Origin of the sequence: Streptomyces sp. NPDC051041, from assembly GCF_044456065.1 — a bacterium.
GTDB lineage: Bacteria > Actinomycetota > Actinomycetes > Streptomycetales > Streptomycetaceae > Streptomyces > Streptomyces glaucus.
The window spans coordinates 57672-240921 of sequence record NZ_JBITFM010000008.1 but is presented as its reverse complement, the minus strand read 5'-3'; the positions used below and the strand labels follow the sequence as shown (position 1 = coordinate 240921).

Sequence of the window (183250 nt, the reverse complement as noted above, 5' to 3'; positions counted from 1 at the left end):
TCCCGCTTCGCCGACATCTTCCGCGGCAACAGCCTCAAGAACGGCCTGCTCACCGTGGTCCTCGACCAGCGGGTCGTGGACGCGCTGTGGGAGCTGACCGAACGCGACCCGCAGGCCGAGATCACCGTCGACCTCGTTCACCGCCAGGTCCGCGCCGACGGCGTCACCGCCGCCTTCGACCTCGACGAGAACTCCCGCTGGCGCCTCCTCAACGGCCTCGACGACATCTCCCTCACACTGCGGAACGAAGCCGACATCGCCGCCCACGAGTCCCGCCGGCCCGGCTTCAAGCCGCGGACCCTGCCCTTCTCCCCGTCCCGCGCCGTGTCCCGCACCCTCGATCTCGCCGTGATCCCCGGCGACGGCATCGGCCCGGAGGTGGTGGCCGAGGGGCTCAAGGTGCTCAGGGCCGTACTGCCGCTCGACGTCGAGCTGCGCACCACGGAGTACGACCTCGGGGCGGACCGCTGGCACCGCACCGGGCAGACGCTGCCGGAGGAGGAACTGCGGTCCCTGGCACGGCACGACGCCATCCTGCTCGGCGCCATCGGCCATCCCTCGGTACCCAGCGGGGTGCTGGAGCGCGGCCTGCTGCTGAAACTGCGGTTCGCTTTCGACCACTACGTCAACCTGCGTCCGAGCAGGCTCCTCACGGCGGCCGGTGGCCCGCTGGCCGGCGACCCGGACATCGACTTCGTCGTCGTCCGGGAGGGCACCGAGGGCCCCTACACGGGCAACGGCGGCAGCCTGCGCACCGGTACGCCGCACGAGATCGCCACCGAGGTCAGCGTCAACACGGCGTACGGCGTGGAGCGGGTGGTCCGGGACGCCTACGAGCGGGCGCTGAGCCGGCCGCGGCGGAAGCTGACGCTGGTGCACAAGAACAACGTGCTGGTGCACGCGGGACGGCTCTGGGCGGAGGTCTTCGCCCGCGTGGGCGCGGAGTACCCCGAGGTCGCCACCGACTACCTGCACGTCGACGCGGCGACGATCTTCCTCGTGACCCAGCCCGAGCGGTTCGACGTGATCGTCACCGACAACCTCTTCGGTGACATCCTCACGGACCTGGCCGCCGCCGTGAGCGGCGGTATCGGCCTCGCCGCCTCCGGCAACATCAATCCGACGCGGGACTTCCCCTCGATGTTCGAGCCGGTGCACGGTTCCGCGCCGGACATCGCCGGCACCGGCCGGGCCGACCCGACCGCCACCTGCCTGTCCGTGGCGCTGCTCCTGCGCCACCTCGGCTTCGACGCGGAGGCCGCGCGGGTCGAGGACGCGGTCGCCGCGGACCTCGCCGAGCGGACACCGGCCACGGCCCGCTCGACGCGGGAGACGGGCGACGCCATCGCCGCCCGGGCCGCCGCGGCCGTGCCCGTCGGGGCGACGAGGGCGGTGTGACGATGCGAGCACCCCTGCACCAGGAGAGGACCCGGCCGATGCGTACATCCCCGATCAGGTCGTTCCGGGAGATCGCCACGGGCGGCGCGGACCTCACCGCCCCCTTGGTGACCATGTTCAGCGGCGGTCTGGACAGCACCTATCTGCTGTACCGGCTCAAGGAGATGGGGGCCACGGACGTCCACGCGCTCACCGTCGAGCTGGGCGAGGGCGAGTCGCACGAGGCGAAGCAGGAGATCTGCCACCGGCTGGGCGTGAAGCTGCATGTGCTGGCCGGGGCCCGGCAGTTCGTCGACGAGTTCGTCCGTCCGGCGATCTGCGCCCAGGCGGTCTACCTGGGCACCCATCCGATCAGTTCCTCGCTGAGCCGGCCGCTGATCGCCCGGCTCGCCGTGACCCTGGCGCAGGAGCTGGGCAGCGAGACGATCCTGCACACCGCCAACCGGTCGCAGAACACGCTCCGGCGTCTCAACGGGGCCCTGGATCTGCTCGGCTTCACCGGACGGTACGGCAGTCCGTACGACCTGGAGCCCGTCGACCGGTCCCGCAAGATCGAGGAGCTCACCGCGGCGGGGCTGACCCTGATGAGCGAGCGGACGGTCTCCAGCGACTCCAACCTGTGGTGCCGCGAGTTCGAGTCCGGCGCCCTGGACGATCCCGAGGACTTCGCGGTGCCGGAGCACCTGTACCGGTGGACCCGGGCGGGCGGCGCCCCCGCCGAGGAGACGGTCGAGATCGGTTTCCTCGGCGGTGTGCCGACCTCGGTCGACGGCGCTCCCGTGCCGCTGCCGGAGATGATCGGCACGCTGAACACCCGGGTGGGCCGGCACGGGCTGGGACGCTACAGCGGCCTGGAGCACCTGGCCGACGGGGTGAAGGTGCTGGAGGCGCGGGAGATGCCGGCGGCCTGGTTGCTGCTGCGTTCCTACCGGCAGCTGGAGAGCGCCGTGCTGCGCTTCGAGACCGTCCGCGAGAAGGCCCACCTCGAGCAGCTGTGGGTCCGCGAGGCGGTCGAGGGCCGCTGGTACGGCGAACTGCGGCGCTGTGTGCAGGCGTTCATCGACACCTGCGCGGTGGAGGTGACGGGGACGGTCAGGTGGCGGCTGGGCGCGGGCCGGGCCGACGTCGAGTCGATCGTCGCGCGGCACCCGCTGTATCTGCGCGACCGCGACGCCTGGGAGCGGGACTCCGTCGTCCGGGAGCGCCGCTCGTTCACCGCCCTGGCCGGCTCGGCCTAGGGTCTTCCGTTCGGGTCAGGCCGGACCGGGCCCCGCGAGCCCGGCACGATCCGGACGGAAGACCCTGGCCCCTCCCCGGCCGGAAGGCGGTCGGTTCCGCGCCCGTCGACCGCGGCGGGCGACCGTGTCCGCGAGAACGAGAACGGAGAGCACCATGGGCGACAGCGCGCCGGAACTCGACGACGTCCTCATCCGCCCGGACGGCCGCGGGATGCGCCGGCTGGCGGAGCGCTTCCACCGGTACGGCATGGTCACCGTCACGGACCTGATCGGCGCGGCGACCCGCGGGCGGATCCGTGAGGAGACCGACCGCCTGCTCGACCGCCACGCCGAGCGCAGGGATCTGCGGCTGGCGACCACCGGCTTCACCCGCCGCTCGATGTCCGTCGTACCGAGCGAGGTGATCCGGGACGACAGCGGCCTGATCGCGGGCCTCTACTCCCATCCGGGCCTCGTACGGGCCCTGGAGGACATCGCGGGCGAGCGGCTGTACCCCTGCCCGAAGAGCGACGAGAACTTCCTGATCACCCGCCAGGAGCGGCGGGGCGACACGCACGGGTGGCACTGGGGCGACTTCAGCTTCGCCCTGATCTGGGTGGTGCAGGCGCCGCCCATCGACGTGGGCGGCCTGCTGCAGTGCGTCCCGCACACCTCATGGGACAAGTCGTCGCCGCAGATCAACCGCTACCTCGTGGAGAACCCCGTCCGCACCTACCACTTCGCCTCCGGCGACGTGTACTTCCTGCGCACCGACACCACGCTGCACCGCACCGTCCCGCTGCGTGAGGACGCCGTCCGCGTCATCCTCAACATGACGTGGGCGGGGGCGCGTGACCTGGACCGCGACATCGCCGCCGACGACCGCTGGTGGGACGATCCCGGCGTCTCCGCGGCGAGCTCCATCGAAGAGTGACGACCGGCCGGCAACCACGAAGCGGGAGACATGACATGACCGAGACGAACACCGTGCGCCCCGGCGGCGCCGTGTGGGACCACTTCGACAACGTCGAGGCCGGCATCCGCCGGCGCATCGCCGTGGCGGATCCGTCGGTCAAGGCCTACCTCGACGGGCTGCTCGTGCGCATCACCGAGCACCGCGCCGTGGAGCACCCGCTCCTCAACGCCTACCGCACCACCGCGTTCGACCCGCGCCAGGAGCGCCTGTTCTACAGCGAGTGCCACCACTTCTTCCGCCATCTGCCGTTCTACATCACGGGGATCGCGCTGAAGACGCGGGACGAGATGATCCTGCGGGAGATCATCCTCAACGTGGCCGACGAGGTCGGCTCGGACCCGACGCACTCCACGCTCTTCGCCGACTTCCTGGCCCGGCTCGGCATCGAGCAGGACCACCTCGAACGGTACGAGCCGCTGGAGGTCACCCGGCAGCTCAACGACGGCATCCGCCGTCTGTACACCGAGTCCTCCATCCACACGGCGCTCGGTGCGCTCTACGCCGACGAGACCATGTCCTCCGTCATGGTCTCCAAGATCGACGACGGTCTGCGCAACCAGGGGTACGACGAGCGGATCCGCCACTTCTGGAGGCTGCACATCGACGTCGAGGTGGGGCACAGCAACTCCGTCTTCAACGCGATCGCCCCCTACGTCGGTTCCGCGGACACCCGACGGGAGTTCGAGGAGGGCGCCTTCGCGTTCCTGGATCTGGTCGAGCGGTACTGGGACGGCGTGCGCCGGCTGGTGGGCTGGGCCGCCTGACCGGCCGTCCGGCACGACGCCGGGGCGGGCGGCCCTCCACTCGGGAGGGCCGCCCGCCCCGGTCGCCGGCGGATCCGTCAGATGCTCGCCCAGGCGCTGTTCAGCGCATTCTGCTCGAACGGCGTCCGGACACCGGCGAGCACATGGGCGAGGGCCGCGTAGCACACCGCGTCCGCCTCGCCGACGCTCTCGGCCTTGGTCAGGCTCTTCTGCAGCCGGTAGAGCTGTGTGAAGGCCTGCTTGAGGTCCTGCCGGCCCAGCAGCGTCTTGATCTGCCCGGCCGCCTTGGACACCTCGGCGGAACGCTCCGGGCCGGCGACCGGCTCCCGCTCGCTGAGGGCCGCGTGGGCCGCGAGGAACCGCTCGCACGGCTCGATGTGCTGCGGCTTGACGGACAGCGTGTCCAGCGGAGCGGCGTTGACGAGCAGCGCGAGGCGCAGCACCTCCTCGGGGGTGTCGGGGGCGGTGCCCTTGGCGAGCTGGGCGTTGCCCACCACGACGACCTCGGGGGCGGTCTTCACCACGGGCGTGAGGTCCGGTTCGGCCAGCAGCAGACGCAGGGCCAGCACATCGTCCTCGACCCGGGTGGAGGGCGTGACGACCACCAGCTCCGCGGCGCGGACATGCTCCTCCACCGCGCTCAGCACCGGTGACAGGCTCAGGCGCACCGGCTCGCCGGGCGTGTCGTCGCGCGCCACCGTGCGCCGGCGCCCGTCCCACGGCACCTCGACGCCGTCGTCGCCGCCGGCCGAGGCGATGCGGAAGGTGCCCATGCCGCAGTCCGTGTACTCCTCGACCAGGCCCCGCTCCGCGACCGCCGCGAAGTACACGGTCCTGGCCTGGTCGAAGGGCAGTCCCTCGGCGGCGGGGCCGACCCGGTAGGCGTGGCCGGACTTGATGTACGGCGGCCTGACCCAGCCGGCCGGGGCGCCGTCGTAGTCCTTCGGCGCGAGCGAGAAGCGGATGGGCAGGCCGACCTTGCGGCTGAACTCCAGGTCGGGCAGGTTGTGCCCGGGGTTGAGCAGGACGGCGCCGGTGCCGAACTCGGGCTTGACCCAGTCGCCGACCCAGATGGGCAGGAGGTCGCCGGTCAGCGGGTGGCGGCAGAAACGCCCGGTGAACGAGGCGTGTTCGCCGGGAGCGAGGCCGGTGCTCAGCGGGTGCCCGGGGTGGACGGCGACGGCGCAGGAGCTGGGCAGCCCCGTCCAGTCGGTGACGAAGGTGGTCAGGGACGCGGGTTCGTCGTCGGCGCGGCCCTCGGCCTCGAGCGGGAACTCGAAGAGGGCGCCGACGGAGCGGCGGACCAGCTTGCGGTGCCGGGACACGGTCGACTGGGGCCAGGCTCCGTCGCCGTCGCTCGCGACGCGGTCGCGGGCGGCGCGGGTGGGGACGTAGCGCACCTCGTCGCCGTCACCGATCAGCGTGGCCGCCTCGGCGAGCCGGGTGACCGCCTGGCGGGACCCGGTGCCGGCCGTGGCGACCTGCGCGTCCGCGCCCTCGATCGTCCGCAGTCGTTGCACGTAGGACCCCAGGGCCTCGCTGCGGAGGTTCGCGTCGGGGGATTCCGGGTCACGAAGGACCAGGACGATGGTGCTCCTCACTCATGGCTCCAATGCACTGAGACGGTTCGGTGTTCTCGCCGGGTGGAAGACGGCGGGCCGCGTCCGGTTCAGGGACGCGACAGGCTTGCGACGCGCGCGGCCGGCGCGGGGGCGGCGGCCGGGCGGGGGCGGGGCGCGCCCCACTGGGGGGCGGGCGCCGGGGGCGTCATGCCGAGGTCGGTCGCGGCCGTCTCGGCCGCGAGCTGGCCGGCATAGGCGTGGAGCAGCTCGTGGATGACATAGCGCCCCGGTGTCGAGGTGCCCAGCAGATGGGCGTCGACGAGCGATTCGAGCAGGGCGTCCGCCTGGGCCAGGGAGATCCCGGCGAGCCCCGCGACCGTGGAGGTCTCGATGTGGTCGCCCGGCAACTGGCCGAGCAGCCGGAAGACGTGCTGCTGGGCGCGACTGAGTCCCAGGTAGGACTGGCGGAACACCTCGACGAGTCCGCCGCCCTCCGCCTCCAGCGTGGCCAGCCGCTGCCTTCTGCGGGCGAGGCGGGAGGCCAGGTGGGCGACGGACCAGGAGCTGCGGTGGCGCAGTTTGGCGGCGGCCAGCCGGATCGCCAGCGGCAGCCGTCCGCACCCGTCGACGACGGTGTCCACGGCTTCGCGCTCAGCCGCCGGGCGCTGGTCGCCGACCATCCTGCCGAACATGTCGCGGCCCTCCTCGGACGTCATCTCGCGCAGCGTGAGATGACATGTGGCAATGAGGTCCGTGAGCCGGGTGCGGCTGGTCACGATGGTCAGGCAGCCGGGTAACCCGGGCAGCAGCGGGAGGATCTGCTGGGTGTCGGCCACGTTGTCGAGCAGGATGAGCGCGCGGCGGTCGGCGAGGATCCGGCGCCAGGTGGCGGACCGCTCCGCCAGGCCCTCCGGCAGGTCGCTCGGGGGGAAGCCGAGGCCGGTCAGCAGGGTGCGCAGGGCCGAGTTGGGGTCCACCGGGCGCCCGTCCGCGGCGCAGCCGCCCATGTCGGCGAAGAGCTGCGCGTCCGGGTACAGCGGGGTCAACTCGTGCGCGGCGTGCACGGCCAGCGCCGTCTTCCCGATGCCGGCCATGCCGTCGATCGCCACGACCGCCGGAGCGGTGGAGGGCGGGCGGCCGTCGGCGGCGGAGCCGCGGGCCGCGTCGGTGAGCGTCCGCAGCTCGTGGGCCCGGCCGGTGAAGTGCGCGGTGGTGTTGGGCAGGTTGTTGCGGACCAGGGCGGGGGTGGTGCGGGCCGGCGGGCGGCCTTCGCTGCGCAGGATCCGGCTGTGCAGTTCCTGCAGCTCCGCGCCGGGGCTCACGCCGAGCTCCCGCCGGAGGATCGCGCGGGTCTCCTCGAAGACGGTGAGGGCTCGCGCCTGCGCGCCGGAGCGGTAGAGCGCCAGCATCAGCTGGGCGACGAGACGTTCGCGCAGCCGGTGCTCCGCGACCCAGGCGGAGAGGTCGCCGATGATGGATTCGTGGTGGCCCTGGGCCAGTTCCAGGTCGACCCGCTCCTCCATGGCGGCCAGCCGCAGCTCCTCCAGCAGGGCGGTCTGGGCGCGCAGGACCGGGCTCTCGAGTCCGGCCAGCGCGGGACCGCGCCACAGTTCCAGCGCGGCGCGGAACTCCTCCAGGGCCTGCGCGGGGCGTCCTTGGTCCCGGTGCTCGCGGGCGCGGGCGACCCGTTCGGTGAACACCCGGGCGTCCAGCCGCCAGCCGTCGAGGGCGAGGCGGTAGCCGTCCCCCGCGAGCGTGAGCCGCTCGGCGATCTCCGGGTGGATCCCGCGCAGGTCGGAGACGACGTTGCGGACCTGCTTGGCGGCGGTGGCGGGTGCCCGGTGTTCCCACACGGTGTCGATCAGACGGTTGAGCGAAACGGATTCATCGTCGGCGAGGAGCAGCGCACCGAGGACCGTCTGACGCTTTCTGCCGGACAGCCCCAGACGTTCACGGCCACACCACACCTCGAGCAGACCCAAGACACGACACTCCAACACGGGCCCTCAAGCCTCCAAAGCGACGATGACGCGTTCCAGAGATTGCTACGTTCCACTTTCGGTTTTCCGCGAGCCCGGGCCGCGAGTTTCGGACGTCCCCGGGCACCGCCGAAGTATTCACGTCAGCCGCCGCGCCCGCAGCGGGACGACGATCAGGATGACCGAAACTCGTCTGCGGTCCGCCCGGTCGGGGCCGACCGGCCCCGACCGGAAGAAAGGGCAGGTGCCCCCGCCACGACGGGGGATGACCGGCGGGGACACCTGCCCGGTCCGTCACCGGCGGCCCGGGCGCCGGTTCCCGCCCGTCAGCGGGTGCCGGCCTCCGGCACCACCGCGTCCCGCGCCGGCGGGGCGGCGCCGGCCGGTGCCGGGGCGGGCAGCGCCGCCGCGTCGCCCTCCTCCCGGGCGGGCCCCGGCTCGCCGTCACCCTCTGCCCGCGGGGCGGGCTGCGCGGCCCGGTGTCCGCTGATCACGGCGAGGAAGGCGCCGCCCAGCATGAGCAGGGCCGTGCCGGCCTGGGCCCAGGTGAAGGACTCGCCGAGGAAGGCGAAGGAGAACAGGGTGCTGAACAGCGGGACGGCGAACATCATCACCGAGGCGGTGGAGGCGCCGACGTCCCGGATGCCGCGCACGTAGAGCAGGTAGGCGACGGCGGTGGGGCCGATGGCGAGGTGGACGGCGTTGAGCCAGAAGCCGCCGGACAGCTCGCCCCACTGGACGTCGCCGAACTGCGGTACGGCCATCACCCCGAGCGCCAGCGAGCCCGCGACGGTCGAGTACGTCACCGCCTGCACCGGGTCCATGCCGACCACCAGCTTGCGGTTGAGCAGGGTGTAGACGGACCATACGGCGGCGCCGACGAAGAAGATGGTGTCGCCCATGAGGCGGTCGGAGCCGCCCGCGCCGTCGGCGGTGGTGGCGACGAAGAACAGCGCCGCGCCGCCGACGCCGACCACGAGTCCGGCGATGCGCACAGGCCGTGCCGACTCGCGGCCGCCCAGGATGAGCACGAGGGACGTGATGACCGGGGTGAGCGCCGGGAAGATCACGCCGCCGTCGCTCGCCGGGGCCATGGTGACCCCCCAGAAGAACAGGGCGTTGTAGCCGAAGACGCCGACGATCCCGGCCACGCAGGCGCCCAGGACGGCCTTGAACGGCGGGGTCTGCTGCGGTCGCCGGAAGAAGGTGATCAGCAGCAGGACGATCGCGCCGCCGCCGAACCGGAACAGGGCCGCGACCTCATGCGGGACATGCTCCGTCGCGTACTTCGACGACGGGAAGGCGCTGCCCCACAGCACCATGGTGAACAGGAGCCAGCCGTAGGCTCCGAGGGGTTTGGTCCTCATGTCGCATCACGCTCGCTCGTCTTCTCGTATCCAGTGGCCGGCGCGCGGGCCGGGTCGTCGGGCCGTCAGCTGCCGCGAAGTGCTTCGGCGATGACGCCGTGCACACGCGCGGCATGCGTGAAAATGGCGAAGTGGTCGCCCTGCAGCCAGTGCAGGGTGAACTGCTCGGTCGTCTGCTCGTGCCAGGCGGCCAGGTGGGCCACGGTGGCCCTCGGGTCGTCGGTCGCGGCGAAGGCGGTGATGGGGATGGACAGGGGCGGCTCCGGCGTGTACCGGTACGCCTCACTGACCGCGAAGTCCGCGCACAGCAGCGGGTGGAGCATGCGCAGCATGCCCGGGTCGTTCAGCACCCAGTCGGGGGTGCCGCCGTGCTGCCGCAGGACGTCCGCGAGCTGCTCGGTGGTCAGGTCCGCCAGCCCCGAGGAGCGCTCCGCGACCTGCGGGGCGCGGCGCCCGGCGACGAACAGGTGGGCCGGGTCCGGGGCGCCGATGCGCCGCAGTTGCCGGCACAGTTCGAACGCGCTGATCGCGCCGGTGCTGTGCCCCATCACGGCGTACGGACCCTCGACGACGGCGGCGACGTCCTCGGCGAGGGCGGACACCAGCGGGCCCACCTCGCTCAGCGGGGTCTCCTGCCTGCGGGTCTCGCGGCCCGGCGGCTGGACGGGGCACAGCCCGATCCAGTCCGGCAGCCCGTCGCCCCAGGCCCGGTACGCGGAAGCCCCCGCGCCCGAGTGCGGCAGGCACAGCAGCCGGACGTCCGCCTGCTCGGCGGCGCCGAAGGGCAGCCAGGGAGTCGTGGTGCGCTGCGTGCTCATGGTCCTCTTTCTCCGTCGTGGATGCGGGGGGGGGGACGGCCGTGCGGGTCCTTGCAGGGCGGACCCGTGACTCCTGGCGGGTACAGCCAGGAGCTTGGCAGTTGTTTCAGGGAGTTGCCACTCCGCCCGAAACTCCTGCGATAGATTCGCGGACATGCCGAATTTTGATGAGATCAATCGCGGTCTGCTGCTGGAACTCCAGAAGAATGCGCGCCGCTCCAACCGGGAGCTGGCGCGCACGCTGGGCATCGCCGATTCGACCTGCCTGGAGCGGGTGAAGAACCTGCAGCAGAGCGAAGTGATCCTGGGATACAGCGCCGAGGTGAACCTGGACGCGCTGGGACGTGGCCTGAAGGCGATGATCGCGGTACGGATCCACCCGAAGAGCCGGCACGCCGTCGAGTCCTTCCGGGAGTTCGTGCTCGGCCTCGACGAGGTGCTGGACGTGTTCGTGGTGTCGGGAAGCGACGACTTCCAGGTGCTGGTGGCCGTGCAGGACCCGCAGCACCTGGAGGACTTCGTGCTGGACCGCATCGCGCAGTTCCCGTCGGTGGCCGACCTGCACGCCTCGCTCGTCTACGAGCACCTCCAGCGGCGCCCGGTGGAGATCCTCGCGCCCAAGCCGAAGCGGCGCCGCACCGCCCGGCCGTGGACCTGACGGGCGGGACGGCGCGCGGGCGCGGAGCCGGCGGGCGGGGTCAGCGCACGGGGGTGCCGGCCGGTCGGGCCACCGCCCCGTGCATGAACGCGGCCATCGTCCCGGCCGCCCCGGCCGGGTCGGTGAACAGCGCGTAATGGCCGCCGACCGGGAGCACGGACAGCTCGGCTCCGGCGACCAGGGCGGCGGCGCGGCGGGTGTGCCGGTGGCTCACCATCTCGTCGTCCTCGCGCGCGACGAACAGGGACGGCACCCGCAGTCGGGCACAGGCCGCGACCGGGTCGTAGTCGCACGTCGCGTGGATGCCGTAGGCGAACCGGGTGAGCGCCTCGACGTCCTGGCGGTAGGGGCGGGTGAGCATCCGCGTCAGGTCCTCGTCCCGGACGCCGAGCACCGCCGACTCGTTGCCGCGTGGCCGCACCGCGTCGTGGTAGAAGCCGGCCCGGTCACGGTCCGCGGAGATCTTCGCGCACATGTCGAAGACGGCGTTGCCCAGCCGGGCGCCGGGGGTGCCGGTGAACAGCAGGGCGCCGTCGACCGAGGTGAAGGACAGTGCGCGCGTGCCCAGCGCGTGGGTGACGAACAGCCCGATCGAGGCGCCGGTGCACCAGCCGGCGACATGGGCGCGGCTGATGTCCAGCGCCCGCAGGACGGCCAGGGCGTCGGCGGTGTGGTCCTCCAGCGTCGCCCGGGGCGGGCCGTCCGCGCCGGGGCTGCCGCGCAACTCCCAGGTGACGAGGTCGAGTCCGTGCGTCCGGAGGTGTTCCCCGAGGCCCGCCAGGAGCGCGTTCTCCATCCCGACGGCGTTGACGAAGAGCACGGCCGGCTGCCGGCCGTCGCCGTGCCGGGCGACGCGCAGGGCGACCTCCCCGCTGCGGACGGTCTCAGTGCGCACCGCGCATCTCCTCCAGGGCCTCGGCGAGCCTGCGGATCCCTTCGGCGACGACCGACTCGTCCGGGCTCAGACTCAGCCGGACGCAGCGGGTCGCGTGCCGCGCCAGGAACGGCGAGTCGAACGGGGGCACGAAGAAGTGGCGGCCCGGCACGACGAAGACCTTCTTGCGCTTGAGCGCCTCGTACAGCGCGAGGTCGTCGAACCAGTCGTGGTCGATCCACAGCCAGCAGAACATCCCGCCCTCGGTCGTGTGCAGGCGCCAGTCGACCGTGTCGGGCAGCAGTTCGTGCAGCATCTTCTCGGCGACCTGGCGCTTGCGCCGGTAGTACGGCTTGATCACCTCGTGGGTGAGCGTGTCGAGCACGCCGCTGTCCAGCGCCCGCTCGGCGGTGGCCTGGATCAGCTGCGGCGGGTGCAGGTAGGAGTTGGCGGTGAAGGACAGCATGGCGTCGATCGCCTGCCGCGGGCCGATGGCGAAGCCGAGGCGCTCGCCGGGCAGGCCCGCCTTGGACAGGGTGAAGCAGTTGATGACGTGGGAGTGCAGCGGCGGGTCCACGCTGTCCTCGGCGACCGAGGGGAACGGATCACCGTAGGCGTGGTCCAGGAACAGCGGCACGTCCCGCTCCTCGGCGACCGCGATCAGCCCGGCCAGGGCGTCCGCCGGGATGCTGCGCCCGGTGGGGTTGCCCGGGCTGGACAGCAGCATCATGCCCATGGAGGGTTCCCGGCGCACCGCCTCCACGTCGAACGTGTAACGGAAGCGGCGGCCCTCCAGCAGCTCGATGCCGGGGGCGACTCCGACGATGCCGTCCCGGTCCAGGCTCAGTCCCTGGTACCCGGTGTAGTCCGGGACGGACGGCAGCACCAGGGGCCGCGGGCCGTCGGCGTAGGGGCCGGTGAAGGCCGTGGTGGCCATGAACGCCAGCATCTGGCAGCCGGCGCCGACCAGGACGTTCTCGGCGGTGATGGCCCAGCCGTAGCGGCGGTTGAAGTAGCGCACGATGGCGTCGACGAGTCCGTCGCAGCCGCGTGAGGGGCCGTAGCGGCCGCTGGTCCGGGCGAAGTTCCGCGTCAGCGACTCCTGTTGCAGCCGCTGCCAGGCAGCGGTCACCTCGGGGATGTGCGCCGGGTTGCCCGGGCTGAGATTGACCCAGGTCCCGCCGGAGGGGTCGGAGGCGGCCAGGGCGATGTCCTCCATGATGCTGCGGATCCCCGACAGACCGCACATCTTCGCGCCCCGGGGCGAGAGTTTCACCGGCTCAGTCCTTCCGTCAGAGCACGCGTCGCTCCGGTGCGTCGTCGTGCTGTTCGCGTGTGGAGCGGGGCCGTGACCCGCGTGCGGGGGGCACCGGCCCGTCCGGTGCCCCCCATGTGTGTCCGAGCGGCTGACCGGGTCCCCGCGGGCCCGTCAGCGGGCGTCCCGTGCCGCCGCAGGCGTCACGACACCGCGGCCCGGGACTCCAGGTGGGCCGAGATGCTCTTGATCGTGGAGTGCCGGAACAGCTCGTCCATCGGCACCTCCACGCCCAGTTCCCTGGTGATCGCCGCCTGGATCTCCGCCATGACGAGCGAGTGCCCGCCGAGGGCGAAGAAGTCGTCGTCGTCGGAGATGTCGTCCAGCTTCAGGGCGTCCGCCCAGATCTTGCCGATCTTCTGCTGAATCACGCTGTGTCCTTCCTGCCTTGACCGACCGGGTGACCGTGCCGGGCGCGGGCCCGTCAGTGGGTGTTCTTGACGGCGAACGGCTCGCCGTGGACGTTGGTGCTGCGGAGCCGGTTGTGACCGTAGGTGTCGCGGCCCGAGACCAGGACGGCGCCGTAGTCCTCGAGGTCGAAGTCCTGACCGTGCGCGGTGTACGAGGTCTGGTCGGGGTACACCCGCACATGCGTCGGCACATAGCGCGAGGTGATCGCGAACCGGGTCTCGCGCTCGGTGATGTTGGGCAGCGAGCCGTGCACGCAGGAGGCGGTGAAGATGAGGGCCTCGCCGGGCTGCAGCTCCACCTCGGCGACGTCCTCCGGGCGCGGCTCCCAGTTCGGGTCGACGGCGAAGTCGGAGAAGTCGTAGCCGTAGAAGCCGGTCTCCTTGGTGAACGTGGTCACGTGGTCGGTGTCGTAGCGTGCCTCACGGCCGCGCGCCGGCGACTTGCTCTCGTCGAAGATGCGCTCCCGGTGGGAGCCGCGCACGAACCGCATGCACCCGGTGCGCTTGGTGGCCGGCGTGAAGGTCGTCCAGACGGTGATGTCGATGTACGCGTTCCAGTCCGTCGCCGTGGGCAGCAGCTGCGGCTTGCCGGTGGCGTAGCTGTAGTCCCGCACCTGGTGCCACTCGGTGCCCCGGGAGCCCGGGAACTTGGCGAAGAACTCGGTGCGCCACGACAGCACGTCGGGCCCGAGGATCGCGTTCAGGTACTTCAGGATCGTGGGGTGGGTGACGTGGCGCGACAGCTCCGGGATGTCCAGGTGCCGGTCGTAGTTCATGCTGTTCTTGAACACCGAGTGGGTGGTGTCCTGGTTCTTGATGCGCACCTCACGCAGGATCTCGGCGGCCTCGTCGGGCTCGTAGAGCTTGACCGGGCCGATGAAGCCGTCCTGCATGAACTGCTCGATGTCGTCCTTGATGTCCTCGGGCACGATGGCGTCGCCGGCGATCGCCACACCCGAGCCTGCCGGCCCGATCTGAGTCTCGGTCATCGTGAGGTCACGTCCTTTCAAGGATTCCTGAACTCGTCGAACTCGTCGAACTCGTCGAAACTCGTCCGCCACACGGCCCGGTTCGGCCCCGGAAACACGGAACAGCGAAAGCGCCGTCGCGGAATCGACCGGGATACAGGAACGTGCGGTGCCTTTCGTGGACCATCGTTCGCGGTCCTGTCCTCGCGGGGTCCTCGCCGCGTCCTCGCACCGGGCGGGTTGACAGGCCGTCGTCCACCGCCCCAAGCTGACGGCGATCGCCCACCGGCCGGGTCGCCCTGGCGCTCACCGGCCCAAATCCCTTGCCAAACACACCAGTTCACAGGACTCCGCCAGGTCCGCAACGGGCCTGCCGATCGCAGTCGCCCGCCGTGCGGGACGAACGACGAGGAGAGCACATGGCCCGGCCGGAAACACCCGTCAACATCGACGAGAAGCTGGCGAAGGTGACCGATCACTGGTCCCCGAAAACGGTTCTCGAAGTGAACGGCCTGGAATTCAAGGCGGTGAAGGTCCAGGGTGATTTCGTATGGCACAACCACCCCGAGGGTGACGAACTCTTCCTCGTCGTCCGCGGAGAGCTGACGATCGATGTCCGGGACCGCCCGAGCGCGGTGGTGAAGGCCGGCGAGATGTTCGTCGTGCCGCGCGGTGTGTACCACAAGCCGTACGCCGCACAGGAGTGCGAGATCCTCGTCATGGATCCCCCCGGTGTCGTCAACACCGGCGAGGTGACCGGCGAACTGACGGCCGAGGAGGAGTGGATCTGACCCGCGGCGCCCCCGCCGTCGTCCCGGCCGGCCGGGGCGGGAGGCGCGGGCGTCCCGCCCTCGCCGCCGCTCGATCGTGCCGGCTCGCCGGCTGTCGCGGAGCACGAGGTCGTCGACGGCGGCTCAGTGACTTCCAGGACGCCCGATCACCCGCGAACGGATGACACCACATCATCATGAACGTGACTTGACGCCCTCCGGGAACGCCCAGGGTGGCCGGAAGGCAGTCGCACGGCCCGCCGAACGTGTCCGTACGCCGACTCGGCGCACGGGGACTTCCGGAACCGACCTGCGGTAACGATCAGGTGTTCCAGTGAACCGAGGACTGTGCCGTGGCCGCCGGTGCATGGGAGGATTCCGTCTCGGAAGTGCCTTGCAGGTCCAGCACGCTGGAATACCCATGCCCTCCCGTCACCGCAGGTCGCAGGGCTCTTCCCCGGTCGCGTGGGGAGCGCGGGCGAAGGTCACCCGGCGGATCCGGGCTGAAAGGTGCGCGCACGGCGCATGGCAAGGGGGCTCCACGGTGTTTTCGGTTTCGTCGTTCCGGCAGTGGCTGCAGGAGATGCCCGATCTGGTGCTCTCGTTGTTCCGGCATGTCGAGAAGGAGCACGGCCCGGATGCCTTGCAGTACCGAGGCGGTCCGGCGGCGGCGAAGCTGCACAAGACGGCCGGGGTCCGCATGTGGGTCACCCGGGCACCGGAGCGACTGCTGCTCAGCATCTGCAGGTGCGGCATGACGATCGCCGAATCGCGGCTGCGCGAGCTGGGGTACGAGGACCAGATCCGGGATCCCGACCTCGAACAGCTCACACACATGCTGAAGGACCTGCCGCCGGATCTGGCCCAGCTCATGCTCCACGGCCTCTCGCTCTTCTCCGAGACGCCTGCCCACCGATTCGCGCACAGTCACGCGAAGGAGCTCCTGGAGGCAGCGCTGAGCGATGCCGCCCCTCTCACGGAAGCCGACTACGAGCGACTGTCCTGTGCGAGCCGGGCCCAGGAGGAAACCGACGAAGCGCCCCGGCCGGAACCCGGCGGCGACACGGCCGTTCCTCGGGAGGAGCACGGGAGCGAGGGCGCGGTGGCACCGGACGCCGACGGGATCGAGCTGGAGGCCGCACGGCTGAACGAAGCCGGAGCGGCGCTGGCCGGAAGGCTGGACGCCTTCGCCGCAGCCGTCCGCGACGGGCGGCTGGCCGACGGCCGGGACCTCTTACGCGACACGGTGTCGTGGGTCCGGGAACGCCGGGCTCTGGCCCGGACCTTCGCGGCCGCCGGCGCGGAAGGGGGATGGGGCGACGACCATGACTGGTCCGCAGCTCGAAGGCTCGTCGAGCGGCTGCGGGAGGAGCAGCGCCGTCGGCAGGAGACCGAGCGGGAGATCAGGGAGACCGAGCAGGCGCTGGACGAGGTCCAGGCCGTGTTCGACATGGTCACGAACGATCTGGTGCGGGAGAACCTCCGCGGCCAGATCACCGAGTTCGAGCAGCGTCTCCGGGATCTGCGCGCACACATGCCGGCCACCGGGACCGTACGCTCCGCCCGCCCGAAGGCCGGTGGCCCCCACGAGGGGACGGAGCCGGGGGCCCGGAACGAGCCGGAGTCCGACCCGGAACCACGACCGGCCGGCGCCTCCGTCGAAGGAGCCCTTGAAACACCCCGGCCCGAGGCCGCTCACGAGGACGGCGCCGAGTCGCCGCCCGTCACGGCGGAAGAGGCCGGCCCCGCCCTCCAGGAGGTGTCCGGTCCCGTCGCGCGAACGGAGCCGGAGGAGACACCGGGCGGGCGCCGGGCACCGGAAGCAGCCCGCTCCGAGGAGCCCGTGTCCGGCGACGGCACCGTCACGACGGCCGGGACCGGCGAACCCGCGCCGGCCCGGGAGGCGTCGCACCCCGAGGCCGCCCAGCCCGCCGAGCCGCCCACCGGCGCTCCGGCGGAGAAGGCGCTGCCGGACGCCCGCCCCCCGGCCGCCGTGCCGGCCCCGCGACGCTCCGCCGGCCCCCAGGAGACGGCGACGGACGAACCCCCCGCCCCCGCCGTCCCCGCCGTGTCGGACGTGTGGGCGGGTGCTCCCGCCCCGGTGGAACTCCTCGTCGCCGAGGGCCGGCTGGCCGAGTCCTACTGGCTGTCCCGCGCCGCCGGCGCCCCCGCCCACCGCACCCTCGCGCTCGCGTTCGCGGACGCCGCCTTCCACACCTCCCCGGCCGGGGCGTCCGACCTCCAGGTGCGGGCCGAGGAACTCCTCGAGGCGCTGGACGAGGGGCACTCCTGGGACGACGACCGTGACGCCTACCTCGTCCTGCTGACCGCGGCCATCCGCAGCGGCCTGTCGGCACGCTGGGCGAGCAGCGTCCTCACCGCCTTCACGTCGATGCCGGGTGTTCCCGAGCCATGGGCGTCGGTGATGGACGAGCTGGTGCACGCGGTACGGCAGTCCACGGAGATACAGCCGGGCGACCTGGGCAAGCCGACGGCGACTCCGGTCACCGACCGGCGTGAGGAGATCGGCGACCGGGCACGGCAGCTCGCGCTGGACCTGCCGCTGCGCACCATCAAGCTCCAGCGCGGCACGATCGTCCTGCAGACCCTCGCCGCGCCCGACGGCCGGCTCGGGCAGACCCTGAAACTGATCCAGGGCTGGGCCGAGGGGCGGATCGAGGCGGAGGAACTCGCCAAGGAGATGGAGGAGCACTACAAACGCTCCGACGCCGCCGACCGGATCATCGACACCACCGACCGGGCCAAGCGAACGCCCAAGCAATCCAAGAACGACATCCACTCGGCAGCCCGTGAACAGCTGCGCACCCACATCAAGACCGTGCGGGACCTGCTGACGACGGCGCTGCGCATCGCCTCGTCCCCCCGCCCGTCCGGCGGTCGCGACATCGGCCGGGACCTGATGCGCGCGATCGCGGACGCACGTCAGGCCGAACCGCTGCCCGGTGTGGGCGGGGCTCTCCTCGCGCTCCTGCTGCGCTGGCTGGACGGCTCCTACGCCCCCGAGCCGCGCGACACGGGATTCCGGCCGCCCGCCGAAGGCCTGCTGCACCTGCCCGCGTTGCGCTGGCACGTCCACGAGGGGCAGGACGAACCCGACCTCGAGCACCCGGACGCGTTCGGGGCTCTGCTGGGCCTGCTCGGCCCGGCCGCCCCCGCCGCCGCGCTGCGATGCCACCAGGACGCGGGCGACCTCCACCTCGCCGACCGTCTGCTCGAACGGCTCGAGCACGGGCGGATCGTCGGCGCCGCCATGCCGGCCGCGGAGGTCGCCGAGTGGCGGCAGCGCATCGCCGACGCGGCCGCCACCTGGAGACGCAAGTGCGCCGAGGAACACCGGAGCGCCCAGTTGCTCCTCGCCCAGATCCGGGTGCAGAACCTGCTGAAGCCCGAGGAGGAGCACGACTTCACCGCCCGGCTCCTCGACCTGGAGGGCGACGACCACGGCGACCGCTTCGGGGAGCGTTTCCGGTCCATCGCCGCCATCGGCCACGACCTGCGCGTCCTGGAGCGGCAGCAGACCGCGGAGCTCCACCGCCAGCTCGACGCGGCTCACCTGCCCGAGGCCGAGCACGGTCGCATCCGCCGGCTGCTGGACCGCGGCAAGACGGTCGCCGCCGAGGAACTCCTGTCGTTCGCCCGGCGTGGTGAGGCCCTGCCCGCCCCCGCTGAACCGGCCGGGGAGGAGCTGGCCCGATTCCTGAAGGGCGTCGCCCACCCGGAGGCTCCCCAGCCCACCCGCCGCGGCGTCGGCGCCCGCTGGTGGGCCCAGCACTACGCGGAAGACGCACCGCTGGTGCAGAACGCGCTCTCCGGGCTCGGCGCCTGGGAGGAACTGATCGGCGAGCGGGACCAGCGGAAGATCCGCGGTCTGGTCAAGAGCGTCCTGCGCCTGCTCGGTCTGACCGTGATCGAGTCCAACGTCGAGGAGGCCCGGTACGGCGTCACCCGGCTCAGCGTGCGCGCCGACATCACCGAGAGCACCCCCGGCTACGTCTCCGCCCTCGGCTCCCAGGCGCGCCGCATGTACAAGGTCGTCGTCATCGCCGACGAACTGCGCGGCGAAGGCCCGCTACGTCACCTCCCCGAATCGGCCATCGGCGCCAACCTGATCCTCTACCTGCAGCCCCTCGGCACGGAAGGACGCCGCCAGCTCGCGCTCGCCTCCCGCGACCGCGGCCAGCAAGCCCTGGTCGTCGACCCGGCTGTCGTCGGCTGGGTCGCCGCCCGCGCCCCGCGCTCGTTCCGGGTGACACAGCGCGTCACCCTGCCCTGGACCGGTTACACCCCCTACACTCCGCACGTCGCGGGGCTCGTTCCGCCGGAGGTCTTCAAGGGCCGTGCCGAGGAGATGCAGGAGATCCTCAGCCCGGACGGGTCCATCTTCCTCTTCGGCGGTCGCCAGCTCGGCAAGTCGTCCCTCCTGCGGCAAGCCGTCGAGGTGTTCCAGAAGGCCGACCCGGACCGCCACATCGCCGTCTACATGGACCTCCTCAAGGCCGACATCGGACATGCCGAACCCCCTGAGGGCATCTGGCGGGTCCTGCTGGCCGAACTGAAGCGCCGCGACGTCATCGGAGCGAACGTCTCCGACCGTGCCGCCGGCGTCGACGTGATCGCCGACGCGGTCCAGCAGTGGATCGAGGCCGAACCCGGCCGCCGCGTCCTCCTGCTCGCGGACGAGGCCGACGCCTTCCTCACCGCCGACGCCCAGGCCGTCTACACCGGTGGCGGCCAGTCGACCTTCCGCACCGTCAAGCGGCTCCAGCGCTTGATGGAGACCACCAGCCGGTCGTTCAAGGTCGTCTTCGCCGGTCTGCACCAGGTTCAGCGTTTCAACCACCTCACCAACGTGGTCACCGCGCACGGCGGGCCGGGTATCCTCGTCGGTCCGCTCAAGCCGCAGGCCGCCGTCGGGCTCGTCGAGGAACCCCTGGCTGCCGTCGGTCTCACCTTCGAGACCCCCGACCTGGTCTGGCACATCCTCGGTGTCACCAATTACCAGGCCAACCTGGTGCAGATCTTCTGCGACCACCTCGTCGCCTACATGCAGCAGCGCGCCATGCCCGCCGACGGCCGTCACGCCCCCATCACCTGGGACGACGTCCAGGCGGTCGCGAACCTGGAGCGGGTCCGCGAACTCATCGCGGAACGCCTGCGCTACACCATCAACCTGGAGGACCGCTACCGCGTGCTCACCCTCCTGGTCGCCCTGCGCAGCCTCGAACACGGCTACACGCACGCGTCCCGGCCCAGCGAACTGCTGGAGGCCGCCCACGAGATCTGGGAAGAGGGCTTCCCCCTCAACACCGAACGCCAGCTGACCATCTTCCTGGACGAGATGGTCGGCCTGGGCCTGCTCATCCGGGTCCCCGGCGAGGAGCGCGCCTACGCGATGCGCAGCCCCAACGTCGTCAACATGCTGGGCACCCGGAACGAGCTCCAGAGCGAGCTGAACGACACCGAGTTCGACCTGCCCTACGACTACAACCCGCGTGCCGCTCGCCGGTCCATCGGTACCTCCGGCGGCGTCCAGCGGATGAGTCCGCTCACCGAGGGCCAGTTCGGCGACATGCTCGGCCATCCCACCCGCACCACACTCGTCCCCTGCACCCGGGCACTCGGCGACGACCACGTCGAACGCGGACTGCGCCTGTACGGCGGCGGGTACGGCCTCGACATCATCGGTGTCGGCCCCGGCGACAGCCTCACCGAGGCCATCACCGCCAACTCACGCCGCAAGGGCTCCCGGATCCTCTTCGTGGACCTGCGCGGCCGGAACGCCGACCAGGTCAGAGAGGCCGCCGAGCGACTCGTCAAGCACACCGGCGGTACGACGCACGACACCGACGCGGCTCCCGGCGCGCCCCGCCGGTACGCCGTGGTCCTCTGCTCGCCGGACGCCGCGGTGGAAGCGGAGAAGACGGGAGCCGGCCTCGTCCTGCCGCAGCGGTGGACCGTCGACAGTGTGCGCGCCTGGCCGGAGTCGCCGTTCGGTTCCCCGCAGGAACGACGCGGCCTCATCGAGTCCACCGGGGGGTGGCCCGGTCTGGTCGAGACCGCCATGCACAACGTCCGCTCCGGCATGCGGCAGAAGGAGGTTCTCCAGAGCCTGCGCGAGCTGTGGGGAACCCCCGAGGCTGCGGCAGCCCACCTGGAGGCGGCCGGTCTCACACCCGCCGACGTCTCCCGCCTCACGGCCTGGGCCCAGTTCTACAGTGACGAGGAGTACGCGGCCGGCAAGGCGGCCATGACCCCGGGCGACATCGCCGCCGCGTTCTTCGACCAGAGCGACGACGACCCCCTCGAGGCCGCCGAGCACCTTCTGAAGCGCCTCGACGGCCTGGCGGTCCTCGACCCCAACAAGCCCGGAGGCGTCCGTCTCGACCCGGTCACCTTCCGGGCGCTGAAGACGATCGGGCCCGCGCAGTGAACGCCGTGAGGTCCGGTGCCGCGGAGTCCGCGGCACCGGAGCCTCCCGCACCCGATCCGGTCGCCGCCGGGACCGGTCGGCACATCATGGACGAGGACCTCGCCCAGCTCCCCGGCCCCCGTCGGCACCTCGACACGCTCGAGGCGGACCTGCGGGCCGGCCGCAGTTGCGTCTGGTACTTCCCCGACCCCGTCGTGGGATCCGGCCGCGCCGACTTCTTCGTGCGCGAGCTCACCCACCGCCTCGAGGCGGTGATCCCCGTTCCCGGCCTCGTCTCCCGCGTCGACCGCCATGCCGGCCCGGCGTCCCTGCCCACGCAGCGCGCGCCGATCGCCGAGTCGCGCCAGCCCTGGGCGGACACGGACCACGGGCAGGACACGGACCTGCCCGGCGACCCCTACAGCAGCCTCCTGAACCGGCTCATCGCTCCCAGCGGCAGCGTCCGGCCCGGTCCGGCTCCGGCTGCCGCCGTGCCGGCGGCAACGCTGGAGGAACGCCTCGCCAAGGAACTCGGCGTCACGGGCGACCCCGTGGAAACCCTCGCCGAACAAGCCGCAGCCGGCCGAACGCCCCCCGTGATCGTCGTGCGCTGCTGGAACGAGACCTCCCCCGAAGAGGCCGCCCGGCTCCTCCGCGTCGCCCAGGCCACCTTCCACGAAGCCGGTCTGCCCGGTCCTGTACGGCCGCGCTTCCTCCTGACCGCACGCGCCGCCGACCTGCCCCGCGCCACCCTCGGCAGCCAGGGCCGTGCCGCCGTCCACTGGTGGTGGAGGGTCTGGACCCGTCTCGACACCGAGGTCCTCATGGCTTGGCGTTCCCGCTCGGGGATCACTGACGCCGCCGGCACGCTCCTGCGCCGTGTCACCGACGCCGTCGTCGCCGAAGTCTGCGGCCCCGACATCGACCGCGCCCTCGCTCTCCGCGACATCTGGGACGGCGGTGGCCTCGGCACACTCCGCCGCGCGCTGAGCCGGGTCCTGCCCGAGCCCGCAGCCGGCTCCGCGGAGCCCGTGCCTCCCAGGCGCCTGTCCACCGCCCACGCCTCCGCCCCCGACGCCGAGATCCACGGTGCCTGGGCCCGCGGTGCCATCGACAGCTGGGACGGGCGCATCCACCCCGCCCACGGCCGCTACCTCCTGGACTCCAACTCCCAGGAACTGCGGGTCCTCGTCTGCCACGCCCAGAACCGCGTCCTCCTTCCCCTCATCGAGGAAGCCCGCACCACCCTGATCCATCTCGTCCCCGGAATGCTGCGTAGACAGCGCTTCACCCTTCGGGACTTCTGCGAGAAGGCCCGCTCCCAGCACTGGAAGAACACCGACGAAGCCGCCGTGCCCGATCTCGAGGAACTCGAACTCGGCGGCCTGTCCCACGCCGCCTACATGCTCGCCCTGACCACCGCGCAACGTCACCGCCTGCGCACCCTGCACACGGCCCGCAACACCCTCTCCCACCGGACCCCTTTGGACCACGATGAACTCGTGGCCCTGACGGAGGTACTGACCACGGACTGGACCGCAGGCTGACCGGCACGGCCGGCCCGCTCCCCATGGTGCGCCCGCTCACCGGCGGGTCCGCCTTCCGGTCCTGTCTCGTGGGCGGGTGAAGTTCACCGGACAGGCCCGGCTTCCGGACGCCGTGGGCGACGGACCGCTCATCACCGCCGACGGCTCCGGGACGAGGGCGTCCTGCCGGTGGCTCCCCGCGCGGCCAGGGAACCGAAGCCGCCACGGAAGTACCGGCGCGCCGCCGACGTCCTGTGCGCGGACGACCCGGACTTCCGCATCGGGCCGTCGTATCCGATGGAGAAGGGCGTGTACCGGGAGGGCGGGCTGGAGCGGACCTGGCGGACGAAGATCCTGCCGCTGCTGGAGGAGCACCACTACGGCGAGGGCGTGGACGTCGAGAAGCGGTACGGGCTGGCGGCGCTGCGGGAGTCGCTGGGGTGACACGGGCCGTCGAGCTCGTCGAGCACGCGCCGGCGGCCGGTGTGGCCCTGCCGGACGGCATCGGGCGGGCGCTCGCGGCCCTGCGCATCGTGGACGCCGCGCCGGGAGGACACCGCGGGCGGGTCCCGCACCGCCCTGGGTGAGGAACGCCCGGTACTCCTCGGGCAGCCCCACGCCCGACTGGGCTTCCAGCTGGGCGGGATCGTCCTCGCCGAGCGGATCCGCCCGGGCCCAGCGGCGCCCGAGGGCGCCGAACACCCCGCCGCTCGCCGGCGCGGCCGCGGCCGGGCCGCGTTGTCAGTGGGTGCCGATAGCTTCTCCCCTGTCCCGCCGGGGTGGCGTGGGCATCCCCCTTCGCATGCCTAGGAGATGGTGCGTTGTCGGTCTGGGAGAAGTCGAGCGCGGTGCGGGTGGTGCCGTCCGCGCGGCCGCGGAAGCTCGCCAAGGTGCCGTTCGTGGAGCTGGCCGACGGGCGCCTGCAGGGCGTGGTGTCCAGCGGGTCGGACATCGGGCGGGTGTACGTGTCGTCGGTCGAGGCGGGGACGTACGCGTTCGCGTGCAGCACCAACAACAACCGTCCCTGCGGCGGCGCGCACGGATGGTTCTGCAACCACATACGCGCCCTCGTCGGGGAGGCCGTGCTCCAGTACGGCGCCGAGCGGGTGGCCCGGTACCTGAAGGTCGAGGTCGCCGCCGAGGAGCCCGACGCGCAGTCCCTCACCGACGCCATGACCGCCACGCACCCCGCGCAGGGCGACCGTTCGGCCGCGGCGCAGGTGTTCAGCCGGTTCCTGCGGCACCTGGCCTACCTCGAACTGCCCCCGGTCACCGCCCCGTTGCCCGAGATGCAGTGGTTCCCGACGACGAGGGCGGTGGCCTGATGCGCGCCGATCTGCTGACCGACCCCGTCGACGGGCTCGACGAGGCCCTCGCGGCCGTCGACGGCTTCGACGAGGCCCTCGTCGACGGCCTGCTGCGTCCGCAGCCCGGCCAGGCGAGCGGACTGGCCGGGCTCGCCGGCGCCGTCGCCGGGTCGCCGCTGGCCTCGCGGGTCGCCGAGGCGGCCGAGAAGGCGGCCGCGGGGGCCGCGGGCGAGGACCACTTCGTCGCGCTCGCCGCCGCCCGCGTCGCCCTGCTCGGTTCCGTGCACGACGCGCTGACCGCCCGGATCGAGGAGGCCGTCGGCCGGCCCCGGGCCGAGGAGGGCGACGCGGCCGACGGTGTCCCGGCCGGCGATGCGGAGCACGCGGCGAACCTGCACGCCGCCGCCCGCAGCTGGCTGTGCGACCTGGCGCGGGCCGGCTGGCGGGGCCTCGACCACGACCTGGTCGGCGGGGCCGCGCCGGTCGTCTCCGCGATGCTGCCCGACCCGGCGCTGCGCCGCCCGGCCACGCTGCTGGACGGCTTCGCCGCCGAACTCGCCGCCTCCTGCCCCGGGGCGGCCCTGGAGCGGGTCCCGGTGCGCCGGTGGGCCGACCTGTGGTCGCGCGCCCTGCTGCTGACGCTGCCCGGCGCGGCCGGCGCGCCCGCCGTGGCCGAGGTGAGCGGCCGTCTGCTGCCGCTCGGCGTCGACCTGCAGGAGCACGCCACCGCCGTGCAGGCCCAGGTGCACGCGGTTTTCGAGCCCGCGGACGGCGGTGCGTCCCGGCTGGTGCGGGCCTCGGTGTCCGCGCCGAAGCCGGACACGGTCGTCGGGGCGGGGCTGTGGCAGCTGCTCCGGCCGCACATGTCGCTGCTGGCCGCGGTGAGCGAGGGCCGCGCGGTGGAGCTCGACGCGATGCCCGTCACCGCCGGGGGCGACCTGCTGTGGGACGACGCCCGTGCCCGTACGGGCGAGCCCGCCGAGGTCTTCGCCACCGCCCGGGTGGCGCTGCCGGCCGCGGCCGCCTTCGCGACCTCGCCCCTGGACCGGCACCCGGCCCGGATCGCGGTGCCCGTCCTGCTGGAGGGCCACTCCGTGGAAACGCGGGAGGAGGACGGCGGCGCGGTCGCCTTCGAGGTCGCCGGGCGGCGGCTCGCCGTCGACACCGGCCGTGTGCCGGCCGCCGGTCCGCTCACCCCGGAGGCCGTCGCCTCGTCCGGGGCGTGCCTGGGGCTGCTGCGGTGGGACGCCGGGGAGTTCCTGCTCCAGCCGCTCGCCGTGGAGCGGACCGTGCGCAAGAAGGCCGTCGCCGTCCACGCCGGGGCCTGGGCCGGGGGCACGGCCGACAAGGCCGGCGTGCGGGCGGAGAAGGCGGCCACCGACGCCGTCAAGGTGCTGCGCGAGCGCGCCGGAAAGCTGCTGCGGAAATGACCGGGCGGACCACGGGGCAGGTCCCCGTACCCGAAGAGCAGGTCTCCGCGTCCGAAGGGCGGGTTCCCGTGCCCGATCCGGACGAGAACCGGCGGCAGGTGCTCTACTGGCGTCTGCTGGCCCGCCTCTTCGACCCCGAGGAGCAGGCGGCCCTGGAGTCGGCGAGTCTCGCCGTGGTCGAGGACATCGGCCTGCCGGCCGCGCTGCTCGACCCGGGGGCGTCCGTCGACTCCGTGGTGCAGCGGCATCCGGAGCTGGCCGCCGAGTTCGACGGGCTGATGACGCCCGAGCCGGAGGGGGACGGCGCACGCGACCGGGCCGCCGAGGTGCGGCGCGCGGCGCTCGCGTCGAAGGTGCTGCTGAACGTCTTCGCCTCCCCTCCCGGCACCGTCACCGCCGGGCAGCTGGCCCGCTGGCAGTCCGACGCGGGCTGGCTGGAGCGGGCGCTGGGCTGCCGGCCCGGCGAACTGCGCGGCGGACGCGGCGGGAGCGGCGGCGGCAGCCGCGCGGGGGCCGGCGGGGGCGTCAGCCCGACCGGGACCGGCGTCGGCGGGCCCCCGCCCGACCTCGGCCGGCTGATCCCCGGGATCGGCCCGGAGCTCGGCTCCATCGAGGCCGGGCTCGTCAAGCGCATGCACCTGCGCGAGGTGCTGGCCGATCCGCAGCTGGCGGCCCGGCTGACGCCGAGCATGTCCCTGATCGAGCAGCTGCTGCGCGACAAGGACAACCTGTCCGGGGTGGCCCTGGCGAACGCCAAGGCGCTGATCCGCCGTTACGTGGACGAGGTCGCCGAAGTGCTGCGCACCCAGGTGGAGAAGGCCACGGTCGGCGAGCTCGACCGGTCCGTCCCGCCCAAGCGCGTCTTCCGCAACCTCGACCTCGACCGCACCATCTGGAAGAACCTCACCAACTGGGACCCGGAGGAGGAGCGGCTCTACGTCGACCGCCTCTACTACCGGCACACCAGCCGCAGGACGACGCCGCAGCGCCTGATCGTGGTCGTGGACCAGTCGGGCTCCATGGTCGACTCGATGGTCAACTGCACCATCCTGGCCTCCATATTCGCCGGGCTGCCGAAGGTGGACGTCCACCTGATCGCCTACGACACGCAGGCGCTGGACCTCACGCCCTGGGCGCACGACCCGTTCGAGACGCTGCTGCGCACCAAGCTCGGCGGCGGCACCGACGGCACGGTCGCCATGGCGCTCGCCCAGCCGAAGATCGCCGAGCCGCGCAACACCGTCGTGGTGTGGATCTCCGACTTCTACGAGTGGCGCACCCAGGAGCTGTTCGAGAGCATGGCCGCCGTCCACCGCTCGGGGGCGAAGTTCATCCCGGTGGGTTCGGTGACCAGCTCCGGCCGCGGCAGCGTCAACCCGTGGTTCCGGGAGAAGTTCAAGGACCTCGGCACACCGGTGATCTCCGGCCACATCAAGAAGCTCGTGCACGAGCTCAAGACGTTCCTCACCTGATCACCTGATCACCTGATCACCTGATCACCTGATCGCCGGACGCACGTCCCGCGTACGTCCTCGCCTCGCTCTCCTTCCACGCGCGTCCGTCCTCGACGCGTGTCCCTCTTCCCGCGTGTCTCCCTTCGACGCGCGTCCCCTCGCCCTCACCGTACGGAAAGGCTCTCCCCTCATGTCCGACCTGCTGCGCGCCCCCGCCGAGATCAAGTACGCCGAGGAGCTGGACTGGCTGGAGTCGATCGACGACAACCCCAAGCCGTTCTCGTGGCGCCTGTCGCCGAAGATGGTCCGCCTGTTCATCCTGGGTTCGGAGCGCTCCGACGGCCTGGACCGGGAGATCTCGCAGAAGTGGTTCGGCGACCGCAGTTTCGTGGAGCGCTCGATCGTCACGCTCGCCTCCGACCGCGGTCTGCTGCTCATCGGCGACCCCGGCACGGGCAAGAGCTGGCTGGCCGAGCTGCTGTCCGCGGCGATCTGCCGCAACTCCACGCTGGTGGTGCAGGGCACGGCCGGCACCACCGAGGACCACATCAAGTACTCCTGGAACGTGTCCATGGTCATCGCCAAGGGCCAGTCGCGGGAGTCGATGATCCCCTCACCGATCATGACCGCGATGGAAGCCGGCGCCATCGGCCGCTTCGAGGAGCTGACCCGGTCCACCAGCGACGTCCAGGACGCGCTGATCTCCATCCTGTCCGAGAAGTACATCTCCGTCCCCGAGCTGGAGAGCGGCGGCAGCGACAACATCGTCTTCGCCAAGCCCGGCTTCTCGATCATCGCCACGGCCAACAGCCGCGACCGGGGCGTCAACGACCTGTCCTCCGCGCTCAAGCGCCGCTTCAACTTCGTCCGCATCCCGGTGGTGACGAACAAGAAGAGCGAGGCGGAGATCGTCCGCTTCCGCACCGAGGAGCTGCTGCGCCGGCACGCCATCGACCTGGACGTGCCGCCGACCCTGCTCGACGTGCTGCTGCAGAGCTTCGCCGACCTGCGGGCGTCCGCCGCGGCGGCCGGCAGCGACGACGAGAAGCTGGAGTCCGCGCTGTCGACGGCCGAGCAGATCGGCGTGCTGGAGGACGCCGTGCTGCACAGCAACTTCTTCGGCGAGCGCACCCTGACCGCCCGCACCCTCGCCTCCTCGCTCGTCGGCTCCCTCGCCCGCCGCGAACCCGAGGACCTGGCCATCCTCAACAAGTACCTGCACGGCGTCGTCGAGCCGCGCAGCAAGGAGGAGGGCGGCTCCTGGCCCGAGTTCCTCGAGGGCGGCCGCGACGCGATCGCCACCCTGTCGTGAACGGGCCGGACACGATGAGCGGACCCCACGAGAGCACCGAGAGCACCGGGAGCGCCGGGAGCGCCGGGAGCGCCGGGAGCGCGTTCGCCGCGCTGCGCGGCCGGCTGCAGCAGGCGGCGGCCGCGTTCGCGGGCGGGCCGGACGCCCTGGAGGGCATCCTCCTCGGCATGGTCGACGACGTCGACCGCGCGGTGCGCGAGCCGCTGGAGATCTTCCCCGTCTGCCACCACTCCCCCGCCTCGGCGCTGGCCATGGCCCGCCGGCTGCGCGAGAAGCAGCCCAAGGTGGTCTACCTGGAGCTGTGCGAGGACATGGCGCCGCTGCTGACCGAGCTGCGCAACTGCCGGCTGCCGGTGGCGGTGCAGGCGTTCGCCGGGGACGTCGACGGCTTCCCCGCCGAGTGGGCGCCGCTGTCGGTCGTCGCGCCGATCACCGAGGCGTCCGCCGAGTACCAGGCCATCGCCTACGCGCTCGACACCCCGGGCGTCGAACTGGTCCTGGTCGACCGGTCCGCGGACCACGTCTTCCAGTGGGACCCGAGGAACGGGCGGACGGCGAAGGACGCCGACGGCGGCCCCGGCACGGCCCCGTCCGAAGCGCCCGAGGCGGAGGCCGCGCTGCACGGCGAGGCCGTCGGCGTCGAGATCGGCGACCTGCGGCCGCGCTTCGCCGAACTGGAGGAGCACCTGCTGCGCCACGGCCGGGTGCGGCACTGGTCGGAGTGGTGGCACCAGTACGTCGAGGTGCCGCTCGGCGACAGCGACCACGACACCTACCGCCAGGTGATGTTCCTCATCGGCAGCCTCTTCCGGCGGCTCGCCCCCGGCGACGGCGACCGGGTCCGGGTGGACGAGGACCGCGAGCGGTACATGTGGACCCGGATGCGCGAGCACCTGGCGGCGACCGGCACCGACCCGCAGGACTGCCTGTACGTCTGCGGCGCGTTCCACGCGGCCAGCCGCGTCGAGGAGTTCGGCGTGCACGGCGCCGACGGCACGTTCGAGATCTCCCCGCGCACCGCCACCACCTGGCAGTACGGGCTGATCCCGTCCAGCCACGCGGCGATCGAGGCGCAGTTCGGCCTCGCCTCGGGCTCGGTGTCGATCGCCGCGACGGAGTGGGCGAAGGCGCTGAAGCGCACCCGGGTGCAGCCGTACCGGCTGGCGGGCCAGGCGGGGGCGAGGAGGACCGCGGCGAAGAAGGCCCGGGGCGCACAGGTGGCGGTCCCGGACCGGGAGGCGCCGGCCGCCGCCGACCGGCTGTCCGGCTTCCTGCGCCGGCCGCCCGTCCTGGACGCCCTGGACGAGGCCGAACTGCTCGGCTGGTCGGTGGACATCGTGCGCGCGGCCCGGCGCAACGGCTACCTCGCCTCCACCGCCGACGCCATCGCGGTCTTCGAGACGTCGATCCTGCTGGCCGGGATGCGGGACCGGGCCAAGCCCACGCCGTACGACTTCCAGGACGCGGCCGTCACCTGCATCGAGAAGGACGCCGTCCCCGGGCGGCGGGACGTGCGGCGCCTGGTCGAGATCATGATGGGCGGCGACCGGATCGGCCAGGTGGGCTACGAGGCGCTGCCGCCGCTGGCCCGCGACGTGTACGACCGGCTCGCGCCGCTGGAGCTGAGGCTCCAGCAGCGCGGCGTGCAGCGGGCCCTGCTGGACATGGCGTCCCGGCCGGAGCTGCGGGCGTGCTCCGACGTGCTGTGGATGCTGCGGCGGCTGATGCCGCACGGCGCGGCACGGCCGGTCATGGGCGAGCGGCGGCTCGGCGAGCGGTCGATCCAGGAGTCCTGGGACCTGGCGCTCGGCACCCACCAGCGGGCCCTCATCGAGCTGGGCTACGAGGGCGTCAGCCTGGAGCAGGTCCTGGAGCAGCGGCTGCGGCGCGAGGCGTACGGGCCGCGGGCGACCGCGGCGAGCGTGCTGGCGGCGGTCGAGGACGCGGTCCTGTACCTGGGCAGCCGCCGCCTCGCCGACGAGCTCGGCACGCACGCGCTGAAGGTGCTCGCCGCCGAGCGCAGCGTCGACGGCGCGCCGGAGGTGCTGCGGCGGGTGCGTGCGCTGCTGGCGTACTACCGCACCGGCGAGCCGGTGCTGCCGGCGTGGATCGAGTCCTTCGCCAAGACCGGTTACGCCCACTACTGCACCCTGCTGCCGACGGCGTTCCGGGACGAGGACGCGACGGTGGGGCAGGTCGCCGCGATGCTCGGCTTCCTGTTCTCCATGGAGAGCCTCGCGCTGTCGCTGGGCTGCGACCGGACCCAGCTGGAACTCGCGGTCGCCCAGTCGCATCCCGAGGACCCGGCGAAGACGGCGCTGCTGTGGGCGGCGCAGGTGCAGCTCGGCACCCTGTCCCGCACCGAGCTGCGGGCCCGCTGCGCCGCGCTGCTGGACAACCCGCTGGTGGTGCCCGCCTACCCGCGCTACCTCAGCGGCTTCGTGCATGCGCTGGAGCCCGTGCCGGGACTGGCGGACGTGGTGGTGGAGGCGGTGTCGAACGCGTTCGGGCGGCTGCCGGACGCGGTGCTGCTGCCGTGGCTCCCGCTCCTGATCACCACCCTGCGGTCGGGTGCCGCGGACCTCGCCCCGCGGCTGATCCGCGAGGCCGGGCGGATCTTCCCGGGCCGGCTGGCGGAGCTGGACGCGTGGGTGCCGCCGTGGCGCGCGCCGCAGGCGGATCCGTCCGCGGCCCGCGGGACGCGGCCCGGCGAGCACGTCCGCCGGGGCGCCGCACTGCTCCCGGCCCATCCGGCGGCCTGCGACGCGCTGGCGGAACTGCTGGGCTCCACGGAAGGATGGGCGCGGCCCGACGCCCCGGCCCCGTCGGGCGCGGCGCTGCTGTCCGCGCACCCGGCGGCGTGCGACGCGGCGGCGGGGTTGCTGGGCTGTGCGGGCGGCTGGGCGGTGGCGGCCGGTGCTTCCCCGTCGGGGGGCGCCGTACTCGCGGCTCGGCATCCGGAGACGGCCAGGGCCGTGGAGGTTCTCCTCGCCGACATGTGACAGCCGAGGCCGGGGCCTGCTTGGCCAGGGTCCCCGGCCTCGGCCGGAGCGGACTCGCTTGTTTTCCCGGGCGGGCGGAAACCTGCGATCCGGATGCGGGCGCGGACAAGTGCGAATCCGCATCGGCGGTTCGGACGTGAAGGGCCGACCGGATGGTTCGGCCGCGGGAGACCGGTGCACGGCTCTTCACCGGCGCATCGACTCAGATGTCAGAGGCGTGGACTCGTCTGATGGCGTACTGCAGGTCCGGTGACGCCCGGTGGCGTCGCAGGTCTTCCTCCCAGGCGGCCTGCGCGTCAGACGGACGGGGGACCGCACGGTCCAGATGGTCCAGCACCCGTGCGTACAGCGGATGCACCCGGTGCCCGCGGGCGGCCACCAGAGCCGACAGGAGCGGCCGGTCGGGGGACGTGGCCCGATCGGTCTCGACCAGTACGGCCACCTTGTCGTCCGGGTGGAGGGCGGGCAGTCGGCCGTCCAGGCGGGTGCCCAGCTCCGTCCAGGTCAGGGGTCGTGCCGTCCGGGCGGCCACGGACAGGAGCGGCCGAACGGCATCGGCGTGAGCGCATATCTCCCGGAAGGTCGGACGAGCGAGAAGCATGTCCGCGTGGGCCTGCCAGGCCCGGACGCGCTTGCGCACTTCGGGGGCCGGCCCACGCCACATCGTCCTTTCAAGGGCCGAGATGCCGCGGAGGACCGTCTGGAGCTGATCGAGGTGCAGTTCGTCCCCCACGAGGTCCAGGTGGTCGAGGAGGAGGGTCATCTCCTCGGTCGCCTTCTCGTCGTGGTACGCCTGGATTTCCTGCAGGGGGACACGGGCAGGCGGGGTGCGGGGAGTTCCTTCCGCGCCCTCTCCGCTGCCGGGGGCGGTCTCCGATGTCGTAAAGACGCCCGTTTTCTCGGGATGCGGCTGCGGATCCGCCGGTGCCGCCGCTCGCCGGTTCGGCTCATCGCCCCCGGGTAGGGCGGCAGACGGCGAAGGGGTCTCCAGGGGGCGGTGTTCACCGCTCCGATCCGTCCGCCGACCGGCCGCCGCCGGGGTCGGGATGCTGCGGGAGGCGGGTGACGGTGCCTGCCTGCCGAGCGGTACGAGGCCGTCGGCGGTGGGTTCCAGTCCGGGCAGCCGGATGCCGTGGGCGGTCATGCGGCACTCGGTGAGAGGAACCCAGTCGATGGGAGTGTCGGGGAGCTGTACGCCGACCTCCACGACGCGCGTGATGCCGGCCGGGCGGCATCGGATGCGGAGGGCGTACCCTCGGCGGTCGATCTGCCAGTTGGCGAGCATGCTGTCCGGACCGAACAGCCACTCGATGCCTGTCCACTGCTCCCTGAGGCGGGTGTCGGTCTCCTCCCACTCCGATTTCGACCTTCTGGCGAGCTGTACGCGCACCAGACGCTCCCGCCGTTCCTCGCGGTGCATGTACCGTATGTCGACGAAGTCGCGCAGGTCCTGTTTCCCCTTCTGCTTGTACCGGGGTTGGACGTGCCCGTACTTCTGTTCCTTCAGCCAGACCGTGATCGCCCGGCCCATGTACAGGTGGTCGGCGCTGGCCTCGTTCGTCGAGGCGCGACGGCAGGCGCCCGCAGCCACGTGCGCGAAATGGCACTTCTTGTCGCGGTACTTGCGGGCCGCCAGCTTCTTGCCGCATCCGCCGAGGAGTGTTCCGCAGTAGAACTCCCGGGCCGGGTACTCGCGGATGAAGCGGTCGTACTCGGCCGCGTCCATCGGCAGGTACACCGGGTGGTCGGCGGCGGGGGATCCCGCGACGGCCGTCTGGACCTTGCGGGTGTCTTCTTCCCCTGCGGGCAAGAGCATGGTCGGACTCCGGACGTGGTGGGGCGCGTGGGCGGTCCCGTCAAGGTCCGCTTCGCGCCCTGCGGAACGCGTGTCTCAGGTCTCAGGCGGAACCGCTTAAGCCGACGAGACGCACCGGCTCCGACAACACCGCACGGGCGCTCTCGAAGTCGGCCAGCCGGGCCGCCACCGTTGCAACGGCGAGGCGTTCCGGGAGGGCCGCGGAGAACTTCAGGCCGTGTACGGCCCGTCGGTCCACGTCGGGCAGGACCAGGTTTCCGCCGACGTTCTCGCGGGCCGCGCGCCAGTCGGCCGGGGTGAGGCCCTCCCGCAGACGTACCCAGCAGTCGGCGGGCCGTTGCAAGGGGTCGGCGACCGACGGGAGGGTGGCCGCGAGGGTGGCGTTGGCGCGGTACCCGGCCCAGGTCCACCAGCGCACGTCGCTGCCGACGCGCGTGATCAGGGTCCCGCCCGGGTGCACGGTGTCGGGCGCGTCGGTCTCGCGCTGCTCGGCCAGGCACGCCTCGGCGCGCCGGGTCAGGGCGACCGGCGGGTCCGCGCCCAGCAGCACTTCGCGCATGGCGCGCGTCAGGGCGTACGACAGGCCCGCGATGCCGCCGTTCATCCACTTGGCGACGCCCCCGCCGTCGGCGGGTTCGACGAAGACGCGCTTGCGCAGCCAGTCGATGTAGGTGACCTGCCAGCTGCGCCCGCCGAGCAGCAGCCGCCGGGGGCCGGGGCGTTCCTCGGTGAGCACGCTCGGGTCGGTGCGGCCGATCTCCGTGCGCCCGGACAGGACGGTGAACTGGGGCGGCGCGGTGAAGGACGCGGTGAGTTCGATGAAGTGCCGCTTGCCGAAGCGGCGTTCCGCCTCGGGTCCGACGAACAGCAGGCCGCCGTCGTTGTCGAGGAAGCCTTCTTCGGTGAGGAAGCTCAGAATCGGGGCGGCGGACCGGTCGAAGGGGGCGAGGCCGTTCCACTGCCGGTCCCACAACCGGTCGCCGAGCTTGTGCTGTTGCAGGGTGACGGCGAGGAGCTGCTGGGCCACGAGGTGGCGCGGCTCGGGCGGCGGCAGGACCGGCTCCACCCAGCCGCGCGACCACAGCAACAACAGCCCGGCCGCCTGCAGCAGGGTGTCCTTGCGGGTGGTGAGGAACAGGCAGTTGCGCACGGTGCCGGGGCGGCGGCCGGTGCGGCCGATGCGCTGCAGGAAGGAGGCGACGGTGGCCGGTGAGTCGATCTGGACGACGCGGTCCAGGTCGCCGACGTCGATGCCGAGTTCGAGGGTGGAGGTGGAGACGATGACGCAGTCGCGCGCCTCGGCGAACGCCTGCTCGGAGCGGGTGCGTTCGTCGACGGAGAGGGAGGCGTGGGAGAGGAAGACGGTCACCTCGCGGGCGCGCAGCGCGGCGCCCAGTTCCTCGACCTGGCGGCGCGAGTCGCAGAAGACGAGGCGTTTCTCTCCCCGGTGCAGGGCAGCGATGAGTTTGGCGGCGTTGTCGAGGGAGCCCACGTAGTCGAGCTCCACTTCGCCCGCCGGCCGCGGGAGCTGCTGAGCGGCGGTGTTCGGGCCGTCGCCCGTCCCGCCGGACGCGGGCGGCCTCGCCTCCGGGGCCACGACGCGCCCGGTACGGCTGCCCGCGCTCGCGCCCTGCAGCCAGTGCAGCAGCTGTTCCGGGTTGCCGACGGTCGCGGACAGGCCGACGCGCTGGATGGGTCGGCCGGTGACCCGTTCCAGCCGTTCGAGCACGGCCAGCAGGTGCCAGCCCCGGTCGTCGCCCGCGAAGGCGTGCACCTCGTCGACGACGACGGCCCGTACGCTCCCCAGCAGGCGCGCGTGGTCGGTCTTGACGCCGATCAGCATCGCCTCGAGCGACTCGGGCGTGGTGAGCAGGACGTCCGGCGCCTCGGTGCGGATGCGCCGGCGCTGCGACTCCTTGGTGTCGCCGTGCCAGAGGGCGGCGCGCCGCCCCAGCCACTGTGCGTAGGTGTCGACACGGGCGACGAGGTTGTTGAGGAGCGCCTTGAGCGGGCACAGGTACAGCACCGAGGTGCCGGTCCACCGCTGCTCGGCCATCGCCGACAGCAGCGGGAAGCAGGCCGCTTCCGTCTTGCCGCCGGCTGTCGGCGCCAGCAGTACGGCGTCCTCGCCGTCCATCAGCGGGGTGATCGCCGCCCGCTGGAGGGGGCGCAGGTCGGGCCAGCCGAGGGTGTTGACGATGTGGTGCAGGACGACGGGATCGAGCCGGTCCAGGACGTCGGCCCCTCTCCCGGCCGGGTCCGTCCCGGCCGGGTTGTCGGCGCCGGCCATCACAGCTCCAGGTCGATGTCGTCGGCGGACGCGGAGCCGCCGGTGACCGCGGCGGCCAGGTTCCGCTCCACGTCGGTGAGCTCGCTGCTCGCGACGGTCAGCCGGTAGTGCCGCCGGGGGTCGAAGTCGTCGAACTGGTCCACCCGGTCGAGGACGTCCCCGACGAGCTTCTTCAGGAACAGCCGGGGGGCCACGCCGACCTTCCCGCCCAGTGCCCCGCCGACGGCCCGTGCGAGGTCGGCGACGTAGGCGTCGTCGACGACCGTCCGGACCCGCTCGGGTGCCTGGGCGGCGTCCGCGTACAGGTCCCGGATGGTGGCGCCGAGGCCGACCAGGGACTCCTGGGTGAAGCCGGGGAGCCGGACCTGCACGGCGCGCGGGTTGTCGAAGCGCGGGTCGGTGGTGAAGTCGGTGGCGAGCCGCTGGGCGAGCGGGGCCAGTCGCTGCACGCCCTGCTGGCCGTCGTAGAAGGCGGGTGTGCCGGTGATGACGAGGTACAGGCCGGGGAAGCGGCCGGAGTGGACCTCGTCGATGAGCTGCCGCAGCGCGTTGAGCGCCTTGTCGCGGGCGTCGGAGCGGACCCGTTGCAGCGTCTCCACCTCGTCGAGGACGACGAAGAGACCGGTGTGCCCGGAGTCGCGCAGCACGGTGAGGAGCCCCTGCAGGAAGCCGAGCGCCCCGAAGTGGTCGAGGTCGCCGCGCACCCCGGCGGCCCTGCGGGCGGAGGCGGCGACGTGGGGCTGGCCGCCGAGCCACGCCAGGACGGCCGCGGCGGTCGTCTCGTCGCCGTCGGCGAGGGCGGCCCGGTAGCCCCGCAGGGCGGCGGCGAAGGACGGGGCGTGCCGGGACACCTCCGCGAGGCGTGCGACGAGCAGCTTCTCCACCTCACCGGGCAGTTCCTCCTCGGTCGCGCCGGCCGCGAGGGCGTCCTCCTCCAGGGCGTAGAACCAGGCGTCCACGACCGGCCGCAGGGCGCTGGGCGGGAAGCTGGAGGTGGTGAGGCGCTCGGTGAGGCGCCGGTAGACCGTCTCCAGCTTGTGCAGCGGCGTCTCGTTCTCCGAGATCTGGATCTCGGCCACGGCGAAGTTGCGCCGCTTGGCCCGCTCCCCCAGCCAGCGGGTGAAGAACGTCTTGCCGGAGCCGTACTCGCCGCGCACGGCCTTGAACACGGACCCGCCGGACGCCACGGCGTCCAACTCCGCGTCCAGAGCCGCCTCGAACCGGTCGAGCCCGGTGGCCAGCAGGTCGAGTCCGCTCTCGGGTACGGCGCCGCGGCGCAGGGCGTCGATGACGGTGCGGCGACGGGCCGCGCTGACGTGGGCGGGGCGCTTGGATCCGGTGGTGCTCACGGGGGTCAGTGTTCCATTCCTTGGGGCATCACCGTATGGGACCGGTACGTTCCGGGCCGCTTCACCGGCCGCGTGCCGTCCCGGCCCGCGCCGCTCTGCTTCGGCGAATCGGTTGACGATTACAGCAAAGCGCTGATGAAATCACTCTCCGTACAGGCGGCAAGACGGAAAGCGGAGTCACATGGCGGCCCTCGACAACGTGAAACTCAAGGACGTACTGGCGGACGTCGCCTCGGGCTCCTTACAACTGCCGGACTTCCAGCGGAACTGGAAGTGGGACGACGACCGGATCCGGGCGATCATCGCGACGGTCACGCTGGACTACCCGCTCGGTGTCGTGATGACGCTGCAGACCGGCGGCGCCACCCGGTTCCGCTCCCGGACCCTGACCGGCGCACGGCCGGACGGGGACCCGGCGGCCGACCTCCTGCTGCTGGACGGGCAGCAGCGCCTCACCTCCCTCTTCCAGGCCCTGTGGCTGGACGCCCCGGTGGAGACGGCGGACGCCCGGGGCAAGCCCATCCAGCGGTGGTACTACGTCGACATCGCCAAGGCCGTCGGGCCGTCCGCGGACCGCGACGAGGCCATCGTGTCCGTCCCGGCCGACAAGGTGCTGCGGACGGACTTCAACCGCACGGTGGTGCTGGATCTGCGCACCACCGAGGCCGAGTGCGCGGCCGGCCTCTTCCCCCTGCACCTCGTCTTCGACGCGCAGCGCGTGAACGAGTGGAAGAGGGCGTACATCAAGGCCGACGAGGACCGGAACTGGGACCTGTGGGGCCAGTTCGACGAGGCGGTCCTCCAGCAGGTCCGCGCCTTCCAGGTGCCGATGATCCGGCTGGGGGCCTCCACCTCCATGGACGCCGTCTGCGCGGTGTTCGAGCGGGTCAACACGGGCGGTGTGCCCCTGAACGTCTTCGAACTGCTCACCGCGACCTACGCCGGGGACCGCGACTACGTCGAGCAGAACGGGGACTACTACCAGCTTCCCGAGGTGTGGCGGGAGATCAAGCAGGCGCTGGCGAGCAAGTACCCGGTCTTCGGCCGTCTGGAGAGCGGTCTGGAGAACGGGCTGAGCAGCATCGACTTCCTCCAGGCCATCGCGCTGGTGCGCACCTGGGAGCGGAAGCAGGCGGGCGCCGGGGCGACGGTGTCCTGCAAGCGCCGCGATCTGCTGGACCTCCCCCTGGCCGACTTCGTCCGCCTGGCGCCCAAGCTCGCCGACGCCTTCGCGTGGGTGGGCGACTTCCTGGAGCGGCAGTGCATCGTCCGCCCGGCGGACCTGCCGTACAAGACGCAGCTCGTCCCGCTCGCGGCCGTCCGCGCCATCCTCGACACGGCGACCGACAGCCTGGGTGCGCAGGAGAAGATCGAGCAGTGGTACTGGTGCGGGGTGCTCGGGGAGATGTACGGCGGCTCCACGGAGACGCGCTTCACCAAGGACGTCGAACAGCTCGTTCCCTGGATCGCGCAGGACGAGAAGGCGCCCGAGACGGTCACGGAGGCGTTCTTCTTCAACGATCGCCTCGACACCCTCACCACCCGCAACAGCGCCGCCTACAAGGGCATCTACGCCCTGCTGATCAAGCAGGGGGCGGTGGACTGGCACTACACGGACGCCCCGCTCAGTCCCGGCAGGCTGGACGAGTACAGCGTAGACGTGCGGCAGATCTTCCCCAGGACGTGGTTCCGGCGGGGCGACAGCCACGGTCTGCCGACGAGTTCGATCGTGAACAAGACCCCCCTGTCCTACCGCGCGGCGATGGACATGACGGGGGCGCCGTCGTCGTACCTGTCCACGATGATCGCCGCGTCGGACATGCGGCCCGAGTGGTTCGACGACGTCCTGTCCACCCACCTGATCGATCCGGACGCGTTGCGGGAGAACGACTACGAGCGCTTCTACCGCGATCGCTCCAAGCAGTTGCAGGAACTGGTGCACTCGGCCATGGGCAAGAGGACGATGCTCCGCGACCTGCCGGAGGGCGACGTCCGATGACGACCAGGCCGGACGAGCGGGACGTCGCCTCGCTCAAGGGCAGGACCGTGTCCGTGCAGGAGATCCTCGACCTGTTCCAGGTCAGGGTCCGTGATCACCGCTCGGTGCACCGGATCTCGCAGGCGCTGGCGGACGCCGGGCTGACCACGCTGCCGGACTTCGCCGTGTGCGGCCTGCGCAGCACCGTCGAGGTCGTGCCGCTGGCGTCCGTCCCCGCGCAGCGCGCGCCCGTCGACGCGGACGACGAGGCCGATGCGGCGGACGAAGCCCTTCCCTCGCACGCCCTGCCGCAGCGGCTGCTCCTCGGCGACATCCCGTCGGCGCGGCGCGGCGTGGTGTCCGTGGGTCCCGGGACGCCCCTGTCCCAGACGACCTTCCTCATGCGCACCAAGGGCCTCTCCCAGGTGCCGGTGACCACCGGCATGGCGCAGGTCCACGGGGTCGTGACCTGGGGGTCCGTGGCCAAGATGTACGAGGCGGGGAAGCCGGCCACGCTGGACAACGCGATGGAGAAGGACTCGCTGCCCGTCGCCGACGCCCGCCAGGAGTTCTTCACCGCCCTCCCCGTCATCCGCGAGCACGGCTACCTGCTCGTCCGCGGCGACGACGGCTGCCTGTCGGGCATCGTCACCGCCGCGGACGTCACGGAGCGCTTCGAGGGGGCGGCGCGTCCCTTCTTCCTCGTGGGCGAGATCGAGTCGCTGCTGCGCCGCTGCCTGGGCGCGGCCCTGGACGCGGAGGCCATCAAGGCGGTCCAGACGAACAGGAAGCCGGAGCGCCGCACCGGCCAGGTGTCGGACCTGACGTTCGGCGACTACCTGAGACTCCTGGACGGCGACCAGACGAAGCAGTCCCTCGCCGAGCGGGCCGACCGCAACTGGGAGGCGCTGAAGTGGCCCAACATGCCCCGGGAGCAGTTCGTCGGCCTGCTGAAGCGGGTTGGGGACATCCGCAACCGGATCGCCCACTTCGACGAGAAGCCGCTTCCGCAGGAGATGCTCGACGAGCTGACGACCTTCGCGAAGGTACTGCGGGCGTTCGCGCCGTGAGGTAGCGGACGGCATGGGGTGGTCCGGGGCGAGGGCGGATCGGGTGCACGACCACCCGGCGTCCCGGATCCCCTCCTCCTAGGGGCAGGCGATCTCGGCCCACACCGTCTTGGTGCAGGTGTCCCGCACCTCGCACCCCCATCGTTCGGCGTAGGCGGCCACCAGGAGCAGCCCGCGCCCCGAGTCCGCCTCCAGTGGGCGAGGCCCGGCGGGGAGGGCTGCCGGTGGCAGCCGCTCGGGACGCGCGTCGGTCACCTCGACGCGGACATGGCCCGGAAACCGCAGCAGGGCCAGCCTGAAGTCCCGTCCCGGCAGCCGGCCGTGTGTAACGGCGTTCGCCGCCAGCTCCGCCGTGACCGCGCAGGCGGCGTCGGACGCCTCGCTGCCGTACGGGACTCCCCAGGCCGCCAGTTGCTGGGCCACGAGACGCCGGGCGAGGCGTGCCCCGCGTCCGGTGCTGCTGAGGCGGATCGTAAACCGCGGGGTGTTCGGGGGCGCCCCGGTCTGCGCGTCGATCGACTTCATGGAGTGACCGTCTCGTCGCCCGGGCGGTCCGGGCCAGGTCGGGCGGCCGTACCCGGTGGCGCGGTACGCCCGTTGTACGGGTCGGTACGGCATCTGTACGGGACCGTGCCCGGGACCGGGCGACCGGCAGGGTCGTTGGGGACGGCACGGGACACTGCGGCGGGCAGGGGGCGCGATGGGCAAGGCGGGCGAGCGGGAGTGCCGGACGACCGGGCGGCGTTCACCGGGCCGGGAGCACCCCGCGGTGTGGAGCGCCTACGGCAAGCTGGTCCGCCTCTTCCGCGAGCGGGCCGGGCTCACCCAGCAGGCCCTCGCGGATGCCATCGGGTACTCGCTGGAGCAGGTCGCCTCGGTGGAGCAGGGGCGACGCCCGGCCAAGGCCGCGTTCACGGAGGCCGCGGAGCGGGTGCTGGGGGCGGGTGGGGCGCTGCGGGTGCTTCAGGAGGACGTGGACCGGGCCAAGCTGCCGAGCTTCTTCCAGGACTTCGCTTCCATCGAGGTCGACGCGGTGAGTCGTTTCTCGTACGACCCGCTTCTGATTCCCGGCCTTCTGCAAACCGAGGCGTACGCCCGAGCTCTGTTCATGGCGCATTGCCCGGCGCTGGAGGACGAGGTGATCGAATTCCACACGGAGGCTCGTCTGAGCCGCCAGCAACTGCTGACCCGCTCCCCCATCGTCGAGTTGTCGTTCGTGATCGGCGAGACGGCGCTCACCAACCCCGTCGGAGGTGACGAGGTGATGCAAGAGCAGCTTCGCCGTTTGGCGGTGTTGGGAGAACTGCGCAACGTGAGTATCCAAATCATGCCTGCTGCCTACGGTTTCCACCCGGGCCTCAATGGCGGCTTCGTCGTGCTGGAGACGGCGGAACACCGTCAGATCGGATACGTCGAGTCGCAGGAGGTGGGGTCCGTGGTGACCGATCCTGCCCAGGTCAGTGCCTTCAGCCTGCGGTATGGCAAGCTGCGCTCGCAGGCGCTGACCCCGGAAGAGTCTGCGCGTTTGCTCGGGAGACTGGCAGGAGGGGCCGCAGCATGATCGTTGATCGGAACGCCGGGCACGGTGAGGCCGAACTCAGTTGGCGCAAGAGCAGCTACAGCGGGTCAGGTGGTGGCGACTGCATAGAGGTCGCCCTGACACCCGGCACCGTCCATGTCCGGGACTCGAAGGCGCAGGCGGACGCGGTGCTCGCCTTCCCCCGGGAGCAGTGGGCAGCGTTCACCGCTTACGCGCGTAAGGCCGCCGTCTGACGACGGGGAGCCGCGAGCAGCGGACGTACCGCTCGGGGTGCCTCCGGGGCAGGGTCCGGGGGCACCCCGAGTGGTGTCGTCAGCCCGCTCCGAGGGCGAACTGCTCGCGCAGCAGTGCCTCGTGGAGCCGCAGGGTGCGGCCGTCCGGCAGGGTTTCGAGGACCTGTACGCCGTCGTAGTTGAGCAGTTGCCGCAGGACGGCGGCGAAGCCGTCGCCCCGGCTGGTGGGCATGCCCGCGCGCTGGGCGAGGGCGGTGACGGGCAGGGTGCCGCCGGCGTCGAGCAGCGCGGCGAGCGCCTTGTGGACCTGCTCCTGCTGCGGTTTGCGGGCCAGTCCGCCGAGCTGCGCCCGGTACGTCTCCGAGTCGAGCAGCGCCTTCACGAGCACTTCGGTCCGGGAGACGACCGTCGGCGTGAGCAGGGCGTCGTCTCCCCCGGCGGTCAGCTCCACCTCGAAGAGCGCTTCGTGCGTCCGCGCGAGTTCCGCCTGCTTCTTCTGGGACTTGCCCGTCGACTTCTTGGGAGCGGCGGGAGTGGCGCCGGCCACCGGCTGGGTGTCCTGTCCGCTGGGCAGCGGCGCCCTCCCGGCCTCCTCCGGGGCCCACCAGACCGGCCGCTGGTCGCCCAGCTCCCGCCAGCCCTTGGGGGGTTCCGCCCCGAACGGCAGGAACGCGAGGACCGGGACGGTGAACTCGGCGAGGGAGGCCCCGCCGTGGTAGCCGGCCTTGAGGGCGGTGTAGCGGGAGTCGGCGTCCCACAGGGCGACGATGGACGCGCCGGGCTCGGGCCACACCACGCGCGGTCCGGTGAGGGCGATCTCCCGTTCGGCGAGCGGGCCGCCGGGCAGGCGGTGGCGGGCGGAGGCAGGGTCTGCGGCGGGATCGACCTTGGTGCCGTGCCGGTCGACGACGTGGCCGTGGTCGCTGGTGAGGAGGACGGCCATGCCCTGGGCCGCCGCCACCCGCAGCAGGTCGCGCAGGCCGGGCACGTCGTCCACCCGCCAGGCGCCGTCGCCGAGCTTCTGCTCCTTGGCGAGCCGGTCGTCGATGGCGTTCAGGACGACGGCCACGTGGGTCCGGCCGTCGGCCAGGGCCTCCGTGAGCGCCGGGCCGAAGGTGTCGCCCGCGGTCTCGGTGCGCAGGTCGTCCTTGTGGAACACGGCGGCCGGGGCGCCGCCCCACAGCCTCAGTGCGGGGAAGAGCCGCTTCTCGTCGGCCTGGGTGCCCTTCGTCAGGGTGCCGGCGAAGAGCGAGGTGCGGGACACGGACGTCACGGTGGGCAGGGCGGCGGCCATCGCCCGCCGGTGCGGGGCGCCGCCCTCGGGCAGCGGGTCGAACTCGGCCCAGGAGCGGCGCAGTTCCTCGCCGAGTTCGTTCGCGATGGCCGCGCTCATGCCGTCGAGCACGAGCAGCAGCACCCGTCGTTCCTCCCCGCGCCGGACGATCGGCCCGACCACGCGGTCGAGGAAGGTCTCGACGGTGAGCATGGAGCCGGGCTGGGTGCCGGCCTCCGTCCAGGCGGCCAGGGAGCGGGCGAAGGAGGCGTCGATCTGCCGGCGCCGGTCCCTGACGCGGGCGCCGAGGGTGTCGTAGGCGGCCTTGAGGACCGGGTCCGGGTCGCCGCCGGCCTCGATGTGCTCCAGGGCGAGGTCGGCCCAGCCGGTCTCGGCGACGTGCCGCCGTACGGCGTCGGCGACGGTGGGCGCGTCGGCGGCGGGGTCGGTGGCGAGCCAGCGGGCGAGGCGCTGCCCCATGCGGGCGCGCTCGATGCGGGCGGACTCCTCCGGTTCGCCGGCGAGCCGGTGGCTCTCCAGCTTCCGTACGGCGTCCGCCGCCGCGGCCGTGTCGCCGGCGGCGAGGGCCCGGCCGACGGCGGTGAACCGGGCGTCGAGCCCGCCGCGCAGGACGGGGCTGGCCGCGGCGGCCTGCTCCGCGCCGAACTGGCGGGCCAGTGCGGCGGCCCGGTCGAGCACGGTGCCGGTGGTGCGGCGGGCTTCGCGGGCCTGTTCGGCGTCGGCGCCGCCGGTGCGGTGTCCGGCCGCCAGCAGGGTGGTCACGTACTCCTCGGCGGCCCGCCCGAAGACGGTGACCAGCGCGTCGAGCTGGTCGCCGAGGGCCGGGGGCTGGTCGCCGAAGTAGCGCTCGGCGCGGCCCCGTGCCCGGTAGGTCTCGGGAGTGGGCTCGGCGTGCTGCCACAGGGCCGCGCACACCAGGCCGAAGGCGGCGGCGTCCGCGCCGCGCTCGGCGTCGACGAGGGCGAGCAGGGCGCGTCCGGCGAGGCCCGCCTGGTCCTCCTCGCCGAGGAACGCGGTCAGTCCGGCGCGTTCGGGGCCGCGCAGGGCGAGGAACCGTTCGGGGGCGCCGGGCCGGGTCGACCAGTGCAGCAGGGCCTGCGCGTCGAGCCGGTCGTCGCCGGGGCGGCGGGTGCCGTCCTCGGTGTCGTAGCGGCCCAGGCGCAGGCGGCGCTGGGCGAGCGCGGTGAGGGCGTACTGCCGCGACAGCCAGCCGCCGGGCACGGGCGGCCAGCCGCCGGTGGTGGGCGGGGTGGCGTCGAGGAGGGCCTCGGCGGCCCAGTTGACGTCCTTCAGGCGCGGGTCGATCTGCCGGGCGCCGAACGCGTCGCGGACGACGTCCCAGCTGTCGACCGTGTCGATGCGCAACTTGTGGACGCGGGCGAGGATCGCCGGGTCGAGTTCGTGCTGCTCGCGGTCGGTGAGGACGACCAGGACGGCGGGGCCGGGGCGGCGGCCCGCCAGGTGGTCGAGGACGAGTTCGTGGACGGCGAGCGGGGACGGTGCCACCGCGACGCCGGCCGTGCGGCCCTCGCCCCAGACGGGTTCGGCGGGGCCGTCCCACTGGGGTGCGGACCGCAGCAGCACCACCCGGCGCCGGCCCCCGCCGTCCCCGGTGAGGGAGTCGGCGAGGGAGGTCTGCGAGGACAGGTACTGGGTGACGGTCGCGGTGTTCAGCCGGACCGCGCCCGGGACGGCGGTGGCGGTGTCCGTCATTCGACGACCTTCCAGCTGATCTCGATGGTCGCGTCGGGGTGGCGGGCGGCCAGCTCGGACAGCTCCGCCTGGAGGTCGGCGGCGGCCTGGCGCACGGTCGTGCTGCGGTGTCCCGACTTCCTCGTGGTGCCGCCGCCACTCGCCGGGGAGGGCGTCTGCTGCTGGGTGTACGGGATGCGCGGGTCGCTGGTGGGGGTGTCCAGGGGCTGGTCGTCGGCCCTGTCCTGGGGCGTGACGGTCCCGGGCCGCGGGGTGGCGGCGGCCTGGCTGCGCTTGATCAGGGCGACGACCTCGCGCTGGGCGCGGGTGAGGGCGTCGCGCAGGTCGGCCGTGCGCTGGTCCTCGCGGGCGATGCTGCGCAGCGAGTCCAGCAGGGCCTCGCCCTCGGGGCCGAGACCGGCGGCGAGTTCCAGGGTGCTCCATGGGGCGGAGGCGACGGCCTCCGCGACGGTGCGGGCCTGCACGATGGACGTGCCGTACCGGTCGGCGCTGGTCTCGCCCAGGTCGAAGGTGGCGAGGGCCTCCACGGTCTTCTTCGCCCCGGCCGCGCCCTTGCCGGCCTCCGCCGTGAGCGCGTCCAGCAGGTGCAGACAGCGGCGGGCGAGGGCGAGCCGGCCGGTGTCGGCGGCCTGGTCGAGGCCGAGGAAGGAGGCGTGGGTCTCCAGTTGGTGCACGAGGTCGGCCGCGTGGTCCCGGTGGGCGCGGGCGGTGTCGATGATCTGGCGGGCGAACTGGTTGACCATCCGGCCGCGCCGCAGCGCGGGCGGCTTCGCCCCGAAGATCACCTCGAAGCGCTGCCGTGCGGTGTCCCAGTCGGACTCGGCGGGCAGCGGCTGGCTGCGCAGCGCGTCGTGGTCCTTGATCGAGGTCAGTTCGGGCGCGGGGTCGAGGACGGTGCCGCCGCGCACCCACACCCGGTCGTCCATCTCGGCGAAGGCGGCGACGACGAGCCGGGCGAGGAAGTCGGGCAGGCCGCGCGGGTCGGGCTGGTCCATCCAGTCGGTGAGCGTGATCAGGGACAGGTCCCCGGTGACGCCCTGGGAGCTGGCCTGCCGGCGGAAGTGGTCGGCCCAGTAGCGGGACAGCTCGAAGTACGCCTCCTTCTGCTGTCCGAGGCGCAGGGGTCCGGCGATGCGCTGCATGAGCTTGCGGTCGGCGGCCGGGACCTCGATCCGCCCGTCGCGGGCCTCGGCGGCGTCCCGGACGTGGGTGAACACCTTTTTGGCGTCGGCGGGCCGGACGGCGGTGCCGGTGGCGTCGGGGTCGAGGTCGGGGTGGGCCGGGTACTGGTGGGCGAGCAGCCTGCCCGCGATGTGCCGGATGCCGTCGTGCAGGCTCTGCCCGAAGGACAGGGTGAGGCCGTCGACGTCGGGCAGCGCGACGAGGTGGTCGTCGAAGTCGGGCACGACGTCGGCGGCCTGCTTCTGGGCGAGGCCGTACGCCTGCTTGAACGCACCCTTGACCTGCTTGAGCAGCGCTTCGCGCTGGGTCTCGAGCAGGCCCTTGGCGCGGCTGCGGTTGTCGGCGTTGAGGTGGCCGGCGTACTGGGTGTCGAAGCGGTGCTCGTCGGCGAGGGCCTTGTCGATGACGACGAGGCGCCGGAAGTCGGCGAAGCGCTGCGCGGACAGGTGCGCGGGCAGCCAGGCGACGGTGCGGGACCGCTCGCCCTGCTGGCGCTCGCGCAGCCGCTGGATGCGGTTGACGTCCTCGACCGGGCCCCACTCGCCCTCGTCGAAGGGGAGGTCTATGGCGATGCGCCAGCGGTCCTGCTCCTGCGGCATCAGGTCGTGGTCGGGCAGCTCGTCCTCGTCGGCGACGTTGCCGAATACGATCTCGGCGGTGCGGGCGGTGCCGCGCCAGGTGAAGTGCAACTGGTCGCTCAACTGGCCGTGTTCGACGCCCAGTTCCTCGGAGAGCAGGCGGCGGGCGAGCGCGACGCGGTTGCCGGGGTTGTCGTTGACCTGGGCGTTGGCGATGACGGAGTCCACGTCGACGCCGGACAGCTCCAGCCGCACGCCCGGGTTGGCGTCGGTGCCGGTCTCCTTGATCTCGGGGAACCGGGCGGCCCACTCGGCGACCTTGTTCTTGATGATGCCGACCTCGGCGCCCGGGATCGGGGCGAGGACCGAGCCGTGGTTGAGGGCGCCGAGCCGCCGGATGGTCAGGTCGGACAGGGAGGGCACGCTGGGCGCGAGCGCGGACAGCAGCAGGGTGCACACGAGCCGGTTGTCGCCGACGAACATGCGGCAGCCGTTGAGCCGCTTGGGGTCGGTGATGGTCTCGGGCCGGTTGCGGTACTGCTCGACGTCGTCCTCGGTGATGTCGTACGAGCTGAGCAGGTAGGGCCGCAGCTTGGTCCGGTACAGCTTGTCGGCGGCCTCGAAGACGACCTTCAGGCTGTCGGTGAACGGCTTGTCGCCGCCCGCAGTGATCACCGGGTAGAGGTCGCCGACGGGGATGAGCTGCCCGAGGCGTATCTCGTTGCGGTGGTCGGCGAGGAGCTGGCCCATCAGCTTCAGACCGGTGCGGGAGCGCTGCAGCGCGGACGAGATGTGGACGAGGGTGTCCATGAACGCCGGCGAGAACGGGTACGTCAGCCGGAACGACTCCGCGTCCGCGCCGGTGGTGCCCTTCTCCGAGCCGAGCAGGGTGTCCCACACTTGCGGGCCGACCCGCTTGGTCTTCTCGAAGGCCTCGTCGATGAGCCGTTCCGCCTCGGCGTCCTTGGGCTTGAGGAGGCGGGCGTGGGCGATCTGCGGGAGGTTGCGGTCCTCCAGGGTGATCTTGTCGAACCGGCCGGAAGCCAGGTTCAGGGTGTCCTGGATGGACGACTCGGCGGCTCCGGACACCTCCTCGCCCACGAGTTCGCGCAGGTCGCGCTGGCGGGCGATGAACGACACGACGGGGATGGCGCGGCGGGCGTCGCCGCCCTCCACGAAGTTCGTGATCTTGCTGGCCTCACGCGCCACGAACTTCTGATCGTGGATGAGGGTGGCCAGCCACAGGATCAGCTCGTCCATGAACAGGATCAGCCCGTCGTAGCCGAGCGACTTGGCGTGCTCGGCGATGACGGACAGGCCGGCGTCCAGGGAGATGAAGCCGTGCTCGTCCTCGGCGGCGTTCTTGGCGAAGCCGGGCAGAAGGTTCGTACTGGCGTCGTTGACCAGCTTGGCGCGCAGCTCGGCCGGGGTGGAGGGGTTGCGGAGGTTGAGCGGGACGCCCGCCTCGTGGTTCTCCTCCGCGGCGAGCGCGGTGTCCAGGAGCTGCGGGGTCCAGGCGAAGCCCTCGCCCCACTCGTCCTCCTCGCCGTCGTCCGCGTCGCTGCCGCCCAGACCGCGGATGACGGCCTCGTCGCCCATGGTGGCGCGCATGGCGCGGATGTCGGCGAAGAGGGAGTCGGTCCGGTACACCTGCGGGGTCGGGGCGTCCGGGTGCAGCTTCTTGACGTGGTGCACGTACCCGCCGAGCACCCGCTGCTCCAGGGCCTTCGCGCCGAGCATGTGGTACGGCACCAGCAGGAATTTCTTGCCGTCCGACTGCAGCCACTCGTGCTTGGTCAGCACCGGGTCGAACTCGGTGCGGGCGCGGGCGGCCTGGTTGCCGCTGAGCAGCGCGTACAGCACGGCCATGAAGTGCGACTTACCGGAACCGAACGAGCCGTGGAGGTACGCCGCCTTGGAGCGGTGTCCGTCCAGCGCGGACTTGATGAGCGCCAGCGCCTCGTCGAAGTTCTCCAGCAACCGCTCGGTGACGACGTAGTCCTTGAGGGCGTGCCGGGCGCCCTCGGGCGTCGTCGCCTCGGCGAGGGACAGCACGAAGTCCGAGGTGGAGATGGACTCCTTGATGTCGATGACATCGCGGAGGAGGGGTTGCTGGGCCATTGCGGGTTCTCGCTCTCCCTGACGGTGGTCGGTGCTGCTGCTCGTACTCGGTGCCGTGCGGGGTCCGCCGCCGGGGCCCGGGGCCGGTCCGGGGGGTGGGGCGGGGGCCGGAGGTACGGATGGCCGGTGCGGCGGGCCGGCCGTCCCGGCCGGCGGCGCGGACGGATCCGGTGGTGCGGCGACCGGGCGGGAACGACGCTCACGGCGTCGGCCGGTTTAGGCCGGTTCAGGTCGGACGGTTTCGCGGCGTCTGCACTCTTCGTCGTCCCCCTCGTAACTGAACGTCACCCGCACGGCCTGCGCACAGCACCCTACATCGGTACTCCCGCGTCACCCCCGTGCCGTATGCCCTCGCGCACCGTCCCCGCGGGCCGCTCCGGTCCCGCCGTGGGCACTACGGCCGCCGTCGTCCCGACCGGTAGGCGTCCAGCAGGCGCCGGCCCGCGACCGTGAAGGGGTGTTCGGGGCCCAGGCCGCGTTCCCGCCGCTCGACGACGTCGGTCATCAGCGCGATCCCCTCCTGCAGGTGTCCGAGCGCGGCACGGGTCCGGGAGAGCAGTTGCCGGGCGGCGAGCACGATCGGGTACTCAGGCCCGAAGCGCCGCTCATACGCCTCGGTGACCTGCCGGATCTCGCGGTCGGCTTCGTCGAAACGGCCCAGGAGGTACAGCGCCCACGCGTGGTTGTGGCGGGCGCCCAGGGTCACGGTGTGGTCGGGGCCGAGGACGCGTTCGCACTCCGACGGCAGCGTGAGCAGGGTGCCGCCCTCCTCGGTGACCACTTCGGCGGCGGGCAGCATCTCCAGCAGGCCGGCGCGGGCCCGCAGGGTCAGCGGATGCGCGGGGCCCAGCGCCGAGCGCCGCCCGGCGACGGTGGCGCGGAGCAGCGCGACGGATTCCTCCCGTCTGCCGAGGTTCGCCAGCACGAGCTGGAGGCCGTAGCCGCTGTCCGTGGTGTCGGGGTCGTCGGCGCCGAACAGTCGCTCCTGGGTGTCCCGGACCGCGCGGAGCGCCGCTTCGGCCTCGGCGTACCTGCCCAGCCGGAACAGTGCCCGCCCCGCCCTGGAGCGGGCGGCGAGGACCGCGCGGTGGTCCGCGCCGAGGTGTCGCCGTGCGAGGTCCGCGGCGTTTCGGGCGGTCTCCCAGGCGGAGAGGTAGTCACCGGTCCGGTGCAGGGCGACGGACAGCCTGGTCGCGACGGCCAGGGCGTCGGCGGCGGACGGTCCGCCGACGTGCCCCAGCAGGGCCAGCGCGTGAGGCACCAGCAGGCGCAGTCGGGGATCGTGCGGACCGGCGTCGGGCACGCCGGGCACGGCCGCGTCGAGCAGCCGGACGGCTGTCGTGTCGAGGGCGGGCACCAGGTCCGCGGGGGTCGCCGCCGAGACGCTGTCGAGCAGGATGCCGTGACTCTGTACGCAGCGTGCGCCGGCGGCGTCGGCCAGTTCGGACAGCGACTGGTCGAGGAGGGCTCTGAGGGCCGTCTCGGTTCGGGCGCGAGGCAGTACGGCGCCGATGCCGGCGTGGTTGAGCAGGGTCAGCGGCAGCGGCTCGGCGGCGAACCGGGCCAGCAGTCTGAGGAGGGCCACCGCTTCGGGCAGCCCGCGCGCTTCGAACGCGTCGAGGGTCAGCTGCCAGGTCAGGCCGACCAGATGCCGGGGGTCCGCCTCGGACAGCGCGTCGGCTCCCCGGTCGATCAGCTGGACCCGGTTGTCCGAGTCGAGCCGGTCCCCGTAGGTGTCCATCGTCCAGGGGTCGATGACCTGACGGGAGAGGAAGCCGCCCGCCAGGGTGAGGGCGAGGGGCAGCCGCCCGAGCCGGTCCGCCACCCGCGCCGCCTGCTCCGTCGTACCGCTGTGCGGTGCGAGGTCGCGCAGCACGAGCGCGGCGTCCTCTCGGGGCAGTACGCCGATGTACTGCAGTTCGGCGCCCGGCCACCACCGGGCCGCCGCTCGCCGGGTGGTCACCAGGACGGTGCCGCGCGGGCTGGTGCGCAGCCAGTCGCCGTCCCGCAGGATCTCCGGCTCGTCGGTGTTGTCCAGGACCAGCAGCCAGGGTTCCGCGGAACGGTCGAGATACGTCCAGGCGAGATCGGCGGCAGGTCTGAGGCCGTTGCGCGCGGCGAGCAGTTCGCCGTCGTCCGCCCCTCGGTCGGCGGCGACGGCGAGCATGCCGGCGCGCAGGCTCGCGCGGTCGGAGGCGTTGACCCACAGGCCCACCCGGCCCGGTTCTCCGGTGACCTCCTGGAACAGGGCGCAGGCGACCGCCGTCTTGCCCGAGCCGCCCATGCCGTACAGCACGTAGACCTGGCCGCCGCGCTCCGCCTCGACGCCCGCCCGCAGGCGTTCCATCACCTCGCTGCGGTCGCGGAGCGTGACGGGGGGCCTGCCGACCGCCGGGCGCCGCACCGAGTCCGGTCCGCCGTGCTCCGGCCCGCCACCGCCGTAGTGGTGGTGCTCGTTGATGTGCTGGTCGCCCTGCGACTGGTAGACGCGCCCCTGGTCCTCGGCGTGGCCGTCCGTCCCGCCCGTCATCGCTCGGCGATGTGCTGGTCACGTCCCGCTTGGTAGACGCGGCCCTGACCGGACGCGGTGGCGTGCTGGGTGATCCGCCGGGCGGCCGAGCCGCCGGGATCGAGCCGGTCCAGCAGTGCGCGCAGTTCCTCGGCGGCGGCGGGCCGGGCGACGAGCAGCCGCCGCACCGTCCCCTGCCACTGGAGGCGTAGTTCGTCCAGGGTCTCCTGGTCGTCCGCGGCCACGGCGGCCAGCACGTCCTCGCGGCCGGCCTCCAACTCGGCGGCGACGGTTTCGGCACGCTCGGGTCGCGTCCGGCGCCAGAGCTGTGTGATCCCGTCACGCACGTGGTGCCAGGCGTCGGTCGCCATCAACGCGACCAGGGTGGTCCCCGCGCTCTGCGCGAGCAAGGCCACTTCCGCTTCCACAGCCGCCCCTCCGTTCACCCGATCGTCCGACAGCGCAGATGGAAAGTGTCACCTGTCAGGCGTTGGCGTGATCTTCATTGCGATCAATATCATTCCGCCCCCGAGCGACAGGGAACAAGGAAGAACCAATCCTCGCCAATACCCCCGTGGGCCGGTCCTGACACATGGTCGGGCAGGAGAGTCGCACGCTACAGTGAGGCTCCCGACCGATCGAGGGGGCGAGGGAAATGACCAGGCCGTGGGAAGCGGATCCGGACACGGGTTTCAAGCAACGCCTGGGAAAAACACCCCAAGAACTGGGAAACACCACCGGAACTCCTGACTGCCCGGACATCTGGGAACTCACCAACGGCGACATCGCCGTCATCGGCCGGGACCTCACCCAGTCACTCGGCAGGAACCTGCCCGACGGGGTCTCGATCGGGTCGGACGAACGCCTCGTGGTCATCCCCAGGAACACGCTCATCGCGGCGAAGCCGGACATCCCCAATGTTTGACTCCTTCGCGGACGGCGTCTCCGAACGCCTGGACCGCCCCACCTACCACGCGGACCTCGGCCGGATCTACTCCAGCGGGATCGGCTTCCTCAACAAGCTGGAGCGCGGCCAGCACTTCAAGGAGCGCGGCTTCCCGAGCTGGGAGGCCTTCGCCGCCGGCGACTGGGAAAGGGCTCTGTCCCTGGCCGACGAGAGGCGCGAGGACTACGCCCGGGAAATCCGGCGGGCATCGGAACTGGGCGTCGCGCACCGCCGCCTCCGGGTGGTGGAATTCCCTGTCACGCCGTATGTGCAATGGGAGTTGTTCGTCCTGCGCGTGCGCGTGGACGTGGGCGACGCGATCAAGGTCATCGACGCTCGCGACATCTCCGGCATCGAGCGGGATCACCCGGTACCGGAAGTGGTGGTTCTCGGCGATGTGGTCATGTACGAGGTCGTGTACGACGAGGACGGCAATGCGGCCGGAGCCAACCGCTACACGGACCCCTCACTGATCCGGGAAACGAACGCCGGATTCGATGCGCTGTATGAGCGTGGTGAGGAGTTCTACGATTTCTTCGACCGGGAGATCGTCCCCCTGGCCCCGCCGCGGGTGTCCGGTGCTCCGACGGATTCTCGCGGGTCGCGGTGATCAGCGAGGCGAGGTGAGGGGCGAGCCCTCATGCCGACGGATCACCGCCCCCGGCGGCGATGACGAGAACGCCCCCCTCCGCATCGACCGCCCCTTCGAGGGTCGGAGGGCACTCGCGGCGTCAGGACCTGGGTTCCTCCAGCTCGGGGGCGGTGGTGTCCGCGCCGTGCTGTTCAGCGTCGGCAGGGGCGAAGGTTTCGTGGTCCTCCACGACTTCGCCGTCCACGACGTCCTCCTCCGTCACTCGGTGCGACGGGTCCGCCAGCGGCAGGTCGGCGAGGTGCTTCTTGAGCCTCTTGGCCATCGGGAGGTAGGTCGCGAAGGTGAGCCCGCCGGAGACGGCGGCCCCTACGAGAGGGATGGCCTTCGAGACGGTTGTCGCGAAGGACTGCGTCGTCATCCTGACACCGAGGTAGCCCGCGACCTTTTTCACCATGGGGTAGACGACCCCGTGGGTGAGTGCCTTCTGGGGCAGCTTCTTGGCGACCTGCTCCGCCATCATCCCCGCGACTTTCCCCACCGCGACGTTCGCCGATTTGGTGCCGAACATCACGCCGAAGAACAGCGTGAGCACCCCCTTGGTCGCGTCATCTACGTCATCGCCCTCGTCGGAGAACAGATCGGGCCAGCTGTAGAGATAGGCGAGCTTCTGCGCGATGCGCAGCATGTGGCCGACGTACTGGGCCGTGTCGGCGGGCACCGTGGCGGGAAGGGCGAGGATGCCGGGTATCCCTGCGGCGGCGGAGAGGGCGCTGACCTTGGCCGTCTCGTAGCGGATGGAGTCGTTGGCGACCTTGTCGAGAACCTCGGCAGTGATGCCCGCCGCAGCGGGGGTCTCTTCGACCGCTCGTCGGATATCCTCCTCGGAGCAGTGCCGAGCCAGCGCACTCCGGAGGTACGCCTCCCTGTGGATACGCACACCCGGGAGCTTCGCTGCCGCCACCAGCAGCGCGAAGAAACGCGACTCGGGGTTCTCGACCTGTTTACCCTGCTTCATGGCAGGAACCTACAGTAGTTCCGCGCCGCAAGGACCGGACAGCATGAGCTCCGTTGAGACCTCGTTATGTGAGTGAGCGACGGTGGCGTGCGGACCGGCTCCACCACGATGCCGATCACCCCCGGGAAGGCGACCTCCGCCGAGAGCCGGTCGCCTCCGGCCGGACGGTGACCGCCATGCCGGCCCGTGCCGGTGCGACACCTCGTGAGCGAGGTGCCGAGGCTGCTGAAGACGCTGCGGAGCCGGGACGAGCAGGGCCCTCGGCGAGCACACGCTCGCCGAGGGCCCTGCCCTGCCATCGCTGCCGTCCCTGTCAGAGTGCCGCGAACTCGACGAACGCGGCCCACGCCGCGGGTTGTACGGCGAGTGCGGCGCGGGTGCTGTCCTTCGAGTCGCGGACATGGACCGTAGCGGGGCGGACGGCGACCTCGACGCATTCGCCGCCATCACCCGCGCTGTAACTGCTCTTGAACCAGGCAAGGCCGTCCAGGCCAAGCCTGGTGTTCTCCCCGCTCATCTCTCTCCCAACAGCTTCTCGATTAACGCTCGCGATTCTGCCGGAGTGTGTGCTTGTGCGCGCAGGGACCCATACGTACGTTCAAGCTCTCGGACCTTCTGACGTTCCGTGTGGACCCGACTGTCACCCTGCACCTCCGCATAGGCGATCCTGCGCCCATCCTTCATCTCCATCAAGGTGAACGGGCCAGCCAATCCCGCGTGCTCTTGGCGGGAGAGCGGCATCACCTGAACCTCCACGTTCCGCTTCTCCTTGATGAGCAGGAGTTGCTCCAACTGCCCTCGCCATACCGCCCCACCGCCGAGCGGACGCAGAAGTACAGCTTCCTCGATCACAAAACTCAGGTGTGGGACGGGTCGGCGCTCGATGATCTCCTGTCGTGCCAGCCGGGCGGCCAACCGCTGCTCGATGACCTCTCCGTCCAGCTGCGGGCGCCACATGGCGAACACGGCCCGCGCGTAATCCTCGGTCTGCAAGAGTCCTGGCACAGCCTGAGTGGCGTACACGTGCAGCACAACCGCTTCGGCCTCCAACTTGGCCGCACCCTGGAAGAACGCCGGATACTGAGCCCGAGCCACCTCCTCCTTGCTCGCACTCAGCACCCCGCCCGCCCCCAGCACTTCATCCGCCTGGTCGATGAACTTCGGCGGTGGAATACGTCTCGCCTACTCGAACGACGCGATCGTCGAGGCCGAGTACCCGGTCAGCGACCCCAACCCCGCGCGGTCCAGGCCCGCCCGCTCCCGGAACAACTTCAACTGCCGCCCGAACACGCACAGCATGCCCGTCCCGACTTCGTACTCCGGCTGCTGAACCTCGTCGTCCACGCCGCAGCTCCTCTCGTGCAACCGCCCCGTCAGGCCAACTCGGAGCCCGGGAACCGGTCACGCCCACCACCACGTACAAGCGCACCGACCGCGTGTACAGCCCGTACCCGTCAGCGCGTCACTTCTGGTCAAAGCTACGCAGAGTCCAAGACCGTTGACCCTATGAAGTCAGCAACTCCCCCGAACGGGCACATGCCGCAGCGTCCCGCACCCGAACGCGAATTCACCATGCGCTTCACGTCGACGCCGCGCGGCGCCCGCCTCGCCCGCCGACTCGTCTCGCACCGGCTGGACGACTGGGGCCACCCCTACACGACCCCGGTCAACGAGACGCTCACCCTCATCACGGCGGAACTCACCGCCAACGCCGTACGCCACGGCCACGTCCCCGGCAGGGACTTCCACGTCCGACTCACCTTGACCGGGGGCACCTTCCGCATCGAGGTGACCGACACCCGCACCGAGAAACGGCCTCCGGCCAGTCCCCCGGCAACCGACTCGCTTTCCGAGTTCGGCCGGGGCCTGCTCCTCGTCGCCACCCTCGCGGACGACTGGGGCGTCAGCCCTCGCCCGGCAGCCCCGGGCAAGACCGTGTGGGCGGAGCTGCACGTGCGGGCCCAGGGCCACCCGCCCACGCACCGGGTGGCCCCTGAACCGTCGGAAATCGATCTGCTCCTGGCTACCGCTTCACTGCTGCGCGACGGCCTCGGGTCGCGGCCTGAGGACGCCAGCCACGGAGGTCGTCGTCCGTGAGACCGTGCTCGCCCTGCTTCTGCTGGCGGTAAGCGGCGAAGAAGTCCGCCGGGGAGCCGCTGTAGAGCATGTCGAACTCGTTGTGCCACTGGTACAGCCACGGCTGGAGTTCCAGCAGGCCGGCGAGGAACGGCGTGATCTCCTCGGTGGACAGCGCGGTGTTGGTGAAGTACGTCGCCAGCGCCTGCGCCTGCTCCCGGTGGTCCCAGCCGGCCCAGCCGTAGAGGTCCGGGGTGGCGGCGTTGGTCTGCCCGTAGGAGATGAACCGCTCCTTGGGCACGTCCAGCTTGCCGCGCGCCCTCCAGTAGGACGGGCGGAGGAAGTCGGCCGAGGTGTACTTCGGCGGCACGGGGATGGAGTCCCGGATCTTCCGCTTGGTCTGCTCGTCCGGGGCGGCGTCTTCCTTGCGCTGGAGGTCCCAGACCTCTTCCCAGTCGGCGCGCTTCTTCAGCCCGGAGGGCTTGTAGCGCAGGGCGGAGAGGAACGGCACGTGCTCGTCGGTGATCAGCTCGGCAACGACCTTGGGCAGGTCCTTGCGGGGCGCGTAGATCTTGGCGACGGAGACGAAGTCCTCGTCGCGCGAGAGGGCGTCGGTGAGGCGGGCCAGGGTGAGGATGGCGGGCTGACCGTTCTCATCGAACCAGAGGTCCCGCTTCTCCATACGGTCGAGCAACCAGGAGCGCAGGGCTCGCTCCTGCAGCGTCTCCCACCCGTCGGTCTTCCAGCGGCGCTTGTACTCCGGCCGCTCCATAGTCCGGATCGCCCGGGATTGCTCTATGGCGTTAATCCGCTTGCGTACAACTTCCTTGTAAGCCTCAGGCCAGTGGGCGGGGATCTCTGTGATCGGCGTGGAACCGTGACGCTCGAACCACTCAGTCCGCACCTCACCGCGTTCCACGGCCCTAGCAAGCACGATCTCGAACGCCCGCTCCCCAAGAGCGAGTTCGGGAATGGAATGTTCGGGGGCGCGGAGATCCTCGTCCTGCAGGCCGTATAGGGAGTACACCTGCCAGTCCAACTCTTCCTGTAGGGCAATCATCCGACCACGGAGGGACATCCAGCGATCCTTTGCCTCACGGAGGGCGGATACGGTGGGAATTTCCTTTTCGACGAGAGCCAAGGGGGAAGTGGCGGCAAGCTGCTGAGCATGGGCATCAAGAGCAGCGCTGATTACCGTCGGATAGTCGACGGGTAGAGGGAACTCTTGGAGCTTTGTGCCGGTGAACTCAAACGAGTTTTTCCATGCCTCGCTACCCATGGCCGAGTAACCTGCGTCGACACGAGCGCCGCCACCCTCGCCCTTGTTGTGAGATACCTGCTGAAGCCAGAAGCATGCCGTCGAGCTGTTGAGCAGCCCAAGCAACCGCAGATACTCCTGCTCACTCGCCCCCTCCCGCAATTTGATCACCGGGGCGTGACGGTTGAACACCAGGTTTCCGCGGCCAAGCACAAAATGATTGTGCGTCGAAACAAACGGAAAAGCGAGCAAGAAATCAGCCGCAAGCCGCCCTTCGTGATGGTAGGCGTAGTTCGACCATGGCAGCCCTCTCTGCTCTTTGGTCGTAGAAAACATCAGCCCATTACGCAGAATCTGACGCCCAGTCCACAGGACTCTATCCTCCAACTTGGTCCGTTCGCTCAAGCTAGCCGCCGACGGGAAGATGACATCCGCATTACGAAGACACCCCCAATCTCGCACCTGATCCCCGGTGACAAAAGCCCGACGCGGAACGTCACGATCACGCAACCAAGATGCCAATGGTCGCGGCAGCACAAAGTACTCATCGTCACCGGTAATAGCGGCGAATCCGATGGATTCCGACAACTCCTTCAGAGTGATTTTCGAATTTCTCTGAAGTTGTTCAACCAACTCCTGTCCACCGTCCGCCAGCACCCACGGCTGCTTACTGAAATATTTCGCGCGTGACAGATCGTCTACAGAAACCCACTGGCTCATCGAACCAGGATTATCGATCTGCTCAACAATTGCCCGCCAGACCAAGCCCTCTTCGGCGTTCTTTGGCGCACCGGGCTCACCCTGTACGCTACGAACGGCTCGGACGACCGGCGATCGGCCGCCCCCGCCCCGCTGCCTGCCCACGAGAATAACCGTCGGCGTGCCATGCCCCGGAATGTATGCGCCTGAGGTATCAATTACCTCAGTCAACTCAACCGCATGCCCAAAATAACTTTCAATAAGTTTTGTCCCAAATTCCCGCTTCATGAAAGAGTTGGCCGTGATCTGACCGACCATCCCGTAACCATGCCCATCGGCGTCGCCTCGCTTGGCCAGCTCGAAAAACCGCTGAGCGAACGGCACCGATAGTGCGTATTTTCCAGCACAAGCCGGATACAACCCACGGTACAACTCATTGAGCTTTTTGTCCTTTACCGTGATGTAAGGCGGATTTCCCACCACCACGTGATACCGCCCCGGTCGTAGGATCTCCGGGTACTCATGCACGTCCTCCGTGGCATATTTGAACTCGGCCAGCTCGTCCACGAAGTCCTCGTCTATCCCTCCGAACAGGTTTCCCTGCTGGGACCGGCGAGACTTAATCAATGAGTCACCTACAGCCAGATTCACCGGCCAGTCGTACTTCGCCGCCTCTGCCAACGTCCGCACACCACCCGCCGCCATCGCCGCCACCAGCAGCCGGAACCGAGCAATAGCCACCGCGAACGGGTTGACGTCCACACCGTGCACCGATTCCAGCGCCGCCCGCACCCGCTCGTGCACGTCCTTCCCTGGTTGCCCTTCCGCCCACAGCCGCACGAGCCGCCGAAACGCCCCCAACACAAAGTGCCCCGACCCACACGTAGGGTCGATCATCTTCAGTTCCTCGTACCCGAACTCCCGCACCGCAGGATTCATCGTCCGGTCGAGGATGAACTCCTCCACGAACTCCGGCGTCTGGAGCAGCGCATACGTCTTCCGCGCGGCCTCGCTGAGGTCCTGGTACAGGTCGCCCAGGAACCGCGTGTCCCAACCCTCCGTGCCGTCCTCGTTCAGCGGGTCGGTGAAGTCGTGGACGAGGACGCCATCTTCGTTGCGCTGACGCCAGAACTCGACCAGCTCCCGCGCGCCGTCGTGCGAGAGCGGGATCTGGTACAGCGGGTTGTGCCGCTTGTCGAAGAGGAGCCGGCCCGCCTGGCCCTGGCCCAGTTCGTCGAAGGCCTTCTCCAGCCAGCCGCGGTAGGTCGGGTTGTCGTCCGTCTCCACGTAGGCGTCGTACCGGGCCTCCGCCAGCTCGCGCCGGTCGCCGTCCGGGCCGGTCAGGTACGGCTCGGGGATCAGCCGGTTGTCCTCGCAGAAGCGGACGAAGACCGTGCCCAGCACCCACGCCACCGCGACCTGGGTGACCCGCTCGTCCAGCCACGAGTTCCACGTCGCCGCCGTACGCCCGAGCTTGCGGGCCTGGTCGTACTCGGCGCGCAGCCGGGCCCCGACCTCACCGAGTGCCTTGACCTGCTTGCCCAGGTCGGCCTCGACCGCCTTGACCTGCTGCTTCAGATCGTCCAACAGAGCCTTGCGGTCGATCACTTCGCGTCTCCCTCGACACCACTCGCCACGTTCTCGCCGGACCCGCGGTGGCGGTTGCCCACCCACGTGTCCGGAAGCTGGATCCACTCCCCCAGGCCGGCCTGGTACGGCACGGCCACCTGTCCGAGCCTGGGCTCGCGCAACGGGTCGCTCTGCGGGACCAGGAGCCACAGCCCCCGCCCGCCCCGCCGGGCCGCCGACGCCAGGCGGTCCAGGACGCCCATCGCGTCGTACCGGGCGAACACCCCGGCCTCCGTCAGCAGGACCGGACCCGCATCGCCGCCGCCGTTGCCCAGCAGCTCTACTATCCGGGGCTCGACCGAGCCCCACGCCGTCCGCGCGTACTCCGCGAACCGCACCGCGCCCTTCGAGCCCGGCTCGGCGGCGTCCGCCTTGAGCAGGGTCTCCCAGGTGGGCTTGGTGCCCGGCGTGACCTGCGCGCGCAGGGCCTGGAGGAACAGCTCGGTCACCGACACCGCCCGCGCGCCCAGCCGCTCGGCGCCCAACTCCCGCACCGCGTCCCGGACGAGCTGCTGCCGCACGGTCAGCACCCGGTAGCCGTCCCGGCGGGCCGAGGCGAGGAGCCGTTCCTCCGCGCGCACCGCGCCCGCGAGCTGCGGGTCGTCCGCGTACCGGGTCACCGTGCCCGTACGCGTCGAGTGCCGCCAGGCGCCCGTCGTGAGGTAGCTGGAGGCGTCGTCCACCCGCGTCGACAGGTAGCGCAGCGTGCCCGTGTCCTCGCGCGTGCTCAGGGACAGCTCGAAGCCCGCGTCGCGCAGGGCCTTGGTGAGCGGGCCGCCGGTGGGCAGTTCATGGGTGGTGCCGCCGCGTCCGTCCGGGACGACCAGCTCGGGGAAGCGGGCGCGGACCCGCTCGTGGATGTCCTCGGCGGTCAGGCCGGGCTGCCGCCCTTCCGGCACGCCGTCGATCCGGCGCACCAGGCCGGCCTGGGTGAGGCGCAGCGCGCGGACGAGCGGCAGGTTGCGCGGGTAGATCTCCAGGCGGGGGGTGGCGGCGGCGTTGACGGACGCGGCGGCGGCCAGTTCGACCATGCGCCGCTCGTCCCAGTCGATCGCGCCGGGCGGCATGGTCACCGCGCCCAGCTCGGCCAGGACGGTCGCGGCCGTCGGCAGGGTGTCCAGCTTGGCAAGGCGGTCGGCGGCGCGGCCGAGCTTGGTCGCGTAGTCGAGCAGGCCGGGCGCGGTCGGGGTGTCGGGCGCGTCGTGCTCGCGCACGTCCAGGGCGAGCAGGCCCGCGCCCAGCGACTCCTCGGTGGCCTTGCGGTTGGGCTGGTGCTGGAACTCGGCCTCATCGGGAGCGAGTTGCTCGACCTCGACGACGGCGCGGACCGCGGCCAGGGCCAGCGCGCGCCGCTGCTCGCGCGTGGCGAGCTGGCTGCCGCGCCGCACGGCGAGGGCGTCGGCGATCTCGGCGGCGGAGGCGACCCGGCCCATGCCGGCGAGGAGGTCGAGGATCTCGGCGCGCAGGGCACGGACGGCCGGGTCGGCCTTCCAGCGCTTGCGCTCCTCCTTGAGCATCTGCGGTATGCGCCCGGCGCTGAGGCCCAGCGCCTCGGCGACGTCCTTCTGCTTGGGCCACACCCCGATGTCCGGCAGCACGCCGTGCTCGTCGGGCAGGCGCAGCAGCAGCCGCACCATCTCGGCCTTGTTGCGGTTGGAGCCGTTGTTGTTGACGACCGGCACGAAGATCGTGGCGAGGGCGTCGAGGCTGACGGAGCGCAGGGCGCGGGCGGACAGGCCGCCGGCGGCGTCGGACGTCGCCAGGGTGCCCGCGAGGGCGGACTCGGCGGCGGTGAGCTGGTCCAGCTCCTCCTTCGCCTCCGCGCGGCCCTGCGGCGTGAGCGGCGAGACGGGGGTGGCGCGCAGCCGCTCGCCCCACTCCCGCTGGCGCTTCTGGACCTCGTTGCGGGTCCTGGCACCGAGACCGGGGGCGTTGACGAGCTTGCGGCGGCTGTAGTCGAGGAGCTCGCCGACGGTGGTGATGCCCAGGCCGTAGAGGAAGGACTGGGCCGCGCCGGTGAGGCCGGAGACGGTCAGCGGGGTGTCGCGGGTCACCTCGGCGGCGAGGCGGTCGCGCTGCTGCTCCGCGGTCTCCGGCTCGGCGTCCGCGATGGCGCCGTGGGGGGTCTGCTCCGTGGCGGTGGCGTCCGCGGCGGGGCCGGTGCCGGCCAGGGCCGGGTGGCGGCTGCGGTGGCTGGAGGGGACGGTTCGCGAGGCGTCGAGGAAGATCTTGCGCCAGGCGTCCCGCATCGGCTTCAGCTCGGGGAACCGCTTGCCGACGTCGCGGTGCAGGGCCTTCTGGAAGAAAGCGACGAGCCCGTCGCGCACGGCCGGGTCGAACGCCTCGGCCGCGATGGTCGGGTAGGGCCACTCCTTCGGGTCCGTCATCCGGGGCGGGACGCTGCCGTCGCCCCACTTGGGCAGCTCGCGCGAGGCCATCTGGTGCAGGGTGACGGCGAGCGCGTACCGCTCGGCGTGGGAGTCGTAGGTGCCGCGCGTGATGACGTCGACGAACGGGTCGAGGTAGCCCTCGGTGCCCGCGTCGGTGTTCCTCGCCGGGTAGCCGGCCAGCGAGAAGTCGATGAGGACCAGCTCGCGGGTGCGGTTGGGGCGGATGCGGATGGCGATGTTGTCCGGCTTGATGTCGCGGTGCCAGACGCCCTCGCCCTCCAGGAAGTCGACGGCGCCGAACAGGTAGTCGCCGTACGCCTCCAGCTGGTCGACCGGGAGCCGGCCCTCGTCGCGGAGCTGGCGGGCCACCGTCTCCTCGCGGCGGCGGGGCGTCTTCCGCTCGCCCGGCTCGCCGGCGTCGTCGCGCTCGTCGCCCACGTACTCCAGGGCGAGGACGGTGCGGCCCGCGATGCGCAGGGGCTCCGGTTCGACGAGGCGGATGATGCCCGAGTGGGGGCGCAGGCGGCCCATGACCTCGGCCTCGCGGACGAGGATGTCGCCCCGGCTGTCGGACAGGGCCACCTTCAGCACGGCCAGCGGACGGGTGCGGCGCGCCTCGGCTTGAAGGTCGCGGACGAGGAAGGCTCGGCTGGTGGAGCCCGTGCCGAGCCGTCGGCGCACCTCCCAGCGGCCGTCGAGCACGTCGCCGGGGACCGCGTCCAGCGGGTCCTTCTCGGGTGCGGCGGCGCTCTCGGAGGCGGCGGCGGACGCGGGGGCGGTGAGGGAGTCCTCGACGACCTCCAGCATCTCCAGGAAGTCGTCGACGCTGGACAGACGCCGGTCGGGCCTGTATGCCGTGGCCGCCTGCACCAGCTCGTCGACGTCCTCCGACAGGCCGTCCACCAGGGAGCTGGGCCGCAGGCCCTCCCCGGCCTCCAGGCGGGCCCGCAGCTCGGCCTGGCTGGCGGCCGGGGCCTTGTCGGTGACCAGCAGGTAGGTGAGGACGCCGAGGCCGTAGACGTCCAGGGAGACCGGGTCGGGGCGCAGCGCGGTCAGCTCGGGCGCGAGGTAGGGGTCCTCGTCGTCGGCCAGGTGCATCGCGGACAGGGCGGTCGGGGCCAGGCGCGTCCCGCCCTGGGAGGAGTCCCCGCCGCGCTGGGTGGCGATCTGCCAGTCGGAGATCTGCAGCCGCGGGCTGAGCCAGGCGGCCTCCTCGCCGACCGCCTTGCCCCGGCCGCCGTCCGGGCGGGGCAGGACGTGGATGGAGCGGGCGGTCAGGGCCCGGTGGTGGATGCGCTTGGCGTGCGCGGACCGGACGGTCTCGGCGAGCTGCCGGACCAGGGCCATCCGGCCCAGGATGTCCAGCTTCGCGCCGTACTGGACCAGGTACTCGTCCAGCTTCATCGTCCGCGGGTCGTGGTCGAAGACCAGCGCGGGGCCCGCGGGGTGCCCGGTCGGGAAGTATTGTCGGTAGGGGACGACGCCCGGGTGCCGGAACCGCTGCAGGACGGCCGCCTCGCGGCGGGCGGCGTTCTCCACGGACTGCCGCAGCGAGGCGTCCGAGCCGCGCTCGCTCAGGTACACGCGGACCCGGGCGCGCTCGGGCAGCTCCGTGTGATGCGCCTCGTAGTCGGCCCAGGTCCGGCCGGAGTCGAAGGGGCGGCGCTTCAGCTCGTAGGGGCCGACCTTGTACTCGGCTTCGCTGGGGCGGATGCCGATGCGGTCCAGCTCCGCCTTGATGTGCCGGGAGTCGATCGCGGTGATACGGCGCCGCTCGTCGCGCGGGGGCTGCTTGAGCAGCTCGATCAGCTCGGCGACGGTGTACACGCCGTTCCGGTCGTGGGCGGGCAGGCGCACGCGCAGCCCGTCGTCGGTGAAGCAGACCGCCTCGCCGATCCAGACGCGCCGGCCGCCCTGCCCCTGCCCGATCAGGCTGGACAGCTCCTTGGCCTTCTTGTTGACCAGGTGCAGCGGGTTGCCGTGCGTGCGGCGCCGGCCACCGGGGGTGGTCTGCACCCAGGTGCCGTTCTCGGAGGTGACCGAGCCGTGCCAGTCCTTCAGCTCGATCATGTACACGCCGCCGGGCGCGACGACCAGCAGGTCGACCTCGCGGACGTGGCCGGTGTGCGCGGTGAAGGTGAAGTTCGACCAGGCACGCCAGGGGTCGGAGTCCGGCAACCGCTCCCGGATCGCCTCCAGGCCGCGGCGTTCGTGATCGAACTCGGACTCGGTGACCGTGACCCACCGGCCTTCCCGCATGCCTGTCCCCACTCGTCGTTCCCACAGGACCCGTCACCCCACCGTCCGGGCCCAGCGGACCGATCTTAGTGGTTGCCGGATACATGGGAAGAGGAAGCGAAGGACGGGACTATAGGACATTGGGACTGCGCCTCCGGAATGCCAGTTTTCGGAGGCATGCCCCCATACGCGGCAGAAAGTTCAGCTTGCGGCGTGCCTGATGAAATCGGCCCAGGCGGGCGGGGAGACGGCGAACCGCGGGCCGTCCGCGCCCTTGGAGTCCCGGACGTGCACGGCCTGCGGCGCGTGCGCGACCTCCGCTCAGTCGCCGCCTTCGGACCCGCTGTGGCTGCTCTTGAGCCAGTGCAGCTCGTCGCCGGTGCTCACAGCGCCCCTCGCATCCGCGTCAACAGCTCCGCCGAATCCGCCGGGGACAAGACTGTGAGCGCATCTCGGCACAGTGCATCTGCATGACGCCGACCGCTTTCCGGCCGGAGATCAACTGCCCGGTCTTCTGCCCTTCCGAGTACCCCAGCCATTGGTGGTCCTGCGTCTCCAGCAGGCGCATCGGGCCGTCCGCGCCCGCGTGCGACGGATGCCGCAGCGGCACGGTCCGCAGTTCCACGTTCCACGGCTCCGCACACGCGAGAAGGTGATCGATCAACTCCCTCGTGGCCTCCTCGCCACTCGTGTGCCGCAGCAGCACCGATTCCTCGACGATGAAGCCGAACGCGATCGGCGGCTTCCGACGCAGCAGGTCCCGCCGCGCCGGCCGCGCGGCGACCCACCGCTCCAGTTGCTCCTCGGTGGGCCGGGCGGGACGTCGAGCATCACCACCCGGATGTACGCCTCGGTCTGGAGCAGCCCCGGCACCACCCGGCACCCGTACGTCGACAGGACGACCGCCGTCTCCTCCAGTTGTGCCCACTCCCGGAACCAGACCGCCAGCCCCGTTGCCGCCCGACGTGCCGGGCCATGGCTCGCAGCACCCCAAACGCTTCCAACGCGTCCTCCGCTCGCTCCACGAACCGGGCGGTCGGTATCCGCCGACCCTGCTCGACGGAAGCGACGGAGGCATGCGAGTAGTCGAGCCGTTCGGCGAGCTGCTCCTGGGTGCGCAGGGCGCGTTCCCGGAACGTCTTCAGGGTCGCGCCGAGCGCCTTCGGACCGTCGGAGGACTCGAGTGCGGTGCTGCTGTTCGCCACGTCCGACGATCCCTTTGTCGCGCTGGTGGCACACCTTGCAGTCGTACAACGGCGGAACGAGTGGGAGTGGTTACGTGCAAGCCTCGACGAAGCCCCGCACAGGACGGCGTGTACGTGAGCCGGGAGGGCGCCTTCCACCACGTCTTCCACACCATCCCGGCATGGCAGCACTGGCTGACCCCTATCGGAGCGAGCAGGGTGCCACCGGCTCGAGATGGACCAGTGATTGTCATACCTTCCTATTAGCCTCCTGGACATGGGACTTGGAGATGTAACGCGCGCAGGGGTACTGGCTGCGGTCACGGAGTGTCAGCAGCTGGGACGCGAAACGTTTCGCCGCCGGTACGGTTTCGGTCAAGCCAAGACGTACGAACTGGTCTGGGACGGAAACCGCTACGACTCGAAGGCCATCGCGGGCGTAGCGCACCTGTACTCGGTCGGTACCCTGCTGTCGGCTGACGACTTCAGTGGCGGTGCGCACACCGTGGCACGTCGTCTGCGCACCTTGGGCTTCACTGTGAAGGACGGCTCCACGGTCGCAAACGGACCGGAGCAGGTGGCGCCGCAGATGGTTCTCCAGCCCCGCGGAGGAGCTCGCGATCGCGGCCCGCAGAACTTCGTCAAGTCCGTACGTCAAGGCGTTCCGATCGCGGACCTCAAGGACGTCCTCGGTGAACAGTCGGACATACTGACGGCCTTGTATCCGGACGGGGTCGCTCGGCTATGGGGCTCCACTCCCACCAAGCAGGTCAACAACGAAAAGGTGAGAGCTCTACGGGGCCGCCGCGTGGGCGACGACGTGTTCTTCTACGCGGAGAACCACTTCATCGCTCGTGCCCGTATCCTCCATCTCTTCGACAGTCTGCCCGTGGCACGGAGAGTCTGGGGGACCGACGAGGACAACGCCACGTGGGAACACATCATGGCGCTCGGAGAAGTCGAGGAGTTCCCCACCCGTGTGCCGGCCGCGCCCATTCTGCGGCGTTTGAACGTCCCCGTACCCCTGCGGAGCCTTACCCTGCGGTCCGCCGAGAACTACCGCCGCGTTGCCCACCTCTTTCCGCAGAGGCGTCATCCGGTTCTTCCGCAGCATCCGACACCGCACCCAATCGTGTCCCCCCGGCTGACCGCAACGGGCTTGCTGGATCGGATCGGTTCTCTCGGCACCCATCGTCGCTCGGAGGGCGCAGTCTCCGGTCGCCACCAGTCGTTGGCTCTGCTGTGGGCGGTTTCCCGAATCGCGGCGGGCGAGCCGCGCCTGGCGCCGTGGTCCTCTTTTCGCACGGAGGTCGGCCCGCTCCTGACCGAGTTCGGACCTCCTGGTCTCAAGGCCGTTCCGGGGTCCCCCTTCTGGGCCCTGCAAGACAGTGGCCTGTGGGAGGTACACGGCGTCGAAAGCGATACCGGCTCCTTGCCGCAGGAGGAGGTTCTCGACAAGGCCCGACCCGTCGCAGGTCTCACCCTGGCAAGCGCGGAACTGCTGCAGAACCCCCTCACGCGCCTGGAAGCCGTCATCAAGCTGTGCAGCACCTACCTCGACGACGTAGATCAGCGCGTGCTGCTCAGTCGGGTGGGCCTTGCCGGATACACGACGGCCGACGGCCTACTCGATGAAGGCGAAGGCAATCACGGCCAGGAGATCACCGATGAGGAGCGGGCCACTGGTCCGACTGCACGCAGGGATGTCACCTCCTCACGGCTGGTACGCAACGCCTCGATCGCCAACCGGGTCAAGGAGATACACGGCCATGCCTGTCAAGTGTGCGAGACCCGTCTGCAGTACATGCGCAGGCCCTACAGCCAGGCTGCTCACATCCGCGGTCTCGGATCCCCACACGACGGTCCGGACGAACTGCCGAACCTGCTCTGCCTGTGCCCCAACCACCACGTCCTCTTCGACGGTCTCGAAATCTACATCGATGTCGATGACGTGGTGCGTCGGACGCATGGAGGCGATTCCCTGGGACGCCTTCGCCGTCACGTCGACCACCAGATCGATGAGGCATACCTGCGGTACCACCGCACTCTGTGCGAACTCAGCAGGCTGACAGGGAAGTAAGGCTCAAGTACCGCGTCCACTGCTCGGCGCTCCCCCGTCTGACGACTCGGAAGTACCGGGGGCAGCCCTTGCGTCGGGGGGCGCGGCCTCCCTGATCGCTCCCCCAGGGGTTGTACAGCTCACAGGTCATCCCTCTACAGATGTGCCGGTCACCTGAGTGTTGTCCCATAAATGATTTACGGGACAACACTCAGACGCCGAGTCGGGGAATCTGAGCGACATCCTCGAAACAGCCGACCGTGCGGCCGCGGTGGACGGTGCTCCTCACGGCCGAGTGCGGGAACGGCCCGGGGCATGTGTCCGACTTCACGGTTCGCCCTCTCCTTGTTCCGCTCATCAGTGACCAGGTGAAGGACGAGGAGTGACGCGCTTCTGGGACATCTCGCCGAATCGGCGCGCGACGGCTTTCCCCTGGGGGGACCGGATCTCGTCGTCTGGCCGTCGATGACGCCGCCGAGATCGCCGAACAGCCTTCGTATGGAGCCCGGCACGACACACCGGGCTCCGGACAGCACTCGACCGTGCCGAAAGCCGCTCCGTCAGGCCGACACCGTCTTCCGCGTCCCCTCACCCGCCAGCTCCCGCAGCTTCTCCCGTGTCTCGGGGTCCGTCGAGTACACGATCGTGCCGACCATGCCGCGGGTCAGCAGCACCTTGTAGGTGTTGCGGATCAGACGGTCCACGTCGGTGTCCGGGGTGGACTTCTTGAACACCGGGTCCTTGGAGGCCGTGCGGTCCGTGATCCAGCGGTCACCGCGCCAGAGCAGGTCGGGGCCGATGATGACGCCGGACCAGTCGTACTCGAAGCCCTGGGCCGTGTAGACGCAGCCGACCTGGCCGAAGCCGGCCGGGTCGGTGGCCCACAGGGCGGCCGGGGGCGCACCCGACACGGAGCGGTCGCCGCGCAGGTTCCAGGGGCGGGCCCAGTCGCCGATGACGACGTCGGGCGGCAGCGGCTCGCCCGGCCTGGGCTCCGGGGACCAGCGCCAGCAGTAGCCGGCGGACATGCGGGCGCCGTAGCCCTGGGCGCGGCGGGCCTCGAGGAACGCCTCCATCTCCTGCGGGCTGTCGGCGACCAGCAGCTGCATGCGGCCGTCGGGTTCCCAGACGACCGGTCCGCCGGGCTCCAGGCCGAGGAGGCGGACCACCCAGCGCAGGTAGGCGTCGCTGCCGCCGCAGCGGAACTGGCTGTCCAGCGGGACGACGTGGCAGGGGATGCCCCGCTTGGCCGCCGCCGCCTTGATGTCGGCCACGGTGCCCATCTCGCCGGGGCGCACGACCTGGTGCTCGTCGAGGAAGAAGACGGGCACGTAGGCGACGTCGATGAGTTCGTCGATCTGGGCCCTGCCGGTCCGGTGCTCGGCACGGGTGTAGCGGTTGGCCGAGGTCTCCCGGATGCGGTGGGCTTCGTCGCAGATCAGCGCGCCCAGGCTGTTCTTCTCGGCGGTCATGAAGCTGTTGAAGTACTTGAACAGGTCCTGGACCTCCCGCTTCCGGGAGCCCGCGACCTTCCGCATCGTCTTGGTGAACGACTGCGAGCCGGTGGCGTGCAGGGCCGGGACCCCGCGCCGGTACAACTCGCCGAGCAACTGCAGAGCGATCACGCTCTTGCCGGTGCCGGGGCCGCCGGTGACGATGACGACTTCCTTGCGGTCGGCGTGCTTCGCCTTCTCCACCGCGTTGAGCACCATGCGGTAGGCGACCTGCTGCTCGTCGAGGAGTACGAACTGCTGGCGTTCGCGCACCTCCTCGGCGGCCACGGACATGAGCTGCTTCGACGGCACCGTGGCACCCGTGAGCAGCTCGTCCGCCGCCTTGGCACCAGGGTGCTCGCCGCTCAGCCGGGAACGGAGATGGTCGAGGAAGGCGCCGCGGCGCTCTCCGGTGAAGAGCAGTCCGCGACCGTCGCGTTCGACATCCCGCAGGCCGGTGACGCCGAACTCCGTGGCGTTGTGCAGGAACGCGACTCCGCTGACCCGGTGTCCGTGTTCGGCCACCGCCCCGTTGAAGTTGACCAGGTAGTCGCAGTAGCGGCGTACCTGCTCGATGGGGTTGAGGACCGGGTGGGCGTAGGCATCGACGTGGCAGAGGGTCGGGTCGTCCTCATGGGGCAGTGCCTGGCTCCACTGCTTCAGCTCCACCACCACGTACGACGGCTCCCCCGTGACCGGGTGCACACCGGCGAGCACGGCGTCGGCTCGCTTGCTGTTCAGCGGGAGCGCGTACTCCAGCATGACCTCCACGTCGCCCAGCCCCGCGTCGTTGAGCGCGGTCGCCAGGACGGGGATGCTGCGCTCCCAGGAGCGCACTTCCGAGGCGCCGGGCCGGTAGCCGTGCATGTGGGCGAACTGGTCGGTGAGGTGAAGGAACAGCGAACGGTCGAGCGCCATGGCGGCGACCGTCTTCGCGGACGCGCGAAACAGCAAGGACTTCCCCCGGGCAGCACGAAACAACTCGTGCGGGTGGGGGCATGTCCTCGAACTCCCCTGCGGGAGCGGAAGCCCGTCGGGCCGCGTTGACTATGGGTCCGAGATTACCTGGTGGCTCCGACAGCGGTCGTCCCGGCCGGCGAGCTGTGCGGGCGAAGGGACCCACCGGTGCGCCTCACCAGCCGGGATAGCGGCTCCACCACTCAAGGTCCCATCCCTTGACGTACTCGCTGCCGCTGGGTGAGTCGTCGAGTTCCAGCACCAGGTCGCGGGCCAGGGTGTCCAGGACCCAGGCCAGTTCGTGACGGCCGACCAGGTCGACGGGCAGGGCATCGGCCCCGTGGACGGCGCCGAGCAGCGCGCCGGTCACGCAGGCGACGGACGCGCCGTCCGGGGCGCCGGCCGCGAACTCCAGCGCGGCTTGGAGGCCGGCGCGGCCGGGGAAGGAGGCCGCCGCGTAGAGGCCGCCGAGCAGGGCCGAGGGCGCGGTGGCGTCCGGTGCCAGGTGTGCCAGGTGTCCGGCGTTCGCCGGTTCGTCGGCCGCGAGCCGGAAAGCCGCCCGGAGGCGGCCGTACTCGTGCTCGGTGACGTGCCGGGCGGTGGCGGGGAGGGCGGTGACGCCCGCGTGCAGCGCTTCCCGGACGGTCCCGGCGGAAGGAGCGGACGGGGCGGGCGGGCCGCCCGCGGGGGCGGGGTGGGTCAGGCAGTGGTGGACCAGTGCGGCGGCCTGGGTGGCGGCGCTCTGCGCGGCCGGGTCGCCGTGCGTGAGGGCGGCGACCGCGCCGACCTGGGTGATGCCGCCGGCTCCGGTGACGGCGATCGGCAGGCACCGGGTCAGCGCGTGGCAGCCCCGGCTCGGGGTCGCCATCCGCTCCTGGCCCTCCTCGATCCGGGACAGGGCCGTCACCGTCGCCGGTGCGCTGCCGCGCCGCTCGGCCAGCGCGGGCACACGCGCCAGCCAGCCGTCCGGCCACGCCCTGGTCCCCTGCGGATTCCAGCGGCGTCGCATCTTCTCGGCCTCGATGCCCTGCAGGGCGGCCCACCGGCAGTAGGCGTGCAGGACCACGCTCGGCGCGTGGCAGATCCCTTTGTGGTTTCCGCGCACCTGCGCGCGGATGACGCCTTCGGCGGTGAAGCAGGCCAGTTGGGTGCTGACACCGGCGCGCAGCGGGCCGGCGTCGGGCGGCGCGCCCCGGGTTCCGCCGAGCGTGTCTCCGAGCGCCAGGCCGAGCATCATCCCGCGTACGCGGGACTGCCTGGCGAAGAGGTTCCTCTGGTGGTCTTTCCCGTGGGGCAAAGGAACGCGTCTTTCCTGTGGGGGACGAGGAGGGCGGGCCTCAGAGCCCTGCCCGCTTCAGCAGCACCGGCAGCGCCTCCGGTTTCACCTTCTGCACCGACCGCACCTGCCCGAGGCCCAGTTCCTCACGGCTCACCGGGTCGCGGTACAGCGCCTTCGTCGCCTCGGGCAGCAGGGTCGCGGCGACCAGGTAGGTGACGTCGGGGTCGTCCGGGTCCTCCCAGGGCTCCTCGTCCACCTCGGCCACCGCGGCGACGGCCGCGTCCGGGCTGGTGAAGAAGAACCAGAGGCGGTCGCCCGGGCGCATACGGTTGCGGCGGCTGAGCCAGAGCTCCAGCTCCGGTTCCTCCACGGCCAGCCGGCGGACGGTCTCCTTGCCGAACGGCTCGCTGTCCAGCGTGTCCCGGTGCGGGTTGAGGATGTAGATCCAGTCCGTCACGGCTTCCCCCTCGATCAGGACACACGGCCCACGGCGACGCAACACACAGCGGTGCGGCGCCCCATGGTGCCATGGATCCCGGCTGATGCGCGTACGCATTTTCGAGCCCGGGCGGTCCGGGCGGGTGTGCAGCCGTCTCCTCGGGGGAGACGGCTGCCCACTCCGAGCGGCGTTCAGGTCACCGCGGGGGTCTCACCGCTTCTGCTCCACCCGCACCCAGTCCACCTCCGCCTGCACTCCCCCGCCCGCGATCCGGTCCACGCTGGACTGCGGCAGCCCCCAGTACGGGCTCGTGACCTTGTTCCAGCCGGCCGGGTAGGCGCCGCCCAGGGCCAGGTTGAGGATCACGTACTGGTCGTGGCCGAAGACCCACTGGCCGCGGGTCGACTCCAGCTTGTTGCGGGTGGTCTCCTGGACGAGCCGGTCGTCGACGTAGAAGCGCATCGCCGTCGGGGTCCACTCCACCGCGTAGGTGTGCCACTGGTCGGCCCGGCCGCCGTTCGGGTAGGTCTGGCGGGCGCCGATGTTGCCGTCGGCGGAGTAGCCGGGGCCGTGCAGGGCGCTGCTGGTCCAGTCCGCGTAGCCGACGTTCTCCATGATGTCGGTCTCGCCGGAGGACGGCCAGGAGACGGACGGGTCGTCGACGTCGCTGCCCAGCAGCCAGAAGGCGGGCCAGAAGCCGTCGCCGACGGGGAGTTTCATGCGGGCGCTGACCCGGCCGTAGGTGAAGTCGAACCTGGTGTGGGTGTCGATGCGGCCGGAGGTGAAGTCGTAGGTGCCGCCGCCCGCCCGGGTGCAGCCCTTGCAGTGCTTCGCGCGCAGGACCAGGTTGCCGTTCTCCGTGCGGACGGTGTCCGGGGAGTCGACGTACGCCTGCGCCTCGCCGTTGACCGGGCCCATCTCGGTGCCGGTGCGGACCACGCGCCACTTGGAGCGGTCCAGGCCGGCGCCGGTGAAGTCGTCGAAGAACGTGGTCTGGTAGGTGCCCTGCTGCTCGCCGGGCAGGGGCGGGTAGGCCGCCGACGCGCTGCCGCCCGTGCCCCAGACCTGGAACTCGTAGAGGGAGTAGCCGAACTGGGCGGTGGCGGGCGCCGGGTTGTAGAAGGAGCGGCGTTCCTTGCCGAGCATCCGGACGTAGCGGCCCTGCGCCGGCTGCGGGAGCCGGATCGAGTCGTGGACGCCCGTCGCCTCGGCCGGGGACTTCACGTTCGCCCGGCGGGCGGCGACCTCGCTCGCCGAGGGGCGGTACACCGTGCGCCAGGTGCGGTTGTCGTCGGACACCTGCAGTTCGTAGTCGACGGCGTACGCCGCCTCCCAGTACAGGTCGACGGTGTCGATCGTGGAGGTCGCGCCGAGGTCCACCGCCACCCAGCGGTCGGCGTTCCAGTCGCTGGACCAGCGTGTCGCGTCGTCCTTGAGGTTGGCGGGCAGGCCGCCGTCCGTCACGAACGCCGGGGAGTTGCCCGCGTGCTGGTAGTAGTTCGCGTAGGCCGGGTGGTGGAGGGCGAGGTTGGTGCGGGTGGTGGACGCGGGGGCCGGTTCGCCGCCGTAGACGCGGAAGGAGTAGAGGGAGTAGCCGTAGGGGGTGGCGCGCTGCACGCCGCGCATGCGGACGTAGCGGCCGGTGGCCTCCTGGGGGTAGGTGTGCGCCGTGACCGTGCCGCCGGTGCCGTCGGTCTCCGTGTAGAACGGGGTCCAGTCGGTGCCGTTCTTCGACACTTCGAGGACGTACCTCTTGCCGTAGGCCGCCTCCCAGTCGAGGACGACGCGGTCGACGCGGATCGTCGAGCCGAGGTCGACGCGGATCCAGGCGTCGTCGGCGAAGTCGCTGGACCAGCGGGTGGAGTCGTTGCCGTCGAAGGCGGCGCCGGCCGCCAGGCCGGCGTTCTCGCTGCCGGAGGCGGTGACGGCGGCCGGGTTCGCGGCGTAGGCGGCGCCCGCCCGGTCGGTGTCCCAGGCCGCCGCGGCGGCGGGCCGCGGGGCGGGCGCGGCGAGGGCCGGGACGGCGGGGGCGGTGGACAGCAGCGTCAGTGCGGCGAGGGCGGTCAGGAGGGTGCGGGGGGTGCGGGGGGTTCTGGATGACATGCGGCTCTCCTCGGGGAGTGGGGTTCCCTGCGGGGCTTTGCGTGTTCATGACATATGCGGGGGTGGCGTGCGCCGTGCCCGCCTGCCCATGGCTCTCACGTGCTCATGGCACTCGCCTGCCGCGGCGCTCGGCGGTGCCCCGGCGGCGGCCCGGTGGGGCGCGGGGGTCCCGTCCCCGCGCTTCCCACCGGGCCACCGCGGTCCTCAGGCAGCGCGCCGGACCTGGCCCCGGTGGGCGCGGATGATGTCCGCGTACCGGTGGCCGGCGCCCTTGACGGTGCGGGTCTGGGTGGCGTAGTCGACGTGGACCAGGCCGAACCGCTTGTCGTAGCCGTACGCCCACTCGAAGTTGTCCAGCAGCGACCAGGCGAAGTAGCCGGCCAGCGGCGCGCCCCTGCGGGCGGCCGAGGCGCAGGCCGCCAGGTGCCGCACCAGGTAGTCCTGGCGCTCGGGGTCGTCGACGGTGCCGTCGGGGCGGACCACGTCGGGGAAGGCGGAGCCGTTCTCGGTGACGTACAGCCGGCGCGCCCCGTACTCCTCGGTCAGGCGCAGCAGCAGCGTCTCGATGCCGCTCGCGTCGATCTCCCAGTCCATGCCGGTGCGCGGGACGCCGGGGCGCCGGACCGTGCGGACGTGTGGGGCCGGGCCGGCGGGGTCGTCGGCGACGGTCTGCGGGAAGTAGTAGTTCAGGCCGAGCCAGTCCAGCGGGGCCGCGATGGTCTCCAGGTCGCCCGGCTTCTCCGGGAGGTCGACGCCGTACACCTCGCGCATGTCGGCGGGGAAGCCGCGGCCGTGCACCGGGTCCAGCCACCAGCGGTTGGTGTGGCCGTCCATGCGGCGGGCGGCCTCGACGTCCTCCGGGCGCCCGCTCGCGGCGTGGACGGTGGAGAGGTTGTTGACGATGCCGACCTGCGCGCCGGGGGCGGCGGCGCGGATCGCCCGGGCGCCGAGGCCGTGGGCGAGCAGCAGGTGGTAGGAGGCGCGGACGGCGGCGGTCAGGTCGGTCCAGCCGGGGGCCATCGTGCCCTCCAGGTGGCCGATCCACGCCGAGCACAGCGGCTCGTTGAGGGTGGCCCAGTGGGTGACGCGGTCGCCGAGGCGTTCGGCGACGACGGAGGCGTACGCGGCGAAGTGCTCGGCGGTGGCGCGCTCCGGCCAGCCGCCGCGGTCCTGCAGGGCCTGCGGCAGGTCCCAGTGGTAGAGGGTGACGGACGGGGTGATGCCCGCCTCCAGCAGGCCGTCGATCAGCCGGTCGTAGAAGGCGAGGCCCTTGGGGTTGGGCGGGCCGTCGCCGCCGGGGACGACCCTGGGCCAGGCGATCGACAGGCGGTAGGCGTTGGTGCCGAGCCGGCGCATCAGGTCGATGTCCTCGCGCCAGCGGTGGTAGTGGTCGCAGGCGACGTCGCCGTGGTCGCCGCCGGCGGTCTTGCCGGGGGTGTGCGAGAAGGTGTCCCAGATCGACGGTGCGCGGCCGTCCTCCGCCACGGCCCCCTCGATCTGGTACGCCGAGGTGGCCGTGCCCCACAGGAAGTCGTGCGGGAGTGCGGCGTAGTCGATGGTCACGTGAGTCCCTTCGGGGCGGGGGGAGCCGGTCACTTGACGGCTCCGGCGGTCAGTCCGGCGACGAGGTAGCGCTGCAGCAGCAGGAAACCCGCGACCACGGGGACGCTCACCACGAGCGAGGCGGCCATGATCTGGTTCCAGTACACGTCGTTGAGCGTGGAGTAGCCCTGGAGGCCGACGGCGAGCGTGCGGGTGGTGTCGTTGGTCATCACCGAGGCGAACAGCACTTCGCCCCAGGCGGTCATGAAGGCGTACACGGCGACCGCGACGATGCCGGGGACCGCGGCCGGTACGACGACCTTGAACAGGGCGCGCAGCGGGCCGCAGCCGTCCACCAGCGCCGCCTCGTCCAGGTCGCGCGGCACCGAGTCGAAGTAGCCGATCAGCATCCAGATCGAGAACGGCAGGGAGAAGGTGAGGTAGGTGAGGATCAGGCCGCCGCGCGAGCCGAACAGGGCGATGCCGGTGGCGTTGCCGATGTTGACGTAGATGAGGAAGAGCGGCAGCAGGAAGAGGATGCCGGGGAACATCTGCGTCGACAGCACGGTGACCGTGAAGACGCGCTTGCCGGGGAAGTCGTGGCGGCTGACCGCGTAGGCGGAGAAGACCGCGATCACCACCGAGCAGACGGTCGCGGCGCCCGCCACGATCAGGGAGTTCACGAAGTACTTCGCGAGCGGGACGGTGGACCAGATGTCGATGTACGGGCGGATCGTCAGCTCGCTGGGCAGCCAGCGGAACTCGCCCGTGACGTCCGCGAGCGGCTTCAGCGAGCTGGAGACCATGACGTACACCGGCAGCAGGACGAAGCCGGTGAGCAGGGTGAGGAAGATCCGCCGGGACCACAGGAAGGAGCGGGGCGGGGCCATCGGGGACCGGGGCGGTTTCACGGGGCGGTCCTCCGTCCGCGGGAGGTGAGCACGAGGTAGACGCCCGTCACGACGAGCAGGAAGAGCAACAGCAGCACGGACATCGCCGAGCCGGTGCCGAAGTTCCAGGTGACGAAGGACGCCTGGTAGATGTGGACCGAGATGAGGTCCGCGGCCTCCGGGGCGGTCCTGCCGAACAGGACGTACGGGGTGTTGAAGTCGTTGAACGTCCACAGGAACAGGACCAGGACCAGCACCTGGTTGACCGGGCGCAGCGACGGCAGGGTGATGCGGCGGATCTGCTGCCACGTCCCGGCGCCGTCCAGGGCCGCGGCCTCGTACAGCTCCCGGGGGATGTTCTGCAGGCCGGCCATGACGATGAGGAAGGCGAACGGCCAGCCCTTCCAGACCGACACCGTCAGCAGCGCGACGAAGCTGTTGTCGCCGATCAGCCAGAAGGCCGGCTTGTCGGTGAGGCCGAGCTGCTCGTGCAGGACGTGGTTCACCAGGCCGTTGTCGTGCTGGAACATGAACACCCAGGTGATGACGGCCGCGTAGACCGGCAGCGCGTACGGCACCAGGAACAGGGCGCGCAGCAGGCCCCGGCCGCGGAAGGTGTCCTGCATGCAGACCGCGGCGGCGGTGCCGATCAGCCAGCACAGGCCGACCGACAGCAGGGTGAAGGCGACGGTGACGAGGAAGGAGTGCAGCAGGGCCTCGCCGACGGGGGCGTCGAAGTCCACCGACACCCGGTAGTTGTCGAGGGCGGCCCAGGGGGCGGCGCCCCAGTCGCGGATGTAGAACTGGGTGAGCTGCTTGAAGCTCATCACGATGCCGATCACCATCGGCACCAGGTGGACCAGGAGTTCCAGCAGCAGGGCGGGCAGGAGCAGCAGGTAGGGCAGGCCGACGCGGCGGATCCGCCCGGTGCGGCGGCGGGGGCCGCGCGCCGCACCGGGGGAGCTCTTGCGGACCGGCGGCCCGGCGGTCTCGACGGTGGCGGTCATCGTGCTCACTTCGCCGGCATCTGCTGCTGCGCCTTGCCGAGCCGGGCCTTGACGGACTCGGCGGTGACCGGGCGTCCGGCGGCGGCGTCGGCGAACAGCTCCTTGATCGCCGTGCCGACGGCCGTCTCGAACTGCGACTCGTCGGCGACCTGCGGCAGCGCGACCGCGCTCTTGGCGAGGGTGTCCTTCAGCACGGCGTTGGCCGGGGTGTCGAAGGCGGGGTCCGCCTGGGCGGACTCGACCGGCGGGATGGTGCTGTAGGCCTTGTTGAGGATCTTCTGCTCGGCGTCGCTCGTCATGAACTTCACGAACTCGGTGGCGCCGTCGAGGTTGTCGGTGTTCTTGAAGACGGCCAGGTTGATGCCCGCGACCATCGAGTTGGCCTGCCTGCCGGGGCCCGGCGTGCCGGACTGCACGGGCACGGGCGCGACGCCGTAGGCGTCCTCGCTCATGCCCTGGGACTTGAGGTTGGCGGACGCGGACTGCCACAGCAGCATCGCGGTCCTGCCCTTGGCGAAGTCGCTCACCGACTGGTTCTGCGCGTACTCGGCGTTGCCCGGCGCGATGACCTCGTCCTCGGCCATCAGGTCGACGTACTGCTCGACCGCGGCGACCACCCCGTCGTCGGTGAAGTCGGGCCTGCCGTCGGCGGTGAAGAAGTCGGCGCCGTGCTGCTTGGCGAAGACGAAGGCGTGGTGGACGTTCTCCGAGGGGTTGGACCCCTCGGCGCCCAGGCCCCACCTGCCGTCCTTCGACAGCTTCTTCCCGGCCGCGACCAGCTCGTCCCAGGTGGCCGGCGGCTCGGCGATGCCGGCGTCGGCGAACATCCGCTTGTTGTAGTAGAGCGCGTACGCCATCGAGTACAGCGGCACCGCGGCCGGGTCCTCGCCCCGCGCGCCGGTGGAGGCGAGCGCGGAGTCCACGAAGCGGTCCCGGCCGCCGATCTTGTCGAAGTTCTTCTCGTCCCAGGGCAGCAGCGCCCCGGTGGCCTGCAGCGAGGCGCTCCAGGTGTTGCCGATGTTCAGCACGTCGGGGCCCTGGCCGGAGGTGGTCGCGGTCAGGATCCGGTTCAGCAGGTCCGACCAGGGCACGACCTCCAGCTTCACCTCGATCCCGGTCTGCTTCTCGAACTTGTCGAGCTCCGGCTGGAGGACCTTCTTGTCGGCCTCGACGCTGGCCCCCTGGTTGGAGGCCCAGTAGGTCAGGGTCCTGGGCGAGTCGTCGGACCCGCCGCCGGTGGGCGAACCACCGCCGCAGGCCGAGGCGGCGAGGGCGAGAGACAGGGTGACGGCGCCGGTGGCCGCGGCTCGGATGCTGCGCATGGCTCCTGGAGTCCCTTCCGGGAGACACGGGAAGTGCCTCATGGCTTAATTTAGGACGTGAGTTAAACCCCGATGGATGGGCCCGTCAAGGGTTTGGACACGCTCATCGAACTTGGTCGCAGCTCTTGACGCATTCGTTTCGCGGATGAACCATTCAGCGGCGAGAGAGCGCTCCCCTCACCCCCACCTCGTTCACTTCCTGAACCAGGAGAGCCGCCCCATGCCTTCCGACTCCCCGTCCTCCCGGCTGCCCTCGCTCGGCCGCCGCACCGTCCTCGGCGCCGCAGCCGCCGCCTCCGCCTCCGCCGTCGCGGGACTCTCCGCCACGCCGGCGTCCGCCGCCGCCCCGGCCCGGGGACGTCCGCGCGCCCTGCCCGGCGGCGGCGACCTCGGCCCGAACGTGCTGGTCTTCGACCCGTCCACGCCGAACATCCAGGCCAAGCTGGACGAGATCTTCCGGCAGCAGGAATCCGCGCAGTTCGGCACCGGCCGCTGGGCGCTGCTGTTCAAGCCCGGCACCTACCACGGGCTCAACGCCCAGATCGGCTTCTACACCTCCATCGCCGGCCTCGGCCTGTCCCCCGACGACACCACCATCAACGGCGACGTCACGGTCGACGCGGGCTGGTTCGGCGGCAACGCCACGCAGAACTTCTGGCGCTCGGCGGAGAACCTGGCCGTCGTCCCGGTCAACGGCACCAACCGCTGGGCGGTCTCCCAGGCGGCCCCGTTCCGCCGGATGCACGTGCGCGGCAACCTCAACCTCGCCCCGGCCGGCTACGGCTGGTCCAGCGGCGGCTACATCGCCGACAGCCGCGTCGACGGGCAGGTCCAGCCCTACTCGCAGCAGCAGTGGTACACCCGCGACAGCGCGATCGGCGGCTGGCTCAACGGCGTGTGGAACATGGTGTTCTCCGGCGTCGAGGGCGCCCCCGCACAGGGCTTCCCCGACCCGCCGTACACCACGCTCGACACCACCCCGGTCTCCCGGGAGAAGCCCTTCCTGTACGTCGACGGCGACCAGTTCCGCGTCTTCCTGCCGGAGAAGCGCACCAACGCCCGCGGCGTCTCCTGGGGCAACGGCACCCCCCGGGGCACCTCCCTGCCGCTGACGCGGTTCTACGTCGCCAGACCCGGCGTGTCGGCGGCCACGCTCAACCAGGCGCTCGCCCAGGGCCTGCACCTGCTGCTGACGCCGGGCATCTACCACGTCGACCAGCCGATCCGGGTCGACCGCCCGGACACGGTGGTCCTCGGCCTCGGCTACGCGACGATCATCCCCGACAACGGTGTGACCGCGCTGAAGGTCGCCGACGTCGACGGCGTACGGCTGGCCGGGTTCCTGATCGACGCCGGGCCGGTCAACTCCGCGACGCTGCTGGAGGTCGGCCCGCGGGGCGCCGCGCGCGACCACTCCGCCAACCCGACCACCGTGCAGGACGTGTTCATCCGGATCGGCGGGGCGGGCGCGGGCAAGGCCACCACCAGCATGGTGATCAACAGCCGCCACACCATCGTCGACCACACCTGGGTCTGGCGCGCCGACCACGGCGACGGCGTCGGCTGGGAGACCAACCGGGCCGACTACGGCGTCGTCGTCAACGGCCACGACGTGCTGGCCACCGGCCTGTTCGTGGAGCACTTCAACAAGTACGACGTGCAGTGGTTCGGCGAGCGCGGCCGCACCATCTTCTTCCAGAACGAGAAGGCCTACGACGCCCCGAACCAGGCCGCGATCCAGAACGGCCCGATCCGGGGCTACGCCGCCTACAAGGTCGGCGACGGCGTGACCGCGCACGAGGGCTGGGGCCTGGGCAGCTACTGCTACTACAACGTCGACCCGACGATCGTGCAGCACCACGGCTTCGCCGCGCCGGTCCGGCCCGGGGTGCGCTTCCACGGCCTGCTGGTGGTCTCGCTGGGCGGCAACGGACAGTACGCGCACGTCATCAACGACACGGGCGCGCCGACGTCGGGCACGTCGACGGTGCCGTCGACGGTGGTGTCGTTCCCCTGAGGGGTTCGCCCGAGGCGTTCCCCGGCGCCCGCCCGCCGGGGCGGACCGAGGACCGTACGGCCTGACGGCCGGGTGCCGCGGGCGGCTCCTTCCTGGGACGGGAGGGGGCCGCCCGCGGCGCTGCCGCGTTGGCGCCGCCGTGACCGGCACGGGAGGCGCGCCGCCGGGTGCGGGCGGTGCGTGAGCTGGTGGTGGGCGCGGGGAAGGCCGCCGAGGGCGCTCCGTCCTTCCGGCCGGCGACACGCAATGCCTCGCGGAGCGCATGCGAAAGGGACCCTTGGTCGACAAGGGTCCCTGTTGGTGTCCGAGGGGGGACTTGAACCCCCACGCCCGATAAAGGGCACTAGCACCTCAAGCTAGCGCGTCTGCCATTCCGCCACCCGGACAAGGTGTCCGCCGCTCTGCCGGGGTGTTCCCCCCGCGGCGACAGGAACAACCATACCAAGCTTTCGCAGTGCCTTTCACCTGCGTTTCCGTGCTCCGGGTGGCGGTCCGCGGCCGGGCCTCGCGGGCCGTCGTCCGGGGTACTGCGGGTGTCCGGTCGATCACCCGTGCGTCTTCGTGCCGCGGCACGGTCCGGTGGTCCGGAAAGGCACCGGGCGGCCGCTCGCCCGTCGGCCCCCGGCGCCGCGCGGACCGGCGGCCGGGCGGTCCTCCCCCGCTGCGGGAGGGCCGCCCGGTCCGCGGTCCGGGTCAGCGCCGCCGCTTGCGCAGGGCCGCCAGGTTGTCGTAGCTGATCTTGGCTTCCCGCAGCGACTGCGCGGGGTCGGTGGCGCTCGGGGAGTTGTCGTCCTCGATCATCGGGTTGTGGTAGTTGCGCTGCCCGACCCGTGAGAAGAACGCCGTGTAGTCGATGACGCCGGTGCCGAACGGCACCATCTCGTAGCCCATGCCGTTGGTCGTGCTGACCACGCCGTCCTTGGCGTGGAACAGCGGGTAGCGCTTGTTGTTGCGGGCGACCAGGCCGGCCGGGTCGAACACGCTCCTGCGGGTGGAGCCGTCGTGCGCGGTGTAGGTGTGGAACTTGTACTGCGCGACGTGCGCCCAGAAGATGTCCATCTCCAGCCAGACGGCCTTCGGGTCGGTGACCTGGAGGAAGTACTCCAGCTTCCGGATGCCCGAGCTGCGGGTCGGCCGGCCCTGGTCGTCCAGCGGGCCGCCGTCGAGCAGGAAGCCGTAGGCGCTGTCGTGGTTGTGGGTGTAGAGCTTGATGCCCTCGCGCCGGGCGATCGCGCCGAGCGCGTTCCACTTGTCCGCCGCCACGTCCCAGTCGGCGCGGTAGGAGCTTGCGGTGGGGTCGCCGCCGGTGCCCATGTGGTCCATGCCGAGGATGTTGGCGATCTCCAGGTTCTTCTTGAAGGTGTCCAGGTCCTCCCTGGTCAGCGGCCAGGAGGACGGGATGAAACCGTGGTTGCCCTGGGCGCGCAGGCCGTGGTCGTCGAGCCAGGAGCGCAGCAGCCTGGCGCCCTCGACGGTGCCCAGGTCGGCGCCGCCGGGCGCGTTCGCGTGCTGGCGGTACCCGGCGAACTCCACCTGGCGGTAGCCGTGGCGGGCCAGCTGCTTGAGCACCTCGCGGAAGCCGGAGGGCAGGTCGCTGGCGAGGGGGTCGCGGCCGGTCGCGTCGCGCACGGTGTAGAGGATGATGCCGCGCTTGTGCGGCGGGACGAGGACCTGCCCGTCCCGTCCGTGTTCGTGGCCGGTGTCCGCGCCGCCGTCCCGGGCCAGGGCGGGGGCGGCGCCGAAGACGGGGGCCGCGACGGCTCCGGCCGCCACGGCGGTGCAGGTGCCGAGGAAGCGGCGCCGGTCCACGCCGAGGGTGCGGCGCAGGGCCTCATCGGGTCTGCCGCCCGCGGCGGCGTCGGGGCGCGGGGTGTCGGGAAACTCGGGGAACAGGGTCACGGGTGCCTGCCTTCCGGGTCGTGGCCGGGTCCGGTGGCGCCGGATCCGGCCGCTGTCAGTGCCGTGTGTTTCACTCTCCGTAGCCGGTTCTCGCGGCTCGTCGGCCTGCGTGTCAGCCGAGTCCGGCGAGGCGGAGCAGCAGTGATTTCACGTCGGTGGCCGCGACGCGGTCGCCGACGGCGCGGGGGGTGGAGCAGATGAGGAGCGGACCGTCGTCGTCGCTCGCGGGTAGGCGGCCGTGGCTGCCGCGAATAGGTGAGGGGTCCAGGGGCACGACCGCCATGCGGTAGCGCATGCCGAGTTTCTTGCGGGCCAGGGCGGTGGCCGCCTTGACCTTGACGTAGGGGTCGAGCGGGTCCATGAACAGCTCGACCGGGTCGTAGCCGGGTTTGCGGTGGATCTCGACGAGCTGCGCGAAGTCGGGCGCGCGGGCGTCGTCGAGCCAGTAGTAGTACGTGAACCAGGCGTCCGGCTCCGCCACGGCGACCAGTTCGCCGGCGCGTGGATGGTCGAGGTGGTGGGCCTTCTTGCCCCGGTCGTCGAGGAGCTGCTCGATGCCGGGCAGGCCGTCGAGGGCGGCCCGGGCGGCGTCGAGGTCCTCCGGGCGGCGCACGTAGACGTGGGCGATCTGGTGGTCGGCGACCGCGAAGGCGCGGGACGCCATCGGGTCGAGGTACTCCATGCCGTCCTGGGTGTGCACCTCCAGCAGGCCGGCGCGGCGCAGGGCGCGGTTGATGTCGACGGGCCGGCTGACGCGGGTGATGCCGTACTCGGACAGGGCGACCACCGTGCGGCCCTCGGCGCGTGCGTCGTCCAGGAGCGGGGCGAGGGCCGCGTCGAGGTCGGTGGCCGCCTTCCGGGAGCGCGGGTCGTCGGGGCCGAAGCGCTGCAGGTCGTAGTCGAGATGGGGGAGGTAGCAGAGGGTCAGGTCGGGGTGGCGGGTGCGCAGGACGTATCGGGTGGCGTCGATGATCCACCGGCTGGAGACCAGGTCGGCGCCGGGTCCCCAGAAGTGGAAGAGGGGGAAGGTGCCGAACTCCCGGGTGAGTTCGTCGTGCAGGGCCGGGGGGCGGGTGTAGCAGTCGGGTTCCTTGCGGCCGTCGGAGTAGTAGACCGGGCGGGGGGTGACGGTGATGTCGGTGTCGGCGCCCATGGCGTACCACCAGCAGATGTTGGCGACCGTGTAGCCGGGGCGGGCGCGGCGGGCGGCGTCCCAGAGCTTGTCGCCGGCGACGAGTCCGTTGTGCTGGCGCCACAGCAGGACGTCGCCGAGCTCGCGGAAGTACCAGCCGTTGCCGACGATGCCGTGCTCGGACGGGTGGGTGCCGGTCAGGAACGTGGACTGGGCGGCGCAGGTGACGGCGGGCAGCACGGTGCCGAGCGGGGCGTGGGAGCCGGACCGGGCCAGGGCCCTCAGGTGCGGCATGTGGTCGAGCAGGCGGGGGGTGAGGCCGACGACGTCCAGGACGAGGAGCGGGGTCGGCCCTTCGGGTCGGGTCATGGCAGTTCCTTCAGACCGAGGTCCGTCAGCAGGTCGCGGGCGAGGGCGAGTTCGGCGGCGATGCCGTCGGCGAGCTGGGCGCGGGCGCGGGGCCGCAGCTCGGGCGGGAGGGCCTGCCAGGTGTAGGTCTCGACCTCCAGGTGGCGGGTGAGCGGGTGCGGGCCGCCGACGAGCCGGGTCAGCGCGGCCTTGAGGACGGGGAGCGTGGAGGTGAGGGGCGCGGCGGGGGCCGCGTGCAGCGGGACGTGGAAGTGGGCGCGCCAGGGCGCCGTGTCGGGCAGGGCGCCGCCGGCGAGGGCCTCGTCGAGGTCGTCGGTGCCGAGCAGGCCGGCGGCGGGCCCCTCCCCCGCGCGGACGGGGCCGGGCGGGGGGCAGGCGCGGGTCTGGTGCAGGAAGCGGGGTTCGGCGAAGGCGGCGAGCGCGGCGCGGACCTCGGGGCGGTGGGGGTGTTCGGCGTGCAGGGCGGCGGACAGCTGCGACTTGACGACGGGGACGCGGGCGTCGGCGAGGGCGTCCAGCGCGGTGTGCGGGTCCTCGAAGGAGGTGGCGAGGTGGCAGGTGTCGACGCAGACGCCGATGCGGTCGTGGGCGATCGCGGTCAGCGGGGCGAGGGCGTCGGCGGTGGTCTCGACGACACAGCCGGGTTCCGGTTCCAGGCCGACGCGGATGGAGCGCCCGGTGAGGTCGTGCAGGGCGTCGAGGCGTTCGGCGAGGGTGGTGAGCGCGGCGCGGGCCCGGTCGGCGCGGGCGTCGTCGTAGGCGGTGCGCCAGGCCAGCGGCAGGGTGGAGATGCTGCCCTCGGTGACGTCGTCGGGCAGGAGTCCGGCGAGGACGCGGGCCAGGGCGGTGGTGTGGCCGAGCCGTTCCGGGTCGGCCCAGTCCGGCCGGTAGACGCGGTACTTGACCTCCTCGGCGCCGAAGCCCTCGTAGGGGAAGCCGTTGAGGGTGACGACCTCCAGGCCGCGCCGGTCGAGTTCGCCGCGCAGGCCGCGCAGCGCGGCCGGGTCGGTGACCAGGGCGCGGGCGGCGTCGCGGGCGAGCCACAGGCCGATGCCGAGGCGGTCGCGGCCGAGGCGGCGGCGGACGGGCTCGCAGTGGTCGCGGAGCTGGGCGAGGACGCCGTCGAGGGTTTCGGCGGGGTGGACGTTGGTGCAGTAGGCGAGGTGGACCGTGGAGCCGTCGGGGTGGCGGAAGCGCATGGTTCACACCTCCGCGGCCGGGACGCGGACCGGCTCGTGCCCGTCGTCCTTCGGGGCGCCGCGGAGGATGGAGTTGCCCTCGTGGGTGGGTTCCGGGGCGGGCACGTCGAGGACGAGCCGGCCGCTGAGCCCGTAGAAGGCGACGGGGTTGCGCCACAGCACCCGGTCGACGTCGTCCTCGGTGAAGCCCTCGGCGAGCATCAGGTCGGCGACCCGGCGGGTCTTGAGGGGGTCGCTCCTGCCCCAGTCGGCGGCGGAGTTGACCAGTACCCGCTCAAGTCCGTGGGCGCGCAGGATCGCGACCATCCGCTCCTCGTCCATCTTGGTGTCGGGATAGACGGAGAAGCCCAGCCAGCAGCCGCTGTCGCGGGCCTCCTTCACGGTCGTCTCGTTGAGGTGGTCGACCAGGACCCGGTCCGGGGGCAGGGCGGACTCGCGGACGACGTCGAGGGTGCGGCGCAGGCCGGTGAGCTTGTCGCGGTGCGGGGTGTGCACCAGGGCGGGCAGGCCGTGGTCGGCGGCGAGCTGGAGCTGGGCGGCCAGGGCGGTGTCCTCGGCGGGCGTCATCGAGTCGTAGCCGATCTCGCCGACGGCGACGACCCGGTCCTTGACGAGGTAGCGGGGCAGTTCGTCCAGGACGGGGGCACAGCGCGGGTCGTTGGCCTCCTTGGGGTTGAGGGCGAGCGTGCAGTGGTGGGCGATGCCGTACTGGGCGGCGCGGAAGGGCTCCCAGCCGAGGAGGGAGTCGAAGTAGTCGAGGAAGGAGGCGGGCGAGGTGCGGGGCTGGCCGAGCCAGAAGGAGGGCTCGACGACCGCGCGGACGCCGGCGGCGTACATGGCCTCGTAGTCGTCGGTGGTCCGCGACGTCATGTGGATGTGGGGGTCGAAGATGCGCATCAGGACTCCTTGCCGTGGGGGTCGTCCGTGCGGTGCGGCGGGGCCGGCGGGGCGCCGGTCCGGGTCAGGGCCAGGACGCGGTCCAGGTCCTCGGGGACGGGACGGCCCGCGGCGGTGCGTTCGGCGGCGTAGTCGCCGAGCATGCGGGCGAGTTCGGCGTCGCCGTGGGCGCGCCGGGGCAGGTCCGCCACGTGGTCGACGCCGACGCCGGTGAACAGGCACTTGAGCACGGCGTGGCGCCAGGTGTGGGGGTCGAGGTGCCGGGCGGCGTAGGGGCCGACGGCGGCGGCGAGGAGCCGGGTGTCGTTGGTGCGCAGGGCGTCCTCGACGAGGGGGAGGGCGTCGGGGCCGGGCACCAGGTGGGGCAGGGCGTGCAGGACGGCGCGGCGTTCGTCGGCGGTGCCCTGGACGTAGACCCGGGTCAGGGCGTCGGCGTCGGCCCGGGCCGCGTGCAGGACGAGGACGCGGGCGGCGTCGGCGTGGGCGGGGCCGCAGCGGCGGCCGGCCTCGGCGAGGCGCAGCTCCCACACGGCGAGGGGGCCGCGGCCGCCGGGGTGGGCGGCCGCCTCGTCCAGGGCCTGGTCGAGCCAGGCGCGGGCGGCTCCGTCGAGGCGGGTGGCGAGGTGGGCGCGCAGGGTGTCGAGGGGGGCGGTCCCGGGGTTCGGGGTGCCGCCGTCGGCCGTCGTTCCGCCGGTGGCCGCGGTGGTCGCCGGGGTGGTGCGGGGACGGGTCATGGGGTGCTCCCTTCCGGGGTGGCGGGTGCGGCGGGGCGCGGGGCCGGGCGGGGGACGTCCGGGGGGCGGGAGCCGCCCGGTGGCGCCGGGCCCGCGCCGGGCCCGCGGTCCCCGGTGGCCCGGGCGGGGGCGGCGGTGGTCGCCGCGCGGCGGAGGAAGGGGAGGGAGCGCTCGGCGAAGCGGGGGCCCGCGTGGGAGTGGCGGGGCAGTTCGACGACGGTCAGACCCTGGTAGCCGGTGGCGGCGAGGGCCGCGAGGACGGGCGGGAAGTCGATCTCGCCGTCTCCGAAGGGGAGGTGTTCGTGGACGCCGCGGCGCATGTCCTCGATCTGGACGTGCCGCAGCCAGGGGGCGGCGGCGCGTACGCAGTCGGCGGGCGGGAGGGGTTCGAGGCACTGGCAGTGGCCGATGTCGAGGGTGAGGCCGAGGGCGCCGGGGTCGCCGAGGGCGTGGCGCAGGCGGTGGAAGTCGTCGAGGGTGGCGAGGAGGTGGCCCGGTTCGGGTTCGACGGCGAGGGGGACGCCGGCGGCGGTGGCGGCGTCCAGGACCGGTGCGAGCGCCTCGGCGAGGCGTTTCCAGGCCGTGTCCGGGTCGGTGTCGGCGGGGACGGTGCCGCTGAAGCAGTGGACGGCGTGGGCCCCGAGGTCGGCGGCGACCCGGACGGCGCGCAGCAGCAGGCCGGCGCGGCGGGCCCGGTCGTCGGGGTCCGGGTCCAGGAGGGAGGGGCCGTGTTTGCGGCGCGGGTCGAGCACGTAGCGGGCGCCGGTCTCGACGGTGACGCCCAGGCCGAGCGCCTGGAGCCGGTGCGCGACCCGGCGGGTGCGGGCGGCGAGGTCCGGGGCGAGCGGGTCGAGGTGCATGTGGTCGAGGGTGAGACCGACCCCGTCGTAGCCGAGGTCGGCGAGGAGGGCGAGGGCGTCGTCGAGGCGGAGGTCGGTGAGGCCGTTGGTGCCGTAGCCGAAGCGGAGGGGGGCGGCGCCGGGGTGTCGGGGGGCTCCCGGGGAGCCGGCCGGGCCGGCCGGGGCCGTGGGGAGCGGTTCCGGGCTCGTGCGGTCCGGGCTCGTGCGGTCCGGGCTCATGTGATGCTCACCTTCCTCGCGAACTTCCGTCCGGCCGGGGCGAGGGCCGCGATCAGCAGGGCGGCGACCGGGGCCCCGGAGCGGGCGGTGAGGGCGGCCTGGAGGGGGATCGTGGCGCGGATGCCGCCGCCGACCGCTCGCTGGATGAGCGGGGGCGACGGGTTGAGGGCGGCGTGGAAGCAGGGGCGGGCGGCCGTCACGGCGTAGGCGGCGCCGAGAGCGGCGGTGGCGGCCGCGCCGCCTCGGCCGCCCGGCGCCCGCGCCGTGTCCCCCCGCCCCGCCGCGCGCCGTGCGCGGCCCCGGGTCAGGAGGCCGGTGAGCAGGGCGGTCGTGGCCAGGGCCGACAGGGGCGCCAGGGGCGAGCCGCCGCGGGTCTCGTCGCGGGAGACGGTCGTCACCGCGAGGGTGTGGGTGCCGAGCAGAGCGGCGGAGGGCAGCGCCGGCCGGGCGCGGCCGGTGGTGGCCGCCGCGCCGAGGAGCAGGTCGAGTCCGCGGGCCGCGGCCATGGCCGCGGGTCCGGCGGGCGTGTGCTTCAGGGTGAGGTCGTACGCCCAGACGGTCGCCGCTAGGGGGGCGGCGACGGCGAGGGCGGGACGGCCGGCGCGGGCGGCCAGGGCCAGTCCGGCGCCGGTGAGGGCGCAGGCCGCCGTGAGGGCGGCGGCCGGCCGGACGCGGCCGGAGGGGAGGGGCCGGTGCGGGCGCTCGACGGCGTCCTCCGCGCGGTCCGCCCAGTCGTTGAGGGCCATGCCGGCTTGGTACAGGCAGAGGGAGGAGCCGACGGCCAGCAGCGTGCGGGCAGTGGGGCGGGCGCCGGTCGCGGCGGCGCCCGCGAGCGCGTCGCCGGGGACGGTGAACAGCGCGGGCAGGCGCAGCAGTTCGGCCCAGGCGCGCCCGGTTCCCCGGCCGCGCCCGGTTCCGGGCCCGCCGGGTGCGGGATCTCCCGCTCGGCCGGACCCGGGGCGGGGCGCGGGGCCCGGCGGCCGGGACGGGTCCGCCGCGGCGGCCGGGGCGGGCGTCCCCGCCCCCGTCGCTCCGGGCCCGGCCCCCTGGGGACGCCTGCCGGCTCGTTCCCGCCGCACCGCCGCTCCCCGCCTCATCGCCGCTCCCCGCCGCGGTCCGTGCCTGCCGGACCGCCGTCGCCGCGCCCGCTCGCCGCTCCCCCGCCGTCCCGCAGCCGTCCCGCGAACCCCCGCAGCGCCTCGTACTGCTCCGCGAGCCCTGCGGGTCCGTCCCCCGCCGGGTCCTTGAAGTAGAAGCCGAGGTCGCCGAGCGGGCCGGACAGGCCGGCCTCGTGGGCGCGGGCGGTCAGGCGGGCGAGGTCGAGGACCAGGGGGGCGGCCAGGGCCGAGTCGCAGCCCTGCCAGATGGTCTGGAGGATCATGCGGGCGCCGAGGAAGCCGTCGAAGGCGATGTGGTCCCACGCGGTCTTCCAGTCGCCGAGCGCGGGGACGTCGTCGATGTGGACCTCGCCCTGGGGGGTCGTGCCGAGGGTGTCGGCGAGGACCCGTTCCTTGCCCGCGTTCTTGGCCGCCGCGGCGGCCGGGTCGGCCAGGGCGGCGCCGTCGCCGCCGCCCAGCAGGTTCGTGCCGGACCAGGCCCGCACGGCGAGCGCCCGCTGCGCGAACATGGGGCCCAGCACCGACCTGAGCAGCGTCTGGCCGGTCTTGCCGTCGCGGCCCGCGTACGGCAGGCCGGACGCGGCGGCCAGCGGGGCCAGGGCCGGGTGGTCGAGGCCGGTCGACGGGGTGAAGTTGACGTAGGGGCAGCCGGCGCGCAGGGCGGCCGCCGCGTACAGCGAGCTCGGCGGGAGCGCGCGCCCGGTGGCGGTGGGCTCGGTGGAGGCCACGTTCACCACCACCGTCCGCGCCGCCCCCAGGCGCCGTGCGAAGTCCCGGATGTCCGCGGCGAAGGCGGCGATCAGCTCCTCCTCGCCGCGGGTGTCGCCGGGCAGGGGGCCGCCGGGGCGGATCTCGCGGTCGGCGGCGGCCAGTTCGGCGCGGACCGCCGCGGGGAGGCCGGGGGGCAGTACGCCGCCCGCCGCCAGGGCCTCCGCCCGTTTGGGCAGGGGGCAGTCGAGGGTGTCGTGGCCGCCGAAGACCAGGGACGACAGGGCCGGCAGGCCGCTGCCGGCGAAGACGGGCGTCTCGGTCACCATGCCCGTCGGCGGGTGCAGGCCCGCCGACACGGCGGCGCAGCCCGCCACGACGGTGGTGGCGACGGAGCCGCGCGCTCCGATCAGCCACACCCCCACACGGGAACCGGAGTCCGAAGGGGAACCTGGACGGGACGCGGACATGGGCAGCCTCCTTGTCGACGTCGCCGAATGCGACGTACGTGCGTGGACTCCACAGAGACGGCGGGAAGACCGGGGACAGCGGGAAGACGGGGACAACGGGAGGGCCGGGAACGGCGGGAAGCGGGGACGGGCGGGAGGACCGGGGACGGCGACGGGCCCCCGGGGGCCGGCGGCGGGACGGGCGGGATGACGGCGGGCGGGGGTCCGGCGTCCCCCGCCCGCCGCCGCTCAGTCGCCCTGGACGGGCAGTTCCTTGATCCGGACGTTCCGGAAGGACACCCGGTCCTCGGCTCCGTGGTTCTGGATGCCGATGTGTCCGTCGGCCAGGCTCCGGGCCGGGTCGGTGTTGGTGAAATCGTTGATCTTCACGCCGTTGAGCCAGACGCGGAGCCGTTCGCCCTCCACGCGGATCTCGTACGTGTTCCACTCCCCCGGCGGGTTCAGCGCGCGGTCGCGCTTGTTCAGGTCGGCGGATTGGAAGCCGTAGACGGACCCGGTGGTGCGCTCGGGGACGTCCGTGGCGTCGATCTGGATCTCGTAGCCGTTGTCCACCGCCGACCACGGGTCGTCCGAGGGCGGGAAGCCCACGAACACCCCCGAGTTGTCGTCGCCGGACTCGCTCGCCATCCTCCAGTCGAGCTTCAGGGAGTAGGACGTGAAGCTCTTCGCGGCGTACCAGAGCAGGCCCATGCCGCCCGACGAGGTGATCGTGCCGTCGTCGTCCGACGTGAACGAGCCGGGGCCCGCCTGCCGCCAGCCGTCCAGGGAGGCGCCGTCCAGGAGCGGGCGGTAGCCGTTCTCCGGCCGGCAGTCGGCCTGGGCGTCGCCGACGGCCCAGCGGATGCCGCCCAGCAGGTGCTGCCGGAAGGCGGGGTCGGCGTAGGACTCCTTGGTGTGGCCGCCGCCGGTGTAGAAGGCGCGGCCGCCCCGGTACTCCTGGCACCAGGCGATCGGGTGGTCGCCGTGCATGGTGCCGCCGGTGTACGACGACTCGTCGAGCGAGGCGAGGACGTGGGCCCGCTCCCGCGGGTTGGAGCGGTAGTTGTACCACTCGTCGGTGCGGTTCCAGGTCCGGGCCAGGCCGGCGGTCGCCGGGTGGGCGCGGTCCTCGACGTCCACGGTGGCCGGCTGGATCGCCGGGTGGGACTGGAAGTAGGCGCCGGCCAGGCCGCCGTAGAACTCCCAGTCGTACTCGGTGTCGGCCGCGGCGTGCACGCCGACGTAGGCGCCGCCGCCGCGGATGTAGCCCTCGAAGGCGCGCTGCTGCGCGGCGTCGAGGACGTCACCCGTGGTGGACATGAACACGACGGCGGCGTAGCGCCGCAGGTTGCGCTGGGTGAACGCGCCCGCGTCCTCGGTGGCGTCGACCCTGAAGCCGCCCGCCTGGCCGAGCTGCTTCACCGTGGCGACGCCCTCGGGGATCGAGTCGTGGCGGAAACCGGCCGTCTTGGAGAAGACCAGCACCCGCTTCCCGGCGGTCCTGCCGCCCTCGTCCCCGGCCTGCGAGGCGGCCGTCCCCGAGACGGTGCCCAGGAGCAGGGCGGCGCCCACGGCGGCGGTCGTCACTCGTCCGGTCGCACGCATGGTGCCACCTCCTCTCAGCTGGTCGTGAAGGTGAAGTCGTCCACGTCGAACAGGGCACCCGTGCCGCTCCCCTTGAAGACCAGGAAGAGCTCGGTGGTGCCGCGCGGGGCGCGGGACAGGTCGGCGGAGACGTCCTGGAAGGTCTCCCAGCCGCCGGTGACCGGCACGGCCGCCTTTCCGAGCAGCGTGCCCGTGGGGGACCCGGCGCGGAACTCCAGTGTGCCGCCGGCGCCGCCGGAGGAGACGCGGGCGGTGACCTTCTCCGCGTTGCTCAGGACGTACGGGGTGAAGGAGATCCAGTCACCGTGGTGGATCTCGCCGACGGTCCTGCCGCCGTGCGCGGCCTCCTTGGTGACGACCGAGACGCCCGAGGAGTCGTTGAAGTGCTCGGCCTGTCGGTGCCTGGGCTGGGTGACGTTCTGGTCGTGCGTGGTCAGCGGGGCCTGGCCGCCGCCCCCGTTGTCGGTGTACTCGGCGTCGAAGACGCCGAAGATGTCGGCGTTCTCGTCGTGGCCGCCGTCGGCGCTGGTCTGGATGGTGCCGGAGCAGCCGTTGGCCGAGGTGAGCGGGTGGCCGTGGGTGTCGTGGCCGAGGATGAAGGTGACCTTGACCTTGGAGCAGTCGATGGAGCGGCCGTCCTCGGGGTCGGTGACCCGCACCTTGAACGGGACGGCGTCGCCGAAGCTGAACAGCTGGCCGTCCTTGGGCAGGTCCAGCGTCACCTTGGGCGCGGTGTTGCCGACGACGATCTGCACGCTCGCGCTGCCGGTGCGGCCGGAGGGGTCCTTCGCCGTCAGCGTCGCCGTGTAGGTGCCGTTCTTCTTGTACCGGTGCGTCGGGTCGGCCTGGGTGGAGGTGGTGCCGTCGCCGAAGTCCCAGCTGTAGGTGAGGGCGTCGCCGTCCTGGTCGGTGGTGCCCGCGGAGGAGAAGCTCACCCGCAGCGGGGCCTGGCCGGAGGTCTTGTTCGCGGCGGCCTGGGCGACGGGCGAGTGGCCGTCGGTGGCGTTCTCGATGCGGTACAGGGCGGAGTGCTCGTCGCCGCCGAACCAGGACAGGCCGTAGTCGAGGACGTACAGCGCTCCGTCGGGCCCGAACTCCATGTCCATCACCTGGGTGCCGGACCAGGGCACGTCGTTGATCGCCTGCACGGTCCCGTCGGCGTCGCTGGTGATCCGCTTGATCCAGCGCCGTCCGAACTCGCCGACGAAGAGGTCGCCGTCGTAGGCCTCGGGGAACTTCACCGGCGAGTCGAGGGCCGGGTCGTAGTGGTAGACGGGGCCGCCCGTCGGGGACTCGGAGCCGTCGCCGAACTCGGGTACGGACGGGCCGTCGTACGGGATCCAGGCCGGCTGCGCCGGGGGCAGGTCCGTCAGGCCGGTGTTGTGCGGGGAGTCGTTCTTCGGGGCGGCGCAGTCGAAGGTCCCGCCGGACTGCCCGGTGGCGAAGTCGTAGTCGACGTAGGCGTCGTTGTCGCCGGTGCAGTACGGCCAGCCGAAGTTGCCGGGGCCGGTGACGCGGGCGAACTCGACCTGGCCGGCCGGGCCCCGGTCCGGGTCGGCGGCGCCGGCGTCGGGACCGTAGTCGCCGACGTAGAGGATGCCGGTCTCCTTGTCGACGTTGAACCGGAACGGGTTGCGGAAGCCCATGGCGTAGATCTCGGGCCGCGTCCTGTCCGTGCCGGGCGGGAAGAGGTTGCCCTCGGGGATGGAGTAGGAGCCGTCGGCGTTGACCTTGATGCGCAGGATCTTGCCGCGCAGGTCGTTGGTGTTGCCGGAGGTGCGCTGGGCGTCGAAGGCCGGGTTGCGGTTCGCGCGCTCGTCGATCGGGGTGTAGCCGTCCGACTGGAACGGGTTGGAGTCGTCACCGGTCGACAGGTAGAGGTTGCCCTGCGCGTCGAAGTCGATGTCGCCGCCGACGTGGCAGCACATGCCGCGGGTGGTCGGCACGTCGAGGATCTTCTTCTCGCTGGCGGTGTCGAGGGTGCCGTCCTCCTTCAGCACGAACCGGGAGAGCCGGTTGACGCCCTCGAAGGGCGCGAAGTCGGCGGCGGTGCCGGTCTCGGGGGCGTCGCCGGCGGGGGTGTTCATCGGCGGCGCGTAGTACAGGTAGATGTAACGGTTCTGCGTGAATCCGGGGTCGACGCCGACGCCTTGCAGGCCCTCCTCGTCGTGGGAGTACACGTCGAGCTTGCCGGCCAGTCGCGTGTTCCCCGCGGCGTCGGTGAGGCGGAGTTCGCCGTCGCGGGAGGTGTGCAGGACCGAGCGGTCCGGGAGGACGGCCAGCGACATGGGCTCGCCGACCTCCGCCTCGCCCTTGGCGAGGGCGACCTGCTGGAAGTCCTCCGCCGCGACGGCCGTCCCGTCGGCGGTGGCCGCGCCGGCCTGGGGTGCGGCCAGGGTGAGGGAGGCGCCCGCCAGCAGCGCGCCGCTGAGCAGGGCCACCGCCTTGCGGAACAGGGGGGGTCGTCTGTGGGTGCCTATTTCGTCGGTGCGGGTGGTGCGGTCGTTCCCGTGCACGAATGCCTCCAGAGTGGGGCTGGTTGTACGGGCGGGTGCGTACGCCGGGGTGCGCCGTCACCCCGGAGCCGGGCGGTCCCGGAGGGCTGGGGAGCCCCGGAAGCCGGGGAGCCCTCCGGGGCCCGGACGTCAGTTGCCGAACGCCGCGTCGAAGGAGGCCGACGGCGGCTCGAAGTCGTACGCCTTCAGGCGGGTCAGCGCCTCGGGGGCGCCCTGGAGCCGGTCCATGCCGGCGTCCTCCCACTCGACCGAGACCGGGCCCTGGTAGCCGATGGAGCGCAGCATCCGGAAGACGTCCTCCCAGGGGACGTCGCCGTGTCCGGCCGAGACGAAGTCCCAGCCGCGCCGCGGGTCGCCCCAGGGCAGGTGGGAGCCGAGGCGTCCGTTGCGTCCGTCGAGGCGCTTGCGGGCCTCCTTGCAGTCGACGTGGTAGATGCGGTCGCGGAAGTCCCACAGGAAGCCGACCGGGTCCAGGTCCTGCCACACGAAGTGGGAGGGGTCGAAGTTCAGGCCGAAGGCCGGCCGCCGGTCGATCGCCTCCAGGGTGCGTACGGTCGTCCAGTAGTCGTAGGCGATCTCGCTCGGGTGGACCTCGTGCGCGAACCGCACGCCCTCGGCGTCGAAGACGTCCAGGATCGGGTTCCAGCGCGCCGCGAAGTCCTCGTAGCCGCGGTCGATCATCGCCTCGGGGGCGGGCGGGAACATCGCGACCAGGTGCCAGATCGCGGAGCCGGTGAAGCCGATGACGGTGTCCACGCCGAAGGCGGCCGCGGCGCGCGCGGTGTCCTCGATCTCGGCGGCGGCGCGCCGCCGCACGCCCTCCGCGTCGCCGTCGCCCCAGACGCGGGCGGGCAGGATCGCCCGGTGGCGTTCGTCGATGATGGCGTCGCAGACGGCCTGGCCGACCAGGTGGTTGGAGATCGCCCAGCACTTCAGGCCGTACTTGTCGAGCAGTTCCCGGCGCGAGTCGAGGTAGGAGGGGTCGGCGAGGGCCTTGTCGACCTCGAAGTGGTCGCCCCAGCAGGCGAGTTCGAGGCCGTCGTAGCCGAAGTCGCGGGCGAGTCGGCAGACCTCCTCCAGGGGCAGGTCGGCCCACTGGCCGGTGAACAGGGTGAAGGTGCGCGGCATCCGGGTCGGCCTCCTCAGGCTGCTATCGGCGTGTAGACGGAGTTCTTCTCGGCGCTCTCCTCCACCGCCGCCAGCACGCGCTGCACCTGCAGCCCGTCGGCGAAGGAGGGTTCGGGCCGGCGCCCCTCGGCGACGGCGTGGACCAGGTCGCGGGCCTGGTGGACGAAGGTGTGCTCGTAGCCGAGGCCGTGGCCCGGCGGCCACCAGGCGTCCAGGTAGGGGTGGTCGGGTTCGGTGACGAGGATGCGGCGGAAGCCGGCCCGTCCGCCGGGCTCCGTGCCGTCGTGGTACGACAGCTCGTTGAGGCGCTCCAGGTCGAAGGCGAGCGAGCCGCGTTCGCCGTTGAGTTCGATGCGCAGGGCGTTCTTGCGGCCGGTGGCGTACCGGGTGGCCTCGAAGGAGGCGAGGGCGCCGGAGGTGAAGCGGCCGGTGAACAGGGCGGCGTCGTCCACGGTGACCTGCCCGGTGCCGTGCGCGGAGACGGCCGAGAGGCCGCTGCCGGCCCCGGCGGGCAGGGGCCGTTCGCGGACGAAGGTCTCCGTCAGCGCGGACACGCCCGCCAGCCGCTCCCCCGCCAGGTACTGCGCGAGGTCGACGATGTGCGCCCCCAGGTCGCCGAGGGAGCCGGAGCCGGCCTGCTCCTTGCGCAGCCGCCAGGTCAGCGGGAACTGCGGGTCCACCAGCCAGTCCTGGAGGTACGCCACCCGCACGTGCCGCAGCCTGCCGATGCGGCCCTCGGCCACCATGCGCCGGGCCAGCGCGGTGGCGGGCACCCGGCGGTAGTTGAAGCCGACCATCGCCACCCGGCCGCTCCGGTACGCCGCCTCGGCGGCCCGCGTCATGGCCTCGGCCTCCTCGACGGTGTTCGCGAGGGGCTTCTCGCACAGGACGTGCTTGCCGGCGGCGAGGGCGGCGAGGGCGATCTCGGCGTGGCTGTCGCCGGGGGTGCAGATGTCGACGAGGTCGATGTCGTCCCGCGCGACCAGGGCACGCCAGTCGGTCTCGACCGTCGCCCAGCCGTGCCGGTCGGCCGCCGCGCGCGCGGCGGTGGCGTCCCGGCCGCAGATCGCGGCCAGCACCGGGGTCAGCGGCAGGTCGAAGACCCGGCCCGCGGTGCGCCAGCCCTGGGAGTGGGCGGCGCCCATGAAGGCGTAGCCGACCATGCCGACGCGCAGTGGCGGCTTCTCGGGCTCGGCCCCCTCCGGGGCCTGCGACTGTGCCATGCTGATGTCCTCCTCGTCCTCGTCGGGGTGGCGCACGTGGGGGGTGCGGGCGGAGCGGTCACTTGAAGCCGGTGGACATGTACCGGCCGACGTTGGTCTTGTCGACGACGGCCGAGTACAGGGTGATCGAGGCGGGGATCTCGTACTCGGCGAGGCCGCCGACGCCCTTGCCCTGGCCGAGGGCGCGGGCGAGGTCGATCGCGGAGGCGGCCATGGTCGGCGGGTACAGGACGGTCGCCTTCAGCACGCCGTCGTCCCGCTCGATCGCCTGGAACGCGGACAGCGCGCCCGCGCCGCCGACCATCAGGAAGTCGTCGCGCCCGGCCTGCTCGACGGCGCGCAGGGCGCCCACGCCCTGGTCGTCGTCGTGGTTCCACAGCGCGTCGAACTTCCGCTGCGCCTGGAGCAGTTGGGCCATCTTGGCCTGTCCGGACTCGACGGTGAAGTCGGCGGCCTGGCGGGCCACCTTCTTGATGTTCGGGTAGTTCTTCAGGGCGTCGTCGAAGCCCTGGGTGCGCTGCTTGGTCAGCTCCAGGTTGTCCAGGCCGGCGAGTTCGACGACCCGGGCGTCCGGCTTGTCCTTCAGTTTCTCGCCGATGTAGTGCCCGGCGCTCAGGCCCATGCCGTAGTTGTCGCCGCCGATCCAGCAGCGGTAGGCCTGGGGGGTGTTGAAGACGCGGTCGAGGTTGACGACGGGGATGCCGGCGCGCATCGCCTTCAGCCCGACCTGGGTGAGCGCCCTGCCGTCGGCGGGCAGCACCACCAGGACGTCGACCTTCTTGTTGATCAGGGTCTCGATCTGCCCGATCTGCTGGGCGGTGTCGTTGGAGCCCTCGGTGATCTCCAGGGTGACGTCGGAGTACTTCTCGGCGCGGCGCTTGGCGTTGTCGTTGATGGCGTTGAGCCAGCCGTGGTCGGCCTGCGGGCCGGCGAAGCCGATGGTGACGGGCTTGCCGGGCTTGTCGGCGGCGGCCGGCTGGTCGGCGGCGGCCGGCTCGTCGTCGGACTCGTTGCTGGTGCACCCGGTCAGGAGGGCACCGGCGGACACGGCGGCGGCTCCGAAGAGCAGTCCTCTGCGGCTGGTGAGCTCGTGCATGGCGGTGAACCCTTTCCTCAGGTCGTGCTCGCGGTACGGCGCTGGACCAGCACGGCGGCGACGATGATCGCGCCCTTGGCGATCTGCTGGACGTCGCTCTGCAGGTTGTTCAGGGCGAAGATGTTGGTGATCGTGGTGAAGATCAGGACGCCGAGCACGGAGCCGGTGACGGTGCCGCGGCCCCCGCTGAGCAGCGTGCCGCCGATGATCGCGGCGGCGATGGCGTCGAGTTCGTAGAGGTTGCCGTTGGTGTTCTGGCCGGAGCCGGACAGGACGATCAGCAGGAACGCGGCGACGCCGCAGCACAGCCCGGACAGCAGGTACAGGTACAGGCGCTGGCGGCGGACGTCGATGCCGGCGAGCCGGGCCGCCTCGGCGTTGCCGCCGACGGCGACCGTGCGGCGCCCGAAGGTGGTGCGGTTGAGCACCAGCCAGCCGATGACCGTGACGACGGCGAAGACCAGCACCAGCGGCGGCACACCGAGCACGTAGGCGTCGCGTTCGCCGAGGTCGAGCACGCCGTCGACGGTGACGATCTGCGTCTTGCCGTCGGTGATCTGCAGCGCGAGGCCGCGCGCCGAGGCCAGCATGGCGAGCGTGGCGATGAACGGGACCATCCCGCCGTAGGCGATGAGCAGCCCGTTGACCAGGCCGCAGCCCACGCCGACGGCGACCGCGGTGAACAGGATGCCGCCGAAGCCGTACTCCTGGGTGGCGACCGTGGTCGCCCACACCGAGGCGAGGGCGACGATCGCGCCGACGGACAGGTCGATGCCGCCGGAGGTGATGACGAAGGTCATGCCGACGGTGACGACGCCGATCACGGAGGCCTGGGTCAGGACGAGCTGGAGGTTGCGGGTGTCGAGGAACTCGTCCGGCTTGGTGATCCCGCCGATGAGGAGCAGGGCGGCGAGCACGCCGAGCAGGGAGAGGGTGCGGACGTCGGCTCGGGCCGACAGCCCCTGCCAGACGGGGGGTCGGGCGGCCGACGGCACCTTGCCGGTGCTGTCCCGGGGCGGGGAGACGGGCTGCGTCATGACGCCGGGCTTCCTTCCATGACGAGGTCGAGTACGCGGTGTTCGTCGAGCTCACGGGCGGGCGCCTCGTGCACGACGCGTCCCTCGCGCAGCACCAGCACGCGGTCGGCGAGGCCGAGCACCTCGGGCACCTCGCTGGAGACCAGCAGGACGGCGAGGCCCTCGTCGGCCAGTCGCCGCACGACCGCGTACAGTTCGGCGCGGGCGCCGACGTCGACGCCGCGGGTGGGTTCGTCGAGCAGCAGCACGCGGCAGCCGCGCAGCAGCCAGCGGGCCAGGACGGCTTTCTGCTGGTTGCCGCCGGACAGGGTGCGGACCGGCACGGACGGGTCGTCGGGCCGCAGGGACAGCTCGCGGACGGCGGCCCGGGCCGCGCCGAATTCGGCGCCCCGGTCGATCCAGCCGCCGCGGGAGAAGCGGGACAGGGAGGAGACGGAGACGTTGCGGGTGACGGACTCCAGCATCAGCAGCGCCTGCGCCTTGCGCTCCTCGGGGGCGAGCCCGAGCCCGGCGCGCACGGCCGCCCGCACGCTGCCCGGCCGCAACGGCCGCCCGTCGACCAGTACCTGACCGGACGTCGGCCGGCGGGCGCCGTAGACCGTCTCCAGGATCTCGGAGCGGCCCGAGCCGACGAGTCCGGCGAGTCCGACGATCTCACCGGGGCGCACCTTCAGGTCCAGGGGGGCGAACTCGCCCTCCCGGGCGAGCCCCCGGGTCTCCAGCAGCGCCTCGCCGCGGGCCGGCGCGGCGGGCCGCTCGGGGAAGACGTACTCGACGTTGCGTCCGGTCATCAGCGCGACCACCTCGCGGGTGGGTGTCGTCCTCGCGGGCAGCCCGCCCGCGACGGCGCGTCCGTCCTTCAGCACGGTGACCCGGTCGCCGATGCGGCGGATCTCCTCCAGGCGGTGCGAGATGTAGACGACGGCGACCCCGTCGGCGGTCAGGCCGCCGACGATGCGGAAGAGGTTGTCGACCTCGTCGGGGTCGAGGGCGGCGGACGGTTCGTCCATCACGATGAGCCGTACGTCGTGGGAGAGCGCCCGCGCCATGGACACGATCTGCTGCTGCGCCGCCGGCAGCTCCCCCACCGGGCGGCCCGGATCGATCTCCGGATGGCCGAGCCGTTCCAGCAGCCCGGCCGTCGACGTCTTCGCCGCCCTCGCGCGGACGACGAATCCGGCGGTGGTCGGCTCGTGGCCGAGGTGGACGTTCTCGGCGACCGACAGGTGCTCCACCAGGTCGAGTTCCTGGTAGATGGTGGCGATGCCCAGGCGCATGGCGGCGATCGGCGAACGGAGCGTGACGGGTTCGCCGCGCCAGCGGATGGTGCCCCCGTCGGGCTGGTGGGCGCCGGCCAGGACCTTGATGAGGGTGGACTTGCCGGCCCCGTTCTGGCCGAGCAGGCAGTGCACCTCGCCGGCCTGGACGTCGAGGTCGACGCCGTCGAGGGCCCGGACACCGGGGAACGACTTGGTGATGCCGGACATGCTGAGCAGCGGTGGTTGTGATGCCATGTGTGGTCCCCTCGGCGGGCGTGCGGGCCGGTGTCAGGGCGAACCGCTTGCCGGGGCAGGCGGTTTTCAGGCAGGGCGGAGCGGAGCGCTGTGCGGGTGGGCCGGGTGTTCGGTGGTGCTCTCGTGGGTGTTACGCGGGTGAGAACAGGTGGTCGCTGATGAGGCGGGCGGCGCCGATGACTCCGGCCGTGGGGCCCAGCTCACCGAGGACGATGGGCAGGTTGCCGGTCGCGAGCGGCAGTGACTGGCGGTAGACCTGGGTGCGGATCGCGGCGAGCAGGGTGTGGCCGAGGCCGGTCACCCCGCCGCCGATCACCACCAGGCCCGGGTTGAAGAAGCTGACCAGGCCGGCGATGACCTGGCCGGTGCGGCTGCCGCCCTCCCGGATCAGGTCGAGGCAGGTGGCGTCGCCGGCGGCGGCCGCGGCGGCGACGTCCGCGGCGGTGAGGGCGCCGTTCGTCTCCAGTCGCGCGGCGAGTTCGGCGGACCGGCCCTGCTGGGCCGCCTCCACGGCGTCCCGGGCGAGGGCCGCGCCGCTGAAGTGGGCTTCCAGGCAGCCCCGGTTGCCGCAGGCGCAGGGGCGGCCGTCGGGCACGGCCTGGATGTGCCCGATGTCGCCCGCGCTGCCCGTCGTCCCCCGGTAGACCTGGCCGCCGACGACGATGCCGCAGCCGATGCCGGTGCCGATCTTGACGCAGAGGAAGTCGGCCACGGTGCGGGCGACGCCCGCGTGCTGCTCCCCCAGCGCCATCAGGTTCACGTCGTTGTCGACCATGACCGGGCAGCCGAGGTCCTGGCTGAGTGCCTCCCGCACGGGGAAGCCGTCCCAGCCCGGCATGATCGGCGGAGCCACCGGCACGCCCTCGGGGAAGCGGACCGGTCCGGGGACGCCGATGCCGGCGCCGTCGAAGCCCTCCGCGAGCCCCGACGCCCTCAACTTTCCGGCCATGGACAGGACTTGCTCGAAGACCGCGACCGGGCCCTCGCGGACGTCCATGGGCTGGTTGATGTGCCCGAGGATCTCCAGCTCGGCGTTGGTGACGGCGACGTCGACCGAGGTCGCGCCGATGTCGACGCCGAGGAACCGCAGGTGCGGGTTGAGCCGGACGTTGTGGGAGCGGCGGCCGCCGCGCGAGGCGGCGAGTCCGTCGGCCACCACCAGCCCCGTCTCCAGCAGCCGGTCCACCTCCACGGCCAGCTTGGACCGCGACAGGTCGACCTGGTCGCCCAGCTGGGCGCGGGAGTTGGGGCCGCCGTCGCGCAGGAGCTTGAGCAGCCGGGCCTGATGGGCGTTCGCGGGTCGCGCGGTCATGCGTCTCACGAGCCCCTCCCCGCCTCAATCGGCCTCTGCGCGCCGGTTTCCGGCCACTTGCGTGGCCTGCTTTCGAAGGGAACGTAGCAGCGGCTGCCAGAGCTGGGAAGAAGTCGCGCAGCAATTGCCGCCAACTTTCTCCACTCTCAGGACAAAGAGGCGGCTGCGCCTGGCGCGTCGCCGGGGGCGGGGCGCACCCCGCCCGGCGTCCGCGGGCCCGCGCGGCGGCGGTTCAGGGGCAGCGCACGACCTGCCCGGCGTACGACAGGTTGCCGCCGAAGCCGAACAGCAGGACCGGGTCGCCGGTGCCGATCTCGCCGCGCTCGACCAGCTTGGACAGGGCGAGCGGGATGCTCGCCGCCGAGGTGTTGCCGGACTCGGACACATCGCGCGCGACGACGGCGTTGACGGCGCCGAGCTTTGCGGCGAGGGGCTCGATGATGCGCAGGTTCGCCTGGTGCAGCACGACCGCGGCGAGGTCCTCGGGCGCGAGTCCGGCCCGCTCGCAGGCCTGCCGGGCGAGCGGCGGCAGCTGTGTGGTCGCCCAGCGGTAGACGCTCTGCCCCTCCTGCGCGAACCGCGGCGGCGTGCCCTCGATCCGCACCGCCCGCCCCATCTCGGGCATCGACCCCCACAGCACGGGCCCGATGCCGGGCTGCGCGGCGGCCTCCACCACGGCGGCGCCCGCCCCGTCCCCGACGAGCACGCACACGGTGCGGTCGGTCCAGTCGGCCACGTCGGACATCCGGTCCGCCCCGATCACCAGGGCGCGGCGCGCGGCGCCGGCGCGCACGGTGTGGTCGGCGGTGGCCAGGGCGTGGGTGAAGCCGGCGCACACCACGTTGAGGTCCATGACGGCCGGCCGCGGGATGCCGAGCCGGGCCGCGACCCGGGCGGCGGTGTTCGGGGAGCGGTCGACGGCGGTGGAGGTGGCGACCAGCACCAGGTCGATGTCCGCGGGCGCCAGGCCGGCCGCCGCCAGCGCCTTGGCGGCGGCGTGCGCGGCGAGCTCGTCGACCGGCTCGTCGGGCCCGCCGATGCGGCGGGTGCGGATGCCCACCCGGCTCCTGATCCACTCGTCGCTGGTGTCGACCATGCCCGCCAGGTCCTCGTTGGTGAGCACCTGGGCGGGCTGGTAGTGGCCGACGCCGGTGATGCGCGAGCCGTTCATGGTGGGTCCCCCTCGTCGCCTCGGGTCTCGGGCTCCCCCAGTGTGATCAGTGACTCGCGGGTAGGACGGCAGGTGAAGCGACAGGAATCAGGTGCCCGGCTTGTCGGCTTCCGTCATGCCTTCGGACGACCGAGCAGTTCCCTTCCCCCGAACGGGCCGCCGCCCCCGCGGACGCCGTCGCCCCGGGGAACGGAGCTGCTCCGCGGGGACAGCCCCCCCCTTCCGGAGAGCGGGGCTCCCCGGGAGACGGACCGTCACCCCGCGCACGGCCGCGTCGCCTTCCGCGCGGGTTCGCCTTCCGCGCGGGTTCGCGGACCCCGCGGGCGAGCGGCGCGCCCGCCCGCAGCCGGGCGAAGGCGATCGGCCGCCGGCCGCCGGGTCGTCTCCGGCGGCGGGCCGGTCGCCGCAGATGATCGACGGGGTGTTGTTCCGGGCCCGTACCGGTGCGCCGCGGCCGGATCCGCCCGGCGCGGCCCGCCGACATCCAGGGCGGCCGGTCACGATGCGGTAACGAACCCGGCCGGGCGGCGAAGCGGACCGAACCCGTCCGAGGGCCGGCCCGTCGCAGGACCGGCGGGACTTCCGCCGCTCCACCGCGCAGCTCGCCCCTTCGGTCTTGGGAGACCCATGCCTACGAACGCCATGCGTACCGCCCCTTTGCTCACCGCGCTCGCGCTGTGCGCCGTGGGAGCCACTGCCGTCGTCGGCTGCGGCGGCGAGCGGGCCGGCGGCCGCGGCGCGGAGGAACGCGTCACGGAGCCGGCGCCGCTGCCGGAGGCACGCGCCCGCCAGGTCGCCGACGCCTGGGACGGCTCCGAGGCCGCCGAGAAGTGGCACGAGGGCTACCACCCGATGGGGGAAGTGGTCCGGCTGCCGGAGGGCGGCCTGCGCGGCGAGGACGACGAGCGGGCCTACGACACCGGGAACTTCGACCTGCGCGGGGACCTTCCCGCCACCCCGCGCGAGGACGGCGAGGTGAGGTGGCGCAGCGGCGGCTCGCTCACCGTGCGGCTCGTCGGGGCCCCGAAGGCGTACGCGGCCCTGGACCGCGACAGCGGCCCCGGGCCGCGCCTGACGGTGACCGGAGCCAGGCTGGGGGACATGACCGTGGCCACCAGCCGCGGCCCGGCGACGGTACCGGCCTGGCTGTTCACCCTGGAGGGCTACGACACACCGCTCAAGCGGGCCGCCGTCAACCCGTCGAAGCTGCCCGAGCCGCCCGTCGAGCCGGTGGGGCAGAAGCTGCCCACCGACGTGCTCGCACCGCTCGGCGGGCTGACCGAGGTGGCGGAGGACGGCCGCTCCGTGACCGTCGTGGCCACCCACGGGTCCTGTGACGACGGCCCCGCCGTGGACGCGCTGGAGACGAGCGGCAGCGTGGTGCTCTCGGCATCCGTCGTGGGGGCCACGGACGGCGTCTGCACCAGCGAGATGCGCGGGGAGAAGGTGACGGTGAAGCTGGACCGGGCGGTCGGCGACCGCATCCTCCTGGACGCGTTCACGGGCCGTCCGGTTCCGTACGTCAAGTGGCCCGGGATCTCGTGGAGCGGGAGCTGAACCGCCCTTCGGACGCCTCGCGGATCCCGGCTCCGAAGGAGTCGGGGGCGCCCCGGCCGGGGCGCGGCGGGCCTGGACGACGGCGGTGCGCGCCCCCTGCGGTGCGGGCCGCGGCCCCGCCCCGCACGTGCAGGACAATGAGACCGTGAAGGCCGCCTCGCCGCGCGACAGCCCGGTGACCCACGGCAGCCCGTGCGGCAAGGGCCGCCTCGGCCGCACGCGGGTACCGACCGGGACCGAGCCGCAGCCGGGACCGGCCAGGACCGGGACCGACGGGACGGGTGGAGACATGGGACGAGTCACGGAACGACGCAAGGTGATCCGCATCCGGGACGGCGCGGTCTCCGCCCGGCCCGACACGCTCGTCGCCGAGGAGCCCCTGGAGATCCGGCTGAACGGCAGGCCGCTGGCGATCACCATGCGCACGCCCGGGGACGACTTCGCGCTGGCGGCGGGCTTCCTGGTCAGCGAGGGCGTGCTGGCGAGCGCGTCCGACCTGCTGAACATCGTCTACTGCGCGGGCGCGACCGCCGACGGCTCCAACACGTACAACGTGGTCGACGTCAGGACCGCGCCCGGCGTCGCGATCCCCGACATCACCCTCGAACGGAACGTCTACACCACCTCCTCCTGCGGCCTGTGCGGCAAGGCCAGCCTGGACGCGGTGCGCACGACGGCCCGCTGGCCCCTCGCCGACACGCCCCCGGTCCGGGTGGGGCCGGAACTGCTGGCGGGCCTGCCCGACCGGCTGCGGGCGGCCCAGCGGGTCTTCGACCGGACCGGCGGCCTGCACGCCGCCGCCCTGTTCGCCGAGGACGGCGAGCTGCTCGACGTGCGGGAGGACGTGGGCCGGCACAACGCGGTCGACAAGCTGGTCGGCCGGGCCCTGCGGAACGGGGAGCTGCCGCTGTCCCGGGCGGTCCTGCTGGTCTCGGGCCGGGCCTCCTTCGAGCTGGCGCAGAAGGCGGTCATGGCCGGGATCCCGGTGCTGGCGGCGGTCTCGGCGCCGTCCTCCCTGGCGGTGGACCTGGCCGCGGAGACCGGTCTGACCCTGGTGGGCTTCCTGCGGGGCAGCTCCATGAACGTGTACGCGGGCGAGGAGCGCGTCGCCCCGCGGGCCGCGGCCGCCGGGGGCTGACCGGCCGCCCGCTCCACGGCGGCGGGGGTCCCGGCCGGGCGGGGCGGTCCTCGTCACGGCCGGCCGGTGGCGTACGGCTCGGGCGGCGGCACCGTCCGGGCGTACGCCCCGCTCGCCGGCGCCAGGACGGTGACGGGCTCTCACATGGCGCGGACCGCGCGGGAGGAGCCCGAGGCGTGCCAGCGGCGGCGCGCGGATCCGCGGCGGCCGTTCGCCAGGGGAAAGGCCGAGCCCGCGGGGCACGGGGAGGCCGCGCCGACGGAGGCGGGCGCGGCGCACGCGGTCCTCACCTCGCGGAGCGACGCCGGCGAGGTCGCGCTGATTCCGTGGCGGTGACACGCGCACGCTTCTTGTGAGGCGCGCGGGGACGCAACTAACGTCGATGCCCTCACCTCGGACATGGGATGTCCGAATGTCTGTATGACCGCACCGTGCACGGCCGCATCCCGCACGACCGCATCCCGCACGACCGCATCCCGCACGACTGGACCCCTGGCAGACGACTGAAGGGCAGGCCGCTCCATGCCGTCACGTCTTCGCACCCGTCTGAGAACCACCCTCACCGCAGCGCTCGCCCTGGCCGCGACGGCCGCGCTCCCGCACCCCGCCCACGCCCGGCCCTCCGCCGACGCACCCCGGCTGGAGGAGCAGGTGCTCTTCAAGGCCGCCCAGGACCCCGGCTACGCCTGCTTCCGGATCCCGGCGATCGTGCGGACCACCAACGGCACCCTGCTCGCCTTCGCCGAGGGCCGCGTCCTCAACTGCGGGGACGCCGCCGACATCGACATCGTCCTCAAGCGCTCCACCGACGGCGGCCGCACCTGGGGCCCGCTCCAGGTCGTCAACGAGGGCGCCGGCGACACCCACGGCAACCCGGCCCCGATCGTGGACCGCACCACCGGCCGCATCCTGCTGGCCGAGACGTACAACACGGGCCGCACCGACAGCGGGAACTGCTCGGTGCCCTGCGACCGCACCCCCCATCTGCAGTACAGCGACGACGACGGCCGCACCTGGTCGAAGCCGCGCGACCTGAGCGACCAGATCCTGCCCGCCCACTGGAACTCCTGGTACGCCACCGGCCCGGTGCACGGCATCCAGCTCACCCGGGGCAGGCACGCCGGGCGGCTGGTGTTCGGCGTCAACACCGAGACCTGGGACGGCACCCGGGTCACCGCCAACCACGCGGCGCTCGTCGTCAGCGACGACGGCGGCGACACCTGGAGGATCGGCGCCACCGACACCTGGCCCATCGCCGCCGACGGCTCCTTCCGGCAGAAACCGTCCGAGCTGACCCTCACCGAGCGCGCCGACGGCTCCCTCCTGGTCAGCGGCCGCGAGCAGGACGGCACCGACCTCGGCCACCGCACCCAGGCCGTCAGCCGCGACGGCGGCGACTCCTTCACCGCGCCCTTCAGGGCCCTCCCCGACCTCTACACCCCGCAGGTGCAGGGCGCGGTGCTGCGCCTCGGCGGCCGCGTGCTGCTGTCCGCCCCGGCCGACCCCGACCGCCGCCGGACGATGATGATCCGCTCCTCCTACGACGGCGGCGCCACCTGGGACAGCGTGGACCGCGGCACGGTCGTCACCACGGACTGGTCCGGCTACTCCGACATGGTGGCGATCGGCGGGTCCACCGTGGGACTGCTGTACGAGGGCGGCGCGGTCGACGCGCGCGACGAGATCCGCTTCGCCCGCTTCACCGAGGACTGGCTGACCCCCCGCCGCGGCCCGGACCCGACCACCCCCGACCTCGCCCCGCGGGCCAGGCCCGCCGCCGTGCTCGGCGGCGCCCGGCCCACGCCCGGCGTCCGCGGCGGCGCCCTGTCGTTCGACGGCGTCGACGACGCCGTACGCCTGCCGTACCACGGCCGGCTCCCGCTCGGCACCAAGGACTTCACCGTCTCGCTGTGGTTCCGGTACACGGCCGCCGGCGGGGAGCAGCCGCTGCTGTGGATGGGCGGGATCGGCACCACCCAGCCCCAGGTGTGGCTGCGCGCCGAGCCCGCGAACAACCGCCTCCAGGGCCTGATGACCGCACGCGACGGGGCGGCGGCGCCGCGGACGGCGTCCGTGCGCACCAGCGGCGCCTACAACGACGGCGAGTGGCACCGTCTGGTGCTGCGCCGCGGCGGCGGACGGCTGACGCTGTCCGTCGACGGCGCGGCGCTCGGCACCGCGGACGTGCCCGGCTCGGTCAGCCGCAACTCGCCGTTCGGCGTGCACATCGGGCAGCGCATGGACAGCCGGGCCTTCTTCACCGGCGCGATCGACGACGTGCACGTGTGGGACCGGGCGCTCACCGACGAGGAGCTCGCCGCCGGCGCCGCGACCCCGATCACCCGCGGCACGGTCCTGTGGCTGCCCCTGGACCGGGTGGGCTGAGACCCCGGCGTCCCGGAGCGCGCCCGGGCACGGCAGCGCGAGGCCCGGGAACGGTCCCGCTCCCGGGCCCGGTGCCTGCCTCCCGCCGCGGTCCGGCCGCTCCCGGCCGGCGGTTCCCGGCCGGGAGCGGCCGGGCGTACCGGCCCGCCTCAGCCGGAGCGTGTTCCCGGGCCGGCCCCGGCCCGGGGCGCCGCGGCCGGCGCCGGCCCGGTGACGTCCCCGGCGGGATCGTGCGCCCGGCGCTTGGCGATCACCGCGCACACCATCAGCTGCATCTGGTGGAACAGCATCAGCGGCAGCACGGCGAGCGAGGCGTGCGCGCCGAACAGGACGCTCGCCATGGGCAGTCCGGAGGCCAGGGACTTCTTCGAGCCCGCGAACTGGATCGCGATCCGGTCCTCCCGGCCGAACCGCAGCGCCTTGGCGCCGTACCAGGTCAGGGTGAGCATCACGGCGAGCAGCACGGCCTCGACGGCCAGCAGTCCGGCCAGCCGGACGGGGCTCACCTGGTGCCAGATGCCCTGGACCATGCCCGCGCTGAACGCGGTGTAGACGACGAGCAGGATCGACCCGCGGTCGACGAGCCCGAGGGCCTTCTTGTGCCGGGCGACGAAACCGCCGATCCAGCGCCGCAGCAGCTGCCCGGCGACGAACGGCACCAGCAGCTGGAGCACGATCTTCAGCACCGAGTCCGCGGAGAACCCGCCGCCCGCGCCGCCGAGCAGGGCGGCCGCCAGCAGCGGGGTGAGGACGATGCCGGCCAGCGAGGAGAAGGAGCCCGCGCAGATCGCGGCGGGTACGTTGCCGCGCGCGATCGAGGTGAAGGCGATCGACGACTGGATGGTCGACGGGACCAGGGTGAGGAAGAGCAGGCCCTGGTGGAGCGGCTGCGTCAGGAGCACCGGGACCAGCCCGCGCGCGGCCAGGCCGAGCAGCGGGAAGACGACGAAGGTGCAGGCCAGGACGGTGACGTGGAGCCGCCAGTGCTTCAGGCCGTCCAGGGCCTCACGGGTGGACAGCCGGGCGCCGTAGAGGAAGAACAGGAAGGCGATCGCCGCCGTGGAGGCGCCGGAGACGGCGTCGGCCGCCGTCCCGCGGGCCGGCAGCAGCGCCGCGAGCCCCACCGTCCCGAGCAGCAGCAGGATGTAGAGGTCGATCGGCGGCCGCCTCGGCCGGCGCAGGCGTTTCACGGTGCTCCACTTGCTCGGTTCGCTCGGTTCGTCCGGTTCTCCGGGTCCGCCCGGCCGGCCCGATGCTGCCGGGCGGCGCGGGGCCGGGGTCCCGGATCACGGGTCCCCCTCCATCGTGCTGCCTCGCCCGGCGATCGGGAATCCCGCACACCGCACTGACTGCCATCGCCTCCCGCGATAACGTGGGGGCGTGTACGACCCCTCCCACCTGCGGACCTTCCTGTCGGTGGCCCAGACGCTGAGCTTCACGCAGGCCGCCCGGCGGCTCGGGCTGCGCCAGTCGACCGTCAGCCAGCACGTGCGGCGCCTGGAGGACGCCACCGGGCGGCAGCTGTTCACCCGGGACACCCACTCCGTCGAGCTGACCGAGGACGGCGAGGCGATGCTCGGCTTCGCGCGCCGGATCCTGGAGGTGCACGAGCAGGCGACGGCGTTCTTCACCGGCACCCGGCTGCGCGGCCGGCTGCGGTTCGGCGCGTCCGAGGACTTCGTGCTGACCCGGCTGCCGGAGATCCTGGAGGGGTTCCGGCACGACCACCCCGAGGTCGACCTGGAGCTGACGGTGGAGCTGTCGGGCACGCTGCACGAGCGGCTGGCCGCCGGGAAGCTGGACCTGGTCCTCGCCAAACGCCGCCCCGAGGACCCGCGCGGGGAGCTGGTCTGGCACGACCGGCTGGTGTGGATCGGCGCGGAGCGGCTCCGCCTCGACCCCGACCGCCCGGTCCCGCTCATCGTCTACCCGCCCCCGGGCATCACCCGGGCCCTGGCCCTGGAGGCGCTGGAGCGCCAGGGCCGCGCATGGCGCGTCGTCTGCACGAGCGGCAGCCTGAGCGGCCTGGTCGCGGCGGCCCGCGCGGGCCTCGGCGTGATGGCGCACTCCCGCGGGCTGATCCCGCCGGGCCTGGTGCGTGTGCCGGACCGGGCGGGGCTGCCGGAGCTGGGCCGCGTCGACTTCGTGCTGGTCCACGGCCGCCGCCGGACCGCGGCGCAGGGCGCGGCGGACGCGCTGGCGGCGGCGATCCTGGCGGGCGGGGACCGGCTCCAGCGGCAGCGGCGCGGCTAGGGTCCTCGGCCGAGGACGCCGGGCACCGCACCGGTGTGACGGAATCGGCCGCGCCGACGCTGGAGGAGGAGAAGGGGACGCGTCGCTGACGCCCTCCCCCGCCGGGGTGACGCGCGCGGCGGCCGGGTCGTACAGATTCGGTGGAGATTGCGGCGCCGAACCTCACCCGACCGTCGGGTTCGCGCCCGACCCTTCCGCATGTGCACGCATTCGCCCCCCGCTGACCAGCACGAACCAGAGCATTGTTCGCTTTCGGGCCCCCTCCCGCCCCTTCGTCCGGTGGGGTAGCTTTCACGGCGCTGTGCGGGGCGCCACCAGGCGAACCGAACGCCGAGGAACGGGGAGCGGGGTTTGCGCGAGTTCACCAACCCTCCGCTGGCGTTGGCACCACCGGTGGGCGGTCTGGCCGACGTGGTCTTCGAATACGCCCGGGAGGACCCGCTGCGCGTCGCGCTCGGCCGCAAGGACCGGGCCGGGCGGTGGCGGGACGTGACCTCGGCCGAGTTCCGCGACGAGGTGCTCGCCCTCGCCAAGGGCCTGCTCGTCCAGGGCGTCCGCTTCGGCGACCGGGTCGCGATCATGTCCCGCACCCGCTACGAGTGGACGCTCTTCGACTTCGCGCTGTGGACGATCGGCGCCCAGGTGGTGCCGCTCTACCCCACTTCCTCGGCCGAGCAGTGCTTCTGGATGTTGTACGACGCCGAGTGCACGGCCGCGGTCGTGGAGCACGAGGACCACGCGATGACCATCGCCACCGTCATCGACCGGCTGCCCCGGCTGCACCGGCTGTGGCAGCTGGACACCGGCGCCGTGCGGGAGCTGTACGAGGCCGGCGCCCACCTCGACGACGACGTGGTGCACCGGCACCGGCAGGCGGTCACCCCGGACACGGTCGCCACGGTCATCTACACCTCGGGCACCACCGGCCGCCCCAAGGGCTGCGTCCTCACCCACGGCAACTTCATGTACGAGGCGGACACCGTCGTCCGGCGCTGGGAGCCGGTGTTCCACTCCAGGAAGGGCGACGAGGCGTCGACGCTGCTGTTCCTGCCGCTCGCGCACGTCTTCGGCCGGATGGTGGAGGTGGCCGGGATCCGCGGCCGGGTCAAGTTCGGCCACCAGCCGCAGCTCGACGCGGCGGCCCTGCTGCCGGACCTGGCCGCGTTCCGGCCGACCTTCGTCCTCGCGGTGCCGTACATCTTCGAGAAGGTGCTCAACGCGGCCCGCCGCCGGGCGGAGAAGGAGGGCAGGGGCGAGGCCTTCGAGAAGGCCGTCGAGGTCGCCGTGCGGTACGCGGACGCCGTGGAGGCCAAGGCCTGGGGCACCGGTCCCGGCCCGTCGGCGGCGCTGCGCGTGCAGCACCAGCTGTTCGACCGGCTCGTCTACTCCAAGGTGCGGGCCGCGCTCGGCGGCCGCCTGCGGCACGCCATGTCCGGCGGCTCCGCGATGGACCGCAGGCTGGGGCTGTTCTTCGCGGGCGCCGGCGTGCACATCTACGAGGGGTACGGCCTGACCGAGTCCACCGCCGCCGCCACCGCCAACCCGCCCGGGCGCACCCGGTACGGCAGCGTCGGGCAGCCCGTCCCGGGCGTCACCGTGCACATCGCGGACGACGGCGAGATCTGGCTGCGCGGCGACAACGTCTTCCAGGGCTACCTCAACAACCCCAAGGCCACCGACGAGACCCTGCACGACGGCTGGCTGGCCACCGGCGACCTGGGCTCCCTCGACGAGGACGGCTACCTCACCATCACCGGCCGAAAGAAGGAGATCCTCGTCACCTCCGGCGGCAAGAGCGTCTTCCCCGGGCTGCTGGAGGAGCGCGTCCGGAACCATCCGCTGGTCAACCAGTGCATCGTCGTCGGCAACGACCGCCCGTACATCGCCGCCCTCATCACCCTCGACCAGGAGGCCGTCGAGCACTGGCTGATGATGCGGGGCAAGCCGCCGGCGTCCCCGGCCCGGCTGGTGCGCGACCCCGAGCTGGAGGCGGAGGTGCGGCGCGCGGTCGTCGCCGCCAACACCCTGGTCTCGCACGCCGAGTCGATCCGCACCTTCCGCATCCTGGCACAGCCGTTCACCGAGGAGCACGGGTTGCTCACGCCGTCGCTGAAACTGAAGCGGAAGGCGATCGAGAAGGCGTACGCGAACGAGGTCGAGGCGCTGTATCGTGCCTGAATCGTCCCCCCACGGGTACTTTTCCCGCCCCGATCGCCGGGTCAGGAATGCATCGCGGCCCGTGATCGTTGACGATGGACGTACCACCTGACGACAACCGTAAGGATCGAGAGCTCGTGAGCAGCAAGGTCCCCCCGATCACCCTGAACAACGGCGTCGAGATGCCCCAGCTGGGCTTCGGCGTCTGGCAGGTGCCGGACGACGAGGCGGAGGCGGCCGTCGCGACGGCGCTGGAGGCCGGGTACCGCAGCATCGACACAGCGGCGATCTACGGCAACGAGGAGGGCACCGGCAAGGCCATCGCCGCCTCCGGCATCCCCCGCGAGGAGATCTTCGTCACCACCAAGCTCTGGAACAGCGAGCAGGGGTACGAGTCGACGCTGCGCGCCTTCGACGCGTCCCTGAAGAAGCTCGGCCTGGAGTACGTGGACCTGTACCTGATCCACTGGCCGCTGCCGGCCCAGGACCGGTACGTCGACACGTACAAGGCGTTCGAGAAGCTGCACGCCGACGGCCTGATCCGCGCGATCGGCGTCTCCAACTTCCTGCCGGAGCACCTCCAGCGGCTGATCGGCGAGACGTCGATCGTCCCGGCGGTCAACCAGATCGAGCTGCACCCGCACCTGCAGCAGCGGGCCGCCCGCGAGTACCACGCCGAGCAGGGCATCGCCACCGAGGCCTGGTCGCCGCTGGGTCAGGGCAAGGGCCTGCTGGAGGTCCCGGCGATCGTGGCGATCGCGCAGAAGCACGACCGCACGCCGGCCCAGGTCGTGCTGCGCTGGCACCTCCAGCTCGGCAACGTGGTGATCCCGAAGTCCGTGACGCCGTCCCGGATCAAGGAGAACATCGAGGTCTTCGACTTCAGCCTGGACGACGAGGACCTCGCGGCGATCAGCGCGCTGAACGAGGACCGGCGGCTGGGTCCGGACCCGGCGACGTTCAACATGGCCTGAGCCGACGGCATGAAGAAGGGGCCCGGTTCCTCCGGGCCCCTTCTTCATGCCGTCGGCGCGCCACCGCAGGCCGGCCGTACGGCGACCGCACCGGCGCCCGCCTCCGGCCGGCTGCCGGATCACCCCCGTGGCCGAGTCGGACCCGGCGGACCGCCGGTGGCCGGGCGGCGGTCCGCCGGGCGGCGCCACGCGGGGAGGGCGCCGGCCGCGGAAGGGCCGTCAGGCCACCCGCACCCCCGTGTGCACCGTGTGCGCCGCCAGGAGGAACACGTCCGGCCGGCGGTGCACGCTCGCCTCGTCGTCCGGGTCGAGGAGGCGGTCCAGGGTGGCGCGGTCGGTGGGGTCGAGGTCGTCGCCGCAGGCGTCGCGCAGGCGGGACAGGGACACGGCCACGTAGGCGCGGGCCCGCTCCGAGGCGGGGGCGGGCAGGTCCAGCAGGAAGCTGCGCGTGCCGGTGTGCTTCAGGCCCGCGGCGGTCAGCAGCGCCGGCCAGTCCTCGGTCTCGGCGACCGAGCCGGGCAGGCTCGCCCGCATCCTGGCGAACCACTCCTCCTCCATCGCGTCCAGCCGTGCCTGGAGCCCCGGCCGTCCGATCCCGATGTCCCGCGGCAGGAACCGTGCGGGCAGCCCGCCCTCCAGCAGGGCGAGCGTGCCGCCGGGCGCCAGCCGCTCGGCGAAGGCGGCGAGGGCCGCGCGCTGGTCGCCGAGGTGGTGCAGGCTGCGGCTGGCCCACAGCAGGCCGGCCGGGCGGCCGAGGTCGTCCAGGACTCCGGGGAGTTCACCGGCCAGGGTGTCGAAGCGGCCGGCGACGCCGAGGCGTTCGGCGCGGGCGCGGGCCCGCTCCAGCAGCGGTGCGGCGCCGTCCACGGCGACGACCCAGGCTCCGGGGAAGGTCTCGGCGAGCAGGCAGGAGACCACGCCGGGTCCGCTGCCCGCATCGACGACCAGTCCCGGATCGGTCACCTCCTCTCCCAGCCAGGCCATGGCCTGCGCGTACAGCGGGGTGAACAGCTCCGCCTGGGACTCCAGCAGCGGGGCCATCCCGGCCCAGTCGATGTCGGTGTGGTCAGGGTGTCCGTGGTGGTGTGCGTGCTCGTGCTTCTCGTCGTGCGCCATGCTGGTCAGCCTCTCGTTCGCGGTGCCGCCAGGGTGCGACGACGCCCCGCGGGGCGGCCACTCCTGTTGCCGGAACGGCAAAAGCCGGGCGGGGAGGCGGGACACGATCCGGACGGTCCCGGCACGCGGGGGCCGGGAGCGCGATCCGCCGGCCCGGCCCCCTCGCGGCCGGTCCGGCGGATCTCACGTCACCCGGTCAGGACAGCGGCGGGTACGCGTTGCGCATCAGCTCCTGGAACTGGGCCGAGAACCACTTCCCGGACAGCGGCGCGTCGGGCAGGGCGCCCGAGAGGTTGTTGCCGTTGCGCGGGTTGCCCGTGTACGTCGGGTCGCACATGCGGTCGAAGCCCTTGCCCTCGTCGTTCGGGATCTGCTTGCTCGCCCCGTCGGACTCGCCCGGCGGCTTCATCCACACGTACGCGTCGATCCCGGTGGCGGGGTTGGCCTGCGGGCGCTCGCCGAGACCGGCTCCGGACTGGTTGCACCAGTTGCCGGGGTGGATCCGGCGGTCGTAGCGGCCGCCGTCGACGTAGGCGTCGACGCTGGTGGTCGGGCCGGGGCCGGCGGGCCGGGCCGAGCCGCCCCAGCCGTTGCGGGAGGTGTCGATCAGCATGCCGATGCCGGAGTTGAAGCCGACCGAGACCAGCTGGTTGCGGAAGGCCTGGGCGAAGGACAGCTCGTCGACGTACCGGTTCCAGTCGACCCACTTCGACTGGCGCACCGAGGTGCCGTTGACGGTGTCGTTGATGGAGAAGTTGTTCTCCTTCAGCGCGCTGTAGTTCGCCGTGTTGGTGATGAAGCCGTGCACGTCGTTCACGGTGGCGCCCTCGGCGGTGGCCGCCTGCTTGATCACGTTGGCGGACGCGCCGAAGTTGTCGTCCCAGCCGATCCAGCCGTGGTGGCCGGCGTCCACGTAGTTGTAGACGTTGGGCACGTCACCGAGCTTGTTCAGCGCGTAGCCGACGCCCTTCACGTAGTTGCCGTTGGCGAGCATCGTGTCGCACTGCGGGGTGGCCGTGGCCCGGCTGCCGGTGTTGGTGACGAGGTTGGGCAGCGAGTCGATCTCGACGGTGGTCACGATCCGCAGCGAGGCGTACTTCGGGTCGGCGAGGATCGCGGCGATCGGGTCGATGTACTGCGTCTTGTACTTGTCGATCTCGTCCGGCTTGAGCTCGCCGTTGGAGGCGAGGGCCGAGCAGTCGCGCCCGGGCAGGTTGTAGATGACGAGCTGGACGACCAGCTCGCCGGAGCCCTTCTGCTCCAGTGCCTCGTCGAGGTGGTCGCGCAGGCCCATGCCGCCGTTCACGCCGTTGATGGCGGCGGTCCGGTCCAGCCACACACCGGTGGGCTGGTTGGCGATCCGGCTGCCGCCGGGCTCCGCCGCGGCCTTCGCGGACCACTCCGGGTTCACGTAGACCTTGGCGCCGGAGTAGGGGTTGTCCACGCGCGGTCCGACCGGGTCCGGGCCGGGGCCGGGGCCGCCGCCGCTGCCGTCGTCGACGTTGCAGGTCACGCCGTCGAGGGTGAAGGTGGCGGGGACGGCGTTGGTGCCGCTGTAGGAGGCCTGGAAGCCGAAGCCGGCCGAACCGCCGGTCGCCAGGGAGCCGTTGTAGGACTCGTTGGTCACGGTGACGCCGGTACCGCTCTGGCTGATCTTCGCGTTCCAGCCGCTGGTGACCTTCTGGTTCCCGGCGTACGACCACTTCAGCGTCCAGCCCGACTTGGCGGCGCCGTGGTTGGTGACGGTGACGGCGGCGGTGAAGCCGGTGTTCCACTGGTTCTGCACCTTGTAGTCCACGGTGCAGGGGACGGCGGCGGGGCCGACGTCCGCGGGCTGGACGGCGAACGCCGTGCCCGAGGCGCCGGCGACGAGCGCCAGCGCGGCGAGTAACGCTGTTCTGCTGCGGCTCATGAGTGCGGTTTTCCTCTTTCTGTCCGTCGAAGGCGCGCGGGGGTGGCGCGGCCCGGTTCCGTACGGCGTCGGGGCATGACGCCGTCGTCAGGGACGAGAGATGCGGGTGGTGCCGGCGAAGGCGGCCCTTCGCCCGTGCGTCCGGCAGGGCGGGGCCGTGCCGGCGGCTCAAAGTCGTGAACGCGGGGGGTGTCGCATGAGCGACTCCTTGCAGTACGGGCGCACGGTGACACACGTGGCCGACCGATGGAACCGCTCCCACTGGTGTTCACGAAGCTAGCGCCAAGTGACGGTGAAGAACAGGGGAGGCACCGACTTTCGCCCGGCACCCCCCGTCGAATCTTTTCGACTCCTCCCGCACCTTGACCCCCCACCACACCCTCTCCACTATGGGAGCGCTCCCACTGGTTCATGCCTTGACTTCTCCGAGCCGCAAGGAGGAACCAGCACCATGCATCCCCCTCCCCGAAGACGCGGAGCCGTACGGCGGTTGTGGACCGCGGCCGTGGCGGCCCCCGCGCTTCTGCTGACGATGCTCTCGGTGGGATCGGCGCCCGCGCAGGCGGCGGCGGTCCAGTGCAGCGTCGACTACCGCACCAACGACTGGGGTTCGGGCTTCACCGCGGAACTGTCCCTCACCAACCGCGGCACGGACACCATCGACGGCTGGACCCTGACGTACAGCTACGCGGGCAACCAGAAGCTCACCAACGGCTGGAACGGCACCTGGTCCCAGTCCGGCCGGTCGGTCACCGTGCGGAACGCCGCGTACAACGGGACGATCGCCGCCGGCAAGGCCGTCACCACCGGCGCGCAGTTCACCTACAGCGGCAGCAACACCGCGCCGACGTCCTTCTCGATCAACGGCACCCCCTGCACCGGCGCGCACCAGCCGCCGATCACCGTGCTGACCAGCCCCGCGGCGGGCGCGGTCTACACGCAGGGCGAGGCGGTCCCGCTGGCGGCCACCGCCGCGGCCGCCGACGACGCCACGATCACCAAGGTCGAGTTCTACGACGACACCCGGCTGCTGGGCACGGACACGAGCGCCCCCTACGCGCTCTCCGTCTCAGACTTGACCGTGGGCAGTCATTCCCTGGTGGCGAAGGCGTACGACAGCCTCGGCGCATCCGGGGAGTCCACGCCGGTCGGCATCACGGTCGCCTCCGGCCCCACCGTGGTGGCCTCGCCGACCCAGCTGGGCGTCCAGCAGGGCAAAACGGGCACGTACGAGGTGAGGCTGTCGAAGCAGCCGTCCGCGAACGTGACCGTGACGACGGCCCGCGCGAGCGGCAACCCGGGCCTGTCCGTGAGCGGCGGCGCGACCCTCACCTTCACCCCGCAGAACTGGAACACCGCGCAGAAGGTGACCGTCGCCGCCGACTCCTCCGGCACGGGCTCGGCCGTCTTCGAGTCGACCGCCCCGGGACACGCCAAGGCCGCGGTCACCGTGACGCAGCTGGGGGCGACCAAGGCGTACGACGCCCGCTTCCTGGAGCTCTACGGCAAGATCACCAACCCGGCGAACGGCTACTTCTCGCCCGAGGGCATCCCCTACCACTCGGTCGAGACGCTGATCGTCGAGGCGCCGGACCACGGTCACGAGACCACCTCGGAGGCCTACAGCTACCTGCTGTGGCTCCAGGCGATGTACGGCAGGGTGACCGGCGACTGGTCGAAGTTCAACGGCGCGTGGGAGCTCATGGAGAAGTACATGATCCCCACCCACGCCGACCAGCCGACCAACTCCTCCTACAACCCCGCCAAGCCGGCGACCTACGCGCCCGAGTACGACACCCCCGAGCAGTACCCCTCCCGGCTCGACACCGGGGTCCCGGTCGGCCCGGACCCGATCGCCGGTGAGCTGAGGAGCGCCTACGGCACGGACGACGTCTACGGCATGCACTGGCTGCAGGACGTCGACAACGTCTACGGCTACGGCAACTCGCCCGGCAAGTGCGAGGCGGGCCCGTCGGACACCGGGCCGTCGTACATCAACACCTTCCAGCGCGGGCCGCAGGAGTCGGTGTGGGAGACGGTGCCGCAGCCGACCTGCGACGCCTTCAAGTACGGCGGGAGGAACGGGTACCTGGACCTGTTCACCGGCGACTCCTCCTACGCCAAGCAGTGGAAGTTCACCAACGCCCCGGACGCCGACGCGCGGGCCGTGCAGGCCGCGTACTGGGCGGACATCTGGGCGAAGCAGCAGGGCAAGGGCTCCGACGTCTCCGCGACGGTCGCCAAGGCGGCCAAGATGGGCGACTACCTGCGCTACGCCATGTTCGACAAGTACTTCAAGAAGATCGGCAACTGCACGAGTCCGTCGTGCCCGGCGGGCACCGGCAAGGACGCCTCGCACTACCTGCTGTCCTGGTACTACGCCTGGGGCGGCGCGGTGGACACCTCAGCGGGCTGGGCCTGGCGCATCGGCTCCAGCCACGCGCACGGCGGCTACCAGAACCCGCTGGCCGCGTACGCGCTCGGCGCCTACGCCCCGCTGAAGCCGAAGTCGGCGACCGGCCAGGCGGACTGGGCCAAGTCGATGGACCGGCAGCTGGAGTTCTACCGCTGGCTGCAGTCCGCCGAGGGCGCCATCGCGGGCGGCGCGACCAACAGCTGGGCGGGCCGGTACGCGAGCCCGCCGGCCGGGAAGTCCACGTTCTACGGCATGTACTACGACGAGAAGCCCGTGTACCACGACCCGCCGTCCAACCAGTGGTTCGGCTTCCAGGCGTGGTCCATGGAGCGGGTCGCCGAGCTGTACCAGCAGACGGGGAACGCGCAGGCCAAGGCGGTCCTCGACAAGTGGGTCGACTGGGCGCTGGAGCACACCACCATCAACCCGGACGGCACCTTCCGCATCCCCTCGACGCTGCAGTGGTCGGGGCAGCCCGACACCTGGAACGCGTCGAACCCGGGCGGCAACAGCGGACTGCACGTCACGGTCGCCGACTACACCAACGACGTCGGTGTGGCGGGCGCGTACGCCAAGACCCTGACGTACTACGCGGACCGCTCCGGTGACACCGAGGCCGCGAACACGGCGAAGGCGCTGCTGGACGGCATGTGGGAGCACCACCAGGACGACCTCGGCATCGCCGTCCCGGAGACCCGCGCCGACTACGACCGCTTCGACGACCCGGTCCACGTCCCGAGCGGCTGGACCGGCACCATGCCGAACGGCGACGTGGTCGACTCCTCGTCGACCTTCGACTCGATCCGCTCGTTCTACGAGGACGACCCGGCCTGGTCGAAGATCGAGAGCTACCTCGCGGGCGGCGCCGCGCCCGTCTTCACGTACCACCGGTTCTGGGCCCAGGTGGACATCGCCACCGCCATGGGCTCGTACGCGGAGCTCCTCGAATAGTCCCCGCTCTCCGCGTACCGCGCCGGGCGGTCCCCCATCCGCACGGGGGGCCGCCCGGTCGTCGCACGCCCGACGGAAGGAAGGTCCCCCACGGTGCGAAGAACCCGCATTCTCACGGCCGTGCTGGCGCTGGCGGCCGGCCTGCTCTCGGGCGCCCCGCCGGCCCTGGCCGCCGAACGGGCCGAGGTCTCGATCGCCGCCGACACCTACACCTGGAAGAACGCCCGGATCGACGGCGGCGGTTTCGTCCCCGGCATCGTCTTCAACCGCAGCGAGAAGAACCTCGCCTACGCCCGCACCGACATCGGCGGCGTGCGCGGCATCTTCCGCTCCACGGACCGGGGCGCGAGCTGGACCCGCGTCAACGACGACGCCCACCAGTGGGGCTGGACGGGCGCGGTGATCACCGGCGACCCGCGGGTGTACGGACGGGTGTACGTGGCGACCAACGGCCGCGGGGTGATCTACGGCGACACCGCCGGCGGGGACACCGGCGGCGGCACGGGCCCGGCACCGGCACCAACCGGCGCCTGCACCGTGACGTACAAGATCGCCAATCAGTGGTCGGACGGCTTCCAGGCCGAGGTGCAACTGACCAACACCGGTACCAGCGCCTGGAACGGCTGGGCCCTGACCTGGTCCTTCCCCGAAGGTCAGCAGGTGACCCGGATGTGGAACGCCGGCCACGCCTAATCGGGGGCGGCGATCACGGCGAGGAACGTGGCCTGAACGCGAACGTGGCGGCCGGCTCCTCGGTGGGCTTCGGCTTCACGGGCACCCGGTCGGGCGCGAACGGCGAACCGGCGGCCTTCAGGCTCGGCGACCGGTCCTGCACGGTGGCCTGACCCGCCGGGCGGGACGGGGAAGGGGGAGGGCGCGTGCCACCGCGCGCCCTCCCTCCTTCCCGTCCCGCGGTGCGCCTGCGGCGTGCGGCCCGCCGTTCCCCGGGCGTCATGCGGGGGCGCCCGGAGCGGAGGCCCGCTCGGCGGTGTCCCGCCGGGCGATGGCCTCGGCCACCTGCCCGATGGCGCTGCGCAGAAGGGCGCCGTATGCGTCCTGGGGCAGGTGGGGGGCGTGTTCCCTGGCAGCGTCGATGTGCTCGGCGGCGGCGTCGAACGACCCGAGCCGGCGGTAGCCGTCGGCGAGGTTGAGGTGCAGGGACGGGTAGAAGCCGGCGATGCGAAGACCGGCGTGGTGCTCCTGGAGGCGCTGCTCGGTCATGGCGTCGGCGGCGTCCAGGGCCCGGACGTCCCAGGCCAGGGCCCGGGCCGGGTCCTGGTGGAGGTCCGCCAGGTGGTGCGCGAGGGTGCAGCGGTGCAGCGGGTCGCCGGTGACACCGATCGCGGACCACAGGTCCAGGAGCTTCCTGCGGGCGGCGGCGGTGTCGCCGGCCCGTCCTTCGGCGACGGCCCGGCCGATGGCTTCCATGGTCGGGTCGGAGCCGGTGGGGGTGGTGGTCATGGGAGCAGTCCTCGTCCTTTGTCAAGCGGAGGGGGTGGGGCTGACGGGCATGGCCCATGTGGTGAGATCGCCGCGGCCTGCGGAGCGGATCGTGACGGGCTGGTCGAATCCGCGCAGGTCGAGCATCACGTCGGGGCCGATGGCCGTGCTGACGGCCGGGTGGAGCGCGACCGGTTCGAAGGCGATCTGCAGATGCCGCCCCGTCACGGTGGCCGGGAGCGGGAAGCCGGGGTGCTCGTCCGCGGTCCGGACGGTCAGGCCGCGCCGGGTCACCCGCAGCGAGATCCGCTCGCTCAGATGGTCCTCCAGAGCCCGCAGGAGGAGGCCCTTCGAGACGGTCACACGAGTCGTGACCTCGGGCAGCGACGCGAGCATCAGCCGGTGGTCGGGGAACTCCCCCGCCAGCAGCCGGCAGTGGCGGTCCTCCCGGTCCGCCATGCGCAGCCACATCCCGTGCGGCGTCGCCTCGACCCGCACCAGCACGCTGCGGCGGACCTCGGCGACCGCCGCCCGCAGTTCGTCGCCGTCGACCGTGGCGGCCCACGCCGTGACCACCGGTCCGACGGGGACCAGGGTGCGCGTCGAGAGCCGGAACCGGTCGGTCGCGGTCAGCGTGACCGCTTCACCGGTCACCTCCACCCGCAGTCCGCCGAGCACCGGTGTCCCCGGATCCCGTGCGGTCGCGGTCAGGACCTGCTCGATGGCGTCGGCCAGGACGGGGCCCTTCAGCACGGCGACCGGCAGGCTCGGCACGCCGGCGAGCGACGCCTTGATCGAAGCGGCCTTCCGCCGCACCGCCGCCGCGTCCTCGAGGACCTTCGCGACGTGCTCGTCGATCAGCCGGGACGCCTCCTCGGGCGTGGCGTCGAGGACCGCCTCGACAGTGGTGAGGGGCATGGCGATCCCACGGAGCCGGCGAAGCCCGGTCGCCCGCGCCACCTGGTCGGCGCTGTAGTAGCGGTAGCCCGAGACCGGGTCGACCTCCGCGGGGGGCAGCAGCCCGGAGTCGGCGTAGAACCGCAGCGCGCTGGAGGTCAGACCGGTGCGCTGGGCGAAGATCCCGATCGGCATCAGTTCGGAGTTCGGCACCCCGCCATCGTCGGGCTTCGACCGGCTTGAAGGTCAACACCGGTCACGTGCGGCGACGACGGGGCCGCGGGGACGACGGCGGCCGGCCGGGGGAGGGCGCCGGGTGGCCGGCCGCGTACGGAGACGGCGGCCGGCCGCGTACGGGGACGCCGGGAGGTGTTCTCCCGCTGGGGGCCCTACGGCGTGTAGACCGCCGGGCGCGGCGCCGTGCTCATGCCGCCGCCGATGAAGAAGCTCGGGTGCGGCGGCTGGTTGTAGCCGGAGTTCTGCCAGGCCAGGGCCGTGCGGTACTGGGTGTCGTGGAGCAGGGTGGTGATCTTCGTGCCGGTCTCGGCCGGGGTCGAGTAGATGCGCAGGTTCTTGTTGTCGCTGGTGCGCCAGACGACCTCCTCGCGCCAGTCGCCGAGGATGTCGCCGGACAGGACCGGGGTGGCCTTGGTGCCGTTGTTGGCGGAGACCCCGGAGCCGGTGAGCAGGCGGGTGTCGCCGGAGGTGCCGTACTTGTCGATGCGGGTGCCGTCCAGGAGTTCGCGGACGGTGTCGCCGTCCCACCAGGACAGGAAGTTGGCGCTGGAGGGCTTGCGGCTCGCGACGACGGTGCCCTTGGGGTCGCGAATGCCGCTCTCGGCCGACGACCACGACTCGGCGCCCGCGCTGCCGGACCAGATGTCGCCGGACACGCCGCGGCCGTTGTCGCCGCCGGCGGGCGTGGACCAGATGATCCGGCCGGTCCTGGCGTCCGCCATCCACGACGACGGCTTGGCGGCGTCCTCGTCGACCTTGAACTCCTCCAGGCCCGCGCGGGACGGGTCGAGGTCGCCGACGTGCATCGCGTCGCCGTGGCCGTTCCCCGTGGTCCACAGGCCGCTGCCGTTGTCGTCCACGGCCATCGAGCCGTACACGATCTCGTCCCTGCCGTCGGCGTCGACGTCCGCCACGGACAGCTGGTGGTTGCCCTGCCCGTCGTAGCCCTTGCCGCTGTTGGCGGAGGAGCTGGTGTCGAAGGTCCAGCGGCGGGTGAAGGAGCCGTTCCGCCAGTCCCAGGCGGCGATGACGGTGCGGGTGTAGTAGCCGCGCGCCATGACGAGCGAGGGGCGGGAGCCGTCCAGGTACGCCGTGCCGGCCAGGAAGCGGTCGACGCGGTTGCCGTAGGAGTCGCCCCAGGAGGAGACCGTGCCGCGGGCCGGGACGTAGTCGACGCTGCCCATCGCCTTGCCGGTCCGGCCGTCGAACATGGTCAGGTACTCGGGGCCGGTGAGGACGTAGCCGCTGGAGTTGCGGTGGTCGGCGGAGGAGCTGCCGATCACCGCGCCCGTGCCGTCCTTGGTGCCGTCGGCGGTCTTCATGGCGACCTCGGCCCTGCCGTCGCCGTCGTAGTCGTACACCTGGAACTGGGTGTAGTGGGCGCCCGAGCGGATGTTCCTGCCGAGGTCGACGCGCCACAGCCGGGTGCCGTCGAGCCTGACGCCGTCGACGATCGTGTTGCCGGTGTAGCCGGACTGGGAGTTGTCCTTGGCGTTGGTGGGCTGCCACTTCAGGACGATGTCGAGGGCGCCGTCGCCGTCGAGGTCGCCGACGGAGGCGTCGTTGGCCTCGTAGGTGTACGCGACGCCGTCCGGGGTGGTGCCGCCGGCGGGCGGGCTGAGGGGGACGTCCTTGTAGCCGGCGCGGAACTGGACGGCGTGCACCGAGTCGCCCTGCTCCACGCCGTTGACGACCGCGCGCACGGTGTAGTCGGCCGTGGCGGGCGCGCCGGAGTGGAAGAAGTTCGTGGAGCCGGTGACCGGGGAGGAGTTGACCTTGGTGCCGGCCCGGTAGACGTTGAAGGAGACGTCGTCCGGGTCGGTGCCCAGCCAGCGCCAGCTGACCAGGTTGCCGCTGCCGGTGTGGACGCTGGCCACGCCCCGGTCGAGCTTCTCGACCTGGCGGGCGGTGGCGGCCTCGGCGGTGTCGGGGACGAGGGTGGTCGCCGCGGCGCCGGCCAGGGCCGCCGCGGCGGCGACGGCCGGGAGCCAGACGCGGCGTCTGCGGTGCCTGCGCGGGTGCTTCATGGAAGGACCTCCTGGGAGGACGGGGGGATCGCGTCCGTCAGTCGCCGCCGGCGGCGCGGGGGTTGCCGCGTCCCGGCCGCGGGTTCGGTGACGGTGCGGGCGGCCCGCCCGCGCGGCGCGGCCGGTGCCGGCACCGCGCTCGCCCCGACGCCCGCGCGCTGCCTCGATACCCGGGCCCGGGGTGCTCGGGAGGGGCGGGCGCCGCCAGGTCACCGCCGGTCCGGTGGCCGTCGCGCCCGGGGCGGGAGGACCCGGCCGCCGCGTCACGGGGTTCGCGGGGCCGGGGGTTCCGGCGGCTTCCGGTACGCCCGGAGGGTGAACACCGGGTCGGGCCGGGGCCGGTCCTGGTCGGGCAGGGCGGCGAGCCGGGCGGCGAACTCCTCGGCGAGCGGGCTGCCGGGCGGCAGCGTCATGAACCAGCCCCGGCGCAGGTCCGCGATGGTGCGGCGGGGGCTGCGGCCCTGCCCGCGGCCGGTGAACCGGGCCTGCCCGGCGGGGACGAGGCCGTGGCCGAGGGCATAGGAGTCGACGGCCTCGGCGGCGTCCCGGGCGGCCCGGCGCGGGCGGGCGGCGAGCACGGCGTCGATGTCGCTGCCGACGTTGTGGGCGGCGGCCTTGTCGACGGTGGTGACGTACACGCCGCCCGGCCGCAGCACCCGGGCGCACTCGCCGACGACGGTCCGCGCGTCCTCGGCGCTCCGCGCCAGGTGCAGCAGCCACACGCTGCTCACGGCGTCGAACTCCCGGTCCCGGAACGGCAGCCGGCGGCTGTCGGCCAGCACGACGGCGCCGGGCAGCCGGGCGGCGGCCCGCCGGGCCATGCCGGGGGCGAGATCGACGCCGGTCACCCGCAGACCGGGCCGGCCGGCCGCGAGCCGGCGGGTCACGATGCCGGTGCCGCAGGCGACGTCGAGGAGGCTGCGCGCCCGGGGCGGCACGAGGCCGAGGACGGCCTCGGCGGCGGCCGCGGCCCGGGGCTCGCCGCCGCGCAAGACGTCGTACCGCTCCGCTTCCTTGTCGTAGTCGAGCACGCGCGTCAGTGTGCCCCGTGCCCGGCGGCCAGGTCCTCCACCCTGCGGGCGAGCTCGAAGTCCTTCTCGGTGACGGCGCCGCCCACGCTGTGCGTGTGCACGGAGAGGGAGACGGTGCGGTAGCCGAGGGTCAGGTCGGAGTGGTGGTCGAGCTCCTCCTGCACCTGGGCGATGTGGACGACCATCGCCGTCGCCGCGAAGTGCGAGCCGAGCCGGTAGGAGCGGGCGAGGCGGTCCCCGTCGAGCGACCAGCCCGGCAGCCCGGCCAGCCGGTCCTCGATCTCCTTCTGCGACAGCGGTTCGACGGGCATGGGCCGCGCTCCTTCCGTGAGGGGCGAGTACGTGGGGGGTCGTGTCCTCAGCCTGCCACAGCACGGCCGCCGCGGCCCTGGTCCGGCACGGGCGCCCGCCCGCCGTACGGCCCCGTCGGCTACGGTCCTCGTATGACCCCTCCCTCCTCCGGCACCGCCTCCACCGCCCAGGGCGCCGGTCCGCTGCTGCGGGTCTGGCGGGAGCGGCGGCGGCTCAGCCAGCTGGAGCTGGCGCTGCGCGCCGGCTCCTCCGCCCGGCACATCAGCTTCGTCGAGACGGGCCGCTCCCGGCCGAGCGAGGAACTGGTGCTGCGGCTGGCCGAGCACCTGGACGTGCCCGTCCGGGAACGCAACGCGCTGCTGCTGGCGGCCGGTTACGCCCCGCGCTACCCGCAGACCCCGCTGGACGACCCGGCGCTGGACGCCCTGCGCACGGGAATCGAACGGCTGATCCAGGGTTACGAGCCCTACCCGGCGCTGGTGGTGGACGCCGTCTACGACGTGGTGGCCGCCAACCGGGGCGTCCACATGCTGCTCGACGGCGTCCCGGAGCGCCTGCTCGCGCCGCCGCTGAACGCGATGCGGCTCACCCTGCACCCGGAGGGCCTGGCGCCGCGCATCCGCAACCTGCGCGAGTGGCGCGGCCACCTGCTCGCCCAGATGGAGCGGCAGCTCGCCCTGCACCGCTCCGGGCCGCTGCGCGCGCTGTACGAGGAGGTGGCGGCGTACCCGGCTCCCGAGGCCGCGCCCAGCGAGGAGCCGGCCGAGCCCGTGCCGTACTTCGCGCTGCCGCTGCGGATCGAGCACGGGGGACACACGCTGTCGTTCGTCTCCTCGATCTCCACCTTCAACACGCCGATGGACGTGACCGTCGCCGAGCTGGCCGTCGAGACGCTCCTCCCGGCCGACCCGGCGACGGTCAAGTACCTTCAGTCGCTCATGGCCTGACGGGCTTTCAGAGCGCCGTACTGCAGCAGCGCGAAGGCGGCCACCACGACCGCCTGCAGCACGGTCCACACCGCGCCGGCCGCGGAGGGCGTGAGCCACAGGGCGAGGGCGGCGCAGCTGACGGCCGACCAGGCGAGGTTGAGTTCGACCACGGCCCGTACGCCGAGCGCCGGCGGCCGTCGCCGGGCCGCCAGCAGGCCCACGCCCGCCGCGTACACCGCGAGGAACGCGCCGAGGGCGAGCAGCAGTCCGGAGCCGACCCCGAGCAGCCGCCCGAGCGGGCCGGACAGGGCGAGGTAGGCGAGTGCGTTGACGCCGGTCACGACGGCGTCCAGGGCCAGGAACCGGCGCAGCATCGACTGCGGCTCGGCGGTCCGGGCGAGCGCGGCAAGCTGGGTCGCGGACATGACGAATCACCCTCCGTCGGGATCGGGATCGGGACGCGGCCGGGGGCCGGGTCCCGCGGCGGAGTGCGCCGCCCCGGAACCCGGTGCGTCCACGATCCCCTCCCCCGGCCGGCCGGTCGATTACCCGCGAGGTCATGGCGGCGGCCGCCCGGCGTCCCGCGCGGTGCTCCCCGTACCGCGAAACCCGTGAGAGCCGAAGCGGAACATGACACACTGCTCGCATGCTTCGGCGCGTTGGGGAGGCGTGGCGTGAGTGAACGGCGGGCCGCGCCCACCGTGGGCCAGGTGGTGCTCGGAAGGCGGCTGCGGGAACTGCGGGAGGCCGCGGGACTTCGGCGCGAGGAGGCCGCCGGGGTGCTCCGGGTCGCCCCCGCGACCGTCCGCCGGATGGAGACGGCCGAGGTCACGCTGAAGATCCCGTACGTGCAGGTCCTGCTGACGGCGTACGGCGTGCCCGAGGACGAGGCGGCCGAGCTGGTCGCGCTCGCCGAGGAGGCCAACCGGCCGGGCTGGTGGCAGCGGTACCACGACGTGCTGCCGGACTGGTTCAGCCTGTACGTGAGCCTGGAGGGCGCCGCCCGCATCATCCGGTCCTACGAGCCGCACTTCGTACCGGGGCTGCTGCAGACCGAGGACTACGCCCGGGCCGTGCTGGCGGCCGGGACGGTCGGCACCGCGGGAGCGGAGGCCGTCGAGCGGCACGTGGCGCTGCGCATGGAGCGGCAGCGGCTCCTCCAGCGCCCGGACCCGCCCCACCTGTGGGTGGTGATGGACGAGACGGCGCTGCGGCGCCCGGTGAGCACCGACGCCGCGGTGATGCGCGGTCAGCTCGACAAGCTGCTGGAGCTCGCCTCCCGCGAGCGGGTCACGCTCCAGGTCGCCGAGTTCGCCGGCGGCCCGCACCCGGGGACGTACGCGCCGTTCACCCTGTTCCGCTTCGCCGAACCGGAGCTGCCCGACCTGGTGTTCACCGAGTACCTGACCGGTGCGCTGTACCTGGACTCCCGCACGGAGGTCTCCACGCACCTGGAGGTCCTGGACCACATGACGGCACGCGCCGCCTCGGCCCGGCGCACCGAGAAGATCCTGCGGGAGTACCGGGAGACCCTCTGACCCCGCTCCCGCCGACGCCCCCTTCCCGTATCCGAGGAGACGACACCGCATGACCGGATCCGACGCCGCGCCCCTCGCCGTCGACACCAGCCGGCCGCATCCGGCGCGCGTGTACGACTGGTGGCTGGGCGGCAAGGACAACTACCCGGTGGACGAGGAGCTGGCCCGCAGGATCCTCGCCGTGGACGAGACCGCGGTGCGCGGGGCGCGCGCCAACCGCCGGTTCATGCACCGGGCCGTGCGGACCGTCGCCGAGGCCGGGGTGCGCCAGTTCCTGGACATCGGCACGGGCATCCCCACCGAGCCCAACCTGCACCAGGTGGCCCAGCGGATCGCGCCCGAGGCCCGGGTGGTGTACGCGGACAACGACCCGATCGTGCTGCGGCACGCCGAGGCGCTGCTGCGCGGCACCCCCGAGGGCGCCACCGACTACGTCCACGCCGACGTCCGCGACCCCGACGCCGTCCTGCGGTCGGCGGCCGAGGTGCTGGACCTCGGCCGGCCGGTCGCGCTGTCGCTGGTGGCGCTCACGCACTACCTCGGCGACGCGGCGGACGGCGACGACGTCCACGGCCTGCTGAAGCGGTACGTCGACGCCCTCGCCCCCGGCAGTCATCTGATCCTCTCCCAGGTCACGGCCGACCTGAACCCCGAGGCCGTGGGGAAGGCCGCCGGGCTGTTCGCCCGCAGCGGCACCCCCTTCTTCCCGCGCACCCTCGCCGAGTTCTCCCGCTTCTTCGACGGCCTGGAACTCCTGGGCCCCGGCGTGATCCCGGTGACCGGGTGGCGGCCGGACCCCGAGGACGTGGCGGTCCAGGCGGAGGGCATCGTGCCGGTGTACGCGGGGGTGGCCCGCAAGCCCTGACGCCCCGGTCCGCGCACCGGGGAGGCGGCCCGGCCGGTCCGCCGGCCCCGGTCCGTCGGCCCCGGTCCGCCCGGAACGCTGCTCGCTGCGAGAGACCCCATGATCACGTTCCGCGGATAAAACGATCCGAACGAAACCGATCGACCGTTCCGTAAGGCGCACCGGGTGAGACGAACCGCACTTCAGGTGCGGTCTCTTCCCCGGATCGCGCCCAGGTGGGCGCGGTACCAGGCGGCGGCCCCCACGAGCCGGCCGAGCGGATCCGGCCCAGGGGGCACCCGGCCAGGTCCCAGACCCGGCGGCTGCCGTGCCAGCGGCCCTCGGCCGGCAGCCTGAACCGGCGTTCCGTCACCCCGCCCGGCACGGCGCGCAGCCGTTCCAGGCACTGGCGCAAGCGGCAGCTCCCCGGCCGCGGCCCGGCCCCGCAGGGCCCGCGGACCCGACGAAGCCGGTGGTGCCGGTCAGCAGGATCCCCCGCCGGTCACGCCGGGTTCTCCCCGCGCCCGGGGTCGACGATCAGTCGCGCCAGGGCCGCGGGGGTGGCGATGCCGGGCAGCAGGTAGGACCACAGCACGGCGAGGCGCCGGGGCAGGTCGTGGTGGTCGGACTCCAGCCGGGACATCAGCTGGGTGCCGGTGTAGGAGGCCACCAGGACGCGGGCGAACTCCTCGGCGTCGACCTGGGGCAGCAGCTCGCCGCGGGCCCTGCTCTCCTCCAGCTCCGCGCGGAACCGGCCGATCCAGTCCCGGTAGACGGAGAAGTCGCCCAGGCCCGCCTCGCTCTGCTCGACGGCCAGCTTCACCCCGGCGCGGAACAGCACGTTGTGCTGCAGTTCGCGGGCCAGGTACAGCGTCATGTCGATGAGCTGCTGCAGGCCCGCCGGCGCCGCGGGCAGCGTCAGCGCGGCCGCCTGCTCCAGCAGGACGGCCCGTCCCAGGTCCTCCTTGGACTTGAAGTGGAAGTACATGGCCCCCTGCGTGATGCCGGCCCGGGCAAGGATCTTGCTCACGCTGGCCGCCGGATACCCGAACTCGTCGAACACCTCGGCCGCGGCCAGCAGGAGCGCCTCCCGCGTCCGCACCGCCCGGGCCTGCCGGGGCCGCCCCACCGCACCGTCCCCCTCGTCCAGTCCGATTCACCAAAACAAAACAATCGTTCCTTATATTATGCCGGAGGTCGGCCGGCTGTCCGGGCCCCTGCCCAGCGGCACCGCCCCGGGGCAGCGCCGGAAGTCACCGCAGGGAGGGACCGTGCCCCGGAACGCCCGGGACCACGCGATGTCGCCGTGGGCACCCGTACCGCACCAGTACGTGCGCGAGCACAACCCAGCCGAGGTGCTGCCGGCCGCCTGGCTGCGAACGGGCGAGCGCTCCCTCGCCGTCCGCGCCCGGTACGGGCCGTGGCGATGCGCACCCGCTTCGCGCGGTACGTCGAGTCCGACGCGCCGTGCCTGGTCCACGCCGAGCGGACGGGCACCGACCGCGTGTCCGTGACGATCCGCCGGCACGAACACACCTGCTTCGACGCGGAGATCACCCTGGCGTCCCGGTCGTCCCGGGACACCGCTCCGCAGGCGCCCCGCGACGACGCCGACTTGACCTTGACCCCGGCGTGAAGGTTGACCCTCTACGACATGCAGACTTCAGACCACCGCACCCCCTCGCGCTCCGACCGCGCCACCAGCTGGGCACTGGCCGTGCTGACCCTGTGCTCCTTCACCCTCGGCACGGGCGAGATCATGATCGCCGGTCTGCTGCCCGACATCGCGTCGGACGCCGACGTGTCCCTGTCCACCGCCGGCCTGCTGGTCAGCTCCTTCGCCATGACCGTCGTCCTGGGCGGCCCGGTGCTCGCGCTGACCACCGGACGGGCCCGGCGCAGGCGGCTGCTCGGCGCGCTCATGGCCTGCTACGCCGTGGGCAACATCCTGTCCGCCGTCGCACCGTCGTTCCTGCCGCTCGCCGCGGGCCGGATCATCGCGGCGCTCGCCCACTCGGCCCTGATGCCCCTGTTCTTCGGCATCGCCGCGGACATCGTCCCGCCGGAGCGGCGCGGCTCGGCGGTCGCCCGGGTCTCGCTCGGCTTCAGCCTGGCCATGATCGCGGGCCTGCCGATCGGCACCGCCCTGGGCCAGTGGCTCGACTGGCGCGCCACCTTCTGGGCCGTGGCGGTGCTGACCCTCGCGGTCACGGTCCCGGTGGCCGCCCTCGCCCCGGACACTCCCGGCATCTCCCCCGAGGACGACCGGGGACGCCTCGGTGAACTGCGCGTCCTGGGCGACCGCAGGGTGCAGGTCGTCACCGGGATCACCGCGCTCGCCGCGGCCGCCTCCTTCACCGCGTACACCTATGTCACCCCGCTGCTCACCGACACCGTCGGCTTCAGCGAGTCCGCGGTGACCGTGCTCCTGCTCCTCTTCGGCATCGGCGGCACCGTGGGCAACCTCGTCGGCGGCAGGCTCACCGACCGCTCGGTGCTCGGCGCGGTGTCCGTGTCCGTGGCGGCACTGGGCGCCTCGCTGCTGCTGCTCGGCGCCACCGCGTCCGTCAAGGCGCCGGCCGTGGGATTCCTCTTCCTGTTCGGCGCCGCGTACTACGCGGTCATCCCCGCTGTGAACACCCGGCTGCTCGACGTCGCCTCGAAGCAGGCCCGCACCCTCGCGCTGACCGTCCAGAGCTCGGCGTTCAACCTGGGCACCGCGGTCGGCGGCTGGCTCGGCGGCCGGGTCATCGCCGCCGGGGCCGGGATGCAGTGGCTGCCCGTGGTGGGCGCGGTCGTCGCGGCCCTCGCCCTGGCTCTGGCCCTGGGCGAGACCGCCGGGGAGCGGCGCCGGACCGCGGCCGCCGCCCCGGCGTCCCCGGCGTCCGCCGCCGACGAGGAAGGCGGCACCCACGCCGCCCCGGAGACGGTCAGCCGGTGACGGCCGCGTTCGCCGGTCCGGGACCGGAGCGGTCCCGGACCGGCGGACGCGCCGGTGCCCCGCCCCGCCCACGTCCTTCGCACCGTGCGGCCGTGTCAACCGCCCCGCCACCGACAGGAGTCGCCCCATGCGCATCGGAGAACTCGCCCGTGCCACCGGCACCACCACCCGGGCGTTGCGGTACTACGAGGAGCACGGTCTGCTGCACCCCGACCGCTCGTCCAACGGATACCGGACCTACTCGCCCGATGCGGTGAAGGTCGTCGAGAACATCCGCCTGCTCCTCGCGGCCGGTCTGACGACCGAGGACCTGCTGCTGCTCGGCACCTGCCTGCGCGACGAGGTGATCGGTGACCACCGCTGCGACGATCTGTCCGCCAAGGTGGCGGTCTTCGAACAGCGCCTGGCCGTGATCCAGCGCCGCATCGACGACCTCACGGCCGTGCGCGAGCAGCTCCTCGCCCGGCTGGACGACCTGCGCGGCCGGGAGGCCGTCGCCCGGCGCGGGAGCTGCCCGAGGCAGCGGCTGCGTGTTCCGGCCGCGGAGCGGCCGGAACACGCGTTCAGCGGGGCGGCGTAGAACCGGCGGACCGGCCGCGCCGGGGCGGGCGGCACGCCCCTCCCCGGCGTCGGCGGCCCGTCTCCCGGGCCGTCCCGCCCCTGCGGCCGGCGGCTAGGTCGTCCCGCCCCTGCGGCCGGTGGCTAGGCCGCCCCGCCCTTGTGGTCCTTGTCGTCGTCGACGATCTCCGCGTCCACCACGCCGTCGCCCTCCTCCTCCTGCGGTCCGGCGTGCGGCTGCCCGGCGTCCGCCGTGGGCTGCTGCCCGGCCTGGGCGTACATGGCCTGGCCCATCCGCTGGCTGACGGAGGCGAGTTTCTCCACACCGGTGCGCAGCTCGTGGGTGTCCGCGTTCCGCTCCAGCAGGCCCTTGAGGTCCGTGATCGCCGACTCCACCTCCGACCTGGTGCCGGCCGGCACCTTGTCGCCGTTGTCGCGGAGGAACTTCTCGGTCTGGTAGACGAGCTGTTCGGCCTGGTTGCGGGTCTCGGCCGCCTCGCGGCGCCTGCGGTCCTCCTCCGCGTGCTGCTCGGCCTCCCGCATCATGCGGTCGATGTCGTCCTTGGGCAGCGCCGAGCCGCCGGTGACCGTCATCTTCTGCTCGCGGCCGGTCGCCAGGTCCTTGGCGGAGACGTGCATGATGCCGTTGGCGTCGATGTCGAAGGCCACCTCGATCTGCGGCACCCCGCGCGGCGCGGGCGGCAGCCCGGTCAGGTCGAAGACGCCGAGCTTCTTGTTGTACGCGGCGATCTCCCGTTCGCCCTGGTAGACCTGGATGCCGACCGAGGGCTGGTTGTCGGTGGCGGTGGTGAAGATCTCCGAACGCCGGGTCGGGATCGTGGTGTTGCGCTCGATGAGCTTGGTCATGATGCCGCCCTTGGTCTCGATGCCGAGGGACAGCGGGGTGACGTCCAGCAGCAGGACGTCCTTGACGTCGCCGCGCAGGACGCCCGCCTGGAGGGTCGCGCCGACGGCGACGACCTCGTCGGGGTTGACGCCCTTGTGCGGGTCCTTGCCGGTGAGTTCCTTGACCAGGTCGGTGACCGCGGGCATCCGGGTCGAGCCGCCGACCAGGATGACGTGGTCGATCGCGGCGAGCTCGATGCCGGCGTCCCTGACCGCCTGGTGGAAGGGCTTCTTGCAGCGGTCGAGCAGATCGGCGGTGAGCTCCTGGAACTGGGCGCGGGTGAGCTTCTCCTCCAGGTGCAGCGGACCCTCGGCGGAGGCCGTGATGTACGGCAGGTTGATCGTCGTCTCCGAGGAGCTGGACAGCTCGATCTTGGCCTTCTCGGCGGCCTCCCGCAGCCGCTGCACGGCCATCTTGTCCTTGGACAGGTCGACGCCGTAGCCGTTCTTGAACCGCTGGACCAGGTGGTCGACGACCCGCTGGTCCCAGTCGTCGCCGCCCAGGCGGGTGTCGCCGTTGGTGGCCTTCACCTCGATGACGCCCTCGCCCATCTCCAGCAGCGACACGTCGAAGGTGCCGCCGCCCAGGTCGAAGACCAGCACGGTCTGGTCGTTCTCCTTGTCCAGGCCGTACGCCAGCGCCGCCGCCGTCGGCTCGTTGATGATCCGCAGGACGTTCAGGCCCGCGATCTCGCCGGCCTCCTTGGTCGCCTGCCGCTGGGTGTCGTCGAAGTAGGCGGGAACGGTGACCACCGCGTCGGTGACGTCCTCGCCGAGGTAGGCCTCCGCGTCCCGCTTCAGCTTCTGCAGCACCCGGGCGGAGATCTCCTGCGCGGTGTACCGCCTGCCGTCGATGTCGCCCCGCTCCGGGAACCGCCAGGACGAATCGCCCATGTGCCGCTTGACGGAGCGGGCGGTGCGCTCGACGTTCGTCACGGCCTGCCGCTTGGCGACCTCGCCGACCAGCACCTCGCCGTTCTTGGCGAAGGCCACCACCGACGGGGTGGTCCTGGCCCCCTCCGCGTTCGCGACGACGGTGGGCTCGCCGCCCTCCAGCACGGCCACCACCGAGTTCGTCGTCCCGAGATCGATTCCGACCGCACGTCCCATCGCTGTCCCCTTCCGCCAGGGCGGCACGTCCCGTCAGCACTCTCCCCGACTCCAGCACAAAACTTGAGTGGGCTCTTGTCAATGGGACGGCCGGCCGGGCGCGCGGGGCCGCCGCGCACCGGGGCCGGCCGGTGATCGGCGCCTCCGCCGCGGGCGGGCTAGGAACGCCGGCGTCAGGGCGTCGCCGTCGGCCGTCCGCACCGGGCAGGACGGGCCGGCTCGCTCCGGAACCCCTTCGGTGCGCGGGACGGCGGGACGGGGGGTCGTGCGGTCCCCCGGGCGCCGGGCCCGGGTGCGCGGGCCGCCGTCGCGCGGGCACGCCGCGCGACGGCGGGCGGCGGGTCAGGCGAGCTTCGCCGTGAGGGTGATGTCCACGGCCTTCAGCGCCTGGCTGACGGGGCAGTTGACCTTGGCGTCCTCGGCGGCGGCGGTGAAGGCCGCCTCGTCGGCGCCGGGCACGGTGCCCTCCACCGTGAGGTGGATGCCGGTGATGCCCTCACCGGGCTGGAAGGTGACCTCGGCGCTGGTCACCAGCTTGGTCGGCGGGGTGCCGGCCTTGTCGAGGACGTTCGACAGGGCCATGGAGAAGCAGCTGGAGTGAGCGGCGGCGATCAGCTCCTCCGGGCTGGTCCTGCCGTTCGCCTCCTCGGCGCGGGACGCCCACGTGACCGGCTGCGCGGAGATGCTGCCGGAGGAGTCGAAGTCGACGACGCCCTTGCCCTGGAACAGGTTGCCTTCCCACACGGTGTGTGCGGAGCGCGTGGTTGCCACGACGAATCCTTTCGCAATGCTTACGGTGCGGTCCCCGTGTCCGGGTTCCTGCCCCCATACGATCACACTCCGGCTCAACTCACGTGAAAGACCGGCCCCCGGGCGGTGAACGGCAGCCGCGCGCCCCGCGGGATCAGGTACGCGTGCTCGCGCCGCACCCGCAGCACGTCGCACCAGCCGTCCGTGATCACCAGGATCGGCGCGGTGGGCGGGAAGTCGCCGGCGCGCTGCAGCAGGTCGACGCCCGGTTGCAGCACGGTGCCGCCGCGGCCGTGCACCCGCACCCGTCCCGCGATCTCCGTCACCGGCACGTACCCCGCGTCGTGCGGGGCCGCGTCGCAGAACACGACCCGGGCGGCCGGTACGTCCCGGGCCTCGGCGTAGGAGGCGATGGCGCCCAGCGCCTTGCCGAGCAGGACCCGCTCCATGGAGCCGGAGGTGTCCAGCACCACTCCGAAGGTGCAGCGGGGCACCTCCTCGGACGGGAAGTACCGTCCCGCGCGCGGGATGCCGGGGGTGGCGGCCTGGCGGCGCGAGGGACGGGCGTAGGACCGTACGGGCTCCGGGCGGGGCACGAACTCGTCGAACCAGCGGGCGAGCCGGGCGTCCCAGGGCAGCGGCGGATGGCTGAGCGCGCGGATCTCCTCGACCAGGCCGCCCGGCAGGTACCCGCGTTCCTGCCGCTGGTGCAGGTCCAGGCCCTGGGCGAGGCCGCGGCGGTAGAACCCGTCGAGGTCGGCGCGGTCGCGGGGCGGTCCGAGGGGGGTGCCGAGGACGTCGCGGGCGCCCCTGCCGCGCGGGGTGGCCAGCCGGCGCATGCGGCGCAGGTCGCCGGCGATCCGGTCGTAGACCTCCTCGGCGGACAGGCCCGCCAGCCGCGGGTCGTGCAGCAGCCCCTCGGGCATGGTGCCGATCTGCATCTCGCACAGCCAGCCGTTGACGACGTAGTCGCAGGCGACGTTGAACAGGTACGGGTCGCGGGCGCCGCAGCGGTCCGAGTGGCGCAGGGCGGCGTGCAGCATCTCGTGGGCGAGGACGAACCGCCACTCCTCGTCCGCCATCTGCCGCAGCGGGTTGACGTAGATCTCGCCGGCCTCGGCGTTCACCGCGGCGACGGCGATGCCGTGGGCGCGGGCCAGCTCGGCGTCGGCGACCAGCTCGATGCCCGCCGCGATGCCGCCCAGCAGGGGGTAGGACGAGATGAACCAGCTCAGCGCCTCCTCCCAGGGGCGCCGCCCGGCCGGCTCGCCGTCCAGGCGGGCGCGCCGGCCGCCCGCCACGTCCATCGCGGCGGACACGGTCCGGGTCAGGGCCGTGGCGAACGCCAGCTGCCGGTCCGGGGGCTGCCCGGACCAGCGGGGCCACTCCACGAGCACCTGGTCGGGCTCGGCGCCCGCGGTGCCGCAGCGCGCGTAGGCGGCCGGGAGCCCGTCGCGCCGCCAGCGCGCGGCGAGCTGCTCCTCGTCGCCGTCCGGGTACGACAGCGGCAGGTCCTCCGGTGCGCGGCCCACGGGGAAGGACTGCAGGAAGCGGTCGACGACGACGCAGCGCGCCGCGATGTCGTACCGGTCGGGCTGGGTGCGCGTCCCCTTGGCGGCCGGGACGTGCCCGAAGCCGAGGTGGAGCGCGGCGTGCGCGATCGACCAGGCCCAGACGGCCGGGTCGGCGATCCGGGCCGGGTGGGCGTGCAGCACGCCGTCGGAGTGGACGGCGAGGAGCCCGTCCCGGGGCGCCTGCGCGCAGTCCTGCCGGCGGCAGGTGCTGAACTCGACGGCGGCGAGCGCCGGGTTGGCCCGCACCAGCCGCATGCCCTCGGCGAACGCCTCGGCCGCGGGGTCCCGCTTCCGCTTCCCGGCGGGCGTCCGGCTCACCGCCGCGCCTCCACCAGGCGCGGCATGTCCCGCGCCGCCTCCACCAGGAACCAGGACGGCAGGACGGGGTTGCCGTCGGCGTCGGAGGCGATGACGGTCCGGGCGACCTCCACGGAGATCTCGGCGAGCTGCACCAGCAGCGACTTGGCGCGGTACGCGGTCTGCCGCCCGTTCGCCGACATGTGCTCCTTGCTCGCGGGCAGTTCCTTGATCAGCCGCCCGCGGAAGGAGTCGGCGAGGTAGTACAGCAGGTCGCGGTCCTCCGGGCGGTGCGGCCAGCGGGCCTCGCCCTTGACGATCGCCTCGATGCCGAACCGGCCGCGCACGACCCGGACGTAGCCGCAGAACGCCGTGGCGTGCGCGGGGGTGAGCGTGCCGTGCGCGAGGACCTTCAGGGTCTCCTCGTCCAGGCCGGGGCCGAAGGAGTGCAGGGCGTCGGAGAGCATGTGCCAGGAGCGGGGCGTGGAGAACGGCTCCTCGGTCTTGGGCGGCCGGGACCACAGGTGGTCGGGCCGGTCGGTGAGGTGGTCCAGGACCCACGGGTGGATGCCGTGGTCCGCGGCCCAGGCCAGCCAGTCCTTGGCGGAGGCCTCCAGGTGGACGTGGGTGAGGCGGTTGACGAGCGCGGAGGCGATCGGGCGGGCGAGCGCGTTGTCGGTGGCGCGGTTCCCGGCGCCGATGACGACCGATCCCTCGGGCAGTTCGTAGCTGCCGATCCTGCGGTCCAGGATCAGCGAGTAGAACGCCTTCTGCACGTCCGGCGTGGCCGCGTTGAGCTCGTCCAGGAACAGGCAGTACGGCTCGTCGCGGGCGATGGCCTCCGGCGGGCAGAAGACGGAGCGGCCGTCGCGGATCTGCGGGACGCCGATGAGGTCCTCGGGCGCGAGCTGGGTGCCGAGCAGGCTCACGCACTCCAGTCCCAGCGACTCGGCGAACTCCCGCACCAGGGAGGACTTCCCGATGCCGGGGGCGCCCCACAGGAACACCGGGCGCACGGTGGCCAGGCCGAGCAGCAGCTCCGGGAGGCGGGCGGGCGTGACGGTCACGGCTGCCTGCAAGGCGGTGACTCCTCGAGAGATCCGGAGAGTTCGGGAAGGGCGCACGGGTGGGCGGCGCCCTTCGGACAGTCTGGGGGCGGGAGGCGGCGGGCGCAGCCGGTTTTCCGGGCGGGCGGCGCGGCCGGGGCGCCGGCGGAGGACGGCGCGGCCGGGGCGCGGCGCCGTGACCGGGACACCGCCCGGCCGGGCCGCCGCGGTGCCGCGTCGGGCCGTGGTCCCGCACGAGGGCCGCTCCCGGCGGAGCGGCCGGGCCCCGGGCGGTTCAGGCGGCCCGTTCCTCGCGGGTCTCCAACGGCACCTGGGGCCCGTTCGACTCGTCGAGCCAGCGCCTGAGGACGCGGTGGACGTGCTCGGCGCCGACGATCTCCGCTCCGTCGTCGGCCGGGGCGGAGAAGACCAGCGGCGACAGCAGGAAGGGCCGGGACTGGGCGCCGCCGAGGCCGCCGTGGGAGCCGATCTGCTCCTCGAAGGCGAGGACCTCGCCGTCGGCGGGGTCGTGGAAGGAGTTGACCATGATGTCGGCGGCGTGCGGGAAGGAGTGCGTGCGGCGCACCGCGTCGGCGGCGCCGGGGCCGAAGGGCGCGAGCGGGCCGGGGTCCTCGTCGAGCCGGTCCAGGGGGATCTGCACGCCGCGCGCGCCGAGCACGACCCCGCCGTGCTCCTCGCTGCGGACGAGCAGGAAGCCGATGCCGGGGTGGTTGGCGAGCGTCGGCAGCAGCGCGGGATGGCGGGCGTCGATCTCCTCCCGGCTCATCCGGTGCGGCACGTCCGGGAAGGACACCAGGCCCAGGTTGCCGGAGGCCAGCACGATCGGTTCGGAGCGGCGGCGCGGGGGGCGGTGGTCCTCGGTGCCCTCCTCGACGGGGCGGCGCAGCGCGGCCCGGACGGCGTTGCGCGCCTCGGCGCCGCTGCGGGTGCGCCGGGCCCGGCGCGGCACGGGCAGCCCGCAGCCGGCCCGCACCAGGTCGCCGAGGGTGAGGCCGTAACGGGAGCGGAAGGTTTCGCCGGGGCTCTGGCCGTGGTCGGACAGCACGACGATCCGGTACGGGCGGGGGGCGTGCTCGGCGACCTTCTCGATCAGCGCGAGGCAGCGGTCCAGGCGCTGCAGGACCTTCCCGGCGTCCCGGCTGAACGGCCCGGAGTGGTGCGCCACCTCGTCGTAGGCGACCAGGTCGGCGTAGATCGCGGTGCGCCCGGCGAGCATGTCGCCCATCACCGCGGCGACCACCACGTCCCGTTCGACGACGGTGGCGAAGGCCCGCACGAGGGGATAGAGGCCGCCGCGGGAGACGCGCGGGCGGGCCTTGTCGATGCGGGCGCGGGTGGACTGGCCGATCTCGCGGGCGACCTCGGCGACGAAGGACAGGGCGGTGCGCACGGCGTTGGCCGGGTCGGAGAAGTAGGCGAAGTAGCCGGCGCGGGAGCGGTTCTCCCGGCTGCGGCGGCGGGCGGCGATGGACAGCACCAGGGCCTGCTCCCCCGCGCCGCCGCTGAAGAGGTTGCCGCGGCTGGCGCCGTCGACGCCGAGCAGCCCGTCGTGGCCGGCGTGCCGGGCGGCGCGGCGCTGGAGTTCGGCGGCGCTGGTCGGGCGGTTGCAGACCATCACCTCCCGGCGGTCCTTCTCGTACCAGCGGAAGGCGGGCACGTCGTGGTTGCTGCCGTGCAGGATGCCGAGCTGGCTGGCGCCGGTCTGGCTGGACCAGTCGGTGCGCCAGGGGGTGAGCCGGTGGGTGGGGGGCCGGCCCCGGCCGCCGTCCAGCCAGCGGGCGACGGTGGGCATCAGGCCCTTGCCGACGGCGTCCACCAGCACGTCGTGGCCGACGCCGTCGAGCTGGAGGAAGAGCGTGCCGGGGCCGGCGGGGCAGGGCGGGCCCGCCCGGCGGCGGCGGTCGGCGAGGCGGTACAGGCGGCGCCGGTAGGCGTCGTCGTCGCGTACGGCCAGGGCGGCTCCGGTGGCGGAGGCGACGGCGGACATCACGGCCGCCACCACCACCGCGGTCTCCGGGGCGGCGGCGCCGCGCTCGGCGGGGTTGAGGCGCAGCGCGAGCAGCAGCAGGGCGCCGTTGAGGAAGAAGACCAGCAGGCCGAGGACGAGCGCGGGCACGAGCAGCAGGAGGCGGACCAGCAGCGGCCACACCAGGGCCGACAGCAGGCCGAAGGCACCGGCGCCGAACGCGGCGGTGACGGCGATGTCGGTGGCGCTGTCGCCGTCGGCCGAGCGGAGCCGGAAGTCCGGCAGGAGGCCGGCGAGCACGAGCATGGTGAGCGTGGAGACGGCCCACACCCCGACGCTCCGCCCGATCTGGCTGGCCACCCGCCGCCAGCGTCCCCCAAGCACTCCCGCCCACCTCGCGTTCCGGCCCGTCACCGGCGCGGGCCCGTACTCACCTTGTCACACCGCGGGCGAGCGCCGCCGTCCCCCCGGCCCCGTGCCCCGGCGGGCCTCAGCGCCCGTCGTAGCCGGCCGTCGGCATCGACAGCCGCCGGTGCACGCACGCCTTCATCGCCGCGTCGTACGACGGTTCCGCCTGCCCCACCGTCTCCACCCGCACCCCGCGCCGCGCGCACTCCGCGGTGAACTCCTCCACGGACGACAGCGCGCTCTCCAGGACCCGCCGGCTGGGTGCGACGAACAGGTCCCGTCCGGGCCGCACGCCCTCCCACAGGGCCTCGTGGTCGGGCCGCAGCCCGCGCACCAGCAGCTCCCGGGTGACGACGTACCCGTGCTCGGCGGCCCACCGGGCGCACATGGCGTGCTGGCTGCGGGAGTCCACCAGGAAGGGATCGGCGTCCAGCTCCTCCAGCGGCGTCAGACTCGCGATCGCCGTGACCCGGACCGGCACCATGGCACCCCCCTCACCTCCGGTTTCGTCGCCGACCCTACTCCTGCACGTACGCTTCGGGGAGTCGCGCGAAGGAGGCATGGAGGTGCCGGTGGAGGTCACCTGGTGGGGGCACGCGACCTGCACGGTCGAGGACTCGGACGTACGCGTGCTCACCGATCCCCTGTTCGCCCGCCGGCTCGCGCACCTGCGCCGGCGGCGCGGGGCGCCGCCGGCGCCCGACGCCCGGCGCGCGGACGTGGCACTGGTGTCGCACCTGCACGCCGACCACCTGCACGTGCCGTCGCTGGCGGAGCTCGCCGCGGGCACGCGCCTGCTCGTGCCCCGGGGTGCGCCCCGCGCGGTACCGGGGCTGCGGCGGCTCGCCCACCTGCGGGTGACCGAGGTGGCGCCGGGGGACGTCGTACCGGTCGGCGGCCTGCTGGTACGGGCCGTGTCCGCGCGGCACGACGGGCGGCGGCTGCCGCTCGGGCCGCACCGCGCCCCCGCCCTCGGCTATGTCGTCGAGGGCGAGGCCCGCACCTACTTCGCCGGGGACACCGGGCTGTTCGACTCGATGGCCGAGGAGGTCGGGCCGGTGGACGTGGCGCTGCTGCCGGTGGGCGGCTGGGGTCCCCGCCTCGGGGAGGGGCACCTGGACGCGGGGCGGGCGGCCGAGGCGCTGGCCCGGCTGGCGGCGCGCAGCGCGGTCCCGGTGCACTACGGCACGTACTGGCCGATCGGGATGGACGCCGTGCGCCCCCACGAGTTCCACGCGCCGGGCGACGAGTTCGTGCGCCTGGCGGCGCTGCGCGCGCCGGGTGTGGCGGTGCACCGGCTCCGGCACGGGGAGAGCGTCCGTCTGGAGGTCGCCCGGTGACCTGGCTCGCCGCGCCCGCGGCGGTGCCGCCCGAGTCCACGCAGCAGGCGCTGGGCTATCCCTCGCTGTTCCTGCTGGTGCTGGTCGGGGCGCTGGTGCCGGTGGTGCCGACGGGTGCGCTGGTGAGTTCGGCGGCCGTGGTCGCCTTCCACCAGACGGCGCCGTTCTCGCTGGCGCTGGTGTTCGTGACGGCGTCGCTGGGGGCGTTCCTGGGCGACGCGACCCTGTACTGGCTGGGGCGGCGCGGGATGGGGTCGCGGAACGGCTCGCGCTGGCTGGCGGCGATCCGGGCGCGCGCTCCGGAGGACCGGCTCGCGCAGGCCCAGGACAAGCTCGCCGCGCACGGCGTGGCGGTGCTGGTGCTGTCCCGGCTGGTGCCGGCGGGCCGCATCCCGGTGATGCTGGCCTGTCTGATGGCGAAGTGGCCGCTGCGCCGCTTCTCCCGCGGCAACCTGCCGGCCTGTCTGGCCTGGGCGGTGACGTACCAGCTGATCGGGATTCTCGGCGGCTCGCTGTTCCCGCAGCCGTGGGAGGGAGTGGTCGCGGCGGTCGCGCTGACCCTGCTGGTCGGCGCGGCGCCGGGGCTGTGGCGACGGGTCCGCGGGGCCTCGAAGGCCTGACCGGGGACGAGGACCCGGCGGGCCACCGGGGCCGGGGGCGGGGACCCGGCGGGCCACCGGGGGCGGGGGCGGGGACCCGAGGCGGGACCGGGCCCCGCGGGCGGAGCCCCGGGGGGATCAGGCCTGGTCGAGGATCCGGGAGCCGCCCACCGGCAGGTCCCACAGGTCCTCGCGGGGCAGGCCGGCCCTCTCCCAGGCGGCGCGTACGCGGGTGAGCGGCTCCAGCACCGGTTCCGCCGACAGCACGAACGTGGCCCAGTGCATGGGGGCCATCCGGCGCGCGCCGAGGTCCTGGGCGGCCCGGACCGCCTCCTCCGGGTCGCAGTGGACGTCGCGGAGCCACCAGCGGGGGTCGTAGGCGCCGATGGGGAGCAGGGCCAGGTCGATGCCCGGGTAGCGCCGCCCGATGCGGGAGAACCAGTGGCCGTAGCCCGTGTCGCCCGCGAAGTAGACCCGCCGGCCGTCGGGGGCGGTGAGCACCCAGCCGCCCCACAGGGTGCGGCAGGTGTCGGTGAGGGTGCGCTTGGACCAGTGGTGGGCGGGGACGAAGTCGAAGCGGACCCCCGCCCGGCGCCCGTCACCGCCCTCGGCGGGGCCGCCCTCGGGGCGCAGTTCGGCCGCCTCCCACCAGTCCAGCTCGGTGACGCGGGTGAAGCGGCGCCGGTGGAACCAGCGGCCGAGTCCGGCGGGCACGAACACCGGCGTGTCGCGCGGGAGCCGGCGCAGCGTGGGAGCGTCCAGGTGGTCGTAGTGGTTGTGGCTGATGACGACCGCGTCGACGCGGGGCAGGTCCTCCCAGGGGACGCCCACGGGCGTGACGCGGGCCGGGGTGCCGAGGATGCGGCGGGACCAGACCGGGTCGGTGAGGACGGTGAGCCCGCCGATCCGCACCACCCAACTGGCGTGTCCCGCCCAGGTGACGGCGATGGTGCGGGCGTCCACGCGGGGCAGCGGGCCGGGCCGGAAGGGGAGCCGGGGGATGTCGGCGAGGCCCGCCCGGTCCGGGCGCAGGGCGCCCTCGCGGGCGAAGCGGGCCATGGCCTTCAGGCCGGGCAGCGGGGCGGTGAGCCGGTCGTGGAAGGTTCTCGGCCATATCCGGCGCTCGCCCAGGGGCCGGGGATCGGCGAGCGGGGGAACCGCGGAGGCGGGGGAGGCCGGGGACGGCGTGTCCGCCGGGACGTCGGCTTCCCGGACGGTCGTGCTCGTGGTGGTCGACTCGGACTGCTGCGTCATCGAGGAGGCTCCCATCGCTGAGCGTCGCGGAGATCGTCGAAGACCGACCTCAGCTGGATCAACGCGCGTTGCACGTGTGGCAGTTCCAACGGGTCGGGGGACCTGAGGCATTCCGCGCGCTCCTCGTCGGAGGCGCCCAGCAGGGGGCCGGTGCACAGCCGGACGCGCAGCGCCTGCAGATCGTCGCCGAAGCGGTGGCCGCCCGGCGCGGGCATGCCGAGCCGGGCGGTGAGGAAGTCCTCCAGTTCCTGGGCGTCCGAGACGCCCTGCGCGCCGAGCGCGGCGCGCAGCGGGCCGAGGTCGACGTACAGGTGGCGGCCGGCCCGCGGGAGCCGGGCGAGGGCGCCGCCCGCGACCACGGCGGCGTGCGCGGCGGCGGCCACGCGCCCGTGCAGGCGTGCGGCGGCGGACCGGCGTGCGGTGACCGGCCCGGGCTCCCCCAGGACGTGGCCCGCCGCCACGGCGACGGGAGCGGCGACGCACGCGTCGAGCGCGGTGAGCACGTCCAGCACGCGCGCACGCAGACCGTCCCCGGCGGCGGACGCCGGGAAGCGGGCCACCGCGGCCGGCCAGCCCGGCGGGAGCAGCCCGCCGGCCAGGTCGGTGACGACGGTGACCTTCTCGGGCAGCATCTCGGCGGGGCTGAGCAGCACCGTCTCGTGCGGGTCGTGCAGCGTGTCGCGCCAGGTCTCGTCGCTGACCAGGTGCAGGCCCTCGCCGACGGCCGCCTCGACGGTCTCGTGCAGGAACTCGGGCGGCGCGACGGTGGCGGTGGGGTCGTCGGCGACGGACAGCACCAGCAGCCGGGGGTCGCCGCCCTCGGCGCGGACCCGGCGCACGGTCTCCAGCAGGGCGTACGGATCCGGGACGCCGCCGCACTCGACCGGCGTCGCGACGTGGTAGACGGGCCTGCCCAGCAGACGGGCGTACGGCGTCCACCAGGCGGTGCAGGGCCGCGGCGCCAGGACGTCGCCGCCGAGCGCGGCGGTCAGCGCGAGCAGCAGGGCGGGCGCGCCGGGTGCGGCGGCCACCCGGTCGGGCGCGGTGGGCAGGCCGCGTCGCTCCCAGTAGCCGCAGGCCGCGGCCCGCAGCGCGGGCCCGCCGCCGACCGGCTCGCTCTCGGCGCGGGACGCGGCCGCGGCGAGCACCGCCGACAGCTCGGGCAGCACGGGCAGCCCGTCGGCCGGGAGCGGCGGCCCGTAGCGGACGGGGCCGTGGCCTTCGGGGTCCGTCCGCGGCATGCGTACCTCCGGAATGGGGGCCTGGGTGGTGTGCCGTTGGTCGTCGCGTCGCCCGGGCCGGGGGTCTCGGAGCTGTGGGTACCCGCGGCGACGCCGCTCCATGGCCGCCCGGCCGGGTTGCGCGGATCACAGGCGGTTGCCGGTGTGAGGGGAGGTGGCCGGGGTACCGCAAGGGGTTCGACGGGCGCGGTGGGCACGGGCGCGCAGGAGAGCCGGGCTGCCGGGCTGCCGGGGCGTACGGGACGTGCGGGACGTGCGGGGCGGTGGGGCTCGGAGGCGGTACGGGCGGGCGGGGCCGGCCGGTCAGCCGCCGCCGTGCCCGCGCCGGCGGTACAGCCGGTGCGCGGCGGCGCCGAGCGCGCCGGCGATCAGGACGCCCCCGGCGACCAGCGCGGGCACGGAGTCGGTGAAGGTGCCGCCCGCCCCGGCCCGCACCCCGCCCCGGGCGGCGTCACCGCACGGCTCGTCGCCCGGCCCGCCCGGTTCGGGGCACGGGTGGCCGCCGCTGCCGTCGAGCAGCACGGTGAACGTCGCGCTCCACGGCGTGCCCTCCGAGCCGTGCGCCGCCGGGCAGGTGCCGTCGACGGTCCACGCGGAACCGGAGGCGGAGGCGGACGGGGCGGGGTCGTCCTCGAAGTCCCCGGCGGGGGCGATCCGGGCGGTGCCGCGGTAGACGGGGCCGGACACCTCCTCGTCGTTCCCGGGCGCCTTGCGCAGCTCGACGGCGCCCCCTTCGAAGGCCCGCGAGGCGGCCTCGACGGTGGCGGGGGCACGGCCGCCGACGGGATCGCAGACGACCGAGACGGTGACGTCGCCGCCCGGGGAGACGGTGCCGGGGACGACCTCGGCGGCCGGTTCCCCGGACACGTCCGGTCTCCCGCCGGTGGCCGCGGGGTCCTCCTGGCCGGCGGGTCGCTCGGCGGCGGACGCGTCGGCGCCGGGTTCCTCCGCAGCGGCGGACGCGTCGGCGCCGACGGATTCCTCCGCACCGGCGGATTCCTCCGAGTCGGCGGATTCCTCCGCAGCGGTGAGCCCCCCGGGGTCCGCGGACTCCCCCGTACCGGACCGCGTACCGGCCGGGTCCCCGGCCGCGGCGGGTATCCCGGCGCCGGACGGACCGCCGGGGACGGCCGGGACGGGGACGGCCGGGGCGGCCCCGGCGGCGACGGCCCGGTCCACGGACCCGGCCGGCCTCCCGGCGGGGGCCGGTCCTGCGGCGAGGACCGGCCCGGGAACACCCACGGCGGCGCCGGACAGGACGGCGACGGACAGGATGCGGGCGGCGCGGCGCATGAGGGGCCTCCTTGGGGCGACGGCTGCGGGGGCACGGCGCTCGCGCCCCCGCAGCCATCACAGCCCGCCCGGCTCCGGCACGCGCGCCGCCGGGCACCATTCGCGCGAAGGGGACCTCCGAGCGGGTGACGGGCCCGGTCCCGGCCGGCGCCCCGCCTACGCCCCTTCCCGCAGCACCTGCTCCCGCACCCGGTTGCAGCACCGGCTGATCAGGCGGGACACGTGCATCTGGGAGATGCCGAGCTGCTCGGCGATGCGGCTCTGGGTCATGTCGCCGAAGAACCGCATGTAGAGGATCGCGCGTTCCCGCTCCGGCAGCGCGGCCAGGCGCTCCTTGACGGCCTCGCGGTCGACGACGGTGTCGAGGGCCGGGTCGGGGGCGCCGAGGGCGTCGCTGAGGGAGTAGCCGTCCTCGCTGCCGGGCAGCTCGGCGTCCAGGGAGAGGGCGGTGAAGCTCTCCAGGGCCTCCAGGCCCACCTGGACGTCCTCCTCGCTCATGTCGGCGTGCTCGGCGATCTCGGCGACGGTGGGCCGGCGGCCCGAGACCGTCTGGGACAGGTCCTGGCAGGCGAACCGCACCCGGTTGCGCAGGTCCTGGACGCGGCGCGGCACGTGCAGGGTCCACATGTGGTCGCGGAAGTGGCGCTTGATCTCGCCGGTGACGGTCGGTACGGCGTAGCTCTCGAAGGCGTTGCCGCGCTCCGGGTCGTACCGGTCGACGGCCTTGACCAGACCGAGGGCCGCGACCTGGCGCAGGTCCTCGTAGCTCTCGCCGCGGCTGCGGAAGCGTCCCGCGAGCCGGTCGGCCATGGGCAGCCAGGCCTCGACGATCCGGTCGCGGAGCGCGTCGCGTTCGGGGCCGGGCGGCAGGACGGCGAGCCTGCGGAAGGCCTCGGCGGTGTCGGGGGCGTCGTCGTGCGGGTGGTGCCTCCCGCCGGCTTGGGTCGGCATGTGCGTCGCAGCTCCCCTGGAGTGCGGGGCCTGTCGTCACGCCTGTCGGTGAGGCGCGGCCCGGAGCGCCTCCCGCTGCGCGGAGCCGGAAGCGTGCCGGATGTCGCGGGCGGCGCCGATGGCGGGGCCGCCGTGGCGACACGGCCCGTCGGTCGGACGGTCACCGTGGGAGCGCGTCCGGGATCCGGACGGACGCATCCGCGGCGACGTCGCACCGCTCCCACGGACGTGCCTCCTGTCCGAAGCACTGAGACTCCGCCTGCCCCCGACCCCGCGCCGCAAACACCCGGGCAGGTTTTCGGGCACGGCGCGCGGTGACTCGTACCGCTGCTGTCCGCCAGTCCCCCACGTCCGATGTCCGGGAGGTCCGTACATGAGCGTCAAGGTCGCCGACCAGGTCCTGCAGCGGCTGCGCGAATGGGGTGTCGAGCACGTCTTCGGCTACCCCGGCGACGGCATCAACGGGCTGCTGGCCGCCTGGGGCCGGGCGGAGAACCAGCCCCGGTTCATCCAGTCCCGGCACGAGGAGATGTCCGCGTTCCAGGCGGTCGGCTACGCCAAGTTCAGCGGCCGTCTCGGCGTGTGCGCGGCGACCTCGGGGCCCGGCGCGATCCACCTGCTCAACGGGCTGTACGACGCCAAGCTGGACCACGTGCCCGTGCTGGCGATCGTCGGGCAGACGCACCGCACCGCGATGGGCGGCTCCTACCAGCAGGAGGTGGACCTGCACACGCTGTTCAAGGACGTCGCCTCCGACTTCGTGGAGACGGTGACGGTGCCCGAGCAGCTGCCCAACGTGCTGGACCGGGCGATCCGCACCGCGTACGCGCGCCGCTGCCCGACGGCCGTCATCATCCCCGGCGACGTGCAGGAACTCGACTACTCGCCGCCCACGCACGAGTTCAAGATGGTGCCCTCCAGCCTGGACCGCAGCTCCTGGACGGCGGTGCCCTCCGACGACGCCGTGCGGCGGGCGGCGGAGATCCTCAACGCCGGTGACAAGGTGGCGATCCTGGTCGGCCAGGGCGCGGCCGGCGCGCGGGCCGAGGTGGAGCGGATCGCCGAGCTGCTCGGCGCGGGCGTCGCCAAGGCGCTGCTCGGCAAGGACGTCCTCAGCGACGAGCTGCCGTACGTCACCGGCTCGATCGGCCTGCTGGGCACCCGCCCGTCGTACGAGCTGATGCGGGACTGCGACACGCTGCTGACCATCGGGTCGTCGTTCCCGTACAGCCAGTTCCTGCCCGAGTTCGGCAAGGTGCGGGGGGTGCAGATCGACATCGACCCGCACATGATCGGGATGCGCTACCCGTACGAGGTGAACCTGGTCGGCGACGCGAGGGCGACGCTCGAGCGGCTGATCCCGCTGATCGAGCCCGGGCGCGGCCGCGAGTGGTACGAGACGGTGTGCGACAACGTCAGGCGCTGGCGGGAGGTGATGGAGCGGCGCGCGGCCCTGAGCGCCGACCCGGTCAACCCCGAGTACGTGGCCCGCGCCCTGGACCCGCTGCTGCCGGACAACGCGATCGTCACCTCCGACTCGGGGTCGACGGCGAACTGGTACGCGCGGCACCTGACCATGCGGTCCGGCATGCGCGGCTCGCTGTCCGGGACGCTGGCCACGATGGGCTGCGGCGTGCCGTACGTGATCGGCGCGAAGTTCGCGCACCCGGACCGGCCCGCGATCGCCCTGGTCGGGGACGGCGCGATGCAGATGAACGGCATGGCGGAGCTGATCACGGCGGCGAAGTACCGCCACCAGTGGGAGGACCCGCGGCTGGTGGTGGGCGTCTTCAACAACCGCGACCTGAACCAGGTCACCTGGGAGCTGCGGGCCATGGGCGGCGCCCCGTCCTTCCTGCCCTCGCAGGAGCTCCCGGACGTGCAGTACGCCGCGTTCGCCCGTTCGCTGGGCCTCACCGGCATCCGGGTGGAGAAGCCGGAGGACGTCGAGGCCGCCTGGCGGGCCGCCCTGGAGGCGGACGGTCCGGCGGTGGTCGAGTTCCTGACCGACCCGGCCGTGCCGCCGATCCCGCCGCACGCCACGTGGGAGCAGATGGAGGCGACGGCCGCCGCGGTCCTGAAGGGCGACCCGGACCGAGGGTCGGTGGTCCGGCAGGGCTTCAAGGCGAAGGTGCAGGAGTTCCTGCCGGCGCGGGAGAGGAAGTGACGAAGCGGGCGCCGTCCGCGCCGGGCGGGACGACCGCGCGCCCCGGTGTCCGGCTGAATCGGAGTGGTCCCGTCCGGGCGAATCCGTGTCGGTGCCCGGTCTGCGGGTACGCGGGGGCCACCCCCGAGGATCTGGAGGGAGACATGCAGCGAGGCAGCGACCGGCTGAGCGTCCGCCGCGACGACGAGATGAAGCACGAACTGCAGGGCCTGCTCAAGTCCGGGCACCCCACCCGCACCGAGGAGTGGCACGACCCGGAGCCGACCGCCGAGGACGACCCCGAGGTCGCGCACGGGCCGGTGACGCCGAGCCGTGGGCCGACGCCTCTGGAGACGGTCCGGCTGGACCTGGCCCGGATCCTGACCCGCGGCACCTTCCCGGCGGGCCCGCGCGAGCTGGCCCGGGCGCTGCGCCGCGGCAACGCGCCCGACTCGCTCGTCGAGCAGGTCGAGGAGCTGCCGCAGTCGGCGCGCTACGGCACCGTCCAGGAGCTGGCCGAGGCCCTGACCGGGGCCGGGGAGGCCGGGCCGGGCGACGCGTAGCTCCCCGCGGCGGGGCGCCGCGGGCGATGCGACCCGGCCCGGCCCGCGGCCCCGCGGGCCGGGGAACGGGAGGAAGGGCCAACCGATGGCTGAGTTCGTGAAGGACGTCATGACGCCGGGCGTGGTCGCCGTGCGCCCGGACGCCTCGCTGGTCGAGGCGGCGCAGCTGATGCGCGCGCAGAACATCGGCGACGTGGTGGTGGCCGACGGCCAGCAGGTCGTCGGCGTGCTCACCGACCGGGACATCGCGGTGCGGGCCGTCGCCGAGGGCGTCGACCCGCTGGCGGTGAGCGCGCGGTCCGTGTGCACCCCGGACCCGCTGGTGGTCGCCCCGCACGACCCGGTGTCGGCGGCGGTCGCGCTGATGCGGCAGCACGCGGTGCGCCGGCTGCCGGTGGTGGAGAACGGGCTGCCGGTGGGGCTGGTGAGCCTCGGCGACCTGGCCGAGGCACAGGACCCCGCCTCGCCGCTCGCCGACATCAGCCGCGCCGAGCCGGACACCCGGGGCGGTGCGTGAGACAGGACCGGGCCGGGCGGACCGGCGCCGCCGGGGACACCGCCGGCGCCGGTCCGCCCGGCGGGGCCGCCGCCACGGTGCGCGCGCACGGCCCGGCCGAACGACAAGTGGACGAAGAGCGAGCGGGCCCGTCCGCGGGCCCCGCTTCGGGAAAGGACATCGAACGATCATGCGTATCGCGTTTCTGGTCGCGCCCGAGGGCGTGGAGCAGGTCGAGCTGACCGAGCCGTGGCAGGCGGCGAAGGACGCGGGTCACGAGCCCGTGCTCGTCTCCACGGAGCCCGGTGAGATCCAGGCCTTCAACCACCTCGACAAGGCGGACACCTTCCCCGTCGACGAGGTCGTGGGCGAGACCTCGGCCGACGCGTTCGGCGGGCTGGTGCTGCCCGGCGGGGTCGCCAACCCGGACTTTCTGCGGATGGACGACAAGGCCGTGGCGTTCGTCCGGGACTTCTTCGACCAGGGCCGCCCGGTGGCCGCGATCTGCCACGCCCCCTGGACGCTGGTCGAGGCGGACGTCGTACGGCGCCGGGTGCTCACCTCCTGGCCCAGCCTGCAGACCGACATCCGCAACGCGGGCGGCACCTGGGTCGACGAGCAGGTGAAGGTCTGCGACGGCGGTCCGAACCGGCTGATCACCAGCCGCAAGCCGGACGACCTGAAGGCGTTCTGCGAGACCTATCTCGCGGAGTTCGCGAAGGCCGGCGGCTGATCGGCGGCGACCCGCCCTCCTGTCCCCGGCCGGGCCCGGGGGCCCGTGCGCTCACCGGCGCACGGGCCCCCGGGCCCGCGGTCCGTCAGGTGCCGGGAGTGGCCGACTCCCCGGCGGTGCGTTCCCGGGCCCCCTCGCGGGTGCGGCCCGCGGCGACCGGGCGCCGGGGGTTGCGCCGCAGGTACTCGCCCTCCAGTTGGGCCATGCGCTCGTTGTGGGCGCGCAGCGCGTCGTTCGAGCCGTACAGCAGCGTGTCGTGGCGTGTGCGATGGATGGTCTCCAGCTCCCGCATGAGCTGCTGGTCGTCCAGCCGGGCCGGGTCCACTCCGGTCGCGGTGATCTCCCGCTCGTCGTGTTCGTTCATGCGGTCCGGGTACCCGCCCGGCGCGCGCTGGCACCCCCGGGCGGCATCCGGGAGAAAGCCGGGGCCTCCGCCCCCCCTGCGCGAGCACCCGGGCCTCCGGGTGCGCCGGTCCCTCCCGGCGCCCGGCGGGCGCTCCCGCGCTGACGGCGGACGGGGCGCCTGCCCGGGAGCCCGCGGCACGGGCGCCGCGGGCGCGCCGCCCGTCGGGAACGGCCCGGCGCGCCCGCGGGGTCACCGGGCCCGTTCCACGCGCCGTTCGTCCCACACCGGCTGCGGTGTCTCGCGGACCCGGCCGTCGCTGCCGAAGACCAGGAAGCGGTCGAAGGAGCGGGCGAACCAGCGGTCGTGGGTGACCGCGAGGACCGTGCCGTCGAAGGCCTCCAGGCCCTCCTGGAGGGCTTCGGCGGACTCCAGGTCGAGGTTGTCGGTCGGCTCGTCGAGGAGCAGCGCCGTGGCGCCCTGCAGCTCAAGCAGCAGGATCTGGAAGCGGGCCTGCTGGCCGCCGGAGAGCCGGTCGAAGGTCTGCTCCGCCTGGCCGGTCAGCTCGTAGCGGCGCAGCCTCGACATGGCGGCGCCCCGGTCCTGGGAGTGCTCCTTCCACAGGATCTCCAGGAGGGTGCGGCCCTGCAGCTCGGGGTGCGCGTGCGTCTGGGCGAAGTGGCCGGGCACCACGCGCGCCCCGAGCCGCCACCGCCCGGTGTGCGCGACGTCCTCGCCGGCCAGCAGGCGCAGGAAGTGCGACTTGCCGGAGCCGTTGGAGCCGAGGACGGCGACGCGCTCGCCGTAGTACACCTCCAGGTCGAACGGCTTCATCAGGCCGGTGAGTTCCAGTCCCTCGCAGGTCAGGGCCCGTACGCCGGTGCGGCCGCCCTTGAGCCGCATCCTGATGTCCTGCTCGCGCGGCGGCTCCGGCGGCGGGCCGGCCTCCTCGAACTTGCGCAGCCGGGTCTGGGCGGCCTGGTAGCGGGACGCCATCTCGTGGCTGACGCTGGCCGCCTGGCGCAGGTTCAGCACCAGCTTCTTCAGCTGGGCGTGCTTCTCGTCCCAGCGTCTGCGCAGCTCCTCGAAGCGGGCGAAGCGTTCGCGCCGGGCCTCGTGGTAGGTGGCGAAGCCGCCGCCGTGCACCCAGGCGTCGGCGCCGGCGGGGCCCGGTTCGAGGGAGACGATGCGCTGGGCGGCGCGGGCGAGCAGTTCCCGGTCGTGCGAGACGAACAGCACGGTCTTGCGGGTCTCGGCGAGCCTGTCCTCCAGCCAGCGCTTGCCGGGGACGTCGAGGTAGTTGTCGGGTTCGTCGAGCAGCAGGACCTCGTCCGTGCCGCGCAGCAGCGCCTCCAGCACCAGCCGCTTCTGCTCGCCGCCGGACAGGGTGCGCACCCGGCGCCACTGCGCCCTGTCGTACGGCACGCCGAGCGCGGCCGTGGTGCACATGTCCCACAGCGTCTCGGCCTCGTAGCCGCGGGCCTCGGCCCAGTCGGCGAGGGCCTGCGCGTACCGCATCTGGGCGGCCTCGTCGTCGACGGTCATGACGGCGTGCTCGGCCTCGTCGACGGCGCGGGCCGCCTGGCGGATCCGGGGCGGTGCGACGGACACGAGCAGGTCCCGTACGGTCGTGTCGTCCCGTACGGAGCCCACGAACTGCCGCATCACGCCGAGCCCGCCGCCGACGGTGACCGAGCCGCCGTGCGGCTTCAGCTCACCCGCCAGTATCCGCAGCAGGGTGGTCTTCCCGGCTCCGTTGGGCCCGACCAGGGCCGTGACGGTCCCCTCTCCGGCCCGGAAGGACACGTCGCCGAGCAGCGTCCTCCCGTCGGGGAGGTGGTACTCCAGGTGCGCTGCTTCGAGATGGCCCATGACCGGCGATTCTGTGCCGTCCGCCGACGGGGGGCAACCGCTTTTCGGCCGGGCGCGCTCCGCTCCGGGGGGCTCCGGTCCCCGGTCGGACCGGCCCCGCGGCGGCCCGCAGGAAACGCCTTCCGCCGGGTAGGCGGGAGGGCATGAGCCCCGACGTCGACCTCACCGTGCCGACCCCCGGCCCGCGTCCCGTCCGCGACCGCCTCCTCACGCTGGACCGCCGTCTGTTCGAATCCGTCGCCGCCCGGCACTGGCCCGGTGCCGATCCGCTGCTGCCCCGGCTGAGCCGCAGCGCCAACCACGGTGTGCTGTGGTTCGCGACGGCCGCCGCGCTGGCCGCGACGCGCACGCCGCGGGCCCGTCGCGCGGCGGCCCGCGGCCTCGCCTCCCTCGGGCTGGCCTCCCTGACCATCAACACCCTCGGCAAGCGCACGGTCCGCCGCGCCCGTCCCCTGCTGGACCCGGTGCCGCTGGTCCGCCGGCTGAAGCGGCAGCCGTTCACCACGTCCTTCCCGTCCGGCCACGCCGCGTCGGCCGCCGCGTTCGCCACCGGCGTGGCCCTGGAGTCGCCGGCCTGGGGCGCCGCCGTCGCCCCGGTGGCCGGCGCGGTCGTCCTCTCCCGCGTCTACACCGGCGTCCACTTCCCCAGCGACGTCCTGGCCGGCGCGGCCTTGGGCGCGGGCGCCGCCCTCGCCGTGCGCGGCCTGGTGCCGACCCGCGCCCCGGCCGTCCCGCCGGCCCGGCCGTCCGCGGGCGCCCCGGCGCTGGCGGACGGCGAGGGCCTGGTCCTCGTCGCCAACACGGGCGCCGGCAGCGCCGAGCGGGCCGGCGCCGTACGGGACGCGCTGCCGCGCGCGGAGGTCGTCGAGTGCGATCCGGCGGACGTGCCGGCCGAGCTGGAGAAGGCGGCGGCCCGCGCCCGGGTGCTCGGCGTGTGCGGCGGCGACGGCACGGTGAACACGGCCGCCGCGATCGCCCTGCGGCACGGCCTGCCCCTCGCCGTCCTGCCCGGCGGCACCCTCAACCACTTCGCCCACGACCTGGGCGTGGAGGACGTGCGCGGCCTGGCGCGGGCGGTGCGGCGCGGCGACGCCGTGCGGGTGGACGTGGGGCGGTTCGCCTCCCGCGGGGCCGAGGGCGTCTTCCTCAACACGTGCAGCCTGGGCGTGTACCCGGAGCTGGTGCGCGAGCGGGGCCGCTGGTCGCACCGGATCGGCGGCTGGCCGGCCGGGGTGCTCGCGGCGCTGCGCGTCCTGCGCGCCGGCCGGCACCCGCTGGAGGCGCAGGTGCGGGGGCGGCCCCTTCCCCTGTGGCTGCTGTTCGCCGGCAACGGCACCTACCACCGGGTGGGCCTCGCCCCGGGGCGCCGGCTGGACCTGGCGGACGGCCTGCTGGACGTCCGGGTGGTGCACGGCGGCCGCAGGCCCGCGGCGCGGCTGCTGGCCGCGGCCCTCGCCGGCCCGCTGACCCGCTCCCCCGCCCACGCGGCGGTGCAGGTGGGCCGGCTGCGCCTGACCGGCGTCGCGCCCGGCACGCTCCTCGCCTACGACGGGGAGGTCACCGAGGTGCACGGCGAGGTGGTCCTGGAGAAGCTGCCCGGGGCGCTCACGGTGTACCGGCCGCTGCCCCGCGGCTGACCCCGCCGCCGGCCGCCGGTCCGGGTCCGACCTCCCGTCAGTCCACATTTCGGGACGGTGGTCTCATCATGCGGCCGACGGGCGGTACGGTGACCCCACCGCCGGAGGGGGCCGCCAGCGCCCCGCGCACCGGTGCCACACGAGGCCGGGAAGGGGCTCAGCCATGCCGAAACCGCAGGAGACCGCCGTCTACACGCACGGGCACCACGCGTCCGTGCTGCGTTCGCACACCTGGCGCACCGCCGCCAACTCCGCGGCGTACCTGCTCGGTTCCCTCAAGCCCCACATGAAGATCCTGGACATCGGCTGCGGCCCGGGCACCATCACCGCCGACCTGGCGGAGCTGGTCCCCGACGGGCACGTCACCGGCGTCGACCGGGCGCCGGAGGTCCTGGACCCGGCCCGGGCCACGGCGGCCGAACGCGGGCTGACCAACATCGACTTCGCGGTCGCCGACGTCCACGCCCTGGACTACCCCGACGACACCTTCTGCGTGGTCCACGCCCACCAGGTGCTGCAGCACGTGGGCGACCCGGTGCGGGCCCTGCGCGAGATGAGGCGGGTGACGAAGCCGAACGGGTTCATCGCCGTCCGCGACTCGGACTACGCGGCCATGACCTGGTACCCCGCGTCCCCGGGGATGGACGACTGGCTGGACCTGTACCGCCGGGTGGCCCGCGCCAACGGCGGGGAGCCGGACGCCGGACGCCGGCTGAAGTCCTGGGCGCTGCAAGCGGGGCTCACCGACGTCACCGCGACCTCCAGCACGTGGACGTTCTCCACCGCGGCGGAACGGGCGTGGTGGAGCGACCTGTGGGCGGAGCGCACCGTGGCGTCGGCGTACGCGCGGCGGGCCGTCGAAGGCGGCCACGCGACCGCGCAGCAGCTGCGGGCGGTGTCCGAGGCGTGGCGGGAGTGGGGGCGGCGGGAGGACGGCTGGTTCAGCGTGCTGCACGGCGAGATCCTCTGCCGCGAACGCTCCTGAAGCCGGTCCGCCGAGAGATCCGCGCAGCAGGAGGTTCCCCGCGGTTCCCGTCCCGCCGGTGCCTTCCGGCGCTGATCCTGTCCGGCGCCGGCTTCGCGGCCGAACCGCCGGGGCGGGCCGCGCCGGCCGTCCCGGCCCCGTGGCTGCCGGGACTCCCGCCGCGCGGCGCGGCCGCGGCCGGCAGAAGGGGCCGCCGACGAGAAGTCGACAAAAAGGGGGCCGCCGGCACAGGGGGCGGATCCGGCCCGGGACCGGGTCCCCGCGCTTCCCGTGACCCCCGCCGCGGAATCCCGCGAGGGATACGGGGCGGAGGACGCGGGGGGATCCGGTGGGGGGATTCAGTCCCGGGGCAGCAGCGGTCCGAGCGGCCCGAGGTCCAGGTTCAGGTCCTCGGGCCGCAGTCCGTAGCGCTCGCGCAGCTCGGACATGCGGTCCTCCAGGAGCATCAGGGTGAGCCCGATCCGCTCCTCCTGCTCCTCGGTCAGGTCACCGGCGTCGAAACGGCGCAGCGCCTGCCGCTCCATGAGCTGGCGCAGCAGCTCCACGACGGTCAGCACGAGCTTGACCAGGTCCCGCTCGACGGTGTCGGGCTCCAGGTCCAGCCGGTTGCGGCGGGATTCGGTCACGTCAGTCTCCCCACGGCGACGGAACCTGCGCGTTCACCGAGCTGATCAGGGCGTTCAGATCGATGCGGACGAGATCCACGTCCGCGATGCGCAGGGTGAGGTCCCCCGTGATGACGACCCCGCCGGCCAGCAGCCGGTCGAGCAGGTCCACGAGGGCCACCTCGCGGCGTTCGACGACGGTCACGTCTCCTCCTCCGCGGATCCGGCGGACGGCTCGGCGGACCCCGCGGCCCGCCCGGCCCCCCGCGCCTCCTCGGCCCCGCCGGCTTCGCCGGCCTTCCCGGCCTCCGCGGTCTCCCCGGTGTCCTCGGCCTCCGCGAAGGAATAGGCCGCCCAGGGACCGGTGAGTTCCACCCGCATCCCGGACGCGTCGTCCTTCGTCCGGTCCACCAGCTCCACGAACTCCTCGGAGTCGGACCGGGGCACGAGGTAGGCGGCGTTGAGCACGTTCCGTCCCGCCGCCCCGGAGAGCACCGCGTTCTGCGGCGCGTGCAGCCGGGAATCGGCGGCGTACGCGGAGAGCCGCTCGTGCAGCCGGGTGGCGAAGGCCTCCGCCTGCTGCCACATGTCCTCCCGGGCCCGCGTCTGCATACGCCGCCGCCGCAGGTAGTCCCGGCCCGACGCGGCCTTCGCCGGCTCCGCCGGGGGCGGGCCGGTGGACGCCTCGGGGTCCGTCTCGGCGTACACCTTCACACCCCATTCCACCTTTCCCTCCAGGCGGTCCAGGGTGCGCCGGAAGTCCTCCTCGCGGGCCTCGATCATCATCCGCACCCCGCTGTCGTCGCGGAAGACGGTGCCGAGCCGCAGCGGCAGCGGGGTGGTGACGGTGGTGAGCGCGTCGATCACGCCCTGGTGGGCGCGGGCCGTCGCGGAGAGCCAGTCGAGGTCCTCCAGGTGCGCGCGCAGCGGCTCCTCGGAGAAGTCCGCCTCGGGCACGTGGCTGACGACGGCGACCAGCCCGTGATGGACCAGCGTCCTGGGCGGGTCGCCCGCCACCCCCGACAGCTGGGCCTGGAGCGGTGTGCCGAAGGGGTGGCAGACGGCGTAGACGTAGCGCAGTCCGGTCATGGTGTCTCCTTCTCCACGCGTCCCGTCTCCAGTTGCTCCAGCCGCGCCAGCCGTTCACGCAACTCGGCGTTCTCCCGGGCGAGTTCGTCGCGGCGGGCCCGCGAGGACAGCGCCGGGTCGCTCTCCCACCAGTCGATGCCCATCTCCTTCGCCTTGTCGACGGAGGCGACGATGAGACGCAGTTTGATGGTGAGGAGCTCGATGTCGAGCAGGTTGATGCGGATGTCGCCCGCGATGACGACCCCCTTGTCCAGCACCCGCTCCAGGATGTCGGCGAGGTTGGCACCGCTGCTGGGTCCGTAGGGCTCGGGCAGGCGACTCGGCGTGGTCATCGGCGGCTCCCGCCCTCGGCGTCCCCGGCGTCCTCGTCGTAGGCGCCCTCGTCCTCCTCTTCCTCGTAGGCGTCCTCGTCCTCCTCGTCGTAGGCGTCCTCGCCCTCGTCCTCGTAGTCGCCCTCGACCTCGTCCTCCGCCCGGTCGTCCGCGTCCTCGTCCGCGTCCTCGTAGCCGCCCTCGTACTCGTCCTCGGGGGCCTCCTCGTCCTCCGGCTCCTCCTCGGACCCGCCCTCGGGCTTCTCCTCGGACTCCTCCTCGGCGAGCGCGTCCTCGTGGCTGCGGACGACCTCGCCGTCGCGGATCTCGCCGCGCCAGCCGTCCTCCGCCTCGCCCTTGAGGGTGATGAACCGGGCGAAGTTCTTCAGGTCGAGCCGGGCCCGGCGGCCCTGGGCGCGCCAGAGGTTGCCGGTCTTCTCGAACAGGCCCGTCGGGTAGTACTCGACGACCAGCAGGACGCGGGTGAGGTTGTCGGCGAGCCGGTGGAAGGAGACCACGCCCTTCGTCGTGCCCTTGGCGCCCTCGGAGGTCCAGGCGATCCGGTCGTCGGGCACCTGCTCGGTCGTGGTCGCCTTCCAGCTGCGGTTGGACCAGAAGACCTTCAGCTGCCAGTCGGAGGTCGTGTCGTCGGCGCGGTTCGCGCTCCTGACCCCCTTGGCGAAGGTGCTGAAGTCCTGGTACCGGGTCCACTGGTCGTACGCGGTGCGCAGCGGCACGCCCACGTCGATGTGCTCGATGATCACGGTGGGCTTGGCGCCGGCGCCGCCCTTGCGCCTGCCCTTGCCGCCGCCGAGGTTCTTCAGCGCGCCGAGCACGTTGTCCTTGACGTGCGAGGCGCCGGCGCCCAGCGCGGAGCGCACCGGGCCCTTGCCCTCGGCGAGCCTGCGGCCGGTGTCGAGGGCGAGCCTGCCGAAGCCCGGGCTGTTGCCCTCGGCGATGTCGTTCAGCTTGACGGTGGTCTCGCCGAGCTTGCGGCCGACGCCCATGAGCGCGCGCTGGGCCTGGGCGGCGAGGTACTCCTGCACCTCCGCCTTGAGCCGCTCGGCGGCCTCGCTGTGCGCCAGGTCGCCGAGCGGGTTCTTCGTCGCTCCGCGGGCCGCGGAGGCCGCGGATCCGAGGGTCTCGGCCATCACTCACCCCCGTCCTTCGACGGCCGGGTCCGGCCGGCCGTCTTCCTGACGGCCTTCTTGGCCGCCGCGGTCTTCTTCGCCGCCGTCTTCCTGGCGGGCGCCCTCCCCGCGGCGGTCTTCCTGGCCGCCGCGGCCTTCCTGGCCGTCCCGCCGCGCGGCCCGGCCTCCGCTGCGGATTCCTCCGCCGTCCCGTCCCGCGGCTCCTCGTCCCCGGCGTCCGGGGACTTCTCCGCGGTCTCGTCCGACGCGTCCGGGCCACGGTCCGGCGCCCCGGCCGCCACGCCGGAGAGCTGGTCGCGGACCTGGGCGGTACGGCCGTGCAGACGGTCGGCGAGCGCGTCGAGCTGCCGCTCCAGCACGGCGCCCGAGGCCGCCTTGCCGACGCCGCGCAGATCCTGGCGCAGCTGGTCCCCGATCTCCTTGAACTGCGGGTTGTTCTGCAGCTGCTGGTTCACCAGCCCCGCGACCGCCCGCGGGCTCAGCTTCATCCGCCGGCCCGCCACGAACGTGCCGACGGCGAACGCCAGCTTCATCTTCCTCGTCCGTCCGAGGACGTATCCGGCCCCTACCGCGAGGCCCAGTCCCACTCGGTTCATGGTGCCGTCCCGTTGCCCGTTCCCGCGCTCGCGCGCGACGCGACCTCCAGCCGGTCGAGGAGCTCGTCCTCCAGCCGGTCGAATTCCTCCTCGGTGATCTCCCCGGCCTCCAGCTGCTCCTCCAGGCGGGCCAGTTCAGCCCGCACGGTGGCCGGGTCGTAGTAGATCCGCTCGGCCTCCTGGATCACCTGCCGGATGGCCCAGGCGCCGCCGCGCACCGGGGCGAACGGCAGCAGCAGCACCTCCGAGATCAGGCCCACGTCCTCACCCCGCTCCGGCGTCCGCACCGCCGGCCGCGGTGCCCGCCGGCTCGGCCGGGCCGGGCTCGACGAAGCTGTACGGAGGCAGCGGGCCGTTCACCCGCACCTCCAGGTGCGGCAGGTCCTTGCGGGCCTGCTCCACGGCGGCCAGGAAGTCCTCCGCCGCCTCACGGTCCACCAGGAACGACACGTTGGCGAGCCAGCCCGTGGACTCGGGGCCCACGCTCACGGCCTCCGCGGCCGGTTCCAGGACGCGCCGCAGCGCGTCGGCGTCCCCGGCCTCCTTGGCCTTGACGGCGGCCGCGACCATCTCGCCGAGGCGGATCTTGTCCTCGTAACTGCCGCCGCCGGCCTTCCGGTTGGCCTCCGCCAGCGAGCGGATCTCCGGGCTCTCGGCCATCACGCGGTGCAGCACGGCCTCCTCGACGTGGTTGGCCTTGATGTTGTACTCGACCCGGCCGTCCAGCGTCCGCAGGCGCTCCTTGTAGTGCTCGGCGCGCTCGGCGAGGACGCCGGTGACGGCCTGGTCGTCGGAGGCGACGCTGCCGAACCGCATGGGCAGCACGCACCCGGCCGCGCCCGCCTCGGCGAGCACGTTCTGATGGGCGAGCAGGTCCTTGCGCTTGGGCCGCAGGTTCTCGGGCGCGTCGCTCACGACGGCCGCCAGTTCGCCCTCCTTCAGGATGCGCACCGGGCGCGGCGGGTCGCCGACGCCGTCCATGCCCTCCGGAAGCGCCGGGTGCGCGCTCGCGGTGATGCCGTAGACGTAGGTGCTCACTCCTGCTCCTCCTTCCGGCGCGCGGCCGTGCTCTTGCGGGCGCGGCGCGGCTCGGCCTCGCCCTCCTCCCGGGCCTGCTTGAAGGCGTCCGATATGGTCTGCGCGGCGCCGGACAGGGCGCCCTTGGACTTGCCGCGCGCCCCGGACTCGGTGACCTGCCCCACCACGTCGGGCAGGCCCGGGCTCTTGCGCGGCCCGGACTCCAGGTCGAGCCGGTTGCACGCCTCGGCGAAGCGCAGGTAGGTGTCGACGCTGGCGACGACGACACGCACGTCGATCTTCAGGATTTCGATACCGACCAGGGACACGCGCACGAACGCGTCGATGACGAGTCCCCTGTCCAGAACAAGCTCAAGAACGTCGTAGAGGCCGCTGCTGCCGCCTCCACCTCCGGTCTGCTGTGCCGGTACGACGGTCATTCCGGCGATCCCTCCCTGTCCGTGGGTGTGACGAATCCGGTCCGGCGGCCTAGCGACCGCCGGACCTGCGCGCGTCGGCCCGCCCGCGCTCGTAGCGGCGAACGCGCCGGTAACCGGTGAGCTGCCCCTGTGGATCGAGTTCCACCTGGTAGCTCGCCATCAGACTCATCGTGTCGGGGACCCGCTCGAGTTCGAGGACCTCGACCTCCAGCGACCAGCCCTCCTCCGTCTGCTCGAAGGACGACACGGACTCGGCGGCCATACCGGTGAGCTCTTCGAGCTGCCCGCGCGCCTGGCGCAGCACCTCCATCGGGCTCGGCCGGCGGTCCGCCGCATTGCTGTCGGATGACTCGTGGGGAGTCTGTGACTCTTGTGAACTCTGTTGTTCCAATTGTGGATTCGACGTGTCTTTTGTGTTCGACATGGTCACCTCCCCCTTCGTGTGGCCGCAGGTGTGTTCGCCAAACCTCCACGGGCCGGTGCATCTGCGGTGCGACGCTCCGTGCCCGGCCGGCGGCCGGGGCGGATCAGCCGCGCAGCGCGTCCAGCCGTCGGCGCGCCGGCCCCAGGGCGCGTCCGCGGCTCAGCAGCCCCTTCCAGGGATCGGTACGGGCCTGCTCGACGGCGTCGGCGACGGTCCAGCGGCGGGCGTGCAGCGCGGGATCGTCCAGCTGGTCCCAGGAGAAGGGGGTGGCCACGGGGGCGCCGGGCCGGGCGCGGACGGTGAAGGGCGCGACCGCGGTCTGCGCGTAGCCGTTGCGCTGCACGTCGAGGTAGAGGCGGTCGCCGCGGTCCTTCTTGCGGGCGGCGGTGGTGAGCCGGTCGGGGTGGGCGGCGGCGAGGGTGTCGGCGACCTCGCGGGCGAACCCGCGCACCTCGTCGAAGTCGTGACGTCCGTTCAGCGGCACCACCACGTGCAGTCCGCGCGAGCCGGTGGTCATCGGCGCCGCGGGCAGGCCCAGCGCCTCCAGCAGCTCGCCGAGCAGCCCGGCCGCCTCCCGGACCCGGGCGAAGTCGTCGTCCCCGGCCGGGTCGAGGTCGAAGACCATCCGGTCGGGCCGGTCGACGGCGCCGGTGCGCGACAGCCAGCGGTGCAGTGTGACGGCGGCCTGGTCGGCGAGGTAGACGAGGGTGGCGGTGTCGTCGCAGACGGTGTGGCGGACGGTGCCGCCCTCCTTGGCCAGCTCGACGCGTGTGATCCACTCCGGGTAGTGCTCTGGGGTGTTCTTCTGCATGAACCGGGGGCCGTCGACGCCGTCCGGGTGCCGCTCCAGCATCAGCGGCCGGCCGCGCAGGTGCGGCAGCAGGAACGGGGCGACGGCCCGGTAGTAGTCGACGAGGTCGCCCTTGGTGCAGTCCTTGCCGTCCCCGCTCTCCGGGCTGCCCGGGACGAGCACCTTGTCCGGCCGGTGCACCTGGACGGTGCGCCGGCCGGCCCGCACGGTGCGCGCACCGTCACCGCTCACGGCACGACCGCCTGCTCCACCAGCAGCCGGCCGGCCGCCGCGATCGACTCGGCGTCGATGCCCGCGGCGTGCAGCTGCTCGGCCGGGGAGGCGGAGCCCGGCATGGTGCGGACGGCGAGCCGCACCAGGCGCGGCACGGGCCGCCCGTCGAGGAACGCGTCGAGGACCGCGTCGCCGAGGCCGCCCTCGGGGTGGTGGTCCTCGACGGTGACCAGGCAGCCGGTGTCCTCGGCGGCCTGACGCAGGGTGAGCCGGTCGACGGGCTTGACCGAGTACAGGTCGATCACCCGGACCGGGATGCCCTCCCTCGCCAGCGCGTCGGCGGCGGCCAGCGCCTCGGGCACCGTGACGCCCGCGGCGACCAGCGTCAGCCGGTCCTGGTCGGAGGAGCGCAGCACCTTGGACCCGCCGACCGGGAACTCCTCGTCGGGGCCGTAGATCACCGGGCTGTCGCCGCGCGAGGTGCGCAGGTAGCGGATGCCGTCCAGGCCCGCCATGGTGGCGACCAGGTGCGCGGTCTGGTTGGCGTCGCACGGGTACAGCACGGTCGAGCCGTGCACCGCCCGCATCATCGCCAGATCCTCCAGGCCCATCTGGCTGGGTCCGTCCTGGCCGACGGCGGCGCCCGCGTGCGAGCCGACCAGGTTGACGCCGGCGCCGCTGACGGAGGCCATCCGCACGAAGTCGTACGCGCGGGTCAGGAAGGCCGCGAAGGTCGAGGCGTACGGCACCCAGCCGCGGGCCGCGAGCCCGACGGCGGCCGCGACCATCTGCTGCTCGGCGATGTAGCACTCGACGTAGCGGTCGGGGTGCTCCTTGGCGAAGAACTCGGCGCGCGTGGAGTCGCTCACCTCCCCGTCGAGGGCGACGACGTCGCCGCGGCCGGTGCCGAGCGCGGCCAGCGCCTGCCCGTAGGCGTTGCGGGTGGCCACCTCCTCGCCCCGCTCCCAGCGGGGCAGCTCCAGGCCGCCGGTGCGCGCCGAGTGCAGCGCGCGGGCGGCGGGCGGCTCGTGCACCCGGACGCGGACGCCGCGGACGCCGCCGAGCTCCTCGATCGCCGCGTCGGCGTTCTTCAGCGGCTTGCCGTGCAGGCCCTCGCGGTCCTCGACGTCGGCGACGCCCTTGCCCTTGAGAGTGCGGGCGAGGATCGCGGTGGGCTGGCCCTTGGTGGACAGGGCCTCGCCGTAGGCGCGGTCGACGGCGTCGACGTCGTGCCCGTCGACCTCGACGGTGTGCCAGCCGAACGCCTGGAAGCGGCGGGCGTAGGCGTCCAGGTCGTGGCCGTGCCGGGTGGGGCCGCGCTGGCCGAGCCGGTTGACGTCGACGATCACGACGAGGTTGTCGAGGTGCTCGTAGGCCGCGTGCTCGGCGGCCTCCCACACCGAGCCCTCGGCCAGCTCGCTGTCGCCGGTGAGCACCCACACCCGGTAGTCGGCGCGCTCCAGCCGCTTGCCGGACAGGGCGATGCCGACGCCGACCGGCAGTCCCTGACCGAGCGAGCCGGTGGCCGTCTCCACCCACGGCAACCGCCGCGGCGTCGGGTGTCCTTCGAGGCGGCTGCCGAGCTTGCGGAAGGTGAGCAGCTCCTCGTCGTCGATGGCGCCGGCCGCCTTGTAGGCGGCGTACAGCAGGGGCGAGGCGTGTCCCTTGGACAGGACGAAGCGGTCGTTGCCGGGATGGGCGGGACGGTCGAAGTCGTAGCGGAGGTGGTGGGCGAGGAGAACGGCCATCAGGTCCGCGGCGGACATCGAGGACGTGGGGTGCCCGGAACCCGCGGCGGCCGCGGCGCGGATGCTGTCCACGCGCAGCTGCCGCCCCAGTTCGACGAGTTCACCGGTGTTCATGAGTCTCCTTCCGTGAAGGTGTCGGAACGCTTGACCGGGCCGGGGGCGGTACCGGGACCGGGGGGCGGCCGGTCCGGCGGGGGTCCGGGGGCGGGCGGATCGCCGTCCGGCCGGCTCCCGGCGGGCTCACCGCCCGGCCGGCCTTTCGCGGCTTCTCCGCCCGGCCGGTTCCCGGAAGGCCCGCCGCGCGCGTCGTCCGGGGCCGCCGCGCCCGGTCCCGGGCGACGCGCCCGCGGACCGGCCACCACCTGGCCCAGTTCCCGCTCGCCCGCCTCCGGCTGTCCCGGGGCGTCCGGCTCGCCGTGCCGCCCGGGTCCGCCCGGCACCCGCGCCACCTCCGGCGACGCCGTGTCCAGCGGCACCGACCACGACCGTACGAGCCCCAACTGCACGGCCTGGCGCGGCAGCACGGCGTCCAGGAGCCAGTCGGCGGCGACCCGGATCCGGTTGCCGGGCATCGCCGCGAGGTGGTAGCCGCGGGTGACCGCGCCCGCCGCCACCCCGGACAGGGGCAGGCCCAGCGGGTTGGCGGCGGCCTCGGCGCCGCCCAGGTCCACGACGAAACCCAGGTCGCGGTGGCGGTAGGGCCGCAGTTCGCCCCGGCCCAGCGAGGCGGCGACGTTCAGCCCCGCGACCCGGCCCTGCCGCCAGGCGTGCTGCGCGGTCATCGGCGTGCAGCCGCCCGGCTCGTTCAGGTCGGGCACCGCCGCCGCGTCCCCGCAGGCGAACACCTCGGGGCGCCCCGGCACCCGGAGGTGGGGGTCGACGAGCAGCCGGCCGCGCTCCATGGGCAGCCCCAGGGACTCGGCCAGCGGATCGGGCCGTACGCCCACGCACCACACCAGCGTGCGGGTCTCGACGAACTCCCCGTCGGTGAGCAGCACCCCCTCGTGCGTGGCCTCCTTCACGGAGGTTCCCATCCGCACGTCCACGCCCCGCTCCCGCAGCACCCGGTCGGCGGTGCGGGAGAGCCGTTCGTCCAGTTCGGGCAGCACGCGCGGCGCGATGTCCAGCAGCATCCAGCGCGGCCGCACGCCCTGCCGCAGCGGGTGCCCGCGCACCTGCGCGTCGGTGAACAGCTGCCCCTGCGCGGCGACCTCGGTCCCGGTGTAGCCGGCGCCGACCACGACGAAGGTGCACCGGGCGGCGCGGCTCCCCGGATCGTCGGCCGCGGCGGCGAGCTCCACCTGCCGGGTGACGTGGTCGCGCAGGTACAGCGCCTCGGGCAGGCCGCGGAAGCCGTGCGCGTGCTCGGCGACGCCGGGGACCGGCAGCAGCTTGTTGACGCTGCCGGCGGCGAGCACCAGCCGGTCGTAGGCGAGGGTGCCGCCGCCGCCCTCGGGGTCGGTGTAGTGCACGGCGCGCCCGTCGAGGTCGATGCGGTCGGCCTGGCCCAGCACCAGCCTCACGTGCGGCAGGGTGCCCGAGAGGGAGACCGTGACCCGGCGCGGTTCCAGGATGCCGGCGGCGACCTGGGGCAGCAGGGGGAGGTACAGGAAGTAGTCGGTGGGGTTGAGCAGGGCGATGTCGGCCCTGCCGCGGGTCAGCCCGGACAGGGTGCGGGCCGTCCGGTACCCGGCGAAGCCGGCTCCGACGATCACGATGCGGGGTCGACCCACGGTTCGCCTCCCGGCGCTGTCGCGTACCTCGGAGCCTTCCGCGTCCCCCTGACCAGGGCGCCCAAACGTCCGGCGGGGTCCGCCGGGACCCGCACCGCCGGTTTTCGGCCCGGGCCCCGGGTACCCGGACCGCGACCCACCTTCCCCTTGTCACGGAGGCGATCCCCCCATGCCCGAGTACGGCTACTTCCTCTCGTGCGAGCAGTACGACCCCGCGGAGCTGATCGAGCAGGCGCGGATGGCCGAACAGGCCGGGTTCCAGTCGCTGTGGATCTCGGACCACTACCACCCGTGGAACGGCGAGCAGGGTCAGAGCCCGTTCGTGTGGTCGGTGATCGGCGCGCTGTCCGAGGCGGTGTCGCTGCCCGTCGAGACGGCGGTGACCTGCCCGACCGTGCGCATCCACCCGGCGGTGGTGGCGCAGGCCGCGGCGACCAGCGCGGTGATGCTGAACGGCCGCTTCCGCCTCGGCGTGGGCACGGGCGAGGCGCTCAACGAGCACATCCTCGGCGATGCGTGGCCGCCCGCGCACGTGCGGCTGGAGATGCTGGAGGAGGCCGTCGAGGTGATGCGCCGGCTGTTCACCGGCGAGGAGGTCAACCACCACGGCAAGCACTACACGGTGGAGAACGCCCGCCTGTACACCGTCCCGGACGAGCCGGTCCCGATCGACGTCTCCGGCTTCGGCCCCGCGGCGACCGAGCTGGCCTCCCGGATCGGGGACGGCTACGTCACGGTGATGCCGGACGCGTCGATGGTGGAGCGGTACCGCGCGGGCGGGGGCGGCGGGAAGCCGGTCAGCGGCGGAACCAAGGTCTGCTACGACACCGACCGGGAGGCGGCCGTACGGACGGTGCACCGGCTGTGGGCGAACGAGCAGCTGCCCGGCGAGCTGGGCCAGGTGCTGCCCTCGCCGGCCCACTTCGAGCAGGCGCAGCAGCTGGTCACCGAGGACATGGTGCGGCGCAACCGGGTGTGCGGCGACGACGTGGACGAGCACGTGGCGGAGCTGAAGCGGTTCGCCGACGCGGGCTTCGACCGGATCTACGTCAGTCAGATCGGCCCCGACCTGCGCGGCTTCTTCGACTTCTACCGCACGAAGGTGCTGCCGCAGCTCCAGCAGGCCTCCTGACGGGCGCGGTCCCGTTCCGCGGGCGTCCGCGCCACGCGCCCGTCCGGGTGCTCCGGGCGGCCCGGGGTCCCATCACCGCCGGGTGCCCGCACCCCCGCGCGGAGAGCCCGGCGCGCGAGGGAGCCGCCCGCGATGGTCCGCCGGTGCGCTCCGGGCGCCGGCACCGCGCCGGGCAACCCCGCGGCGGTCCCGGCCGCGACCGTGCCCGGCCGCGCACGGAACGCCGTGCGCAGGGCCGTGGCGGGATCCGCCCGGGCCGCCGGGGCGGACGGATCCCGCGGAACGATCTCCCGCGCCGGCCGCCGCAACTAGGCTTTTCCGCATGGAGATTCTCGGAGCCACGCTGCGCGTCTGCGTCACCGACCTGGAGAAAGCGGTCCCCTTCTACGAGCGGCTCGCGGGCGGCAGAGCGCTCCGCTTCGAACGCGGCGGCGTCCAGGTGGCGGCGGTCGGCTGCTTCCTGCTGATGAGCGGTCCCGAGTCCGAGCTGGAGGTGCTGCGCAAGGTCGCGGCGACGATCGCGGTCCAGGACGTCGAGGAGGCCCACCGGGTCCTCAGCGAGCTGGGCGCCGACATCGTCGCGGGCCCGGTGCCGACTCCCGCGGGCCGCAACCTGATCGCCCGTCACCCGGACGGGGCGATCTACGAGTACGTGGACCGGCGCCCCTAGGCCCGGCCGTCGTCTTCCCGCCGTCCGCCCGGAGGGCGGGCCGCGCGGCCCCGGGTGCGTGCTCGCGGCGTGCCGGGTCCCGAGCCCCGCACGGGGCGTGCCCGGGTCGGGGCCCGGCGCGGCGGTGCGGGCACGGCGTCGCGCGGGAAGGCGACGACCGGGCCCGGGTCCCGCCGCAGCCCCGCCGCCTCACGGGCCGGCGGCGTGTGCCGCCGGCCGCGGTCCGCCCGTCCCGGCCCGCGCCGACGGCCCGGCGGGGCTCAGCCGGACTTCACCATCTCCGCGGTGATCGCCCAGCGTTCGTGGTCGCGCCAGGCCCCGTCGACGTGGAGCATGGCCGGCGAGAAGCCCTCCAGGCGGAAACCGCAGGCGCGGGCCAGGGCGATCGACGCGGCGTTCAGGGGCTGCACGTTGATCTCCAGCCGGTGCAGCCGCATCGGCCCGAAGGCGTACCGGACGACCAGGTCCAGCCCCTCGCGCATCAGCCCGCGGCCCGCCGCGTGCGCGAACGCGCCGTAGCCCAGCGCCCCGCTCTGGAAGGCGCCCCCCACGATGTTGTTGATGTTGATGAACCCGGCGATGGCGCCGTCGTCCTTCTCGCAGACCAGGAACCCGGCCCTGGTGGGGTCCTCGATCAGCCGCCCCGCGTACGCGGCGTACGCCTCGGCGCTCTCCGGCGGGAAGAGCCACGGCCGGTGCAGCGACCTGCTCTCCCGGACGCGGGCGGTGAACTCGGCGGCGTCCTCGTGGGTGAAGTGCCGGATGCCCACACGGGGGCCTGCTGCGAGGTAGCGGGGAACGGGGTGCGGCATCCCGTCACCTTACGACGGCCCCGCCGGTGTCCCGTCCGCCGGCCACCGGCAGCCGCAGCACCCCGGTGTCGTCCGGCGCGCTGACCACCGTCACCGGCTTGATCCCCCGGTTGCCGAAGTACGCGCCGTCGCTCGCCGCGATCACGAACCGCAGCCGGTGCCCCTTGTCGTAGCGGTGCACGATGCCGGGCAGGGTGACGGTGAAGCCCTTGGTCACGTCGGGCACGCGGACCGGGGCGACCAGGCGGTGCACCAGCGTCCGGGTGCCGTCGGGGGCGACGTCGTACAGCTTGGCGAACAGGACGAGTTTGTCGGCGGCGTCGCCGGAGCGCTGTGCCCGTGCCGCCTCCGGGGACACCACCTTGAGCGTGGCCGTCGGCGCGCCCACCACGTCCAGGGCGCGTTCCAGCGGCGCGCTCGTCCACGCCAGATGGGTGCCCTCGGTGTCGTACGGCGCCGGGTCCGGCAGTCCGACGACGCGGGCCAGCGAGTTCTCCGAGTGGCTGGTGGGGACGGGCCGGTTGGTGTAGGTGCGGCTGCCGCGCACCACCTCGGCGCGGTCGCCGACGAGGGTGCCGTCGCCGGAGAGGTGGAGCGTCCGGCCGGGCTCGGGAAGGCGGTCGGCGGTGGCGTAGGCGCGGTCCGGGTCGGTGATCCAGTCGCGGCGGTAGGCGAAGTCGGGCCCCGTGTCGGCGTGGGCCCGCCCGCGCAGGTGGCGGTCGAACCAGGCGAGGACGCGGCGGCCGACGTAGCTGGTCTCCAGGTTGCCGCGGCCGAGGTCGAGTTCGCCCGCGGCCGGACCGGTGACGCCGCCGCTGTGGCCCGCCGACTGCCAGATCATCTTGACGGGCGTGCCCCGCGCCTTGAGCCTGCGGTACGTCGCCGTCGCCTCGTTGAGGTTGAACAGGGTGTCGGCCTGCCCCTGGACGAGCAGGGTGGGGGCCTTCACCCGGTCCAGGTACGACACCGGGGACACGCTGCGCGCGTAGGCGAGCAGCCGCTTCGCGCGGTCCGCGGGGTAGCGGCCGGAGTTGAGGGTGCGGACGGTCTCGCAGACCTCGGTGACGAAGTGCAGGCAGTCGAGGGAGTTGATGCGGGACGGATCCAGGCCGGGCCGCAGCAGCGGCTGGCTCTCGCCCGCGAGGTAGAAGCCGTTGGTCCACTGCCACTTGAAGGCGCCGGGCACGTCCTCGCCGCCGACGGCGTTGTTCGGGGCGAGGGAGTACGCCAGGTCGTGCCAGGTGATCATGGGCACGATCGCGTCGACGCGGTGGTCGACGGCGGCGGTCGCCAGCTGGACGGCGCCGCCGTAGGAGCCGCCGATCATGCCGACGCGCGGGTCGCCCGGTCCGTCGAGGGTCACGAAGCCGGCCGTGGTGCCGTCGTCGGCGGCGCGCCTGCCGCCCAGGAAGTCGACGAGCTGCGCGGCGGCGGCGCCGTCGACGCGCGGGTCGTCGAGGGAGATCAGGCAGCCGGACCCGCCGAACCCGAGCCCGGAGTAGACCAGCGCGACGTATCCGCGTTGGGCGAAGCTCCGGCCGACGGCGTCGGTCTGCCCGTCGTTCTTGCTGCCGCCGAAGCCGTTGGTGGCCAGCACGGCGGGTGCCGGGCGGTCCCGGTCCACGCCCGCGGGCCGGTACAGGTCGGCGTCGACCGCGCAGGTGCGGCCGCCCGCCCGGACGGTGAAGGTCAGCGGGGTCACGGTGTACCGGCCGCTCGCGGCGGCGGGGGCGGTGAGCGCGAGCGGGGCGGTGAGCGCGGCGCCGAGGACGAGCGCGAGGAGGGCGCGACGGCTGGGCGGACGACGGGACAACGAGGACCTCCACACTGAGGGCGACCCGGCTTGCCGACCAGTCGGTACCGGCCGGCCGTCATGGTGTGACACGTGTCAGGTGCGGGTCAATCGGCCGAACGGGTGTTTTCGACGGGTCCTCGCGTGCGGGCTCCGGGTCCGGCGCGTCGGCGGCGGGCGGTCAGCGCAGGGCCGGTTCGTCCAGCGTCAGGGTGCCGGTGTCCGCGTCGAGGCCGGCCGCCACCCCGAAGGGGATCGTCAGCGCCCCCGCGCAGTGGCCGAACCCGGCCTCCTCCACCACGGGCACGCCGAGGCCGCCCAGCCGGTCGAGCAGCATCGGGCGGATCCGGTCGTAGGGGCCGCAGTTCTCCCAGGAACCGAGCAGCACGCCGCGGACCCCGTCGAGCCACCCGGAGCGCAGCAACTGGGTGAGGCAGCGGTCCAGACGGTACGTCTCCTCCCCCACGTCCTCCAGGCAGAGCAGGCCGCCGCGCGCGCCGGGCCGGGCGTGCGGGGTGCCCAGGTCGGCGGCGAGCAGGGACAGGCAGCCGCCGAGCGTGACGCCCCGTGCCCGGCCGGGGACCAGGGGGGTGCCGCCGGAGGCGATCGTGCGGACCGTCTCCGGGGCGAAGAGGGTGGCCCTCAGATGCTCCTGGGCCCGCGCGTTCTTGACGAAGTCGAGGCCCGCCGCCATCGGCCCGTGCAGGGTGACCAGGCCGAGCCGGGTGGCGAACGCCTGGTGCAGCGCGGTGATGTCGCTGAAGCCGACGAACACCTTCGGCCCGGCCGCGCGCATCGCCGCCCAGTCGAGCAGGTCGGCGATCCGCTGCGCCCCGTACCCGCCGCGGGCGCACAGCACCGCGTCGACGGACGGGTCGCACCAGGCGGCCTGCAGATCGGCCGCCCGGTCGGCGTCACCGCCCGCGAGGTAGCCGAACGTCCGGTGCCGGTCCAGCACGTGCGGGGCCACCACCGGGTCGAGGTCCCAGCCGCGCAGCACGTCGAGCCCGGCCGCGAGCCGCTCCTCGGGCACGGGCCCGCTGGGCGCGACGACGGCCACCCGGGCGCCGGGAGCGAGCCGGGGCGGGCGCAGAAGGGGTTTCATCCGGTCAGCTCCAGGGTCGGGACGCCCGGCGGATGCAAGCCGAAGACCTGGGCGTACAGGGAGAGTTCGGCCTCCAGGGCGCGGATGACGGTGTCGGCCCGCCGGAATCCGTGGCCCTCCCCCTCGAAGGCGAGGTAGGCATGCGGCACCCGCCGGCCCGCCGCGCGGGCCAGGAACCGCTCGCACTGCGCGGGCGGGCAGATCACGTCGTCCAGGCCCTGGAGCAGCAGGAACGGCGCGGTGACACGGTCGGCGTGCGTGACGGGCGAGCGCTGCGCGTACCGTCCGGGGTCCTCGGCGTACGGCCCGATCAGGGTCTCCAGGTACCGCGACTCGAAGTCGTGGGTCTCCCCCGTGGCCCAGCCGGCCAGGTCGAGGACGGGGTAGAGGATCGTGCCGCAGGCGTAGACGTCGGTGGTGGCGAGCGAGGCGGCGGCGGTGAAGCCGCCCGCGCTGCCGCCGCGGACGGCGAGCCGGGCGCGGTCGGCGGTGCCCTCGTCGGCGAGGGCCAGCGCGACGGCGGCGCAGTCCTCGACGTCGGCCACGCCCCACTGCCCGCGCAGCCGGTCGCGGTACTTCCGGCCGTACCCGGTGGAGCCGCCGTAGTTCACCTCGACGACTCCGATGCCGCGCGAGGTGAAGTAGGCGATCTCCAGGTCCAGCACCAGGGGCGCCCGGCCGGTGGGGCCGCCGTGCGCCCGCACGACGTACGGCGGCAGCTCGCCGGCGGGCGCGACGCAGCCGGGGTGGCGCGGGGGGTACACGTGCGCGTGGATCTCGCGCCCGTCCGGGCCGGTGAAGGTGCGGGCCCGCGGCTTCGGGTAGTAGGCGGGGTCCACGGCGTCCTCGTGCGCCGCGCCGATCACCCGCGCCCGGCCGGTGCGGACGTCCAGCTCCACCACCTCGGGGGAGCTGCGCGGGCCGGCCCCGACGGCGACGACCCGCTCGCCGAGCGCCGCGAGCGTGGGCGCGAACTCGGTCCAGGGGCCGGCCGCGTCGGCGACCTCGCCGGTCTCGGGGTCCAGTATCCCGAGGGCGGTGGAGCCGCGGCCGTGCACGACGGCGATCAGCCCGTCCTGCAGCGGGGCGAACCAGCGCAGGCCGAGCCTCCACAGCGGCCCGCCGAACTCCTCCTCGCGCGGGCACAGCGGGGTGCCGTCCCGGTAGAGGTTCCACCAGCCGGTGCGGTCGCTCACGTACAGCAGGGAGCCGTCCAGGGCCCAGTCGGCCTGGGCGATCGACTCGCCGGGGCCGCCGGCGACGGTCCGGGGCCCTCGCAGGGTGCCGTTCCCGGCGACCTCGGCGAGGACCAGTTCGGTGCCGTCCCAGGGCATGCGCGGATGGTCCCAGGCGAGCCAGGCCGCGCGCCGCCCGTCGGGCGACAGCCGCGGCCCGGTGACGAACCGGTGCCGCGCGGCGGTGAGTTCGCGCACGGCGCCCCGGTCGTGGGCGGCCGATCCGTCCAGCGGTACCGCGGCCGGCACGCGGCGCACGTCCGTGGGCCCGTCGCCGGTGAACTCCTCCAGCACGCACCACACCTCGCCGCGGTCCGCCAGCAGCCGGGGCTCCGCCCAGCGCAGACCGCCGCCCACCGGGGACGGGGGCGTCAGCGGGCGCGGCTCGCCGCCCGGCTCACAGCGGTACAGCCGCTGGTCGGCGAAGTTCACGAAGACCACGAGCGGCCCGCCGTCGACCGTCGTCCCGTCCCAGGGCCGCCCGCCGTACTCCATGACCCGGCTGCGCACGTTCCACGGGGCGGGCAGCACCGCCTCCCGCGCGCCGTCGGCGCGCCGCCGCACCAGGGTGCGCCGCCCGCCCTCGGCGGGCCGCGGCTCGGTCCACCACACCTCGTCGCCGACGAACCCCACGAACTCGGGCTGCCCGTCGTGCGCGGCGGCGAGCGCGGCGTCGACGGGCGAGGGCCACGCACCGTAGGCCAGGGTCCGCATCTCCTCCCCTTCCCTCAGGCCGTCCGCAGGAAGCGGTCGAGGACCCGGACGCCGAACCGCAGCGCCTCGACGGGGACGCGTTCGTCCACCCCGTGGAAGAGCGCCTGGTGGTCGAAGCCCTCCGGGAGCCTCAGCGGGGCGAAGCCGTAGCCGGTGATGCCGAGGCGGGAGAACTGCTTGGCGTCCGTGCCGCCGGCCATGCAGTACGGCACCACGTGTCCCTCCGGGGCGAACTCCTCGACGGCGGCCCGCATCCGCGCGAACGTCGGCGAGTCGACCGGCGCCTGCAGAGCGACCTCCCGGTGGTGGAACTCCCACTCCACGTCCGGTCCGGTGAGCCGGTCCAGGGTGGCGCGGAACTCGTCCTCGCCGCCGGGCAGGAAACGCCCGTCGACGTAGGCGACGGCCTCCCCGGGGATCACGTTGACCTTGTAGCCGGCGTCCAGCATGGTCGGGGTGGCGCTGTTGCGGACGGTGGGCTCGACGAGCCGCGCCGCCGGGCCGAGCTTGCCCAGCAGGGCGTCGACGTCGGTCAGGTCGGGGTCGACGCCGTAGACGGCGGCGAGTTCGGTGAGCGCGGCGCGCACCGTGGGGGTCAGGCGCAGCGGCCACGGGTGGTCGCCGATCCGGGTGACGGCGGCGGCCAGGCGGGTGACCGCGTTCTCCCGGTTGATCTTGGAACCGTGTCCGGCGCGGCCACGCGCGGTGAGCTTCAGCCAGGCGGTGCCGCGCTCGCCCGCGGCGATCGGGTACAGCTGCCGGCCGCTGCCGTCGTGGAAGGTGAACGCGCCCGACTCGCCGACGCCCTCGGTGCAGCCCTCGAACAGCGCGGCGTGCCGGTCGGCGAGGAAGCCCGCGCCGTCCTCGGCGCTGGCCTCCTCGTCCGCGGTGAACGCGATCACCACGTCCCGCCGCGGCCGTACGCCCAGCCTGGCCCAGGCGCGCACCACGGCGAGGATCATCGCGTCCATGTTCTTCATGTCGACCGCGCCCCGCCCCCAGACGACGCCGTCGCGGATCTCCCCGGAGAACGGGTGCACGCTCCACTCCGCGGCCTGGGCGGGCACCACGTCCAGGTGACCGTGCACCAGCAGCGCGTCCGCCGCCGGGTCGGCGCCCTCGATCCGGGCGACGACGTTGGTCCGGCCCCGGGTCCGCTCCAGCAGCACCGGCTCCAGCCCGGCCTCCGCGAGCCGCGCGGCGGCGTACTCGGCGGCCGGCCGCTCCCGGCAGTCGCCGCCGCCGCGGTTGGTGGTGTCGATCCGGATGAGGTCGGAGGTGAACCGCACGACCTCGTCCAGGGCCCGCTCGTCCAGCTGGTCAGCCATACTGCTCCTCCACCGCGGCCGCGACGATCGTGGTGACCGCCTTGAAGGTGCGGATGCCCTCGTACATGGTGCCGCTGGTGTACGCCGCCTTCCGTTCGCCGACGCGGTCCACGCCCGGCACGACGGTCGCGGCCATCGCCAGGTGCTCCGCGTCGAACTCCACGGCGACCGTGAACGGTCCGCCGCGCACCGGTTCCCGGCGCACCGCCAGCGCGGCCGCCTCCTCGGCCGCCGCCCGGATCGCGGCGGCGGTCCTGGCCGGCGTGCGGCACACGGCCGCGTACCGCGACACATGGTCCTTGACCGCGACCTTCAGCGCCTCGGGGGCGTAGCCGAGCGCGTCCTCGCAGGCGATGTCGTCCCCCGTGACCAGCACCACCGGCACCCCGAACTCGGCGGCCACGTGCGCGTTGAGCAGTCCCTCGCTGGCCCGTACGCCGTTCAGCCACACCCCGGTGACGGAGTTGGCGAGGTAGGTGTGGGCGAGGACGCCCTCCATGCCGGCGCCGGCGTGGTAGCCGACGAAGGCGACGCCGTCCACGTCGCCGTGCTGCACGCCCTCCACCATGGACAGCGCCTTGTGCCGGCCGGTGAGCAGCTGCGCCCGGTCGTCCAGCTTCTCCAGGAGCAGGTTGCGCATCGTCCAGTGGGCCTCGTTGATCAGTACCTCGTCGGCGCCGCCGTCGAGGAACCCGAGGACGGCCGCGTTGACGTCCGACGTGAACATCGCCCGGCACCGCTCCCACTGCGGGGTGCCCGGCAGCACGTCGGCCGGCCAGGTCACGCCCGTGGCGCCCTCCATGTCGGCACTGATGAGGATCTTCATGCCGCCTCACGCTACGCGGTCCCGCGGAATCCCGGCCAGGCCTGTGGACAACTCTCACCGGTCCAGCCCCGTACGGGACGGGCCCCGCCGGCGGTGCCGGGCCGGGCGGGCGCGGCCCGAGGAGGCGGGGGGACGGCGTCGGTCAGCGCCGGTTCCGCGTCCCGGAGCGCCGGGCCCGCTGCTCGGCCCGCCGGGGCACGCCCCAGTCGGGGATGACGGGCACCCGGTCGTTCCGGCCGCATTCCAGGACCGGGCAGCCCAGTTCGAGGACCTGCGCGGCGATGCGGGCGCTGCCGTCGGCGCCCAGGCCGGGCAGGACCTCGGGGAGCTCGCGGGCGAGTCCGTCGGCGCCGGGGAAGTCGGTGTGCGGCGCGAATCCGGGCGCGACGCGCTCGAAGGCCAGGTCCTCGCCCGGGGCGGCCCGGCGCAGCAGGTCCGCGTCCGCGGCCAGCACGAGCAGCCGCTCCGGCCCGGTGAGCGGCAGCGGGTAGCCCCACCACAGCACGTCGGCTCGGCCCTGCCCGGGCACGGTGAGGCGGGCGCGGCCGGCGGCCGGGTGGGGCGGCCCTGCGCCGGGGGAGGGGCCGGGCCCGCGGTACGCCCCGTACGCGGCGGCGTCGTCCTCCTCGGGGAGCGCTCCCAAGACGGGCAGCAGATCGACCGCCGCGCGGCCGACCGCCTCCTCCTCGGGAACGCCGAACAGCCGGCGTGCGCCCCCGCTCCAGTGGGACACCAGCCCGTCGCGGTCCGCCACGACCGCCGCCAGCGGGACCCGGCCGGCCGTGGCCGGTGCCGCTCCCGCGCCGTTCCCGGCGCCGGAAGGTGTGTCCCGCTCGGTGCCACGCTCCATGGCGCAAGGCCCTCTCTCCCACGGCTCGGCAAGATCCGTGCCGTCACCACGTTACGTCCGGAGCCGGTCACGACGCGCGCCGAACACGGGAATAGGTGGTACGGAATTGCGCCGGCGCACGCCCGCGCGCGGGCGTGCGGTTCGGTCGTGGTGCCCCGGCCGCGGCTCGCGCCCGGCGCGTCCGCCGCCGGTCCCGGGGGACGGCGGCGACCGGCGGGTGACCGGCGGCGGGAGGGGCGGACGCCCTGCGGACGTCCGCGTCACGAGGCGGCTGCCGCTCCTCCGCCTCGGTCACTCCTCCGACTCGGCTACTTCTCCACCTCGGCGGCGAGCCGGGCGAGCACCGCGTCGTAGATCCGGCCGAGCCCCTTGGGCGCGAAGGTCCTCTCGAAGAAGCCGCCGATGCCGCCGGCGCCCTGCCAGGTGGTGGTGACGACGACCCGCGACCTGCCCTCACCGGCCGGAGTGACCCGCCAGGTGGTGACCATGGAGGAGTTGCGGTCCTTCTCGACGAGTTCGCCGTCGGTCGGCTCGGTCACCTCCAGCAGACAGTCGCGGACGCGCTTGCTGGTGGCCTGGAGCCTCCAGTGGACGAGGGTGCCTTCGCCGTCGCCGCCCTCGCGGACCTCGTACTCGCTGAACTGCTCGGGCAGCAGCCTCGCGCGCGTGCCGCTGTAGTCGGCGAGGGCGTCGAACACCGTCTCCGCGTCCGCCGCGACGATCCGCTCCGTAGTGGCCTCGACCTGCGCCATCGCATTCCTCCAGGACCTGGGTTCTCGGGGTCGGGGCAAGCCAACCACCCCGCTCCCCGGCCGCCCAAATCGGGGTGACCGAACCCGATCGGAAACACCCTCACACGATCAGTGGAACAAATGTTCTATTCTCTGGCCACTGCTACCGAGGAGGCGTCATGCGCTGGGAGAACCTCGCCGTCGGGTCCGGCCGCGACCGGGCGGCCGATGCCGCGCTGTTCGGCGCGGATTCGGTGACCACCCGCACCTTCGACGCGCCGGGGTTCCGCGGGATCACCTTCCACGAGGTCCGGGCCCGCTCGATCGTCAACCGGGTACCGGGAGCCTCCCGCCTGCCCTTCGAGTGGACGGTCAACCCCTACCGGGGCTGCACGCACGCGTGCGTGTACTGCTTCGCCCGCAAGTCCCACCGCTACCTGGACCTCGACACCGGGCTCGGCTTCGACACCCAGATCGTGGTCAAGGTGAACGCGCCCGAACTGCTGCGCCGCCGGCTCGCCTCCCCTCACTGGCCGGGCGAGCACATCGCGATGGGCACCGACGTCGACTGCTACCAGCGCGCCGAGGGCCGTTACCGGCTGATGCCGGGCCTCATCGGCGCTCTCGCCGAGCACGCGAACCCCTTCTCGATCCTGACGAAGGGCACGCTGATCCTGCGCGACCTGGAACTGCTGAAGCGGGCGGCGCGGGTGACGGAGGTCGGCCTCTCGGTCTCGGTCGGCTTCACCGACGCGGACCTGTGGCGCGCGGTCGAGCCGGGCACGCCCGCTCCGGAGCGCCGCCTGGAGGTCGTCCGGACGCTGAGCGAGCACGGCATCGGCTGCGGGGTGCTGATGGCCCCGGTGCTCCCGTTCCTGAGCGACCGTCCGGCCCAACTGCGGGCCACCGTACGGGCGGTCGCGGCGGCCGGCGCCACGTCCGTGACACCGCTGGTGCTGCACCTGCGGCCCGGCGCCCGCGAGTGGTTCACGGCCTGGCTCGGACGGCGCCATCCGCACCTGGTGCGCCGGTACGAGCGGCTGTACGCGCAGGGCGCCTACGCCCCGAAGTGGTACCAGCGCCGGATCACCCGTCAGGTCCACGAACTGGCCCGGGAGTACGGCATCGGTCCCGCCTGCGCGGAGCCGCCGCGGCAGAGCCTGCGGCCGGAGCCGGCCGGGCCCGCGGCTCCCGAGCCCACCGCGACCGGACCGACCCGGCTCACGCCCCTTCGAGGGCACGTCGAGAGCATCGGGAGACATGCGGCGGCCCGGTCGGGCCGAGCATGAGCGGAATACGTTCTTCCGGGGGTGCTCTCCGGGACGACGCGGCGCGGGCCGTGAGCCACTCCGTCCCGGGAGGACTCCGCGGGAGAACGCGCGGCCGCCGCCGGAGCGACCTTCGACGACGTCGTCAAGCTCACCTGCTTCGTCACGGACAGGGCCCACCTGCCCGCGGTCCACGCCGTGCGCATACCCGACGACCGCCTGCCGGCCGCCTCGGCGGTCCAGGTCGCCTCGCTGGTCCGCCCCGGGTTCCTGATGGAGATCGAGGCGTTCGCGGTGGTGCCCGCCCGACCGGTGGTGTCGCGCGCGCGGTGGCGCCTCACCGCTGCTTCGGGATCCGCGCCAGCGCCCGCACCGCCGCCTCGGCGAGGGCCGGGTGCGCCAGGGCCTCGTTCAGCACGGGTACGGCGCGGGCGTCGGCCAGGGTTCCCAGGCCTTCCACGCAGGCGAGGGCCACGCGGCGGTACGGGTCGTGGGGACGCAGCCGGCGCCGCAGGGTGGTGATCAGCGCGGGAACGGCTTCCGGAGCCCGCAGTTCCACCAGGAGCCGGACCGGGTGCAGGGCGTAGGCGACGCGCAGTTCGTTGGTGGCCAGGGCGGCGGCCGCGCGGGCCGTGCGCGGGTCGCCGAGACGGGCGAGGGCGTAGGCGGCGGAGGCGCAGCGCGGCGGGTCACGGTGGTTGAGGAGCAGGACGAGGGACTCGAAGGCGCGCCGGTCGCCCGCGAGGCCGAGCCGGAACGCGGCCAGTTCCCTGGCCCACAGCGGCCGCCCGGGCTCGGTGAGCACCGCCGCCAGCTCGTCGAGGTCCCCGGTCGCCACCAGACGGTCGTACGCCGCCGGCGCACCCGACTCCACCCGTAAGCGCTCCGTGAGCGATCGCAGCTCTTCGTCCATGACTGAAGAGACTAGGCGCGCCGTGCGCCGCCCGGGACGCACCCGCCGAAGACCCGCACGGACGGGGACTGGCGCGCTCGTTACCCGCAAGTTAAGCTCAGACGAGCGAGTTACCCACTCGCGTCTTCCCCGCAGCGGTCTGGTGACGCGGCCGCCGCGGGAGCAGTCGGTTCGGTGCCTCGAGTACCGCAGTACGGCCGGCCTGGGGACAGGGCCGGCCGGATCCGCCGTTCTCCGGGCGCGTGCGCGCCCCGGCGACGGCACCGGGCGTGTGCGCTCGCAGCCCGGCCGACACCCGCATCGAGCCCGCACCCGGTGCGCCCTCCCGGCGCACCCGGTCGCGTTTCCCGTCGTCACCCTCATTCCTGGAGTCCCGTGATGGCCACTCCCCTCTCCGACACCCCTCTGTCCCCGTTGCAGACCGTCGCCGTGGTCGGCCTCGGCACCATGGGCACCGGCATCGCCGAGGTCCTGGCCCGGGCCGGCCGCGACGTCGTCGGCATCGACGTCAGCGAGACCCAGGCCGCGAAGTGCGTCGCCGCCCTGGAGTCCGCCACCGCCCGCGCCGTCGCGCGCGGACGCCTGACCGAGCGGGAGCGCGCGGACGCCCTCGCCCGGGTGCGCACCGCCACCGACCTGCGCGCCGCGGCCGACGCCGACCTCGTCATCGAGGTGGCTCCGGAGTCGTACGAGATCAAGCAGCAGATCTTCCGCGAACTGGACGGGATCGTGCGGCCCCGGACGATCCTGGCGACCGGCACCAACGCCCTGTCCGTCACACGGCTGGCCGCCGACTCGGCCCGGCCCGAGCGCGTGCTCGGCCTGCACTTCTTCAACCCGGCGCCGGCCATGAAGCTGGTCGAGATCGTCTCCTCCGTGCTGACCGCGCCGGCGGCCGTCACCGCGGTCACCGATCTCGCCCTCGACCTGGGCAAGGAGCCCGTCCCGGTCGGCGACCGGCCCGGCTTCGTCGCCGACGGCCTGCTGTTCGGCTACCTCAACCGGGCGGCCGCGATGTACGAGGCGAGGTACGCCTCCCGCGAGGACATCGACGCCGCGATGCGGCTCGGCTGCGGTCTGCCCATGGGCCCGCTCGCCCTGCTGGACCTGATCGGCATCGACACCGCGCGCACGGTCCTGGAGGCCATGTACGCCGCCTCCCGCGACCGCCTGCACGCCCCCGCCCCGATCCTCGGGCAGCTCGGCGCGGCGGGCCTGACGGGCCGCAAGGCGGGCCGCGGCTTCTACACGTACGAGGCGCCGGGCAGCGGCACCGTCGTGCCGGACGCGCTGACCCCGCCGAAGGACGCCGCCCCCGCCCCCGGCCGTCCCGTCCGCTCGGTCGGCGTCGCCGGCTCCGGCACCATGGCCCGCGGTATCGCCGAGGTCTTCGCCAGGGCCGGGTACGAGGTCGTCCTGGCCGCCCGCGGCGCGGAGAAGGCCGCGGCCGCCAAGGCCCGGATCGGCGCGTCGCTGGCCCGCTCGGCCGACAGGGGCCGGCTGGCCGCCGGGGCCGCCGCGCAGGCCCTGGACCGGATCACGCCGACGGGCACCTACGACGACCTCGCCGGCGTCGACCTGGCCGTGGAGGCGGTCGCGGAGGACCTGGAGGTCAAGCGGCAGCTGTTCGCCACGCTGGACAAGGTCTGCCGGCCCGGCGCGGTCCTGGCCACCACCACCTCGTCGCTGCCCGTGGTCGCCTGCGCCCGCGCCACCTCGCGTCCGCAGGACGTGATCGGCATGCACTTCTTCAACCCGGCGCCGGCGATGAAGCTGGTCGAGGTCGTCCGCACGGTGCTGACGGCCGACGACGTCCACGCGACGGTCCGCGCGGTCTGCGACGGGATCGGGAAGCACGCCGTCGACTGCGGGGACCGGGCGGGCTTCATCGTCAACGCCCTGCTGTTCCCGTATCTCAACAACGCGATCAAGATGGTGCAGGAGCACTACGCGTCCCTCGACGACATCGACGCGGCGATGAAGCTGGGCGGCGGCTACCCGATGGGCCCGTTCGAACTGCTGGACGTCGTCGGGCTCGATGTCTCGCTCGCCATCGAGAAGGCCCTGCACCGCGAGTTCCGCGATCCGGGGCTGGCCCCCGCGCCGCTGCTGGAGCACCTGGTGGCCGCGGGCTGCCTCGGCCGCAAGACGGGCCGCGGCTTCCGCGAACATGCCAAGCGCTGAACGTCCCGGTGACTGGTTCCGCACCGGCGAGGACTGGGGCGGACTGCTCGACCCCGCGGCTCCTCCCCCGCCCTCCCGGGGCGGGGGAGACCCCGGCCATGCACATCGAGCTGCGCACATGCAGTACGTTCGGGGCATGTCCCAGCCCGCCAAGTCCTCACGTACACCAGCCGCGCCCGACGCGCCGGAGAGCGCCGCGGGCAGTCGTGCCGCCGCCCAACGGCTGAAAATGCGCCGGGAACTGGCGGCCGCGGCCATGGAGCTGTTCGCGACCAAGGGGTACGAGGCGACCACCGTCGACGAGATCGCGGCCGCGGCCGGGGTCGCCCGCCGCACCTTCTTCCGCCACTTCCGCTCCAAGGAGGAGGCGATCTTCCCGGACCACGACGACACCCTGGTCCGCGCCGAGGCGGTGCTCAACGCCGCGCCCGCGCACGAGCATCCGCTCGACACGGTGTGCCGCGGCATCAAGGAAGTCATGAAGATGTACGCGGCCCGGCCGGAGATCTCGGTCGCCCGCTACAAGCTCACCCGCGAGGTGCCCGCCCTGCGCGAGGCGGAGATCGCCTCGGTGGCCCGCTACGAACGCCTCTTCACCCGCTATCTGCTCGGCCACTTCGACGAGCACGCGCACGCCGACGACGCCAACGACGACCCGCTGCTGGCCGAGGTCGCCGCGTCCGCCGTGGTCACCGCCCACAACCACGTGCTGCGGCGCTGGCTGCGGGCGGACGGCCAGGGCGACGTGGAGGCCCAGCTGGACCACGCCTTCGCGATCGTCCGGAAGACGTTCGGCACGGGGATCATGGCGGGCCGCGCCGCGGCCCCGAAGCCGCCGGCGGCGTCGGCCTCCGCCCGGGGCGAGGTGCTGGTGGCCGTGGCCCGCACGGACGCCCCGCTGGACGAGGTCATGAGGACCATCGAGCAGGCCCTCAAGGAGCGCTGAACTCCCCTTCGCCCCTGTGACGACGGCCACCCCGCCGGGTGGCCGTTTCGGCATGTCTGGGGTCGCTTTCCATCGCTCCGAGGCCCCGTTCGATCGATCATCGCTCATCTGTTACGTAAAGATTTCATCTGAGAGCAAGTTCTGGCACTCAGTGCCTTGTCAGCTGACACGCGGTGTCATACGTTGAAGAGGTCCGGGCGATCGTCCCCGCAGGCCGAGGCCCGCGCGTTCCGGACGCCTGCGTCACAGGCACCCTCCCGCGCCACCCAGCGCTGCCGATCCAGCACCACCGCCGAACCGACGGCACACCCACCCCTCAGCACCACCGCCGAACCGACGGCACACCTCCCTCACTCAGCAGCACCGACGTACCCTTCAGCGCCCCTCCCTCAGGGCGCTCATCGCCGGAGGCACCACGTGACCGTGAAGGACATCCTCGCCGCGATCCAGTCGCCCGACTCCACCTCGGCCGACTTCGCCCATCTGCCGCTCCCCGAGTCGTACCGCGCGATCACCGTGCACAAGGACGAGACGGAGATGTTCGCGGGCCTGGACACCCGCGACAAGGACCCGCGCAAGTCGATCCACCTGGACGAGGTCCCCGTGCCCGAGCTCGGCCCGGGCGAGGCCCTGGTGGCCGTCATGGCCTCCTCCGTCAACTACAACTCGGTGTGGACCTCGATCTTCGAGCCGGTGCCGACCTTCGCCTTCCTGGAGCGCTACGGCAAGCTCTCGCCGCTGACCAGGCGGCACGACCTGCCGTACCACATCATCGGCTCCGACCTCGCCGGCGTCGTCCTGCGCACCGGCCCGGGCGTCAACGCCTGGCGGCCGGGTGACGAGGTCGTCGCCCACTGCCTGAGCGTCGAACTGGAGTCCCCGGACGGCCACGACGACACGATGCTCGACCCCGAGCAGCGCATCTGGGGCT

At 73.2% G+C, this 183250-nt stretch carries 140 protein-coding genes, 1 tRNA gene and 7 pseudogenes (1 of these 148 running past the window's edge); 54 read left to right on the top strand and 94 right to left on the bottom strand.

Annotation, left to right across the window (positions count from 1 at the left end; translation table 11 throughout):
• The first annotated feature begins 324 nt into the window (after positions 1-324).
• The 4 genes from ACIBAI_RS16500 to besC all read left to right on the top strand — a co-directional run bounded on the left by ACIBAI_RS16500 (position 325) and on the right by besC (position 4355).
• The gene (locus ACIBAI_RS16500; RefSeq protein ID WP_399034752.1) at positions 325-1398 is read left to right on the top strand and encodes a 3-isopropylmalate dehydrogenase; all 1074 of its coding nucleotides are present in this window, start codon (positions 325-327) and stop codon (positions 1396-1398) included.
• 38 nt (positions 1399-1436) lie between these two features.
• Complete coding sequence (locus ACIBAI_RS16495) at positions 1437-2636, top strand: argininosuccinate synthase-related protein (RefSeq protein ID WP_399034736.1); 1200 nt, start codon at positions 1437-1439, stop codon at positions 2634-2636.
• Positions 2637-2790: 154 nt separating this feature from the next.
• Positions 2791-3549 (top strand): ArpA protein, encoded by a 759-nt coding sequence (locus ACIBAI_RS16490; RefSeq protein WP_399034734.1) that lies wholly within the window; start codon positions 2791-2793, stop codon positions 3547-3549.
• A 35-nt stretch (positions 3550-3584) separates the two neighbouring features.
• Positions 3585-4355 carry a 4-chloro-allylglycine synthase BesC gene (besC, locus tag ACIBAI_RS16485; protein ID WP_399034732.1) on the top strand — a complete coding sequence of 257 codons (771 nt, stop codon included), beginning with the start codon at positions 3585-3587 and terminating at the stop codon, positions 4353-4355.
• A 77-nt stretch (positions 4356-4432) separates the two neighbouring features.
• Here besC and ACIBAI_RS16480 read toward each other — a convergent pair whose 3' ends face one another.
• The 4 genes from ACIBAI_RS16480 to ACIBAI_RS16465 form a co-directional block, all read right to left on the bottom strand.
• The gene (locus tag ACIBAI_RS16480; protein ID WP_399034731.1) at positions 4433-5956 is read right to left on the bottom strand and encodes a hypothetical protein; all 1524 of its coding nucleotides are present in this window, start codon (positions 5954-5956) and stop codon (positions 4433-4435) included.
• A 68-nt stretch (positions 5957-6024) separates the two neighbouring features.
• Positions 6025-7899, bottom strand: coding sequence for a BTAD domain-containing putative transcriptional regulator (locus ACIBAI_RS16475; RefSeq protein WP_399034729.1), 1875 nt, complete (start codon positions 7897-7899; stop codon positions 6025-6027).
• A 323-nt stretch (positions 7900-8222) separates the two neighbouring features.
• Complete coding sequence (locus ACIBAI_RS16470) at positions 8223-9263, bottom strand: DMT family transporter (protein ID WP_399034727.1); 1041 nt, start codon at positions 9261-9263, stop codon at positions 8223-8225.
• A gap of 65 nt (positions 9264-9328) precedes the next feature.
• Positions 9329-10081: a thioesterase II family protein gene (locus tag ACIBAI_RS16465; RefSeq protein ID WP_399034725.1), complete on the bottom strand. Its 753-nt coding sequence runs from the start codon at positions 10079-10081 to the stop codon at positions 9329-9331.
• Between the two features lie 154 nt (positions 10082-10235).
• Here ACIBAI_RS16465 and ACIBAI_RS16460 point away from each other — a divergent pair, with 154 nt between their 5' ends.
• A complete protein-coding gene (locus ACIBAI_RS16460) occupies positions 10236-10739 on the top strand; it encodes an Lrp/AsnC family transcriptional regulator (RefSeq protein ID WP_399034723.1) in 504 nt (167 codons plus the stop codon).
• A 40-nt stretch (positions 10740-10779) separates the two neighbouring features.
• Here ACIBAI_RS16460 and ACIBAI_RS16455 read toward each other — a convergent pair whose 3' ends face one another.
• The 4 genes from ACIBAI_RS16455 to ACIBAI_RS16440 form a co-directional block, all read right to left on the bottom strand.
• The gene (locus ACIBAI_RS16455) at positions 10780-11634 is read right to left on the bottom strand and encodes an alpha/beta fold hydrolase (protein ID WP_399034721.1); all 855 of its coding nucleotides are present in this window, start codon (positions 11632-11634) and stop codon (positions 10780-10782) included.
• Complete coding sequence (locus tag ACIBAI_RS16450) at positions 11624-12889, bottom strand: aminotransferase class I/II-fold pyridoxal phosphate-dependent enzyme (protein ID WP_399034719.1); 1266 nt, start codon at positions 12887-12889, stop codon at positions 11624-11626. The genes ACIBAI_RS16455 and ACIBAI_RS16450 overlap by 11 nt, the downstream gene beginning before the upstream one ends.
• A gap of 182 nt (positions 12890-13071) precedes the next feature.
• Positions 13072-13299: a phosphopantetheine-binding protein gene (locus tag ACIBAI_RS16445; protein ID WP_399034717.1), complete on the bottom strand. Its 228-nt coding sequence runs from the start codon at positions 13297-13299 to the stop codon at positions 13072-13074.
• A gap of 53 nt (positions 13300-13352) precedes the next feature.
• Positions 13353-14327, bottom strand: a complete 975-nt coding sequence (locus tag ACIBAI_RS16440; protein WP_399034715.1) for a chlorinating enzyme — start codon at positions 14325-14327, stop codon at positions 13353-13355.
• A gap of 398 nt (positions 14328-14725) precedes the next feature.
• Between ACIBAI_RS16440 and ACIBAI_RS16435 the strand changes: the two genes are divergently transcribed.
• The 10 genes and pseudogenes from ACIBAI_RS16435 to ACIBAI_RS16390 all read left to right on the top strand — a co-directional run bounded on the left by ACIBAI_RS16435 (position 14726) and on the right by ACIBAI_RS16390 (position 31537).
• Positions 14726-15097, top strand: a complete 372-nt coding sequence (locus ACIBAI_RS16435) for a cupin domain-containing protein (protein WP_399034713.1) — start codon at positions 14726-14728, stop codon at positions 15095-15097.
• 523 nt (positions 15098-15620) lie between these two features.
• Positions 15621-21527, top strand: a complete 5907-nt coding sequence (locus ACIBAI_RS16430) for a hypothetical protein (RefSeq protein WP_399034711.1) — start codon at positions 15621-15623, stop codon at positions 21525-21527.
• An 86-nt stretch (positions 21528-21613) separates the two neighbouring features.
• Complete coding sequence (locus tag ACIBAI_RS16425; RefSeq protein ID WP_399034709.1) at positions 21614-23053, top strand: hypothetical protein; 1440 nt, start codon at positions 21614-21616, stop codon at positions 23051-23053.
• 240 nt (positions 23054-23293) lie between these two features.
• Positions 23294-23476, top strand: a pseudogene (locus tag ACIBAI_RS16420) (hypothetical protein); the annotation flags it as partial.
• Complete coding sequence (locus ACIBAI_RS16415) at positions 23473-23619, top strand: hypothetical protein (RefSeq protein WP_399034707.1); 147 nt, start codon at positions 23473-23475, stop codon at positions 23617-23619. The pseudogene ACIBAI_RS16420 and the gene ACIBAI_RS16415, both read left to right, overlap by 4 nt.
• Positions 23620-23853: 234 nt before the next feature.
• On the top strand, positions 23854-24357 hold the full coding sequence (locus ACIBAI_RS16410) for a hypothetical protein (RefSeq protein WP_399034705.1): 504 nt from the start codon (positions 23854-23856) through the stop codon (positions 24355-24357).
• Positions 24357-25769: a hypothetical protein gene (locus ACIBAI_RS16405; protein WP_399034703.1), complete on the top strand. Its 1413-nt coding sequence runs from the start codon at positions 24357-24359 to the stop codon at positions 25767-25769. The genes ACIBAI_RS16410 and ACIBAI_RS16405 overlap by 1 nt, the downstream gene beginning before the upstream one ends.
• Positions 25766-27241, top strand: a complete 1476-nt coding sequence (locus ACIBAI_RS16400) for a VWA domain-containing protein (RefSeq protein ID WP_399034701.1) — start codon at positions 25766-25768, stop codon at positions 27239-27241. The genes ACIBAI_RS16405 and ACIBAI_RS16400 overlap by 4 nt, the downstream gene beginning before the upstream one ends.
• Before the next feature lie 172 nt (positions 27242-27413).
• The gene (locus ACIBAI_RS16395) at positions 27414-28535 is read left to right on the top strand and encodes an AAA family ATPase (RefSeq protein ID WP_344599863.1); all 1122 of its coding nucleotides are present in this window, start codon (positions 27414-27416) and stop codon (positions 28533-28535) included.
• Between the two features lie 14 nt (positions 28536-28549).
• Positions 28550-31537, top strand: a complete 2988-nt coding sequence (locus tag ACIBAI_RS16390) for a hypothetical protein (protein ID WP_399034700.1) — start codon at positions 28550-28552, stop codon at positions 31535-31537.
• 202 nt (positions 31538-31739) lie between these two features.
• On the opposite strand, the gene ACIBAI_RS16385 is transcribed toward ACIBAI_RS16390, so the two are convergent.
• From ACIBAI_RS16385 to brxD, 3 genes are all read right to left on the bottom strand, one after another.
• Entirely contained in the window at positions 31740-33353 is a 1614-nt protein-coding gene (locus tag ACIBAI_RS16385) for a competence protein CoiA family protein (RefSeq protein WP_399034697.1), read from the bottom strand.
• A gap of 82 nt (positions 33354-33435) precedes the next feature.
• Positions 33436-35643 (bottom strand): DEAD/DEAH box helicase, encoded by a 2208-nt coding sequence (locus ACIBAI_RS16380; protein WP_399034695.1) that lies wholly within the window; start codon positions 35641-35643, stop codon positions 33436-33438.
• Entirely contained in the window at positions 35643-36992 is a 1350-nt protein-coding gene (gene brxD, locus ACIBAI_RS16375; RefSeq protein ID WP_399034693.1) for a BREX system ATP-binding protein BrxD, read from the bottom strand. The genes ACIBAI_RS16380 and brxD overlap by 1 nt, the downstream gene beginning before the upstream one ends.
• Before the next feature lie 181 nt (positions 36993-37173).
• Between brxD and ACIBAI_RS16370 the strand changes: the two genes are divergently transcribed.
• Positions 37174-38991, top strand: a complete 1818-nt coding sequence (locus ACIBAI_RS16370; RefSeq protein ID WP_399034690.1) for a DUF262 domain-containing protein — start codon at positions 37174-37176, stop codon at positions 38989-38991.
• On the top strand, positions 38988-40040 hold the full coding sequence (locus ACIBAI_RS16365; protein ID WP_399034688.1) for a CBS domain-containing protein: 1053 nt from the start codon (positions 38988-38990) through the stop codon (positions 40038-40040). Before ACIBAI_RS16370 ends, ACIBAI_RS16365 begins: the two co-directional genes overlap by 4 nt.
• 78 nt (positions 40041-40118) lie before the next feature.
• Here ACIBAI_RS16365 and ACIBAI_RS16360 read toward each other — a convergent pair whose 3' ends face one another.
• Entirely contained in the window at positions 40119-40565 is a 447-nt protein-coding gene (locus tag ACIBAI_RS16360; protein ID WP_399034685.1) for an ATP-binding protein, read from the bottom strand.
• 175 nt (positions 40566-40740) lie between these two features.
• Between ACIBAI_RS16360 and ACIBAI_RS16355 the strand changes: the two genes are divergently transcribed.
• Both ACIBAI_RS16355 and ACIBAI_RS16350 read left to right on the top strand, forming a co-directional pair.
• On the top strand, positions 40741-41601 hold the full coding sequence (locus ACIBAI_RS16355) for a helix-turn-helix domain-containing protein (RefSeq protein WP_399034684.1): 861 nt from the start codon (positions 40741-40743) through the stop codon (positions 41599-41601).
• Positions 41598-41813 (top strand): DUF397 domain-containing protein, encoded by a 216-nt coding sequence (locus tag ACIBAI_RS16350; protein ID WP_399034682.1) that lies wholly within the window; start codon positions 41598-41600, stop codon positions 41811-41813. Before ACIBAI_RS16355 ends, ACIBAI_RS16350 begins: the two co-directional genes overlap by 4 nt.
• Positions 41814-41892: 79 nt before the next feature.
• Here ACIBAI_RS16350 and pglZ read toward each other — a convergent pair whose 3' ends face one another.
• From pglZ to ACIBAI_RS16330, 4 genes are all read right to left on the bottom strand, one after another.
• The gene (pglZ, locus tag ACIBAI_RS16345) at positions 41893-44820 is read right to left on the bottom strand and encodes a BREX-2 system phosphatase PglZ (protein ID WP_399034680.1); all 2928 of its coding nucleotides are present in this window, start codon (positions 44818-44820) and stop codon (positions 41893-41895) included.
• Positions 44817-48701: a phage resistance protein gene (locus ACIBAI_RS16340; protein WP_399034678.1), complete on the bottom strand. Its 3885-nt coding sequence runs from the start codon at positions 48699-48701 to the stop codon at positions 44817-44819. Before ACIBAI_RS16340 ends, pglZ begins: the two co-directional genes overlap by 4 nt.
• Before the next feature lie 394 nt (positions 48702-49095).
• On the bottom strand, positions 49096-51231 hold the full coding sequence (locus ACIBAI_RS16335; RefSeq protein ID WP_399034676.1) for a tetratricopeptide repeat protein: 2136 nt from the start codon (positions 51229-51231) through the stop codon (positions 49096-49098).
• Positions 51228-51638 (bottom strand): hypothetical protein, encoded by a 411-nt coding sequence (locus tag ACIBAI_RS16330; protein WP_399034674.1) that lies wholly within the window; start codon positions 51636-51638, stop codon positions 51228-51230. The genes ACIBAI_RS16335 and ACIBAI_RS16330 overlap by 4 nt, the downstream gene beginning before the upstream one ends.
• 227 nt (positions 51639-51865) lie before the next feature.
• On the opposite strand from ACIBAI_RS16330, the gene ACIBAI_RS16325 reads away from it, so the two are divergent.
• Together ACIBAI_RS16325 and ACIBAI_RS16320 are read left to right on the top strand one after the other, a co-directional pair.
• A complete protein-coding gene (locus ACIBAI_RS16325) occupies positions 51866-52135 on the top strand; it encodes a hypothetical protein (protein WP_399034672.1) in 270 nt (89 codons plus the stop codon).
• The gene (locus ACIBAI_RS16320) at positions 52128-52766 is read left to right on the top strand and encodes a DUF6879 family protein (RefSeq protein ID WP_399034670.1); all 639 of its coding nucleotides are present in this window, start codon (positions 52128-52130) and stop codon (positions 52764-52766) included. Before ACIBAI_RS16325 ends, ACIBAI_RS16320 begins: the two co-directional genes overlap by 8 nt.
• Before the next feature lie 121 nt (positions 52767-52887).
• Here ACIBAI_RS16320 and ACIBAI_RS16315 read toward each other — a convergent pair whose 3' ends face one another.
• The 3 genes and pseudogenes from ACIBAI_RS16315 to ACIBAI_RS16305 all read right to left on the bottom strand — a co-directional run bounded on the left by ACIBAI_RS16315 (position 52888) and on the right by ACIBAI_RS16305 (position 55107).
• Positions 52888-53763: a hypothetical protein gene (locus ACIBAI_RS16315; RefSeq protein ID WP_399034668.1), complete on the bottom strand. Its 876-nt coding sequence runs from the start codon at positions 53761-53763 to the stop codon at positions 52888-52890.
• 313 nt (positions 53764-54076) lie between these two features.
• A complete protein-coding gene (locus ACIBAI_RS16310) occupies positions 54077-54280 on the bottom strand; it encodes a DUF397 domain-containing protein (RefSeq protein WP_399034665.1) in 204 nt (67 codons plus the stop codon).
• Positions 54277-55107: pseudogene (locus ACIBAI_RS16305) on the bottom strand (helix-turn-helix domain-containing protein). Before ACIBAI_RS16305 ends, ACIBAI_RS16310 begins: the two are co-directional and overlap by 4 nt.
• 192 nt (positions 55108-55299) lie before the next feature.
• Between ACIBAI_RS16305 and ACIBAI_RS16300 the strand changes: the two are divergent.
• Positions 55300-55860 (top strand): ATP-binding protein, encoded by a 561-nt coding sequence (locus tag ACIBAI_RS16300; RefSeq protein ID WP_399034749.1) that lies wholly within the window; start codon positions 55300-55302, stop codon positions 55858-55860.
• On the opposite strand, the gene pglX is transcribed toward ACIBAI_RS16300, so the two are convergent.
• From pglX to ACIBAI_RS16275, 5 genes and pseudogenes are all read right to left on the bottom strand, one after another.
• The gene (gene pglX / locus ACIBAI_RS16295; RefSeq protein WP_399034662.1) at positions 55787-59404 is read right to left on the bottom strand and encodes a BREX-2 system adenine-specific DNA-methyltransferase PglX; all 3618 of its coding nucleotides are present in this window, start codon (positions 59402-59404) and stop codon (positions 55787-55789) included. The two genes, ACIBAI_RS16300 and pglX, sit on opposite strands and share 74 nt — an antisense overlap.
• Positions 59401-64074, bottom strand: coding sequence for a BREX system serine/threonine kinase PglW (pglW, locus tag ACIBAI_RS16290; protein ID WP_399034661.1), 4674 nt, complete (start codon positions 64072-64074; stop codon positions 59401-59403). Before pglW ends, pglX begins: the two co-directional genes overlap by 4 nt.
• A 180-nt stretch (positions 64075-64254) precedes the next feature.
• Positions 64255-64359 (bottom strand): annotated as a pseudogene (locus tag ACIBAI_RS16285) (DUF397 domain-containing protein); the annotation flags it as partial.
• A 100-nt stretch (positions 64360-64459) separates the two neighbouring features.
• A pseudogene (locus ACIBAI_RS16280) lies at positions 64460-64926 on the bottom strand (DUF5753 domain-containing protein).
• Positions 64884-65516, bottom strand: coding sequence for a helix-turn-helix domain-containing protein (locus ACIBAI_RS16275; RefSeq protein ID WP_399034659.1), 633 nt, complete (start codon positions 65514-65516; stop codon positions 64884-64886). Before ACIBAI_RS16275 ends, ACIBAI_RS16280 begins: the two are co-directional and overlap by 43 nt.
• On the opposite strand from ACIBAI_RS16275, the gene ACIBAI_RS16270 reads away from it, so the two are divergent.
• Positions 65515-67317: an HNH endonuclease gene (locus tag ACIBAI_RS16270; RefSeq protein WP_399034657.1), complete on the top strand. Its 1803-nt coding sequence runs from the start codon at positions 65515-65517 to the stop codon at positions 67315-67317. The two genes, ACIBAI_RS16275 and ACIBAI_RS16270, sit on opposite strands and share 2 nt — an antisense overlap.
• A gap of 539 nt (positions 67318-67856) precedes the next feature.
• Here the strand turns inward: ACIBAI_RS16270 and ACIBAI_RS16265 are convergent.
• From ACIBAI_RS16265 to ACIBAI_RS16230, 8 genes are all read right to left on the bottom strand, one after another.
• Positions 67857-69743, bottom strand: a complete 1887-nt coding sequence (locus ACIBAI_RS16265) for a DNA/RNA helicase domain-containing protein (protein WP_399034655.1) — start codon at positions 69741-69743, stop codon at positions 67857-67859.
• A 178-nt stretch (positions 69744-69921) separates the two neighbouring features.
• On the bottom strand, positions 69922-71043 hold the full coding sequence (locus ACIBAI_RS16260) for an ADP-ribosylglycohydrolase family protein (protein WP_399034653.1): 1122 nt from the start codon (positions 71041-71043) through the stop codon (positions 69922-69924).
• 40 nt (positions 71044-71083) lie between these two features.
• Positions 71084-71482, bottom strand: coding sequence for a hypothetical protein (locus ACIBAI_RS16255; protein WP_399034651.1), 399 nt, complete (start codon positions 71480-71482; stop codon positions 71084-71086).
• A 192-nt stretch (positions 71483-71674) separates the two neighbouring features.
• Positions 71675-73567 carry a discoidin domain-containing protein gene (locus tag ACIBAI_RS16250; protein WP_399034649.1) on the bottom strand — a complete coding sequence of 631 codons (1893 nt, stop codon included), beginning with the start codon at positions 73565-73567 and terminating at the stop codon, positions 71675-71677.
• A gap of 204 nt (positions 73568-73771) precedes the next feature.
• On the bottom strand, positions 73772-75130 hold the full coding sequence (locus ACIBAI_RS16245; protein WP_399034647.1) for a GH1 family beta-glucosidase: 1359 nt from the start codon (positions 75128-75130) through the stop codon (positions 73772-73774).
• 29 nt (positions 75131-75159) lie between these two features.
• Entirely contained in the window at positions 75160-75999 is an 840-nt protein-coding gene (locus tag ACIBAI_RS16240; protein WP_344599960.1) for a carbohydrate ABC transporter permease, read from the bottom strand.
• A 17-nt stretch (positions 76000-76016) separates the two neighbouring features.
• The gene (locus tag ACIBAI_RS16235) at positions 76017-77006 is read right to left on the bottom strand and encodes a sugar ABC transporter permease (RefSeq protein ID WP_344599961.1); all 990 of its coding nucleotides are present in this window, start codon (positions 77004-77006) and stop codon (positions 76017-76019) included.
• A 5-nt stretch (positions 77007-77011) separates the two neighbouring features.
• Positions 77012-78328 (bottom strand): ABC transporter substrate-binding protein, encoded by a 1317-nt coding sequence (locus ACIBAI_RS16230; protein WP_399034645.1) that lies wholly within the window; start codon positions 78326-78328, stop codon positions 77012-77014.
• A gap of 220 nt (positions 78329-78548) precedes the next feature.
• On the opposite strand from ACIBAI_RS16230, the gene ACIBAI_RS16225 reads away from it, so the two are divergent.
• Positions 78549-80345, top strand: coding sequence for a coagulation factor 5/8 type domain-containing protein (locus ACIBAI_RS16225; RefSeq protein WP_399034643.1), 1797 nt, complete (start codon positions 78549-78551; stop codon positions 80343-80345).
• 298 nt (positions 80346-80643) lie between these two features.
• Here ACIBAI_RS16225 and ACIBAI_RS16220 read toward each other — a convergent pair.
• The 18 genes from ACIBAI_RS16220 to ACIBAI_RS16135 all read right to left on the bottom strand — a co-directional run bounded on the left by ACIBAI_RS16220 (position 80644) and on the right by ACIBAI_RS16135 (position 102531).
• Positions 80644-80731 (bottom strand) — tRNA-Leu (locus tag ACIBAI_RS16220).
• 307 nt (positions 80732-81038) lie between these two features.
• Positions 81039-82238, bottom strand: coding sequence for a sugar phosphate isomerase/epimerase family protein (locus tag ACIBAI_RS16215; protein WP_399034745.1), 1200 nt, complete (start codon positions 82236-82238; stop codon positions 81039-81041).
• A 118-nt stretch (positions 82239-82356) separates the two neighbouring features.
• A complete protein-coding gene (locus tag ACIBAI_RS16210) occupies positions 82357-83745 on the bottom strand; it encodes a nucleotide pyrophosphatase/phosphodiesterase family protein (protein ID WP_399034640.1) in 1389 nt (462 codons plus the stop codon).
• Positions 83742-84944, bottom strand: a complete 1203-nt coding sequence (eboE, locus tag ACIBAI_RS16205) for a metabolite traffic protein EboE (protein ID WP_399034638.1) — start codon at positions 84942-84944, stop codon at positions 83742-83744. The genes ACIBAI_RS16210 and eboE overlap by 4 nt, the downstream gene beginning before the upstream one ends.
• A gap of 3 nt (positions 84945-84947) precedes the next feature.
• Positions 84948-85841, bottom strand: a complete 894-nt coding sequence (locus ACIBAI_RS16200; RefSeq protein ID WP_399034636.1) for a TatD family hydrolase — start codon at positions 85839-85841, stop codon at positions 84948-84950.
• On the bottom strand, positions 85841-86575 hold the full coding sequence (locus ACIBAI_RS16195; RefSeq protein WP_399034634.1) for an EboA domain-containing protein: 735 nt from the start codon (positions 86573-86575) through the stop codon (positions 85841-85843). The genes ACIBAI_RS16200 and ACIBAI_RS16195 overlap by 1 nt, the downstream gene beginning before the upstream one ends.
• Positions 86572-87654: a sugar phosphate isomerase/epimerase family protein gene (locus tag ACIBAI_RS16190; protein ID WP_399034632.1), complete on the bottom strand. Its 1083-nt coding sequence runs from the start codon at positions 87652-87654 to the stop codon at positions 86572-86574. The genes ACIBAI_RS16195 and ACIBAI_RS16190 overlap by 4 nt, the downstream gene beginning before the upstream one ends.
• Entirely contained in the window at positions 87651-88751 is a 1101-nt protein-coding gene (locus ACIBAI_RS16185; protein ID WP_399034630.1) for an SCO3242 family prenyltransferase, read from the bottom strand. Before ACIBAI_RS16185 ends, ACIBAI_RS16190 begins: the two co-directional genes overlap by 4 nt.
• Positions 88748-89950, bottom strand: a complete 1203-nt coding sequence (locus ACIBAI_RS16180) for an inositol-3-phosphate synthase (RefSeq protein WP_399034628.1) — start codon at positions 89948-89950, stop codon at positions 88748-88750. The genes ACIBAI_RS16185 and ACIBAI_RS16180 overlap by 4 nt, the downstream gene beginning before the upstream one ends.
• Positions 89951-90178: 228 nt before the next feature.
• Complete coding sequence (locus tag ACIBAI_RS16175) at positions 90179-91534, bottom strand: ThuA domain-containing protein (protein WP_399034626.1); 1356 nt, start codon at positions 91532-91534, stop codon at positions 90179-90181.
• A gap of 14 nt (positions 91535-91548) precedes the next feature.
• Positions 91549-94050: a PQQ-dependent sugar dehydrogenase gene (locus ACIBAI_RS16170; protein WP_399034624.1), complete on the bottom strand. Its 2502-nt coding sequence runs from the start codon at positions 94048-94050 to the stop codon at positions 91549-91551.
• A gap of 129 nt (positions 94051-94179) precedes the next feature.
• Complete coding sequence (locus tag ACIBAI_RS16165; protein WP_399034622.1) at positions 94180-95178, bottom strand: sugar phosphate isomerase/epimerase family protein; 999 nt, start codon at positions 95176-95178, stop codon at positions 94180-94182.
• Between the two features lie 14 nt (positions 95179-95192).
• Complete coding sequence (locus ACIBAI_RS16160) at positions 95193-96401, bottom strand: Gfo/Idh/MocA family protein (RefSeq protein ID WP_399034620.1); 1209 nt, start codon at positions 96399-96401, stop codon at positions 95193-95195.
• A gap of 58 nt (positions 96402-96459) precedes the next feature.
• Positions 96460-97497, bottom strand: a complete 1038-nt coding sequence (locus tag ACIBAI_RS16155) for a substrate-binding domain-containing protein (RefSeq protein WP_399034618.1) — start codon at positions 97495-97497, stop codon at positions 96460-96462.
• Positions 97498-97514: 17 nt separating this feature from the next.
• Positions 97515-98534 (bottom strand): ABC transporter permease, encoded by a 1020-nt coding sequence (locus ACIBAI_RS16150; RefSeq protein WP_399034616.1) that lies wholly within the window; start codon positions 98532-98534, stop codon positions 97515-97517.
• Positions 98531-100048: a sugar ABC transporter ATP-binding protein gene (locus ACIBAI_RS16145; RefSeq protein WP_399034614.1), complete on the bottom strand. Its 1518-nt coding sequence runs from the start codon at positions 100046-100048 to the stop codon at positions 98531-98533. The genes ACIBAI_RS16150 and ACIBAI_RS16145 overlap by 4 nt, the downstream gene beginning before the upstream one ends.
• A 130-nt stretch (positions 100049-100178) precedes the next feature.
• Positions 100179-101360 (bottom strand): ROK family protein, encoded by a 1182-nt coding sequence (locus ACIBAI_RS16140; RefSeq protein ID WP_399034612.1) that lies wholly within the window; start codon positions 101358-101360, stop codon positions 100179-100181.
• Positions 101361-101592: 232 nt separating this feature from the next.
• On the bottom strand, positions 101593-102531 hold the full coding sequence (locus tag ACIBAI_RS16135; RefSeq protein WP_344599914.1) for a beta-ketoacyl-ACP synthase III: 939 nt from the start codon (positions 102529-102531) through the stop codon (positions 101593-101595).
• Positions 102532-103158: 627 nt separating this feature from the next.
• Here ACIBAI_RS16135 and ACIBAI_RS16130 point away from each other — a divergent pair.
• From ACIBAI_RS16130 to ACIBAI_RS16115, 4 genes are all read left to right on the top strand, one after another.
• A complete protein-coding gene (locus tag ACIBAI_RS16130; RefSeq protein WP_399034610.1) occupies positions 103159-104088 on the top strand; it encodes a hypothetical protein in 930 nt (309 codons plus the stop codon).
• Between the two features lie 289 nt (positions 104089-104377).
• On the top strand, positions 104378-105226 hold the full coding sequence (gene fdhD / locus ACIBAI_RS16125; RefSeq protein WP_399034608.1) for a formate dehydrogenase accessory sulfurtransferase FdhD: 849 nt from the start codon (positions 104378-104380) through the stop codon (positions 105224-105226).
• A gap of 66 nt (positions 105227-105292) precedes the next feature.
• Positions 105293-105562 carry a hypothetical protein gene (locus ACIBAI_RS16120; RefSeq protein ID WP_399034606.1) on the top strand — a complete coding sequence of 90 codons (270 nt, stop codon included), beginning with the start codon at positions 105293-105295 and terminating at the stop codon, positions 105560-105562.
• 186 nt (positions 105563-105748) lie between these two features.
• Complete coding sequence (locus tag ACIBAI_RS16115) at positions 105749-107611, top strand: exo-alpha-sialidase (protein ID WP_399034604.1); 1863 nt, start codon at positions 105749-105751, stop codon at positions 107609-107611.
• 149 nt (positions 107612-107760) lie between these two features.
• Here ACIBAI_RS16115 and ACIBAI_RS16110 read toward each other — a convergent pair whose 3' ends face one another.
• Positions 107761-108801 carry a bile acid:sodium symporter family protein gene (locus tag ACIBAI_RS16110; RefSeq protein WP_399034602.1) on the bottom strand — a complete coding sequence of 347 codons (1041 nt, stop codon included), beginning with the start codon at positions 108799-108801 and terminating at the stop codon, positions 107761-107763.
• A 190-nt stretch (positions 108802-108991) separates the two neighbouring features.
• On the opposite strand from ACIBAI_RS16110, the gene ACIBAI_RS16105 reads away from it, so the two are divergent.
• The 3 genes from ACIBAI_RS16105 to ACIBAI_RS16095 all read left to right on the top strand — a co-directional run bounded on the left by ACIBAI_RS16105 (position 108992) and on the right by ACIBAI_RS16095 (position 112995).
• A complete protein-coding gene (locus ACIBAI_RS16105; RefSeq protein WP_399034600.1) occupies positions 108992-109864 on the top strand; it encodes a LysR substrate-binding domain-containing protein in 873 nt (290 codons plus the stop codon).
• 351 nt (positions 109865-110215) lie between these two features.
• Positions 110216-112042, top strand: a complete 1827-nt coding sequence (locus ACIBAI_RS16100) for an AMP-dependent synthetase/ligase (RefSeq protein ID WP_399034599.1) — start codon at positions 110216-110218, stop codon at positions 112040-112042.
• A gap of 116 nt (positions 112043-112158) precedes the next feature.
• On the top strand, positions 112159-112995 hold the full coding sequence (locus ACIBAI_RS16095) for an aldo/keto reductase (RefSeq protein WP_399034597.1): 837 nt from the start codon (positions 112159-112161) through the stop codon (positions 112993-112995).
• A 219-nt stretch (positions 112996-113214) separates the two neighbouring features.
• Here the strand turns inward: ACIBAI_RS16095 and ACIBAI_RS16090 are convergent, their stop codons facing one another.
• Positions 113215-114111 (bottom strand): class I SAM-dependent methyltransferase, encoded by an 897-nt coding sequence (locus ACIBAI_RS16090; RefSeq protein ID WP_399034596.1) that lies wholly within the window; start codon positions 114109-114111, stop codon positions 113215-113217.
• Between the two features lie 196 nt (positions 114112-114307).
• Positions 114308-116023: a glycoside hydrolase family 6 protein gene (locus ACIBAI_RS16085; RefSeq protein ID WP_399034595.1), complete on the bottom strand. Its 1716-nt coding sequence runs from the start codon at positions 116021-116023 to the stop codon at positions 114308-114310.
• Between the two features lie 451 nt (positions 116024-116474).
• On the opposite strand from ACIBAI_RS16085, the gene ACIBAI_RS16080 reads away from it, so the two are divergent.
• The gene (locus ACIBAI_RS16080) at positions 116475-119390 is read left to right on the top strand and encodes a glycoside hydrolase family 48 protein (protein ID WP_399034593.1); all 2916 of its coding nucleotides are present in this window, start codon (positions 116475-116477) and stop codon (positions 119388-119390) included.
• A gap of 288 nt (positions 119391-119678) precedes the next feature.
• Positions 119679-120235, top strand: a pseudogene (locus ACIBAI_RS16075) (cellulose binding domain-containing protein); the annotation flags it as partial.
• Positions 120236-120341: 106 nt separating this feature from the next.
• Here the strand turns inward: ACIBAI_RS16075 and ACIBAI_RS16070 are convergent.
• The 5 genes from ACIBAI_RS16070 to ACIBAI_RS16050 all read right to left on the bottom strand — a co-directional run bounded on the left by ACIBAI_RS16070 (position 120342) and on the right by ACIBAI_RS16050 (position 125333).
• Complete coding sequence (locus tag ACIBAI_RS16070) at positions 120342-120851, bottom strand: hypothetical protein (protein WP_399034591.1); 510 nt, start codon at positions 120849-120851, stop codon at positions 120342-120344.
• Between the two features lie 21 nt (positions 120852-120872).
• On the bottom strand, positions 120873-121940 hold the full coding sequence (locus ACIBAI_RS16065; RefSeq protein WP_399034589.1) for a MerR family transcriptional regulator: 1068 nt from the start codon (positions 121938-121940) through the stop codon (positions 120873-120875).
• Positions 121941-122116: 176 nt separating this feature from the next.
• Positions 122117-123991, bottom strand: a complete 1875-nt coding sequence (locus tag ACIBAI_RS16060; protein WP_399034587.1) for a rhamnogalacturonan lyase — start codon at positions 123989-123991, stop codon at positions 122117-122119.
• Between the two features lie 263 nt (positions 123992-124254).
• On the bottom strand, positions 124255-125022 hold the full coding sequence (locus ACIBAI_RS16055) for a class I SAM-dependent methyltransferase (RefSeq protein WP_399034585.1): 768 nt from the start codon (positions 125020-125022) through the stop codon (positions 124255-124257).
• Positions 125023-125027: 5 nt separating this feature from the next.
• Entirely contained in the window at positions 125028-125333 is a 306-nt protein-coding gene (locus tag ACIBAI_RS16050; protein WP_344599929.1) for a 4a-hydroxytetrahydrobiopterin dehydratase, read from the bottom strand.
• Positions 125334-125465: 132 nt separating this feature from the next.
• Here ACIBAI_RS16050 and ACIBAI_RS16045 point away from each other — a divergent pair, with 132 nt between their 5' ends.
• A complete protein-coding gene (locus tag ACIBAI_RS16045; protein WP_399034583.1) occupies positions 125466-126281 on the top strand; it encodes a helix-turn-helix domain-containing protein in 816 nt (271 codons plus the stop codon).
• Here the strand turns inward: ACIBAI_RS16045 and ACIBAI_RS16040 are convergent.
• Positions 126263-126688 carry a hypothetical protein gene (locus tag ACIBAI_RS16040; RefSeq protein WP_399034581.1) on the bottom strand — a complete coding sequence of 142 codons (426 nt, stop codon included), beginning with the start codon at positions 126686-126688 and terminating at the stop codon, positions 126263-126265. The genes ACIBAI_RS16045 and ACIBAI_RS16040 overlap by 19 nt on opposite strands.
• Before the next feature lie 249 nt (positions 126689-126937).
• Between ACIBAI_RS16040 and ACIBAI_RS16035 the strand changes: the two genes are divergently transcribed.
• Both ACIBAI_RS16035 and ACIBAI_RS16030 read left to right on the top strand, forming a co-directional pair.
• Positions 126938-127801 carry a helix-turn-helix domain-containing protein gene (locus tag ACIBAI_RS16035; RefSeq protein ID WP_399034579.1) on the top strand — a complete coding sequence of 288 codons (864 nt, stop codon included), beginning with the start codon at positions 126938-126940 and terminating at the stop codon, positions 127799-127801.
• Positions 127802-127850: 49 nt separating this feature from the next.
• The gene (locus tag ACIBAI_RS16030; RefSeq protein ID WP_399034577.1) at positions 127851-128666 is read left to right on the top strand and encodes an SAM-dependent methyltransferase; all 816 of its coding nucleotides are present in this window, start codon (positions 127851-127853) and stop codon (positions 128664-128666) included.
• A gap of 481 nt (positions 128667-129147) precedes the next feature.
• On the opposite strand, the gene ACIBAI_RS16025 is transcribed toward ACIBAI_RS16030, so the two are convergent.
• Complete coding sequence (locus tag ACIBAI_RS16025; protein WP_399034576.1) at positions 129148-129774, bottom strand: ScbR family autoregulator-binding transcription factor; 627 nt, start codon at positions 129772-129774, stop codon at positions 129148-129150.
• Between the two features lie 297 nt (positions 129775-130071).
• On the opposite strand from ACIBAI_RS16025, the gene ACIBAI_RS16020 reads away from it, so the two are divergent.
• The 3 genes from ACIBAI_RS16020 (at position 130072) to ACIBAI_RS16010 (ending at position 132166) form a co-directional block, all read left to right on the top strand.
• Positions 130072-130281, top strand: coding sequence for a hypothetical protein (locus ACIBAI_RS16020; protein ID WP_399034574.1), 210 nt, complete (start codon positions 130072-130074; stop codon positions 130279-130281).
• Between the two features lie 18 nt (positions 130282-130299).
• Positions 130300-131586, top strand: a complete 1287-nt coding sequence (locus tag ACIBAI_RS16015; RefSeq protein ID WP_399034572.1) for an MFS transporter — start codon at positions 130300-130302, stop codon at positions 131584-131586.
• A gap of 127 nt (positions 131587-131713) precedes the next feature.
• Positions 131714-132166: a MerR family transcriptional regulator gene (locus tag ACIBAI_RS16010; protein WP_399034571.1), complete on the top strand. Its 453-nt coding sequence runs from the start codon at positions 131714-131716 to the stop codon at positions 132164-132166.
• 122 nt (positions 132167-132288) lie between these two features.
• On the opposite strand, the gene dnaK is transcribed toward ACIBAI_RS16010, so the two are convergent.
• The 6 genes from dnaK to ACIBAI_RS15980 all read right to left on the bottom strand — a co-directional run bounded on the left by dnaK (position 132289) and on the right by ACIBAI_RS15980 (position 140706).
• A complete protein-coding gene (dnaK, locus tag ACIBAI_RS16005) occupies positions 132289-134160 on the bottom strand; it encodes a molecular chaperone DnaK (protein ID WP_399034569.1) in 1872 nt (623 codons plus the stop codon).
• Positions 134161-134502: 342 nt separating this feature from the next.
• Positions 134503-134931 carry an OsmC family peroxiredoxin gene (locus tag ACIBAI_RS16000; RefSeq protein ID WP_344599939.1) on the bottom strand — a complete coding sequence of 143 codons (429 nt, stop codon included), beginning with the start codon at positions 134929-134931 and terminating at the stop codon, positions 134503-134505.
• Positions 134932-135005: 74 nt separating this feature from the next.
• On the bottom strand, positions 135006-136739 hold the full coding sequence (locus ACIBAI_RS15995; RefSeq protein WP_399034743.1) for a hypothetical protein: 1734 nt from the start codon (positions 136737-136739) through the stop codon (positions 135006-135008).
• A 59-nt stretch (positions 136740-136798) separates the two neighbouring features.
• Entirely contained in the window at positions 136799-137860 is a 1062-nt protein-coding gene (locus tag ACIBAI_RS15990; protein WP_399034567.1) for an ATP-binding protein, read from the bottom strand.
• 262 nt (positions 137861-138122) lie between these two features.
• Positions 138123-140198 carry a phage holin family protein gene (locus tag ACIBAI_RS15985; RefSeq protein WP_399034565.1) on the bottom strand — a complete coding sequence of 692 codons (2076 nt, stop codon included), beginning with the start codon at positions 140196-140198 and terminating at the stop codon, positions 138123-138125.
• Positions 140199-140304: 106 nt separating this feature from the next.
• The gene (locus ACIBAI_RS15980) at positions 140305-140706 is read right to left on the bottom strand and encodes a hypothetical protein (RefSeq protein ID WP_344599942.1); all 402 of its coding nucleotides are present in this window, start codon (positions 140704-140706) and stop codon (positions 140305-140307) included.
• Positions 140707-140788: 82 nt separating this feature from the next.
• Between ACIBAI_RS15980 and ACIBAI_RS15975 the strand changes: the two genes are divergently transcribed.
• Complete coding sequence (locus ACIBAI_RS15975; protein ID WP_399034741.1) at positions 140789-141562, top strand: MBL fold metallo-hydrolase; 774 nt, start codon at positions 140789-140791, stop codon at positions 141560-141562.
• Positions 141559-142182, top strand: a complete 624-nt coding sequence (locus tag ACIBAI_RS15970; RefSeq protein WP_399034563.1) for a DedA family protein — start codon at positions 141559-141561, stop codon at positions 142180-142182. The genes ACIBAI_RS15975 and ACIBAI_RS15970 overlap by 4 nt, the downstream gene beginning before the upstream one ends.
• A 117-nt stretch (positions 142183-142299) precedes the next feature.
• Here ACIBAI_RS15970 and ACIBAI_RS15965 read toward each other — a convergent pair whose 3' ends face one another.
• The 4 genes from ACIBAI_RS15965 to ACIBAI_RS15950 form a co-directional block, all read right to left on the bottom strand.
• Positions 142300-143415 carry an MBL fold metallo-hydrolase gene (locus tag ACIBAI_RS15965; protein WP_399034560.1) on the bottom strand — a complete coding sequence of 372 codons (1116 nt, stop codon included), beginning with the start codon at positions 143413-143415 and terminating at the stop codon, positions 142300-142302.
• The gene (locus tag ACIBAI_RS15960; protein WP_399034558.1) at positions 143412-144656 is read right to left on the bottom strand and encodes an aminotransferase class I/II-fold pyridoxal phosphate-dependent enzyme; all 1245 of its coding nucleotides are present in this window, start codon (positions 144654-144656) and stop codon (positions 143412-143414) included. Before ACIBAI_RS15960 ends, ACIBAI_RS15965 begins: the two co-directional genes overlap by 4 nt.
• A 303-nt stretch (positions 144657-144959) precedes the next feature.
• Positions 144960-145949 carry a hypothetical protein gene (locus tag ACIBAI_RS15955; RefSeq protein ID WP_399034556.1) on the bottom strand — a complete coding sequence of 330 codons (990 nt, stop codon included), beginning with the start codon at positions 145947-145949 and terminating at the stop codon, positions 144960-144962.
• Positions 145950-146105: 156 nt separating this feature from the next.
• The gene (locus ACIBAI_RS15950; protein WP_344599947.1) at positions 146106-146900 is read right to left on the bottom strand and encodes an RNA polymerase sigma factor SigF; all 795 of its coding nucleotides are present in this window, start codon (positions 146898-146900) and stop codon (positions 146106-146108) included.
• 373 nt (positions 146901-147273) lie between these two features.
• On the opposite strand from ACIBAI_RS15950, the gene ACIBAI_RS15945 reads away from it, so the two are divergent.
• From ACIBAI_RS15945 to ACIBAI_RS15930, 4 genes are all read left to right on the top strand, one after another.
• Positions 147274-149067: a thiamine pyrophosphate-requiring protein gene (locus ACIBAI_RS15945; RefSeq protein ID WP_399034554.1), complete on the top strand. Its 1794-nt coding sequence runs from the start codon at positions 147274-147276 to the stop codon at positions 149065-149067.
• 143 nt (positions 149068-149210) lie between these two features.
• Positions 149211-149609 carry a DUF2795 domain-containing protein gene (locus ACIBAI_RS15940; protein WP_344599949.1) on the top strand — a complete coding sequence of 133 codons (399 nt, stop codon included), beginning with the start codon at positions 149211-149213 and terminating at the stop codon, positions 149607-149609.
• A gap of 85 nt (positions 149610-149694) precedes the next feature.
• On the top strand, positions 149695-150126 hold the full coding sequence (locus ACIBAI_RS15935) for a CBS domain-containing protein (RefSeq protein ID WP_399034552.1): 432 nt from the start codon (positions 149695-149697) through the stop codon (positions 150124-150126).
• 169 nt (positions 150127-150295) lie between these two features.
• The gene (locus ACIBAI_RS15930; protein ID WP_399034550.1) at positions 150296-150838 is read left to right on the top strand and encodes a type 1 glutamine amidotransferase domain-containing protein; all 543 of its coding nucleotides are present in this window, start codon (positions 150296-150298) and stop codon (positions 150836-150838) included.
• A gap of 85 nt (positions 150839-150923) precedes the next feature.
• Here the strand turns inward: ACIBAI_RS15930 and ACIBAI_RS15925 are convergent, their stop codons facing one another.
• Positions 150924-151202, bottom strand: a complete 279-nt coding sequence (locus ACIBAI_RS15925; protein WP_344605313.1) for a DUF6158 family protein — start codon at positions 151200-151202, stop codon at positions 150924-150926.
• 231 nt (positions 151203-151433) lie between these two features.
• Complete coding sequence (locus ACIBAI_RS15920) at positions 151434-153053, bottom strand: ABC-F family ATP-binding cassette domain-containing protein (protein WP_399034549.1); 1620 nt, start codon at positions 153051-153053, stop codon at positions 151434-151436.
• 143 nt (positions 153054-153196) lie between these two features.
• On the opposite strand from ACIBAI_RS15920, the gene ACIBAI_RS15915 reads away from it, so the two are divergent.
• The gene (locus ACIBAI_RS15915; protein ID WP_399034547.1) at positions 153197-154690 is read left to right on the top strand and encodes a bifunctional phosphatase PAP2/diacylglycerol kinase family protein; all 1494 of its coding nucleotides are present in this window, start codon (positions 153197-153199) and stop codon (positions 154688-154690) included.
• Between the two features lie 163 nt (positions 154691-154853).
• Complete coding sequence (locus tag ACIBAI_RS15910) at positions 154854-155675, top strand: class I SAM-dependent methyltransferase (protein ID WP_399034546.1); 822 nt, start codon at positions 154854-154856, stop codon at positions 155673-155675.
• Positions 155676-156013: 338 nt separating this feature from the next.
• On the opposite strand, the gene ACIBAI_RS15905 is transcribed toward ACIBAI_RS15910, so the two are convergent.
• The 13 genes from ACIBAI_RS15905 to ACIBAI_RS15845 all read right to left on the bottom strand — a co-directional run bounded on the left by ACIBAI_RS15905 (position 156014) and on the right by ACIBAI_RS15845 (position 165813).
• Entirely contained in the window at positions 156014-156301 is a 288-nt protein-coding gene (locus ACIBAI_RS15905) for a gas vesicle protein K (protein WP_344605305.1), read from the bottom strand.
• A gap of 1 nt (position 156302) precedes the next feature.
• Entirely contained in the window at positions 156303-156485 is a 183-nt protein-coding gene (locus ACIBAI_RS15900; protein ID WP_344605303.1) for a gas vesicle protein, read from the bottom strand.
• Positions 156482-157369, bottom strand: coding sequence for a GvpL/GvpF family gas vesicle protein (locus tag ACIBAI_RS15895; protein ID WP_399034544.1), 888 nt, complete (start codon positions 157367-157369; stop codon positions 156482-156484). The genes ACIBAI_RS15900 and ACIBAI_RS15895 overlap by 4 nt, the downstream gene beginning before the upstream one ends.
• Positions 157366-157701, bottom strand: a complete 336-nt coding sequence (locus ACIBAI_RS15890; RefSeq protein ID WP_344605299.1) for a gas vesicle protein — start codon at positions 157699-157701, stop codon at positions 157366-157368. The genes ACIBAI_RS15895 and ACIBAI_RS15890 overlap by 4 nt, the downstream gene beginning before the upstream one ends.
• Positions 157698-158831 carry an SRPBCC family protein gene (locus tag ACIBAI_RS15885; RefSeq protein ID WP_399034543.1) on the bottom strand — a complete coding sequence of 378 codons (1134 nt, stop codon included), beginning with the start codon at positions 158829-158831 and terminating at the stop codon, positions 157698-157700. The genes ACIBAI_RS15890 and ACIBAI_RS15885 overlap by 4 nt, the downstream gene beginning before the upstream one ends.
• Entirely contained in the window at positions 158831-159427 is a 597-nt protein-coding gene (locus ACIBAI_RS15880; protein WP_399034541.1) for a DNA primase, read from the bottom strand. The genes ACIBAI_RS15885 and ACIBAI_RS15880 overlap by 1 nt, the downstream gene beginning before the upstream one ends.
• Entirely contained in the window at positions 159424-159687 is a 264-nt protein-coding gene (locus tag ACIBAI_RS15875) for a gas vesicle protein GvpG (RefSeq protein WP_344605293.1), read from the bottom strand. The genes ACIBAI_RS15880 and ACIBAI_RS15875 overlap by 4 nt, the downstream gene beginning before the upstream one ends.
• A 4-nt stretch (positions 159688-159691) precedes the next feature.
• A complete protein-coding gene (locus ACIBAI_RS15870; RefSeq protein WP_399034540.1) occupies positions 159692-160465 on the bottom strand; it encodes a GvpL/GvpF family gas vesicle protein in 774 nt (257 codons plus the stop codon).
• On the bottom strand, positions 160462-160884 hold the full coding sequence (locus ACIBAI_RS15865) for a gas vesicle structural protein GvpA (protein ID WP_344605289.1): 423 nt from the start codon (positions 160882-160884) through the stop codon (positions 160462-160464). Before ACIBAI_RS15865 ends, ACIBAI_RS15870 begins: the two co-directional genes overlap by 4 nt.
• Before the next feature lie 49 nt (positions 160885-160933).
• Positions 160934-161308 carry a gas vesicle protein gene (locus ACIBAI_RS15860; protein ID WP_399034538.1) on the bottom strand — a complete coding sequence of 125 codons (375 nt, stop codon included), beginning with the start codon at positions 161306-161308 and terminating at the stop codon, positions 160934-160936.
• 103 nt (positions 161309-161411) lie between these two features.
• Positions 161412-162350 carry a non-homologous end-joining DNA ligase gene (gene ligD, locus ACIBAI_RS15855; RefSeq protein WP_399034536.1) on the bottom strand — a complete coding sequence of 313 codons (939 nt, stop codon included), beginning with the start codon at positions 162348-162350 and terminating at the stop codon, positions 161412-161414.
• Positions 162347-164194 carry a transketolase gene (locus ACIBAI_RS15850; protein WP_399034534.1) on the bottom strand — a complete coding sequence of 616 codons (1848 nt, stop codon included), beginning with the start codon at positions 164192-164194 and terminating at the stop codon, positions 162347-162349. The genes ligD and ACIBAI_RS15850 overlap by 4 nt, the downstream gene beginning before the upstream one ends.
• On the bottom strand, positions 164191-165813 hold the full coding sequence (locus ACIBAI_RS15845; RefSeq protein ID WP_399034533.1) for an NAD(P)/FAD-dependent oxidoreductase: 1623 nt from the start codon (positions 165811-165813) through the stop codon (positions 164191-164193). Before ACIBAI_RS15845 ends, ACIBAI_RS15850 begins: the two co-directional genes overlap by 4 nt.
• Positions 165814-165982: 169 nt before the next feature.
• Here ACIBAI_RS15845 and ACIBAI_RS15840 point away from each other — a divergent pair, with 169 nt between their 5' ends.
• A complete protein-coding gene (locus tag ACIBAI_RS15840; protein ID WP_399034531.1) occupies positions 165983-166945 on the top strand; it encodes an LLM class F420-dependent oxidoreductase in 963 nt (320 codons plus the stop codon).
• A gap of 322 nt (positions 166946-167267) precedes the next feature.
• The gene (locus ACIBAI_RS15835) at positions 167268-167615 is read left to right on the top strand and encodes a VOC family protein (protein WP_399034529.1); all 348 of its coding nucleotides are present in this window, start codon (positions 167268-167270) and stop codon (positions 167613-167615) included.
• Between the two features lie 260 nt (positions 167616-167875).
• On the opposite strand, the gene ACIBAI_RS15830 is transcribed toward ACIBAI_RS15835, so the two are convergent.
• The 8 genes and pseudogenes from ACIBAI_RS15830 to ACIBAI_RS15795 all read right to left on the bottom strand — a co-directional run bounded on the left by ACIBAI_RS15830 (position 167876) and on the right by ACIBAI_RS15795 (position 177029).
• A complete protein-coding gene (locus tag ACIBAI_RS15830; RefSeq protein WP_399034528.1) occupies positions 167876-168427 on the bottom strand; it encodes a GNAT family N-acetyltransferase in 552 nt (183 codons plus the stop codon).
• A gap of 4 nt (positions 168428-168431) precedes the next feature.
• On the bottom strand, positions 168432-170240 hold the full coding sequence (locus ACIBAI_RS15825; RefSeq protein WP_399034527.1) for a CocE/NonD family hydrolase: 1809 nt from the start codon (positions 170238-170240) through the stop codon (positions 168432-168434).
• 160 nt (positions 170241-170400) lie between these two features.
• Positions 170401-171324, bottom strand: coding sequence for an LD-carboxypeptidase (locus ACIBAI_RS15820; RefSeq protein WP_399034525.1), 924 nt, complete (start codon positions 171322-171324; stop codon positions 170401-170403).
• On the bottom strand, positions 171321-173273 hold the full coding sequence (locus ACIBAI_RS15815; RefSeq protein ID WP_399034523.1) for an LpqB family beta-propeller domain-containing protein: 1953 nt from the start codon (positions 173271-173273) through the stop codon (positions 171321-171323). The genes ACIBAI_RS15820 and ACIBAI_RS15815 overlap by 4 nt, the downstream gene beginning before the upstream one ends.
• A 14-nt stretch (positions 173274-173287) precedes the next feature.
• Positions 173288-174601 carry a M20/M25/M40 family metallo-hydrolase gene (locus tag ACIBAI_RS15810; RefSeq protein ID WP_399034521.1) on the bottom strand — a complete coding sequence of 438 codons (1314 nt, stop codon included), beginning with the start codon at positions 174599-174601 and terminating at the stop codon, positions 173288-173290.
• Complete coding sequence (locus tag ACIBAI_RS15805) at positions 174594-175427, bottom strand: M55 family metallopeptidase (RefSeq protein WP_399034520.1); 834 nt, start codon at positions 175425-175427, stop codon at positions 174594-174596. Before ACIBAI_RS15805 ends, ACIBAI_RS15810 begins: the two co-directional genes overlap by 8 nt.
• 166 nt (positions 175428-175593) lie before the next feature.
• A pseudogene (locus ACIBAI_RS15800) lies at positions 175594-176277 on the bottom strand (PAS domain-containing protein); the annotation flags it as partial.
• Positions 176278-176585: 308 nt separating this feature from the next.
• Positions 176586-177029, bottom strand: coding sequence for an SRPBCC family protein (locus tag ACIBAI_RS15795; RefSeq protein ID WP_399034519.1), 444 nt, complete (start codon positions 177027-177029; stop codon positions 176586-176588).
• A 158-nt stretch (positions 177030-177187) separates the two neighbouring features.
• Between ACIBAI_RS15795 and ACIBAI_RS15790 the strand changes: the two genes are divergently transcribed.
• Both ACIBAI_RS15790 and ACIBAI_RS15785 read left to right on the top strand, forming a co-directional pair.
• Positions 177188-178297, top strand: coding sequence for an Rv2578c family radical SAM protein (locus ACIBAI_RS15790; RefSeq protein WP_399034517.1), 1110 nt, complete (start codon positions 177188-177190; stop codon positions 178295-178297).
• Positions 178298-178390: 93 nt separating this feature from the next.
• Positions 178391-178576, top strand: a pseudogene (locus ACIBAI_RS15785) (RidA family protein); the annotation flags it as partial.
• Positions 178577-178613: 37 nt separating this feature from the next.
• Here ACIBAI_RS15785 and ACIBAI_RS15780 read toward each other — a convergent pair.
• Positions 178614-179189, bottom strand: a complete 576-nt coding sequence (locus ACIBAI_RS15780) for an adenylosuccinate lyase (protein ID WP_399034516.1) — start codon at positions 179187-179189, stop codon at positions 178614-178616.
• Between the two features lie 378 nt (positions 179190-179567).
• On the opposite strand from ACIBAI_RS15780, the gene ACIBAI_RS15775 reads away from it, so the two are divergent.
• The 3 genes from ACIBAI_RS15775 to ccrA form a co-directional block, all read left to right on the top strand.
• Positions 179568-181373, top strand: coding sequence for a 3-hydroxyacyl-CoA dehydrogenase family protein (locus ACIBAI_RS15775; protein WP_399034514.1), 1806 nt, complete (start codon positions 179568-179570; stop codon positions 181371-181373).
• Between the two features lie 136 nt (positions 181374-181509).
• Positions 181510-182319: a TetR family transcriptional regulator gene (locus tag ACIBAI_RS15770; RefSeq protein WP_399034512.1), complete on the top strand. Its 810-nt coding sequence runs from the start codon at positions 181510-181512 to the stop codon at positions 182317-182319.
• 423 nt (positions 182320-182742) lie between these two features.
• Positions 182743-183250 carry the start of a crotonyl-CoA carboxylase/reductase gene (gene ccrA / locus ACIBAI_RS15765; protein WP_399034740.1) on the top strand. Its footprint extends 830 nt past the window's final position, so the window shows 508 of its 1338 coding nt (coding positions 1-508); its start codon is at positions 182743-182745; its stop codon lies off the right edge, out of view.

What these genes read in the sequence shown, in the direction of transcription:
- ACIBAI_RS16495 (WP_399034736.1), top strand. Translation starts at nt 1,437, where the DNA reads ATGCGTACATCCCCGATCAGGTCGTTCCGGGAGATCGCCACGGGCGGC.
- ACIBAI_RS16490 (WP_399034734.1), top strand. Translation starts at nt 2,791, where the DNA reads ATGGGCGACAGCGCGCCGGAACTCGACGACGTCCTCATCCGCCCGGAC.
- besC (WP_399034732.1), top strand. Translation starts at nt 3,585, where the DNA reads ATGACCGAGACGAACACCGTGCGCCCCGGCGGCGCCGTGTGGGACCAC.
- ACIBAI_RS16470 (WP_399034727.1), bottom strand. Translation starts at nt 9,263, where the DNA reads ATGAGGACCAAACCCCTCGGAGCCTACGGCTGGCTCCTGTTCACCATG.
- ACIBAI_RS16465 (WP_399034725.1), bottom strand. Translation starts at nt 10,081, where the DNA reads ATGAGCACGCAGCGCACCACGACTCCCTGGCTGCCCTTCGGCGCCGCC.
- ACIBAI_RS16460 (WP_399034723.1), top strand. Translation starts at nt 10,236, where the DNA reads ATGCCGAATTTTGATGAGATCAATCGCGGTCTGCTGCTGGAACTCCAG.
- ACIBAI_RS16440 (WP_399034715.1), bottom strand. Translation starts at nt 14,327, where the DNA reads ATGACCGAGACTCAGATCGGGCCGGCAGGCTCGGGTGTGGCGATCGCC.
- ACIBAI_RS16435 (WP_399034713.1), top strand. Translation starts at nt 14,726, where the DNA reads ATGGCCCGGCCGGAAACACCCGTCAACATCGACGAGAAGCTGGCGAAG.
- ACIBAI_RS16425 (WP_399034709.1), top strand. Translation starts at nt 21,614, where the DNA reads ATGGACGAGGACCTCGCCCAGCTCCCCGGCCCCCGTCGGCACCTCGAC.
- ACIBAI_RS16405 (WP_399034703.1), top strand. Translation starts at nt 24,357, where the DNA reads ATGCGCGCCGATCTGCTGACCGACCCCGTCGACGGGCTCGACGAGGCC.
- ACIBAI_RS16400 (WP_399034701.1), top strand. Translation starts at nt 25,766, where the DNA reads ATGACCGGGCGGACCACGGGGCAGGTCCCCGTACCCGAAGAGCAGGTC.
- ACIBAI_RS16395 (WP_344599863.1), top strand. Translation starts at nt 27,414, where the DNA reads ATGTCCGACCTGCTGCGCGCCCCCGCCGAGATCAAGTACGCCGAGGAG.
- ACIBAI_RS16390 (WP_399034700.1), top strand. Translation starts at nt 28,550, where the DNA reads ATGAGCGGACCCCACGAGAGCACCGAGAGCACCGGGAGCGCCGGGAGC.
- ACIBAI_RS16385 (WP_399034697.1), bottom strand. Translation starts at nt 33,353, where the DNA reads ATGCTCTTGCCCGCAGGGGAAGAAGACACCCGCAAGGTCCAGACGGCC.
- ACIBAI_RS16380 (WP_399034695.1), bottom strand. Translation starts at nt 35,643, where the DNA reads ATGGCCGGCGCCGACAACCCGGCCGGGACGGACCCGGCCGGGAGAGGG.
- ACIBAI_RS16370 (WP_399034690.1), top strand. Translation starts at nt 37,174, where the DNA reads ATGGCGGCCCTCGACAACGTGAAACTCAAGGACGTACTGGCGGACGTC.
- ACIBAI_RS16365 (WP_399034688.1), top strand. Translation starts at nt 38,988, where the DNA reads ATGACGACCAGGCCGGACGAGCGGGACGTCGCCTCGCTCAAGGGCAGG.
- ACIBAI_RS16360 (WP_399034685.1), bottom strand. Translation starts at nt 40,565, where the DNA reads ATGAAGTCGATCGACGCGCAGACCGGGGCGCCCCCGAACACCCCGCGG.
- ACIBAI_RS16355 (WP_399034684.1), top strand. Translation starts at nt 40,741, where the DNA reads ATGGGCAAGGCGGGCGAGCGGGAGTGCCGGACGACCGGGCGGCGTTCA.
- ACIBAI_RS16350 (WP_399034682.1), top strand. Translation starts at nt 41,598, where the DNA reads ATGATCGTTGATCGGAACGCCGGGCACGGTGAGGCCGAACTCAGTTGG.
- pglZ (WP_399034680.1), bottom strand. Translation starts at nt 44,820, where the DNA reads ATGACGGACACCGCCACCGCCGTCCCGGGCGCGGTCCGGCTGAACACC.
- ACIBAI_RS16340 (WP_399034678.1), bottom strand. Translation starts at nt 48,701, where the DNA reads ATGGCCCAGCAACCCCTCCTCCGCGATGTCATCGACATCAAGGAGTCC.
- ACIBAI_RS16335 (WP_399034676.1), bottom strand. Translation starts at nt 51,231, where the DNA reads ATGACGGGCGGGACGGACGGCCACGCCGAGGACCAGGGGCGCGTCTAC.
- ACIBAI_RS16325 (WP_399034672.1), top strand. Translation starts at nt 51,866, where the DNA reads ATGACCAGGCCGTGGGAAGCGGATCCGGACACGGGTTTCAAGCAACGC.
- ACIBAI_RS16320 (WP_399034670.1), top strand. Translation starts at nt 52,128, where the DNA reads ATGTTTGACTCCTTCGCGGACGGCGTCTCCGAACGCCTGGACCGCCCC.
- ACIBAI_RS16315 (WP_399034668.1), bottom strand. Translation starts at nt 53,763, where the DNA reads ATGAAGCAGGGTAAACAGGTCGAGAACCCCGAGTCGCGTTTCTTCGCG.
- ACIBAI_RS16310 (WP_399034665.1), bottom strand. Translation starts at nt 54,280, where the DNA reads ATGAGCGGGGAGAACACCAGGCTTGGCCTGGACGGCCTTGCCTGGTTC.
- ACIBAI_RS16300 (WP_399034749.1), top strand. Translation starts at nt 55,300, where the DNA reads ATGCCGCAGCGTCCCGCACCCGAACGCGAATTCACCATGCGCTTCACG.
- pglW (WP_399034661.1), bottom strand. Translation starts at nt 64,074, where the DNA reads ATGCGGGAAGGCCGGTGGGTCACGGTCACCGAGTCCGAGTTCGATCAC.
- ACIBAI_RS16270 (WP_399034657.1), top strand. Translation starts at nt 65,515, where the DNA reads ATGGGACTTGGAGATGTAACGCGCGCAGGGGTACTGGCTGCGGTCACG.
- ACIBAI_RS16275 (WP_399034659.1), bottom strand. Translation starts at nt 65,516, where the DNA reads ATGTCCAGGAGGCTAATAGGAAGGTATGACAATCACTGGTCCATCTCG.
- ACIBAI_RS16250 (WP_399034649.1), bottom strand. Translation starts at nt 73,567, where the DNA reads ATGTCATCCAGAACCCCCCGCACCCCCCGCACCCTCCTGACCGCCCTC.
- ACIBAI_RS16240 (WP_344599960.1), bottom strand. Translation starts at nt 75,999, where the DNA reads ATGGCCCCGCCCCGCTCCTTCCTGTGGTCCCGGCGGATCTTCCTCACC.
- ACIBAI_RS16235 (WP_344599961.1), bottom strand. Translation starts at nt 77,006, where the DNA reads ATGACCGCCACCGTCGAGACCGCCGGGCCGCCGGTCCGCAAGAGCTCC.
- ACIBAI_RS16230 (WP_399034645.1), bottom strand. Translation starts at nt 78,328, where the DNA reads ATGCGCAGCATCCGAGCCGCGGCCACCGGCGCCGTCACCCTGTCTCTC.
- ACIBAI_RS16225 (WP_399034643.1), top strand. Translation starts at nt 78,549, where the DNA reads ATGCCTTCCGACTCCCCGTCCTCCCGGCTGCCCTCGCTCGGCCGCCGC.
- ACIBAI_RS16210 (WP_399034640.1), bottom strand. Translation starts at nt 83,745, where the DNA reads ATGACCCGACCCGAAGGGCCGACCCCGCTCCTCGTCCTGGACGTCGTC.
- eboE (WP_399034638.1), bottom strand. Translation starts at nt 84,944, where the DNA reads ATGCGCTTCCGCCACCCCGACGGCTCCACGGTCCACCTCGCCTACTGC.
- ACIBAI_RS16200 (WP_399034636.1), bottom strand. Translation starts at nt 85,841, where the DNA reads ATGCGCATCTTCGACCCCCACATCCACATGACGTCGCGGACCACCGAC.
- ACIBAI_RS16195 (WP_399034634.1), bottom strand. Translation starts at nt 86,575, where the DNA reads ATGACCCGTCCCCGCACCACCCCGGCGACCACCGCGGCCACCGGCGGA.
- ACIBAI_RS16190 (WP_399034632.1), bottom strand. Translation starts at nt 87,654, where the DNA reads ATGAGCCCGGACCGCACGAGCCCGGACCGCACGAGCCCGGAACCGCTC.
- ACIBAI_RS16185 (WP_399034630.1), bottom strand. Translation starts at nt 88,751, where the DNA reads ATGAGGCGGGGAGCGGCGGTGCGGCGGGAACGAGCCGGCAGGCGTCCC.
- ACIBAI_RS16180 (WP_399034628.1), bottom strand. Translation starts at nt 89,950, where the DNA reads ATGTCCGCGTCCCGTCCAGGTTCCCCTTCGGACTCCGGTTCCCGTGTG.
- ACIBAI_RS16175 (WP_399034626.1), bottom strand. Translation starts at nt 91,534, where the DNA reads ATGCGTGCGACCGGACGAGTGACGACCGCCGCCGTGGGCGCCGCCCTG.
- ACIBAI_RS16165 (WP_399034622.1), bottom strand. Translation starts at nt 95,178, where the DNA reads ATGCCGCGCACCTTCACCCTGTTCACCGGCCAGTGGGCCGACCTGCCC.
- ACIBAI_RS16160 (WP_399034620.1), bottom strand. Translation starts at nt 96,401, where the DNA reads ATGGCACAGTCGCAGGCCCCGGAGGGGGCCGAGCCCGAGAAGCCGCCA.
- ACIBAI_RS16155 (WP_399034618.1), bottom strand. Translation starts at nt 97,497, where the DNA reads ATGCACGAGCTCACCAGCCGCAGAGGACTGCTCTTCGGAGCCGCCGCC.
- ACIBAI_RS16150 (WP_399034616.1), bottom strand. Translation starts at nt 98,534, where the DNA reads ATGACGCAGCCCGTCTCCCCGCCCCGGGACAGCACCGGCAAGGTGCCG.
- ACIBAI_RS16145 (WP_399034614.1), bottom strand. Translation starts at nt 100,048, where the DNA reads ATGGCATCACAACCACCGCTGCTCAGCATGTCCGGCATCACCAAGTCG.
- ACIBAI_RS16140 (WP_399034612.1), bottom strand. Translation starts at nt 101,360, where the DNA reads ATGACCGCGCGACCCGCGAACGCCCATCAGGCCCGGCTGCTCAAGCTC.
- ACIBAI_RS16135 (WP_344599914.1), bottom strand. Translation starts at nt 102,531, where the DNA reads ATGAACGGCTCGCGCATCACCGGCGTCGGCCACTACCAGCCCGCCCAG.
- ACIBAI_RS16130 (WP_399034610.1), top strand. Translation starts at nt 103,159, where the DNA reads ATGCCTACGAACGCCATGCGTACCGCCCCTTTGCTCACCGCGCTCGCG.
- fdhD (WP_399034608.1), top strand. Translation starts at nt 104,378, where the DNA reads ATGGGACGAGTCACGGAACGACGCAAGGTGATCCGCATCCGGGACGGC.
- ACIBAI_RS16115 (WP_399034604.1), top strand. Translation starts at nt 105,749, where the DNA reads ATGCCGTCACGTCTTCGCACCCGTCTGAGAACCACCCTCACCGCAGCG.
- ACIBAI_RS16090 (WP_399034596.1), bottom strand. Translation starts at nt 114,111, where the DNA reads ATGGCGCACGACGAGAAGCACGAGCACGCACACCACCACGGACACCCT.
- ACIBAI_RS16085 (WP_399034595.1), bottom strand. Translation starts at nt 116,023, where the DNA reads ATGAGCCGCAGCAGAACAGCGTTACTCGCCGCGCTGGCGCTCGTCGCC.
- ACIBAI_RS16080 (WP_399034593.1), top strand. Translation starts at nt 116,475, where the DNA reads ATGCATCCCCCTCCCCGAAGACGCGGAGCCGTACGGCGGTTGTGGACC.
- ACIBAI_RS16070 (WP_399034591.1), bottom strand. Translation starts at nt 120,851, where the DNA reads ATGACCACCACCCCCACCGGCTCCGACCCGACCATGGAAGCCATCGGC.
- ACIBAI_RS16060 (WP_399034587.1), bottom strand. Translation starts at nt 123,991, where the DNA reads ATGAAGCACCCGCGCAGGCACCGCAGACGCCGCGTCTGGCTCCCGGCC.
- ACIBAI_RS16050 (WP_344599929.1), bottom strand. Translation starts at nt 125,333, where the DNA reads ATGCCCGTCGAACCGCTGTCGCAGAAGGAGATCGAGGACCGGCTGGCC.
- ACIBAI_RS16045 (WP_399034583.1), top strand. Translation starts at nt 125,466, where the DNA reads ATGACCCCTCCCTCCTCCGGCACCGCCTCCACCGCCCAGGGCGCCGGT.
- ACIBAI_RS16040 (WP_399034581.1), bottom strand. Translation starts at nt 126,688, where the DNA reads ATGTCCGCGACCCAGCTTGCCGCGCTCGCCCGGACCGCCGAGCCGCAG.
- ACIBAI_RS16030 (WP_399034577.1), top strand. Translation starts at nt 127,851, where the DNA reads ATGACCGGATCCGACGCCGCGCCCCTCGCCGTCGACACCAGCCGGCCG.
- ACIBAI_RS16020 (WP_399034574.1), top strand. Translation starts at nt 130,072, where the DNA reads ATGCGCACCCGCTTCGCGCGGTACGTCGAGTCCGACGCGCCGTGCCTG.
- ACIBAI_RS16015 (WP_399034572.1), top strand. Translation starts at nt 130,300, where the DNA reads ATGCAGACTTCAGACCACCGCACCCCCTCGCGCTCCGACCGCGCCACC.
- ACIBAI_RS16010 (WP_399034571.1), top strand. Translation starts at nt 131,714, where the DNA reads ATGCGCATCGGAGAACTCGCCCGTGCCACCGGCACCACCACCCGGGCG.
- dnaK (WP_399034569.1), bottom strand. Translation starts at nt 134,160, where the DNA reads ATGGGACGTGCGGTCGGAATCGATCTCGGGACGACGAACTCGGTGGTG.
- ACIBAI_RS15995 (WP_399034743.1), bottom strand. Translation starts at nt 136,739, where the DNA reads ATGCGGCTGGTGCGGGCCAACCCGGCGCTCGCCGCCGTCGAGTTCAGC.
- ACIBAI_RS15980 (WP_344599942.1), bottom strand. Translation starts at nt 140,706, where the DNA reads ATGGTGCCGGTCCGGGTCACGGCGATCGCGAGTCTGACGCCGCTGGAG.
- ACIBAI_RS15965 (WP_399034560.1), bottom strand. Translation starts at nt 143,415, where the DNA reads ATGACGCAGCAGTCCGAGTCGACCACCACGAGCACGACCGTCCGGGAA.
- ACIBAI_RS15960 (WP_399034558.1), bottom strand. Translation starts at nt 144,656, where the DNA reads ATGCCGCGGACGGACCCCGAAGGCCACGGCCCCGTCCGCTACGGGCCG.
- ACIBAI_RS15955 (WP_399034556.1), bottom strand. Translation starts at nt 145,949, where the DNA reads ATGCGCCGCGCCGCCCGCATCCTGTCCGTCGCCGTCCTGTCCGGCGCC.
- ACIBAI_RS15950 (WP_344599947.1), bottom strand. Translation starts at nt 146,900, where the DNA reads ATGCCGACCCAAGCCGGCGGGAGGCACCACCCGCACGACGACGCCCCC.
- ACIBAI_RS15945 (WP_399034554.1), top strand. Translation starts at nt 147,274, where the DNA reads ATGAGCGTCAAGGTCGCCGACCAGGTCCTGCAGCGGCTGCGCGAATGG.
- ACIBAI_RS15940 (WP_344599949.1), top strand. Translation starts at nt 149,211, where the DNA reads ATGCAGCGAGGCAGCGACCGGCTGAGCGTCCGCCGCGACGACGAGATG.
- ACIBAI_RS15935 (WP_399034552.1), top strand. Translation starts at nt 149,695, where the DNA reads ATGGCTGAGTTCGTGAAGGACGTCATGACGCCGGGCGTGGTCGCCGTG.
- ACIBAI_RS15930 (WP_399034550.1), top strand. Translation starts at nt 150,296, where the DNA reads ATGCGTATCGCGTTTCTGGTCGCGCCCGAGGGCGTGGAGCAGGTCGAG.
- ACIBAI_RS15925 (WP_344605313.1), bottom strand. Translation starts at nt 151,202, where the DNA reads ATGAACGAACACGACGAGCGGGAGATCACCGCGACCGGAGTGGACCCG.
- ACIBAI_RS15920 (WP_399034549.1), bottom strand. Translation starts at nt 153,053, where the DNA reads ATGGGCCATCTCGAAGCAGCGCACCTGGAGTACCACCTCCCCGACGGG.
- ACIBAI_RS15915 (WP_399034547.1), top strand. Translation starts at nt 153,197, where the DNA reads ATGAGCCCCGACGTCGACCTCACCGTGCCGACCCCCGGCCCGCGTCCC.
- ACIBAI_RS15910 (WP_399034546.1), top strand. Translation starts at nt 154,854, where the DNA reads ATGCCGAAACCGCAGGAGACCGCCGTCTACACGCACGGGCACCACGCG.
- ACIBAI_RS15895 (WP_399034544.1), bottom strand. Translation starts at nt 157,369, where the DNA reads ATGACCGGACTGCGCTACGTCTACGCCGTCTGCCACCCCTTCGGCACA.
- ACIBAI_RS15890 (WP_344605299.1), bottom strand. Translation starts at nt 157,701, where the DNA reads ATGACCACGCCGAGTCGCCTGCCCGAGCCCTACGGACCCAGCAGCGGT.
- ACIBAI_RS15885 (WP_399034543.1), bottom strand. Translation starts at nt 158,831, where the DNA reads ATGGCCGAGACCCTCGGATCCGCGGCCTCCGCGGCCCGCGGAGCGACG.
- ACIBAI_RS15880 (WP_399034541.1), bottom strand. Translation starts at nt 159,427, where the DNA reads ATGAACCGAGTGGGACTGGGCCTCGCGGTAGGGGCCGGATACGTCCTC.
- ACIBAI_RS15865 (WP_344605289.1), bottom strand. Translation starts at nt 160,884, where the DNA reads ATGACCGTCGTACCGGCACAGCAGACCGGAGGTGGAGGCGGCAGCAGC.
- ACIBAI_RS15860 (WP_399034538.1), bottom strand. Translation starts at nt 161,308, where the DNA reads ATGTCGAACACAAAAGACACGTCGAATCCACAATTGGAACAACAGAGT.
- ACIBAI_RS15850 (WP_399034534.1), bottom strand. Translation starts at nt 164,194, where the DNA reads ATGAACACCGGTGAACTCGTCGAACTGGGGCGGCAGCTGCGCGTGGAC.
- ACIBAI_RS15840 (WP_399034531.1), top strand. Translation starts at nt 165,983, where the DNA reads ATGCCCGAGTACGGCTACTTCCTCTCGTGCGAGCAGTACGACCCCGCG.
- ACIBAI_RS15835 (WP_399034529.1), top strand. Translation starts at nt 167,268, where the DNA reads ATGGAGATTCTCGGAGCCACGCTGCGCGTCTGCGTCACCGACCTGGAG.
- ACIBAI_RS15830 (WP_399034528.1), bottom strand. Translation starts at nt 168,427, where the DNA reads ATGCCGCACCCCGTTCCCCGCTACCTCGCAGCAGGCCCCCGTGTGGGC.
- ACIBAI_RS15820 (WP_399034525.1), bottom strand. Translation starts at nt 171,324, where the DNA reads ATGAAACCCCTTCTGCGCCCGCCCCGGCTCGCTCCCGGCGCCCGGGTG.
- ACIBAI_RS15815 (WP_399034523.1), bottom strand. Translation starts at nt 173,273, where the DNA reads ATGCGGACCCTGGCCTACGGTGCGTGGCCCTCGCCCGTCGACGCCGCG.
- ACIBAI_RS15810 (WP_399034521.1), bottom strand. Translation starts at nt 174,601, where the DNA reads ATGGCTGACCAGCTGGACGAGCGGGCCCTGGACGAGGTCGTGCGGTTC.
- ACIBAI_RS15805 (WP_399034520.1), bottom strand. Translation starts at nt 175,427, where the DNA reads ATGAAGATCCTCATCAGTGCCGACATGGAGGGCGCCACGGGCGTGACC.
- ACIBAI_RS15795 (WP_399034519.1), bottom strand. Translation starts at nt 177,029, where the DNA reads ATGGCGCAGGTCGAGGCCACTACGGAGCGGATCGTCGCGGCGGACGCG.
- ACIBAI_RS15790 (WP_399034517.1), top strand. Translation starts at nt 177,188, where the DNA reads ATGCGCTGGGAGAACCTCGCCGTCGGGTCCGGCCGCGACCGGGCGGCC.
- ACIBAI_RS15780 (WP_399034516.1), bottom strand. Translation starts at nt 179,189, where the DNA reads ATGGACGAAGAGCTGCGATCGCTCACGGAGCGCTTACGGGTGGAGTCG.
- ACIBAI_RS15775 (WP_399034514.1), top strand. Translation starts at nt 179,568, where the DNA reads ATGGCCACTCCCCTCTCCGACACCCCTCTGTCCCCGTTGCAGACCGTC.
- ACIBAI_RS15770 (WP_399034512.1), top strand. Translation starts at nt 181,510, where the DNA reads ATGTCCCAGCCCGCCAAGTCCTCACGTACACCAGCCGCGCCCGACGCG.